General features: G+C 49.2%; 217 protein-coding genes, 8 tRNA genes, 5 pseudogenes, 2 riboswitches and 1 other annotated feature (2 of these 233 running past the window's edge). Of the genes and pseudogenes, 95 read left to right on the top strand and 135 right to left on the bottom strand.

Going from position 1 to position 230686, the window contains the following annotated elements:
- The 13 genes from flhA to flhD all read right to left on the bottom strand — a co-directional run.
- Positions 1–524, bottom strand: the 5' end (the start) of a protein-coding gene (gene flhA, locus D9736_RS02895) for a flagellar biosynthesis protein FlhA (RefSeq protein WP_000066967.1). It extends 1555 nt beyond the left edge of the window; the window shows 524 of its 2079 coding nt (coding positions 1–524); it begins with the start codon at positions 522–524; the stop codon falls past the left edge of the window.
- A complete protein-coding gene (flhB, locus tag D9736_RS02890; protein WP_130257647.1) occupies positions 517–1665 on the bottom strand; it encodes a flagellar biosynthesis protein FlhB in 1149 nt (382 codons plus the stop codon). Before flhB ends, flhA begins: the two co-directional genes overlap by 8 nt.
- 207 nt (positions 1666–1872) lie before the next feature.
- Complete coding sequence (cheZ, locus tag D9736_RS02885) at positions 1873–2517, bottom strand: protein phosphatase CheZ (protein WP_064529292.1); 645 nt, start codon at positions 2515–2517, stop codon at positions 1873–1875.
- A 10-nt stretch (positions 2518–2527) separates the two neighbouring features.
- On the bottom strand, positions 2528–2917 hold the full coding sequence (gene cheY, locus D9736_RS02880) for a chemotaxis response regulator CheY (protein WP_000763855.1): 390 nt from the start codon (positions 2915–2917) through the stop codon (positions 2528–2530).
- 14 nt (positions 2918–2931) lie between these two features.
- Positions 2932–3981, bottom strand: coding sequence for a protein-glutamate methylesterase/protein glutamine deamidase (cheB, locus tag D9736_RS02875; protein ID WP_064529294.1), 1050 nt, complete (start codon positions 3979–3981; stop codon positions 2932–2934).
- Between the two features lie 2 nt (positions 3982–3983).
- Entirely contained in the window at positions 3984–4844 is an 861-nt protein-coding gene (gene cheR / locus D9736_RS02870) for a protein-glutamate O-methyltransferase CheR (RefSeq protein ID WP_130257646.1), read from the bottom strand.
- Positions 4845–5005: 161 nt separating this feature from the next.
- Entirely contained in the window at positions 5006–6667 is a 1662-nt protein-coding gene (gene tar, locus D9736_RS02865; protein WP_130257645.1) for a methyl-accepting chemotaxis protein II, read from the bottom strand.
- Positions 6668–6812: 145 nt separating this feature from the next.
- The gene (cheW, locus tag D9736_RS02860; protein ID WP_130218676.1) at positions 6813–7316 is read right to left on the bottom strand and encodes a chemotaxis protein CheW; all 504 of its coding nucleotides are present in this window, start codon (positions 7314–7316) and stop codon (positions 6813–6815) included.
- Between the two features lie 21 nt (positions 7317–7337).
- Positions 7338–9302, bottom strand: coding sequence for a chemotaxis protein CheA (cheA, locus tag D9736_RS02855; protein ID WP_130257644.1), 1965 nt, complete (start codon positions 9300–9302; stop codon positions 7338–7340).
- Positions 9303–9306: 4 nt separating this feature from the next.
- Positions 9307–10233, bottom strand: a complete 927-nt coding sequence (motB, locus tag D9736_RS02850) for a flagellar motor protein MotB (RefSeq protein ID WP_130208525.1) — start codon at positions 10231–10233, stop codon at positions 9307–9309.
- Positions 10230–11117, bottom strand: a complete 888-nt coding sequence (gene motA / locus D9736_RS02845; RefSeq protein WP_130208527.1) for a flagellar motor stator protein MotA — start codon at positions 11115–11117, stop codon at positions 10230–10232. The genes motB and motA overlap by 4 nt, the downstream gene beginning before the upstream one ends.
- Before the next feature lie 125 nt (positions 11118–11242).
- A complete protein-coding gene (gene flhC / locus D9736_RS02840; RefSeq protein WP_064529301.1) occupies positions 11243–11821 on the bottom strand; it encodes a flagellar transcriptional regulator FlhC in 579 nt (192 codons plus the stop codon).
- Between the two features lie 2 nt (positions 11822–11823).
- On the bottom strand, positions 11824–12174 hold the full coding sequence (gene flhD / locus D9736_RS02835; RefSeq protein WP_130218670.1) for a flagellar transcriptional regulator FlhD: 351 nt from the start codon (positions 12172–12174) through the stop codon (positions 11824–11826).
- A gap of 780 nt (positions 12175–12954) precedes the next feature.
- On the opposite strand from flhD, the gene uspC reads away from it, so the two are divergent.
- The gene (uspC, locus tag D9736_RS02830; RefSeq protein WP_130257643.1) at positions 12955–13383 is read left to right on the top strand and encodes a universal stress protein UspC; all 429 of its coding nucleotides are present in this window, start codon (positions 12955–12957) and stop codon (positions 13381–13383) included.
- Positions 13384–13389: 6 nt separating this feature from the next.
- Here uspC and otsA read toward each other — a convergent pair whose 3' ends face one another.
- From otsA to araF, 5 genes and pseudogenes are all read right to left on the bottom strand, one after another.
- Positions 13390–14814, bottom strand: a complete 1425-nt coding sequence (otsA, locus tag D9736_RS02825) for an alpha,alpha-trehalose-phosphate synthase (RefSeq protein ID WP_130218668.1) — start codon at positions 14812–14814, stop codon at positions 13390–13392.
- On the bottom strand, positions 14789–15592 hold the full coding sequence (otsB, locus tag D9736_RS02820; RefSeq protein ID WP_130257642.1) for a trehalose-phosphatase: 804 nt from the start codon (positions 15590–15592) through the stop codon (positions 14789–14791). The genes otsA and otsB overlap by 26 nt, the downstream gene beginning before the upstream one ends.
- 162 nt (positions 15593–15754) lie before the next feature.
- A complete protein-coding gene (gene araH, locus D9736_RS02815) occupies positions 15755–16741 on the bottom strand; it encodes an arabinose ABC transporter permease AraH (RefSeq protein WP_130208537.1) in 987 nt (328 codons plus the stop codon).
- A 14-nt stretch (positions 16742–16755) separates the two neighbouring features.
- Entirely contained in the window at positions 16756–18270 is a 1515-nt protein-coding gene (araG, locus tag D9736_RS02810) for an arabinose ABC transporter ATP-binding protein AraG (RefSeq protein ID WP_130218664.1), read from the bottom strand.
- 70 nt (positions 18271–18340) lie between these two features.
- Positions 18341–19330: pseudogene (gene araF, locus D9736_RS02805) on the bottom strand (arabinose ABC transporter substrate-binding protein AraF).
- Between the two features lie 792 nt (positions 19331–20122).
- Between araF and D9736_RS02800 the strand changes: the two are divergent.
- Positions 20123–20626, top strand: a complete 504-nt coding sequence (locus D9736_RS02800; RefSeq protein ID WP_130208543.1) for a non-heme ferritin-like protein — start codon at positions 20123–20125, stop codon at positions 20624–20626.
- Between the two features lie 82 nt (positions 20627–20708).
- Here D9736_RS02800 and yecJ read toward each other — a convergent pair whose 3' ends face one another.
- Together yecJ and azuC are read right to left on the bottom strand one after the other, a co-directional pair.
- Positions 20709–20960, bottom strand: coding sequence for a DUF2766 family protein YecJ (gene yecJ, locus D9736_RS02795; protein ID WP_064529310.1), 252 nt, complete (start codon positions 20958–20960; stop codon positions 20709–20711).
- Between the two features lie 115 nt (positions 20961–21075).
- Positions 21076–21162 carry a stress response protein AzuC gene (gene azuC, locus D9736_RS02790; protein ID WP_010723106.1) on the bottom strand — a complete coding sequence of 29 codons (87 nt, stop codon included), beginning with the start codon at positions 21160–21162 and terminating at the stop codon, positions 21076–21078.
- A gap of 253 nt (positions 21163–21415) precedes the next feature.
- On the opposite strand from azuC, the gene yecR reads away from it, so the two are divergent.
- Together yecR and ftnA are read left to right on the top strand one after the other, a co-directional pair.
- Entirely contained in the window at positions 21416–21739 is a 324-nt protein-coding gene (gene yecR / locus D9736_RS02785) for a YecR family lipoprotein (protein WP_130257641.1), read from the top strand.
- A 178-nt stretch (positions 21740–21917) separates the two neighbouring features.
- Positions 21918–22415, top strand: coding sequence for a non-heme ferritin (gene ftnA / locus D9736_RS02780; protein WP_000917207.1), 498 nt, complete (start codon positions 21918–21920; stop codon positions 22413–22415).
- Between the two features lie 37 nt (positions 22416–22452).
- On the opposite strand, the gene D9736_RS02775 is transcribed toward ftnA, so the two are convergent.
- Positions 22453–22692 (bottom strand): YecH family metal-binding protein, encoded by a 240-nt coding sequence (locus tag D9736_RS02775; protein WP_130208547.1) that lies wholly within the window; start codon positions 22690–22692, stop codon positions 22453–22455.
- Between the two features lie 189 nt (positions 22693–22881).
- Here D9736_RS02775 and tyrP point away from each other — a divergent pair, with 189 nt between their 5' ends.
- Entirely contained in the window at positions 22882–24093 is a 1212-nt protein-coding gene (gene tyrP / locus D9736_RS02770) for a tyrosine transporter TyrP (protein WP_130208549.1), read from the top strand.
- Positions 24094–24186: 93 nt separating this feature from the next.
- Here the strand turns inward: tyrP and yecA are convergent, their stop codons facing one another.
- The 7 genes from yecA to uvrY all read right to left on the bottom strand — a co-directional run bounded on the left by yecA (position 24187) and on the right by uvrY (position 28591).
- A complete protein-coding gene (gene yecA, locus D9736_RS02765; protein ID WP_130223579.1) occupies positions 24187–24852 on the bottom strand; it encodes a UPF0149 family protein YecA in 666 nt (221 codons plus the stop codon).
- A gap of 195 nt (positions 24853–25047) precedes the next feature.
- A tRNA-Leu gene (locus tag D9736_RS02760) sits at positions 25048–25134 on the bottom strand.
- An 11-nt stretch (positions 25135–25145) separates the two neighbouring features.
- A tRNA-Cys gene (locus D9736_RS02755) sits at positions 25146–25219 on the bottom strand.
- A 54-nt stretch (positions 25220–25273) separates the two neighbouring features.
- A tRNA-Gly gene (locus D9736_RS02750) sits at positions 25274–25349 on the bottom strand.
- A 151-nt stretch (positions 25350–25500) separates the two neighbouring features.
- Positions 25501–26049: a CDP-diacylglycerol--glycerol-3-phosphate 3-phosphatidyltransferase gene (gene pgsA / locus D9736_RS02745; protein ID WP_001160187.1), complete on the bottom strand. Its 549-nt coding sequence runs from the start codon at positions 26047–26049 to the stop codon at positions 25501–25503.
- A 56-nt stretch (positions 26050–26105) separates the two neighbouring features.
- Positions 26106–27938 (bottom strand): excinuclease ABC subunit UvrC, encoded by a 1833-nt coding sequence (gene uvrC / locus D9736_RS02740; RefSeq protein WP_130208553.1) that lies wholly within the window; start codon positions 27936–27938, stop codon positions 26106–26108.
- On the bottom strand, positions 27935–28591 hold the full coding sequence (uvrY, locus tag D9736_RS02735) for a UvrY/SirA/GacA family response regulator transcription factor (RefSeq protein WP_064529316.1): 657 nt from the start codon (positions 28589–28591) through the stop codon (positions 27935–27937). Before uvrY ends, uvrC begins: the two co-directional genes overlap by 4 nt.
- 338 nt (positions 28592–28929) lie before the next feature.
- On the opposite strand from uvrY, the gene D9736_RS23520 reads away from it, so the two are divergent.
- Together D9736_RS23520 and yecF are read left to right on the top strand one after the other, a co-directional pair.
- Positions 28930–29064 (top strand): hypothetical protein, encoded by a 135-nt coding sequence (locus D9736_RS23520; RefSeq protein WP_240731141.1) that lies wholly within the window; start codon positions 28930–28932, stop codon positions 29062–29064.
- Positions 29051–29275: a DUF2594 family protein YecF gene (gene yecF / locus D9736_RS02730; protein ID WP_000106474.1), complete on the top strand. Its 225-nt coding sequence runs from the start codon at positions 29051–29053 to the stop codon at positions 29273–29275. Before D9736_RS23520 ends, yecF begins: the two co-directional genes overlap by 14 nt.
- A gap of 66 nt (positions 29276–29341) precedes the next feature.
- On the opposite strand, the gene sdiA is transcribed toward yecF, so the two are convergent.
- The 4 genes from sdiA to dcyD form a co-directional block, all read right to left on the bottom strand.
- Positions 29342–30064 carry a transcriptional regulator SdiA gene (sdiA, locus tag D9736_RS02725; protein ID WP_130208555.1) on the bottom strand — a complete coding sequence of 241 codons (723 nt, stop codon included), beginning with the start codon at positions 30062–30064 and terminating at the stop codon, positions 29342–29344.
- A gap of 229 nt (positions 30065–30293) precedes the next feature.
- The gene (gene tcyN, locus D9736_RS02720; protein ID WP_130218658.1) at positions 30294–31046 is read right to left on the bottom strand and encodes an L-cystine ABC transporter ATP-binding protein TcyN; all 753 of its coding nucleotides are present in this window, start codon (positions 31044–31046) and stop codon (positions 30294–30296) included.
- A complete protein-coding gene (tcyL, locus tag D9736_RS02715; protein ID WP_130223595.1) occupies positions 31043–31711 on the bottom strand; it encodes a cystine ABC transporter permease in 669 nt (222 codons plus the stop codon). The genes tcyN and tcyL overlap by 4 nt, the downstream gene beginning before the upstream one ends.
- A gap of 14 nt (positions 31712–31725) precedes the next feature.
- Positions 31726–32712 (bottom strand): D-cysteine desulfhydrase, encoded by a 987-nt coding sequence (gene dcyD / locus D9736_RS02710; RefSeq protein WP_130257640.1) that lies wholly within the window; start codon positions 32710–32712, stop codon positions 31726–31728.
- A gap of 241 nt (positions 32713–32953) precedes the next feature.
- On the opposite strand from dcyD, the pseudogene D9736_RS23515 reads away from it, so the two are divergent.
- The 3 genes and pseudogenes from D9736_RS23515 to D9736_RS02695 all read left to right on the top strand — a co-directional run.
- Positions 32954–33079, top strand: a pseudogene (locus D9736_RS23515) (integrase); the annotation flags it as partial.
- A gap of 446 nt (positions 33080–33525) precedes the next feature.
- Positions 33526–37497 (top strand): autotransporter outer membrane beta-barrel domain-containing protein, encoded by a 3972-nt coding sequence (locus D9736_RS23720; RefSeq protein ID WP_130257639.1) that lies wholly within the window; start codon positions 33526–33528, stop codon positions 37495–37497.
- A gap of 11 nt (positions 37498–37508) precedes the next feature.
- Positions 37509–37759: pseudogene (locus tag D9736_RS02695) on the top strand (integrase core domain-containing protein); the annotation flags it as partial.
- Positions 37760–37780: 21 nt separating this feature from the next.
- Here D9736_RS02695 and tcyJ read toward each other — a convergent pair.
- From tcyJ to D9736_RS02675, 4 genes are all read right to left on the bottom strand, one after another.
- A complete protein-coding gene (gene tcyJ, locus D9736_RS02690; RefSeq protein WP_130257638.1) occupies positions 37781–38581 on the bottom strand; it encodes a cystine ABC transporter substrate-binding protein in 801 nt (266 codons plus the stop codon).
- Between the two features lie 87 nt (positions 38582–38668).
- A complete protein-coding gene (fliZ, locus tag D9736_RS02685; protein WP_130208735.1) occupies positions 38669–39220 on the bottom strand; it encodes a flagella biosynthesis regulatory protein FliZ in 552 nt (183 codons plus the stop codon).
- A 45-nt stretch (positions 39221–39265) separates the two neighbouring features.
- On the bottom strand, positions 39266–39985 hold the full coding sequence (gene fliA / locus D9736_RS02680) for an RNA polymerase sigma factor FliA (RefSeq protein ID WP_064529323.1): 720 nt from the start codon (positions 39983–39985) through the stop codon (positions 39266–39268).
- Between the two features lie 317 nt (positions 39986–40302).
- Positions 40303–41613 carry a FliC/FljB family flagellin gene (locus D9736_RS02675; RefSeq protein ID WP_130257637.1) on the bottom strand — a complete coding sequence of 437 codons (1311 nt, stop codon included), beginning with the start codon at positions 41611–41613 and terminating at the stop codon, positions 40303–40305.
- A gap of 245 nt (positions 41614–41858) precedes the next feature.
- Here D9736_RS02675 and fliD point away from each other — a divergent pair, with 245 nt between their 5' ends.
- From fliD to amyA, 4 genes are all read left to right on the top strand, one after another.
- Positions 41859–43274 carry a flagellar filament capping protein FliD gene (gene fliD / locus D9736_RS02670; RefSeq protein WP_130257636.1) on the top strand — a complete coding sequence of 472 codons (1416 nt, stop codon included), beginning with the start codon at positions 41859–41861 and terminating at the stop codon, positions 43272–43274.
- A 15-nt stretch (positions 43275–43289) separates the two neighbouring features.
- Positions 43290–43700: a flagellar export chaperone FliS gene (fliS, locus tag D9736_RS02665; protein WP_130208571.1), complete on the top strand. Its 411-nt coding sequence runs from the start codon at positions 43290–43292 to the stop codon at positions 43698–43700.
- On the top strand, positions 43700–44098 hold the full coding sequence (gene fliT / locus D9736_RS02660) for a flagella biosynthesis regulatory protein FliT (protein WP_130257635.1): 399 nt from the start codon (positions 43700–43702) through the stop codon (positions 44096–44098). Before fliS ends, fliT begins: the two co-directional genes overlap by 1 nt.
- Positions 44099–44168: 70 nt before the next feature.
- Positions 44169–45656: an alpha-amylase gene (gene amyA / locus D9736_RS02655; protein ID WP_130218644.1), complete on the top strand. Its 1488-nt coding sequence runs from the start codon at positions 44169–44171 to the stop codon at positions 45654–45656.
- A gap of 121 nt (positions 45657–45777) precedes the next feature.
- Here amyA and yedD read toward each other — a convergent pair whose 3' ends face one another.
- The gene (gene yedD, locus D9736_RS02650) at positions 45778–46191 is read right to left on the bottom strand and encodes a lipoprotein YedD (protein ID WP_130218642.1); all 414 of its coding nucleotides are present in this window, start codon (positions 46189–46191) and stop codon (positions 45778–45780) included.
- A 185-nt stretch (positions 46192–46376) separates the two neighbouring features.
- On the opposite strand from yedD, the gene yedE reads away from it, so the two are divergent.
- The 5 genes from yedE to D9736_RS02625 all read left to right on the top strand — a co-directional run bounded on the left by yedE (position 46377) and on the right by D9736_RS02625 (position 50930).
- Entirely contained in the window at positions 46377–47582 is a 1206-nt protein-coding gene (gene yedE / locus D9736_RS02645) for a selenium metabolism membrane protein YedE/FdhT (RefSeq protein WP_130257634.1), read from the top strand.
- Complete coding sequence (yedF, locus tag D9736_RS02640; RefSeq protein ID WP_000790504.1) at positions 47579–47812, top strand: sulfurtransferase-like selenium metabolism protein YedF; 234 nt, start codon at positions 47579–47581, stop codon at positions 47810–47812. The genes yedE and yedF overlap by 4 nt, the downstream gene beginning before the upstream one ends.
- A 189-nt stretch (positions 47813–48001) precedes the next feature.
- Positions 48002–48406, top strand: coding sequence for a DUF1398 domain-containing protein (locus D9736_RS02635; protein WP_130218640.1), 405 nt, complete (start codon positions 48002–48004; stop codon positions 48404–48406).
- A 393-nt stretch (positions 48407–48799) separates the two neighbouring features.
- Positions 48800–49279, top strand: coding sequence for a GNAT family N-acetyltransferase (locus D9736_RS02630; protein ID WP_130223609.1), 480 nt, complete (start codon positions 48800–48802; stop codon positions 49277–49279).
- Between the two features lie 517 nt (positions 49280–49796).
- The gene (locus tag D9736_RS02625; RefSeq protein ID WP_130218636.1) at positions 49797–50930 is read left to right on the top strand and encodes an acyltransferase; all 1134 of its coding nucleotides are present in this window, start codon (positions 49797–49799) and stop codon (positions 50928–50930) included.
- A 101-nt stretch (positions 50931–51031) separates the two neighbouring features.
- On the opposite strand, the gene fliE is transcribed toward D9736_RS02625, so the two are convergent.
- The gene (gene fliE / locus D9736_RS02620) at positions 51032–51346 is read right to left on the bottom strand and encodes a flagellar hook-basal body complex protein FliE (RefSeq protein WP_130216481.1); all 315 of its coding nucleotides are present in this window, start codon (positions 51344–51346) and stop codon (positions 51032–51034) included.
- Positions 51347–51560: 214 nt separating this feature from the next.
- On the opposite strand from fliE, the gene fliF reads away from it, so the two are divergent.
- From fliF to rcsA, 14 genes are all read left to right on the top strand, one after another.
- On the top strand, positions 51561–53219 hold the full coding sequence (gene fliF / locus D9736_RS02615; protein ID WP_130223611.1) for a flagellar basal-body MS-ring/collar protein FliF: 1659 nt from the start codon (positions 51561–51563) through the stop codon (positions 53217–53219).
- Positions 53212–54207: a flagellar motor switch protein FliG gene (gene fliG, locus D9736_RS02610; RefSeq protein WP_032184453.1), complete on the top strand. Its 996-nt coding sequence runs from the start codon at positions 53212–53214 to the stop codon at positions 54205–54207. The genes fliF and fliG overlap by 8 nt, the downstream gene beginning before the upstream one ends.
- Complete coding sequence (gene fliH, locus D9736_RS02605; RefSeq protein ID WP_130257633.1) at positions 54200–54886, top strand: flagellar assembly protein FliH; 687 nt, start codon at positions 54200–54202, stop codon at positions 54884–54886. The genes fliG and fliH overlap by 8 nt, the downstream gene beginning before the upstream one ends.
- Positions 54886–56256 (top strand): flagellar protein export ATPase FliI, encoded by a 1371-nt coding sequence (gene fliI, locus D9736_RS02600; RefSeq protein ID WP_130257632.1) that lies wholly within the window; start codon positions 54886–54888, stop codon positions 56254–56256. Before fliH ends, fliI begins: the two co-directional genes overlap by 1 nt.
- A gap of 21 nt (positions 56257–56277) precedes the next feature.
- Positions 56278–56721, top strand: a complete 444-nt coding sequence (fliJ, locus tag D9736_RS02595) for a flagellar export protein FliJ (RefSeq protein ID WP_130208591.1) — start codon at positions 56278–56280, stop codon at positions 56719–56721.
- Positions 56718–57845, top strand: a complete 1128-nt coding sequence (locus D9736_RS02590; RefSeq protein WP_130257631.1) for a flagellar hook-length control protein FliK — start codon at positions 56718–56720, stop codon at positions 57843–57845. The genes fliJ and D9736_RS02590 overlap by 4 nt, the downstream gene beginning before the upstream one ends.
- A 104-nt stretch (positions 57846–57949) precedes the next feature.
- Positions 57950–58414, top strand: coding sequence for a flagellar basal body-associated protein FliL (fliL, locus tag D9736_RS02585; protein WP_130223621.1), 465 nt, complete (start codon positions 57950–57952; stop codon positions 58412–58414).
- A 4-nt stretch (positions 58415–58418) separates the two neighbouring features.
- Complete coding sequence (gene fliM, locus D9736_RS02580; RefSeq protein ID WP_130216469.1) at positions 58419–59423, top strand: flagellar motor switch protein FliM; 1005 nt, start codon at positions 58419–58421, stop codon at positions 59421–59423.
- A complete protein-coding gene (gene fliN / locus D9736_RS02575; protein WP_130208597.1) occupies positions 59420–59833 on the top strand; it encodes a flagellar motor switch protein FliN in 414 nt (137 codons plus the stop codon). The genes fliM and fliN overlap by 4 nt, the downstream gene beginning before the upstream one ends.
- A 2-nt stretch (positions 59834–59835) precedes the next feature.
- A complete protein-coding gene (gene fliO / locus D9736_RS02570) occupies positions 59836–60201 on the top strand; it encodes a flagellar biosynthetic protein FliO (RefSeq protein WP_130223702.1) in 366 nt (121 codons plus the stop codon).
- Positions 60201–60938 carry a flagellar type III secretion system pore protein FliP gene (gene fliP, locus D9736_RS02565; protein WP_130223627.1) on the top strand — a complete coding sequence of 246 codons (738 nt, stop codon included), beginning with the start codon at positions 60201–60203 and terminating at the stop codon, positions 60936–60938. Before fliO ends, fliP begins: the two co-directional genes overlap by 1 nt.
- Positions 60939–60947: 9 nt before the next feature.
- Positions 60948–61217, top strand: a complete 270-nt coding sequence (gene fliQ, locus D9736_RS02560) for a flagellar biosynthesis protein FliQ (protein WP_000187358.1) — start codon at positions 60948–60950, stop codon at positions 61215–61217.
- An 8-nt stretch (positions 61218–61225) separates the two neighbouring features.
- On the top strand, positions 61226–62011 hold the full coding sequence (gene fliR, locus D9736_RS02555; RefSeq protein ID WP_130257630.1) for a flagellar biosynthetic protein FliR: 786 nt from the start codon (positions 61226–61228) through the stop codon (positions 62009–62011).
- A gap of 289 nt (positions 62012–62300) precedes the next feature.
- A complete protein-coding gene (rcsA, locus tag D9736_RS02550) occupies positions 62301–62924 on the top strand; it encodes a transcriptional regulator RcsA (RefSeq protein ID WP_130216461.1) in 624 nt (207 codons plus the stop codon).
- A gap of 43 nt (positions 62925–62967) precedes the next feature.
- Here the strand turns inward: rcsA and dsrB are convergent, their stop codons facing one another.
- Positions 62968–63156 carry a protein DsrB gene (dsrB, locus tag D9736_RS02545; protein ID WP_000867217.1) on the bottom strand — a complete coding sequence of 63 codons (189 nt, stop codon included), beginning with the start codon at positions 63154–63156 and terminating at the stop codon, positions 62968–62970.
- A 163-nt stretch (positions 63157–63319) separates the two neighbouring features.
- On the opposite strand from dsrB, the gene yodD reads away from it, so the two are divergent.
- A complete protein-coding gene (gene yodD, locus D9736_RS02540) occupies positions 63320–63547 on the top strand; it encodes a peroxide/acid resistance protein YodD (RefSeq protein WP_000844800.1) in 228 nt (75 codons plus the stop codon).
- A gap of 297 nt (positions 63548–63844) precedes the next feature.
- Positions 63845–64660 carry a mannosyl-3-phosphoglycerate phosphatase-related protein gene (locus tag D9736_RS02535; RefSeq protein ID WP_130257629.1) on the top strand — a complete coding sequence of 272 codons (816 nt, stop codon included), beginning with the start codon at positions 63845–63847 and terminating at the stop codon, positions 64658–64660.
- Here the strand turns inward: D9736_RS02535 and dgcQ are convergent.
- The 3 genes from dgcQ to D9736_RS02520 all read right to left on the bottom strand — a co-directional run bounded on the left by dgcQ (position 64657) and on the right by D9736_RS02520 (position 67845).
- Positions 64657–66351: a cellulose biosynthesis regulator diguanylate cyclase DgcQ gene (gene dgcQ, locus D9736_RS02530; RefSeq protein WP_130257628.1), complete on the bottom strand. Its 1695-nt coding sequence runs from the start codon at positions 66349–66351 to the stop codon at positions 64657–64659. The two genes, D9736_RS02535 and dgcQ, sit on opposite strands and share 4 nt — an antisense overlap.
- A 315-nt stretch (positions 66352–66666) precedes the next feature.
- A complete protein-coding gene (locus D9736_RS02525) occupies positions 66667–66849 on the bottom strand; it encodes a DUF2158 domain-containing protein (protein ID WP_130216455.1) in 183 nt (60 codons plus the stop codon).
- Between the two features lie 78 nt (positions 66850–66927).
- Positions 66928–67845 (bottom strand): DUF808 domain-containing protein, encoded by a 918-nt coding sequence (locus tag D9736_RS02520; protein WP_130223633.1) that lies wholly within the window; start codon positions 67843–67845, stop codon positions 66928–66930.
- Positions 67846–68015: 170 nt separating this feature from the next.
- Here D9736_RS02520 and yedA point away from each other — a divergent pair, with 170 nt between their 5' ends.
- Positions 68016–68936, top strand: a complete 921-nt coding sequence (gene yedA, locus D9736_RS02515; RefSeq protein ID WP_130257627.1) for a drug/metabolite exporter YedA — start codon at positions 68016–68018, stop codon at positions 68934–68936.
- Here yedA and D9736_RS02510 read toward each other — a convergent pair.
- The 4 genes from D9736_RS02510 to drpB are packed head-to-tail and all read right to left on the bottom strand — an operon-like array spanning position 68925 to position 71877.
- Positions 68925–69395 (bottom strand): very short patch repair endonuclease, encoded by a 471-nt coding sequence (locus tag D9736_RS02510; RefSeq protein ID WP_130257626.1) that lies wholly within the window; start codon positions 69393–69395, stop codon positions 68925–68927. The two genes, yedA and D9736_RS02510, sit on opposite strands and share 12 nt — an antisense overlap.
- Positions 69376–70794, bottom strand: a complete 1419-nt coding sequence (dcm, locus tag D9736_RS02505) for a DNA-cytosine methyltransferase (protein ID WP_130257625.1) — start codon at positions 70792–70794, stop codon at positions 69376–69378. Before dcm ends, D9736_RS02510 begins: the two co-directional genes overlap by 20 nt.
- 42 nt (positions 70795–70836) lie before the next feature.
- Positions 70837–71556, bottom strand: a complete 720-nt coding sequence (locus tag D9736_RS02500) for a phosphohydrolase (protein WP_130257624.1) — start codon at positions 71554–71556, stop codon at positions 70837–70839.
- 39 nt (positions 71557–71595) lie between these two features.
- Positions 71596–71877: a cell division protein DrpB gene (drpB, locus tag D9736_RS02495; protein WP_254446237.1), complete on the bottom strand. Its 282-nt coding sequence runs from the start codon at positions 71875–71877 to the stop codon at positions 71596–71598.
- A 648-nt stretch (positions 71878–72525) separates the two neighbouring features.
- Between drpB and D9736_RS02490 the strand changes: the two genes are divergently transcribed.
- On the top strand, positions 72526–73641 hold the full coding sequence (locus D9736_RS02490; protein WP_130257623.1) for a porin: 1116 nt from the start codon (positions 72526–72528) through the stop codon (positions 73639–73641).
- Between the two features lie 89 nt (positions 73642–73730).
- Here D9736_RS02490 and D9736_RS02485 read toward each other — a convergent pair whose 3' ends face one another.
- Positions 73731–74135, bottom strand: coding sequence for a universal stress protein (locus D9736_RS02485; protein WP_130257622.1), 405 nt, complete (start codon positions 74133–74135; stop codon positions 73731–73733).
- A 698-nt stretch (positions 74136–74833) separates the two neighbouring features.
- Here D9736_RS02485 and hchA point away from each other — a divergent pair.
- The gene (gene hchA, locus D9736_RS02480; protein ID WP_130223645.1) at positions 74834–75685 is read left to right on the top strand and encodes a glyoxalase III HchA; all 852 of its coding nucleotides are present in this window, start codon (positions 74834–74836) and stop codon (positions 75683–75685) included.
- A gap of 291 nt (positions 75686–75976) precedes the next feature.
- The gene (locus D9736_RS02475) at positions 75977–77041 is read left to right on the top strand and encodes a glycosyltransferase family 9 protein (RefSeq protein WP_130257810.1); all 1065 of its coding nucleotides are present in this window, start codon (positions 75977–75979) and stop codon (positions 77039–77041) included.
- 83 nt (positions 77042–77124) lie between these two features.
- On the opposite strand, the gene D9736_RS02470 is transcribed toward D9736_RS02475, so the two are convergent.
- Together D9736_RS02470 and mtfA are read right to left on the bottom strand one after the other, a co-directional pair.
- A tRNA-Asn gene (locus D9736_RS02470) sits at positions 77125–77200 on the bottom strand.
- A 100-nt stretch (positions 77201–77300) separates the two neighbouring features.
- The gene (mtfA, locus tag D9736_RS02465) at positions 77301–78098 is read right to left on the bottom strand and encodes a DgsA anti-repressor MtfA (RefSeq protein ID WP_130257621.1); all 798 of its coding nucleotides are present in this window, start codon (positions 78096–78098) and stop codon (positions 77301–77303) included.
- A gap of 93 nt (positions 78099–78191) precedes the next feature.
- Between mtfA and D9736_RS02460 the strand changes: the two genes are divergently transcribed.
- From D9736_RS02460 to amn, 3 genes are all read left to right on the top strand, one after another.
- A tRNA-Ser gene (locus tag D9736_RS02460) sits at positions 78192–78281 on the top strand.
- 308 nt (positions 78282–78589) lie between these two features.
- Entirely contained in the window at positions 78590–79906 is a 1317-nt protein-coding gene (gene shiA, locus D9736_RS02455) for a shikimate transporter (RefSeq protein WP_130257620.1), read from the top strand.
- A gap of 101 nt (positions 79907–80007) precedes the next feature.
- The gene (gene amn / locus D9736_RS02450) at positions 80008–81462 is read left to right on the top strand and encodes an AMP nucleosidase (protein WP_130208633.1); all 1455 of its coding nucleotides are present in this window, start codon (positions 80008–80010) and stop codon (positions 81460–81462) included.
- Positions 81463–81556: 94 nt separating this feature from the next.
- On the opposite strand, the gene D9736_RS02445 is transcribed toward amn, so the two are convergent.
- Positions 81557–81632, bottom strand: a tRNA-Asn gene (locus tag D9736_RS02445).
- 130 nt (positions 81633–81762) lie between these two features.
- The gene (yeeO, locus tag D9736_RS02440) at positions 81763–83220 is read right to left on the bottom strand and encodes a toxic metabolite efflux MATE transporter YeeO (RefSeq protein WP_346471401.1); all 1458 of its coding nucleotides are present in this window, start codon (positions 83218–83220) and stop codon (positions 81763–81765) included.
- Positions 83221–83380: 160 nt separating this feature from the next.
- On the opposite strand from yeeO, the gene D9736_RS02435 reads away from it, so the two are divergent.
- Positions 83381–83456: transfer RNA gene (locus tag D9736_RS02435), tRNA-Asn, on the top strand.
- A gap of 36 nt (positions 83457–83492) precedes the next feature.
- On the opposite strand, the gene cbl is transcribed toward D9736_RS02435, so the two are convergent.
- Both cbl and nac read right to left on the bottom strand, forming a co-directional pair.
- Positions 83493–84443 carry an HTH-type transcriptional regulator Cbl gene (cbl, locus tag D9736_RS02430; protein ID WP_130216429.1) on the bottom strand — a complete coding sequence of 317 codons (951 nt, stop codon included), beginning with the start codon at positions 84441–84443 and terminating at the stop codon, positions 83493–83495.
- A gap of 101 nt (positions 84444–84544) precedes the next feature.
- Positions 84545–85462 (bottom strand): nitrogen assimilation transcriptional regulator NAC, encoded by a 918-nt coding sequence (nac, locus tag D9736_RS02425; protein WP_130216427.1) that lies wholly within the window; start codon positions 85460–85462, stop codon positions 84545–84547.
- Between the two features lie 323 nt (positions 85463–85785).
- Here nac and D9736_RS02420 point away from each other — a divergent pair.
- Positions 85786–85861 (top strand) — tRNA-Asn (locus D9736_RS02420).
- Between the two features lie 55 nt (positions 85862–85916).
- On the opposite strand, the gene ldtA is transcribed toward D9736_RS02420, so the two are convergent.
- The 7 genes from ldtA to pduF all read right to left on the bottom strand — a co-directional run bounded on the left by ldtA (position 85917) and on the right by pduF (position 92277).
- Entirely contained in the window at positions 85917–86852 is a 936-nt protein-coding gene (gene ldtA / locus D9736_RS02415) for a L,D-transpeptidase (protein WP_130257618.1), read from the bottom strand.
- Between the two features lie 61 nt (positions 86853–86913).
- Positions 86914–87993 (bottom strand): nicotinate-nucleotide--dimethylbenzimidazole phosphoribosyltransferase, encoded by a 1080-nt coding sequence (gene cobT / locus D9736_RS02410; RefSeq protein WP_130257617.1) that lies wholly within the window; start codon positions 87991–87993, stop codon positions 86914–86916.
- A 24-nt stretch (positions 87994–88017) separates the two neighbouring features.
- A complete protein-coding gene (gene cobS / locus D9736_RS02405; protein ID WP_130257616.1) occupies positions 88018–88761 on the bottom strand; it encodes an adenosylcobinamide-GDP ribazoletransferase in 744 nt (247 codons plus the stop codon).
- Positions 88758–89303 carry a bifunctional adenosylcobinamide kinase/adenosylcobinamide-phosphate guanylyltransferase gene (gene cobU / locus D9736_RS02400; RefSeq protein WP_130257615.1) on the bottom strand — a complete coding sequence of 182 codons (546 nt, stop codon included), beginning with the start codon at positions 89301–89303 and terminating at the stop codon, positions 88758–88760. The genes cobS and cobU overlap by 4 nt, the downstream gene beginning before the upstream one ends.
- A gap of 134 nt (positions 89304–89437) precedes the next feature.
- Positions 89438–89872 (bottom strand): cobalamin biosynthesis protein, encoded by a 435-nt coding sequence (locus tag D9736_RS02395; protein ID WP_130257614.1) that lies wholly within the window; start codon positions 89870–89872, stop codon positions 89438–89440.
- Between the two features lie 217 nt (positions 89873–90089).
- Positions 90090–90265, bottom strand: a riboswitch (cobalamin riboswitch).
- An 83-nt stretch (positions 90266–90348) separates the two neighbouring features.
- Positions 90349–91263: a regulatory protein PocR gene (gene pocR / locus D9736_RS02390; protein ID WP_130257613.1), complete on the bottom strand. Its 915-nt coding sequence runs from the start codon at positions 91261–91263 to the stop codon at positions 90349–90351.
- A 204-nt stretch (positions 91264–91467) separates the two neighbouring features.
- Positions 91468–92277 (bottom strand): propanediol diffusion facilitator PduF, encoded by an 810-nt coding sequence (gene pduF, locus D9736_RS02385; protein WP_130257612.1) that lies wholly within the window; start codon positions 92275–92277, stop codon positions 91468–91470.
- A 513-nt stretch (positions 92278–92790) separates the two neighbouring features.
- Between pduF and pduA the strand changes: the two genes are divergently transcribed.
- From pduA to D9736_RS02290, 19 genes are read left to right on the top strand one after another with little or no spacing between them, the layout of a single operon-like run.
- Entirely contained in the window at positions 92791–93075 is a 285-nt protein-coding gene (pduA, locus tag D9736_RS02380; RefSeq protein ID WP_001183614.1) for a propanediol utilization microcompartment protein PduA, read from the top strand.
- A complete protein-coding gene (gene pduB, locus D9736_RS02375; protein WP_064529394.1) occupies positions 93072–93884 on the top strand; it encodes a propanediol utilization microcompartment protein PduB in 813 nt (270 codons plus the stop codon). Before pduA ends, pduB begins: the two co-directional genes overlap by 4 nt.
- Positions 93885–93902: 18 nt before the next feature.
- On the top strand, positions 93903–95567 hold the full coding sequence (gene pduC, locus D9736_RS02370; protein WP_130257611.1) for a propanediol dehydratase large subunit PduC: 1665 nt from the start codon (positions 93903–93905) through the stop codon (positions 95565–95567).
- A gap of 9 nt (positions 95568–95576) precedes the next feature.
- A complete protein-coding gene (gene pduD, locus D9736_RS02365; protein ID WP_130257610.1) occupies positions 95577–96245 on the top strand; it encodes a propanediol dehydratase medium subunit PduD in 669 nt (222 codons plus the stop codon).
- 14 nt (positions 96246–96259) lie between these two features.
- The gene (gene pduE, locus D9736_RS02360) at positions 96260–96778 is read left to right on the top strand and encodes a propanediol dehydratase small subunit PduE (protein WP_085458842.1); all 519 of its coding nucleotides are present in this window, start codon (positions 96260–96262) and stop codon (positions 96776–96778) included.
- Between the two features lie 9 nt (positions 96779–96787).
- Positions 96788–98620, top strand: a complete 1833-nt coding sequence (locus D9736_RS02355) for a diol dehydratase reactivase subunit alpha (RefSeq protein ID WP_130257609.1) — start codon at positions 96788–96790, stop codon at positions 98618–98620.
- Positions 98610–98960 (top strand): glycerol dehydratase reactivase beta/small subunit family protein, encoded by a 351-nt coding sequence (locus D9736_RS02350; protein ID WP_000444000.1) that lies wholly within the window; start codon positions 98610–98612, stop codon positions 98958–98960. The genes D9736_RS02355 and D9736_RS02350 overlap by 11 nt, the downstream gene beginning before the upstream one ends.
- Before the next feature lie 19 nt (positions 98961–98979).
- Positions 98980–99255 (top strand): propanediol utilization microcompartment protein PduJ, encoded by a 276-nt coding sequence (gene pduJ, locus D9736_RS02345; RefSeq protein WP_001057752.1) that lies wholly within the window; start codon positions 98980–98982, stop codon positions 99253–99255.
- Between the two features lie 23 nt (positions 99256–99278).
- A complete protein-coding gene (locus D9736_RS02340) occupies positions 99279–99701 on the top strand; it encodes a BMC domain-containing protein (protein WP_205712918.1) in 423 nt (140 codons plus the stop codon).
- Between the two features lie 2 nt (positions 99702–99703).
- On the top strand, positions 99704–100336 hold the full coding sequence (locus D9736_RS02335; RefSeq protein WP_130257607.1) for a phosphate propanoyltransferase: 633 nt from the start codon (positions 99704–99706) through the stop codon (positions 100334–100336).
- The gene (gene pduM / locus D9736_RS02330) at positions 100333–100824 is read left to right on the top strand and encodes a microcompartment protein PduM (RefSeq protein WP_130257606.1); all 492 of its coding nucleotides are present in this window, start codon (positions 100333–100335) and stop codon (positions 100822–100824) included. Before D9736_RS02335 ends, pduM begins: the two co-directional genes overlap by 4 nt.
- Before the next feature lie 3 nt (positions 100825–100827).
- The gene (locus D9736_RS02325) at positions 100828–101103 is read left to right on the top strand and encodes a EutN/CcmL family microcompartment protein (RefSeq protein WP_130257605.1); all 276 of its coding nucleotides are present in this window, start codon (positions 100828–100830) and stop codon (positions 101101–101103) included.
- Positions 101104–101114: 11 nt separating this feature from the next.
- On the top strand, positions 101115–102122 hold the full coding sequence (pduO, locus tag D9736_RS02320) for a two-domain cob(I)yrinic acid a,c-diamide adenosyltransferase PduO (RefSeq protein ID WP_130222289.1): 1008 nt from the start codon (positions 101115–101117) through the stop codon (positions 102120–102122).
- Entirely contained in the window at positions 102119–103504 is a 1386-nt protein-coding gene (gene pduP / locus D9736_RS02315) for a CoA-acylating propionaldehyde dehydrogenase PduP (RefSeq protein ID WP_130257604.1), read from the top strand. Before pduO ends, pduP begins: the two co-directional genes overlap by 4 nt.
- Before the next feature lie 10 nt (positions 103505–103514).
- A complete protein-coding gene (locus D9736_RS02310; RefSeq protein WP_130257603.1) occupies positions 103515–104627 on the top strand; it encodes a 1-propanol dehydrogenase PduQ in 1113 nt (370 codons plus the stop codon).
- The gene (locus D9736_RS02305) at positions 104624–105967 is read left to right on the top strand and encodes a 4Fe-4S dicluster domain-containing protein (RefSeq protein ID WP_130257602.1); all 1344 of its coding nucleotides are present in this window, start codon (positions 104624–104626) and stop codon (positions 105965–105967) included. Before D9736_RS02310 ends, D9736_RS02305 begins: the two co-directional genes overlap by 4 nt.
- A gap of 2 nt (positions 105968–105969) precedes the next feature.
- Positions 105970–106524 carry a propanediol utilization microcompartment protein PduT gene (pduT, locus tag D9736_RS02300; protein ID WP_130257601.1) on the top strand — a complete coding sequence of 185 codons (555 nt, stop codon included), beginning with the start codon at positions 105970–105972 and terminating at the stop codon, positions 106522–106524.
- On the top strand, positions 106524–106874 hold the full coding sequence (gene pduU / locus D9736_RS02295) for a propanediol utilization microcompartment protein PduU (RefSeq protein ID WP_130216389.1): 351 nt from the start codon (positions 106524–106526) through the stop codon (positions 106872–106874). The genes pduT and pduU overlap by 1 nt, the downstream gene beginning before the upstream one ends.
- Positions 106875–106878: 4 nt before the next feature.
- A complete protein-coding gene (locus D9736_RS02290) occupies positions 106879–107322 on the top strand; it encodes a EutP/PduV family microcompartment system protein (protein WP_130257600.1) in 444 nt (147 codons plus the stop codon).
- A 109-nt stretch (positions 107323–107431) separates the two neighbouring features.
- Here the strand turns inward: D9736_RS02290 and D9736_RS02285 are convergent, their stop codons facing one another.
- The 4 genes from D9736_RS02285 to dacD all read right to left on the bottom strand — a co-directional run bounded on the left by D9736_RS02285 (position 107432) and on the right by dacD (position 110952).
- Positions 107432–107761: a DUF496 family protein gene (locus tag D9736_RS02285; RefSeq protein WP_000450409.1), complete on the bottom strand. Its 330-nt coding sequence runs from the start codon at positions 107759–107761 to the stop codon at positions 107432–107434.
- Positions 107762–107932: 171 nt separating this feature from the next.
- Positions 107933–108991 carry an FUSC family protein gene (locus tag D9736_RS02280; protein WP_130257599.1) on the bottom strand — a complete coding sequence of 353 codons (1059 nt, stop codon included), beginning with the start codon at positions 108989–108991 and terminating at the stop codon, positions 107933–107935.
- A 202-nt stretch (positions 108992–109193) separates the two neighbouring features.
- Positions 109194–109667, bottom strand: coding sequence for a DNA gyrase inhibitor SbmC (sbmC, locus tag D9736_RS02275; RefSeq protein ID WP_130216383.1), 474 nt, complete (start codon positions 109665–109667; stop codon positions 109194–109196).
- A 118-nt stretch (positions 109668–109785) separates the two neighbouring features.
- On the bottom strand, positions 109786–110952 hold the full coding sequence (dacD, locus tag D9736_RS02270) for a serine-type D-Ala-D-Ala carboxypeptidase DacD (protein WP_130257598.1): 1167 nt from the start codon (positions 110950–110952) through the stop codon (positions 109786–109788).
- Between the two features lie 211 nt (positions 110953–111163).
- On the opposite strand from dacD, the gene sbcB reads away from it, so the two are divergent.
- Entirely contained in the window at positions 111164–112588 is a 1425-nt protein-coding gene (sbcB, locus tag D9736_RS02265) for an exodeoxyribonuclease I (protein ID WP_130257597.1), read from the top strand.
- Positions 112589–112663: 75 nt separating this feature from the next.
- On the opposite strand, the gene plaP is transcribed toward sbcB, so the two are convergent.
- The 4 genes from plaP to D9736_RS02245 form a co-directional block, all read right to left on the bottom strand.
- The gene (gene plaP / locus D9736_RS02260) at positions 112664–114022 is read right to left on the bottom strand and encodes a putrescine/proton symporter PlaP (protein WP_000019197.1); all 1359 of its coding nucleotides are present in this window, start codon (positions 114020–114022) and stop codon (positions 112664–112666) included.
- Positions 114012–114074, bottom strand: a complete 63-nt coding sequence (gene yoeI / locus D9736_RS02255) for a membrane protein YoeI (protein ID WP_010723108.1) — start codon at positions 114072–114074, stop codon at positions 114012–114014. Before yoeI ends, plaP begins: the two co-directional genes overlap by 11 nt.
- Before the next feature lie 214 nt (positions 114075–114288).
- Complete coding sequence (locus tag D9736_RS02250; protein WP_130216377.1) at positions 114289–115218, bottom strand: LysR substrate-binding domain-containing protein; 930 nt, start codon at positions 115216–115218, stop codon at positions 114289–114291.
- Between the two features lie 45 nt (positions 115219–115263).
- Positions 115264–116088, bottom strand: a complete 825-nt coding sequence (locus tag D9736_RS02245) for an SDR family oxidoreductase (protein WP_130257596.1) — start codon at positions 116086–116088, stop codon at positions 115264–115266.
- Between the two features lie 432 nt (positions 116089–116520).
- On the opposite strand from D9736_RS02245, the gene hisL reads away from it, so the two are divergent.
- From hisL to hisIE, 9 genes are all read left to right on the top strand, one after another.
- On the top strand, positions 116521–116571 hold the full coding sequence (hisL, locus tag D9736_RS02240) for a his operon leader peptide (RefSeq protein ID WP_001364200.1): 51 nt from the start codon (positions 116521–116523) through the stop codon (positions 116569–116571).
- Positions 116547–116670, top strand: a sequence feature (His leader region). Its footprint overlaps the gene before it by 25 nt.
- Positions 116671–116716: 46 nt before the next feature.
- A complete protein-coding gene (gene hisG / locus D9736_RS02235; RefSeq protein ID WP_000131782.1) occupies positions 116717–117616 on the top strand; it encodes an ATP phosphoribosyltransferase in 900 nt (299 codons plus the stop codon).
- Between the two features lie 5 nt (positions 117617–117621).
- Positions 117622–118926, top strand: a complete 1305-nt coding sequence (gene hisD / locus D9736_RS02230) for a histidinol dehydrogenase (RefSeq protein ID WP_130257595.1) — start codon at positions 117622–117624, stop codon at positions 118924–118926.
- Positions 118923–119993, top strand: a complete 1071-nt coding sequence (hisC, locus tag D9736_RS02225; RefSeq protein ID WP_000108941.1) for a histidinol-phosphate transaminase — start codon at positions 118923–118925, stop codon at positions 119991–119993. The genes hisD and hisC overlap by 4 nt, the downstream gene beginning before the upstream one ends.
- The gene (gene hisB / locus D9736_RS02220) at positions 119993–121060 is read left to right on the top strand and encodes a bifunctional histidinol-phosphatase/imidazoleglycerol-phosphate dehydratase HisB (protein ID WP_000080093.1); all 1068 of its coding nucleotides are present in this window, start codon (positions 119993–119995) and stop codon (positions 121058–121060) included. The genes hisC and hisB overlap by 1 nt, the downstream gene beginning before the upstream one ends.
- The gene (gene hisH / locus D9736_RS02215) at positions 121060–121650 is read left to right on the top strand and encodes an imidazole glycerol phosphate synthase subunit HisH (protein ID WP_130257594.1); all 591 of its coding nucleotides are present in this window, start codon (positions 121060–121062) and stop codon (positions 121648–121650) included. The genes hisB and hisH overlap by 1 nt, the downstream gene beginning before the upstream one ends.
- Positions 121650–122387 carry a 1-(5-phosphoribosyl)-5-[(5-phosphoribosylamino)methylideneamino]imidazole-4-carboxamide isomerase gene (gene hisA / locus D9736_RS02210; protein ID WP_130257593.1) on the top strand — a complete coding sequence of 246 codons (738 nt, stop codon included), beginning with the start codon at positions 121650–121652 and terminating at the stop codon, positions 122385–122387. The genes hisH and hisA overlap by 1 nt, the downstream gene beginning before the upstream one ends.
- Positions 122369–123145 (top strand): imidazole glycerol phosphate synthase subunit HisF, encoded by a 777-nt coding sequence (hisF, locus tag D9736_RS02205; RefSeq protein WP_130257592.1) that lies wholly within the window; start codon positions 122369–122371, stop codon positions 123143–123145. The genes hisA and hisF overlap by 19 nt, the downstream gene beginning before the upstream one ends.
- Positions 123139–123750 carry a bifunctional phosphoribosyl-AMP cyclohydrolase/phosphoribosyl-ATP diphosphatase HisIE gene (hisIE, locus tag D9736_RS02200; protein WP_053886216.1) on the top strand — a complete coding sequence of 204 codons (612 nt, stop codon included), beginning with the start codon at positions 123139–123141 and terminating at the stop codon, positions 123748–123750. The genes hisF and hisIE overlap by 7 nt, the downstream gene beginning before the upstream one ends.
- 95 nt (positions 123751–123845) lie before the next feature.
- Here hisIE and wzzB read toward each other — a convergent pair whose 3' ends face one another.
- The 39 genes from wzzB to wza all read right to left on the bottom strand — a co-directional run bounded on the left by wzzB (position 123846) and on the right by wza (position 166930).
- On the bottom strand, positions 123846–124826 hold the full coding sequence (gene wzzB / locus D9736_RS02195) for an LPS O-antigen chain length determinant protein WzzB (protein WP_130257809.1): 981 nt from the start codon (positions 124824–124826) through the stop codon (positions 123846–123848).
- A 144-nt stretch (positions 124827–124970) separates the two neighbouring features.
- Entirely contained in the window at positions 124971–126137 is a 1167-nt protein-coding gene (ugd, locus tag D9736_RS02190) for a UDP-glucose 6-dehydrogenase (RefSeq protein ID WP_130257591.1), read from the bottom strand.
- Between the two features lie 243 nt (positions 126138–126380).
- The gene (gene gndA, locus D9736_RS02185; protein ID WP_000043455.1) at positions 126381–127787 is read right to left on the bottom strand and encodes an NADP-dependent phosphogluconate dehydrogenase; all 1407 of its coding nucleotides are present in this window, start codon (positions 127785–127787) and stop codon (positions 126381–126383) included.
- Positions 127788–127980: 193 nt separating this feature from the next.
- The gene (locus D9736_RS02180; RefSeq protein ID WP_130257590.1) at positions 127981–129405 is read right to left on the bottom strand and encodes a phosphomannomutase; all 1425 of its coding nucleotides are present in this window, start codon (positions 129403–129405) and stop codon (positions 127981–127983) included.
- A 5-nt stretch (positions 129406–129410) separates the two neighbouring features.
- On the bottom strand, positions 129411–130157 hold the full coding sequence (locus D9736_RS02175) for a glycosyltransferase family 2 protein (protein WP_130257589.1): 747 nt from the start codon (positions 130155–130157) through the stop codon (positions 129411–129413).
- Positions 130157–131563, bottom strand: a complete 1407-nt coding sequence (locus D9736_RS02170) for a mannose-1-phosphate guanylyltransferase/mannose-6-phosphate isomerase (protein WP_130257588.1) — start codon at positions 131561–131563, stop codon at positions 130157–130159. Before D9736_RS02170 ends, D9736_RS02175 begins: the two co-directional genes overlap by 1 nt.
- Before the next feature lie 5 nt (positions 131564–131568).
- Positions 131569–132030, bottom strand: coding sequence for a GDP-mannose mannosyl hydrolase (locus D9736_RS02165; protein WP_130257587.1), 462 nt, complete (start codon positions 132028–132030; stop codon positions 131569–131571).
- Positions 132031–132032: 2 nt separating this feature from the next.
- On the bottom strand, positions 132033–132998 hold the full coding sequence (locus tag D9736_RS02160) for a GDP-L-fucose synthase (protein WP_130257586.1): 966 nt from the start codon (positions 132996–132998) through the stop codon (positions 132033–132035).
- A gap of 3 nt (positions 132999–133001) precedes the next feature.
- Positions 133002–134126, bottom strand: a complete 1125-nt coding sequence (gmd, locus tag D9736_RS02155; RefSeq protein ID WP_001610406.1) for a GDP-mannose 4,6-dehydratase — start codon at positions 134124–134126, stop codon at positions 133002–133004.
- An 18-nt stretch (positions 134127–134144) separates the two neighbouring features.
- A complete protein-coding gene (locus D9736_RS02150) occupies positions 134145–135170 on the bottom strand; it encodes a glycosyltransferase family 1 protein (RefSeq protein ID WP_130257585.1) in 1026 nt (341 codons plus the stop codon).
- 2 nt (positions 135171–135172) lie between these two features.
- Positions 135173–136429 carry an O-antigen polymerase gene (locus D9736_RS23315; protein ID WP_165383136.1) on the bottom strand — a complete coding sequence of 419 codons (1257 nt, stop codon included), beginning with the start codon at positions 136427–136429 and terminating at the stop codon, positions 135173–135175.
- A 10-nt stretch (positions 136430–136439) separates the two neighbouring features.
- On the bottom strand, positions 136440–137249 hold the full coding sequence (locus D9736_RS02135; RefSeq protein WP_130257584.1) for a glycosyltransferase family 2 protein: 810 nt from the start codon (positions 137247–137249) through the stop codon (positions 136440–136442).
- A 6-nt stretch (positions 137250–137255) separates the two neighbouring features.
- Complete coding sequence (locus D9736_RS02130; RefSeq protein ID WP_130257583.1) at positions 137256–137966, bottom strand: hypothetical protein; 711 nt, start codon at positions 137964–137966, stop codon at positions 137256–137258.
- Positions 137963–139207, bottom strand: coding sequence for a flippase (locus tag D9736_RS02125; protein WP_130257582.1), 1245 nt, complete (start codon positions 139205–139207; stop codon positions 137963–137965). Before D9736_RS02125 ends, D9736_RS02130 begins: the two co-directional genes overlap by 4 nt.
- A 16-nt stretch (positions 139208–139223) precedes the next feature.
- The gene (gene rfbC / locus D9736_RS02120) at positions 139224–139766 is read right to left on the bottom strand and encodes a dTDP-4-dehydrorhamnose 3,5-epimerase (RefSeq protein WP_130257581.1); all 543 of its coding nucleotides are present in this window, start codon (positions 139764–139766) and stop codon (positions 139224–139226) included.
- Positions 139767–139770: 4 nt separating this feature from the next.
- On the bottom strand, positions 139771–140649 hold the full coding sequence (gene rfbA, locus D9736_RS02115) for a glucose-1-phosphate thymidylyltransferase RfbA (RefSeq protein ID WP_130257580.1): 879 nt from the start codon (positions 140647–140649) through the stop codon (positions 139771–139773).
- A 58-nt stretch (positions 140650–140707) separates the two neighbouring features.
- Entirely contained in the window at positions 140708–141607 is a 900-nt protein-coding gene (rfbD, locus tag D9736_RS02110) for a dTDP-4-dehydrorhamnose reductase (protein WP_130257579.1), read from the bottom strand.
- Positions 141607–142692: a dTDP-glucose 4,6-dehydratase gene (gene rfbB / locus D9736_RS02105; protein ID WP_130219607.1), complete on the bottom strand. Its 1086-nt coding sequence runs from the start codon at positions 142690–142692 to the stop codon at positions 141607–141609. The genes rfbD and rfbB overlap by 1 nt, the downstream gene beginning before the upstream one ends.
- A gap of 372 nt (positions 142693–143064) precedes the next feature.
- A complete protein-coding gene (gene galF, locus D9736_RS02100) occupies positions 143065–143958 on the bottom strand; it encodes a UTP--glucose-1-phosphate uridylyltransferase GalF (protein ID WP_000183029.1) in 894 nt (297 codons plus the stop codon).
- 174 nt (positions 143959–144132) lie between these two features.
- Entirely contained in the window at positions 144133–145527 is a 1395-nt protein-coding gene (gene wcaM / locus D9736_RS02095; RefSeq protein ID WP_130257578.1) for a colanic acid biosynthesis protein WcaM, read from the bottom strand.
- A 10-nt stretch (positions 145528–145537) separates the two neighbouring features.
- Complete coding sequence (wcaL, locus tag D9736_RS02090) at positions 145538–146758, bottom strand: colanic acid biosynthesis glycosyltransferase WcaL (RefSeq protein ID WP_130257577.1); 1221 nt, start codon at positions 146756–146758, stop codon at positions 145538–145540.
- Complete coding sequence (gene wcaK, locus D9736_RS02085) at positions 146755–148035, bottom strand: colanic acid biosynthesis pyruvyl transferase WcaK (protein ID WP_130257576.1); 1281 nt, start codon at positions 148033–148035, stop codon at positions 146755–146757. The genes wcaL and wcaK overlap by 4 nt, the downstream gene beginning before the upstream one ends.
- A gap of 178 nt (positions 148036–148213) precedes the next feature.
- Positions 148214–149692, bottom strand: a complete 1479-nt coding sequence (wzxC, locus tag D9736_RS02080; RefSeq protein ID WP_130257575.1) for a colanic acid undecaprenyl disphosphate flippase WzxC — start codon at positions 149690–149692, stop codon at positions 148214–148216.
- Position 149693: 1 nt separating this feature from the next.
- The gene (wcaJ, locus tag D9736_RS02075; protein WP_130257574.1) at positions 149694–151088 is read right to left on the bottom strand and encodes an undecaprenyl-phosphate glucose phosphotransferase; all 1395 of its coding nucleotides are present in this window, start codon (positions 151086–151088) and stop codon (positions 149694–149696) included.
- 54 nt (positions 151089–151142) lie between these two features.
- A complete protein-coding gene (cpsG, locus tag D9736_RS02070) occupies positions 151143–152513 on the bottom strand; it encodes a colanic acid biosynthesis phosphomannomutase CpsG (RefSeq protein ID WP_130257573.1) in 1371 nt (456 codons plus the stop codon).
- Between the two features lie 192 nt (positions 152514–152705).
- Complete coding sequence (gene cpsB, locus D9736_RS02065; protein ID WP_000079309.1) at positions 152706–154142, bottom strand: mannose-1-phosphate guanyltransferase; 1437 nt, start codon at positions 154140–154142, stop codon at positions 152706–152708.
- A gap of 2 nt (positions 154143–154144) precedes the next feature.
- The gene (wcaI, locus tag D9736_RS02060; protein ID WP_130257572.1) at positions 154145–155368 is read right to left on the bottom strand and encodes a colanic acid biosynthesis fucosyltransferase WcaI; all 1224 of its coding nucleotides are present in this window, start codon (positions 155366–155368) and stop codon (positions 154145–154147) included.
- A complete protein-coding gene (gmm, locus tag D9736_RS02055) occupies positions 155365–155844 on the bottom strand; it encodes a GDP-mannose mannosyl hydrolase (protein ID WP_000479836.1) in 480 nt (159 codons plus the stop codon). The genes wcaI and gmm overlap by 4 nt, the downstream gene beginning before the upstream one ends.
- Positions 155845–155846: 2 nt before the next feature.
- Positions 155847–156812 (bottom strand): GDP-L-fucose synthase, encoded by a 966-nt coding sequence (gene fcl, locus D9736_RS02050; RefSeq protein WP_130257571.1) that lies wholly within the window; start codon positions 156810–156812, stop codon positions 155847–155849.
- Positions 156813–156814: 2 nt separating this feature from the next.
- On the bottom strand, positions 156815–157936 hold the full coding sequence (gene gmd, locus D9736_RS02045; RefSeq protein WP_000048207.1) for a GDP-mannose 4,6-dehydratase: 1122 nt from the start codon (positions 157934–157936) through the stop codon (positions 156815–156817).
- Positions 157937–157962: 26 nt separating this feature from the next.
- Entirely contained in the window at positions 157963–158511 is a 549-nt protein-coding gene (wcaF, locus tag D9736_RS02040; RefSeq protein WP_130257570.1) for a colanic acid biosynthesis acetyltransferase WcaF, read from the bottom strand.
- Between the two features lie 79 nt (positions 158512–158590).
- Entirely contained in the window at positions 158591–159337 is a 747-nt protein-coding gene (gene wcaE / locus D9736_RS02035; RefSeq protein WP_001567718.1) for a colanic acid biosynthesis glycosyltransferase WcaE, read from the bottom strand.
- A 10-nt stretch (positions 159338–159347) separates the two neighbouring features.
- Positions 159348–160565 carry a colanic acid polymerase WcaD gene (wcaD, locus tag D9736_RS02030; RefSeq protein ID WP_000107816.1) on the bottom strand — a complete coding sequence of 406 codons (1218 nt, stop codon included), beginning with the start codon at positions 160563–160565 and terminating at the stop codon, positions 159348–159350.
- On the bottom strand, positions 160540–161757 hold the full coding sequence (gene wcaC, locus D9736_RS02025; RefSeq protein ID WP_130257569.1) for a colanic acid biosynthesis glycosyltransferase WcaC: 1218 nt from the start codon (positions 161755–161757) through the stop codon (positions 160540–160542). Before wcaC ends, wcaD begins: the two co-directional genes overlap by 26 nt.
- Entirely contained in the window at positions 161754–162242 is a 489-nt protein-coding gene (gene wcaB / locus D9736_RS02020) for a colanic acid biosynthesis acetyltransferase WcaB (protein WP_000888753.1), read from the bottom strand. The genes wcaC and wcaB overlap by 4 nt, the downstream gene beginning before the upstream one ends.
- Positions 162243–162244: 2 nt before the next feature.
- Positions 162245–163084 (bottom strand): colanic acid biosynthesis glycosyltransferase WcaA, encoded by an 840-nt coding sequence (gene wcaA / locus D9736_RS02015; protein ID WP_000654487.1) that lies wholly within the window; start codon positions 163082–163084, stop codon positions 162245–162247.
- Positions 163085–163176: 92 nt separating this feature from the next.
- On the bottom strand, positions 163177–165339 hold the full coding sequence (wzc, locus tag D9736_RS02010) for a tyrosine-protein kinase Wzc (protein ID WP_130257568.1): 2163 nt from the start codon (positions 165337–165339) through the stop codon (positions 163177–163179).
- A gap of 2 nt (positions 165340–165341) precedes the next feature.
- On the bottom strand, positions 165342–165785 hold the full coding sequence (gene wzb / locus D9736_RS02005; RefSeq protein WP_000482901.1) for a low molecular weight protein-tyrosine-phosphatase Wzb: 444 nt from the start codon (positions 165783–165785) through the stop codon (positions 165342–165344).
- A gap of 5 nt (positions 165786–165790) precedes the next feature.
- Positions 165791–166930, bottom strand: coding sequence for a polysaccharide export protein Wza (gene wza / locus D9736_RS02000; RefSeq protein ID WP_000978094.1), 1140 nt, complete (start codon positions 166928–166930; stop codon positions 165791–165793).
- Positions 166931–167588: 658 nt separating this feature from the next.
- Between wza and D9736_RS01995 the strand changes: the two genes are divergently transcribed.
- Positions 167589–169172 (top strand): TerC family protein, encoded by a 1584-nt coding sequence (locus D9736_RS01995; protein ID WP_130219644.1) that lies wholly within the window; start codon positions 167589–167591, stop codon positions 169170–169172.
- A 459-nt stretch (positions 169173–169631) separates the two neighbouring features.
- Here the strand turns inward: D9736_RS01995 and asmA are convergent, their stop codons facing one another.
- The 3 genes from asmA to udk form a co-directional block, all read right to left on the bottom strand.
- Complete coding sequence (asmA, locus tag D9736_RS01990) at positions 169632–171485, bottom strand: outer membrane assembly protein AsmA (protein ID WP_130257567.1); 1854 nt, start codon at positions 171483–171485, stop codon at positions 169632–169634.
- A gap of 21 nt (positions 171486–171506) precedes the next feature.
- The gene (gene dcd / locus D9736_RS01985; protein ID WP_130219374.1) at positions 171507–172088 is read right to left on the bottom strand and encodes a dCTP deaminase; all 582 of its coding nucleotides are present in this window, start codon (positions 172086–172088) and stop codon (positions 171507–171509) included.
- A 91-nt stretch (positions 172089–172179) separates the two neighbouring features.
- A complete protein-coding gene (gene udk / locus D9736_RS01980; RefSeq protein ID WP_064529458.1) occupies positions 172180–172821 on the bottom strand; it encodes a uridine kinase in 642 nt (213 codons plus the stop codon).
- Positions 172822–173139: 318 nt separating this feature from the next.
- On the opposite strand from udk, the gene D9736_RS01975 reads away from it, so the two are divergent.
- On the top strand, positions 173140–176457 hold the full coding sequence (locus tag D9736_RS01975; RefSeq protein ID WP_130219372.1) for a diguanylate cyclase: 3318 nt from the start codon (positions 173140–173142) through the stop codon (positions 176455–176457).
- Between the two features lie 109 nt (positions 176458–176566).
- Here the strand turns inward: D9736_RS01975 and alkA are convergent, their stop codons facing one another.
- Complete coding sequence (gene alkA / locus D9736_RS01970) at positions 176567–177415, bottom strand: DNA-3-methyladenine glycosylase 2 (RefSeq protein ID WP_130257566.1); 849 nt, start codon at positions 177413–177415, stop codon at positions 176567–176569.
- A gap of 133 nt (positions 177416–177548) precedes the next feature.
- On the opposite strand from alkA, the gene yegD reads away from it, so the two are divergent.
- On the top strand, positions 177549–178901 hold the full coding sequence (yegD, locus tag D9736_RS01965; RefSeq protein ID WP_130257565.1) for a molecular chaperone: 1353 nt from the start codon (positions 177549–177551) through the stop codon (positions 178899–178901).
- A 12-nt stretch (positions 178902–178913) separates the two neighbouring features.
- Here the strand turns inward: yegD and yegI are convergent, their stop codons facing one another.
- The 5 genes from yegI to D9736_RS01940 form a co-directional block, all read right to left on the bottom strand.
- Positions 178914–180854, bottom strand: a complete 1941-nt coding sequence (gene yegI / locus D9736_RS01960) for a protein kinase YegI (protein WP_130257564.1) — start codon at positions 180852–180854, stop codon at positions 178914–178916.
- Positions 180851–181612, bottom strand: a complete 762-nt coding sequence (locus tag D9736_RS01955; protein ID WP_130257563.1) for a PP2C family serine/threonine-protein phosphatase — start codon at positions 181610–181612, stop codon at positions 180851–180853. The genes yegI and D9736_RS01955 overlap by 4 nt, the downstream gene beginning before the upstream one ends.
- Positions 181609–182268 (bottom strand): VWA domain-containing protein, encoded by a 660-nt coding sequence (locus D9736_RS01950; RefSeq protein WP_130257562.1) that lies wholly within the window; start codon positions 182266–182268, stop codon positions 181609–181611. The genes D9736_RS01955 and D9736_RS01950 overlap by 4 nt, the downstream gene beginning before the upstream one ends.
- A gap of 217 nt (positions 182269–182485) precedes the next feature.
- Complete coding sequence (locus D9736_RS01945) at positions 182486–182542, bottom strand: type I toxin-antitoxin system Ibs family toxin (RefSeq protein WP_100249772.1); 57 nt, start codon at positions 182540–182542, stop codon at positions 182486–182488.
- 271 nt (positions 182543–182813) lie between these two features.
- Positions 182814–182870 (bottom strand): type I toxin-antitoxin system Ibs family toxin, encoded by a 57-nt coding sequence (locus D9736_RS01940; RefSeq protein WP_100733667.1) that lies wholly within the window; start codon positions 182868–182870, stop codon positions 182814–182816.
- 279 nt (positions 182871–183149) lie between these two features.
- Between D9736_RS01940 and mdtA the strand changes: the two genes are divergently transcribed.
- The 9 genes from mdtA (at position 183150) to yegS (ending at position 197570) form a co-directional block, all read left to right on the top strand.
- Positions 183150–184397, top strand: coding sequence for a multidrug efflux RND transporter subunit MdtA (gene mdtA, locus D9736_RS01935; RefSeq protein ID WP_130257561.1), 1248 nt, complete (start codon positions 183150–183152; stop codon positions 184395–184397).
- On the top strand, positions 184397–187519 hold the full coding sequence (gene mdtB / locus D9736_RS01930; RefSeq protein ID WP_130257560.1) for a multidrug efflux RND transporter permease subunit MdtB: 3123 nt from the start codon (positions 184397–184399) through the stop codon (positions 187517–187519). Before mdtA ends, mdtB begins: the two co-directional genes overlap by 1 nt.
- The gene (gene mdtC / locus D9736_RS01925) at positions 187520–190597 is read left to right on the top strand and encodes a multidrug efflux RND transporter permease subunit MdtC (protein WP_065227216.1); all 3078 of its coding nucleotides are present in this window, start codon (positions 187520–187522) and stop codon (positions 190595–190597) included.
- Positions 190598–192013, top strand: a complete 1416-nt coding sequence (locus D9736_RS01920) for an MFS transporter (protein WP_130257559.1) — start codon at positions 190598–190600, stop codon at positions 192011–192013.
- A complete protein-coding gene (gene baeS, locus D9736_RS01915; RefSeq protein WP_130257558.1) occupies positions 192010–193413 on the top strand; it encodes a two-component system sensor histidine kinase BaeS in 1404 nt (467 codons plus the stop codon). The genes D9736_RS01920 and baeS overlap by 4 nt, the downstream gene beginning before the upstream one ends.
- The gene (baeR, locus tag D9736_RS01910) at positions 193410–194132 is read left to right on the top strand and encodes a two-component system response regulator BaeR (protein WP_130206968.1); all 723 of its coding nucleotides are present in this window, start codon (positions 193410–193412) and stop codon (positions 194130–194132) included. The genes baeS and baeR overlap by 4 nt, the downstream gene beginning before the upstream one ends.
- Before the next feature lie 243 nt (positions 194133–194375).
- Positions 194376–194708, top strand: a complete 333-nt coding sequence (locus D9736_RS01905; protein WP_064526966.1) for a YegP family protein — start codon at positions 194376–194378, stop codon at positions 194706–194708.
- Between the two features lie 343 nt (positions 194709–195051).
- Positions 195052–196413 (top strand): tRNA 5-hydroxyuridine modification protein YegQ, encoded by a 1362-nt coding sequence (gene yegQ, locus D9736_RS01900; RefSeq protein ID WP_000476029.1) that lies wholly within the window; start codon positions 195052–195054, stop codon positions 196411–196413.
- Between the two features lie 257 nt (positions 196414–196670).
- Positions 196671–197570, top strand: a complete 900-nt coding sequence (gene yegS / locus D9736_RS01895) for a lipid kinase YegS (RefSeq protein ID WP_130257557.1) — start codon at positions 196671–196673, stop codon at positions 197568–197570.
- An 81-nt stretch (positions 197571–197651) separates the two neighbouring features.
- Here yegS and D9736_RS01890 read toward each other — a convergent pair whose 3' ends face one another.
- From D9736_RS01890 to fbaB, 8 genes are all read right to left on the bottom strand, one after another.
- Entirely contained in the window at positions 197652–198425 is a 774-nt protein-coding gene (locus D9736_RS01890; protein ID WP_205712905.1) for a DeoR/GlpR family DNA-binding transcription regulator, read from the bottom strand.
- Positions 198426–198530: 105 nt separating this feature from the next.
- Positions 198531–199571, bottom strand: a complete 1041-nt coding sequence (gene gatD / locus D9736_RS01885) for a galactitol-1-phosphate 5-dehydrogenase (protein ID WP_130257556.1) — start codon at positions 199569–199571, stop codon at positions 198531–198533.
- A gap of 48 nt (positions 199572–199619) precedes the next feature.
- Entirely contained in the window at positions 199620–200975 is a 1356-nt protein-coding gene (locus D9736_RS01880; RefSeq protein WP_130219344.1) for a PTS galactitol transporter subunit IIC, read from the bottom strand.
- A 3-nt stretch (positions 200976–200978) separates the two neighbouring features.
- Positions 200979–201263, bottom strand: a complete 285-nt coding sequence (gene gatB / locus D9736_RS01875; protein ID WP_033805236.1) for a PTS galactitol transporter subunit IIB — start codon at positions 201261–201263, stop codon at positions 200979–200981.
- 30 nt (positions 201264–201293) lie between these two features.
- Positions 201294–201746, bottom strand: coding sequence for a PTS galactitol transporter subunit IIA (gene gatA, locus D9736_RS01870; protein ID WP_000182899.1), 453 nt, complete (start codon positions 201744–201746; stop codon positions 201294–201296).
- A 9-nt stretch (positions 201747–201755) separates the two neighbouring features.
- The gene (gatZ, locus tag D9736_RS01865) at positions 201756–203018 is read right to left on the bottom strand and encodes a tagatose-bisphosphate aldolase subunit GatZ (RefSeq protein WP_130257555.1); all 1263 of its coding nucleotides are present in this window, start codon (positions 203016–203018) and stop codon (positions 201756–201758) included.
- 28 nt (positions 203019–203046) lie between these two features.
- The gene (gene gatY, locus D9736_RS01860; protein ID WP_130257808.1) at positions 203047–203901 is read right to left on the bottom strand and encodes a tagatose-bisphosphate aldolase subunit GatY; all 855 of its coding nucleotides are present in this window, start codon (positions 203899–203901) and stop codon (positions 203047–203049) included.
- A 230-nt stretch (positions 203902–204131) separates the two neighbouring features.
- Entirely contained in the window at positions 204132–205184 is a 1053-nt protein-coding gene (fbaB, locus tag D9736_RS01855) for a class I fructose-bisphosphate aldolase (protein ID WP_000129551.1), read from the bottom strand.
- Between the two features lie 256 nt (positions 205185–205440).
- Here fbaB and D9736_RS01850 point away from each other — a divergent pair, with 256 nt between their 5' ends.
- The 3 genes from D9736_RS01850 to D9736_RS01840 are packed head-to-tail and all read left to right on the top strand — an operon-like array spanning position 205441 to position 208681.
- Complete coding sequence (locus D9736_RS01850; protein ID WP_130257554.1) at positions 205441–206718, top strand: nucleoside permease; 1278 nt, start codon at positions 205441–205443, stop codon at positions 206716–206718.
- On the top strand, positions 206715–207719 hold the full coding sequence (locus D9736_RS01845; protein ID WP_130257553.1) for an ADP-ribosylglycohydrolase family protein: 1005 nt from the start codon (positions 206715–206717) through the stop codon (positions 207717–207719). Before D9736_RS01850 ends, D9736_RS01845 begins: the two co-directional genes overlap by 4 nt.
- Positions 207716–208681, top strand: coding sequence for a carbohydrate kinase family protein (locus tag D9736_RS01840; RefSeq protein WP_130257552.1), 966 nt, complete (start codon positions 207716–207718; stop codon positions 208679–208681). Before D9736_RS01845 ends, D9736_RS01840 begins: the two co-directional genes overlap by 4 nt.
- Here D9736_RS01840 and D9736_RS01835 read toward each other — a convergent pair.
- The 5 genes from D9736_RS01835 to rcnR form a co-directional block, all read right to left on the bottom strand.
- Positions 208655–209401, bottom strand: coding sequence for a GntR family transcriptional regulator (locus D9736_RS01835; protein WP_130257551.1), 747 nt, complete (start codon positions 209399–209401; stop codon positions 208655–208657). The two genes, D9736_RS01840 and D9736_RS01835, sit on opposite strands and share 27 nt — an antisense overlap.
- A 51-nt stretch (positions 209402–209452) precedes the next feature.
- Complete coding sequence (locus tag D9736_RS01830; protein WP_130257550.1) at positions 209453–210271, bottom strand: glycoside hydrolase family 25 protein; 819 nt, start codon at positions 210269–210271, stop codon at positions 209453–209455.
- Positions 210272–210335: 64 nt separating this feature from the next.
- Complete coding sequence (thiD, locus tag D9736_RS01825; protein ID WP_130257549.1) at positions 210336–211136, bottom strand: bifunctional hydroxymethylpyrimidine kinase/phosphomethylpyrimidine kinase; 801 nt, start codon at positions 211134–211136, stop codon at positions 210336–210338.
- Positions 211133–211921, bottom strand: a complete 789-nt coding sequence (gene thiM, locus D9736_RS01820; protein ID WP_130257548.1) for a hydroxyethylthiazole kinase — start codon at positions 211919–211921, stop codon at positions 211133–211135. The genes thiD and thiM overlap by 4 nt, the downstream gene beginning before the upstream one ends.
- A 34-nt stretch (positions 211922–211955) precedes the next feature.
- Positions 211956–212052, bottom strand: a riboswitch (TPP riboswitch).
- 91 nt (positions 212053–212143) lie between these two features.
- Positions 212144–212416, bottom strand: a complete 273-nt coding sequence (rcnR, locus tag D9736_RS01815) for a Ni(II)/Co(II)-binding transcriptional repressor RcnR (protein ID WP_000019944.1) — start codon at positions 212414–212416, stop codon at positions 212144–212146.
- A gap of 120 nt (positions 212417–212536) precedes the next feature.
- Here rcnR and D9736_RS01810 point away from each other — a divergent pair, with 120 nt between their 5' ends.
- Both D9736_RS01810 and rcnB read left to right on the top strand, forming a co-directional pair.
- Entirely contained in the window at positions 212537–213358 is an 822-nt protein-coding gene (locus tag D9736_RS01810; protein WP_130257547.1) for a nickel/cobalt efflux protein RcnA, read from the top strand.
- Positions 213359–213575: 217 nt separating this feature from the next.
- Positions 213576–213914, top strand: coding sequence for a Ni(II)/Co(II) efflux transporter accessory subunit RcnB (gene rcnB, locus D9736_RS01805; protein WP_000153060.1), 339 nt, complete (start codon positions 213576–213578; stop codon positions 213912–213914).
- Positions 213915–213995: 81 nt separating this feature from the next.
- On the opposite strand, the gene D9736_RS01800 is transcribed toward rcnB, so the two are convergent.
- The 6 genes from D9736_RS01800 to apbC form a co-directional block, all read right to left on the bottom strand.
- A complete protein-coding gene (locus D9736_RS01800; protein WP_130257807.1) occupies positions 213996–215030 on the bottom strand; it encodes a fimbrial protein in 1035 nt (344 codons plus the stop codon).
- A 10-nt stretch (positions 215031–215040) separates the two neighbouring features.
- Positions 215041–217521 carry a fimbrial biogenesis outer membrane usher protein gene (locus D9736_RS01795; protein ID WP_130257546.1) on the bottom strand — a complete coding sequence of 827 codons (2481 nt, stop codon included), beginning with the start codon at positions 217519–217521 and terminating at the stop codon, positions 215041–215043.
- Positions 217522–217536: 15 nt separating this feature from the next.
- Positions 217537–218211, bottom strand: coding sequence for a fimbria/pilus periplasmic chaperone (locus D9736_RS01790; RefSeq protein WP_130257545.1), 675 nt, complete (start codon positions 218209–218211; stop codon positions 217537–217539).
- A gap of 87 nt (positions 218212–218298) precedes the next feature.
- Complete coding sequence (locus D9736_RS01785; protein ID WP_130217186.1) at positions 218299–218841, bottom strand: fimbrial protein; 543 nt, start codon at positions 218839–218841, stop codon at positions 218299–218301.
- A 291-nt stretch (positions 218842–219132) separates the two neighbouring features.
- Positions 219133–219414: a DUF2574 family protein gene (locus D9736_RS01780; RefSeq protein WP_130217184.1), complete on the bottom strand. Its 282-nt coding sequence runs from the start codon at positions 219412–219414 to the stop codon at positions 219133–219135.
- Positions 219415–219673: 259 nt separating this feature from the next.
- Entirely contained in the window at positions 219674–220783 is a 1110-nt protein-coding gene (apbC, locus tag D9736_RS01775; RefSeq protein ID WP_130207002.1) for an iron-sulfur cluster carrier protein ApbC, read from the bottom strand.
- A gap of 167 nt (positions 220784–220950) precedes the next feature.
- Between apbC and metG the strand changes: the two genes are divergently transcribed.
- From metG to D9736_RS01755, 5 genes and pseudogenes are all read left to right on the top strand, one after another.
- On the top strand, positions 220951–222984 hold the full coding sequence (metG, locus tag D9736_RS01770) for a methionine--tRNA ligase (RefSeq protein WP_130257544.1): 2034 nt from the start codon (positions 220951–220953) through the stop codon (positions 222982–222984).
- Between the two features lie 140 nt (positions 222985–223124).
- Positions 223125–223316: pseudogene (locus D9736_RS23825) on the top strand (WGR domain-containing protein); the annotation flags it as partial.
- 2532 nt (positions 223317–225848) lie between these two features.
- Positions 225849–226925: pseudogene (locus tag D9736_RS23820) on the top strand (DUF4132 domain-containing protein); the annotation flags it as partial.
- Positions 226926–226937: 12 nt separating this feature from the next.
- Positions 226938–229970 (top strand): WGR and DUF4132 domain-containing protein, encoded by a 3033-nt coding sequence (locus D9736_RS01760; RefSeq protein WP_130257542.1) that lies wholly within the window; start codon positions 226938–226940, stop codon positions 229968–229970.
- A 9-nt stretch (positions 229971–229979) separates the two neighbouring features.
- Positions 229980–230686 carry the start of a DUF4132 domain-containing protein gene (locus D9736_RS01755; protein ID WP_130257541.1) on the top strand. The gene runs 2941 nt beyond the window's last position, so only the first 707 of its 3648 coding nucleotides appear in the window; it begins with the start codon at positions 229980–229982; its stop codon lies beyond the right edge, outside the window.

The raw sequence follows: 230686 nt of genomic DNA, 5'->3' as shown, positions 1-230686 counted from the left end.
AATCCGGCGTTCAGGTCGGCGTCAATCGCCATCTGCTTACCCGGCATACCATCGAGAACAAAGCGCGCGCCCACTTCCGCGATACGCCCGGCACCTTTGGTGATAACCATAAAGTTGATGATCACGAGAATGACGAACACCACGATACCGATAGCGAAATTGCCACCAACGAGGAAGTGACCGAACGCTTCGACCACCTTCCCTGCCGCCGCCGCGCCGGTATGGCCTTCCATCAAAATGATACGGGTTGAAGCCACGTTAAGAGCCAAACGCAGCAGCGTGGTGAACAGCAGGATTGTCGGAAAGGCGGCAAACTCAAGCGTGCGCTGGGTAAACATCGCCACCAGCAACACCATGATCGACAAGGCAATATTGAAGGTAAACAACAGGTCGAGTATGAATGCGGGCAGTGGCAGCACCATCATCGACAAAATCAGCAAGATCAAAATCGGTCCGGCAAGGATCTGCCATTGTGTCGATTTCAGGTTTGCGGGCAGGCGCAGCATCGCGGCCAGATTACTCATGGGTCGGTTTCTCGTTAATAAAATCCAGGGCTTCCGGCACCGGAAGATGAGTTGGTTGTACAGGGCGCTGTCCACCAGCCAGACGCCAACGTTTCAGTTGCCAGACCCAGGCCAGCACTTCCGCCACAGCGGCATAGAGTTGACCAGGTATTTGTTGACCGATTTCAGCATGTCGATACAGCGCACGCGCCAGCGGAGGCGCTTCGAGGGTTGGGACGTTATTTTCAGCGGCTATTTCACGAATGCGTAATGCCACCAGCCCCGCGCCCTTGGCAACGACTTTTGGCGCACTCATTTTGTTTTCGTCGTACTGCAAAGCCACTGAGTAGTGAGTTGGGTTATTGACGATAACGTCCGCTTTCGGCACATCGACCATCATCCGCCGCCGCGCCGCAGCTCGCTGCATCTGACGGATTCGCCCTTTGACATGAGGGTCGCCTTCGCTTTGTTTGAACTCATCACGAATATCCTGCCGTGACATACGCAGCTTTTTCAGGTGGCTGAAGATTTGGAAAAAGACGTCAAATCCCACCATCGGAATGACACCAAGCACCACCAGCAGTGCGCATAGCCCTACCAGATCCATCGCATTACCCATGGCGGTAATGGGGGACTCCGCCATTAAGCGCATCATTTGCGGCCAGTGGTGCCAGAGATAAAACCCCGTCACACTGCCGACCAGGATGGATTTCAAAATCGCTTTAAGCAACTCCGCGCCAGTCTGTGCCGAAAACATCCGTTTAATGCCCGGTAGCGGGTTGAGTTTGGAAAACTTCGGCTGCAAGGATTTGCCGCTAAATACCAGGCCACCCAGCATCACCGGAGAAATGAGCGCCACCAGCACCACGCCGCTAATCAGCGGCAGCAGCGCCAGCATGGCTTCTCTGATCAGCAGAATAATCTGCCCGAGGATCAGATTCGGGTCATTGATGATGCTGTGATCAAAATGCAATCCCGCGGAGAGCATGCCCGACAATCGACGAGCCAGCGACACACCGCCAAACCAGATAACACACACGCCCACTAACAAAATCAGCAGCGACGTTAATTCACGGGAACGCGGGATTTGCCCCTCTTCCCGCGCTTTTTCAAGTCGGTGAGGTGTGGGGGCTTCTGTTTTGTCGTCGCTCTCGTCAGACACGTCGCCAATCCTGGAAAGAGTAATAAGCGTGAATGATGCCAGAGCGCAAAGCGTTCAATGGTTTGAGTAAGGGGTAAAAAAGGCGGGATTTAGGGCTTTTGCCACAGCACATCAGGCATGGTGACATGTTTGTCGGATGCGGCGTAAACGCCTTATCCAACCTTGAAGATCGATGTGACGCGGCCGCGTCACATCAGGCAATACAAATCAGAATCCAAGGCTATCCAACAAATCGTCCACCTGGTCCTGACTGGCTACCACACCGGCTTTGCTGGTATCAACCTGCGGCCCATTCAGCAAACTCTGGCTTTCACGTTTCGGACGTGCATCCTGCTCTGGGATATTTTCCAGCAGCACCATTAGCAACTGGCGTTCAATCTCCTGAATGACATCCATCATTCGTTTAATGACCTGCCCGGTGAGGTCCTGAAAATCCTGCGCCATCATGATTTCCAGCAACTGCGCATTGGTAAAACCGGTATGCGTCGGCACATCCGCCAGAAATTGCCGTGTATCGGTCACCAGTTCGCGAGCGTCGGCAAGGTCAATGGGATCGGCAAACCAGTCATCCCAGCGTTGGGTTAACGCTTTTGCTGATTTCTCCATGTGATCCTGATGCGGTTGTGAGGCCTCAACACTGTTCAGCGCCCGCTCCGCAGCCTGGGCAGTCATCTGCACAACGTAGTACAAACGATCGCGGGCATCGGGGATGGCTTCCGCCGCTTCTGCAATAGCCTGGTCCAGCCCCAGCTCCCGCAGACTATCGCGCAGCATACGCGTCAGGCTGCCGATGCGCGCAATGATATCGCCAGCAGAATTTTCATCAGCAGGTTTAATTGATGGTTGCATCATAGTCGCATCCTCACATGCCCAGTTTCTCAAAGATTTTGTTGAGTTTTTCCTCCAGCGTCGCGGCGGTAAATGGCTTAACCACGTAGCCACTGGCCCCCGCTTGTGCTGCGGCAATAATGTTTTCTTTCTTCGCTTCCGCAGTCACCATTAACACCGGCAATGCTGACATCGCGCCATCAGCACGAATCGTTTTCAGCAATTCCAGGCCGTCCATGTTTGGCATGTTCCAGTCGGAGATAACAAAACCATATCCTCCCGCCTGCAACTTATTGAGAGCATCGGCGCCATCCTCCGCTTCCTCAACATTATTAAATCCAAGCTCTTTCAGCAGGTTACGCACGATGCGTCGCATGGTGGAAAAGTCATCCACAACCAAAAATTTAAGCTCTTTATCCGCCATCTCACACTCCTGATTTAAATACGTATCGCCTGTCCGGCACTGATTTTTGCCAGCATTTGCTGGCTTACCTGGCTAAGATCGACCACTTCACAGACGCCACCCATATTGATGGCCTCGCGCGGCATGCCGAACACCACGCTGCTTGCTTCATTTTGCGCAAGAGTCCATGCCCCCGCCTGACGCATTGCTAACATTCCCGCCGCGCCGTCGTTGCCCATGCCCGTCAGGATCACCCCAACCGCATTACGCCCCGCCTGTTTGGCCACCGAATGGAACAACACATCTACCGATGGCCGATGGCGATTAACCGCCGGACCATCGTGAATTTTGATTTGATAATTCGCGCCGCTACGCGCCAGTTCCATATGCCGATCGCCAGGGGCGATATAGGCATGCCCAGGCAAGACGCGTTCTCCGTCCTCGGCTTCTTTCACGCCGATTTGGCACAGCTTATTAAGTCTGTCGGCAAAAGAGCGGGTAAAACCGGGCGGCATATGCTGGGTGATTAACAGTGCCGGGCTGGAAAGCGGCAACGGTTGCAGTACGTGACGAATCGCCTCAGTTCCCCCCGTTGAGGCGCCAATCGCAATCAGCTTTTCTGAACTCAAGAGCGGTCCGGCCTTCAGCGTTGTCGGTGCCGATAACGGTTTATGCGCAGTAAGGCTTGCCCTTGCTGCTGTACGCACCTTTTCGGCAATCATTTCGCTATACGCCAGCATTCCTTCGCGGATCCCCAGTTGCGGTTTGGTGACAAAATCTATCGCCCCCAACTCCAGAGCACGCAGCGTGACTTCGGAACCTTTGCCAGTCAGAGAAGAAACCATCACTACTGGCATCGGTCGCAAACGCATTAATTTTTCGAGGAAATCCAGTCCGTCCATACGCGGCATTTCGACGTCCAGCGTCAGCACATCAGGGTTGAATTTCTTAATCAAATCACGCGCGACCAGCGGATCGGGAGCCGTCGCTACCATTTCCATGTCACTATGACTATTGATGATTTCTGTCATTATCTGGCGCATCAGTGCCGAGTCATCGACCGACAACACCCTGATTTTACTCATCGTTAATCCTTACTTAGCGCATACACCGTCTGTCCACGCAATGTGAAGCTGCGCTCAAGGTGGCTAAAGTTTTCAGAGTGACCCGCAAACAATAATCCGTCGGGCTTAAGCAGCGGTACAAAGCGGCGCAAAATCTCCTGCTGGGTCGTTTGATCGAAGTAGATCATGACGTTACGACAGAAGATCGCATCGAACGGCCCCGGCGCAGCGTACTGTTTCGCCAGCAAATTCAGCGGGGAAAAATCGATGTAGTTCGTCAGTGCCTGACGCACACGCACCAGCCCTTGATGCGGCCCTGTGCCGCGCATGAAGTAGCGCTGGAGTTGTTGCGGCGTCAGGTTTTTCAGCTCTTCATGGCGATAAATGCCGCTTCTGGCTTTCTCCAGCACTTCGGTGTCGATATCGCTGGCGAACACTTTCCAGCGTCCGGGCGCGGTGCCCAGCGTGTCCGCCAGCGTCATCGCAATGCTGTACGGTTCTTCACCTGTCGATGCCGCCGCACTCCATACGCGATATTCACCAGAGGCGTGGCGGGCGTGCTCCGCGAGCAATGGGAAATGATGCCCCTCGCGGAAAAATGCCGTCAGGTTTGTGGTCAGCGAATTAATAAACGCCTGCCACTCGCCGCTGTGCTGATTAGATTCCAGTAAATTCAGATAATGGCCGAAGTCTGCAAGCCCCAGCGAGCGCAAACGGCGCACCAGGCGGTTGTAAACCATGTCGCGTTTGTGGTCCGCCAGGACTATCCCCGCACGTTGATAGATCAATTGACTTATCCGCCGAAAATGCGTGTCGGAAAGCGCCAGGCGCTCGGTCATCTGTAACAATAAAGACGTTTGCCCGCAGGGCAGAGATGATGTCATAGCGCATTCTCAGTCACTTCAGGATACCCCTGGCGCAGCCTGTAACTGCGCCAATTGTGTTGTATAACGACCTATAAATAACGCCACCAGAGATGATAAGCGCGAGGTTCTGTTGCATCATCAGCCTCATCTGGCGGCGATGGCGCTTGAGCAAAAAACCATCAAAATGTTTCCCAGTTTGGATCTTGTTCAGTAATACGCAATCGCGGCTGTGCGGGTGGTTGTTCAGTACCAGGGCGGGACTGTGATTGTGGTTTATTCGTTTGCGAGCGGGCAGTCAGACGGAACGCGGAAACCGCTTGCGTTAAACGACTGGCCTGTTCTTCCAGCGCAGCTGCGGCGGAAGCTGATTCCTGCACCAGCGATGCGTTCTGTTGCGTGACGCGATCCATTTCCGACACTGCCAACGCCACTTGATCGATACCGCGACTCTGTTCGTCCGATGCCGAGGCAATCTCGCCCATAATGTCGGTAACACGGGTGACGGCATTGACAATATTAGTCATGGTTTCCCCGGCACTTTCTACCAGCACCGAACCGGTATCAACGCGGGAGGCAGAATCTTCAATCAGCGCTTTGATCTCTTTTGCCGCCTGGGCGCTGCGACTGGCGAGATTACGCACCTCGCCCGCCACCACGGCAAAACCACGCCCCTGTTCCCCTGCTCGGGCGGCTTCAACAGCCGCGTTCAGTGCCAGGATATTGGTCTGGAAAGCAATGCCATCAATAACGCTAATAATGTCGGCAATTTTCTGCGAACTGTCGGCAATTTCGTGCATGGTTTTCACCACACCGTCCACGACTTTGCCACCATGCTGAGCAGTATCGGAGGCACTTTGCGCCAGTTGCGAGGCTTGACGGGCGTTATCGGCGTTCTGTTTCACCGTTGCAGTGAGCTGTTCCATGCTGGCGGCCGTTTCTTCCAGCGCCGATGCCTGCTGTTCAGTACGGGAGGAAAGATCGGTATTACCCGCAGCAATTTCACGTGTACCGGCATAGATGGCATCTGAACCTTCTCGCACATGGTTGACCGTGTCAGTCAGAGAACCTTGCATATGTGAAATGCTCTGTGCCAGGTCGCCCATTTCACTACGCCCGGCAATGCTGAGGGTATTCGCCAGATTGCCACCAGCAATTTCTCGGATGTGAGAAATGATCTTCGCTAACGGGTTAAGTAGCATGCGACGGATGCCGTACCACGCCACCAGCAGAATCAATACCACCACCAGCACGATAACCGCCAGTTGCCACTGGGCAAATCGGTAATCATCCGCGTTGTCAGTGACGATATCTTGATACCGTTTTTCACTACTGAGGGCGTACTGGGCAAAGGCTTCGCCCATCGCATTTTGCATTCCCTGGGTTGGCTGAGCGAAATAGGCTCCAGTATTGCCATAATCAAGATAATCAATCAGTTCTGTTAATGCTGTGTGATAGTTTTTATATTTTTCGTCGATATTACGACTGGTAGCGACCATTTCAGGTAACGGTGCCATGCTTTTGAATTTTTTATAATGGATTGCAGCCTGGGCCAATGTTTTCCTGGCGCTATCAAGCAATTCAACTTTAGCGTTACTTTGTTGATTGGATGAATCCATCATCATCCGCACCGCTGAACGACTCAGGTTAATGCGCGTTTGCAGCATTAAATCCCAGGTTGAGGTCAGCTCGCTTTGTTGTTCGCGTAATTGATTGGAAACCACAAAACTTTTCTGGCTATGGTGAAGAGAAGAAAAAAACAGACTTCCGGAAATAAGCTGTAACAGTGCGAATACCCCCAGCACCATTACCAACAGCGTGACTACGCGGATACGGTTAATCATAAGGCACCTTCCTGAAAACAAGTTGATTTCGTTATCGGCAGGAAGGAGGGAAACTTTATTTCTGATGCCAGTCATGGCGAAATTAAAATGAAAAACCCGATCCGCAGGGTATCGGGCTCATTTCATTTGAGTACAGCGGGATAAATTATGCGACTTCTGATGCCGTGCTATCCAACAGAGCCATCTCTTCGCTATTCAGCAATTTTTCGATATTAACCAGAATTAGCATGCGATCGCCCAGTGCGCCCAGGCCGGTGAGGTATTCTGTGGAAAGCGTCACAGCAAATTCCGGGGCCGGGCGAATTTGTTCCGTCGTCAACGAAAGAACATCTGAAACGCCATCTACCACAATGCCGACCACCCGCTGCCCAAGATTCAGAACGATAACCACCGTGTTATCGTTGTACTCCACATCCACCTGGCTGAACTTAATACGCAAATCGATAATTGGCACAATCACGCCGCGCAGATTAGTGACGCCTTTGATAAACGCGGGTGTATTGGCAATCCGCGTAACCTGATCGTAGCCACGGATCTCCTGCACTTTCAGAATATCGATGCCGTACTCTTCGTCACCGAGGGTAAATACCAGAAACTCCTGGCCTGACGGTTCGCTGGCCAGCTTTGTTACATTTGTCATACCGGTCATATTTATTCCCTTTTTACTCAATCAGGCGGCGGTATTCGCCATACGTTGTTCGCGGTTTATCGCCTGCAAGGCGGAGACATCAACAATCAGTGCCACGCTGCCGTCGCCAAGAATGGTTGCAGCAGAAATGCCAGGGACTTTGCGATAGTTACTTTCAAGGTTTTTAACCACCACCTGATGTTGACCAATTAACTGATCCACCAGCAAGGCGTAGCGGCGACCGCCACTTTGCAGAATGACAACAATCCCCTCTGTAGCTTCGGTTTTCGCGCCTGCGACGTTGAACACTTTCCACAGTTCGACGATGGGCAGATATTCACCACGCACTTCCAGTACTCGCTCGCCGCCTGCCAGTGGATGGAGATCGGCTTCACGAGGTTGTAGTGATTCCATGACGGCGTTCAGCGGCAGAATGAAAACTTCGTCAGCAACGCGTACCGACATGCCATCAAGGATCGCCAGCGTTAGCGGCAGTAAAATGCGGATTGTGGTGCCAACGCCCTGCTTCGACTGGATTTCAACGTGGCCCCCCATCTCCTGGATATTACGTTTAACGACATCCATGCCGACGCCGCGCCCGGAAACATCGGTGACCTGCTCCGCCGTGGAAAAACCAGGGGCGAATATCAACATCGCCACTTCGTCATCAGTCATGTTGTCGCTAACGCTCAGACCTTGCGAGGCGGCTTTTGCCAGAATCCGCTCTCGATTAAGCCCCGCGCCATCGTCGGTAACTTCGATGCAGATGTTGCCCCCCTGGTGTTCCGCAGACAGGATTAAATTTCCAGCACTATCTTTGCCCGTAGCAAGTCGTTTTTCCGGCAATTCAATACCATGGTCGAGGCTATTGCGTACCAGGTGGGTCAGAGGATCGATAATGCGTTCTATCAGACTCTTGTCGAGTTCGGTGGAACTGCCCACCAGCGTCAGCTCCACCTGTTTGCCAAGTTTACCCGCCAGGTCACGCACCAGCCGAGGATAGCGGCTAAAGACATATTCCATCGGCATCATACGAATCGACATCACTGATTCCTGCAAATCACGGGCGTTACGTTGTAACTGCCCCATGCTGGTAATCAAATCCCCATGATTCACCGGGTCCAGTTCACTGGAGCGCTGGGCCAGCATTGACTGAGTAATCACCAGTTCGCCAACGAGGTTAATCAGCTGATCAACCTTCTCAACCGCCACGCGGATACTGGTAGATTCGCTACCGCGCGTCGGTTTTTCCCGTTCCACACGTCCTGCTGGCGCTTGTTCGGCTGCCAGTTTAAGTACCGGTGGCGGGGATATTTTGGGCGCGGACTCTACTGTTTCGAAGGTAATCTGATCGGCCTCAATCACAAAACAGAGCACCGCTTTGATGTCATCTTCGGCGATGTCGCCCGGTAATATTGCCGAGAGAGAATCCGCCCCCTTCACCACATCAGTTAACGTTGTCAGATGCCCCAGCTCTTCTTCCAGTAGATCGACTTCTCCCGCCTTCAGACGCGAAAGTAGAATTCGTCGCGGCGACTCACTGTTACCCTGTTCATCTTGCGGTTCACTTTTGGCAACCACACTTAACCGGGCCATGGCGGGTGTCGATTCGCCTTTCGCTTCTATTGCCAGTTGACGTAAGGCCTGGCAGATATAGTCAAAGCTGGCGGCATCCGGCTCTTGCGACTGTTTATAAGCGTCGAGCTGTTCCTGCATGATGTCCTTCGTTTCCAAAAACAGATTGATAATGTCGGTGTTAAGCAGCATTTCACCGCGTCTGGCTTCGTCGAGCAGGTTTTCCATCAGATGCGTGGTTTCCTGCAATACGCTAAAGCCAAAGGTTCCCGCCCCTCCTTTGATGGAGTGGGCCGCACGAAAGATGGCATTCAATTGTTCGGCATCTGGCGCTTCTGGCTGTAAATTCAGCAGATGCTGTTCCATATCGGCCAACAGTTCGTCCGCTTCATCAAAAAATGTCTGATAAAAATCGCTTATATCCATGCTCACGCTGTCACCTCGGTTCGGCTGATGGCATTGTGGAAACACTGACCTGCGGTGTTACCCCAGGTTTTTCCAGGACGCTTACTGGCTCATTCTGGCTTTCGGCGTTTTCATGCAAAATGGCCTGTTCGGCTTGTTTATTCAGCACCAACAGACTTATTCGACGATTAACGGCATCATCCGGGCCGCGATCGCTTAAGCGCATGGTCGCCGCCATGCCGACAACACGTAAAATTTTGCCATCAGCCAGACTTCCCACCATTAGCTCACGGCGCGACGCATTGGCGCGTTCAGTGGAAAGCTCCCAGTTGCTGTAACCTTTCTCACCATTGGCGTAAGGGAAATCATCGGTATGGCCTGAAAGGCTAATACGGTTAGGAATACCGTTCAGCACCGGCGCAATGGCGCGCAGAATGTCGCGCATATAGGGCTCGACATCAGCACTGCCGGTTTTAAACATCGGGCGATTCTGGCTATCAATTATCTGGATACGTAAACCTTCCTGGACCAGATCGATTTTGAGATGTGGACGCATCGCCCGTAGTTTCGGGTCTGATTCAATAAGCTGGTCGAGATCGCCACGCAATTTCCGCAGCCGACTTTGCTCCATGCGTTTTTTAAGTTCTTCAATGTTCGGCTGCTTATTCACTTCCCCCTGGCTTTGGGTGAAATCATCACCGCCGCCGGGAATTGGGCTTTCGCTATTAGAAATTCGATCGCCGCCCGTTACCGCGGTCGCCAGCGGCGTACGGAAGTATTCCGCAATCTGAATCAGCTCTTTTGGGCTGGAGATGGAGATAAGCCACATCACCAGAAAAAAAGCCATCATCGCGGTCATAAAGTCAGCATAAGCAATCTTCCACGAACCATGTGCTGCGCCGTGGGATTTCGCTTTGCGTCGTTTGACGACAATAATCGGGTGCGCTTGATTCTTCATGCTTCCTCGGTTGTCGTCTGCTGCTGCGGATTTTTCACCGCGCGCACATGCTCTTCCAGTTCAACAAACGACGGACGTTCACTGGAATAGAGCGTTTTGCGACCAAATTCAACGGCGATAGGCGGTGCGTAACCGTTCAGATTAGAAAGCAGTGTGACTTTGACGCACTGCATCATTTTGCTGGTTTCGGCGCTTTTCTGGCGCAAAACACTCGCCAACGGGGAAATAAATCCGTAAGCCAATAAGATACCGAGGAAAGTCCCCACCATCGCATGTGCGATGAGCGCCCCCAACTCGGCGGCAGGACGATCGGCTGATCCTAGTGCGTGCACCACCCCCATTACAGCCGCAACAATACCAAACGCAGGAAGAGAATCTCCGACCAACGCCAGGCTGTTCGCCGGGACTTCAGCCTCGTTTTCGTGCGTTTCTATCTCTTCGTCCATCAGGGCTTCAATTTCGAAGGTATTCATGTGGCCGCTGATAATCAGGCGCAGATAATCGACGATAAAATCCAGCATAACGGCATCCGCGAGGATGCGCGGATAACTGGCGAAGATCTCGCTCTCTCGAGGATTTTCAATATCGCGTTCCAGTGAGAACATGCCCATTTGCCGCGATTTCGCCATCAGGCGGTAAAGCAGCGCCAGCAAATCCATATACATTGCTTTGGTATATTTAGAGCGACGAAACAATAATGGCAGCGCCTTCAGCGTACCTTTGATTGCTTTGCCATTATTACCGACGATAAACGACCCAATGCCTGCACCGGCAATAATCACCAGTTCAGCGGGTTGATAGAGTGCTCCAAGGCTTCCACCGGTCATCAAATAACCGCCGAAAACTGTACCGAGAACAACCAGGTAACCTAATAAGATAAGCACGACATCATCCTTTCACTGTTGACCATGACAGGATGTTCAGTCGGCAGACGTTACCTTACGGCTGGAGAAAAAAAAGCAGCGGCAATTGCTTACCGCTGCTGGAGTGTTTCGCCACACCGTATGAGTTAAACAGCCTGTATTCTCTGTTCATCCAGCAGTTGAGGGATAATATCGGCAGGGTTCTGAGAAAGTTTACGTCTTTTTACGGCGCGCGATGGCGGTTGACATAAGCTGCAGGCAAAACTGCCGACAGGTTGATGAGCATGGGTGATAAAATTACCGCCGCAGCAGTTGCAACTGGAAAGTTGTAGTAAATCACTTTCGACAAATCGCACCAGAGTCCAGGCGCGGGTTAGCGCCAGCAGTGGTCCGTTTTCGGCTTGTGGGCACTGTTCAAGGTATAAACGATAGGCTTTGATTACCGCATCAACGCCATTACATAACCCGGTTTTCAGTAAAAACTGCCATGCATTACAGAACATCGACGCATGGACATTTTGTTCCCAGGTCATAAACCAGTCGGTGGAAAACGGCAACATACCTTTCGGCGGCGGGCTTCCGCGCAGCTCTTTATAGAGTTTGATCAGGCGTCCGCGACTTAATTGTGTTTCGCTTTCCAGCATCTGCAAACGAGCACCGAGGGTTATCAACTCCATGGCGAGTTGAATATCACGGGCTTCCTGAACAATGCTTTTTTCACTCATGATCAGGCCCTTTTCTTACGTTGTACTTCTTCGGGCTGATTAACATCATTCAACAAACGCGTGGAGAGCATAATACCGGTATGAATTTGCTGGAGATCGTCAACACGGGAATCCTGCGTCAGTTGGTTAACAGTCTGGTGGCTGTCAAAGCGGAATTGACAAATCAGTTGATTGGTTTCGGCAAGTTTAACCATTTGTGGAAGAGTCAGCGTCGCCAGCGTTGTTGCCATTTCTTCATTAATACCGAGACGAAACATGGCGGACGCTTTGTCCTGAACGATCAGACGCTGTGCAAGAAGTAAATATGACAAATTGATGTCATAAATATGTTTCAGCAACTCGGAGGTATGCATTATTCCCACCCAGAAGAACTAACTTTATTTTTTATGCGGTATCACCGCACCCCGTGATGTCGCCGGGAAATCCCGGTAAAAAGTAAATAAAAATGGAATAGTAGCGATCAACGAAAAAACACACAGACATCATAAGAGGTGAAACACGTCTTACACAGAGTGATGCTTTTTACACTTATCTAAGATTTTTCCTAATTCGACGCAACTGTACTCGTCACCACTCATACATACAACGGAGCGGAGCTGCGATTTTCGACAATGTGTGACACAGATCACACAAAACACTCAATTACTTAACATTAATGTATAAGTCATACTTTTGTTTTGCGTATATTTCATTCTGTTAAAAAGTTTTTCAGCTTATCTGTCAGCAAAAATGATGAGAAGGGATAAAATTGAGATGTTGCGCACTGTTAATATAAATCACCGTGAATAACCATATCCCGGATATGGGATAAATATCGTTGATCTCTGTAAATCATTAAAAAAACAGTCAATTAAATAATACGCTTCCATTTAAGAAAAATTAAGACTGCCAACAACACCAATGTTAACAAGATGTTTTATTAAAATTAACCATTTGTTTAATGGGAGAAATAAATTTATCCACTTCCTCATCGTCCCCCGCATGACTACACAGTAACACTACGCAATTGATTAAATATATTTATTAATGACCATGCTAATATTTGCGTTTTTGACCAAGTTGTTATTGCATCTATAGCTCATTCAGGGTAAAGCTGTGATCTCACCTGAAGTTCATAGAATAAGGAGCAGGTTATGAGTTACGCCAATATTCTTGTTGCCGTTGCTGTCTCACCAGAAAGCCAGCAACTGTTAGCAAAAGCGGTATCTATCGCCCGTCCCGTGAATGGGCGTATCAGTTTAATCACCCTCGCGTCCGATCCAGAAATGTACAATCAATTAGCCGCGCCGATGCTTGAGGATTTACGCAGTGTGATGCATGAAGAAACACAAAACTTTCTGGACAAATTAATTCAGGATGCTGAATATCCCGTTGAAGAAAAGTTTATAGCTTACGGAGAGTTGAGCGAACATATTCTGGCGGTATGCCGTAAACATAAATTCGATTTGGTGATTTGTGGTAATCATAATCACAGTTTCTTTTCGCGAGCATCCTGCTCTGCGAAAAGTGTGATTGCTTCAAGTGAGGTTGATGTGCTGTTGGTTCCGCTTAAGGGAGATTAAGCGCAATTACGCCAGCTTTGGAAAGGTCGCAACTTTATCGCGCTGCTGGCTTTCCGCGCTGCGCGGAACTATCAGCTTTAGGTCGCTAATAAAGCACTCCTGCCAGTGGTTAATATCGTTTTTCACGATAATTTCCAACATTTCTGCATGACGGGAAATACGTTCTGCCAGCGACATAGTCAATGCCCGATTCAACGCCGCCGCGACTTCATCACGATCGTATGGGTTAACGATTAACGCTGACGTCAGTTCATTCGCCGCCCCCGCAAATTGTGAAAGTACCAGTACACCGGGATTAGCAGGATCCTGGGCGGCGACATATTCTTTCGCCACCAGATTCATCCCGTCACGCAGCGGCGTCACTAATCCGACATCGGAATAGCGGAAGATTTTCATCAGTAATTTACGATCGAAATGCTGGTTCAGATAATAAAGCGGTGTCCAGCCTAATTGCCCATATTTTCCGTTAATTCTCCCGGCTTCATTTTCCAGCTGATGACGAATATCCTGATACGCCTGCACATCACCACGCGAGGTTGGCGCTATCTGGGTATAACGTATTTTGCCATGATGCTGCGGATATTTTTCCAGCAAGGCTTCATAGGCGAGAAAACGCTCAGGCAGACCTTTGGAATAATCCAGTCGTTCGACAGAAAAGATATTTTGTACGCTTTTCAGCTCCGCTTTTAATTGCGCCAGTTTGGCCGGCAGCGGTCCGGCAGCCTGTTTGGCTATTTCATCCGGTTCAATACCAATAGGGTAAACTTCGGTGCGAAATGCCTTGCCCCAGGCCGTATGATTGCGCGAACTACGCGTCGTGACGCGCGTCAGGTTGGAAAGGCAATCCAGAAACGCCAGGCGATCGTTTTCTGTCTGAAACCCCAGCAAATCATAATCACAAAGCTGTTCAAGCAACGTGTTATAAGTCGGCAGCGCGTTGAAGATTTCCGGTGTTGGGAAAGGAATATGCAGAAAGAAACCAATGCGATTATTCACGCCACGTTTACGGAGTTCATGCGCAAATGGCAACAGGTGATAATCGTGGATCCAAATAATGTCATCGTCTTCCAGCAACGGCAGTAATTTATCTGCCAGCAATGCATTCACGCGTAAATAGCCTTCCCAGGCGGAACGCTGAAATTGCACCAGATCGAGTCGATAATGAAATGCGGGCCAGAGAACAGCATTGGAGAATTGGTTGTAGTATTCGTCGAGATCCTTTTCACTGAGGTTAAAAGAGGCCCAGGTGATATTTCCTTTTTTCACCTTTTTTAGCGGCTGATCCTCATTCCCTGTTTCGCCACTCCAGCCAAACCACAGTCCACCTGCGGCTTTCAGCGCCCCCAGTATACCGACAGCAAGGCCACCGGCACTGGCGGCGTGCTCGTCTGGTGGTGCAATCCGGTTAGATACTACGACTAAACGGCTCATAGTCATCACTCCTGTTATTGTCTCTTTTTAGTTGTTGTAATGCGTTGGTTATCATTTCAAGCCAGCGCCAGACATCCGGCACGCCCGCCAGCCGCCATGATGCCTGAGTTGCGCCTGTGCCAATTTTCACTGACATTCCGCCCAGCCTGTTAACGACCGAGAAGCCAGATTCATCGGTTAAGTCATCGCCTAAAAAAATAGGCTTGCGGCCAATAAAGGGAACTTCCTGCATAAATGCGGCAATCGCGTCCCCTTTGCTGGTACCTCTCGGTTTTATCTCAACGACACACTTTCCCTGTTGTAACGCCATTTGCGGCCAAATCTGGGTAATGCGCTGCGCTAATGTCAATAAGGCGTCCTCATGCTGCGGTGCCTGACGATAATGCAGCGCAAACGCCATCCCTTTAGCCTCAATCTCCACACCGGGAAGCCTGGCGATAGCCGTATGCAGTTGAACGCTAATATCCCGGGCAATCGCTTCCGGCAAATGAACAATATGCGTTTTACCATTGATGTCACGGCGCTCCGCCCCATGCACACCCGCTAACGGGAAGCGATAAGGTTTCGCCAGTGCGTCAAGCTCTACCATTGAGCGCCCTGATATCAATGCCAATGCACCATCACTTGCGGTTGCCAGCAGCTGGAGTCCTAGCAGAATATTTTCAGGTACGACGACCTGATCGGGATGCGGTTTGATTTCCGCCAGCGTTCCATCGAGATCAAAAAACCAGGCATAATTCGCGGATAGTTCAGGGGGTTCGGTTAACGGTTCTGTCACCCGGTACTCCTCCTTATCTTTTTATTGTTCGCGCAGAACGCGCTTTACAGACATGTAAGTATAGACAGTGTGACGAGGCTCGCCATTGGCAAAAAGAACAGCCAACCGTTGTGGCGGTTGGCTGTGGAGGATTTTTGAACTAAATAATGGTCGGATAAAGCATTAAACAGTGCGTTTCGCTTTTTGCTTATAACGGTCGAAGATCACCGCAGCCAGCAGGATTAAGCCACGGACAACATACTGTGCAAACGGAGAAATATTAAGCAGGTTCATGGCGTTTTCCACGGTGCCTAAAATTAAGATACCCGCCACTACATATGAGATTTTTCCGATGCCGCCTTTCAGAGAAACGCCACCTAAAACGCAGGCAGAGATAACAATCAGCTCATAACCAATAGACGTCATTGGCTGGCCGCTGGTCATACGAGAAGCCAGAATGATCCCGGCAATCGCCGATACCAGACCAGAGAGAACGAAGATAATAATTTTGGTACGGACCACCGGTACACCCGCGAGACGTGCCGCCTCTTCGTTACCGCCAATTGCCAATGTATTACGACCAAAAGTGGTTTTGTTCAGCAGCAAACCAAAGACGACCAGGCAAGCCACAGTGAGCCAGATTGGCGCAGGCAGGCCGAACCAGTTGGCATAACCGAGTGCAAAGAAGCTTTCATCTTCGATGCCCACCGCTTTACCGTCAGAGATAATATACGCCAGACCACGGACAATCTGCATCGTCGCCAGCGTGGTAATCAGGGCGTTGATTTTCAATTTAGCGATAACAAAGCCATTCACCAGGCCGCACAGAACGCCCAGCAGTAAACCTGCCGCCACGCCAATCCACAAACTTTCGGTCAGGTTAATAACCACCGCAGTGGTTACGCCTGCGCAGGCAATCACCGAGGCAACAGAAAGGTCAAAGTCACCTGAGGCCAGGCAAAACAACATACCGCAAGCCACCATCCCCGACATGGAGATTGCCAGTCCCAGCCCTTTCATATTAATAAAGGTGGCAAAGTTCGGCACGAAGATGGCACAGGCGATAAAAAGCACTGCGAACACCACCAGCATACCGTACTGATCCCAGATACGCCCGAGGCTGAATGACGACTTAGGTGCGCCAGAACCCGATGTAGAAACAGAAGACATCTTATTCTCCTTACTCAGGCAACTGCCTGGCTGACTTTAGGCATAGCAAGGCTTAGTGCCTGACGCTCATCTGCCTGCTCGTGTAGCAATTCACCGGCGATTTCACCTTCCCGCATAACTACGATGCGGTCGGCGACACCAAGGACTTCGGGCAGGTCACTGGAGGCAAACAGTACCGCCACGCCCTGCGCGGCCAGCGCATAAATCACGTTATAAATTTCATGTTTAGCCCCCACATCGATGCCGCGCGTAGGTTCATCAAGCAAAATGACTTTCATCTCTTCGGATAACCAGCGCCCCAAAATGGCTTTTTGCTGATTACCGCCGGAAAGATTCATGATCAATTGCTCTGCACCTGGTGTTTTGATGTTGAGAGAACGAATGTGGTGATCGGCATTATTGGCTTCCCAGCCGTTGTTGATCACGCACCCGCCGTGCACATGTTTGCGACGAGCGCTGATGTTGATATTGTCGCGCACCGAATGCACTGGAATAATGCCCTCCGCTTTGCGATCTTCCGGGCAGAGCATCATGCCCGCGGCAATGGCGTGGCCCGGTTTACGGATATCGATCGGCTGTTGGTCGATATAAACCTGACCAGCGGTAATTTGCGTACCGCCAAACATGCCTTTCATTAATTCGCTGCGCCCTGCCCCCACCAGACCAAACAGACCGACGATTTCGCCACTGCGAACAGCCAGGCTTATTGGCGTACGCACGCCTGGTGCCTTTACCGCATCCAGACGCAACCGCTCCTCGCCGTAGCTGCGCGGTTGCCAGCCGTAGATATCGCCGATGTCGCGACCAACCATTGCCTGTACCAGCGAGTCATGATCTACCTGCTGCATGTCGGTAAAGGTTTTGACGTAACGACCATCTTTAAAGACAGTGATGGCATCGCTGAGCGCAAAAATTTCTTCCATACGGTGAGAAACGTATAAGATCACCCGCCCCTCTTTTCGCAGTTCACGAATGACGCGAAACAGATTGTCTATTTCACGCGCGGATAAGGAGCTGGTTGGTTCATCAAAAGCGATAATTTTGGCGTTACGTGCCAGAGCTTTGGCAATTTCAACCATCTGCCATTGCCCAATGGAGAGATATTTCAGCGGCGTATCCGGGTCAATATCCATTCCCAGATGTTTGAGCTGTATCCCAGCTTCATAATTCAGCAGTGAACGGTTCACGATGCCGCCTTTATGAGGAAGCTGGCCGAGATAGATGTTCTCCGCGACGGTCATTTCCGGCACGAGATGCAGTTCCTGGTAAATAATCGCGACACCCGCATTCAGTGCTGCGGTGGTATCGGAAAAGGACATTTCCTGCCCATTAATCACTACAGAACCCGTGGTTGGCGCATAGTTTCCACTAAGGATTTTTAAAAGTGTTGATTTTCCGGCGCCATTTTCACCCATCAATGCATGAACCTGACCGGCATAACAGTCAAAACTGATATCCGTAAGCGCCTTGACGCCTGGAAAGGTTTTACCAATGCCGCGAAATGAGAGATACGGGGTAGACTGTTGCATAACGTCTCCGTGAATCACTGGTCGTTTTACACCCCCTCTGCATTACGCAGAGGGGAATTTTTCCGGCAGATTACTTACCGCCTAAACCTTTTTTCTCCAGTTCTTCTTTAAAGTTGTCACGCGTGATCAGCACCACGTCGGTAACTTCAGTGAATTTTGGCGGTTCAACGTCTTTTGCTACCCAGTTGTAAAGCATTTCGCTGGATTTATAGCCATGAACGTCCGGACTTGGCAGCAGTGAACCATAGAAACCCGTAGCCTGTGCCTTTGACAGTTCGCTCACCGCATCCACACCGTTAATACCGATACCGATAATATCAGCTGCTTTAAAGCCCTGACCTTCCGTCGCGCGTACGCCACCCAGCACGGTGCTGTCGTTCATACCGACGATCAACCAGTGTTTAACTTCAGGATGCTGAACCAACATTGAGTTGGCGGCGTCAAACGCCCCCGGAATATCGTTAGATTTGGTAGGAACCTGATAGATTTGTTTTTCCGGGAATCCGGCGGCTTTCAGCGCGTCCATAGAACCGGTAGTACGACGGCGGGCGGTATCCAGTTCGTTGGCAGTAATCGCCATTACGGCGCTTTCTTTCACATCCTAGCCACGTTTCTGCATCTCTTTATACAGTTCCTGGCCCTGACGTTCGCCAATTTTCGTCGCTGCCATCATCACCAACGGAACGGTATCAACCGGCTTACCTTTAGCATTAACAAACTGATCATCCACGGCAATAACTTTCATATCGTAGCCACGCGCTTTCGCCACGATGGCTGCACCCAGTTTCGGGTCCGGGGTACAGATAACAAAACCTTTCGCACCACTGGCTGCCAGGCTATCAATAGCGTTCAGTGTTTTTTCGCCATCAGGTACGGCTATCTTAATAACTTCAAAGCCTAAATCTTTCCCGGCTTTATCGGCAAACTTCCATTCAGTCTGAAACCACGGTTCTTCTGGTTGCTTCACCAGGAAACCGAGTTTCAAATTTTCCGCCATAGCGGATTGTGACATAACGGCAGCCAGACCGATGGCTGCAAGAGCTTTAGTAAATTTGTGCATGGTTATCTCCAGCTTTAGCATCATTTTGTGTAGGGCAAAACCTAAGAACTTTTGTTAATTCAATCGGAAAACAAAGCATTACCTTTGGCGAAAAGGTAAGTGACTGTGTTGGCATAGTTTTAGCGAGAAATTAATTCTCCATAGGAGAGCAATATCACACCGCAGAATTACAGTGAGAACGTGCATAAATTTAGCAATAAAAGACATACAGAAGACGTTAATTGTATGACAAATGAGAAGTGTCTTAGCAGATTAATCCATAAGATCAGCCTGGAAATCCTTGTAGCATCATTTGATAGCTCAGGCGTGTCTTCTTTTTAATCTAATTTGCTCGGGCAAGATACTGCGCATTACAGGTGAATGGTAAATCAGGGAAGAAGTATCAAAACTCCAGACAAAATTCCTTTCGCTGTAAATTATCACCAGCTTCATTAATTAATGGATAAATCCATAATGCGAGCATCATCCCAAAACTGAAAAAATACCTGAAAATATAAGAACAGCATCATGAAATTGATAAATTTATTTACTATCAATGATATACAGAAACTCACAACATTGAGAGTTATTGCAAATCAATAACTCTAATCAATGAAATGTAAAAAAATATAAACTTGGTGATTTAAGGATTTTCTTATAATCCTTCAGACGTTATGCTTATTTCAGATCATCGTCAGAATTGACTCCAGGATCACATTTCGGACCCGCAGAAAGGAATTATTCTGCAAACAGTAATTACGGTGTTTTGATTTATCTTGCACCTCTCGTCTTCTGGATATAAGGATATTAGGTATGGCAACCACTGGAATGCTTCTCAAACTCAACACCCAAATGAACCGCGAGTTTTATGCATCCAATCTCTACCTTCACCTGAGCAACTGGTGTTCTGAACAAAGTCTGAATGGCACCGCGACTTTTCTTCGCTCCCAGGCACAAAGTAACGTGACTCAAATGATGCGCATGTTTAACTTCATGAAAAGTGTCGGAGCGACGCCCATCGTTAAAGCCATTGATGTACCTGGAGAAAAACTGAACTCTCTGGAAGAACTCTTCCAAAAAACGTTGGAAGAATATGAGCAGCGTTCAAGCACGCTGGCGCAATTAGCAAATGAAGCTAAAGAATTGAATGATGATTCTACTGTCGATTTTCTGCGCGATCTGGAAAAAGAACAGCAGCACGATGGCCTCTTACTGCAAACCATTCTTGATGAAGTGCGCAGTGCGAAACTGGCCGGTATGTGCCCTGTCCAGACCGACCAGCATGTTCTGAATGTCGTGTCGCATCAGATACATTAATAAAATCGGCGCATAAAAAGATGCGCCGAATACAAAAAAGTGGTGAAAACCGCTGCCTCACATTACTGAGGCAGCGGTTTTTTTAATGGGATTCGTTTTGTGGGGTGAACTTTAGCTCAATCAACGCGATGGCTTTTTGAATAGCGCGCATAGTGACTGGGTCAGCAGCAGCCGGATGGTGAGTAAAATCAATATTCTTCAGCTGGCTGGACATTTTTTCACGTACCTCAACAGGCGCGATCACATCGAGCACGTCGAGAATTTGTTTGATCACCAACTGGCAAGCAACAACATCAGAAACCAGTTCCTGATCGGCATTCAGCGGCTGGGACATCCTAAACTCCTGATAGCATTTTGAAAGCCGTTATAGTAGCGGCTTCCCTTCCTCAACGATAGTCACATCAGCCCGCATCAGGGTACAAAAAAACCTGCCGAAGCAGGTTTTTTTGTTATCTGAACATATTGCCAGGCGGTACGTCTTTGAACGTCTTGCAATAATTATTGAACATGCTTTTCAGGATCTTACGCAGTTTCATCGCGCCACTCCGATTATTTGTTATGCAGGTGTTATTGTTCTTGCTGCTTATAATATGACATCCATCACAAAAATCAATCTTTATGTGATGCAAATCACATAAATACCCCTTTAATGTTACATAAATGATAACCACAAGATGTGTGCGTTCTGAAGAAAGCAAGGAATAGCGCTAATCCGTCGTCTTTTCTGTCCATAACCTGGCTGTGTCCACAAGTACAATACCTGTTTCTTCTCCCTCTTCAGGCTGTGACATGAAACATCTGATAATTGTTTTTTCACTTTTAACAATAGCGGGCTGTACCGTAACTCGTCAGGCTCACCTGAGCGATGTTGACGCCACGAGTGGCATTGTCCGCCTCGTTTACAATCAGGCTTTTTTACAACACGCCCGCACTGACAACTATCTCGATCAGGGAATCGCGAACCGCGCATGTCAGCAGGTTGGATTTACCCGCGCCTTTGCGTTTGGGCAACCTGTAAGTAACTGTAGTTTGTTTGCAGGATCATTATGTCTGAATACGCAATTTACACTGTCGTATCAGTGCCGATACTTAACACCCTCGGCTTATCAATAAAGATTTTAATCAGCGAGGGAGGCTTCGCTGGTTAATTAACATCACAAATAGCGTTAATGCGTTTTATTCACATTCGCATTTTTAATAATTGAATTTAATATTTTACCTTTTGCAAATAATAAAATAACAAATTATAGTGGCGCCACAGCAACAAATATAACCTTTGTGGAGCACTATCATGCTGAAACCAGAAATGATTGAAAAACTTAATGAGCAGATGAACCTGGAACTCTACTCTTCACTGCTTTATCAGCAAATGAGCGCATGGTGCAGCTATCACACCTTCGAAGGTGCTGCCGCGTTTCTGCGTCGCCACGCCCAGGAAGAGATGACGCATATGCAGCGTCTGTTTGATTACCTGACCGATACCGGAAATTTACCGCGAATTAATACCGTTGAATCACCGTTTGCTGAATATTCTTCACTTGATGAATTATTCCAGGAAACCTATAAACACGAACAATTAATTACGCAAAAAATTAACGAACTCGCTCACGCTGCCATGACTAATCAGGACTACCCAACGTTCAATTTCCTGCAATGGTATGTATCTGAACAACACGAAGAAGAGAAATTGTTCAAATCTATTATTGATAAATTGAGCCTGGCGGGGAAAAGCGGCGAAGGACTTTATTTCATCGATAAAGAACTCTCTACCCTAGACGCACAAAACTAATCTTCTCTGGCGGCAGATTTTCTGCCGCCGTTTCAGATCAGTGACGACAAATCTTACTTTTATCGGTTGAGAACCCCTCTTCGCAGGGAATAAATTTGCCTTTTTCCGCCAAAAAAGCCACCAACTCTCCCGCAGTCATCCCTTCAGCCGAGCAAGTATGAAAACGTGTCTGATCACCAAAACGCGCTTTGATCGCCGCTTCCAGGCTGGCGTGCGTATATTGCTCACCTGATTCAATCATCATATTTAACACTTCATGACCGTGAATCGATTCCATCGTTCCTCCTCAAGAAAAGCATAGCGTAACGATCCCCGCGCCTTATGGCTTTGCGCCAGCTCAGTTCTGAATGCATTTATTGTACATTTTTATTTACACTAGATGTAACGTCGATTTGACGAAGTATAGATAATGCCTTAACCTGCGCCGCAGATATCACTCATAAAGATCGTCAGGACAGAAGAAAGCGTGAAAAACAGAACTCTGGGAAGTGTTTTTATCGTGGCGGGAACCACAATTGGCGCAGGTATGCTGGCAATGCCGCTGGCAGCGGCTGGCGTCGGTTTTACCGTCACTCTGACATTGTTAATTGGCCTGTGGGCCTTGATGTGTTACACCGCGCTGTTACTGCTGGAAGTGTATCAGCATGTCCCTGCAGATACCGGCTTAGGCACGCTCGCAAAACGCTATCTGGGCCGCTACGGTCAGTGGCTGACCGGCTTCAGTATGATGTTTTTAATGTATGCCCTGACCGCAGCATATATCAGCGGTGCCGGCGAATTGCTTGCCTCCAGCATCAGCGACTGGACAGGCATTTCAATGACCACAACCGCTGGTGTGCTGTTGTTTACTTTTGTTGCCGGTGGTGTGGTTTGTGTTGGGACGTCGCTGGTCGATTTGTTTAACCGTTTTTTGTTCAGCGCCAAGATTATTTTCCTGGTGCTAATGCTGGTATTGCTGCTACCACATATTCATAAAATCAATCTGCTAACGCTGCCACTGCAACAGGGTCTGGCATTATCTGCAATTCCGGTGATTTTTACCTCGTTTGGTTTTCACGGTAGCGTACCGAGCATCGTCAGCTATATGGATGGCAACATTCGTAAATTGCGCTGGGTGTTTATTACCGGTAGCGCGATCCCTCTGGTGGCATATATTTTCTGGCAACTGGCGACACTGGGCAGCATTGATTCAACAACCTTTATGGGACTGCTGGCGAATCATGCTGGATTAAATGGGCTGTTACAGGCATTACGCGAAGTAGTGGCCTCGCCGCATGTCGAGTTGGCAGTGCATTTATTCGCTGATTTAGCCCTCGCCACATCTTTCCTGGGCGTAGCGTTAGGCTTATTTGATTATCTGGCGGATTTGTTTCAGCGTTCCAACACCGTTGGTGGAAGACTGCAAACCGGTGTAATTACCTTTCTGCCGCCACTGGCGTTTGCGCTGTTTTATCCACGTGGTTTTGTAATGGCGCTCGGGTATGCTGGCGTAGCGCTGGCAGTATTAGCGTTGATAATTCCTTCACTGCTGACCTGGCAGAGCAGGAAGCATAATCCACAAGCAAGCTATCGGGTGAAAGGTGGACGTCCCGCACTGGTGTTGGTGTTTATCTGTGGCATTGGCGTGATTGGCGTGCAATTTTTGATTGCGGCAGGATTGTTGCCAGAAGTGGGATAAATGCTTTGCCGTGTATATGGACATAGTCCAGATTTTTGTCCGCATCCTTAAAACATGGGTGCCAGAGTTAATTCTGACACCCAATATAGCCTCTTAATGCAGGCAGCACTGCTTATATTTCTTGCCACTACCACATGGGCAAGGGTCGTTACGACCAGGTTTTTCTTCAGCTTTAATCGGTTGCTGAACAGCTTTTTCCTGAGGATGCGTCATCCAGTAAGCATGCAAATCAAGCGCCGCCAGTCGAATGGCATCCACGCTTTCTTCAAACGCTTCTGGCGACATCTTCTCTACGCGCTCGAAGTTTTCCTCAGAACCATGCAGCGCAATCGCTTCAAGCGCCGGTTTTAATGAGTCAGGCAATGCTGACCAGTCAGAAAGCGCAACGCCACGCATATAGCCAAAGCACCACTCTTCGACAATCGTCAGCTCCCTACCGTCAACTTCTCGTAGACCAAATAACGGTTCAAACTGTTCAGGAAACTCATTGAGGCGCTCTGCAGTATCGGCCATATGTTGAAACGCCAGGTTCATAAAGCGCGTCATCTCTTTCTCTGACGCCCAGCGCGGCACATAATCCGCCCCACCCCACACAGCAACCAGCCACTGTTCTGGTTCAATTTCTTGCGGAGAACTCAACACCGCCGTCAACAAACCGTCCAGCTCTGCCACATCAAGGATGGCGTGGTCTGTGTTGTATTTGGTCAAGATATCATCCAGCCATTCCAACTCACTTTCGTTTAACGGTCCAGTTTTCATACGCTTTTCCTTGTGGATCTCGACTCGCCAGCGCCTATCTTACATGTCGGTCTGGCATAGAGATACTTTTCGAGTGGATTACCCGGAGATTAAAAATCAGAGAGGGTGTAACGACAAGTTGCACATACAAAAAAACCACCCGAAGGTGGTTTCACGACACTGCTTATTGCTTTGATTTTATTCTTGTATTTCCCATGGTACCCGGAGCGGGACTTGAACCCGCACAGCGCGAACGCCGAGGGATTTTAAATCCCTTGTGTCTACCGATTCCACCATCCGGGCTCGGGAAAAATTGGAGGCGCGTTCCGGAGTCGAACCGGACTAGACGGATTTGCAATCCGCTACATAACCGCTTTGTTAACGCGCCAAATTCTTTAGGCTTTTCAGCCAGACACCCGCTTAATGCCGATGCCTTTTAAACTGGAGCGGGAAACGAGACTCGAACTCGCGACCCCGACCTTGGCAAGGTCGTGCTCTACCAACTGAGCTATTCCCGCAATCATCAAGCAATCAGCTAATCACTTGATTTTATTATCGTCTGGCAATCAGTGCCGCCGTTCGATGCGTTGCATTCTACTTACCTGACGCGTTGAGTCAACGATATTTTTCACCACCTTTGATCGTTTGCTGAAATTTGCGCCGAAACGATCACTGATCAAGCAAATCTGCGCGAGCAGCGCTCAAATATTGCAACATTGACCAGAGTGTCAGCACCGCAGCCACAAAGAAAAGGGCAATACCGGCGTACTCAACCCAAATATTCGGGCGCCACAGCAACCAGGCCAGCGCGACCATCTGGGCAGTCGTTTTGACTTTACCAATCCAGGATACGGCCACACTGCTACGTTTACCGAGTTCAGCCATCCATTCACGCAGAGCAGAAATGATAATTTCACGGGCAATCATCGTTGCCGCCGGTAAGGTCACCCACCAGCTATGATAATGCTCGGTTACCAGCACCATGGCGATGGCGACAAGCACTTTGTCTGCTACTGGATCAAGGAAGGCACCAAAACGGGTACTCTGGTTCCAGCGACGCGCCAGAAAACCATCGAACCAGTCAGTCACCGCCGCGACGCAGAAAATGAGCGCGGCAGCAAACGGCGACCAGGTAACAGGTAGATAAAAAACCAATACAAAGAATGGGATAAGGATGACACGGAACAGTGTGAGCAACGTAGGGATATTAAATTGCATAATGACGGGTAACTATCTGTTGTCAGTAAGATTACCCCTATGTTGCTACAGAGACATCAATGTTTCAACGACCAGAAGATCTTTTCTGCCAGACCTTGCGAAATACCCGGCACTTTTGCAATTTCTTCGACGCTGGCGTTACGTAAACCTTGCAAACCGCCCATATATTTCAACAACATTTGCCGACGTTTTGGCCCAACGCCTTCAATGGTTTCCAGGGTGCTGGTATTTTTGACCTTCGCCCGTTTTTTGCGATGTCCGCCAATCGCATGATCGTGTGATTCATCGCGAATATGCTGGATGACGTGTAACGCAGGCGAATCTGGCGGTAAGCTAAAGCCCTCTCCTTCAGGCTCGAAGAACAATGTTTCCAGCCCAGCCTTACGGTCGGCCCCTTTGGCAACGCCAAGTAACAACGGATGGTTTTTATCCCAGGGGACGTCCAGCTCGGCGAAGACATTTTTCGCCTGCGCAAGTTGTCCTTTGCCACCATCAATCAGGATCACGTCCGGAATCTTACTGTCATCGATGGCTTTACCATAACGCCGACGCAACACCTGATTCATCGCCGCATAATCATCGCCCGGCGTAATGCCATTGATGTTATAGCGCCGATACTCCGCACGCAGTGGACCATTAGCATCAAACACCACGCACGAGGCAACGGTTTGTTCGCCCATCGTATGGCTGATATCGAAACATTCCATCCGTTTCACTTCCGGCAATTTCAACACGCTGGCAAGCGCTGTCAGTCGCTGATGAACGGTTGATTGCTGCGAAAGTTTGGTGGTTAACGCTGTTGCTGCATTCGTCCGCGCAAGTTTCAGGTAACGCGCCCTGTCGCCTCGCGGTTTGGTCTGAATGTTTATCTTGCGCCCCGCCAGTTCTGATAATGAATCGGCGAGCAGCGTTTTATCGCTAAGATTAAAATCGAGCAGGATCTCACCCGGGAGAGTGCGCATCTGGCTGCCCTGTAAATAGAACTGACCAACAAAGGTTTCCACGACTTCGCCCAGTTCCGTACCGCCCGGCACCTTCGGAAAATAGCTACGGCTACCGAGCACTTTGCCCTGACGAATAAACAAAACATGGACACATGCCATACCAGCATCGAACGCCACGCCAATAACATCAAGGTCGTCGCCCGTATTAGAGACAAATTGTTTTTCGGTGACGCGTCGCACCGCCTGAATTTGGTCGCGAATACGTGCCGCTTCTTCAAACTCCAGATTCTGGCTGGCTGTTTCCATGCGGCTAATCAGTTGCTTAAGCACCTGATCGTCTTTACCCGATAAAAACAGGCGCACATATTCAACCTGCTGGGCATACTCTTCTTCGCTAACCAACCCGGCCACGCACGGCCCAAGGCAGCGCCCTATCTGGTATTGCAGACATGGACGCGAGCGATTGCGATAAACGCTATTTTCGCACTGGCGAATGGGAAAAATCTTTTGCAGCAACGCCAGAGTTTCACGCACCGCATAACCATTCGGGAACGGGCCGAAATACTCTCCCTTGGCGTGCTTCGCACCGCGATGCATCGCCAGACGTGGATGTGTATCGCCACTGAGGAAAATAAAGGGGTAAGATTTGTCGTCGCGTAACAAAACGTTGTAACGCGGCTGATAGAGTTTGATGTAGTTGTGTTCCAGCAATAATGCTTCGGTTTCAGTATGAGTCACCGTGACATCGATTTGCTGGATCTGGGCGACCAACGCTTCCGTTTTGCGCGAAGCGAGATTGCTACGGAAATAGCTTGAAAGCCGTTTTTTCAGGTCTTTCGCTTTACCGACATAAATAACCGTACCACCAGCATCATACATGCGATATACGCCCGGCTGGCTGGTGACGGTTTTTAAAAACGCTTTTGCGTCAAACTGAACACTCACTGACTTGTTAACGTCTCCGCATTACACAAACCATGGCGAATAGCCAGGTGAGTCAGCTCAACATCGCCATGAATGTTTAATTTACTGAACATACGGTAGCGATAGCTGTTCACCGTTTTCGGGCTGAGATTAAGCTGTTCTGAAATCTCATTGACCTTCTGGCCTTTGGTAATCATCAGCATAATCTGCAATTCGCGTTCAGACAAACTGGCAAATGGGCTTTCTGTTTTTTCTGGTTCGATCTGGCTTAACGCCATTTGTTGCGCAATGTCAGAAGCAATATAACGCTGCCCAGAATAGACAGAACGAATCGCGCTCACCACCTCCTGCGGGGCCGCACCTTTGCTTAGATAGCCCGCAGCGCCAGCCTGCATGACTTTTGCTGGTAAAGGGTTTTCGGTGTGAACCGTAAGCATGATGATTTTGACATCTGCGGTTGAACGGGCGATTTTACGCGTCGCCTCAAGGCCGCCAATGCCAGGCATGCTCATGTCCATTAGCACCACGTCGACGGAATTTGCCCGGCACCACTTAACGGCATCTTCACCACAGGAAGCCTCACCAACGACTTTAATACCCTTTATATCTTCCAGAATGCGTCGTATCCCTGCGCGCACCAGTTCGTGGTCATCAACAAGTAGAACGTTGATCAAAGGAATATCTCCAGAAATAGGGATAACGCTACTGATAGTTAGTCATCCGTATATTAGCGGGTTTTATTGCAACTTTGAAACGTTAAAAATGGTGGGTATTCGATTTTTCTCTCATTTTTGATAATTCGATTGTCCACAGTTATGATCACGTCCGTCACCAAAAAGCTTCCGGGGCGTTGTAACCTGTCTGTTAGACTGAAATGTGACAAAAATTGACTTCATTCAGCACAAATGAAAAATCATCAGCATGAATATGTAACATTAATTAACTCAATAAATACGCACAAAAAACATTCATGATATAAATATTTATTAACCACTATATTAAATAATTTAATATCAATGATGATTCAGCGACCAAAAAACAACCACTGCTATTTTTAGCAAAGCTTATGGTATACTCCGCCGCCTTAACATTTTTTACTGCAAATTTTCATTGCAACATGACGAGGAAAATAAATGAGTACGCCTGATTTTTCTACTGCCGAGAATAATCAAGAACTGGCAAATGAAGTCTCCTGCCTGAAAGCGATGCTGACGCTGATGCTGCAGGCGATGGGACAAGCTGACGCGGGCCGCGTGATGTTAAAGATGGAAAAACAGCTTGCGCTGATCGAAGACGAAACCCAGGCTGCGGTATTTTCCAAAACGGTTAAGCAAATTAAACAGGCCTACCGTCAGTAATATAAAACCGGCTGAAAGCACACCTTTCAGCCGGTTTTACACCTGGCACGCAGAATGTAATAGAGGTCATATTAAGCCAGTTGCGGCAGCGTAGCAGGCAACCTGGGTCTTATTTGGCGCGTTGATTTTTTTCTGCATGTTTTTCTGATGAAAATTAACCGTGTTCTCGGAGATTGACAAGATCATCGCAATCTCTGCCGATGTCTTACCTTCCGCGGTCCATTTCAAAATTTCCTTTTCCCGCTTACTGAAATTCATCTCCGGCGTCATCACTATTTGATCATTTAAACGCATCAGTGCCATCAGACTTTCGCGCACTAGTAGTTGCATTTTTAATTGCAGCTCATCACTAAGAACCGGTATTTCGCGCGTACTGCTACGAGAAAATGACAAAAATCCCAACGCCCGGTTCGGTAGCATTAAATACTGAGTGACTCCCCTGCGTAAACCATGTGCACGCGCAGCCTCCCATAATGGCTGGGCTTCACTGAATAAGTCATCATTCCACAATAAATGGCCCTGACTGAAGTTTTCAGGGTTGAGCACGGGATCAATAGCGAGAAAGTTTTTTGCCTGATAATAACTAACCCACGACTCAGGGTAATTGGTGTAGAAAGCCACTTTGGGTCGCGTGAATGGCACCGGGTGGCGAACACATAACGAATAGTAATCGTACTCGAGCTGCTGAGCCTGAAGCTCTATTTCATGGTAGACCTCTTCTGCGGCCTCCATCCTCTGAAAGCGCGACAGCATTGTGCGACGCCAGCTAAAAAAATCCGTATCCTGCATAGTAAACCGCAATGCCCCTGAGAGTGAATATCATTTATACTGAAAACTCAAGCTATCACATAAATAAGATTTATATATAATTTATATTATTCAGATAATGAATTACTTTTGCAAGACATCGCATTCTCTTATGTTATTAATGAGTTATGCTGATTTATTGACCGTTTATTGAGCCTTCAGAAGAGTGGTTCGCCCCGGTCACTAACTCACCGGGGCTGATTTTTTCTTATTATTGCAGTAGAAACTTCTCGAGAAACTGGCGGGTACGGGGCTGCTGTGGATTGGCAAATAACGCTTTCGCCGATCCCTGCTCTACTATCCGCCCCTGGTCCATAAAGATCGCGCGGTCAGCAACATCTCGGGCAAAGCTCATTTCGTGTGTCACAATCACCATTGTGCGCTTTTCCTGCGCCAGCTGGCGGATAGTATTCAGGACTTCGCCCACCAACTCTGGGTCCAGTGCCGAGGTTGGCTCATCAAACAAAATCACCTCGGGGCGCATCGCCAGCGCTCGGGCAATCGCCACACGTTGCTGTTGACCGCCAGATAAACGACGTGGATAGCTGGTTTCTTTGCCTGCAAGGCCAACTTTCGCCAACAACTCACGTGCGCGCGCCGTGGCTTCCTCTTTAGGTTCACCTTTGACAATCACCGGCCCTTCAATAATGTTTTCCAGCACCGTACGATGCGGAAACAAATTAAAGTTCTGGAAAACAAAACCAACGTGCTGGCGCAACTGACGAATCAGGGATTTTTGCTGACTTAACGAACGCGCGGTATCAATGGTGATATCCCCGACGGTAATCGTCCCCGCTTCCGGTTGTTCCAGCAAATTTATGCTGCGTAGCAACGTGGTTTTCCCGGAGCCGCTTGGGCCTATAATCGCCACTACTTCGCCGGTTTTAACCTCCAGATCTATGCCATGCAGCACCGTCTGACCGTGGAATTTTTTCACCAGGTTTTTAACGTCAATGGCACTCATTTTGGATCCCTCTCCTGGCGATTAAGTTGATTCTCAAAATGGTTCTGCAACGTCGATAACACCGTCGCCATAATCCAGTAGATGAGCGAAGCCGCCAGATACATGGTGAAAACTTCCAGTGTGCGCGAAGTAATCAACTGCGCCTGACGGAACAGCTCTGGCACCTGAATCGTCGCAGCCAGAGAAGTATCTTTTACCAGGCTGATAAAACTGTTCGACAGCGGCGGCAGTGCTACCCGCGCGGCCTGTGGCAAAATAGCACGACGCATAGTTTGCCACGGCGTCATGCCGATACTGGCAGCTGCTTCCCACTGACCTTTATCTATAGACGAAATCGCTGCCCGCAGCGTTTCGGCTGCATAGGCGGCGGTGTTCAGTGACAGGCCAATCATCGCTGACGGAATCGGGTCTAATTCAATGCCAAACTGCGGCAAGCCGTAGTAGATCATAAACAGCTGTGCGATGAGTGGCGTACCACGGAAAATGGAGATATAAAAACGCGCCAGCCAGCGCACTGGCCAGACGGGCGACAGGCGCATCAGCGCGAGAATAAATCCCAGCAGTAAGCCAAAAAACATGCCGCCAATGCTGAGTTGCAGCGTATACCCTGCCCCTTTCAACAGGAATGGCAGCGAATCAATAACCAGTTGTATGCTTTCTTGCATGAGCGTTTCCGGAGCTAAACGTGGGGGTGATAGGCGAACAGTGCAGGTGCGCCGCCGGTATGAATAAACAGAATCGGTCCTTCATCTTTGAAGCGTTTCTGGCTTATACCATCAATCAGCCCCGCCATCGCTTTTCCGGTATACACGGGATCAAGCAGAATGCCTTCCAGACGCGCCAGCAGTTTCACCGCCTCCATGCCTTCGTCATTCGGCACACCGTAGCCAGGCGCAAAATAGTCATCCCAGAGTAAAATTTCCGCTGATGCAGTCAGCTCCAGTTCTTTCGCGATCGCCTGTTGTAGGCTAGCCACTTTCGGCAACTGGTCAGCAACAGAACGTGAAACAGTCACGCCAATCAGTTCTGTTTCAGGCATCAGTTGTTCCAGCCCTACTGCAAGCCCGGCGTGAGTTCCGGCACTGCCTGATGCCACCACCACCGACGATATGTTAACCGCCCCTTCACACTGCTGGGCGATTTCCAGCGCACTCTCCACATAGCCCAACGCGCCTAAAGCATTGGAACCGCCAACCGGAATGACGTATGGGCGAAAGCCTTGCGCTTCGACGCGAGTCGCTAACTCTTCCAGTTGGGCATCAGGATTGGTCAGCGCATCGCACATTTCAATCTGAGTATTGAACAGATCCAGCAACAAGCGGTTGCCGTTGGTTAAATAGTTTTCTGCGGCAGTGCCAATGGGATTTTCCAGCAGCGCCACGCAATGCAGACCAAGTTTTGCGGCCACTGCGGCAGTCTGGCGCACATGGTTAGACTGAATCGCTCCGGCTGTAATCAGTGTGTCGGCACCTTCGCGCAAGGCGTCTGCTGCGAGAAATTCCAGTTTGCGTAACTTATTTCCGCCCATTGCCAACGGGGTGACGTCATCCCGTTTGATGAAAATGTCCCGCCCGAGATAATCAGAAAAACGTGGCAGATATTCGAGCGGTGTCGGTGCGCCGATAAACTCCAGCCGTGGAAAACGAGTTAAATTATGCAGTGGCATAAAAGCCTCCGATGTGTGTTGTTGTGATCTTGTTATTATGCACGCAGGAAACGTATAAATAAAAAATGCGCCGATTAAAGCGCCCTTTTTTGTCATTATGCCCCGCCCAGAGTAGCGTTGACACGTTCCTGGCTGTGAGTTCAACCGAGGGATGCAACACACTGGTTGAACCGATCTGCGGATGATTCATAGTTTAGCGTTTTTCTCAGTCTTTCGTTGAGCATATGGCAACTGTAGTACTCATGGATTCCGGGCGATAGAAGATAGTGTGTTAATAGAATCAGATTTGTGGTCCCGTGATACTGTTGAATGTCCGATGGGTCATCAGGAACGTAACGGTGTAAAGGCTGCTTATGTCCATAAAGCAGTAAATCTGATGTCCCCTGGTTACGGGGATAACTTCTCCTGGCATCTTAGGTTGATCAAGCCTGGTTATCAATACCCGTTCATTAATATGGTAATCATTATCTCTGCATTAATTATTATTTATATCCAGGTCTGTTTTTAGGATAAAAATATTATATTCCTTGACGATATTTTCAGGCACTTTTCTTATAAAAAAACAGAGAAACACTCACTATCTAAAATTACACCAATCAATAAACAAACTAACATCCAGAAAACATTACAATTTCAAATTACTCGTCAAAAAAAATCAACCTGATTACTTGAGATGGATTTTTTCTGTTTATTTGCAATAATGCTCGCATCGATCATTTGTATGATGATTAGATAATACATATTATTTCTCAATGGCATTTACATAGCCAAAACATTTAACCCACCATTCTTAAACAAGAAATTGGAGCTTTTGTGAAAATCAAAATTAATAAAAAAGAAAAGTTTTATGTATATATAAAAAACAGAAAAACATTCGGCGTAACGCAAGAGGGAATGAAGACAACATTACTATGCAGTCTTATATCTGCCACTCTGGCCATTCAGCCTGCTTTGGGAGCCAAAAAGGAAGTTACTCTTTCTGAAGGAAACCCTGCTGAAATATCTGAAAATATCATTGGTGCTGATGGCGTGCGTCACCCCCCGGGTAATGATGATGGGGAAGCTGGTGAAGATGCTCTCATTGTTAATGTTGTACCTGGTTCGTTACAGGATGAAAATATCCTGACAATTAACAGCGGTACTCGCATTAGTGGCGGTGAAGGCGGATGGGCTGGTGATGATGATGTTACTAAGATGGGTTCTGCAGGAGGCCTGGGCGGCACAGCTATTACTGGAAATAATTTTACTCTTGTTAATTATGGTGATATTTCCGGTGGTAAGGGTGGTTGGGGAGGTTATGGTAATGGCGGGGGCGATGGAGGTGAAGCGGGTACCGCTATTTCCGGAGATGATCTTACCATTACGAACAACGGAAGCATTAAGGGTGGCAATGGCGGAATGCCTGGAGCCAGTGGTTATGGCGATGAGAGTGGTGGTTTAACGGGGACTCCTGCTGTTGGTGGGACTGCCATATCTGGCAATAATCTTCAAATAAGCAATAACGGAAACATCACTGCCGGGCAAGGTAGTAGTGGTGCCTGGTGGGCGGTATGGGGGTCTTCTGCCGGCACAGGAGGGAATGGCGGCACGGCCATATCCGGAAATAATATGGAGATAACAAATAATAATCACATTACAGGTGGCCAGGGGGGGGATGGTGCTCGCGGTGGTGAAGGTAGTCTCGAATTTTCTACCGTTCCGAATATTAATGGGAGTACCGGTGGTAGTGGTGGTATTGGAGGGTCTGCTATATATGGTAATAATATTAAGATAAATAATACGGGAGATATAACTGGCGGACAGGGGGGCACTGGTGGTGAAGGTGGTAGAGGTGGTACAGATGAATATGATCACATTGACTCAGCGCCCCTTGGTTCTGGTGGTACTGGTGGTATTGGTGGCACCGGGGGAATTGCCATATCTGGAAATAATATGGAAATAAATAATTATGGAAATATTATTGGTGGAAATGGCGGTACTGGTGGTAATGGTGGCGATGGAGGGCGTTCCCTTGATAATAATAAAACTGGTGCCGGAGGTAATGGTGGCAACGGAGGTAATGGTGGTACTGCTATATCCGGGAGTGATATTACGATAAATAATCATGGTAGGATTTTGCCTGGTAGTGGAGGAGAGAACGGTAGAGGCAACATTGCCTTCTACGGAGGGATACCGGGTAACAGAGGGCAAGATTGTGATACCGCAATATCTCTGAATGGTGGAACTAACTCGTTGAATCTCTACGCCGGTTCTACCATTCAAGGTGATATTGTTTTGAATAATGTTGAAAATAATGCTGATGGTAATTCTCTGTCCATTACAAATAAAGACTCCGCCAGCTCTGAGATAAAAGGCAATCTGAGTGCGGGTACAGGTACACATGTTTCCGTTTCGGGAGCTGATGTCACCTTTAGCGGAAGTTCGGTATTTGACACAGATTCATCGCTGAATATGAGCACAGGTTCCAGTCATTTAACTGCCAAAAGTATTCAGTTCAATAACGGTGCAGTGCTTAATGTTGATACTGCCATGACAATATGGAAGCAAAATGAGTACGGCTTGTTGACGACCTCCAAGGGCATAACAGGGCTCTCTGAAAATAATATTTATCAGCATAATAATCTACTGAGTGATGGTGCTGAAGACTATGTTTTAACATCACTTAGTGGTAACGGGCAGACAGTAAAAGAGGTGAGTTCTTCCCTGAAGTGGAATGACCCTTCAGGAAATGGATATGGCACGTTTGACCTGAGATATGGCGCGGTGTTAGAGCTGAAGGTACGACTTGCAGATAACAATGCGGCTCAGTTATCTCATGGCTGGGATGGAAAAACGCTGACCAAAGCCGGCGAAGGAACACTGATTCTGTCCTCCCAAAACACTTACACGGGTGTAACAGACATCCGTGGCGGCAATGTCCGCATGAACAGCAACAGTGCTCTGGGGCAGACCAGCGAGATTCGCCTGGCAGCTGACACCATGCTGGACATGAACGGTCACAGCCAGACCGCAGGTAAACTGAACAGCGCAGCAGGTTCCATACTGAACATTAATGGCGGTAATCTGACCCTCACAGGTGGAGGCCTGTCTGCAGGTACCCTCATCGGCTCTGGCTCCCTGAACATCAGCGGTGGCGTGTTCGATATTACTGGTGCCAGCCGCGCCCTGAATGCCACCATTGCTATCGCAGATAAGGCAATGGTGAATGTGCTTAATACTGACGGACTGGGAGCAGGCTCGGTTAACACTGCCGGCACACTGATTCTGGGCAAGGCTGATGCACCTGTCATGCTTGCTAACAGCCAGGTCACCATCGCTCAGCAGGGGACACTCTCCGGCTCTGGTGGTATCGCCGGAAACGTAACCAACAGCGGTACTCTTGACCTGAGAGCCGATGCTCCGGGTAATGTACTGACGATCGGGGGTAACTATACCGGTAATAATGGCTTACTGCTCATGAACACCGCTCTGGGAAATGACAGCTCCGCAACAGACAAACTGGTAATCAGAGGCGATGCTTCCAGTCAGACCCGTGTGGTTGTTATAAATGCAGGTGGTACCGGAGCACAGACACTAAACGGTATTGAGTTGATTCATGTCGACGGAAATGCTGACAGTGCTGAATTTATTCAGGCCGGGCGTATTGCTGCCGGGGCTTATGACTACACGCTGGGACGTGGTCGGGGAAGCAACAGTGATAACTGGTATCTGACCAGTGGTAAAAACACGCCGTTCCAGCTGCGCGCTCTGAAAGCAATGCAACCCCCTGCCCCTGAACCTGCTCCGGGTGGTAATGACAACGACTTGCGTCCGGAAGCTGGCTCCTATACGGCGAACATGGCTGCCGCAAACACCATGTTCGTATCCCGTCTTCATGAACGCCTGGGGCCGATGCATTACACCGATGTGATTACCGGTGAACAGGAAAAAACCAGCATGTGGATGCACCATGAAGGGGAACACAACCACTGGCGTGACGGTACAGGTCAACTGAAAACACAGGGTAACCGTTACGTCCTGCAGTTGGGTGGTGACCTGGCTCAGTGGAGCCGGAACAGCTCTGACCGCTGGCATCTGGGAGTTATGGCTGGTTACGGTAATGACCATAACAATACAGATTCTGTACGTACCGGATACAGTTCAAAAGGCAGTGTGAAAGGATACAACACAGGTCTGTATGCCACCTGGTATGCTAATGATGAGACACATAGCGGGGCTTATCTGGATAGCTGGGCACAGTACAGTTGGTTCGATAACGATGTGAAAGGTGACGGACTGCCGGGGGAATCCTGGAAATCAAAAGGTCTGACAGCCTCACTGGAAACCGGTTATGCCTGGAAAGCCGGTGAGTTTACTGGCAGCCATGGCAGTCTGAACGAATGGTATGTCCAGCCTCAGGCTCAGGTTATCTGGATGGGCGTAAAAGCTGATGAGCACCATGAACGCAATGGTACCCGTGTTGAAAGCACCGGTGACGGTAACGTCGGTACCCGTCTGGGCGTGAAAACCTGGATTAAGGAACACAGCAGAATGAATGACGGCAAATCCCATGAGCTCCGTCCGTTCGTTGAGGTGAACTGGCTGCACAACACCCGTGATTTTGGCACTCGCATGAACGGTGTGACGGTACATCAGGACGGCGCCAGCAATATCGGAGAAGTAAAAACCGGTGTTGAGGGGCAGATAAATGACCATCTGAACCTGTGGGGCAATGTGGGTGTACAACTCGGTGACGAGGGATACAGCGACGCCTCTGCCATGCTGGGTATGAAGTATACATTCTGAACCGGGTAGCTCTTTATCAGTCAGTGCATGAGAGAATCGGGATAACCTGCTCAATGACCGTTGGTTATGACTGCGACCAGAATGCGCTGGCTGAACGAATAAACAGGCTCGGCTCCTGAAAAACTCGCGTCCTGCAGGTCTGGAAAATAGTAAAAAATCCGTGGCTATTTATAACCATGAGCGGCCACACCTGGCACTAAAATACAAAACGCCCGATGAAGTTCATCAGGCGTTTTACAGACAAAAAACTGTCAACTTATAGCAGGGCCCGTCAATACGTTGATTACTTGGTCACATTAGCACCAAACCATTTTTCGGAAAGGGCTTGCAAGGTTCCATCTTTTTGCATTTCTGCAATGGCATCGTTGACTGCTTTCAGCAAGTCTTCGTTACCTTTACGCAGCGCGACACCTGACTCCTGGCGGGAGAAGGCTTCGCCAGTTACTGCCAGCGTATCATTGGTTTTCTTCACCAAATCCAGCGCCGCCAGACGGTCAACCAGGATGGCATCAATACGGCCTACGCGCAGATCCTGGTACTTGGTCGGGTCGTCATCATAGGTGCGCACATCAACACCCTGAACATTCTGACGCAGCCACTCTTCATAGTTGGTGCCTAAACCAACGCCAACTTTTTTACCTTTCAGGTCGTCTGCGGTTTTTATTGTGCCTTCATTACCTTTTTTCACCAGCGCCTGAATACCGGAAATGGTGTAAGGGGTAGAAAAATCGTATTTTTTCTTGCGTTCATCAGAAATGGTGACCTGGTTAATCACCACATCGATGCGTTTAGAATCCAGTGACGCCAGCATCCCGTCCCATTTGGTCGGTTTTAATGCGGCATCAACGCCCAGATGTTTTGCCAGTTGTTGGGCAAATTCCACTTCAAAACCAGTCAACTTGCCGTCATCGCCCTGAAAGCTAAACGGCGGGTAAGTCCCTTCCAGTCCCACCAGCAACGTGCCACGCTCTTTTACTTTATTGAGCAGGCCTTCGTTGGCAAAACTTTTCACGCTCATACCCGCAACCAGCGCCACGGCCATAACGCCCATCAACGCCTGATGTCCCAGATGTGCTAGTTTCATATTCACCCCGAATGTTGTTTTGTTGGTTTGCAGTGTAGAGCCATTGTTTGTAAACACAAAAACAACTCTGCTACATCTTATTCTTATTTAATATATATCAGAAGCTGACATGCAGGGGGAATTCTGCGCAAGATCACCGCGGGTTTGCGTCTGGTAACACTGATACTTACGTAATGCGATGCGGTAATTATTGGTGCTTGTGGTGGGTAGCCAAGGCGCCAGGTTTTCATCAAGAAAACCATCCTGCAACAGGTCGGTGGAAATATCTTGCTCGCTTAAATAATTACCCAAACGACGCAGACGTACCACATACTCGCGCACAGTACCGGGGCTCATTTCAGTATGGTCAAAGAGAAACTGCTTGAAGCCGATAATATCAAAAAAATCACTCTGCGTTTTGCAGTGTAAATCGCCGCAAAAACGACACAACGCGGACCATGATTTTTGTTCTTCCTGCCAACCATTTTCATCAAGCAGTGTATCGAGACGGGAAATCTCGATTTTATTCACTATTTTGCCGTCGCGAACCAGCGTAATGCGATCAAGTAGTTTACGGCAAAATGCGCAATGGGTTTGACTGTGTTTAAAGTCTTTAAGATAGCGACTCAATGGCCGCCTTTTCTGGTGCTGCATCATTATTAAGAACTCCTGGTATTCAAAATTAATGTGCGGCATTTACTTAAGCTATAACTTACCCAGTTTGGTGCGTAACCGTTTAATGGCCTGACTGTGTAACTGACTGACCCGCGATTCACCAACTTCCAGCACCGCGCCAATCTCTTTGAGATTAAGCTCTTCCTGGTAATAGAGCGTTAATACTAACTGTTCACGCTCCGGCAACATTTCGATGGCTTCCATTACCCGTTGACGCAAATTACTTTCCAGTAATTTTTGTAACGGGTTTTCGCGCTGATGATCGTCACTTACCAGTTCAATACTATCGCCGTGCTCTTCACGCCACTCATCGTAGGAAAAGAGTTGGCTGTTATTAGTATCAAGCAACATTTGTCGATAATCGGCGATTTCGATCCCTAAACGTTCTGCCACTTCAGTTTCTGTGGCGTTACGGCCAAGTTCCTGCTCCAGTTGCCCCATTGCCTGCGCCACTTCACGCGCATTGCGTCGCACGCTTCGTGGCACCCAGTCACGGCTGCGAAGTTCATCCAGCATAGCGCCACGGATTCGCTGCACTGCGTAAGTTGTAAATGCCGTTCCTTGCAGGGCGTCATAACGTTCAACGGCATTAAGTAATCCAATGCCGCCCGCCTGTAGGAGATCATCAAGTTCTACACTCGCGGGCAGTCGGACCTGCAGGCGCAATGCTTCGTGACGCACCAGCGGGATATAACGCTGCCACAGCGAGTATTTATCCATTACACCTTCAGCGGTATAGAGTGATTTCACGATAAACAACCCTGCGTTATATAAGTAATCGGCATAATTATCCGTTTCTGCAGGTTTTTTAATCGGACGATTAATGGGTGAAATAAGCGGTTATTTAGGGTAATCAGTAAATAACGAGCAGAATAACCCCGCCGGATGCGGGGTTAAGAGATCTGACAACGTACGCTTCATCTTGCCGGATGCGGTGTAAATGCCTTATCCAGCCCAGACGAATATGCAAATTTAATTAATTGCGATTCACCTCGTAGGCCTGATAAGCGTAGCGCATCAGGCAATTTGGCGTTTGCTGTCACTATCGGTTAGTCAGGTTTTGGTGATTAACCCTGCAGCAGAGATAGAACTTGCTGCGGCACCTGGTTAGCTTTAGACAGCACGGAGTTACCCGCCTGCTGGATGATCTGCGCTTTCGACATATTGGACACTTCGGTCGCATAGTCGGCGTCCTGAATACGGGACTGCGCTTCAGACAGGTTGGTGGTGGTGTTGTTCAGGTTAGTGACCGCAGAATCCAGACGGTTTTGTACGGCACCGAGGGAGGAGCGGAATTTGTCGACTGATGCAATCGCTTTGTCTAAAAGTGCCAGTGGATCAGCAGAAGAAGCCCCTGAGAACTGTGCAGTCGGAGTTGCTGTAGATAATTCAACTTCAACCTTGTTCCCTGTGGCTGTTGCTGCAGTGTCATCATCAAGCGCCGTTGAAACCGTTGTAGCGTAGTTTTTGCCCTGGAATGTTACATAACCCGCAGCCGCACCTTTAGAGTCAGCGGCAACTTTAATCAGTTGATCTTTCTGAGTAGCCGCTGTCGTTAGTCCATTATCGGTGTCTTTGTATTCGACATCGGCTTTATTCAACGTGACTTTACCGTTTGAATGATCAATCGACGCGGAGTAGAAATCACTGCCGGATTGAACGACGAACTGTGCAGTGGCAGCCCCTTTCGCATCCAGTGTATTGTGTAACGTCAGGCTAGAAACATCGACTGTTTTACCTGTCGCAGTAGTCAGATCTTTCGCAACAGCAGTGAAATCAACACCAACGGGTTCCGTTCCTGCATCACCCGTAATTTGAGTAATGGAACTGCTAACATTCAGCGACTGACCCGAAACGGAGAAACCATTCAACCCTAATGTTGAAGAATCAATTTTCTGCAAATCGATAGAGATGGTCTGCCCATCATTCGCGCCAACCTGAATCTTCATCGAACCGTCTTTCGCCAGCACATTCACGCCGTTGAACTGAGTCTGACCGGATACACGGTCAATTTCATCCAGACGGGATTTGATTTCGTCCTGAATAGAAGACAGGTCAGAATCAGAGTTAGTCCCGGTCGTCGCCTGAACGGTCAACTCACGCACACGCTGCAAGTTGTTGTTGATTTCAGACAGTGCGCCTTCTGCGGTCTGCGCCAGAGAAATACCGTCATTGGCGTTACGCGCGGCCTGAGTCAGCCCTTTAATGTTAGAGGTGAAACGGTTAGCAATCGCCTGACCAGCGGCGTCGTCTTTCGCACTGTTGATACGCAGGCCAGAAGACAGGCGTTCGATAGAAGTCGACAGCGCAGACTGGTTTTTGTTGATGTTGTTCTGAGTGATCAGCGAGAGGCTGTTGGTGTTAATGACTTGTGCCATAATTTTTATTCCTGTTTTTAGCTCTACGGTTTAAGTATTGGGCTTCCACCCTTCGGCTTCGTCGCCGTCAACCCTGTTATCGTCTGGTCACTCACAACCTTTAGAATTTTTTTCTAGCCGTCGAAATACTCCCCTTCCTCGTTGCTGTTCGTGTCATTAAGCCAAAAAATAAATCGTAAACTTTGCCCCGCTTCCGCCGATAACCCCGGTATTCGTTCTACATGTCGCATGATTAAGGAATATATATGGCTAGTATTTCAACGCTCGGGGTTGGGTCGGGGCTGGATCTCAGCAGCATCCTCGACAGTCTTGAGGCGGCAGAAAAATCTACCCTGACGCCGATATCAAAACAGCAAAGCTCGTACACCGCGAAACTGAGCGCCTACGGGACGCTGAAAAGCGCGCTGGAGAGTTTTCAGACCGCCAACACGGCACTGAATAAAGCCGACTTATTTACCGCTACCTCAACCACCAGCAGTTCCTCGGCTTTTAGCGCCACCACCACGGGCAGCGCAATTGCCGGAAAATACACCATTAGTGTCAGCCAACTGGCACAGGCACAGACGCTCACGACCCAAAACAGCCAAAAAGACAACAAAGCCGCCATCGCCACCAGCGATAGCGTACTGACCATCCAGCAAGGCGGTGGAAAAGATCCCGTCACGATTGATATCAGCGCGGCTAACTCGTCACTCTCTGGCATCCGCGATGCAATTAACAACGCCAAAGCCGGTGTCAGCGCCAGTATCATCAATGTGGGTAACGGCGAGTATCGTTTGTCTATCACCGCCAATGATACCGGTAGCGATAACGCCATGAAACTGAGCGTCAGCGGCGACAGCGCCCTGCAAAGTTTTATGGGTTACAACGGAACGTCGGGTGATAGCAGTAATGGCATGACTGAAAGCGTCACCGCGCAGAACGCCAAACTTACGGTTAATAACGTTGAGATTGAAAACAGCAGCAACACTATCAGTGACGCGCTGGAAGATATCACTCTCAACCTGAATGACGTCACCACCGGTAATCAGACCCTCACCATCAGCAAAGACACATCTAAAGCTGAAAATGCGGTTAAAGCGTGGGTGGATGCCTATAACACGTTACAGGATACGTTCAGCAGCTTAACAAAATACACCGCAGTCGATGCCGGGGCAGAAAGTCAGGACTCCAGCAACGGCGCGTTACTCGGTGACTCCACACTTCGCACCATCCAGACCCAGTTAAAAACGCTGCTTGCCAATACGCATAGCAGTTCGGCCTATAAAACATTGGCACAGATCGGTATTACCACCGACGCCAGTACCGGTAAGCTGGAAATAGCGACCGACAAGCTGCAAACAGCCCTGAAGAAAGATGCCGCTGGAGTAGGTGAAATGTTTATTGGTGACGGTAAAAGCACTGGCGTAACCACCAGCATTAGCAGCAACCTGACCAGTTGGCTCTCCTCCACCGGGATAATCCAGGCTGCAAAAGATGGCGTAAGCAAAACACTGAACAATTTGACGGATCAGTACAACGCTGCCAGTGAACGTATCGATACATTAATGGCGCGCTACAAAGCCCAGTTCACCCAACTGGATGTGCTAATGAACTCGCTTAACTCCACCAGTAGCTATTTGACACAGCAATTCGACACCTCAAATAGCAGCTCGAAATAATCTTCAGGAGAGACTATGTACAGCGCAAAAGGCACGCAGGCCTATGCACAAATTGGCGTTGAGAGCGCCGTGATGAGCGCCAGTCCACAGCAACTGGTTACCATGCTATTTGACGGCGTGTTGAGTGCGCTGGTAAGAGCACGCCTGTTTATGCAGGACAACAACCTGGAAGGTAAAGGCGTTTCTTTATCGAAAGCTATCAACATCATTGAGAATGGGTTGAAGGTGAGCCTCGAAGAAGAAAGCCAGGATGAATTAACCCAGAATTTAATTGCGCTCTATAGCTATATGGTCAGGCGTTTGCTGCAAGCGAATTTGCGTAACGATGTCTCCGCAGTAGAAGAAGTGGAAACGTTGATGCGCAATATTGCCGATGCCTGGAAAGAGACTTTACTCTCCCCTTCTTTGATTCAGGACCCTGTCTGATGAACCATGCACCGCACTTGTATTTTGCCTGGCAACAACTTGTCGAAAAAAGCCAGCTCATGTTACGCCTGGCGACAGAAGGACGATGGGATGAACTCATCGCCAGCGAAATGGATTATGTGAATGCGGTGCAACAAATCGCGCACCTGACGGAAGAGATGGAACCCTCTGCCATGATGCAGGAACAACTCAAACCGATGCTACGCCTCGTCCTGGACAACGAAAGCAACGTTAAGCAGTTATTGCAGGTGCGAATGGATGAGCTGGCGAAGCTGGTTGGTCAGTCATCGATGCAAAAATCCGTATTAAGTGCTTACGGCGACCAGGGCGGCTACGTACTGGCGCCGCAGGAGAATATCGTCAATTTTTCTCCCCATCTGAATTTTGGCAAAGCATAAAAGTTGGATTACTCGCGAATAACCTGATTACGGCTACGCTTCTAATGTTCCCCTCATGTGGAGTCGAAGAATGCGTAATCCCACGCTGTTGCAATGCTTTCACTGGTATTATCCTGAAGGCGGCAAGCTCTGGCCCGAGCTTGCCGAGCGCGCCGACGGTTTAAATGATATTGGTATCAATATGGTCTGGCTGCCGCCTGCCTATAAAGGCGCATCGGGCGGATATTCTGTCGGCTACGATTCCTATGATTTATTTGATTTAGGCGAGTTTGATCAAAAAGGCACTGTCGCGACGAAATATGGTGATAAAGCGCAATTGCTGGCGGCCATCGACGCGCTTAAACGCAACGACATCGCCGTACTGCTGGATGTGGTGGTGAACCACAAAATGGGTGCCGACGAAAAAGAAGCGATTCGCGTTCAGCGAGTTAACGAAGAGTGTCGCACGCAAATTGATGATGAAATTATCGAATGCGAAGGCTGGACCCGTTACACCTTCCCTGCACGAGCCGGAAAATATTCACAATTCATATGGGACTTCAAATGTTTTAGCGGTATCGACCATATCGAAAACCCGCATGAAGATGGCATCTTTAAAATCGTCAACGATTACACTGGCGAAGGCTGGAATGATCAGGTCGATGATGAATTAGGCAATTTCGATTATCTGATGGGCGAAAACATCGATTTTCGTAACCATGCCGTCACCGAAGAGCTCAAATACTGGGCGCGCTGGGTAATGGAACAAACTCAGTGCGATGGTTTTCGTCTCGACGCGGTAAAACATATTCCGGCGTGGTTCTATAAAGAGTGGATCGAGCATGTGCAAGAAGTTGCGCCGAAACCACTCTTTATTGTGGCGGAATACTGGTCGCGCGAGGTCGAGAAACTGCAAACGTATATTGATCAGGTGGAAGGTAAAACCATGCTGTTCGATGCACCGCTACAGATGAAATTCCACGAAGCGTCTCGTATGGGGCGTGATTATGATATGACTGAGATTTTTAGCGGCACATTGGTTGAAGTCGATCCTTTCCACGCTGTGACGCTGGTCGCCAACCACGACACCCAGCCGTTACAAGCCCTTGAAGCTCCGGTGGAGCCGTGGTTTAAGCCGCTGGCTTATGCCCTTATTTTGCTACGGGAAAATGGCGTGCCTTCGGTGTTTTACCCTGATCTGTACGGAGCTCATTACGAAGATGTCGGCGGTGACGGTCAAACCTATCCAATCGATATGCCAATAATCGAACAACTTGATGAGCTAATCCTCGCCCGACAGCGTTTTGCCCACGGTGTACAGACGCTATTTTTCGATCATCCGAACTGCATTGCCTTTAGTCGCAGTGGCACCGATGAATATCCTGGCTGCGTTGTGGTTATGTCGAATGGCGACGATGGCGAAAAGACGATTAATCTGGGGGAGAACTATGGCAATAAAACCTGGCGCGATTTCCTCGGTAATCGACAAGAGAGCATAGTTACCGATGAAAATGGCGAAGCGACTTTTTTTTGCAACGGCGGCAGCGTCAGCGTTTGGGTTATCGAAGAGGTGATTTAAAACCGATCGCTGACAATACACGCATCGTTATTGCCGCGCCGTTACAGTTTCAGGCCCGATAAGCTTGCGTATCGGGCACTTTTTTTGACATAAAAATCCCCCAGAGCCAGGGGAATTTTCATTACGGCAGCGGCGTCGGTAACGGCGCTTTTTCCAGCGCGGCGGCACACTCTGCCGTCGGACGAGCCACGCGTTCCATCGTCATGCCATCATACTCAATAGTGTTACCGTCACGCTCAATCTCGTACAGCTCACGTTTCACAGTAACGTTAGTGAGAGAATCAGACATCAGCGTCAGCTTACCCGGTAACGCAATCACTCGCTGCCATTGACGGCAATCCAGGGTATCACCCTCTTTAGTGACAATCAGGCTACCAATCGCTTCCGGGCTGACCAGTGCACGTTGCGGCCCTTTGGTCTGCCAGTACCCTGTCAGCCAGTCTGGCGCGGGGGTTTTTACAACATTATTATAGTTTTCGACTTCGGCACAGCCCGCCAGCAACATGAGTGCGCCTGCAATTGCGAGTTTTTTCATCATTCGTCCTGCATGAGAAGAAAAGTGGATTGTGGCATTAAAGCCCTGACGCTGCCAGCCTTTCCAGGCCCAAAGAGAAATTTGATCTAACTATTATTTTTGTGAATTATTGACACGCAAATAAATTCTTCTGATGTATGATTCGCGACTCTTGTTTAAACCTTCTGAGTTCAGAGGCTACATACATGTCATGGCAGCAATTCAAACAAGCCTGGTTGATTAAATTCTGGGCGCCAATCCCTGCGGTCATCGCGGCGGGCATTCTCTCCACTTACTATTTTGGCATTACCGGCACTTTTTGGGCAGTTACGGGTGAATTTACCCGCTGGGGCGGTCAGCTCCTGCAACTGTTTGGCGTCCATGCTGAAGAGTGGGGCTATTATAAAATTATCCATCTGGAAGGATCGCCATTAACCCGCATTGACGGGATGATGATTCTCGGTATGTTCGGCGGCTGTTTTGCCGCGGCATTATGGGCCAACAACGTCAAACTGCGCATGCCGCGTAGCCGTATCCGCATTATGCAGGCCATTATTGGCGGGATCATTGCTGGTTTTGGTGCACGTCTGGCGATGGGCTGTAACCTGGCGGCGTTCTTTACCGGCATTCCTCAGTTCTCGCTGCACGCCTGGTTCTTTGCCATCGCCACCGCCATCGGCTCATGGTTTGGCGCGCGCTTTACCCTGCTGCCTGTTTTTCGTATCCCCGTGAAAATGCAGAAAGTCTCTGCCGCCTCACCGCTGACGCAGAAACCAGATCAGGCGCGGCGCCGTTTTCGTCTCGGGATGCTGGTCTTTTTCGGCATGCTTGGCTGGGCGCTGCTGACGGCGATGAACCAACCAAAGCTGGGGCTGGCGATGCTGTTTGGTGTCGGCTTTGGCTTACTGATAGAACGTGCACAAATCTGCTTTACTTCGGCGTTCCGCGACATGTGGATCACCGGACGAACCCACATGGCGAAAGCGATCATTTTCGGTATGGCGGTAAGTGCCATCGGGATTTTCAGTTATGTACAGTTAGGCGTAGAACCTAAAATCATGTGGGCGGGTCCGAACGCGGTAATTGGTGGATTACTGTTTGGTTTTGGTATTGTGCTGGCGGGCGGCTGCGAAACGGGATGGATGTACCGCGCGGTGGAAGGCCAGGTGCATTACTGGTGGGTCGGTCTGGGCAACGTTATTGGCTCCACGATTCTGGCGTATTACTGGGATGATTTCGCCCCGGCACTGGCAACCGACTGGGACAAAATCAACCTGCTAAAAACCTTTGGTCCAATGGGCGGCCTGCTGGTGACATATTTACTATTGTTCGCTGCGCTGATGCTGATTATCGGCTGGGAAAAACGCTTCTTCCGCCGTGCGGCGCCGCAGACAGCTAAGGAGGTCGCATGAAAAATATCGTTCCTGATTACCGTCTTGATATGGTGGGTGAGCCCTGCCCTTACCCGGCGGTTGCAACCCTTGAGGCGATGCCGCAGTTAAAAAAAGGCGAGATCCTCGAAGTGGTCAGCGATTGTCCACAGTCGATTAACAATATTCCGCTGGATGCGCGTAATCACGGCTATACGGTACTGGATATTCAGCAAGACGGGCCGACCATTCGTTATTTAATTCAGAAGTAATCTTTTCTCCCGCTGTTTCAGGCAGCGGGAGTCACTTGCTACGAATACTCCGTTGTCTATTTTCCGTACCGCAGTTGGATTATTATTGATTCACACAGACACAGCATTAAGTGATCGGACCAGATTGAAGGAATAACACCGATCATGCAAACTACTCTCCCTCACAACTGACGAGAGATTATTTCCCTGATGGATCAGGTTGCTAATTTTCAAAAGATGTTTGAGCAAGTGAGAACGGAGCTAAATTTTTCCTGGTTTTATGCTGAGTTAAAACGTCATCATATTGCACATTATATTTACTATCTTGCCACAGATAACATCAGGATCGTCACGCACGATGACAATGTTTTGTTAATAAGAGGAAGCAGAAGTCTATTAAAAGTCAGTGCCATCAAGGATCCTGAGCAAGTCAAAAAAGCAGCCCGAACTCACATTTCAAGACGGTCAACATTTCGGGAATATTGTATAACGCTTGCAAAGGCTGGTGTTTTTCGGTGGGTTACTGACGTCGGTGATAATAAGCGGCGTTACTATTCTATCGATAATACACTTTTATATATTGAAGATATCGAGAACAACAAACCACTTATTTAGCTGTTCTCGCCAGCTCAGGTCTGACAGTGGCTGGTTATTAATAAAATTTTCAATGATCGGTTCTGAAATAGCGATTAACTAACACCTTCATGTTCATGCCTGTGACCATGTATTTTTCGTTGATGACAAAGAAAGCCCAGGAGCGCGCCAGACAGCAGGCGGGGTGCATCATCGTTCACCGTAGATCTCGCGGTGTGTCATACCCCGTACCCGCCCATCACTCGATGGGCATTCTGAAAGCAAGTTACTGCGAAGCGTTCTTCCAGCGATGGCTCCATACAATGGTGAGCGGTCATTTTTTACAAACAGAACCGTGTCATAAGAAACATCTATTAGACAACGATGTTTTCGCCTGTTGGTATGTTGTAATTAGACAACCAACAAGAAACAATCATGTTCACTGTCAAAACAGATGATCTCTCCCATCCTGCAGTACAAGAATTAGTGAATTACCATATTTCCGGTATGCAGGAACAATCTCCACCAGAAAGCATCCATGCTTTGGACGTACAAAAACTACGTGATCCGGCAGTGACATTCTGGTCAGCATGGGAAGGAGATCGACTCGCCGGAATTGGCGCGCTGAAGTTACTGGATGATGAACATGGCGAGTTGAAATCAATGCGTACTGCGCCAGACTTTTTACGTCGTGGCGTTGCAAATCTGATTCTACGGCATATTTTGCGGGTTGCACATGACAGACGCCTTCATCGCCTGAGTTTAGAAACAGGAACACATGCTGGGTTTACGGCCTGCCATCAACTTTATCTCAAACATGGCTTCACCGCCTGCGAGCCCTTCGCTGATTATAAACCGGATCCAAATAGCCGTTTTATGACCTTGAACTTATGTGAAAATCATCAATTGTCATGACTGGTAAACCCACCAACTGCAGCAGGGAATGCTGATTATGCGTTTGCAGCACTTTTTTGTGCTTGCAGGCAGCTTCTTATAAAGGTTCGATCACTTCATACTAATGAATACTCATTACCTTACGGTGCGGCCCCAAAAGTGATTAATCAGTCGCCCATTACCTATTGTTCCAATGTAAATGGGACATCATCCCCCCACTCTCACCATTGCTCGTACAGCCAAAAACTTAGCTTTAGTGTACTCAACCCACTGTAAGCAAGTTAAATAACTCTGACAAAAACAGGGAACGTGCCATTTGCTCGTGATTTTTGCATTTTTATGAATATTGGTTAAGTAATACCACCTAGGAATGAAATAACAAAATCGAGAGTTAATATCACCTAAATTAAATGATAAAGCACAGTTGTTTGCTATGGGATTACAATCTGATACTCTAGATAAACTCTAAAGTAATCCATACCCATTTATATAGATTACTGATTATTTTTAACATTTACTGCAGAAGAGTTTTGTTCATATGAACCTGTCATTCTCATTTATTTTAGCATTTTTCTGTATCGTAGGTGCATTAATCGCATTCAGCTTGCCAATATTTAAATTTCTTGATAACGACATTCAGCCAAACAGAGCCAATAGACTTGATGGCATGCGTTTTTATCTTGCATCTTTTGTTATATTCCATCATATGGACTGCGCTTACTCATATTTTACAACTGGTCAATGGGCTCCGATATCCCAATGGCTTTTAATTATGGGAAAGAATGGCGTAGCATTGTTTTTCATGACAACCGCTTATTTATTTTGGGGAAAGATTAGGGACAAAGATAATATAGACTGGATTGATTTATATAAAAAAAGACTCCTTAGAATTGTCCCGTTAACTTTCTTTTGCTCATTCCTGGCTATTTCTCTCCTTTTCATATTCACGGAAAAAATCCCATTCACCGCAACGACTATATCTAATTTACTGACCTGGTTTGATGGTGGTTTATGGGACAATAAATTACCAGTGACGGCTTTTCATACCCCCTTTATTGTATTAGCCGGGGTTACGTGGACATTAAAATGGGAATGGATGTTTTATTTTTCTCTTCCATTGCTATTTATGCTCAATAAAAGATCTATGGAACTGAGCATTGTACTTTTTGCATTTTCATTTTATTTCTTACCTTCCTTCACGAATACAGCTTATCTTTGGTCATATTTCTTTGCAGGAATGCTTTGTAAGGAATTGAAAGAAAGGGTTATTCTATCAAAGACCACTGCAAATTGTATTTTATTATCTACAATACTGCTGGCCTATCTGTCAGCACCTACATTGTATAGCCCGCCAGAGACTGCTTTCCTTGCTATTATTTTCTTTTGCATCATCTCTGGAGCCGAACTATTTGGTGCATTAACAACCAGAGCAGCTAAAAGATTAGGGGCGATTAGCTACAGTTTGTACCTCACGCAGGGGTTAGTACTTTTCCCAGTTTACAACTATCTGGCAACTGCAAAAATGATAGCTATTGGCCCCTTACTACTTTCGATACTTATTATAGCCTTCTTCGCTATTTGCCTTCTATCCACTTTCACTTACCATTTTATAGAGCTACCATTTATCAAAAAAATAAAGACTAACTCGCCATCCTCATTACATGAAATATAAAAAATAATGAGAGTGTACTTATCTGCATTCACTAATCGCCGCCCCAGGTTTCGTAGACCAGTTGTTTTTGTTGTATCGGCAGGACGCCTCAGTTACAAAACCTACACCTGCATGGACATCATTTCCTGGTACGCCGCCACCAGCTTATTACGCACCTGAATCCCCATTTGCATTGAAACTGAGGCTTTTTGCATATCGGTCATCACATCGTTTAGCGCCACGCCGGGTTCGCCGAGGGTGAATTTTTCTGCCTGGGTGCGGGCGGCGGTTTGCGTATCACTTATACGATTGAGCGCGGCATGAAGTTGTCCGGCAAAACTGATGCCAGGTTGTGGTAGTGATTCCTGCGCACGGGCACTCATCGCCGTAGCCTGTAACTGGCTGATAACCCCTTCAATCCCCTGTATGGCTGACATATTCATCTCCTGGATCATTTCTGGTAGCAGAGATTAACAGTAAGTCAATAAGATAAAGGCGTTAAATAACGATAAAAAACCGGGTTAATTGGCGCATAGAAAAAAATAAAACCACAAATAATGAGGCCGTCAATTTTTCGAGTTTGCTGACCCGGGAGTGCGTCTTGTTCCACTTTGCCAATAACGCCGTCTTTCATCTGCCGCGAGGTGCGCGATGAATACGACTGCAGCCCAGACAAAATCTCTTGAGTGGCTTAATCGCCTACGCGCGAATCCGAGAATCCCTTTGATTGTTGCTGGTTCCGCTGCAGTGGCAGTGATAGTCGCGTTAGTTCTATGGGCAAAAGCCCCTGATTACCGCACGTTATTCAGCAACCTTTCCGATCAGGATGGTGGCGCGATCGTCAGCCAACTGACGCAGATGAACATCCCCTACCGCTTTAGTGAAGCCAGTGGTGCAATTGAAGTTCCGGCGGATAAGGTTCATGAATTGCGTCTGCGTCTGGCGCAGCAAGGCTTACCTAAAGGCGGAGCGGTCGGCTTTGAACTGCTCGATCAGGAAAAGTTTGGTATCAGCCAGTTCAGCGAACAGGTGAATTATCAGCGAGCGCTGGAAGGCGAACTTTCTCGTACCATCGAAACTATCGGCCCGGTAAAAGGGGCGCGCGTGCATCTGGCGATGCCGAAACCGTCTTTATTTGTCCGTGAACAAAAATCCCCTTCCGCATCGGTGACTGTGAATTTATTGCCAGGACGTGCGCTGGATGAAGGGCAAATTAGCGCCGTTGTGCATCTGGTTTCCAGTGCAGTAGCTGGGCTGCCACCGGGTAACGTTACGCTGGTGGATCAAGGTGGGCATCTGTTAACCCAGTCCAACACCAGCGGGCGCGATCTCAATGACGTTCAGTTGAAATATACCAGCGATGTCGAAGGCCGCATTCAGCGTCGTATTGAAGCAATTCTGTCGCCTATTGTCGGCAACGGCAATATTCATGCGCAAGTCACAGCGCAGCTGGATTTCGCCAGTAAAGAGCAAACAGAAGAGCAGTATCGCCCTAATGGCAATGAGTCACAGGCAGCACTTCGTTCCCGTCAACTGAATGAAAGCGAGCAGAGCGGTTCCGGTTATCCGGGCGGCGTGCCGGGGGCATTGTCTAATCAGCCCGCGCCTGCAAATAACGCGCCGATCAGTACGCCTCCGGCAAATCAAAACAATCGCCAACAACAGACGAGCACCACCAGCAATAGTGGGCCGCGCAGCACACAGCGTAATGAAACCAGCAACTACGAAGTCGATCGCACCATTCGTCATACCAAAATGAACGTCGGCGACGTGCAACGTCTGTCTGTCGCGGTAGTGGTGAATTACAAAACGCTGCCGGATGGCAAACCGTTGCCACTGAGCGCCGAACAGATGAAACAAATTGATGATCTGACCCGCGAGGCAATGGGCTTTTCGGAAAAACGCGGTGATTCGCTCAATGTCGTCAACTCGCTGTTTACCAGTAGTGATGAAAGTGGTGGTGAGTTGCCGTTCTGGCAACAACAAGCGTTTATCGATCAGTTACTGGCTGCCGGACGCTGGTTGCTGGTGATACTGGTGGCGTGGCTGCTGTGGCGTAAAGCGGTGCGTCCGCAATTAATCCGCCGCGCTGAGGTGGTGAAAGCCGTTCAGCAACAGACACAAACTCGCCAGGAGACGGAAGATGCAGTGGAAGTACGCCTGAGCAAAGACGAACAACTGCAACAACGCCGCGCTAACCAACGTCTGGGGGCTGAGGTAATGAGCCAGCGCATCCGCGACATGTCTGATAACGATCCGCGCGTAGTGGCGCTGGTCATTCGCCAGTGGATAAATAACGATCATGAGTAACCTGACAGGCACCGATAAAAGCGTCATTCTGCTGATGACCATTGGCGAAGACCGGGCAGCAGAGGTATTCAAGCACCTGTCCCAACGAGAAGTGCAAACCCTGAGCGCGGCAATGGCGAACGTCTCGCAGATCTCCAACAAACAATTAACTGAAGTACTGGCAGAGTTTGAACAAGAAGCCGAACAGTTTGCCGCACTGAATATTAACGCCAATGATTATCTGCGTTCAGTGCTGGTCAAAGCGCTGGGCGAAGAGCGTGCCGCCAGCCTGCTGGAAGATATTCTCGAAACCCGCGACACTGCCAGCGGTATTGAAACGCTCAACTTTATGGAGCCACAGAGCGCCGCCGATCTGATTCGCGATGAACATCCACAGATTATCGCCACCATTCTGGTGCATCTGAAACGCGCTCAAGCCGCCGATATTCTGGCGTTGTTCGATGAACGTCTGCGCCACGACGTGATGCTACGTATCGCTACCTTTGGCGGCGTACAACCTGCCGCGCTGGCTGAACTGACAGAAGTGCTGAATGGCCTGCTCGATGGCCAGAATCTCAAACGCAGCAAAATGGGCGGCGTGAGAACAGCAGCGGAAATTATCAACCTGATGAAAACTCAGCAGGAAGAAGCGGTTATTACCGCCGTGCGTGAATTTGACGGCGAACTGGCGCAGAAAATCATCGACGAGATGTTCCTGTTCGAAAATCTGGTGGATGTCGACGATCGCAGCATCCAGCGTCTGTTGCAGGAAGTGGATTCCGAATCGCTGCTGATCGCGCTGAAAGGGGCCGAGCAGCCACTGCGCGAGAAATTCCTGCGCAATATGTCGCAGCGTGCCGCCGATATTCTGCGCGACGATCTTGCCAACCGTGGTCCGGTGCGTCTGTCGCAGGTGGAAAACGAACAGAAAGCGATTCTGCTGATTGTGCGCCGCCTTGCCGAAACCGGCGAGATGGTGATTGGCAGCGGCGAGGATACCTATGTCTGATAATCTGCCGTGGAAAACCTGGACACCGGACGATCTCGCGCCACCCCAGGCGGAGTTTGTGCCGCTGATGGAGCCAGAAGAAACCGTCACTGAAGAGGCCGAACCCAGCCTTGAGCAGCAACTGGCACAACTGCAAATGCAGGCCCACGAGCAAGGTTATCAGGCGGGGATTGCCGAAGGTCGCCAGCAAGGCCATGAACAAGGCTATCAGGAAGGTCTGGCTCAGGGGCTGGAACAAGGACTGGCACAAGCAAAATCCCAGCAAGCGCCGATTCATGCCCGGATGCAGCAACTGGTCAGCGAGTTTCAGACCACCCTTGACGCGCTGGATAGCGTGATTGCTTCACGCCTGATGCAGATGGCGCTGGAGGCAGCGCGTCAGGTGATCGGCCAGCCGCCAACGGTGGATAACTCGGCACTGATCAAACAGATCCAACAGTTGTTGCAACAAGAACCGTTATTCAGTGGCAAACCGCAGCTACGCGTGCATCCGGATGATCTGCAACGTGTTGATGAGATGCTCGGCGCAACCTTAAGTTTGCATGGCTGGCGCTTGCGCGGCGACCCGACCCTCCATCCTGGCGGTTGTAAAGTCTCCGCTGATGAAGGCGATCTCGACGCCAGTGTCGCCACCCGCTGGCAAGAACTCTGCCGTCTGGCAGCGCCAGGAGTGGTGTAATGACCCCGCGCCTGACACGTTGGCTAACCACGCTGGATAATTTTGAAGCCAAAATGGCTCAGTTGCCTGCGGTGCGTCGCTACGGGCGATTAACCCGCGCCACCGGGCTGGTGCTGGAAGCCACCGGATTGCAACTGCCGCTCGGCGCAACCTGTGTCATTGAACGTCAGAACGGCACTGAAACGCACGAAGTAGAAAGCGAAGTGGTTGGCTTTAACGGTCAACGGCTGTTTTTAATGCCGCTGGAGGAAGTGGAAGGCGTGCTGCCCGGCGCACGCGTTTACGCCAGAAATATCTCCGGCGATGGGCTGCAAAGCGGCAAGCAGCTACCGCTCGGTCCGGCGTTATTAGGTCGCGTTCTGGACGGCAGCGGTAAACCGCTCGATGGTCTGCCCTCCCCCGATACGACTGAAACTGGCGCCCTGATTACCCCGCCGTTTAACCCGTTGCAACGTACACCGATTGAGCATGTGCTGGATACGGGCGTGCGCCCAATTAATGCCCTGCTTACCGTTGGGCGCGGGCAGCGTATGGGGCTGTTTGCCGGTTCCGGCGTCGGTAAAAGTGTGCTGCTGGGAATGATGGCGCGCTACACCCGTGCCGATGTGATCGTCGTTGGTTTGATTGGTGAACGTGGGCGAGAAGTAAAAGATTTTATTGAAAATATTCTCGGTGCCGAAGGGCGTGCGCGCTCCGTGGTGATTGCCGCTCCGGCGGATGTTTCTCCGCTGCTGCGAATGCAGGGTGCCGCCTATGCCACGCGCATTGCCGAAGATTTTCGCGATCGTGGTCAGCATGTGTTGCTGATTATGGACTCCCTCACCCGCTACGCGATGGCCCAGCGTGAGATTGCGCTGGCGATTGGCGAACCACCAGCCACCAAAGGTTATCCGCCGTCGGTATTCGCCAAATTACCGGCGCTGGTCGAACGTGCCGGAAACGGAATCAGCGGCGGCGGCTCGATTACCGCGTTTTATACCGTGCTCACCGAAGGCGATGACCAGCAGGATCCAATTGCCGACTCCGCGCGGGCGATCCTCGACGGTCATATCGTGCTGTCTCGCCGTCTGGCAGAAGCCGGGCACTATCCGGCGATTGATATTGAAGCCTCAATCAGCCGTGCAATGACGGCGTTGATCAGCGAGCAGCATTACGCGCGGGTACGCACATTCAAGCAGCTGTTGTCGAGTTTTCAGCGTAACCGCGATCTGGTCAGCGTCGGCGCGTATGCCAAAGGCAGCGATCCAATGCTCGATAAAGCTATCGCCTTGTGGCCGCAGCTGGAGGGATATTTGCAACAAGGCATTTTTGAACGCGCGGACTGGGAAGACTCTCTCCTGGGGCTGGAACGTATTTTTCCGACTGTGTGACTAAGCAGGAGATAACAGCAGATGGCAGAACATGGCGCCCTGGCGACCCTGAAAGATCTGGCAGAAAAAGAGGTGGATAATGCGGCCCGCCTGCTGGGTGAAATGCGTCGCGGATGTCAGCAAGCGGAAGAACAACTCAAAATGCTGATCGATTATCAGAATGAATATCGCAGCAACCTGAACAACGACATGAGTGCAGGAATGACCAGTAATCGCTGGATCAACTACCAGCAGTTCATTCAGACGCTGGAAAAGGCCATTACCCAGCACCGCCAGCAGCTTAATCAGTGGACGCAGAAAGTTGACATTGCTCTGAACAGCTGGCGAGAAAAGAAACAACGCTTGCAGGCCTGGCAGACCCTCCAGGAACGGCAATCCACGGCGGCTCTGTTAGCAGAAAACCGCCTCGATCAGAAAAAGATGGACGAGTTCGCCCAGCGCGCCGCCATGAGGAAAACTGAATGATTCGTTTAGCGCCCTTGATTACCGCTGACGTTGACACATCCACATTGCCCGGTGCTAGCGCCACTGACACGGCACAGGATTTTCTTGCGTTGTTGAGCGGGGCATTAGCAGGAGATGCAGCACCAGGCAAAGCTTCGCCATTGCTTCAGGTTGCAGTGGATACCCCACACGCGCAAGGTAAAGAACGCGCCAACGAAATTCTGGGCGGGGTATTGCCGTCTGATTTACACATCGCTACTGACGAAACGCTGGCTGAAATAACCGCAGCACTACCCGATACAACGCCGCTGACAACGGCTCTGGTTAATACGCTGACAGCCATGCCAGAAAAGGAAACGGTCGCCGACGATAAAACGGATGACCTTAATGAAGATGCTGTCGCCAGCCTGAGCGCCCTTTTTGCTATGCTGCCCGGTTTTGACAATACCCCCAAAGTGACTGATGCGCCTGTAACAACGTTACCGACGCAGAAGCAAGCACTCTCAACAAAACTGACTACCGCGCAACTCGCAACAGCTCAACCTGACGACGCCCCTGGCGCGCCAGATCAGCCATTAACACCGCTGGTCGCTGAAGCCCAGAGTAAAGCGGAGGTCATCAGCACGCCTTCACCTGTTACTACTGTCGCCAGTCCGCTAATTACTCCGCTCCAGACGCAGCCACTGCCCACCGTCGCAGCGCCTGTTTTGAGCGCACCGCTGGGTTCCCACGAATGGCAACAATCCTTAAGCCAGCATATTTCGCTGTTTACCCACCAGGGGCAACAAAGTGCCGAACTGCGTTTGCATCCGCAAGATTTAGGCGAAGTGCAAATCTCCCTTAAGGTGGATGACAACCAGGCGCAAATTCAGATGGTTTCGCCGCATCAGCACGTGCGCGCCGCTCTGGAAGCGGCTTTGCCGGTACTGCGCACACAACTGGCAGAAAGCGGAATTCAGTTGGGGCAGAGCAATATCAGCGGAGAGAGTTTTAGCGGTCAGCAGCAGGCAGCTTCCGAGCAACAACAACGTCCACGCACATCAGGCCATGAACGCCTGACAACCGAGGATGACGATGCATTGCCAGTTCCCACAACTCTCCAGAGAGTTTCATCTGGCAATAGTGGCGTCGATATTTTCGCCTAACGCCAGAGGTAACACCTTAATCCGCGTCTTTTCCCCGCTTTGCCACACTTAAGACGCAGGATAATTAGCCGATAAGCAGTAGCGACACAGGAAGACCGCAACACATGACTGATTACGCGATAAGCAAGAAAAGCAGGCGATCGCTTTGGCTCCCGATCCTGGTATTCATCACTCTCGCGGCCTGTGCCAGCGCGGGTTACAGCTACTGGCATTCGCAACAAGTGACCGCTGGCGACAAAGCACAGCAACGCGTCGTACTCTCACCTGTCTTCTATGCGCTGGACACTTTTACGGTCAATCTTGGCGATGCAGATCGCGTACTTTATATCGGCATAACGCTGCGGCTGAAAGATGAAGCCACCCGTTCGCGGCTGAGCGAGTATTTGCCGGAAGTCCGCAGTCGCTTGCTGTTACTGTTTTCGCGCCAGGATGCCGCCGTGCTGGCAACGGAAGAAGGCAAGCAAAAACTGATTGCCGCAATTAAAGCCACACTCTCCCCCCCGCTTGTTGCCGGGCAACCGAAACAGGATGTCACCGACGTGCTGTATACCGCTTTTATTCTGCGATAACGACATGGGCGATAGTATTCTTTCTCAAGCTGAAATTGATGCGCTGTTGAATGGCGACAGCGAGGTCAAAGACGAACCGACAACCAGTGTTAGCGGCGAAAGTGACATTCGTCCGTACGATCCCAACACGCAACGCCGGGTTGTGCGCGAACGTTTGCAGGCGCTGGAAATCATTAATGAGCGTTTTGCCCGCCATTTCCGCATGGGGCTGTTCAACCTGCTGCGCCGTAGCCCGGACATTACCGTCGGGGCTATCCGCATACAGCCGTACCATGAATTTGCCCGCAACCTGCCGGTGCCGACCAACCTGAACCTTATCCATCTGAAACCGCTGCGCGGAACAGGGCTGGTGGTGTTTTCGCCGAGTCTGGTGTTTATCGCCGTGGATAACCTGTTTGGCGGCGATGGACGCTTCCCTACCAAAGTAGAAGGTCGCGAGTTTACTCATACCGAACAGCGCGTCATTAATCGCATGTTGAAGCTGGCACTTGAAGGCTATAGCGACGCGTGGAAGGCGATTAATCCGCTGGAAGTCGAGTACGTGCGTTCCGAAATGCAGGTGAAATTTACCAATATCACCACCTCACCGAACGACATTGTGGTTAACACGCCGTTCCATGTGGAGATTGGCAACCTGACCGGCGAATTTAATATCTGCCTGCCATTCAGCATGATCGAGCCACTGAGGGAATTGTTGGTTAACCCGCCGCTGGAAAACTCGCGTAATGAAGATCAGAACTGGCGCGATAACCTGGTGCGCCAGGTTCAGCATTCACAGCTGGAGCTGGTCGCCAACTTTGCCGATATTTCGCTGCGCCTGTCGCAGATTTTAAAGCTGAAGCCCGGCGATGTCCTGCCGATAGAAAAACCCGATCGCATTATCGCCCATGTTGATGGCGTTCCGGTACTGACCAGCCAGTACGGCACCATCAACGGTCAGTATGCGTTACGGATAGAACATTTGATTAACCCGATTTTGAATTCTCTGAACGAGGAACAGCCCAAATGAGTGACTTGAATAATCCGGCCGATGACAACAACGGCGCAATGGACGATCTGTGGGCTGAAGCGTTAGGCGAACAAAAATCAACAAGCGGCAAAAGCGCGGCTGAAGCGGTGTTCCAGCAGCTTGGCGGCGGCGACGTCAGTGGAACATTGCAGGATATCGACCTGATTATGGATATTCCGGTTAAGCTGACCGTCGAACTGGGCCGCACACGAATGACCATCAAAGAGTTGTTGCGTCTGACGCAAGGGTCAGTCGTGGCGCTGGACGGTCTGGCGGGCGAACCGCTGGATATTCTGATCAACGGTTATTTAATTGCTCAGGGCGAAGTTGTCGTAGTCGCTGATAAATATGGCGTGCGGATCACCGATATCATTACCCCGTCCGAGCGAATGCGCCGCCTGAGCCGTTAGTGATGAATAACCACGCTACTGTACAACCTTCAGCGCCGGTTTCTGCTGCTCCGCTCCTTCAGGTGAGCGGCGCGCTAATTGCCATTATTGTCCTGATCCTCGCTGCGGCCTGGCTGGTAAAAAGGCTGGGATTTGCTCCCAAACGTAATGGCACGAACGGGCTGAAAGTCAGCGCTAGTGCCTCGTTGGGGGCGCGTGAACGGGTCGTGGTGGTCGATGTGGAAGATGCGCGACTGGTGCTCGGCGTTACTGCCGGGCAAATCAATCTGCTGCATAAACTTCCCCCTTCTGCGCCAACGGAAGAGTTACCTCAAGCCGATTTTCAGTCGGTCATGAAAAATTTACTTAAGCGTGGCGGGAGAGCCTGATGCGTCGTCTCTTGTCTGCCGCACCGGCCCTTCTCTGGCTGTTTACTCCCCTCGCCTTTGCTCAACTGCCTGGCATCACCAGCCAGCCGCTGCCTGGCGGTGGACAAAGCTGGTCACTCCCGGTGCAGACGTTGGTGTTCATCACCTCGCTGACTTTTATTCCGGCAATTTTACTGATGATGACCAGCTTCACCCGCATCATCATTGTTTTTGGTTTATTGCGTAACGCTCTGGGAACGCCCTCCGCGCCGCCCAACCAGGTATTGCTGGGGCTGGCGCTGTTTTTGACCTTTTTTATTATGTCTCCGGTAATCGACAAAATTTATGTCGATGCGTATCAGCCGTTCAGCGAAGAGAAAATATCAATGCAGGAGGCGTTGGAAAAAGGGGCGCAGCCACTGCGTGAGTTTATGCTGCGCCAGACCCGCGAGGCGGATTTAGGGTTGTTTGCCAGGCTGGCGAATACCGGCCCGTTGCAGGGACCTGAAGCAGTACCGATGCGCATTTTGCTCCCGGCCTACGTGACCAGCGAGTTGAAAACCGCCTTCCAGATAGGCTTCACGATTTTCATTCCGTTTTTGATTATCGACCTGGTTATTGCAAGTGTGTTGATGGCATTGGGGATGATGATGGTTCCCCCCGCGACCATTGCCCTGCCGTTTAAACTGATGTTGTTTGTACTGGTGGATGGCTGGCAATTGCTGGTCGGCTCGCTGGCACAGAGCTTTTACAGCTAGAGAGGCCAAATGACACCCGAATCGGTCATGATGATGGGGACAGAAGCGATGAAAGTCGCGCTGGCACTGGCTGCCCCGCTGTTGCTGGTGGCGCTGGTCACCGGTCTTATCATCAGTATTTTGCAGGCCGCCACGCAGATTAACGAAATGACGCTGTCGTTTATTCCGAAAATCATCGCCGTATTTATCGCCATTATTATTGCCGGACCGTGGATGCTCAACCTGTTGCTGGATTACGTTCGTACCTTATTCACTAACCTGCCGTATATCATCGGGTAATCGATGTAATGTTGCAGGTAACAAGCGATCAATGGCTTTCCTGGTTAAGCCTGTATTTCTGGCCATTACTGCGTGTGCTGGCGCTGATCTCCACCGCGCCCATTTTGAGCGAACGCAGCGTGCCAAAACGGGTAAAACTAGGCCTCGCAATGATGATCACGTTCGCCATTGCTCCGGCAATCCCCGCCAACGATGTTGCCGTTTTTTCGTTCTATGCCCTATGGCTGGCGGTGCAGCAAATCCTGATTGGCATTGCACTTGGCTTTACCATGCAATTTGCCTTTGCCGCTGTTCGAACCGCTGGCGAAATTATCGGTCTGCAAATGGGGCTGTCATTTGCGACGTTCGTCGATCCTGGCAGTCATCTCAATATGCCCGTCTTAGCGCGCATTATGGATATGCTGGCGTTGCTGCTGTTCCTGACATTTAACGGTCATTTATGGCTGATTTCGTTGCTGGTCGATACGTTTCACACTCTACCCATTGGTGGCGAGCCGCTGAACAGCAATGCATTTCTGGCACTCACCAAAGCAGGAAGTCTGGTTTTCCTTAACGGGTTGATGCTGGCGTTACCGCTCATTACCCTGTTGCTGACGCTGAATATCGCATTAGGTTTACTGAATCGTATGGCCCCGCAATTATCAATTTTTGTTATTGGTTTTCCATTAACGTTGACTGTCGGCATCTCATTAATGGCGGCATTAATGCCGTTAATTGCTCCTTTTTGCGAACATTTATTTAGTGAAATTTTTAATTTGCTGGCGGATATTATCAGCGAATTGCCTGTAATATGATTCCCTAATGTTTCTCTTGTTATCCTAAGGATTATCCGAAAAATAATACCAGCGAACATCTTCCAGGATACTCCTGTGGCGAAATATTTGTTTTAACCTCACTCACATATCGCAACATTTACTTTACTTTAAGACAATTCCAGGCAAATTATACAACGCTTTACGGGATAGTAAGTCCGCCTGAAAATTCGCGAGAGTGGCGCATTAGGTGACCCATGTCGTTCCGTTTAGTCATGATGAAATATTCAGGTAAGGGGAATTATCGTTACGCATTGAGTGAGGGTATGCCATGTCAACGATTATTATGGATTTATGTAGTTACACCCGGCTGGGTTTGACCGGGTATCTGTTGAGTAGAGGGGTGAAAAAAAGAGAAATCAACGACATTGAAACCGTTGATGACCTTGCCATCGCTTGTGATTCACAGCACCCTTCAGTGGTGTTTATTAATGAGGACTGTTTTATCCACGATGCTTCTAACAGTCAACGTATCAAGTACATCATTAATCAACATCCCAATACGTTATTTATCGTTTTTATGGCAATTGCCAATGTTCATTTTGATGAATATCTATTGGTCAGAAAAAATTTATTGATCAGTTCCAAATCGATTAAACCGGAATCTCTTGATGATATCCTTGGCGATATTCTGAAAAAAGAGACAACGATGGCCAGCATTTTAAATATGCCAACGCTATCATTAAGCCGGACCGAATCGAGTATGTTGCGAATGTGGATGGCTGGCCAGGGAACGATTCAAATATCCGACCAAATGAATATTAAAGCCAAGACCGTTTCATCGCATAAAGGCAATATTAAACGTAAGATCAAAACGCATAATAAACAGGTTATCTACCATGTCGTCCGACTGACGGATAATGTGACAAATGGTATTTTTGTCAACATGCGCTAGGGCATACTGACTGGTGGTATTCCACCAGTCAGGCTGACAGAAATTACTCTGCTTTCTCCACAAAGATACCATCCTGATGCCCTGCTTCATTAAAGAACCAGATGCCGAGCGGGTAGTCTTCCAGCGAAACCAGGTACATTGTGCCTTCACTAAACTCCTCAACTGCCAGTACCACGCCAGGACGACGCGGACCGCCATCCGTTTTGACTGTTACCCGATCATTCACCTTCATCGTTTTCCTCCTGTGGCTTTGTGCCAGTTTAGAACAATTTCGTTTTTCTGACAGCGCCAGGCGCGTGCGAGTGCTGATTTTCTCAACGGTCTATACTTAAGAAATGCCTGGCTGACATGACGTGTCGGCAGCAACATATAAGCAACGGTTGCGAGGATAGATGATGAAAACCGCAAAAGAGTACAGCGATACCGCAAAACGTGAGGTCAGCGTCGATGTCGATGCCCTGCTGGCGGCGATCAATGAAATTAGCGAAAGCGAAGTTCATCGCAGTCAGAACGATTCAGAACACGTCAGCGTCGATGGCCGTGAATATCATACATGGCGTGAATTAGCCGATGCCTTTGAACTTGATATTCATGACTTTAGCGTCTCTGAAGTGAATCGCTAAATGCGTCATAAAAAAATCCCGGCCCTTGTTGGGGCCGGGATCAAACTTGCTTAAGCAAGAAGCACTTAAAAAATTCGTTACACCAGGAAATCTGATGCGTTCATCACCTTATCCGCAATTTTTTATGCTGACAAGAAAATATTCTTGATATGAATGATTAACGTCACTTATGAATGGAAGTGTGATCCACGTCACCCCTTGAAGGCTCTGGCGTTCACGTGATCGCTCCCGAAAAACGATTTTTTATTATTCGTGCTGTTTTAAGAAACATCCAGGCAAGGGGAGTACTGCGCGATCATGCTTTCAATTCATCAACCGCTGCTGATTTTTACCGATCTTGATGGCACCCTGTTGGACAGTCATAGCTATGACTGGCAACCTGCCGCCTCCTGGTTAATCCGCCTGCGGGAAGCGGAGATCCCCGTGATCCTGTGTAGTAGTAAAACCTCGGCTGAGATGCTGTACCTGCAAAAGATGTTAGGTCTGCAAGGATTGTCACTCATTGCAGAGAACGGCGCGGTGATCCAACTGGATCAACACTGGCAGGATTTGGACGGCTTTCCGCGCATCATCTCGGGGATTGCTCATAGTGAAATCAGCCTGGTATTAAATACGCTGCGTGAGAAAGAACACTTCAAATTCACCACCTTTGATGACGTCGATGATACAACCATCGCTGAATGGACTGGCTTAAGCCACAGCCAGGCAGCACTGACGCAGTTGCATGAGGCTTCTGTCACGCTTATCTGGCGCGACACTGACGAGCGGATGGCGCAATTTACCGCTCGCCTGAATGAACTGGGCTTGCAATTTGTGCAAGGTGCGCGTTTCTGGCATGTGCTGGATGTCTCAGCCGGGAAAGATCAGGCAGCCAACTGGATCATTGCGGCATATCAGCAATCGCGTGGAAAACGTCCGACCACGCTTGGCTTAGGCGATGGCCCAAATGACGCACCATTACTGGAAGTGATGGATTATGCGGTGATTGTAAAAGGGCTAAACCGGGAAGGCGTGCATTTGCAAAATGAGGATCCGGCCCGTGTCTTGCGGACACAGCGAGAAGGACCGGAAGGCTGGCGCGAAGGGCTGGATCACTTTTTCACGGCCAGTTAAGGGCTATCGCTGGCGCAAACCTGATTGCGCCCCGCTTGTTTTGCAAGATACAACCGTCGGTCGGCCAGAGACTGTAATTGTTCAAAATCATAATCGCCGGTTTCCTCACTGCTACTCACCCCCAGCGAGGCACTGATGCGTAGGGTTGTGCTCTTGGCGATCAACATCTCTTTTTCATTCAGCTTCAGGCGAATACGTTCGGCCACTTCCGTTGCCTGCGCCAGGTTAGCGCCAGGCAGAATCACACAAAACTCCTCGCCGCCCACGCGGCCGGCAACGTCCTGTGAACGCAATGAATGACTGATTAATCCGGCAGCATGCGACAGCACACGATCGCCTGCCTGATGACCAAAGCGGTCATTAATCGCTTTAAAATGGTCAAGGTCGACCTGGATGACAGAAAACGGATGTTTGTGTATCTGACACAATTCGGCAAGCGGACGCGCTTTTTCGAACAATGCGCCACGGTTATACAAGCGCGTTAAGGTGTCATGCCACGCCTGCCACTGCAACGAGCTTTGCAGGACAAACATATTGCTGACCATCTGGCGAATCACATACCAGGAGATAAGTAACATCGTCGTAAAAAGCGCCCACAGAAGGGTTAACGCAATGCTGATGCTGCCGAAATCACCACGCACACCTTCACTGAGCGAATGAATGCGCACCAATGCGCCGTCAAAATGGTCCAGTCGCTCCCAGCTAACATAGCGACTGTTCATCCTAATGCCACCGCGCGTATCGTGTTCCATAGCCTGCGCCAGAGATGCCAGCTCTCGAGGATCAAAGAGATCCTCCGCCAAGTGTTCCGGGTTAGAGGAAGTTAATAATTTCAGTTTACTGTCGTAGAGCTGATATTCGCCATCCAGGTTTTTATCAATAGCGTTTTTTAGAAATTGCTGCATTGAGCGCACAGGGATACTCATCCCCAACACGCCATACCAGTAATTATTACTGTCGACCGGCACGCTTACGGTGACCTGCGGTTCAGTAACATTGTTATGGTCATGCTGAGAGGTAAACCAACGTACGCCACGTTGACGATTTTCTCGTTCTGATTGGCCGATAAACCAGGGTTGTGTGACAAATTCGTAGTAACGCGTAGGGATATTTCGGGTAAACAACGTCGGCTGCGTCGAAACGTAGAATCCGGCGCGGGAGACATACATCGCCTGTTCAACCATCGAAGTAGAGTTGTGCGCCAGTCGTAGTAAGTAGCCGACTTCCAGTGCGGCAGTAATTTCATTGTCGAGTAATTCATTTTCGCGAGACAGCTGATTTCCCTCGCTCACTAACGCATCCGAGACACCGTTTACTGACAGAGTGCGTCGTCTGTTGAGTTCGATTTGCCAGGCGTGCTCGTCGCGATGTTGTTCAAACTCGACAACAGCGTTACGCATAGAGGTGAAATCCAGCGGCGCAACAAGGGCTTCACGCATTCCATTACGCAAAAAAATCAGTTTATCGACGTTATATTGCAATTGCTTATCGAGCGCGTTGGCAACGTTTTCCAGATGATTACGCTGGCTTGAGATATAGGCGTCTTCCAGCACCACGACTTCACGCCAGGTAAGCAAAGTGGAGAAGATCAACACCACGATAAAGCACAGATTAACGACATGACCTGGCCCCAGGCGGCGTGCGAGTTTTTTTAGCCAGCTCTGGTTTTCCATTTTTGTCTCGTGCTGCACCCTGACGACTCCCAACCTGCTTTTTAATGATTCTGGCACAACCTGGCGATAGCGTACCGCCAAACAACGATAATTTTATAATGTTGGCATGATACGAGGCATCAGGCCTTCGATACTGACGCTGGCACAACTGCCGGATGCGGCGTGAACGCCTTATCCGGCCTACTTTTGATTCTATCGCCAGATATCGATTATTTGTATAACCCTGGCATGATAAGACGCGACAGCGTCGCATCAGGCACTCCATGCAGACGCTGGTACAACTGCCGGATGCGGCGTGAACGCCTTATCCGGCCTGGTGTTAATTGCACACTTTCAAACTTCTTCCGACGAACAACTCCTCTCCCCCGGAACAAGCTCGGTTTCATGAAAAGCTTCCCGCTTGACCCCATAACCGTCATACCACCGGCACTCAACCATACCGCTGGAATACCCGGTGACAATCATCCGCGGGCCGCCCTCTTTTACCGTGACTTCCTCACTAACCATAAAGCTCATACTCGCCTCCTTTTTTCGAGTGAAACTTGTTCACCTTAGTCGAGGATGGCGAATTTTGCATAACAGCCAATGTGAATTTTAATGTGCCTGGCCGCGCATTTTCGCTACCACTTTCACTCCCAGCACCACGATGCCACCGATGATAAATCCAAGAATCAGATTTAAAACAGTCGGTAATATCATCGCCACCAGCGCGTTCTGCTGTTCGGCAAAATGTTCAATGGCATGATGCAGCGGCGCGATGCCATGCACCACAATGCCGCCACCCACCAGGAACATCGCCAGCGTGCCGACAACCGATAATGCTTTCATCAGCCAGGGCGCGATAATCAACAGCCCCTTACCCAATGCCTGCATCAACGTACTGGACTTTTCTGCCAGCCAGTAGCCCAGGTCATCAATCTTAACGATAATCCCCACCAGGCCATACACGCCAATCGTTACCACCAGAGCTATCCCTGAGAGCACCAGCACCTGATTAATCAGCGGCGCTTCCGCCACAATGCCCAGCGTTATGGCGACAATTTCCGCAGACAAAATAAAATCGGTGCGAATGGCCCCTTTTATTTTGTCCTTTTCAAACTTGAGCGGGTCTTGCTCCGCCAGTTTTTCCAGACGCTGCTGACTCTGCGCCGGATCCTCTTTGTGTTTACGCGCCTCCAGCATATGTAGCACTTTCTCTACCCCTTCAAAGCAGAGAAACGCACCACCAATCATCAACAGTGGCGTAATTGCCCACGGGATAAATGCACTGATGATCAGCGCCAGCGGCACCAGAATCACTTTGTTGATTAGCGATCCCTTCGCCACGCCCCAGACTACAGGAAGTTCCCGGTTGGCACGCACACCTGAAACTTGTTGCGCATTAAGCGACAAGTCATCCCCTAATACACCGGCGGTTTTCTTCGCCGCCAGCTTGCCCATCACGGAGATATCGTCCAGCAAAGTGGCGATATCATCGAGCAACGTCAATAAACTACTCCCGGCCAAAAGCATTCCCTCTCATTTTTTCGTTGACGCGCTAAGTATGAAGCAAAATCGGCTTGCCTGATACTTGCTTCACAGGTCAACATTTTTTTAACAATCAAGCACAATTATATCTCTCGCCAGCAGAATGATTTTCACGTTTACTATGAACCACCTTTTTATTTCCACCGTGAGGGATTATGCGTTTCCGCCAGTTATTACCGCTTTTTGGCGCGCTGTTTGCGTTGTATATCATTTGGGGCTCGACCTATTTTGTCATTCGGATTGGCGTTGAAAGCTGGCCACCGTTAATGATGGCGGGGGTGCGATTTTTGGCAGCAGGTCTTTTATTGATGGCATTTTTACTGCTGCGTGGGCACAAATTGCCGCCGCTACGTCCCCTGCTCAACGCCGCGCTTATTGGCCTGTTACTGCTGGCTGTCGGTAACGGTATGGTGACGGTTGCCGAACATCAAAACGTCCCTTCCGGCATTGCCGCCGTGGTGGTGGCAACGGTGCCACTCTTTACTCTTTGCTTCAGCCGCCTGTTTGGCATTAAAACGCGCAAACTGGAATGGGTGGGTATCGCCATTGGGCTTGCCGGGATCATCATGCTCAATAGTGGCGGTAATTTAAGCGGTAACCCGTGGGGTGCAATGCTGATTTTAATCGGCTCAATTAGCTGGGCGTTTGGGTCGGTTTATGGCTCACGCATTACCTTACCAGTAGGGATGATGGCAGGTGCCATTGAGATGCTGGCGGCTGGCGTAGTGTTAATGATTGCGTCGATGATTGCGGGTGAAAAACTGACAGCAGTCCCTTCGCTTGCTGGTTTCCTTGCAGTCGGCTATCTGACGCTGTTTGGCTCGATTATCGCCATCAACGCTTATATGTATTTAATCCGCAATGTCAGTCCGGCTCTGGCCACCAGCTACGCCTATGTTAATCCCGTGGTCGCGGTATTGCTGGGTACGGGTCTGGGCGGCGAAACGCTGTCGAAGATTGAATGGCTGGCGCTAGGAGTGATTGTTTTCGCCGTGGTGCTGGTCACGTTGGGGAAATATCTCTTCCCGGCAAAACCCGTTGTCGCTCCCGTCATTCAGGATGCATCAAGCGAGTAAATGAATCCCCAGAGTGTCGATCTGCGCGCTGGCGCCCTCGCCGCAGATCCACTCTTCCAGACGCTCGGTAAGTGCCGCGTCCGTTAATTTCTCCCGCCCGCGTAACGCACATTCCCAGACAATCAACACGCGCCAGCCGAGTTCCTGCAAACGACTGATATCGCGCCGATCGCGCTCGACATTTTTACCAATCTTCTCCAGCCAAAAATCTGTTCGCGTGGCGGGGACTTTAAACAGGTAGCAATGGTGATGGTGCCAGAAGCAACCGTGGGCAAATATCACACAGCGAAATTCATCAAGGACAAAATCCGGACGTCCGGGAAGATTGGCCTCCTGAACACGAAACGCCAGCCCCTGCTCAGTTAACAGGCTGGCGAGACGTTTCTCGATTGCCGTATCGTGCGTGGCAATCGCGCGCATATTTTTGCTACGCGTGGCCTTATCGTGAACATCGGCCATGTTGTGTTTCTCGCTGACGCAACGCCACCGCTTGTCTGATTTTTGGCTCGAGCAGTTTTGCCACCGCGGCAAAGACCGGTACTACCACCGAATTACCGAACTGACGATAGGCCTGCGTATCAGAAACCGGTATACGGAATTTCGCTTCTCCCGGCGCTTCAAAGCCCATCAGACGCGCGCATTCGCGAGGCGTTAATCTTCGTGGGCGATGTTGCTGATTCTGCGGATCGTCAAAGTCTTTCTCACCTGTCGCCATATCCCAGCCGCGATCGATTAAGATTTCCGCGCCGTCTTTATAATAACGGGCAGAAAGCGTGCGCGTGACACTTTGCGGATTGTTCGGATAAACCATCCCATAACCGAAGCCGTTACCGCGCGCCTGATGCTTTTTCGCATAGCGATAGAGATACTTCCATAGCACCGACGTCAGGATATATTTCGCTTCGACCATCGGGTCCAGTAATTGCGCCAGCGTCACTCGCTGCACCGGGAAACAATCGCTAATGTCACGCAGAGTGAAATCTTCTTTCAGATTAAGATCGCGACGAAAGCCCACCAGCACGATGCGCTCACGATGCTGTGGTAGAAAATGTTTGCCATCGATGATTTTCGGATCGTCCGGGCCGTTATCTTCTGCGTCGGCAACGTCATAGCCCAGTTCGTCCAGTGTCTGCATGATGATGCGGAACGTTTTACCCTGGTCGTGGCTTTTCAGGTTCTTAACGTTTTCGAGCACAAAAATCGCCGGACGACGAGCGTCGATAATGCGCACCACATCAAAGAACAGCGTACCCTGGGTATCGCAGGCAAAACCGTGCGCCCGCCCAAGCGAGTTCTTTTTCGATACGCCAGCCAGTGAAAACGGCTGGCAAGGAAAACCGGCCAGTAAAACATCGTGTTCAGGAATGTGCTGACGAATATGTTCCGCCGCCGCGTCATCACTTACGCCCTCTTTATGGCTCAGGGTAATGTCGCGGATATCTTCATTAAAATGATGAGTTGCCGGATCGCAATAATGGTTGGCTTTATAGGTGCGCACCGCATGTTTATTCCATTCACTGGTAAATACGCACTGACCGCCAATTGACTCAAAACCGCGACGGATACCACCAATCCCGGCAAAGAGATCGATAAAGCGAAACGCATAATGCGGATGATGTGCTGGCGGTTTGGGTAGCAACGTTTGCAGGTGGGCGAACTCATTTTCACTTAAACGGTGCCATACCGAATCATTCGCCAGCGCACGTTTTAAAATCGCCGCGCTCCAGTGATTCTCACCCACACCATTAAGTTGCGCCACCAGCGTTTTAACATCATAAATTTGCAGCAGTTTCTCCAGCATTGCCTGTGCGGCATTCCCGGTGCTGTATGAATCGGTTACTGAAATATTTTCCTGCATAGATTTAACCGGCCATATGAGATGGCCGACAGGTTAACATAATTACATCGGTTTAGGGCCACGCGCGCAGCCAGCTGGCGAAAACGCATCAATCACGTTGTGATCGATACCTTCATTCTCCCCCGCCAGTTCCGCACTAAGTTTGGCCATAAATTCCACCAGAAAACGGGCGTTGTGTTGCGCCAGTTGTTTACCTTTTGCGGTTTGCATCGTTTGGGGTAGTTTTAGCAGCTTGCTCTGGAAGTGGTCCAGCGCGTAACGTTTATCATCGAGCGGGCGATGCTGCGCGAACGGATCTTCGCCATCAAACAGCGCCACACCCAACGCGCCTGAAACCGCAAACACACGCGCCAGGCCAATTGCGCCTAAGGCTTCCAGCCGGTCCGCATCCTGCACGATTTTAGCTTCCGCCGTTAGGGGCGTAATTTGCGCACTGAAACTGTGTGCTGCAATGGCATGACAAACGGCCTCGATTTTCTCCGCTGGAAATTGCGCGAACTCTTCACATAGCAGGCGACGCGTCTCTTCTGCTGCCAGTATTGAAGATTGCTGTCGTTGCGGATGATTTTTCGCCAGGCTCACGATATCGTGAAAATAACAGGCGGTTAAAATCACCAGCATGTCCACGTCTTCATCTACCGCCAGTTTTTGTGCCGTCGCCCAAACGCGGCGAAAATGACACAGGTCATGGGCCGCGTCCTGATACTGATGATGGCTCTTCAACCAGTTCTCGAATTGTGCCTGCCAGTGTTGTAAGTCCATATGCGCTCCGCTGCCAAAGAGTCGCAACCTTAGCAGTTTTTACTCATAGCGTCTGTTACGTACGGGTCGAGGTCGCGTGTACCAGGCAATGCCGCCCAACAACGCACCGACCATGGCCATAAACAAAAATCCCACTAACGCACCTAACCACTTACCCGCAGTTGAACCTAAATCACTTTCAAATCCAGACACGGGGGCATCGGGGATGCGGCTCATTACCCAGATGTAACGCGCCATTACCCAGACAAAATAACCACACCAGGTATAGAAAGCCCATAAAGCCAGTTTGCCGCCAGGGCTGCGAGAGAGTCTTTCTTCCATTGCTGTCGAACCATACTCCATTTTGAGATAACCCGGAAAATTCAGACTTATACTGTTATGTGATAAAAGTCACATTTTTCCACATCGGTCGAGCCAGTCAAGTCTCACTCATTTTTTGTACAAATATATGAATCTTAACCACTGACATTATGTGCAGAAAAAACAAGTCGGAAGGCATTTGTTTTTTGTTTGGGCATAATTGATTAATTCATATTTTGAATATATTGGCATTGAATACAATTATACCTTTTTTGTTTTCTGTGTCATGATGACTACGTTATTAGCCTTTTATCGTCTTGTTTATATTTTTTGGGCCGGCATGATGCCGGCTTTTTTTATGCGTTTATTTATGTGCAGTAGATCACACTCAGTCTTTAGCTCAACAACCATTGACGCAAGCTATCCTTCCAAAAGAACAATAAACAATTGATATACATATATAAATATGATGAATGCTTATGTCTGAAATTCATAATCATGAATTATATTAAATAGAATGGAAACATTTTGAAATCTTTTAAATACATTTGTTACATGTAATCTTTAAAATAAAATGAACTTCATAGAATAGTATCCAAATGTGCTTTTTTTTGGATAACGGCACTTATTGATATATTCATGAAGATTATAATCACAAGGGAATACATAATGAAAAGAAAAGTTCTGGCAATGCTGGTCCCGGCGTTATTAGTTGCTGGCGCAGCAAATGCGGCTGAAATTTATAATAAAAATGGCAATAAAGTTGATTTCTACGGCAAGATGGTTGGTGAGCGCATCTGGTCGAACACTGATGATAATAACAGCGAAAACGAAGATACCTCCTATGCTCGTTTTGGCGTAAAAGGTGAAACTCAAATCAACAGTGAACTGACTGGTTTTGGTCAGTTTGAATACAACCTTGACGCCAGCAAGCCTGAAGGTTCTAACCAAGAAAAAACTCGTTTAACCTTCGCTGGTTTGAAATATAACGGACTTGGATCTTTCGATTACGGTCGTAACTACGGTGTTGCCTATGATGCCGCAGCTTATACCGATATGTTAGTTGAATGGGGTGGCGATTCCTGGGCTTCCGCTGACAACTTCATGAACGGTCGTACCAACGGTGTTGCAACCTACCGTAACTCTGATTTCTTTGGTCTGGTTGACGGTCTGAATTTTGCTGTTCAATATCAAGGTAAGAACAGCAATCGTGGCGTTACTAAACAAAACGGTGATGGCTATGCGTTGTCTGTAGACTACAACATCGAAGGTTTTGGTTTTGTCGGTGTTTATGGCAAATCTGATCGTACCAATGAGCAAGTTGCTGATGGAAACGGTTCAAATGCAGAAGTATGGTCATTGGCAGCAAAATATGATGCGAACAATGTCTACGCTGCTGTGATGTATGGTGAAACTCGTAATATGACACCGACATCAGTTAATACAGGCGGCTTCGACAAAGACGGCAACTCGATAATGCGCGATCAACTGATCAACGAAACTCAGAACTTTGAAGCAGTTGTTCAGTATCAATTCGACTTTGGTCTGCGTCCATCCTTAGGTTATGTTTACTCCAAAGGTAAAGATATCAAAGGGGTACCTGGCCATAAATATGTTGACGCTGACCGCGTGAACTACATTGAAGTTGGTACCTGGTACTACTTCAATAAGAACATGAACGTTTATACTGCATACAAATTTAACCTGCTGGATAAAGATGATGCAGAAATTACCAATGCCGCATCTGATGACCAGTTTGCAGTTGGTATTGTCTACCAGTTCTAATCAGCCAACGCGCCGCGGCACGTAACTGTAAAACATAATATCGGCCTGAGTTCGTCCCTCATCGAATTCAGGCTTTTTTATATCCCACATCAAATCACCAACAGCGGCACGCTAAACTGCCGTAGCATGTCGATAAACCCTAATTCATGCGTAGCTCCCAGCACAATAACATCAGCCAGTTGTTGTTCAGCAAGTTCCTTTATCCCTTCCGGAAGAGTGCCGAAATGAACATATGTATGAATAAATCCTTCAGGCAAAACCAGTTGTTCTGCTATATGAGCTAAACGGCACACAGCCTGCCCACGTAGAGCTTCTTTAAAACGATGCATATCAGAAATATACCCACGCTCGAGAACTCTTAAATATTCCGGTATAAAGCCAAGTAAGTGAACATGCCCAGAAGAAACATTGGCGAAAAATTGCGCATGAAAAAACGCTTGCTCTCTATCATCCCGAGAAAAAACATTCACCGGAATAACAATATTTCGGTACATAGGTATTCCCTGAAAAAATTCAATATTAATCAACTGCGCTTGAATGATTAGTGCATATTTTTAATGCTATATTTATGTCATTATCTTTAGAAAAGTTATCGTTGCTGCCCCACTTTAGTCTCCAGCCCATTCCCTCTGGCAAATTGCGCAAAGAGTACATCTGATGACAAGTAATTAATCATATCTGTCATCAGTTAAACCTTAATCTGGATCATCATTCTTTCGCGATAATCTTTCGTGCCAGACAGTTTTACGATTATTTTTTTGCTAATAATCTCATTTTCTTAACTTACACTCTCATCGCATGTTCCGGGGAGATTCTTTGCTCCAGCATTTACCTATCTTAAGCAGGCCTCAGGCAAATCACTCGGTTGTCAGCCCCCCCCCCCGGTGCCGCTCTAAGCATCACGTGAGCACAAAAAATCTCCACAATTAAAAATTGTGCTACCAGTGAGTCAATATCCTGATTTCTGAAAAATAGACTAAAATAAATTAACACCAATTCTAACCACTTTACGCAATAAGGAGAAAATTGGCATGACTAATATCCTACACAAGTGCAGCATAGTCATCGCACACTCCCCCTTGCATACCGCTTTCGATATATTGACTCCAATTTCCTATCTGGTTAAAAATAGCAACCAGCTCAGTCGCGAATATAGTGACTAACCTACATAAGTAACAACAAGGAATACACTATGACTGTTCAACAAAGTAAGAATCCGCAAATCGATATGGCTGAAGATAATGCTTTCTTCCCGTCAGAATATTCGTTAGGCCAATATACCAGCCCGATTTCTGATCTTGATGGGGTAGACTATCCAAAACCGTATAGCGGAAAGCAAAAAATCCTGGTAATCGCCGCCGATGAACGCTATTTGCCAACCGATAATGGTAAGCTCTTCTCAACAGGAAACCATCCGATTGAAACGTTGCTGCCGTTATATCATCTGCATGCTGCTGGTTTCGAGTTCGAAGTTGCGACGCTTTCTGGCCTGATGACAAAATTTGAATATTGGGCGATGCCGCGGAAAGATGAAAAAGTGATGCCATTCTTTGAGCAGCACAAATCTCTGTTCCGCAATCCGAAAAAATTGGCAGATGTTGTTGCCAGCCTCAACGCAGACAGCGAATACGCAGCAATCTTTGTTCCTGGCGGTCACGGTGCACTCATTGGTTTACCAGAAAGCAAAGACGTGGCTGCTGCTCTGCGGTGGGCAATTGAAAATGACCGTTTTGTTATCTCCCTTTGCCACGGTCCGGCAGCCTTTCTGGCGCTTCGCCACGGCGATAACCCATTAAATGGTTATTCAATTTGCGCATTCCCTGACGCTGCAGACAAACAAACGCCAGAGATTGGCTACATGCCGGGTCATCTGACCTGGTACTTTGGTGAAGAACTGAAGAAAATGGGCATGAACATCGTCAATGATGATATTACCGGCCGGGTACACAAAGATCGTAAACTTTTAACCGGTGACAGTCCTTTCGCAGCAAATGCGTTAGGCAAACTGGCAGCACAGGAGATGCTGGCCGCATACGTAGGTTAATCGGCTGACACTTACTGTGGAATAAAAGTGGGGGTCACTCTCCCCCACTTAACAAACATGAAAACGACCACCTCCAATTACTGACGATTTAACGCTTCCCTTCACTTTATGCACCCCAGACTGAAGAATGCGACACAAGCTGTTTTTAAACAAAATGATAATTCTCGAAAATGATTAACACATAAACAATAAATATATAGTATATTCCACGTTATTATTTATAGATTTTAGAAATCAATCATTTCTGTTAAACTTCACCACGTTTTAACCAGAATGGAAGCGAGATTGGAAATGTCATTTGTATCATTTTTCAGACGTATTGCATTTGCGTATTATGATTATCGCTGCAAAAATACTGATATTGCAAACAGTGAATTCGTAGTTATTCACATTCCCGATCAAATTGGGGATGCAATGGCTATTTACCCAATAATCCGATCGCTTGAAATGCATAAAATAAAACACTTATTGATTGTCACATCAACAATTAATAAATCTGTTTTTGATGCACTTCATCTGGAACAAACAAAATTAACATTGATCAGTATGACAATGCAGGATCATGCCAGTATTAAAGAAATAAAAAAATTAGCAAAAAACATCAATGAACAATATGGAACTCCTGATCTTTGTATTGAAGCAATGCGCAAGAAAAACCTGAAGACGATGATATTTATTAGCCATTTACGAGCCAATACAAATTTACAGGTTGTTGGTTTAACAATGAAATGTTATTCACCGATATGTAAGTCAGCGTCGAAAATGGATCAGTCACTACGCGCCCCAGTACCGCTGACATGGGCCTTCATGATGCGAGAAGTAGGATTTCCGGCGCCCCCGCCCATATTTGAATTGCCCCTCAGCGAAATAGTGCTAAAAGAAGTACGTTGTGAGATGCATTCATTAGGTTCATATATTGCTCTTAATTTAGAAGGTAGCGTGCAAGCGAGAACATTTTCACTAACAATGGCACAAAAAATCATCGAGATGATTAAAATACAATCAGACATGCCAATTGTCATTGTTCATGGTCCGAAAGGTTCGGAAACAGCCCTGGAACTAACCCGGCATTTTGATAACGTTTATCATTTGTCGTTATCACCTTCAATAATGCGGTCTGCAGCAATCATAAGAGATGCCTTCCTTGCAATAACGCCAGACACATCTATTTTACACATGGCAAGTGCTTATAATGTTCCTGTCATCGCCGTGTATGCTGATTATAAGACTCGCTGGCCTGCCATGGCCGATATTTCAGAGACGATTGTGGTAGGAAAGGCTATTGATCATCTAAATTTGGATGAATTCAGCAATACGCTGAAAAGGATTATCGCGAAAATTTCAGTCACAGCGTAATGAAAGCTCTAACAAAAATTCAAACACTAAAGCACGTTTGCAGAAAAGCAAAAAGCCCGCTCGAAAGCAGGCTTTTTTGAATTTGGCTCCTCTGACTGGACTCGAACCAGTGACATACGGATTAACAGTCCGCCGTTCTACCGACTGAACTACAGAGGAATCGTGAGAACGAGGCGAATATTACTTAGCAGCGCAGCGAGTGTCAACACTAAAATTCGCAAGCCATTTCAATCGGTTAATTAAGCAACAAAATTTATATTTAATGAACATTTGGTACTGGATAGGTGTCTCGCCCATTGGCATTTCGTAGCCGTTGTAATGGATCCTGCTTATAAAATTGGCAGAAACGTTGCCACAGCGAGGGGAAGCGTGGCGCAAAAAGCTCTGGTGCACTAAAAAAGTATTCGGAAAGCACGGCAAAACATTCTGCAGGGTCACTGGCAGCATAAGCATCGATGCTGGAGGCATTTTCGCCCACTAACTCAATTTCTTCCTGAATGTTATCCATCGCCGCATGAAGATCGTGTTCCCATCCTGCGACCTCACGTAAAGAAATAAAGGGAACTCCACTGGCGCGATCGCCATTTCGCGTATCCAGTTTATGTGCAACTTCGTGGATAATCAGATTAAAGCCCGAGGCATCGAAAGAATCTTGTATATCGAGCCAGTTCAGCACGATTGGGCCTTGCTGCCAGCTTTGTCCTGATTGAACGATACGTTGATTATGTACCAGTCCTATATCGTCTTCCCATTCATCGTCCACCACAAATGGCGCAGGGTAAATTAGCACTTCATGAAAACCATCCAGCCATTCCAGTCCAAGCTCCAGAACAGGCAAGCAGAAAAGTAAGGCGATGCGACTACTTTTCAATGCATCAAGTTCAAATCCTTGTAGCGGGACCAGTCTTTTTTGCTGTAAAAAACGTTCGGCAAGAGTGACTAGTTTGCTTTGCTCCTGCTCTGTCAGACATGTCAAAAGAGGTATCGCCAGAGCTTCCTTCCATGGCAGCGTATCTTCATGATCTGTTTCTTGTACTTTCCAGGGCCACTTAATCATCGTTTTGCTCGCAAACTCGTCACTTGAACAAAATTGCACGGACAGGGACTGTTAAAATGCCAAATTTCCTGGCATCATGGCAACCATCTGAACGGAGAGATGCCGGAGCGGCTGAACGGACCGGTCTCGAAAACCGGAGTAGGGGCAACTCTACCGGGGGTTCAAATCCCCCTCTCTCCGCCAATCATTCAAGCAATTAGCTCGCCTGGTGTCAGTGACACAAATCCCATTAGGAAAATTCAAAAAAACCCATCAGAGAAAAATAGCATCAGCCGAGCATGCGTTGCGGCTTTAGCGTTCACATTTTTCTGTTCAACGCGGTTGTAATATGTAACTGCCCCCTCCCGGCCCTTCATCCTCAGTTCCTGGCATAAAAACATTTGCAGATGCTTTCTGTCGCGTTAGTCTCATAAGGTTCGTTTATAGATCGACGGCAATGTGAGTTACCTTTTCCATACTAATTATAAAAAGACAGTACAAACAGGATCACTATGGACTCCACGCTCATCTCCACGCGTCCCGATGAAGGAACGCTTTCGTTAAGTCGCGCCCGACGCGCTGCATTAGGCAGTTTCGCGGGTGCCGTCGTCGACTGGTATGATTTTTTACTCTATGGCATTACCGCCGCATTGGTGTTTAATCGCGAGTTTTTCCCGCAGGTAAGCCCGGCAATGGGAACGCTCGCTGCATTTGCTACCTTTGGTGTCGGTTTCCTTTTTCGTCCGCTCGGTGGCGTCATTTTCGGCCATTTCGGCGACCGACTGGGGCGTAAGCGCATGTTGATGCTTACCGTCTGGATGATGGGCATCGCCACAGCATTGATCGGCATTCTCCCTTCGTTCTCAACTATTGGCTGGTGGGCACCAATTTTACTGGTGATGCTGCGAGCTATTCAGGGATTTGCTGTTGGCGGCGAATGGGGAGGCGCTGCGTTGCTGTCCGTTGAGAGCGCGCCCAAAAACAAAAAAGCCTTTTACAGTAGCGGCGTACAAGTTGGTTACGGTGTAGGGTTACTCCTTTCAACCGGACTGGTGTCACTGATCAGTATGATGACAACTGACGAGCAATTTTTGAGCTGGGGTTGGCGCATTCCTTTCCTGTTTAGCATCGTACTGGTGCTGGGTGCATTGTGGGTGCGCAATGGCATGGAGGAGTCCGCTGAATTTGAACAACAGCAGCATAATCAAGCGGTAGTGCAAAAACGCATCCCGGTTATCGAAGCTCTGTTACGACATCCCGGTGCTTTCCTTAAGATTATTGCGCTGCGACTGTGCGAGTTGCTAACAATGTATATCGTTACCGCCTTTGCACTTAACTATTCGACCCAGAATATGGGGCTGCCGCGCGAATTGTTCCTCAATATTGGTTTGCTGGTGGGTGGATTAAGCTGCCTGACAATTCCCTGTTTTGCCTGGCTTGCCGATCGTTTTGGTCGCCGTAGGGTTTATATCACCGGCGCAATAATCGGAACGTTAAGCGCATTTCCTTTTTTTATAGCGCTTGAGGCACAGTCCATTTTCTGGATCGTTTTCTTCTCCATTATGCTGGCGAACATTGCGCATGACATGGTGGTTTGCGTGCAACAGCCGATGTTCACCGAGATGTTTGGTGCCGGTTATCGCTACAGCGGCGCTGGCGTCGGATATCAGGTTGCCAGCGTGGTAGGCGGTGGATTTACACCTTTTATTGCTGCTGCTCTGATTACTTATTTTGCTGGAGACTGGCATAGCGTCGCCATTTATTTGCTGGCTGGCTGCCTGATTTCCGCAATAACCGCTTTGTTGATGAAAGACAATCAACACGCTTGATAGCCTGGCGAAGATCGTCCGATCTTCGCCTTACACTTTTGTTTCACATTCCTGTGACATACTATCGGAAAAGCGGTAATTGTATGGAACAGGAGACACACATGAATAATAAGGGCTCCGGTCTGACCCCAGCTCAGGCACTGGATAAACTTGACGCGCTGTATGAAAAATCTGTAGTCGCTTTACGCAACGCCATTGGCAAATATATTAAAAGTGGCGAACTGCCTGATGAAAACGCCCGAAAACACGGTCTTTTTGTCTATCCATCGCTGACCGTGACCTGGGACGGTAGCGCAACAAACCCTCCCAAAACACGCGCGTTTGGTCGTTTTACTCACGCTGGCAGCTACACGACCACCATCACCCGCCCTGCTCTCTTTCGTTCATATCTTAATGAACAATTAACTCTGCTGTACCAGGATTATGGTGCACATATTTCCGTGCAACCGTCAGAGCATGAAATTCCTTATCCCTATGTCATCGACGGCTCAGAGCTGACGCTTGATCGCTCAATGAGCGCCGGATTAACTCGTTATTTCCCGACAACCGAACTGGCACAAATTGGCGATGAAACGGCAGACGGCATTTATCATCCAACGGAATTCTCCCCGTTATCGCATTTTGATGCACGCCGGGTAGATTTTTCCCTCGCACGGTTACGCCATTATACGGGTACGCCAGTTGAACATTTTCAGCCGTTCGTCTTGTTTACCAACTACACACGTTATGTGGATGAATTCGTACGTTGGGGGTGCAGCCAGATCCTTGATCCTCATAGCCCCTACATTGCCCTTTCTTGTGCTGGCGGGAACTGGATCACCGCTGAAACCGAAGCACCGGAAGAAGCAATTTCCGACCTCGCATGGAAAAAACACCAGATGCCCGCATGGCATTTAATCACTACCGATGGTCAGGGTATTACTCTGGTTAATATTGGCGTGGGGCCGTCAAATGCCAAAACTATCTGCGATCATCTGGCGGTGCTGCGCCCGGATGTCTGGTTGATGATTGGTCACTGCGGAGGATTACGTGAAAGCCAGGCTATTGGAGATTACGTACTTGCGCATGCTTATTTACGCGATGACCACGTTCTTGATGCAGTTCTGCCCCCCGATATTCCTATTCCGAGCATTGCTGAAGTACAACGTGCACTTTATGACGCCACCAAACTCGTCAGCGGCAGGCCGGGTGAGGAAGTTAAACAGCGGCTACGCACTGGAACTGTAGTAACCACTGATGACAGGAATTGGGAGCTACGCTACTCGGCTTCTGCACTTCGTTTTAATTTAAGTCGGGCCGTGGCGATTGATATGGAAAGTGCCACCATTGCAGCACAAGGATATCGTTTCCGCGTACCATACGGGACGCTACTGTGTGTTTCAGATAAACCGTTGCATGGTGAGATTAAACTTCCCGGTCAGGCTAACCGTTTTTATGAAGGCGCAATTTCTGAGCACCTGCAAATTGGCATTCGGGCGATAGACTTGCTGCGCGCAGAAGGCGACCGACTGCATTCGCGTAAACTGCGGACCTTTAATGAACCACCGTTCCGATAATGAGTTCAGATCCTTTGCGTCAGGAAAAGATGTGAAGGATTTGATTAAGTAACAAAGCAAAAAGCCCGCTATAAAAGCGGGCTTTTCAGAAATTTGGCTCCTCTGACTGGACTCGAACCAGTGACATACGGATTAACAGTCCGCCGTTCTACCGACTGAACTACAGAGGAATCGCGAGAACGGGGCGAATATTAACGATGCCCATCCACAATGTCAAAGCCTGTTTTTTAATTTTGAATTCGTTTGCTGAAATAATCTGCGCTTTGTCGTTTATTCCGACACACCTGGCTTTTTTTCATACTATTTATGCTCAGAACGAGGGTATTTCCATAGCCATCGCCCTGTCACCATTCGCCAGTAAAACAGCACAGCCCGCACGGCCCAGTCGGCAAACATCCCCATCCAGACGCCAACCACACCCCAGCCAAGCATGATTCCCAACATATAACCGACTACTACCCGGCATCCCCACATGCTCAGCATAGAAACCCACATGGCGTAGCGTGCATCTCGGGCACCTTTAAAACCAGCAGGTAGTACCCAGGAGGCAGACCAAATCGGCATAAATAAAGCATTCAACCAAATCAGAATCACAACGACATGTTTAACCTGCGGATCCTGGGTATAAAACGACGCCATAATCCCGGCAAAGGGGGCTGTTAACCAGGCTATTGCCGTTAACCCAATAGTGGACAACCAGAACACATGCCTCAATTGAATTTCTGCTTGTGCTATCTGCCCTACCCCCAACCTTCGACCCGTAATGATTGTAGAAGCAGAACCAAGTGCACTTCCTGGTAAATTGATAAGAGCCGCAATCGAAAAAGCGATAAAATTCCCGGCAATTACACTCGTCCCCATCCCGGCAACGAACATTTGTGTTAATAACCGGCCACTGGTAAATAATACGGATTCCACACTTGCCGGAATACCAATCCCCATTACTTCCCAGATAATGCTGAAATTCAATGGTTTAAAATAGCTCTTTAACGAGATCCGTAACGCAGGATTAAAACCAATCGCCAGGACCCACAAAATGGCGACTGCGCCAATATAACGGGAAATAGTTAATCCCAGCCCTGCCCCGACAAACCCTAACCCCTGCCAGGAGAAAAGACCGTAAATCAATATGCCGCTAATGATGATATTAAGGATATTCAAACTACCATTTATAAGAAGCGGTATTTTCGTATTCCCTGCGCCGCGAAGTGCTCCGCTGCCAATCAAGGTGATTGCCGCCGCAGGATAACTGATGACGGTCAGTTCCAGATAAGTCAGCGCCAGTGCTTTTACCTCCGGCGTGGCCTCACCTGCAACAAAATCGATAATTTGCTCACCAAAATGATGAATAAGCGCTGCCAACAGTACGGCAAACAATGTCATGATCACTAATGACTGCCGTGTCGCTACCCTCGCTCGCCGTCGATCACGCTTACCGAGACTAAATGCCACAACGACTGTAGTACCAAGGTCGATAGCTGCAAAAAAAGCCATAATGACCATATTGAAACTGTCCGCCAGCCCAACGCCTGCCATTGCATCTTTTCCCAGCCAACTGACCAGAAACGTGCTCAGTACGCCCATCAACAGGACACAGGCATTCTCCATAAAGATAGGAACAGCAAGCGGGGTTATCTCACGCCAGAACAACACCTTGTAGCTCTTACGTTTTGCGTGCCAGCGAGTGCCATGAACAATCTGGCGTAAAGCTGAGGAGATATTCAAAACTGACCTTAATTGCAGAAAGTGAAACCACATTTCAAATAATGAGGGAGAATCAGCAAAGCTGCAAAGATTTTCGCCAGCAAATTGTCTGCAAATGCAACAAACTGTTGATAGAAACGGCAAACGGTTGAGAAATTTAAAAATCAGGTTTGACAAAAGATTTTTCGCCGTTAAGATGTGCCTCAACAGCGATTCCTCTGTAGTTCAGTCGGTAGAACGGCGGACTGTTAATCCGTATGTCACTGGTTCGAGTCCAGTCAGAGGAGCCAAATTTCTGAAAAGCCCGCTTTATAGCGGGCTTTTTGCTATATCTGATAATCAATTTCCTCTTCACTATTTTCCATCACCTGTCGCTTAATATCCTCAACCGACAGTCCTGCATTGCACAGTTCCAGAAAACGCCAGACATAGTTACGCTGTAATTGTCCTCGTTTTAGTCCCAACCAGACGGTATTAGCATCGAAAAGATGGCGCGTTTCCAGACGAATTAAATTCTCTTCCTCTCGTTCGCCACTGGATTGTTCTGCTACTAATCCAATCCCCAGGCCAAGGGCTACGTAGGTTTTGATAACATCAGAATCCTGTGCACTCAATACAATATCTGCCAACAAACCTTTGCGGGCAAATGCGTCATCAATCCGCGAGCGACCAGTAATCCCCTGTCGGTAAGTGATCAACGGCCACTTCGCTATTGATTCCAGCGTCAATGGCGTAATTTTTGTTAAGGGATGATTATCTGGAACGAGCAAACTATGATGCCAACGAAACCACGGGAAGGCGACGAGTTGCGGATCATTGCTCAGACGCTCACTGGCGATGCCAATATCGGCCCCGCCATTTTGCAGCAACGTCGCAATTTCCTGTGGTGTTCCCTGGATAAGCTCAAGCCGCACTTCCGGGAAAAGTTCGCGAAAGGCTTTAATGACCTTTGGCAAGCTGTAGCGTGCCTGAGTATGCGTCGTTGCGATAGTGAGAACGCCAGATGTATCGTTGGTAAAGAGATCGGCAAGTCGACGAACATTACTGGCTTCATTCAGAATGCGTTCTGCAATTACCAGCAATGCTTTGCCCGGTTCAGTCATACCAAGCAGTCGTTTGCCCCGACGAACGAATATTTCTATACCAAGCTCATCCTCCAGCTCTCGAATATGACGGCTGACACCTGACTGTGAGGTAAAAAGCATATTCGCAACCTCTGTCAGGTTGTAATCCTGACGTGCAGCCTCGCGGATTATCTTTAGTTGTTGGAAATTCACGGTAAACTCCGGGCAGATCAGACATTCCGCTATTGTTAAAGTCTAACGCCCGGCATAACAAATAATAAAAACCCGCATCTTATTCCATCCAGATATAACGTTTAGCTAACCAATTGCCATTGTCTTTTTTCCATGACTGGAGGACTGATCACTGACAATAAAAGCTCTTTCACTGCTTGTGCCTGTGGCGACAGTTTTGCTCTGGCTGGTAAATTTAATGACAAGGAGAGACTCATTGACGGTGTGGTAATACGTGACATCCATCCGTTAACTGCGTCACATAACGAGCGCGCGGCTGATTCGGGTAACACTGCAACCCCCATGCCGCTGGCAATCGCTGCGGTAAGCGTGGCGATAGACTCAATTTCACCGATGACTTTTGCCGTGAGTCGCCGTAAAGAAAAAGCCTCATCAACGCGGAGTCTTACGGCACTGTAATCGCCGGGAAGAAAGAGATTCATTTGTGCTATAGCATTAACATCAACGCTTTGCCCTGGAAAATCCTGAGTTCCGACAAGAAAAAGATCTTCTTTTAACAAAGCCTGGCTGGATACGCCTGCCACAGGGGAATGCTCGTAAATTACCGCCATATCAAGCTGACTATTTATAAGTTTATCGTTAAGAACAGCGCCGCTGTTTTCATGTAGATAGATAATCACTTCCGGAAATTCGGCACGTACCGCCTGTAATAAGGGCATGGTGATAGACGACGCGGCGGTTCCTGGCGCAAAGCCAATTGAGACTTGACCCGATAATGTCTGACCTACGTTATGAACTGCTAGTTGGGCCTGTTCACACTGACGTAAAATTGCCCGCGCATGGGTATAGAGAATTTTTCCGGCGTCTGTTGGAGTAACGCCACGTTTAGTGCGAATCAAAAGTTGTTGATCCAGCTCGCCTTCCAATGTGGCGACCTGCTGACTGAGCGCAGGCTGCGCGATATGCAACACTTCAGCAGCCTGGGTCAGGCTACCAATGTCTACAATTTTTACGAAGTATTTCAGGCGTCTGAAGTTCATGTTGCCTCCGGTTTTTAAGAATCGGCCCAAGTGCCGGTATTACTCACAACCAGATTGCAAGATGCTTGCCAGTTTAAGTTTGGCGCTAACGCGAAAGCTAATCGCCTGTCAAATAAGAGATTATGATTTTTTGTCCTTTCATCCGGGTTACAGAACGAGCGTTAATTGCCCCATAAAAGGATGGCATGCACTACAATGGAACATTACAAAAAAGATTGAATGTTCATCGCTTTGTCGAAATTGCCAGCAAACGAACAAAAAAATGCATTTCCCCCTTTGACATCGCGGAACGCTGCCATTAATATGCGCCCCGTTCACACGATTCCTCTGTAGTTCAGTCGGTAGAACGGCGGACTGTTAATCCGTATGTCACTGGTTCGAGTCCAGTCAGAGGAGCCAAATTCAAAAAAACCTGCTTTCGAGCAGGTTTTTTGCTTTCTACGTAACAACTATTTTAAAACATCTGCCTGGAACCAGAATTAACTTGCACAGGCATTCCCGATCGACGTTGCAACGCAGCATTTGCGCGATTCACATCAACTTCTTGCCCGTTGATAAATGCCTGCAATGAAGGCGTTACCGGCAATGGCACTTTTCTGTCAGACTCATATTCCGCCCGATTGCGCGATAACGGTTCATGAACTTCCAGCCACTTTGAGCCATCCAGTTCCGTTGTGTATTTCACCGGCTGATCGATAATTTGCACGCGCGTCCCGACTGGAACATTATCGAACAAATACTTTATGTCATCATTGCGCAGACGAATACAGCCCTGACTCACCCGTAAGCCAATGCCAAAATTGGCATTAGTTCCGTGGATGGCATAAAGCCGACCAATATAGATGGCATAAAGCCCCATAGGATTATCGGGACCCGCAGGGACAAATGCTGGCAGGCTCTCCCCTCGTTTTGCATATTCACGGCGAGTATTAGGGGTTGGTGTCCAGGTTGGTGCTTCTTGTTTACGTTCAACGGCAGTCACCCAATTGCGCGGCGTTTCACGCCCGGCCTGACCAATGCCGATAGGAAACACTTCCACAGTATTTGTGTCCGGCGGATAGTAATAAAGACGCATCTCAGCGACGTTAACCACAATCCCTTTACGAACAGTGGCGGGCAAAATCAGTTGCTGCGGAATGGTGAGTTGCGAGCCAGACTTCGGCAAGAAAACATCAGCACCCGGATTCGCTTCCAGCATATTACTCAGACCTTGCCCGTACTGTGCAGCAAAGGTTTCCAGCGGCTGGGTATTGTGATCAGGAACCGTTATTGTCAGTGGTTGCCCTACTAAACGGCTACCCTCTGGAGGGAGTGGATAAGTTACCGCCAGACTATTATGGCTGGCAAAAAGCAGAACAAATGAACAAAGAATATTTACACGACGCATCATGTCCCTTTCCTAAGTCGCGAAAGCTATCCGATAAGTATAGCTTTTCTCTGACTTTTCGTTTTTAACTGTTCAATTCAGAAGTCGTCTTTCCCGGTAGAACAATATTACTGGCGGCAAGCTCACCCATGTTGCTGTATATCGCGCAGGCGGCTTCGATGATGGGCATCGCCAGCGCTGCGCCACTCCCCTCACCTAAACGCATTTCCATATTGAGATAAGGCTCCAGCCCCAAATGTGACAGCGCTATACGCGCCCCTTTTTCTGCCGACAGGTGAGAAGGAATGAGATACGGTTTGATTGCAGGACATATCCGGCAGGCGGCAAGTGCAGCGGCGTAAGAAAGAAATCCATCCAGCAACACGGGTAAACCGCAGGAAGCGGCACCTAACATTACGCCAGCCATTCCGACCAAATCAAACCCACCGACTTTGGCCAGCACATCAATACCATCCTGTGGATTCGGTTGATTCAATGTTATTGCCCGACGAACAACATCAACTTTATGAGCCAGTTTATCTGTCGGCAGGTTTGCGCCAATACCGACCACTTCTTCAGGATCGCGTCCAGTAATCGCACTGACTATCGCCGCTGCCGGTGTGGTATTTGCCATCCCCAGTTCACCCACACCAAACAGCGTGACGCCATTTCTCGCTAACTCGCGCGTATATTGTATGACGTCCAGAAGTAACGCTTCAGCCTGACAGGGGCTCATTGCCGGACCCGAGGCAATATTACCGCTACCTCGTGCGACACGCATGTTAATAAGCCCAGGGATAGGCTCAACGGTATCAATCCCAACATCAATCACGTGAACTTTAGCGCCCGCTTGTGCTGCCAGCACACACACACCAGTTGTTCCACGTGTCATATTTTCAGCCTGGATGGCTGTCACTGCTTTCGGAGAAATAGCGACACCTTCATCCCAGACACCATGATCGGCACACATAACCAGCACTGCTTTTTGGCCCACATGAGGCACACCATTCAGTCCCGGCATTCCTGCCAGTTGTACGGCAAGCGCCTCCAGTCTTCCCAGACTACCGACAGGTTTGAGTAACCCATCAATATACCGTTGGGTACGCGACATAGCGGCAGGATCGATGGCAGGGATCGTATTCAATAATTCGGCGAGTGTTTGCATGTAGCGTCTCTTCGGTAATCAGTCTTATAGCAGTGCCAGCAGGAAGACCAGTTCACCAAGTTCTATGGCTGCTCCCAGCGTATCGCCGGTTTGCCCTCCAAGCGTACGTTTGAGAAGCTGACCGAGGACGAAAATCGCCACCATCGTCACCACCATAGCAGCCACACCATGCATACCTGGCAATAATACGGCAGCAAAAATAGCGGCTAAACCGAGTGTGACGCAGGTTTGTCGCCCGTCAATTTTGCCAATGAACACATTACCAAGCCCTTCTTCCCGGGCATAACAATGACGATACATCAACAATGCGGCAGTCCCACGGCTAACCGCACATGCTGCCGCCAGCGACGCAAGGATCGGTTCGCCACGCAGTGCCAACTCGCTTAGCACCAGAATCTTTGCCAGAACCACAAAAATCAGCGCCAGACCACCGTGAGTACCCAAACGGCTATCACGCATGATTTCCAACATGCGATCGCGGCTACGTGCAGAAAATACGCCATCACAGGTATCTGCGAGGCCGTCCAGGTGGAATCCCCCTGTCATCAGCGCCAGCACCAGCACGCTAAACAGTGCCGCCAGCGGTATGCCACACCATGTCTGCAACGCCATGAAGACCAGTCCACTAATGGCGCCAAGCAATAAACCAATTAAGGGAAAAGTAATGATACCGCGAGAATAATGCTCGAAATCCAGCCCCTGGGACCAACGACGCGGTACAGGCAGACGCGTAATAAAAGAGAGCATCGCCCAAAATAATTTACTCATTTGATTTTTACTCCAATACCCGAAACCACCAGCCATACTTCATCTGCCGCAGCGGCCAACTGCTGATTTACCCGCCCGGCAATATCACGAAACTGTCGCGCCAGACGATTCTCCGGCACAATCCCCATGCCCACTTCATTGGTCACTAATACGACCTTTGCAGTACAACGTTGACAGGCGGCAATCAACGACTGAATCTCACCATTAATCGCCTGCTCCATCGCGTCATAATCCCATTTTTCAGGATCTTTATTGCCGCCATATTCAAACAAAAGATTAGTCACCATTGTTGTAATGCATTCCAGCAACACGGCAGCCTGCGGATTAATGTCTGCGTTAATTAACTCATCAAGATTGTGCCAGCGTTCCACCGTGTGCCAGTGCGCCGGGCGGCCTTGCCGATGGTGTTCAATCCGTGCGGCCATCTCATCATCAAAAATTTGCGAAGTAGCGATATACAGGACCTGTGGAGTGTCCCCAATAAGCGCCTCGGCGTGCCGGCTCTTCCCGCTCCGTGCGCCCCCCGTCACCAAAATCATCATACGGACTCCCGGTTCAATTGTATGATGGTATTCATTGACCAGAGCAATGGATGTTCCACTGTTACTGACCGTAATAACATTTCTTCGATTAATACTGCGCGTATTAAAAATAAAAATCCAGCATTCTCAATCCATTACGAATGAGGGAGGCATTGTGAAATAGCCCGATTTCCCTGCGTTAACGACCGACAAAATGTGTTATTAGCAACGGTTTCTCTGAATTGACACATTTCATTCAGATAATGGATTAACGCAACAGCCCCACCAGCCGTACCATTCAGCAAACGAGCATTGTGCTCTGCTATTAAGATTACCGTCACGCCATCAGGCAGAGGGAGCCTTTCTGGCATAAGTGTCCCGCTTTCAGCAATCAATAACAGCACTGAATAATCGCTATACGCATCTGATAATGATTGTTCTGGCCCACCGTTAAAAGGCAGGAAACCTTGCTGCCAATCCTCACCGACAAAACAGGTAATAGGCAACATTTCAGCCAGATGTTTAGCGAGTTCAATATCGCCAGATGAGAGGCAAAAAAGAGCTATCGATTCAGGTTTTATCGTTTTCATGACCACCACCCTCCGCTTAGTTTCCTGTAATAACGGTCAGGTTGATATGCCACAAAAAAAGATTGCCACACCATAAGTGCAGCCCTGGTGCCTGTCGACACGACGATGAATGAAATAAATGCTGCCGCCATCCCCTGATCCTTTCAGGGTGGTAGGGGTATAAAGACGCGCCAGTGCTCAACTGGGCGCTTCCAGACAACCCACTTCCCACCGAAGTTGTTGGTATTAACTGACAGGCTGGTCTTCTGGCTTAGCGTCATCCTCCCCCGACCTTCCCGATCTCACGATCAGTGGCATTTTCGGGGTTGTCAGCATTACAGCAGCGGGGGCTGCGAGGGATTTCCACCCTCTTCCCAGGCACAAATGTGCCAAACATGTCAGCGTATGTTATGAGCCGATTTCAATTTTCCCATAACACGTAAATGAATTATTACTGCCAGAGTATATTTAACCATCCCTCATTTTTTACATTGAATTTATGCCGTTTCCGCAGCCGTATTTTCGCTAATTTGCTGACGGTAAACCTGCGGCGTTACCTGATAGGTCTGTCGAAAAACTTTGCAAAAATAACTGGTTTGAGAGAAGCCTAAATTACGCGCAATGCTGGCGATGCTCCAGTCACTATGGCACAGCAACTCACGGGCGCTGGCCATGCGTTGTTGGTTTACCCATGTATTAAAACCAATTCCATGATATTTCTTAAACAATTTACTGAAATAATAAGGGCTTAGATAAACATGCGAGGCGACATCCTCCAGGCGTAAATCGTCTGATAAATGCGCATCAATATAGCGCAATGCTTTTTTCATTTTATTATCGTGGGGATTAGACGCACGGGTCTGACGAACTGAATCCGAATGAGGTTTATTCTCTTTAATAACGACAAAATTGAGTTGCTTTTTGAGGCAATTTTCCACAATCAATTTCAACAAATCAGCAGAGGCCATAACTCGCGAGTAATCCATCTCCGGGACTTTGCGAAATTCATTAAGTAATTCGGGATCTGCTTGCCAACGATCATCGACATTCAGAATATCGATCAAATCGACATCACCATTACGCAGGCGGACTTGTCCACACAACACAAAGCCGACTAAATGCCCGGCAATCACCAAAGGAATAGAGAAATCGGTTAATCCTGCATGGCAACGGTAAATACAAGGTTGATCGGATTTAGAAGCTTCCAGGCCTCCGCAACGATCGCTCATGCGGCAGCGAGTGCTAAGCTGTGGATGTTGCCGCATCATCTGACAAAACGGGGTGAAGTTAAAAAGTTCGGAAATTTCATCACCGTGGATATTGACCACGACAACCGCAAGGCTGGTCGCCTGCGCAAAATCCTGCGCGATTTTATTAATGAGTTCTGAATTAAGTGTCGCCGCAGAAATCATGATAAAACCTCCCAGTTAATTTATTGTTATTGTAAAAAACAATTGTTTTACATTTAATCTTCACATCATCCCTGATGATTTACTGACGAGAAGCACAAAGGACAATAACAAAAGCCTCCATGAAGCGGGAGACTTTTTAATAAGTTCGGAAAGCAGATCACAAACAGTAAAAAAATAAACGTTTATAAGCGCCAGGTTATTTCGCTATTCGCGGATATCTTTAGGCGTAACGCTATTGACAGGTAAATTTTGTGCAATGAGAAAGCGATAAATCGCCGCACCAACGCAGGCACCAATGACCGGGGCAATAATGGGTACAATGAAATAAGGAATATTGCGTCCACCAGTCATCGCTATTTCTCCCCAACCCGCAAGCCAGGTGAAAATTTTTGGCCCAAAATCACGCGCTGGATTCATGGCAAAACCGGTTAATGGTCCAGTAGAAGCACCAATAACAGCAACCAGAATACCAATCAGTAAAGGTGCAAGAGGCCCCTTCGGTACACCGTTGCCGTCATCGGTCAACGCCATAATCAATCCCATCAACATAGACGTGATGACTATTTCAACCAGCGCCGCCTGCCATACATTTATTGCCGCTGCCGGGTAAGTACTGAAGATACTGGCGAGTTGTAAACTTTCTGCACTTCCACGAACCATATTGTGGGCAGATTCAAAATCGGTAAACAAATTGCTGTATAAAAAATACGCCAGAACCGCCCCACCAAAGGCACCCGCTAATTGTGCCACACAAAATGGCAGCACTTTACGGCCAGGAAAAGCGGCGAACAACCATAGAGCAATCGTAACCGCTGGGTTGAGATGAGCGCCGGAAATTCCTGCCGTAAGATAAACAGCAAGTGAAATACCTAACCCCCAAATAATACATATTTCCCACAGCCCCAGACTTGCCCCAGCAAGTTTGAGGGCACACAAACAACCAATGCCAAAAAAGAGGAACAGTCCGGTGCCCAAAAACTCGGCAACGCATTGCGCCTTGAGTGAATCATTCATAGTGACACCTTCTTTGCGGAGTTTGTTTCTTCATCAGCCAACAGAATTGCTGATTGTTGTGTATATCGAGCGCAACTATAAAAATTGCGCTGCGGAAAATATTGCCAACATGCATGACAGACTCGTGGAAAAATCGTGCTGACATAACAAATTATTGTCATTGCAAAAGCATCCAACACAGCGTTAATCAGTGTTGAAAGTAATAATTACCGCCAAACTTTCACAATAAAAAATTGCCATCATGACATAATAAAATTTAAACAAATATCACAGTTCCCTTCCGCGGACCAAACCCAACGAAATATTATTCGCGATTAACCCCTTCAGCCAACGCAATTAATTCACATTAAAACTCCCACAAAACAACCAATAAATTAATAACATATAGTATATAAAAGCAATTTTATAATATTTGTCCTCTATTTATTTTTCTCATTGGTCGACTAAGTCAGCCATCCTTTTTCCTCGCTTTTTTTTATAGTCATATCGTCAAAAAATCCAGGCGAGGTCTTTATGCAACAAGAAGCGTTAGGAATGGTAGAAACCAAAGGCTTAACTGCCGCCATAGAGGCCGCAGACGCCATGGTGAAGTCGGCAAATGTATTGCTGGTTGGCTACGAAAAAATAGGTTCCGGGCTGGTGACCGTCATCGTTCGTGGTGATGTCGGGGCTGTAAAAGCGGCAACAGACGCAGGTGCCGCCGCCGCGCGTAACGTCGGTGAAGTAAAAGCCGTACACGTTATTCCCCGCCCACATACCGATGTCGAAAAAATCTTACCAAAGGGAATTAACCCATGAGCAGCAATGAACTGGTCGAACAGATCATGGCGCAGGTCATCGCTCGCGTAGCGACGCCAGAGCATGAGGTTCTCCCGGAAACCACTCATCAAACACGAGAGACGGCTATGGCAGAAAAAAGCTGCACGTTAACGGAATTTGTTGGCACCGCTATTGGCGACACTGTAGGTCTGGTCATTGCGAACGTTGATAGCGCCCTGTTGGACGCGATGAAACTTGAAAAACGCTATCGCTCCATTGGCATTCTGGGTGCACGTATTGGCGCAGGTCCACACATTATGGCCGCTGATGAAGCGGTAAAAGCTACGAACACTGAAGTTATTAGCATTGAACTTCCTCGCGATACCAAAGGCGGTGCCGGACACGGCTCATTAATCCTCTTAGGTGGCAACGATGTTTCCGACGTGAAACGCGGTATTGAAGTTGCCCTGAAAGAACTCGACCGGACCTTTGGTGATGTCTATGCCAACGAAGCCGGACATCTTGAACTGCAATACACCGCCCGCGCCAGCTATGCACTGGAAAAAGCGTTTGGCGCACCTCTGGGTCGCGCTTGCGGCGTTATTGTCGGCGCTCCGGCCGCTGTTGGTGTTCTGATGGCCGATACCGCGCTGAAGTCCGCCAATGTGGACGTGGTGGCATACAGCTCGCCTGCTCATGGCACCAGCTACAGCAATGAAGTCATTCTGATTATCTCGGGTGACTCCGGCGCAGTCCGCCAGGCGGTCATCTCCGCACGCGAAATCGGTAAAACCGTGCTTTCGACTCTCGGCGATACACCGAAAAACGATCGCCCTTCCTACATCTGAATTCCCTGAGGCAGATTCATGAGATCGAAAAGATTTGAAGCACTGGCAAAACGCCCGGTCAACCAGGACGGTTTCGTTAAAGAGTGGATTGAAGAAGGCTTCATTGCGATGGAAAGCCCGAACGATCCAAAACCGTCAATCAAAATTGTTAACGGTGTTGTCACCGAGCTGGATGGAAAACCCGCCAGCCAGTTTGACCTGATCGACCACTTTATCGCCCGTTACGGCATCAATCTCGCGCGCGCCGAAGAAGTCATCGCGATGGATTCGGTCAAACTTGCCAATATGCTGTGCGATCCAAATGTCAAACGTAGCGATATCGTTCCCCTTACCACAGCAATGACGCCCGCCAAAATCGTCGAAGTGGTTTCGCAGATGAACGTGGTAGAGATGATGATGGCGATGCAGAAAATGCGCGCCCGTCGAACACCATCACAACAGGCTCACGTCACCAACGTCAAAGATACCCCGGTACAAATTGCCGCCGACGCAGCTGAAGGCGCATGGCGCGGGTTTGATGAACAGGAAACCACCGTTGCCGTTGCTCGCTATGCGCCGTTCAACGCCATCGCTCTGCTGGTAGGTTCACAGGTAGGGCGCCCGGGCGTTTTGACCCAGTGTTCACTGGAAGAAGCCACCGAACTGAAACTCGGTATGTTAGGCCACACCTGTTACGCCGAAACAATTTCTGTCTATGGTACAGAACCTGTTTTCACCGATGGCGATGACACCCCGTGGTCAAAAGGATTTCTCGCGTCATCTTATGCTTCTCGCGGCTTAAAAATGCGCTTTACTTCCGGCTCCGGCTCTGAAGTACAGATGGGTTACGCGGAAGGCAAATCAATGCTTTATCTCGAGGCTCGTTGCATTTACATCACCAAAGCCGCAGGCGTACAGGGGCTGCAGAATGGTTCCGTAAGCTGCATCGGTGTTCCATCAGCTGTGCCGTCAGGCATCCGCGCAGTGCTGGCGGAAAACTTAATTTGCTCATCGCTGGATCTGGAATGTGCCTCCAGTAATGACCAGACCTTTACCCACTCAGATATGCGCCGTACCGCGCGTTTCCTGATGCAGTTTCTGCCGGGTACTGACTTTATCTCTTCCGGTTTTTCCGCTGTGCCTAACTACGACAATATGTTTGCCGGTTCAAACGAAGACGCCGAAGACTTCGATGATTACAACGTCATTCAGCGTGACCTGAAGGTTGATGGCGGTCTGCGACCAGTGCGCGAAGAAGATGTTGTCGCCATCCGCAATAAAGCCGCACGCGCTTTACAGGCTGTCTTTGCCGGTATGGGATTACCCCTTATTACCGATGAAGAGGTCGAAGCGGCGACCTATGCCCACGGTTCGAAAGATATGCCAGAGCGCAACATCGTAGAAGACATTAAGTTCGCCCAGGAAATTATCAATAAAAACCGTAACAGCCTGGAAGTGGTGAAAGCCCTGGCGCAAGGCGGTTTTACCGATGTCGCTCAGGACATGCTCAACATGCAAAAAGCGAAACTGACCGGCGATTATCTCCATACCTCAGCCATTATCGTCGATAACGGACAAGTGCTGTCTGCGGTCAATGATGTCAATGATTACGCCGGACCGGCTACAGGTTACCGCCTGCAAGGGGAACGCTGGGAAGAGATCAAAAATATTCCCGGTGCACTTGATCCCAACGAAATTGACTAAGGGTGAGAAATGGAAATTAACGAAAAATTACTGCGTCAGATTATCGAAGACGTGCTGGCAGAAATGCAAACCAGCGACAAGTCCGTTTCATTTCGCGCGCCTGTCGCCTCCACTGCCCCTTCCGCACCGGATGCAGGGAGTTTTTTGACCGAAATTGGCGAAGCCCAACAAGGCACTCAGCAAGATGAAGTCATTATTGCTGTAGGCCCGGCGTTCGGCCTGGCGCAAACCGTCAATATCATCGGTATTCCGCATAAAAACATCTTGCGCGAAGTGATTGCCGGTATCGAAGAAGAAGGCATTAAAGCCCGTGTGATTCGCTGCTTTAAATCGTCTGATGTCGCATTCGTGGCGGTCGAAGGCGATCGCCTTAGTGGTTCCGGCATTGCTATTGGTATTCAGTCAAAAGGCACCACGGTTATCCACCAGCAGGGGCTTCCCCCTTTGTCTAACCTGGAACTTTTCCCGCAAGCGCCTTTGTTGACGCTGGAAACTTATCGCCAGATTGGCAAAAACGCCGCGCGTTATGCGAAGCGTGAGTCTCCACAACCAGTTCCGACCCTCAACGATCAAATGGCGCGGCCTAAATACCAGGCCAAATCAGCCATTTTACATATCAAAGAGACGAAGTACGTGGTCACTGGCAAAAAACCGCAAGAACTGCGCGTGGCGTTTTAACAAAGGAAACCTTCATGAATACCGATGCAATTGAGTCGATGGTCAGGGACGTGTTGAACCGCATGAACAGTCTACAGGATGCAGCTCCTGTTTCTGCGGCACCCAACGCGTCAATACAGAGCGCCAAAGTGACGGATTATCCACTGGCAAATAAACATCCAGAATGGGTTAAAACGGCGACCAATAAAACGCTCGACGATTTCACTCTGGAGAATGTCCTCAGCGATAAAGTCACCGCCCAGGATATGCGTATAACCCCTGAAACATTGCGTATTCAGGCCGCGATTGCCAGAGATGCGGGTCGTGATCGCCTGGCGATGAATTTTGAACGCGCTGCCGAGCTTACCTCAGTGCCGGACGATCGCATCCTCGAAATCTACAATGCGTTACGCCCTTATCGTTCGACAAAGCAAGAACTCATTGCCATTGCTGACGATCTTGAACGTCGTTATCAGGCCAAAATTTGCGCTGCATTTGTCCGCGAAGCTGCAGAACTCTATGTCGAGCGTAAAAAACTGAAAGGCGACGATTAAGGACGAACTATGCGATATATAGCAGGCATTGATATCGGCAATTCATCCACAGAAGTTGCACTGGCGACGCTCAGTACGTCTGGAGAATTGTCGTTCGTGAGCAGCGCCCTTGCGGAAACCACCGGAATCAAAGGTACGTTGCGTAACGTCCATGGTATTCAGGAGGCGCTCGCACAGGCAACGAAAAAAGTCGGCATCAATGTCAGCGATATTTCGCTTATTCGTATCAACGAAGCAACTCCTGTCATTGGCGATGTGGCGATGGAAACCATTACGGAAACCATCATCACCGAATCAACCATGATTGGTCACAACCCAAAAACTCCGGGCGGAGTGGGACTGGGCGTGGGGCTCACCATCACGCCACAAGAGTTGTTAACACGTCCGGCGGATACACCGTACATTCTGGTCGTGTCATCGGCATTTGATTTTGCCGATATCGCGACCATGATAAACGCCTCCGTGCGTGCCGGATATCAACTGACTGGCGTTATTCTGCAACGTGATGATGGCGTGCTGGTCAGTAACCGCCTGGAAATCCCTTTACCCATTGTTGATGAAGTCCTCTACATCGATCGTATTCCGCTCGGCATGCTGGCCGCGATTGAAGTCGCCGTTCCCGGGAAGGTTATCGAAACCCTGTCTAATCCGTATGGGATTGCCACTGTCTTCGCCCTCAATGCTGAAGAGACTAAAAATATCGTTCCTGTTGCACGAGCACTCATAGGCAACCGTTCTGCAGTAGTGGTGAAAACACCTTCTGGCGATGTTAAAGCCCGTTCGATACCCGCCGGAAACATCGAGCTGCTTTCTGCCGGACGTACAATACGAGTTGATGTTGCTGCTGGTGCCGATGCCATTATGAAAGCGGTCGGCGAGTGCTCAAAACTGGAAAACGTAACGGGAGAACCGGGCACCAACATCGGCGGTATGCTGGAACATGTTCGCCAGACTATGGCGGAACTGACCAATAAACCCAGCCACGAAATTTTTATTCAGGATTTACTGGCGATAGATACCTCTGTTCCCGTCAGCGTAACCGGTGGGCTGGCTGGTGAATTTTCACTGGAACAGGCAGTGGGTATCGCTTCAATGGTGAAATCCGACCGACTGCAAATGGCGATGATCGCCAGTGAAATTAAGCAAAAACTGCATGTTGATGTTCAGGTCGGAGGCGCTGAAGCAGAAGCTGCAATTCAGGGAGCCTTGACTACCCCTGGAACCACACGCCCTCTGGCAATTCTGGACTTAGGCGCAGGTTCTACAGATGCCTCCATCATCAATCAGAAAGGGGAAATGATAGCTACTCACCTTGCGGGAGCGGGCGACATGGTGACGATGATTATTGCCAGGGAACTGGGCTTAAATGATCGTTATCTGGCAGAAGAAATCAAAAAATACCCGTTGGCAAAAGTAGAAAGCCTGTTCCATTTACGCCATGAAGACGGCAGCGTTCAGTTCTTCCCTACTCCGCTGTCCCCTCATGTATTTGCCCGCGTTTGTGTGGTGAAACCTGACGAACTGGTGCCTATTCCCGGCGATTTAACACTGGAAAAAGTACGTGCTGTTCGCCGCAGTGCGAAAGAGCGCGTCTTCGTAACCAATGCCCTGCGCGCGCTACGTCAGGTAAGTCCAGGCGGAAATATTCGCGATATTCCGTTCGTCGTTCTGGTGGGCGGTTCTTCCCTGGATTTCGAAGTACCGCAGTTAGTCACCGATGCATTGGCGCATTATCGATTGGTCGCCGGACGGGGGAATATCCGTGGTAGTGAAGGCCCGCGCAATGCGGTAGCTACCGGGCTACTGATTTCCTGGCACAGGGAGTTGGCTCATGGAAAGTAAAGAACATACGCCCGCTATTGTCGTTACGGAAATAGGTGACTGTATCAGTACATGGAATGAGGTGCTTCTTGGCATTGAAGAGGAAGGTATCCCCTTTCGCATTCAACATATCCCGTCAGGTGAAGTCATCGATAGCGCCTGGCAGGCTGCTCGTCAGTCCCCCCTGTTGGTTGGCATAGCCTGCGACCGGGAAAAGCTGATTGTGCATTACAAAAACTTACCGGCATCAGCGCCACTGTTTACGCTGATGTATCAACAAGATAACCATGCCCGGCGCAGCATCGGCAATAACGCTGCCCGCCTGGTAAAAGGGATTCCCTTCAGGGAATGCCACTCATAATCCACAGGAGAAACGCTGTATGAACAACGCACTAGGACTGGTTGAAACAAAAGGGTTAGTTGGCGCAATTGAAGCCGCAGATGCCATGGTTAAATCCGCCAACGTGCAACTGGTTGGCTATGAAAAGATTGGTTCGGGTCTGATTACAGTGATGGTCCGTGGCGATGTTGGCGCAGTAAAAGCCGCCGTTGATGCAGGAAGCGCCGCCGCCAGCGCCGTTGGCGAAGTGAAATCCTGCCATGTCATCCCGCGGCCACACAGCGATGTTGAGGCCATTTTACCTAAATCTGCATAACCCCATTCGCTAAGGAGCACAGCGTGAAGCAATCACTGGGATTACTTGAAGTCAGTGGTCTGGCACTCGCCATCAGTTGCGCAGATGCTATGGCAAAAGCCGCGTCCATCACGCTGATTGGCCTTGAGAAGACCAATGGCTCAGGCTGGACGCTCATTAAAATCACCGGTGACGTCGCCTCGGTTAATGCGGCGATCGCGACGGGTGCCAGTTTCGCCGAACAGCGAAATGGCCTCGTCGCACACAAAGTGATTGCCCGCCCGGGTGAGGGAATACTGCCCCGCCCAACAGAAGCAATAAATACGACGGTGGCAGTAAGCGAAACGCCAGCAACAGTCGCCCCCTCAGAGATTATCAGCTGTAATTTGTGTCTTGATCCCGCGTGTCAACGGCAAAAAGGTGAGCCTCGTTCACTTTGTCTGCACTCTGATAAGCGAGGGGAGTAGCAATGGATAAACAAACCTTGCAGGAGACTGTTAGCCAGGTTCTGGAAGAAATGCGCGAGCGCCCTATCCCACTGGGCGTGTCCAGTCGCCATATTCATCTTTCAACGGCGGATTATGTGCGCCTTTTTCCTGAACAACCGATCAGCGAGAAAAAGTCATTACTGCAACCTGGTCAATTCGCTGCTGAACAGGTTGTTACGCTGGTGGGACCAAAAGGCAAATTACACAACGTTCGCTTGTTAGGGCCACTACGTAACTCAAGCCAGGTGGAGATTTCCCGGACTGACGCCAGAACATTAGGGATCACCGCCCCGCTACGTATGTCTGGCGATCTCAGCGGCACACCGGGGATTCGACTGATAAGCCCGTTTGCAGAGCTGGAAATCGCTTCTGGCGTTATTGTCGCACAACGGCACATTCATATGTCTTCGCTTGATGCCCTGATTTATGGCGTTACACATGGCGATAAAGTGGCGGTCGCCATTGAAGGTGATGAACGACGACTGATATTCGATAACGTTGCTGTTCGCGTCTCACCAGATATGCGCCTTGAAATGCATATTGATACCGACGAGGCCAACGCCGCAGGCGCTGATAATCCTGACGTTTTTGCCACGCTGGTGTCGGTGCCATGAATAACAAACTGATGCAACACATTGTTGAAGAAGTGATTTTTCGCCTGAAACAACGTGCGGGGAAAACACTCACGCTGACGGTTTCGCAACTGCGAGAAGCCAGCGTTAACGAGATAGTTCATCAGTATGCTTCGTTACAAATTCGATACGTCGATTTACCGTTGCTGCGACAACTTGCGGAGAACGAAACGTCCGATCGAGCGGTAATCCACATTCACGAGGCGTTAGCCTGGGGAATACACATTCAATTGTCGTTGCAGAGTCATTTCCTGAACGCCATCAAATTGAAGCATCTCGCCCATCTACCGCTAACCTGGTGCGACGAACAAGGACAACCGATCTACCTTCATCGTGGTCAACTTTTAAGTTATGCCGACGTAGTGCAGTTATGCGCAGGGATAGTGGTGTTGCAACGGAAATGCTGTGTGACCGCACTTGCGCGTGAAGCGGCAATGACCCGAAACATTCAGTTAATCAGGCAGGAGTAACCCATGCATCTGGCTCGAGTCACTGGCGCGGTGGTATCCACGCAAAAATCACCTACCCTGGTCGGGAAAAAACTGCTGCTGGTTCGCCGGGTCAGTGCTGACGGCGAATTGCCTCTCACGCCATTAACTGGCGACGAAGTTGCTGTTGATTCAGTTGGCGCTGGCGTCGGTGAGTTGGTACTCCTCAGCAGTGGATCCAGCGCCAGACATGTTTTTAGCGGCCCCAACGAAGCCATCGACCTGGCAGTGGTCGGCATTGTAGATACGATTTCGCGCTAAGGAGTTGAAAGATGGCGATTTATACCCGCACAGGTGATTCAGGAAGTACGTCTCTATTTACCGGACAACGCGTGAGTAAAACTCATCTACGCGTCGAAGCCTACGGCACACTGGATGAACTGAACGCGACACTCAGTCTGTGTTATTGCGCCACCGCCATCGAAAGCCATCGCATATTACTGGAAGCCATTCAGCAACAGATATTTTGGTTTAGCGCCGAGCTCGCCAGTGAAAGCGAACAGCCATCAGCGCAGCAGCGTTACATCAGTACGGAAGAAATTGCCGCACTTGAAAAAGCGATCGATAGCGCAATGAGCGCTGTTCCTCCAGTTCACTGTTTCATTCTACCAGGACGTTGTGAAGCCGCGAGCCGCATGCATTTCGCCCGCACGGTAGCCCGGCGGGCTGAAAGACGCCTGGTTGAACTGACAACAGAATCCAGCGTCCGCCATGTTTTATTGCACTATATCAACCGACTTTCCGATTGCCTGTATGCCCTCGCCCGCGTGGAAGACAACGTTGCTCATCAGAACCTGATGATTCAGGAAATCACAAAACGTTATCACGAAGCCAACCACACTTCAGCATTGAAGGAACGCACGATGTCGCTCACTTTTCAGGATCTTCATCAGCTCATTCGTAGCGCGGCAATGCGTGCGGATGAACTGCATATTCCCGTTGTTATCAGCATTGTCGATGCCAACGGAACAGAAAGTGTTACCTGGCGGATGCCTGATGCACTGCTGGTTAGCAGTGAACTGGCACCGAAAAAAGCCTGGACCGCCGTGGCGATGAAAACGGCAACACACAAGCTTACGGATACCGTGCAACCGGGGGCGCCACTTTACGGGCTAGAAAGCCATATGCAAGGCAAAGTCGTCACTTTTGGTGGCGGCTTCCCCCTCTGGCGTGACGGAATATTGCTTGGAGGGCTTGGGATTAGCGGTGGTAGCGTTGAACAAGACATGGATATTGCCCAAAGCGCAATGACGGCAATTAACGTGGGAGAAAACCAATGAATAACTCTGAATTAGAAACACTGATCCGCAATATTCTGCGCGAGCAGCTAGTCCCCACGACATCACAAACGCAAAAAAACGGTATTTTCCAGACTGTCGATGAAGCTATCGGCGCTGCACACCAGGCCTTTTTGCGCTTTCAACAGTGTCCGCTTAAAACCCGCAGCGCCATTATCAGCGCCATTCGCGAAGAATTAACGCCCCGTCTTACAGAACTGGCGGAAGAGAGCGCTAACGAAACGGGAATGGGAAATAAAGAAGATAAGTACTTAAAAAACAAAGCGGCACTCGATAACACACCAGGAATTGAAGATTTAACCACCACCGCACTGACCGGTGATGGTGGCATGGTTTTGTTTGAATACTCCCCGTTTGGAGTTATTGGCTCGGTCACGCCAAGTACCAATCCCACGGAAACCATCATTAACAACAGCATCAGCATGCTGGCAGCTGGTAATAGCGTCTACTTCAGTCCACACCCGGGAGCCCAAAACGTCTCGCTGAAATTGATCGCCATAATCGAAGACATCGCGTTTCGCTGTAGTGGCATTCATAACCTGATCGTTACTGTATCTGAACCGACCTTTGCCGCAACCGAACAGATGATGGTGCACCCTAAAATCAGCGTTCTGGCGATTACCGGCGGTCCGGGCATCGTCGCCATGGGAATGAAAAGTGGCAAGAAAGTGATTGGTGCCGGTGCGGGTAATCCCCCCTGCATCGTCGATGAAACGGCAGATATTGTGAAAGCTGCCGAAGACATCATCAACGGAGCCTCGTTTGATTACAACCTGCCGTGTATCGCTGAAAAAAGCCTGATCGTCGTGACCTCAGTGGCAGATTATTTAATTCAGCAGATGCAAAGTTTTGGCGCCCTTCTTCTTAACCATGAACAAACTGAAAAATTGCGTGCTGTTTGCCTGCCAGACGGCGTCGCCAACAAAAAACTGGTCGGCAAAAGTCCATCAGCCTTGCTGGAAGCCGCAGGCCTCCCTTTGCCAGCAAAAGCGCCCCGCTTGCTGATTGCCGTTGTTGACGCCGATGATAGCTGGGTTACCAGCGAACAACTCATGCCAATGCTACCCATTGTGAAGGTCAACGATTTTGATAGCGCCCTCACACTGGCGTTGAATGTAGAAGACAGTTTGCATCACACCGCAATTATGCACTCGCAGAACATCTCACGGCTCAACCTTGCCGCGCGCGTTATGCAAACCTCTATTTTTGTCAAGAATGGCCCCTCCTGGGCGGGTATTGGCGTCGGCGGCGAAGGCTTTACGACCTTCACCATTGCTACACCGACCGGAGAAGGGACAACATCAGCACGGACTTTTGCCCGCTCACGACGCTGTGTGTTAACCAGTGGCTTTTCCATTCGCTAGAGAAACGGAAATGAATACTTTTTCACTGCAAACGCGTTTATACAGCGGACCAGGAAGTCTCAAAGTGCTTAGTCGTTTTACGAATAAGCACATCTGGATTATTTGCGACGCTTTTCTGGCGCGATCGCCGTTGATTGATACCTTGCGCCTGGCGCTACCAGATAGTAATCGCCTCAGTATTTTTAGCGAAATAACGCCCGACCCAACTATCCAGACAGTGGTAAAAGGCATCACTCAGATGCAAACTTTACGCCCGGATGTGGTTATCGGTTTTGGCGGCGGCTCTGCACTGGATGCCGCAAAAGCGATTGTCTGGTTTAGTCGCCAGTGTGCTATCGAAATTGAAACCTGCGTAGCCATCCCCACCACCAGCGGCACTGGTTCAGAAGTGACCAGCGCCTGTGTCATCAGCGATCCTGAGAAGGGAATTAAATATCCCCTTTTCGATGATGCACTTTATCCGGATATCGCAGTCCTCGACCCCTCGCTGGTCGTCAGTGTGCCACCCGCGATAACGGCCAATACCGGAATGGATGTTTTAACCCATGCGCTTGAAGGCTATGTTTCTCCCCGCGCCAGCGACTTCACGGATGCAATGGTCGAAAAAGCCGTGCAAATTGTTTTTCAATACCTGCCCACGGCAGTGAAGAAAGGCGATTGTCTTGCCACCCGCGGTAAAATGCATAATGCCTCCACACTTGCAGGAATGGCCTTTAGCCAGGCCGGACTGGGATTAAATCATGCGATTGCCCATCAACTCGGTGGGCAGTTTCATTTGCCCCACGGTCTGGCAAATGCGCTCCTGCTGACGTCAGTTATTCGTTTTAATGCTGGCGATCCTCGCGCCGTCAAACGCTACGCCCGGCTGGCTAAAACGTGTCATTTATGCCCGGACAATGCCAATGACACCGCAAGCCTGAATGCACTCATTCAACATATTGAACAGCTCAAAAAAGCGTGTTCAATACCGACTCTCGCCAATGCTCTGAAAGAAAAAAGAGCAGAATGGTCATCACGTATTCCCGATATGGTTCAGGCGGCGCTGGCGGATGCAACATTGCGTACCAATCCACGTGTGGCTGATGCCAATGCTATTGCAGAACTGCTTGAGGAGTTGTTATGAACGTCGAGTTAACCTCCTGCGACGGTCAGACGATCCGCGAGCGAGTACAAGCAGCAGGCGTCGTAGGTGCTGGTGGGGCTGGCTTTCCGACACATATCAAGCTACAAGCACGTGTTGATACGTTCCTGGTGAATGCGGCGGAATGCGAACCGATGCTGAAAGTGGACCAGCAGTTAATGGCGCAGCAAGCCAGTCGCCTGCTTCGCGGCGTTCACTACGCGATGAAAGCCACCGGGGCCAGTAGCGGAATCATCGCGCTGAAAGAAAAGTATCAACTGGCAATAAACGCACTCACGCCACTGTTACCACCTGATATCCGCCTGCATATTTTGCCCGACGTTTACCCCGCAGGAGACGAAGTGCTGACCATCTGGATGGCAACTGGTCGCCGCGTTCCACCCGCTGCGTTACCCGTTAGCGTCGGCGTAGTCGTCAATAACGTCCAGACCGTACTCAATATTGCCAGAGCCGTTGAGCAACAGTATCCAGTAACGCGCCGCACGCTAACCATTAATGGTGCGGTTGCGAAACCAATAACGGTGACCGTCCCCATTGGAATGTCTTTACGCGAGGTACTGGCGCTGGCGGGAGGCGCAACGGTAGATAATCCTGGTTTTATCAATGGCGGTCCGATGATGGGGAGTTTGATCACATCGCTCGATACGCCAGTCAGCAAAACCACTGGCGGCTTGCTGGTTTTACCCAACTCTCATTCACTGATCCAACGTCGAATGCAGGATGACCGCAGCGTACTTGCCGTCGCGAAAACCGTTTGTGAACAATGCCGCTTATGCACCGATCTCTGCCCACGTCATTTAATCGGTCACGAACTGTCACCGCATTTGTTAGTACGTGCGGTTAACTACCAACAGCTCGCTACGCCGCAACTGTTACTGACAGCGCTCACCTGTTCGGAGTGCAACGTCTGCGCCAGCGTTGCCTGCCCGGTAGGTATTTCACCCATGCGCATAAACCGCCTGCTTAAGCAGGAACTACGCGCAAAAAACCTCCGCTACGAAGGCACCTTAAACCCTGCGGATGTCATGGCAAATTATCGACTGATTCCCGTAAAACGTCTGGTAACCAGACTGGGCTTAACCCCGTGGTATCAGGACGCGCCATTGTCTGAACAGGTGCCACAACCCGAAAAAGTGACGTTATTGTTACGCCAGCACATCGGTGCCAGCGCAATTGCGTGTGTACAAAAAGGCGATCGCGTCGTTCATGGGCAATGTGTAGGTCAAATTCCACACGGCGCATTAGGCGCCCCTGTTCATGCCAGTATTGATGGCATGGTCAGCGATGTGACAGAAAACGCGATTACGATAGTGAGAGGTTAATCATGTCGAAAGCGGTAGGTATTTTAGAACTTAGTAGTATCGCGAAAGGGATGGAAACCGGCGATGCCATGCTGAAAAGCGCCAACGTTGAATTACTGGTCAGCAAAACGCTTTGCCCCGGTAAATTTCTGCTGATGCTCGGAGGCGATGTCGGTGCGGTACAGCAGGCCATCAACAGCGGCGCTTCCCTTGCAGGTGAAATGCTGGTCGACAGTCTGGTCCTTCCTAATATTCATCCCACTATCCTGCCCGCAATCAGCGGTCTGAACCATGTTGACCAGCGACGGGCTGTCGGTGTAGTCGAAACCTGGAGTGTAGCGGCCTGCATTGACGCTGCCGATTGTGCAGTGAAAGCGGCAAACGTCACGCTCGTACGGGTACATATGGCCTTTGGTATTGGCGGTAAATGCTACATGGTAGTGGCAGGCGATATTTCTGATGTTAATAACGCGGTATCTGTCGCCAGCGAGCGAGCGGGGGAAAAAGGTTTGTTGGTCTATCGCTCAGTAATTGCCCGTCCGCATGAAGCCATGTGGCGTCAGATGGTGGAGGGATAATGTCACCTCAGCACACGACTGAACGAATGATTCAGGAATATGTCCCCGGTAAACAGGTCACGCTGGCACATGTTATTGCAAATCCTGGAAAGGATCTGTTTAAAAAATTAGGCTTACCGGACACCGTTTCCGCTATTGGCATTCTGACGATTACCCCCAGCGAAGCATCTATCATCGCGTGCGATATCGCCACAAAGTCAGGCGCTGTAGAGATTGGTTTTCTTGATCGTTTTACCGGCGCGGTAGTTCTGACTGGCGATGTTTCTGCTATCGAATATGCACTTAGCCAGGTTACCCGAACGCTGGGCGAAATGATGCGCTTTACCGCCTGCCCCATTACCCGGACCTGACTCGATGCAACGTATGATGCTCATCGGACCCAGCCAGTGCGGAAAAACGTCACTCACGCAATGCCTGCGCGGGGAGAATATTCAGTATCAGAAAACGCAGGCCATCGTCTGGTCACCGGCCACCATTGACACTCCCGGGGAATACCTCGAAAACCGCAGTCTTTACAGTGCGCTGCTGGTCAGCGCCTGTGAAGCAGACATTATCGCGCTGGTGCTTAATGCGGACGCACCGTGGTCACCTTTTTCGCCAGGCTTTACCACGTCAATGAATCGTCCAGTTATTGGAATAGTCACCAAAGTGGATTTAGCCAGTGAAGAACAGATATCTTTGGTGAAATGCTGGCTACGGGAAGCCGGAGCACGAAAGGTGTTAGTGACCAGTGCGGTAAATAACATCGGGGTTGCAGAACTTCTTGCCTTGTTGCATACAGAAGAAGGCAGTCGTTAAGCCGGAAATTTCAATATGTTATGAGATGGGAATGATGACTTACGACACGGAGAAAAGAATCAATGAACAATGAGGATTGCCCGGCAATCCTCATTGAATAAAGTAGAAATTACTTCGCTTCGCCGTTTTTCATTTCGCCCATAGCTTTCAGCTTTTTGGAGATATCGCGGCGTTCTTTGGAGAGCTCAGCATTTTTGATGATGTAATCATCAACACGATCTTCATAGTCGCCTTTCATGCTGGCGATGATGCCCTGAATTGCTTCAACGCTCATACCAGGTTTGATGTAGTCGCTCAGGTTGTCGAGCAGCAGGACACGTTTCTGGTTGTCACGGATCTTTTTCTCAACGTCCTGGATTTCACGTTGCAGTTTGTTCTTACGGCGGAACAGACGAACAAATTCCAGCACGTCCTGGAATGAAGGCTTGGTAGTTTCCATTTTTATACCCCTGATAATGTGAGAGTCGGATTCGTTTAAGCAACCGCTATTCGTTAGGGCCAACATTACTCATAGCTGCCGCAGATGACAATGCTTTTATCCCTATTCACTATCATACCCTTTATCCTTGCTGAATCGAAGCAGCAACAATTTGATTCTGAAGGTCGGAATTTATTTGCGCAAAGCCCGACAAATCAGATTTGACAGCAACTCCAGTTGATGCGCCGTTTCCATGTTTAGCCATACATAGCCATAAATCGGCGTCTCAACGACTTTCAGATCATGATGATTAGCGAGCAACTGGCGCAACTCTTCCACAGCATCGTTCAGTTTTTCTGTATTAGCAAAAACCGGCTGTGGATTACCTTCGTAAAGGGCATGAACAAGAGTCAGCACTATTTGCTGCATCATTTGCTGTGTGTCGCGCAGTTTTTGCGCATTCAGTAGCACGAAATGACTGGGCCTCGTGGCCCAGTAAGCATTGATTTGCAGCTCCAGCATACAAACCAGATTACGGTTAATCGTCTGGATACCTTCATATATCGATTTTGGAATACGGGTTTCTTTGCTGGCGGGTGCAATCAGCCCACGCATTTTCACGGCATCAGCCAGGAGTTTTTGCAGATGGCTTTCCAGATGCGGACGTTCCAGTAGGTTCGGTGAAAATGCTGATTGGTAAACCCGGTTATATTCGGTAAGGCTTTTCGCCAGTTGAATACGCCAGTGGATGAAGGCTCGCTGCGGCCAGATGCCAGTAAAAACCATTGCCAGTAGGGAGCCGAGGATCACATCGCCGCTTCGCCATAATGCCGTATCAATTTCACCTGTCGGGGAACCAACAACAATCGCCAGCGTCACACCAATCAATAAGCCTTGATAAGGTTTCTTGCCCAGCGCCAACCAGCCGCAAAGGAACATCGCCGCCGCGCACCAGACCAACATCAGAGGTAACGAAATTAACTCCAGTTGCAGGGCTATAAGACCTAAAATCGACCCCAACACCGTACCGCCAATACGTTCGAATGCTCGCGGGACGACGTTACCCCAAAACGAGATAGGCCCCATGATCACCACCATAGTGACCAGCGGCCAGGTGCTTTCCGGGATGGTAAACAGGCGAATGATGAGAAAAGTCAGCAGGAATGCTAGCGCGACGCGAGTACCATGCACGACTCGGTAATGACGGTACACACGAATTTCAAACGGACTAAGGCACTTATCAGCTCGCACGCTGGAACTCCGTTAAATAAGGATGAAGTTAACTCAGAACGATTACCGCGGCCAGACACTAAACCAGGTGTCCAGCCGACTTACAACAAGTAATCAGGAACATTCCCGAAGGGATTATCAGAAGTCTGAAGGTCAATTTTACCCTTTTACATGACGAAAAACAGCGAAGCAATCAGGTTAACACCCTGTTGTTGCACCAGCATTAACCCATTTTCGGCTGCACTGCGACATACATTTCAATATCCCAATAGCCGTCTTCTGCTCCGTTATTAAGATAAACTTCGAAACAGGGCTTAGGTGACATCTGATAAGCACTGTCTTGCAAGAGAGTATTAAAAAACTGATACCATGGCGTAGAAAAATCATCGCCTTCTACGCGAGCAACGGCAACCGCATATTGCCCACCGGAGATTTCCGTCAGGATCACGCCTTCACTGTTTTCCGGTAGAGTGAAGTTGTTCTCCAGGGAAACCACCGTGTCACAACGTAACTTTTCGGCAGGTGTTTCATCTGGGTTATCGTAATAGACGGCGATCCATTCCTTAGGCACAACTTTTTTGTTGTCTACCCACATCATCAACTGCTCAAAACCTTTTTTTACCGTTTGTTCCCACGGGCCAACGAGATGGAAACCTGCAACGGTACGTTTATCTTCCTGCTTAATCTCGTAGTTCATGACGCCTCCACATACACTGTTTTTTTGTACAGTGTATTTTGCAATGTAAATACCACAAGGAATGAGTGTTGATTATGCGAGCAGACTCGCACTCCTGCCAGTCGGCGCTAAATAAAGGTCAGGATTTATGGTGGAAATAATCGCTCAACCTGGAAAACATACCGCCTTCACCGACAGACTCCAGGGTAACCAATGGCCAATGCGCAACCAATTTATCGCGGTCGTACAGTTCAATTTCCCCTACCCGCTTGTGAGCAGCAATTGGCGCAGTTAGTTCTTTACCATCAAGGGTATATTTTGCTTTGATATTTGGGATTTCCGCTTTCGGCAGCACCATCCAGAATTCTTGTTCCGTTCCCAGTGCGATGTTTTCTTTATCACCATACCAGATGCGTTCCGTACCGACCTTTTTCCCACGGTGCAAAATTTGCACCGTAGTAAAGTTTTGCTGCCCCCAACGCAGTAATTTTCTAGCCTCTTCTTCGCGAGCTTTTGCGCTGTCGGCCCCCATTACCACTGCAATGAGACGGCGTTGCCCATCCACAGCCGAAGCAATGAGATTAAACCCGGCCCCGGATGTATGCCCGGTTTTCAGGCCGTCAACGTTCATGGTTTTATCCCACAATAGCCCGTTTCGGTTTTGCTGGGTGATGCCGTTCCAGGTAAGGCTTTTTTCGCTGTACATATGGTAAAACTCAGGTTCGCCGTGGATGATGGCGCGAGAAAGCACAGCTAAATCATAGGCTGAGCTATGCTGGCCCGGCGCATCCAGACCGTGAACCGTTTCAAAATGGGTATCCTGTAAATGCAACTTTTCAGCGTAATTGTTCATCATTGTGACGAACTGCCGTTGCCCCCCGGCAATATAATCCGCAAGCGCCACACAGGCGTCATTGCCGGAATCCACAATTAATCCACGGCTTAAATCACGTACCGATACACGATCGCCCTCTTTCAAAAACATCAGTGAAGAGCCGACAAAAACAGGATTATCTTTCGCCCACGCATCGCGTCCCACAGTGACAATATCGTCTGGTGTTATGCGATGGCTATCGATAGCGCGATCGACGACATAGCCCGTCATTAGCTTAGTCAGGCTGGCAGGGTTACGTTGTTGGTGCTCATTACCCGCCGTGAGGATCTGTCCGGTTGTGTAATCCATCAAAACCCATGATCCCGCATGAATCTCCGGAGGTTGGGGTGAAAAGGGAATATTTTCCGCCGCAAAACCAGACGATAAATTAAAAACGAACAAAGAAGCAGCAATAATAAGACGGCGTTTCAACAGCAAATCCTCAGGTGTTTCCAATAGCTGTTCTTTTTACGGAAATCCTGATGAACTGGCTGGAATAAAGTGCAAGAAAATGTGACATTTATCTCATTATAATCTGACATTATCTGTTTCCACACGCAGCCAAAATATCGCTCTAAAGCTGATTAGCACGGTGATATTTGATACTCTGGCATACAACAGAAATAACGGATTTAACCTAACGATGAATGACGGTAAGCAACAATCTACCTTTTTGTTTCATGATTACGAAACCTTTGGCACGCACCCCGCGTTAGATCGCCCTGCGCAGTTTGCCGCCATTCGTACTGATAGCGAATTCAATATTATCGGCGAACCTGAAGTCTTTTACTGTAAGCCTGCGGACGATTATTTACCCCAGCCAGGGGCGGTGTTAATTACCGGAATCACGCCACAGGAAGCGCGTGCAAAAGGGGAAAACGAAGCTGCCTTTGCCGCCCGTATTCACTCGCTTTTTACCGTACCGAAGACCTGTATTCTTGGTTACAACAATGTGCGTTTTGACGACGAAGTGACGCGCAATATCTTTTATCGTAATTTTTACGATCCCTATGCCTGGAGTTGGCAGCATGATAACTCTCGCTGGGATCTGCTTGACGTGATGCGTGCCTGTTATGCCCTGCGACCGGAGGGGATTAACTGGCCTGAAAATGAAGATGGTTTACCGAGCTTTCGACTTGAACATTTAACCAAAGCTAATGGTATTGAACATAGCAACGCCCACGATGCGATGGCCGATGTGTACGCCACTATTGCGATGGCGAAGTTGGTGAAAACACGTCAACCACGCCTGTTTGATTATCTCTTTACCCATCGTAATAAGCACAAACTGACGGCGTTGATTGATGTGCCGCAGATGAAACCGCTGGTACATGTTTCCGGTATGTTTGGCGCATGGCGCGGCAATACCAGCTGGGTGGCGCCACTGGCGTGGCATCCTGAAAATCGCAATGCCGTGATTATGGTGGATTTGGCGGGAGATATCTCGCCACTCCTGGAGCTGGACAGCGACACGCTGCGCGAGCGTCTGTACACAGCAAAGGCCGATCTGGGCGATAACGCCGCAGTCCCGGTTAAGCTGGTGCATATCAATAAATGCCCGGTGCTGGCGCAGGCGAATACGCTGCGCCCGGAAGATGCCGACAGGTTAGGAATTAATCGTCAGCATTGTCTCGATAACCTGAAAATTCTGCGTGATAACCCGCAAGTCCGCGAAAAAGTAGTGGCGATATTTGCTGAAGCCGAACCATTTACACCTTCAGATAACGTCGATGCACAGCTCTATAATGGCTTTTTCAGTGACGCCGATCGCGCAGCAATGAAAATTGTCCTGGAAACCGAGCCGCGTAATTTACCGGCACTGGATATCACCTTTGTCGATAAACGTATTGAGAAACTGTTGTTCAATTATCGGGCGCGTAACTTCCCGGGGACGCTGGATTACGCCGAGCAGCAACGCTGGCTGGAGCACCGCCGTCAGGTCTTCACCGCAGAATTTTTGCAAGGTTATGCTGATGAATTGCAGATGCTGGCACAACAATATGCCGATGACAAAGAGAAAGTAGCGCTGTTAAAAGCGCTTTGGCAGTACGCGGAAGAGATCGTCTGAAACAAAAAAGCCGGAGTTTATATCTCTCCGGCTTTTTTAGATTTACCGGATGATTATGTCATCCGGCTTGTAAGATTATGCAACGTCTTCGTACTGCGGAACCGGGTTGCGGAAGCTCTTAGTCACGCAAGCCAGGTAAATCAGACCGATAGCCGCCCAGATCAGCCCCAGAACCATTGAGCTTTCTTCCAGGTTAACCCACAGCGCACCTACAGTCAGCGCACCACACATCGGCAGGAACAGATACTGGAAGTGATCTTTCAGCGTCTTGTTACGCTTCTCACGGATCCAGAACTGCGAGATAACCGACAGGTTAACGAAGGTGAACGCCACCAGCGCACCAAAGTTAATCAGCGCCGTTGCCATTACCAGGTCAAAGTTGATTGCCAGCAGAGCAATCGCGCCAACCAGGATAATATTCATCGCCGGAGTACGCCATTTCGGGTGTACATAACCGAAGAAGCTTTTCGGGAACACGCCGTCACGACCCATTACGTACATCAGACGCGCTACGCCTGCGTGCGCCGCCATACCGGACGCCAGTACGGTAATGGTGGAGAAGATCAGCGCGCCAACCTGGAACGCTTTGCCCGCAACGTACAGCATGATTTCAGGCTGTGACGCATCCGGATCTTTAAAGCGAGAGATATCCGGGAAGTACAGTTGCAGGAAGTAAGTTGCAAAGATGAAGATCATGCCGCCAATCAGCGCGGTCAGGAAAATCGCACGCGGGATCACGCGCTCTGCATCTTTGGTTTCTTCCGACAAGTTGCTGATGCCGTCAAAGCCGGTAAAGGAGAAGCACAGAATCGTCGCACCGGTAATCATCGGGATGACATGCGCATCACCGGACCAGAACGGACGCGTGCTCGCCAGCGTACCAGCGCCTTCACCTTCAAATACGCCATAAACAACCATGCCCAGAATCACCGCGATCAGCACTACCTGCAACACCACGATTACGGTGTTGAAGTTCGCTACGGATTTCAGACTACGCAGGTTAAAGGCGGTCATAAAGGCCACCAGCGCCACCACAAACATCCACGATGGGATGGAAGGCACCAGAGCTTCAAAATAGATTTTCGCCAGCAGAATGTTGATCATCGGCGCGAACAGATAGTCGAGCAGAGAAGACCAACCCACCATAAATCCAACCGTTGGGCTAATGGATTTCTGGGCGTAAGTGTATGCAGAGCCAGCAGAAGGATAGCGGCGAACCAGCTTCCCGTAGCTCAGAGCCGTAAACAAGATCGCAATCAATGCGAACGCATAGGCTGTCGGCACATGACCATCCGTGAGGCCTGAAACGATACCAAAAGTATCAAACAGCGTCATCGGCTGCATATAGGCAAGACCCATCATTACAACCGGAACTAACGTAAGCGTTTTACGCAATTCCACGCGAGAGGTGTTTGGAGTAACGTTATGCGACATGGTCATTCTCCTTTACGGTGATAACCGTCGCGTAAGCAAAAAATTGCCCCATTTTTTTGGATTCCTCAGCGACAACAACTGTCGATTTTTAGTAAATATCTATCCGGTACGAAGCCCGGCCTCTTGGTATGAATGATTGGTTTGAAGCAAAAAATAACCGACGCGGATGAAACGTCGGTTTTTAGTCATTTTTTGACAGCGGCGCATTGTGCCTAAATGGGGGGTAAATGACAAGAGAATGAGAGGCTTGTCATATAATTTTTTATTTAAATGGCTGATTTTCCGTCATCATATTTTGCATAAACACCAGCAATAGCACTATTTGCTAAAATCTCATCACGCCACCACGCACTGGCAAGCCCTGCGGTTTGTTCATTCCATCCAATCCATACGGGTTCAAAGAGGGATTGCGCAACCACTTTCTTCTCAATTAACGCACCACTATCGAGAAAACGTTGCGCCAGATAGCGCGGTAAATAACCGCAACCAAGACCGCTGATTTGTAATTCCAGTTTGGTTTTAAAATCAAATACGGTAATGGCCTCTTGTTCGTCGAGAAGTTGTGATGCCGTAGATGCACCTGCCTGCGCAGTATCACCCACGATAATCGCCCGATAGCGTTTAATGATACGGCGATTTAACGGTTCCTCTTCAAGAGCTAACGGATGATGAGGCGCAATCGCGAAAACTTGCTCCAGATCGCCCAACCGCGAGAAACCATATTCGCTGGAAGAGGGTGGTTCATGCATCGCGCCAACAATAATATCGGCCCTGCCCTGGGTCAGGGCCTCCCAGGAACCGCCGAGAACGCCATTGATAAACTTCAGACGCGTGACGTTGTGATGTTGATAAAAGGCTTCAATAAGTGGCGCAAGCAGTGAAAAGGGAAAGGTATCATCAACACCAATCACCAGTTCATTTTCCCAGCCTTCATGGAGTTTGATCGCTTGTTTTTCCAGTTCATGGACAGTGTGGAGAACTTCCCGCCCTTTCTCTAATAACATCTTTCCGGTACGGGTAAATTTAGCGCGGTGACCGCTACGATCAAGCAATTGAATATTAAGGTCGCTTTCCAGCTTGTGAACGGTGTAACTCAGAGCGGACGGCGTCTTATAGAGTTTGGCCGACGCCGCCGCAAAACTGCCCTCTTTTTCTAAGGCATCGAGGATCATCAACACATCCAGCAGTGGTTTCATACACGCCCCCTTGCAGTGTATGCGGCGTCCTGCTGGCGTGATGCTTTACTCCAGCGGCATTACCAGCGGATCGGGATACTGGTATTCAAATCCCAGTTCATTACAGATCCGACTCCCATCAATAATTTTACCTTTGCCGCTGTCCAGGCTATTTCTGAACTGCGGAGGCTCCAGCCCCAGTAAACGGGCCATCTGCGGATAGAAAACATTGCGCGCAGGGTGAGCTGGCGCACATATATTATAGATGTGTCCGCCTTTAGGTGCCTGTAACAACAGAGTGATAGCGCCAATAACATCTTCCAGGTGGACTAAATTCACACCATGTTCACCGTCCGGCGCGGTTTTCCCGGCAAAGAAGCGTCCGGGATGACGCCCAGGCCCGACCAGACCCGCAAGACGCAAAATATCAACCGAAGTACCGGGTAAATTGTGCAGCCAATCTTCCAGCTCTTTTAACACTCGTCCACTATGGGTCAGTGGATTACGCGGAGTGTTTTCTTTCACCGTGCCTTGTGCGTCGCCATAGACAGACGTTGAGCTGGTAAAAATAATGCGGGGAATACGATGAGCCAGCGCGCTATCCACCAGCTCCTGCACTGCTTGTAAATAGAACTCATCGCCGGGGCCGCTGCGGCGTGCCGGAAGCGTAATCACCAGCGCATCAGCATCCATCAGGGCATCCAGATCGTCAGAGTCGCAAACTAAATCGGGCTCCATGCGAAGCAGATAGCTATCAATGCCACTCATTTGGGCCGCTTCTACGCCATCTTGTGTAGTTTTACTCCCGGTGACTTGCCAGCCTTTCGCTGAAAGTGACATCGCCAGCGGCATGCCTAACCACCCTAACCCGACAATTGCGACCTTTTTCATCCGTTTTCTCCTGATACACCTTAGATCTATAAGGCTACGCCAGCGTATCAAAACTGACAATTCATTCTATGAATGAATCGAAACTGTTAGCAAATATAGAATTATACAATTGTCTGATGCGCTCCGCTTATCAGGCCTACAAAAACATCAATATATTGAATTTACGCAACATTTGTTGACCGGATAAGGCGTTCACGCCCCATCCGGCATGAACAAAGCCCGCTTTAGTTACAGAACACAATGTTCTTGAGGTTTTAAAGACATGTTTTCACGATTACTTTTTTAAAGTACTCACTCTTAGCCTCCTCCTTTCCCCGCTCATTCATTAAACAAATCCCTCGCCACAAAATATATAAAAAAGCCCTTGCTTTCTAACGTGAAAGTGGTTTAGGTTAAAAGACATCAGTTGAATAAACATTCACAGAGAATTTTATGACACGCGTTCAATTTAAACACCACCATCATCACCATCATCCTGACTAGTCTTTCAGGCGATGTGTGCTGGAAGACATTCAGATCTTCCAGTGGTGCATGAACGCATGAGAAAGCCCCCGGAAGATCACCTTCCGGGGGCTTTTTTATTGCGCGGTTGATAACGGTTCAGACAGGTTTAAAGAGGAATAAGAAAATGACAGACAACACTCGTTTACGCATAGCTATGCAGAAATCAGGACGTTTAAGTGATGACTCACGCGAATTACTGGCGCGCTGTGGCATAAAAATTAATCTTCACACTCAGCGCCTGATCGCAATGGCTGAAAACATGCCGATTGATATTCTGCGCGTGCGTGACGACGACATTCCCGGTCTGGTAATGGACGGCGTGGTTGACCTCGGCATTATCGGCGAAAACGTGCTGGAAGAAGAGTTACTTAACCGCCGCGCTCAGGGTGAAGATCCACGCTACTTTACCCTGCGTCGACTGGATTTCGGCGGCTGCCGCCTTTCGCTGGCAACGCCGGTTGATGAAGCCTGGGATGGCCCACTCTCCTTAAACGGTAAACGTATCGCCACCTCTTATCCTCACCTGCTCAAGCGTTATCTCGACCAGAAAGGCATCTCTTTTAAATCCTGCTTACTGAACGGTTCTGTTGAAGTCGCCCCGCGCGCCGGACTGGCGGATGCGATTTGCGATCTGGTTTCCACCGGTGCCACGTTGGAAGCTAACGGCCTGCGCGAAGTCGAAGTTATCTACCGCTCGAAAGCCTGCCTGATCCAGCGCGATGGCGAAATGGAAGAATCCAAACAGCAACTGATCGACAAACTGCTGACCCGTATTCAGGGGGTGATCCAGGCACGCGAATCAAAATACATCATGATGCACGCACCGACCGAACGTCTGGATGAAGTCATCGCCCTGCTGCCAGGTGCCGAACGCCCAACCATTCTGCCGCTGGCGGGTGATCAACAACGCGTAGCTATGCACATGGTCAGCAGCGAAACCCTGTTCTGGGAAACGATGGAAAAACTGAAAGCGCTGGGTGCCAGTTCAATCCTGGTCCTGCCGATTGAGAAGATGATGGAGTGATCGCCATGAGCTTTAACACAATCATTGACTGGAATAGCTGTACTGCGGAGCAACAACGCCAGCTGTTAATGCGCCCGGCGATCTCCGCTTCTGAAAGCATTACCCGCACCGTTAACGATATTCTCGATAACGTGAAAGCACGCGGCGATGAGGCCCTGCGGGAATACAGCGCGAAGTTTGATAAAACCACGGTTACCGCGCTGAAGGTGTCTGCTGAGGAAATCGCCGCCGCCAGCGAACGCCTGAGCGACGAGCTAAAACAGGCGATGGCGGTGGCAGTAAAGAATATTGAAACCTTCCACACTGCGCAAAAACTGCCGCCGGTAGATGTAGAAACGCAGCCAGGCGTGCGTTGCCAGCAGGTCACGCGCCCGGTGGCTTCGGTTGGTTTGTATATTCCTGGCGGCTCCGCCCCGCTCTTCTCAACGGTATTAATGCTGGCAACTCCGGCGCGTATTGCGGGCTGTAAAAAAGTGGTGCTGTGCTCACCGCCGCCGATTGCCGATGAGATCCTTTACGCGGCGCAGCTGTGTGGTGTGCAGGACGTATTTAACGTCGGCGGCGCACAGGCCATTGCCGCACTGGCGTTTGGCACAGAATCCGTGCCCAAAGTAGACAAAATCTTCGGGCCAGGTAACGCCTTTGTCACCGAGGCAAAACGCCAGGTAAGCCAGCGTCTGGACGGTGCGGCAATCGATATGCCCGCAGGCCCGTCGGAAGTACTGGTGATTGCCGACAGCGGCGCTACGCCGGATTTCGTGGCTTCTGATTTGCTTTCTCAAGCTGAACACGGCCCGGACTCTCAGGTGATTTTACTGACGCCCGATGCTGATATGGCGCGTCGCGTTGCCGAAGCCGTCGAACGCCAGCTGGCACAGCTGCCGCGTGCCGAAACCGCCCGCCAGGCACTGAACGCCAGCCGCCTGATCGTGACCAACGATTTAGCGCAGTGCGTAGAGATCTCCAACCAGTACGGTCCGGAGCACCTGATCATTCAGACCCGCAACGCCCGCGAACTGGTCGATAGCATCACCAGCGCCGGTTCGGTATTTCTTGGTGACTGGTCACCGGAATCGGCAGGCGACTATGCCTCCGGCACTAACCACGTTCTGCCGACTTACGGTTACACCGCCACCTGTTCCAGCCTCGGACTGGCAGATTTCCAGAAGCGCATGACCGTGCAGGAACTCTCGAAAGAAGGTTTCTCCGCTCTGGCGTCGACCATTGAAACACTGGCCGCCGCCGAGCGCCTGACCGCCCACAAAAATGCCGTTACTTTGCGTGTTAACGCCCTTAAGGAGCAAGCATGAGCACCGTGACTATTACCGATTTAGCGCGTGAAAACGTCCGCAACCTGACGCCGTATCAGTCAGCGCGTCGTCTGGGCGGTAACGGCGATGTCTGGCTGAACGCCAACGAATACCCCACAGCCGTGGAGTTTCAGCTCACTCAGCAAACGCTCAACCGCTACCCGGAATGCCAACCGAAAGCGGTGATTGAAAATTACGCACAGTATGCAGGCGTGAAGCCGGAGCAGGTACTGGTCAGCCGTGGCGCGGACGAAGGTATTGAACTGCTGATTCGCGCTTTTTGCGAACCGGGCAAAGACGCCATCCTCTACTGCCCACCAACGTACGGCATGTACAGCGTCAGCGCCGAAACCATTGGCGTTGAGTGTCGCACAGTGCCGACGCTGGACAACTGGCAACTGGACTTACAGGGCATTTCCGACAAGCTGGACGGCGTAAAAGTGGTCTATGTTTGCAGCCCCAACAACCCGACCGGGCAACTGATCAATCCGCAGGATTTTCGCACCCTGCTGGAGCTAACGCGCGGTAAAGCCATTGTGGTTGCCGATGAAGCTTATATCGAGTTTTGCCCGCAGGCATCGCTGGCTGGCTGGCTGGCGGAATATCCGCACCTGGCTATTTTGCGCACACTGTCGAAAGCTTTTGCTCTGGCGGGGCTTCGTTGCGGATTTACGCTTGCAAACGAAGAAGTCATCAACCTGCTGATGAAAGTGATCGCCCCCTACCCGCTCTCGACGCCGGTTGCCGACATTGCGGCCCAGGCGTTAAGCCCGCAGGGAATCGTCGCCATGCGCGAACGAGTGGCGCAAATTATTGCAGAACGCGAATATCTGATTGCCGCTCTGAAAGAGATCCCCTGTGTGGAGCAGGTTTTCGACTCTGAAACCAACTACATTCTGGCGCGCTTTAAAGCCTCCAGCGCAGTGTTTAAATCTTTGTGGGATCAGGGCATTATCTTACGTGATCAGAATAAACAACCCTCTTTAAGCGGCTGCCTGCGAATTACCGTCGGAACCCGTGAAGAAAGCCAGCGCGTCATTGACGCCTTACGTGCGGAGCAAGTTTGATGAGTCAGAAGTATCTTTTTATCGATCGCGATGGAACCCTGATTAGCGAACCGCCGAGTGATTTTCAGGTGGACCGTTTTGACAAACTCGCCTTTGAACCTGGCGTGATCCCGGAGCTGCTGAAGCTGCAAAAAGCGGGCTACAAGCTGGTGATGATCACTAATCAGGATGGTCTTGGAACACAAAGTTTCCCGCAGGCGGATTTTGATGGCCCGCACAACCTGATGATGCAGATCTTCACCTCGCAAGGCGTGCAGTTTGATGAAGTGCTGATTTGTCCGCACCTGCCCGCCGATGAGTGCGACTGCCGTAAGCCGAAAGTAAAACTGGTGGAGCGTTATCTCGCTGAGCAAGCGATGGATCGCGCCAACAGTTATGTGATTGGCGATCGCGCGACCGACATTCAACTGGCGGAAAACATGGGCATTAATGGTTTACGCTACGACCGCGAAACCCTGAACTGGCCGATGATTGGCGAGCAGCTCACTAAACGAGATCGTTACGCTCACGTAGTACGTAACACCAAAGAGACGCAGATTGACGTTCAGGTGTGGCTGGATCGCGAAGGTGGCAGCAAGATTAACACCGGCGTTGGCTTCTTTGATCATATGCTGGATCAGATCGCCACCCACGGCGGTTTCCGCATGGAAATCAACGTCAAAGGCGATCTCTATATCGACGATCACCACACCGTCGAAGATACCGGCCTGGCGCTGGGCGAAGCGTTAAAAATTGCCCTCGGCGACAAACGCGGTATTTGCCGCTTTGGTTTTGTGCTGCCGATGGACGAATGCCTTGCCCGCTGCGCGCTGGATATCTCTGGTCGCCCGCACCTGGAATATAAAGCCGAGTTTACCTACCAGCGCGTAGGCGATCTCAGCACGGAAATGATCGAGCACTTCTTCCGTTCGCTTTCTTACACCATGGGCGTGACGCTCCACCTGAAAACCAAAGGTAAAAACGATCACCACCGTGTAGAGAGCCTGTTCAAAGCCTTTGGTCGCACCCTGCGCCAGGCCATCCGCGTGGAAGGCGACACCCTGCCCTCGTCGAAAGGAGTGCTGTAATGAACGTGGTGATCCTTGATACCGGCTGCGCCAACCTGAACTCGGTGAAGTCGGCCATTGCACGTCACGGTTATGAACCAAAAGTCAGCCGTGACCCGGACGTGGTGTTGCTGGCCGATAAACTGTTTTTGCCCGGCGTTGGCACTGCGCAAGCAGCGATGGATCAGGTGCGTGAACGCGAGCTGTTTGAACTCATCAAAGCCTGTACCCAACCGGTGCTGGGCATCTGCTTAGGGATGCAGCTGCTGGGGCGGCGCAGCGAAGAGAGCAACGGCGTCGATTTGCTGGGCATCATCGACGAAGACGTGCCGAAAATGACCGACTTTGGTCTGCCCCTGCCGCATATGGGCTGGAACCGCGTTTACCCGCAGGCAGGCAACCGCCTGTTTAAGGGGATTGAAGACGGCGCGTACTTTTACTTTGTTCACAGTTACGCAATGCCGGTCAATCCGTGGACCATCGCCCAGTGTAATTACGGCGAACCATTCACCGCGGCGGTACAAAAAGATAACTTCTACGGCGTGCAGTTCCACCCGGAGCGTTCTGGTGCCGCTGGCGCTAAGCTGCTGAAAAACTTCCTGGAGATGTGATGATTATTCCGGCATTAGATTTAATCGACGGCACCGTGGTGCGTCTCCATCAGGGCGATTACGGCAAACAACGTGATTACGGTAACGACCCGCTGCCGCGCTTACAGGATTACGCCGCACAAGGTGCCGAAGTGTTGCATCTGGTGGATCTGACCGGAGCAAAAGATCCGGCTAAACGTCAAATTCCACTGATTAAAACCCTGGTCGCGGGCGTTAACGTACCGGTGCAGGTTGGCGGCGGCGTGCGTAGCGAAGAAGATGTGGCAGCGTTACTGGAAGCAGGCGTTGCGCGCGTGGTGGTCGGCTCCACCGCAGTGAAATCACCAGAAATGGTGAAAGGCTGGTTTGAACGCTTCGGTGCGGATGCTTTAGTGCTGGCGCTGGATGTACGCATTGACGAGCAAGGCAACAAGCAGGTGGCAGTCAGCGGCTGGCAAGAGAACTCGGGCGTTTCACTGGAACAACTGGTGGAAACCTATCTACCTGTAGGTCTGAAACATGTGCTGTGTACCGATATCTCGCGCGACGGCACGCTGGCAGGCTCTAACGTCTCTTTATATGAAGAAGTGTGCGCCAGATATCCGCAAGTGGCATTTCAGTCCTCTGGCGGCATTGGTGACATTGATGATGTCGCTGCCCTGCGTGGTACTGGCGTACGCGGCGTAGTAGTTGGTCGTGCATTACTGGAAGGTAAATTCACCGTGAAGGAGGCCATCGCATGCTGGCAAAACGCATAATTCCGTGTCTCGACGTTCGTGATGGTCAGGTGGTGAAAGGCATACAGTTTCGCAACCATGAAATCATTGGCGATATCGTGCCGCTGGCAAAACGCTACGCCGAAGAAGGTGCAGACGAACTGGTGTTCTACGATATCACCGCTTCCAGCGATGGCCGTGTGGTAGATAAAAGCTGGGTATCTCGCGTGGCGGAAGTGATCGACATTCCGTTCTGCGTGGCGGGCGGGATTAAGTCTCTGGAAGATGCCGCGAAAATTCTTTCCTTTGGCGCGGATAAAATTTCCATCAACTCCCCTGCGCTGGCAGACCCAACGTTAATTACTCGCCTGGCCGATCGCTTTGGCGTGCAGTGTATTGTGGTGGGTATTGATACCTGGTACGACGCCGAAACCGGTAAATATCATGTGAATCAATATACCGGCGATGAAAGCCGTACCCGCGTCACGCAATGGGAAACGCTCGACTGGGTAGAGGAAGTGCAAAAACGCGGTGCCGGAGAAATCGTCCTCAACATGATGAATCAGGACGGCGTACGTAACGGTTACGACCTCGAGCAGCTGAAAAAAGTGCGTGAAGTTTGCCACGTCCCGCTGATTGCCTCCGGTGGCGCGGGCACCATGGAACACTTCCTCGAAGCCTTCCGCGATGCCGACGTTGACGGCGCGCTGGCAGCTTCCGTATTCCACAAACAAATAATCAATATTGGTGAATTAAAAGCGTACCTGGCAACACAGGGCGTGGAGATCAGGATATGTTAACAGAACAACAACGTCGCGAACTGGACTGGGAAAAAACCGACGGACTTATGCCGGTGATTGTGCAACACGCGGTATCCGGCGAAGTGTTAATGCTGGGCTATATGAACCCGGAAGCCTTAGACAAAACCATCGAAAGCGGCAAAGTCACCTTCTTCTCACGCACTAAACAGCGACTGTGGACCAAAGGCGAAACGTCGGGCAATTTCCTCAATGTGGTGAGTATTGCCCCGGACTGCGACAACGACACGTTACTGGTGCTGGCGAATCCCATCGGCCCGACCTGCCACAAAGGCACCAGTAGCTGCTTTGGCGACACCGCTCACCAGTGGCTGTTCCTGTATCAACTGGAACAGCTGCTCGCCGAACGCAAATCTGCCGATCCGGAAACCTCTTACACTGCCAAACTGTATGCCAGCGGCACCAAGCGCATTGCGCAGAAAGTGGGCGAAGAAGGCGTGGAAACCGCACTGGCCGCGACGGTAAATGACCGCTTTGAACTGACCAACGAGGCATCGGATTTGATGTATCACCTGCTGGTGCTATTGCAGGATCAGGATCTGGACTTAACGACGGTAATTGAGAACCTGCGTAAACGGCATCAGTGAGTTGCTGGCTGACCGGATGTGATGTTGTTGTCGCATCCGGCAAAAAAACGGGCAAGGTGTCACCACCCTGCCCTTTTTATTTAAAGCTGAAAAGACTATTTCGCGTTGTAATTACGCAGCGCATTACGCCCCAGCACAATTCCCGCGCCAACCATGCCGCCCAGCAGTACAGCCAGAATCAGTGTGATGGCCTTTTTCGGGCTATCGCGACGAATTGGCAGTGTGGGTTTCATCACATAGCGGTAAGCATGAATATCAAGATCATCTACCTTTAAGCTTTCGATATCCAGCAGGTTTTGACGAGTCTGATAATAGTTTGGCGAGAACACAAGCGGACGAGTCGCTTCGTGCTTAATCATCGACTCCAGCGCTTCGCTACCTAATAAAAGCAACGTATCCTGAGTAATATTTTCACCAGTCTGCTGAATCTGCGGCTTTGTTACCTGCGCCTGATTCGCATACTGCAACGCTTCCTGAATCTGGCGGATACGCAGCGTTTTTTGCTCTTGAGCCACCACTTCCTGAGTTTTCAGGGAGTCCTGCAAGGTTTTCATACCCAAAGCGATATTATCCTTCAGGTCTTTCTCCAGTTCTTCATTCACTCGGTCATCAACTTGTTGAATGTATTCAGCCAGCTTTTTCTGTGCATCCTCCGCAGTGTGCCCGACATAAGAAACAGCTAACGGTAACGGCTGGTTTTTAACAGCAGGCTCGATAGTCAGTTTTTCGCGTTCTTCCTGATTATCCAGCGTTTCCGCTAATGCAGAAAAAGCAGAACTGAAGCGCCCAATCAACGCCTCCTGTAAATCAGCTACTTTTGGCGCAGCCTGGCCATAAATTACATTCATGGCGTTGTTATAGCCGGCAATTTGCCCCACATCAGGCTGAGTGACAATGGCTGTTGATGTCCATTGCTCTTTCGCTACTGCCAGGTATCCAATAGCCAACACGATAGCCACAATGACTGTGGCGATAATGGTCATCTTCCCGCGCCACAGTTGCATCAGTAAATCAATTAAATCAATCTGTTCCGGGTCATTGTTGTGCCCAGAAATATTATTATTTTCAACTTTCATCATTACCCTAACAGACGGAAAATTTCAGGTCGCCATAGTTTAGCGATAATCCGTATGAATGCCATAGGATAAACAATAAATATAATGAATTGTTACATGAACATAGATACCAACTACCGCCAAAAATCATCTGATTACAGATAGTTAGTCGCTACCGAAAAGATCGCGGGTGTAGACCTTGTCTGCTGCATCTTTAAGCTCTTCTGACATTCGATTAGAGATAATGACATCAGCCTGTTGCTTAAAAGTCGCGAGATCACGTTCCAGACGTGAATTGAAAAACATTTCTTCCTTCATTACCGGTTCATAGATAATCACTTCTACCCCCTTAGCTTTGATACGCTTCATGATCCCCTGAATGGAAGACGCACGAAAGTTATCTGAACCGCTCTTCATAATTAGGCGATATATCCCTACGACTTTTGGTTTACGCGACAAGATAGCATCGGCAATAAAGTCTTTGCGGGTACGGTTAGCTTCAACGATGGCAGAAATGATGTTATTTGGCACAGACTGGTAATTTGCCAGAAGCTGCTTGGTATCTTTCGGCAAACAGTAACCACCGTAACCAAATGATGGATTGTTGTAATGATTGCCGATACGAGGATCAAGACAAACACCTTCAATGATTTGACGGGTGTTCAATCCAAGGCTTTCTGCATAACTGTCCAGCTCGTTAAAGTACGCCACGCGCATTGCAAGGTAAGTATTGGCAAAAAGTTTAATGGCCTCTGCTTCTGTTGAATCAGTAAACAGAGTCGGGATATTTTGTTTAACCGCCCCTTGCTGTAATAACGCGGCAAAACGCTGTGCACGTTCAGAACGTTCGCCTATCACAATACGGGAAGGATGAAGGTTATCGTAAAGGGCTTTGCCTTCTCGGAGGAATTCAGGGGAGAAGATGATGTTCTCTGTCTTGAATTTTTTTTGCATCGCGGCCGTAAAACCTACCGGAACCGTGGACTTAATAATCATTACTGCATGAGGGTTTATTTCTGTAACATCTTTAATTACTGATTCTACGCTGGATGTATTGAAATAATTGGTTTTAGGATCATAGTCGGTCGGGGTTGCGATGATTACATAATCAGCATTCCGGTAGGCTTCTTTTTTATCTAACGTGGCATTAAAACGTATTTTGTCTGATTGCAAAAATTGCTGAATTTCTTTATCAACAATAGGAGATATCCGATCATTTAGCATTGCAACGCGAGATGGCAAAATATCTAATGCTACAACGTTATGATTTTGTGCGATTAATAGCCCATTAGACAGGCCAACATAACCGGTTCCGGAAATGGTGATTTTCATTTCATGCTCTCAGAATTAACTTAACTATGAATCATGATGTTTTAGCACCCTGATAAGAGTTAAAAGTTTTAACGCCACGATGATGTCTGGTCAACGAAACGAAAAACATTTCAGATTTTCTTTATAAGAATAGCTGCTATTTATTAAGTTAGTATTAAGCAATGAAATTAAATCAATAAGATTGATAGCAAAAAAAGCCCGGCGATAAATGCCGGGCCTTAGTTTAATACTGATTAAATCAGATTAATCCAGCCATTCGGTGTGGAATACACCTTCTTTATCAATGCGCTTATAGGTATGCGCACCGAAATAGTCACGCTGTGCCTGGATCAAGTTTGCAGGCAGTACTGCGGCACGATAGCTGTCATAATAAGCAACCGCTGCAGAGAAGGTAGGTACTGGAATGCCGTTCTGCACCGCATAAGCAACAACATCACGCAAAGCTTGCTGGTAATCGTCGGCAATTTTCTTAAAGTACGGGGCTAACAGCAGGTTAGCAATCTTCGGATTTTCGGCGTAAGCATCCGTGATTTTCTGCAGGAACTGAGCGCGAATGATACAACCGGCACGGAAGATCTTCGCGATTTCACCATAATTCAGATCCCAGTTGTACTCTTCAGACGCCGCACGTAACTGCGAGAAGCCCTGCGCGTAAGAAACAATCTTACCCAGATAAAGCGCACGGCGAACTTTTTCGATGAACTCTGCTTTGTCGCCCGCTGGCTGTGCTTGCGGACCCGATAGTACTTTAGACGCAGCTACGCGCTGATCTTTCAGGGAAGAGATATAACGAGCAAACACAGACTCAGTAATCAGCGACAGCGGTTCGCCGAGATCCAGCGCGCTCTGACTGGTCCATTTACCCGTACCTTTGTTCGCTGCTTCATCCAGGATCACATCAACCAGGTAGTTACCGTCTTCATCTTTTTTGGTGAAGATGTCTTTAGTGATGTCGATCAGGTAGCTGCTCAGTTCACCGTTATTCCACTCGGTAAAGGTTTGTGCCAGTTCTTCGTTAGATAGATTCAGACCACCTTTCAGCAGAGAATAGGCTTCAGCAATCAGTTGCATATCACCGTATTCAATACCGTTGTGAACCATCTTCACATAGTGACCTGCGCCATCAGCACCAATATAGGTAACGCACGGTTCGCCATCTTCAGCAACGGCGGCGATTTTGGTCAGGATAGGTGCAACCAGTTCATAGGCTTCTTTCTGCCCACCAGGCATGATAGAAGGTCCTTTCAGCGCGCCCTCTTCACCACCGGAAACCCCCGTACCGATGAAGTTAAAGCCTTCTGCAGAAAGCTCGCGGTTACGACGAATGGTGTCCTGGAAGAAGGTATTACCACCATCAATGATGATATCGCCTTTATCGAGATATGGTTTCAGGGAATCAATAGCAGCATCCGTGCCTGCACCTGCTTTCACCATTAACAGGATGCGACGAGGCGTTTCCAGAGATTCAACAAACTCTTTCACCGTATAGTAAGGAACCAGTTTCTTGCCTGGATTTTCGGCAATCACTTCTTCCGTCTTTTCACGAGAACGGTTGAAAATAGAGACGGTATAACCACGGCTTTCGATGTTGAGCGCAAGGTTGCGTCCCATCACTGCCATACCGACGACGCCGATCTGTTGCTTTGACATTGTTTACTCCTGTCAGGGGTGGTCACCGCGAGGTTGCGCGGCTTGAATATGAAACAGATGTTAACTCAAGTTACATGAATGTGTGTAGTGCTGAATTTCATTAATGCAACGAATACCGTTCATCTTCCTTTATACAGACATCCACTTGTAACCAAACCTACACGCATATATAAGCGAAGATAAATCTATAACATCAAGAAATTAAAGATATAATATTCCCAAGCACATTCGTAACATATTGCTTAGCCTGATTTTCATCACTGCCTTCAGCATAACAACGGAGTTCAGGAGCATTTCCGGAAGGACGGAGATGTATAATATCACCATTAGTTAAAATAAATCTTGCACCATCCGTTTCATCAATAGTGGAACAGGATAATGATTCATACCCTAATTTATTAAAGAAATTATTGGGTGATGAAATAGCATTTTTTATAATTTGCTGACTTGACTCTGAAGGAAAGTTTTTCACTCTATCTGACCAAGTGAATCGCTGTGGAAGATTATTAACCAGTTGAGAGATAGTACTATTACGAGAAGCTATTAAGAGCATTAACGCTGGTAATACGGCATCTCGAGTAGGTAACGCATTTAATTCTTTGCCATTAATTTGTAGATCGGAGGCAAGCAGAAAACCTCCATTAGCTTCAAAACCAGCGACTGAATCAAATTGTTTAGCAAGTTCTGAAAACGCTGCAATCACATAAGGAGAGCCAATTTTAGTCCGTTGTATATTTGCAAATTTATTAGATTGTTCAATTGCTGTATTACAACTCACTGGAATAGCCAACGCCTTGATATTAAGTTCAATAGCCGTAAGTAATCCCAGAATATCGCCTCTTAGCCATTCACCATTTTCATCGGCAACTAAAGGACGATCACCATCACCATCTGTTGAGAAAATTGCATCGAGATTGTATTTTTTAGACCACTCTCTTGCAAGTAGACGATCTTCTTCGCTAACTGCTTCCGTATCAATAGGAACGAACTCATCACTTCTACCGAGGGAGATGACCTCAGCACCCAATTGATTAAAAAGTGGAGCATATAAATCTCGTCCTGCACTAGAATGTTCATAGATCCCAATTCTCTTCCCCTTTAAAATATCGGAATTAAAAAGAGAAACATAACGTTCCAGGTATGAATCCGCACCTTGAGTACTAGTTTCAAGATGAGGTAATACATCTACAGGAGAAAAAGCATATTCACTATTTACTATTGCTAACTCATCCTCTTTTGTGATTTCACCATCTGGACGGTAAAATTTCAAACCATTACGGTCAAAAGGTATGTGACTACCAGTAACCATTATGCAGGGGATATTTTTCTGCATGGAATAATGAGCTAATGCAGGGGTCGGAATTACACCATGATATTCAATGGCGAACCCATGTTGTTTGATAGCGAACGCGCATGCCTGAGCAATTTCATAACTACTCGGGCGGTTGTCAATGGCTAAAGCAACTTTATTAAAATTGTATTTGTCATCAATAACAGAAAGAAACGCATGACTGAAGGCTGCACAAACATCATGGGTAAAATCGATGACTAAACCACGAGCACCACTAGTGCCGAAAGCAATATTGCTATCGGTAATGATTTTGTTAGCATTTAACATGATGATTACTTCTTAATAAATTGAGGAAGTTTGGATAAATTTTTATACGCTAAAGCTATTGGCCAGATAATACCATTCTGTTTCATAGCGCGAATATCTTCCATTGATTTATTGATCATGGAAGATACTGAGCGATTGCTAATTCCACCAACACGCATTTTCACTAATACTTTTGGTAAGTACGCTATTGAAATACGCTGTTTTAAAATATAACGTAATAATGAGTCATAATCAGCAGATATACGGTAATCTAATGAAAAACAACCAAACTGACTATAACAATCGCGTTTCATATAAAATGATGGGTGTGGCGGCATCCAACCTAGTTTCATCTTCAAACGGCTAAATGAGCCACTCTTCCATAATCTAATACGTTTAGTCGTATCATTTTGGGCAACATACTCCAAATCACCATAAACAGCATCACACCCTGAACTTTCAAATGTTTTTACTATATCTGCAATGGCTCCATCATAAGCAAGTAAGTCATCAGAGTGCAAAAATCCAATTATATCACCAGAAGCTGCTTGAATACCTTTATTCAGTGCATCATAAATACCATTGTCGGGTTCGCAAATGATTCTTGAAACTCTTGTACATTTACTCTTGATTAGCTCTATCGTATTATCTTTTGATGCTCCATCTACAACTATATATTCAATATCTGAATGCGTTTGTTTTTCCAGAGAGAGTAATGTATCAAGAAGCGTTTTTTCACTATTATAAGTTGCTGTGATAATTGAAATCCGCATTAGTATCCGACTCCAGAAGAAGAAACTCTTATAACATCATCCTCTTCCAGGTAGACTCCTGATCTAACCTCAATTATTTCAAGCGGGATCTTGCCGGGATTTTCAATGGCATGTGGTACACCAACAGGTATATATGTTGACTCATTTTCTGAAACAAGATAAGTTTTCTCCTCAAGATGAACTTTAGCTGTCCCCGAGACAACAATCCAATGCTCAGTACGATGGTAATGGATCTGCTTAGCGGTAATGTGACCCGGTAATACAATCACATGTTTAACCTGAAAGCGTTGCCCTTCAGCTATAGTGTCATGACTGCCCCAAGGACGAAAAATTTCCCGATGTTGTAAATATTCTGTTCGATTATTCTTTTTAAGTTGAGCTACGATGTTTTTAACTTGCTGAACTTTATCTTTATGAGCAACTAATACTGCATCTTTCGTTTCAACGACAACCAAATCCTTTACGCCCACGGCACCAATAAGTCTATGCTGCGAATAAAGATAACTATCTGTAGCATCTTCAACCAAAACATCACCACGAATGGCATTGCCGCTTTGGTCTTTTGAACTTATTTCCCACAGCGCAGACCATGACCCAACATCACTCCATTGCGCATCCAATGGTACGACCACAGCTTCAGCTGTTTTTTCCATAACGGCATAGTCGATTGACTCTTCAGGGCAGCAAGAAAAAGAAGAGTTATCCAAGCGGATAAAATCTAAATCTTGAGTCGAGGAAGCTAAGGATTGCTGACAACTCTCTAGAATATCTGGACGGAATTTTTTTAGTTCATCAATGAATACAGATGCTCTGAACATAAACATTCCACTATTCCAAAGATAACCGCCATCTGACAAATACCGCTGAGCTAATTCTAGCTCTGGCTTTTCAACAAAAGCTGCAACTTTATAACCTTGCCCACCAAGTGGCTCACCTGACTTAATATAACCATACCCTGTCTCTGGAGCTGTTGGAACGATGCCAAATGTGACCAACTTACCTTGCTGAGCAAAGTCCTTCGCGGCCAAAACTGCTGTAATGAAACTGTCCTCATCCTGAATTTCATGGTCAGCCGCAAGAACCAAAAGTATAGGATCCTCTCCACTTGCCGTTGCCTGAAGCGCTGCAAGGGCTACAGCAGGTGCCGTATTGCGCCCTACAGGCTCAAGCAAAATCCCACTATGCCTTAAACCAACTTTACGCAATTGTTCAGCAACGATGAAACGATGTGATTCATTACAAATGATCAAAGCAGGATTGTGTTCAACCTTTTCTAGCCGTCGCAAAGTCTCTTGCAACATAGTTAAGCGGCTATTTAAAGACAGAAATTGTTTCGGATAAAGTGTACGTGAAAGAGGCCATAATCTGGTACCAGAACCACCGGCCATGACAACGGGAAGTAGCATATCTATTACCTTGATATAAAATAATTTTTGGTATATTGATGAACTGCAGTGCTATTAAGCAACGTTACTACATCAAACCACTTGTAGGAATTATGCTGAATCGTTGGTAGGTGAAGTTGCTGCGGATTAATTTGAATTTCATATCCATGCACTACGTAGTGTGTAGAAAATTCTACTTCAGAAAAATTGTCATTGTAAAAGTGTTCATACACACCAAGAAATATGGCCTCACCAAGACTAGTTTGAACGCCTATCTCTTCAAATGTAATCCTTTTAAAAGCATCCTCGAATGACTCATCCTTAAAAATTCGCCCTCCTGGCACAAACCAATAATTTTTTGCGGGGCGATTCAGGCGCTGCCCAAGCAGCGCCTCTCCTTTATCGTTTCTAATTATGAGGTCAATCGAGATTAGAGGAGTATGCTTGACTATTGTTTTAAATAACTCATATTCTAATCTCTTTTTCATAACTATCCCCGAAAAGAATCAATATTATCAAGAAACCATTTATATGTTAATGATAGACCTTCATGTAAATTATAGCGATGTTGCCAGCCCAAGTTTTTGAGTCGGGTAACGTCCATAAGCTTTCGCGGGGTGCCATCTGGTTTGGTCGCGTCAAAAACAATTTTTCCTTGATAACCCACTACAGAAGCCATTGTTTCAGCCATTTCACGTATGGAACAATCCACCCCGGTACCAACATTAATATGAGATAACATTGGTTGTGTGTTTTGTTGATAAATTGTGTCCTCTAGCTCCATCACATGAACCGAGGCAGCAGCCATATCATCAACATATAAAAACTCACGCATCGGCGTTCCCGTGCCCCAGACAATAACTTCTTGTGCACCACTTTCTTTTGCCTCATGGAATCTACGCATGAGTGCCGGAATAACATGGGAGTTTTCAGGATGGAAGTTATCATTCGATCCATAAAGATTAGTAGGCATTACACTTCGATAATCGCGACCATATTGACGATTATAAGACTCACATAATTTTATGCCCGCAATTTTAGCAATTGCGTATGGCTCATTAGTTGGCTCAAGTATGCCCGTCAAAAGTGCAGACTCTTTCATCGGCTGCTCTGCAAATTTTGGATAAATACAGCTAGAGCCTAAAAAAAGTAATTTTTGAATTCCAACCTTGTGAGCTGAATGTATAATATTACTCTCAATCATGAGATTCTGATAGATGAATTCTGCTGGAAATGTATTATTGGCATAAATACCACCTACTTTTGCCGCAGCAAGATAAACCTGATCAATCCTCTCTCTCTCAAAAAATGCCTCAACATCCTTCTGCACGGTCAGATCGAGTTCTTTGTGTGTTTTAACCACTAACTCGATATCATCACGCAGCGATAATTGTCGGCAAATAGCAGAGCCAACCATGCCCTGGTGCCCAGCAACATATACTCTTTTCTGTATCATGTATTAACGCTCCAGAGAAACCGAAACATCATAACCATGGCTTTTAAGAAGTGCATGTTGTTTCGCTTTTAACAAATCGCTAGCAACCATTTCCGCACACATCTCTTCAACTGTAATCTCTGGTTCCCAGCCTAATAGATTTTTTGCTTTTGCAGGGTCACCTAAGAGTGTTTCAACTTCAGCAGGACGGAAATAACGAGGATCAACCCGAACTATAACGTCCCCAACATTTACACCAATAGCACAATCGGAAATTTTATTAACTACTGTGGCTATCTCATCTACACCCTCACCAGAGAATTCAAGTTCAAGTCCGACTTCTTTAGCAGCCATACGGACAAATTCACGCACAGATATCTGTTTACCTGTGGCAATGACAAAATCCTCTGGATGATCTTGCTGAAGCATCATCCATTGCATGCGAACATAATCTTTAGCGTGTCCCCAGTCACGCAACGAATCCAGATTACCCAAATATAAGCACTGTTCGATCCCCTGAGAAATATTAGCTATTGCACGAGTAATTTTACGGGTAACAAACGTTTCTCCACGGCGTGGCGATTCATGGTTAAAAAGAATACCATTACAAGCATATATACCATAAGATTCACGGTAGTTAACTGTTATCCAGTAAGCATACATCTTAGCTACAGCATAAGGCGAACGCGGGTAGAATGGAGTAGTTTCACGCTGAGGAATCTCTTGCACTAAACCAAAAAGTTCTGAAGTAGATGCTTGATAGAAACGTGTTTTTTTCTCCAGCCCACAGATTCGTATTGCTTCTAATAAACGTAATGTCCCTATTGCATCTACATCTGCTGTATATTCTGGTGACTCGAATGACACTGCGACATGGGATTGTGCACCAAGGTTATAAATTTCATCCGGTTGAATTTCTTGGATTAAACGGATCAGATTCGATGTATCTGTTAAATCCCCATAGTGTAAAATAAAATTAGGCTCATCAACGAATCGTGATTGATAAATATGATCAATTCTATCGGTGTTAAATGACGATGCTCGGCGTTTTATACCATGTACTTCATAACCTTTTTCAATGAGAAATTCTGCAAGATATGAACCATCTTGTCCAGTTACGCCTGTGATAAATGCAACTTTTTTATTCATTTTAATCATATTATGTTCCTAAATATTCAACTCATTATAAACTTTAATCGTTTCATTAACACATTTTGACCATGAAAATTTTTGCGCCTGCAGTAAACCTCTTTCGATCATAACATTTCTTTTTAAATTAACTAATTCTAAAGCTTCTTTTAACGTAAACTCATTAATATCATCAATATAAATAGGCGCATTCCCCCCTACTTCTGGCAACGAGGATGTGTTTGCACAAATAACTGGACATCCGGCCTGCATAGCTTCTAGAACAGGTATTCCAAACCCCTCATAACTGGAAGGGTAAACAAGTGCATATGCAGTATTATACTGTATATTTAAATCTTCATTACTCAAAAATGTAAAATGTTCATATCTATTTTTTAAATGTTTCTCAAGGAGTTCTATTTCATATTTTTTAAGCACTCCTCCGCCTACAATTGTAAGCTTTAAGCCATGTAATTCCCCTACAGCCTTGACTGCAAGAACGAAATTTTTATAACCTTCTCTGGCACCGACAAATAAAACTGAATCATTTACTCTCATATCAGACATGCTAGAAATATGTTTATATGATGGGGATACACCATTATAAATCACTCTAATTTTATCTTCGCTAATTGGACAGTACTTAAGTAAATCTCTAGCAGTGTTGTTTGAAATACAAATCACAATATCACTATTCTTGATAGCATGATATTTTTGAATAGAATGAATAAATTTTGACATTCCTCCCCTGTATTTCTCATAGGTGAAATCATGAACAGTTGTAACATTTTTCACATTCAAATTAGGATTTTTATGAACTCGATAATAACTTGAGTGCAAAACGCCACTTTTAACATCAGTTACATTTCTATATCTTTCTAAAATTCTTGGTTTACGATATTGCAACTTTAAGTCATTTGTATCAAACTCAAATTCTTTATTTTTATACAACAGAATTTCAGCTTGGTAATTTGATTTCACCATTCCCTGGATCAACTCATTAAAGTATACACTTATTCCACCAAATGATTGAAGATTATAAATAATCCCATCGATAGTCACCATTATCATCGCCCTCGCAAGGTAATACGTTCGATTAGAACGAACAATATCAAAAAGAAGATCAGTAACAATACATATGCAGGCCCAGCAAAATAAGTTCCAAATGAAGGTGAAATGAGAATTATAGAAAGCAAAAAATAGGATGCAGAGTTCGTAATTACTTTTGCATTAAACATTTTAAGCTTAGCAAAAATATAGCCATAAAATATATTCATGGGTGAAAGAAAAGTTAAAATGACCAGTCCAACATATCCATAATCAACAAAATTATCCATCCCTTTTGAAAAAGCAGGTGTATGCCCCGACTCCGCAGCTCCTGGATAATAGATTTCATTTACATGCAAGAATCCATATACAAAAGGTTTATCAGGAAACAAACCTCTCGGTATATAAGACCAAAATTGGCTGAAATAAACTGTGCCATTGAAAAATTTAACCACACCTTTATCAAGGTCTTGTAGCAAATAAATACTATTTTGATACTGGTCAAAATAAGACAATACTACATCGACATTCATATTTCCAATAGCTAAAAATAAATTATAGAGAATGGCACACGCTGCCAGGGGTGTAACTAAAATCAGTCCAAATTTTAAAAATCTAGATTTATTAAGACTTAACACTGCAAGATAAAAAATCGCGAATGAAAGAATAAAAGTTTTCGACCCAAGAAAAAAAACCAAGGTACAATATAATATCGCGCATAAAAATAACCTTATTTCCGAGCGTAAACCTAACGCTCTAGAGAAATAAGATACTGAAAGCATACTTAAAGAAAAAGCATATAAAAAACCATTACCTTCTCGATAGTTTTGATAACCATCCCTGGGATTCATTAACCATCCAGAAATACCTATTTCTGACTTTGAAGAAAGAAGAACAAATAATGCAACAAACAGAACCAATGTAATATTTGATATTCTTTTTAGTTTAGCATTAGAAATCGAACAAGTTAAATAGATTTCTCTATTTTTAAATACTATATTAAAAACCAAATAAAAGAAAATTATAGATAAAACACCTGCAAAAGAGTAGATGTTATATATAAACAAAGCCTCATTATAATATTGATTTAATGCAAAGTCTGAACCATAGAAAAGAGGAGCCAAAATATTTTCCAATAGAAAAACCGGAAATAAAATAATGGCGCAAATTGTAAAGGGATTGACAATTGTAAGCCTTAGTGTTTTCGTCGCTAATAAAGAAAAAGAAAAATATAGTACTATAGCCAGTATAACATTTAAACAATATATTATTACCACATCCCCTCCCCTACCTTAAGCCGAATAATTTTCGCTTGATTGATTTTGTTTTTTGATATAATGCTTGAGGGACAATCATTTTAAATAAAACTTGTAATGAATTATAGACAGCAAATTTTATTTTGTATGATAAGGGCATAAGAATATTATTCTTAGCAAGAATGTAAGCAATTTCTTTCTTGACTAATTTTTTATTAGATTCATTTGAACTAACACCCGAAGCATCCATTATGGATACAGGGAAATTCACATAATGCATTGTAGCTGGATCTATTGTTCTTATCATAAAATCACTATCAGCAGCAATTTTTAGTGTTGTATCAAAGCAATTAGCATTATCTTTAAAAAAGACAGAATTCTGGAAAGTACCCTGATGCGGAGGAAGTGAAGGCCGACCACACTCCCACTTTTTCTTTATTTTTCCGTAAACTCCAACTATATTACCTTTATCACTAAAATATACATCACCATATATAGTTGTTGCACTCATATTTTCGTGAATAGCATTTACTATTTTTGAAAGAGTATTATTTTCATAGAATGTATCGCCGGCTCCCATAAAAATAACCCAATCGCCATTTATGTGAGGAAGCGCTTTATTCCAGGCGTCGTATATTCCTTGATCAGGCTCACATAAAAAATAATCTATAATATCAATATATTTATAAATATACTCTAGTGTTGATTTGTTAGAGTTGCCGTCTATAACAATCCATTGAATGTTACAATAAGTCTGATTTTTAATAGATTCCGCTGTTTTGCAGAAATCTCCCTCACAATTATACGTCGATGTTATTATAGTAATCTGTAAGCCACTCATCTTAACTCACTTATTTTTCATGGCAATATAGTTTAATCTTAATTCTTTAATTAAGGTCTTTATTTTACTATCAGTGGAATACTCAATATTAAACGTGCCGGAGACTCCTTTTATTTTTGGAATGGTTGTTCCAATAACTCCTTTTAATTTGTTTTTTTTAATTTGCTCAAAAAAAACGTGTTCTAAATAAACGCCGTCAAGGTCACGCACATCTTTATAAGAATTAGCAAAAAAGTCCAAATATATTTTTTTATTTACAACATAAAATCTTGTATCAATCATATTTTCATTAAGAAAAGGAACTGGTATAAAAAAAGCTTTACCATTGAATGCTTTTATACATTGCTTATAATTATCGACATATAGTTTTGAGGTTATTTTTGCGAAACTTTCAGCATCAGACAAGTAGCGACTATTCATCAATGCATACTCAATTATTTCACCCTCTCCATAACCTTTTCCATAAGATTTAACACTTTCTGTATCGTTTTTGAAATGTAATATCTCAATTAAATCTTTGTTGATTATTTGTTTATCGTTATAGATATCTTTAGTCAAATCATAATCACTACCATCACATATTACTAGATAATCAGCACTCTTTGACAATTCTCTTATCGCTTTCAATGTAAGTGATAATCTTGAATTTTCATCAGAAAGATTTGTAAGAGGAGCATTAGGTGAGATACAAGAAGTCACTAATACTGGGATTTTCATTTTATCTTTTCCAGCCTCAACGAAATTAACATTAGTATAAAATAATCGAAGGTGACTCTTGCGCTCCAGGCATAAGCAACACCAGCGACAGAAAAATACATAATTGAAAAATATAAAACTAGCAGATATGGAATACATTCAATAAGATGAATGAGCCCCGTAATTTTTGCATAACCTTTCGATTGGATTTGGGCAAATGGAACTTGAGCAAGAGAATTGAATACAAAACCTATTAATAATATTTGAAATATATAAGGACTCTCAGTGCTATATTGTTTCCCAAGCCATAAAGTTATAATATCACCAGCCTTCAAAGAAAATACAATAGCTATAACTATACTAGTTACACTTATTAATAGCGTAGCCTCTTTTATTATTTTTTTTCGCTCATCTTTTGTATTATTCTTACATAGCGCAGGAAAAATTGTCCTTGCTATAGTTGTCGGTAATATAAGTAACTTTGAAATTGCATCTGCAGGAGCAATATATAACGAAGCTTTAGCAGGGCCAACTGCATTTGACAAGATAAATCGGTCAATATTTGTAAGCAATGGATTAATTATGCTACTAATACTCGCCCATCCTCCAAAACTTAAAAGTGCTTTTGTTTTACTTAGACTAAAATCCATTGTAAGCCTATTATTTCTAAAAACAAAGTATACACTTAAAAGAGCACCACTTATTCTCGCAATCACTAACCCAAAAGTAGCATTAAGCAAGCCAACATTTCCATAAATAAAAATAACTGGTAGTAGCGCAGTTAAAACACCTGTGATTGTTTTTTGTATATTTAATAATTTGAATTTTTCATATCCTTCTAATATCCCCCAACAAACCATGTTAAGGAGGTAAAATGGCAGACAGTAAGCTAAAAGACTTATAGCATATGCAACACTTTCAGTTTGTTCCGGACCACTGATTAAGGATGCAATCTTATGGTCGCTGTAATAAAAAATTACAGATACAACAACACCAATACATATTGTTAAAAAAATTGATGTTGTAATTATTTGATTTGTAGCTTTTTTGTCGTTTTTATTTAATGATATTTCACGCACAACGGCTCGCGAAAGTCCGAGATCAAATATACTTGCGTATCCGACTATTGTAAAAAACATTAAAAAAAAGCCAAAGTTAGTTATTCCTAGCTCCCTCGCCAAATACCCCATCGCAGGTATTGACAATAAAGTTGGGATTGCATACCCAGCTAAATTTATCAAACTATTTACTTTTATACTCATTTTTAACTATCTTTTGTCAATAATCATGTTGTATAAATGGAGTACCCAAACAATCTTTTTGTGATAAAAGAGGTTCTTTGTATAATTGCCAATCTATATTCAACACAGCATCATTCCAAATAATACATCTCTCATGTTTTTTTGAGTAAAAATTATTTGTTTTATACAATATTTCTGAACCCTCTTCTTTTGCATAAAAACCATGCGCAAACCCCTCAGGGATCCACAACTGACGCTTATTCTCTGCAGATAAATTCACCCCAACCCATTTGCCAAAAGTAGGTGAAGATTTACGAATATCAACCGCAACATCAAAAACTTCACCAACAACACAGCGCACCAGTTTTCCTTGAGCATAAGGTTCTAACTGGTAATGAAGTCCGCGTAATACGCCTTTGCTGGATTTAGAATGGTTATCCTGAACAAACTCAACCTTACGCCCCACTGCCTCTTCGAATACTTTCTGATTAAAGCTTTCCATAAAGAAGCCACGTTCATCCCCAAAGACTTTTGGTTCAAAAATCAGCACATCAGGAATTTCAGTTTTAATTACATTCATTTTATTAATACCCTTTAATCATTTTGAGCAGATACTGACCATAAGCATTTTTCTTCAACGGTTCGGCTAATACTTTCACCTGCTCAGCATCAATAAACCCTTTACGATAAGCAATTTCTTCCGGGCAGGATACTTTTAATCCCTGACGCTCTTCAATTGTTGCAATGAAGTTACTTGCTTCAATAAGGCTTTGATGCGTCCCTGTATCCAGCCATGCATAGCCACGCCCCATCATAGCGACAGACAAACGTCCCTGTTCCATATAAATACGGTTAATATCGGTAATTTCCAGTTCGCCACGGGCAGAAGGCTTAAGGTTTTTCGCCATTTCCACAACGTCATTGTCATAGAAATAAAGCCCAGTTACCGCATAGTTACTTTTTGGTTCCAGCGGTTTTTCTTCCAGGCTAATTGCCGTACCGTTATTATCAAACTCCACGACACCATAACGTTCAGGATCATTAACGTGATAAGCAAATACCGTTGCACCGCTTTCTTTGTTAACCGCAGCGTCCATTAATTTCGGCAAGTCGTGTCCATAGAAGATATTATCGCCAAGCACGAGTGCACAATCATCGCCACCAATAAAGCCTTCACCAATGATAAACGCTTGCGCCAGGCCATCCGGACTCGGTTGTACTTTATACTGTAGATTAAGCCCCCACTGGCTCCCGTCCCCCAACAATTGTTGGAAACGCGGTGTATCCTGTGGCGTACTGATAATAAGAATATCGCGAATACCCGCTAACATAAGCGTTGAAAGCGGATAATAAATCATCGGTTTATCATAAATCGGCAGCAGTTGTTTACTTACTGCCATCGTCACAGGATAAAGACGAGTGCCGGAACCACCAGCCAGAATAATACCTTTACGCGTTTTCATTTCACCATTCCTTTTAATTCATCCCGCTCTGGCATCATGAGCGAGATGCAAAAATTTGTTAAATTGCCGTAGTCGTAAATAATTCGTTGAGCATTCGTTTCACGCCCACCTGCCAGTCAGGCAAGACAAGCGCAAAGTTCTGCTGAAACTTTTCTGTATTGAGGCGAGAGTTATGGGGTCGACGGGCTGGTGTGGGATAGGCCGTTGTTGGCACGGCGTTAAGTTTGTTAAGAGCAAGGTTAATCCCAGCTTTGCGCGCTTCTTCAAATACCAGAGCGGCATAATCGTGCCAGGTTGTTGTACCACCAGCAACCAGATGGTACAAACCAGCAACTTCTGGTTTGTCTACTGCTACGCGAATGGCATGAGCGGTGCAATCAGCCAGCAATTCGGCACCTGTTGGTGCGCCAAACTGATCGTTTATCACAGCCAGTTCTTCGCGCTCTTTTGCCAGACGCAACATTGTTTTGGCGAAGTTATTTCCTTTACCTGCATATACCCAGCTGGTACGGAAAATAATATGCTTCGCGCAATGTTCTTGTAACGCTTTTTCTCCGGCTAGTTTAGTTTCACCATAAACATTCAACGGTGCTGTTGCATCCGTCTCCTGCCACGGTATTTCGCCGGTCCCCGGAAATACGTAGTCAGTAGAGTAGTGAATAACCCAGGCGCCGACTTCATTAGCTGCTTTTGCAATTGCTTCGACACTTGTCGCGTTAAGTAATTGTGCAAATTCCGGTTCTGATTCTGCTTTGTCTACTGCGGTGTGAGCGGCTGCGTTGACTATAACATCAGGCCGAATGCTTCTTACGGTTTCAGCTACACCTTGGGGATTACTAAAATCACCACAATAATCAGTGGAGTGAACATCAAGAGCAATCAAATTACCCAGCGGTGCCAGAGCACGCTGTAATTCCCAACCTACCTGCCCTGTTTTACCGAATAGGAGGATATTCATTACTGGCGGCCCTCATAGTTCTGTTCAATCCACGATTGATAGGCACCACTTTTCACATTCTCAACCCATTTTGTATTGGACAAGTACCATTCCACCGTCTTTCGAATCCCGCTCTCAAACGTTTCTTGCGGTTTCCAGCCCAATTCACGGCTAATTTTATCGGCATCGATTGCATAACGGCGATCATGCCCTGGGCGATCAGCAACATAAGTAATTTGCTCACGATAAGATTTCTCTTTCGGGACTATCTCATCCAACAAATCACAAATAGTCAGCACAACATCAATGTTTTTCTTTTCGTTGTGTCCGCCAATGTTATAGGTTTCACCCGCTTGACCTTCAGTAACTACGGTATACAACGCTCGAGCATGATCCTCTACATACAACCAGTCGCGGATCTGATCTCCTTTGCCATAAATAGGTAATGCCTTACCTTCCAGTGCATTAAGAATAACCAATGGAATAAGCTTTTCCGGGAAATGATAAGGACCATAGTTGTTCGAGCAATTAGTCACAATTGTCGGTAAACCATAAGTACGTTTCCATGCGCGAACCAAATGATCGCTTGACGCTTTAGAAGCAGAATATGGACTACTTGGTGCATATGCTGTCGTTTCCGTAAATAACGGCAACGTTTCATTGCTATTTACTTCATCCGGATGGGGTAAGTCACCATACACTTCATCAGTAGAAATATGATGAAAGCGGAAGTTTTTTTTCTTTTCATCATCCAGACCAGACCAATAATTGCGCGCTGCTTCTAAAAGTACGTAAGTACCTACAATATTAGTTTCAATGAATGCCGCCGGGCCAGTTATTGAGCGGTCAACGTGGCTCTCAGCCGCCAGGTGCATCACCGCATCTGGCTGGTGTTGTGAAAAAATACGAGCCATCGCTGCGGCATCACAGATATCTGCATGCTCAAATGAATAACGTTCAGAATCAGAAATTTCAGCGAGCGATTCCAGGTTTCCGGCGTATGTTAATTTATCGACATTAACAACACTATCTTGCGTATTATTTATTATGTGACGAACAACAGCAGAACCAATAAATCCTGCGCCACCAGTAACAAGTATCTTCACTTTTTTATTCCATATAGCCAGAGAGCATGCTGTGAAATAGACTGCTCCAGATTTGATTAATAGATGCATTAATGCACGCTACCGCCCCTGGCTTAACAGCTACCAGAGCACTGCGTACATTTCCACGATGTGACGAGCGTAACCCACTCGTGCCAAATCCGAAAAATTCAAACGCTAATTGTCTTACCAAACAGCTGTAGAAACAAGGAAAATCCTGGAAAAATTTGAACTATAATTGCAAGCTAACATGCTGTTTTTATTATATTTATAAAAACGACAACGGCAGTGAGATTCAATGAGCAAAACTTATGCTATGAATCTTCACTGCCGTTTTTAATTTCTTACTGACCGACACTTCCAGTCAGGAATTTGTTACTCGCTTAACAACTTCTCAATGCCTTTGCGGAACTTAGCGCCTTCCTTCAGGTTACGCAGTCCATACTTCACAAACGCTTGCATATAACCCATTTTCTTACCACAGTCGTAACTGTCCCCAGTCATCAGCATTGCGTCAACAGCTTGTTTTTTTGCCAACTCAGCAATGGCATCAGTCAACTGAATACGTCCCCATGCTCCAGGTTGAGTACGCTCCAGTTCAGGCCAAATATCGGCAGAAAGCACATAACGCCCTACAGCCATGATGTCTGAGTCCAGGGTCTGCGGCTGATCCGGTTTTTCGATAAATTCAACAATGCGGCTGACTTTGCCTTCGCGATCAAGCGGATCTTTGGTCTGGATGACGGAGTATTCAGAGAGATCGCCCGGCATGCGTTTTGCCAGAACCTGGCTGCGGCCAGTTTCATTGAAGCGCGCAATCATTGCGGCCAGGTTGTAACGCAGCGGATCGGCACTGGCATCGTCGATAACAACATCCGGCAGCACCACGACAAACGGGTTATCGCCAATGGCTGGTCGAGCACACAAAATCGAGTGGCCCAGACCTAAAGGTTCCCCCTGACGCACGTTCATAATGGTCACACCTGGCGGGCAGATAGATTGTACTTCCGCCAGAAGCTGGCGCTTCACGCGCAGTTCAAGGAGAGATTCTAATTCATAAGAGGTATCGAAGTGATTTTCGACTGCGTTCTTGGACGCATGAGTTACCAGGAGGATTTCTTTGATCCCTGCAGCCACAATCTCGTCAACAATGTACTGAATCATTGGCTTGTCGACGATCGGTAGCATCTCTTTAGGAATCGCCTTAGTTGCAGGCAACATATGCATCCCAAGACCCGCTACAGGAATAACTGCTTTTAAATTCGTCATTATTTCATCCACCTGTAAAATGGTTGCTGAATTATAGCTTGTTCGATTTTTTTCGCCAGCATCAATTCCCCTGAATTGATTACTGATTTACTTCCGATGTTACGCCGCTTCGCTCAAGATTGCAGTAGCGTTATTCCTAAGTATGGCTCTATTTTTCCAGGAATGGTCGCAAATCTACCTGCCCCGTTCCGGCAGCTTAAAGTTAATATTTTCCACATTAACGACATGGTGATTAATCCTGTCGATATCGACTGAACTTTGTCCTTTTTCATTCACCGCATGAACATTTACCAGCGACAGTAGCGTCTCGTTCTTTGCCATAAAGACACCACGAACGTCCTTTCGCAGGTCGAAATTCATGGTCAATGCCGGCCCCTCAGTGGATTCTTGCATTACGTTGATATTACGCATAAAAATGTGTTGCGGCTTGTTGTGAAGCTCCAGCGAAGCACGCTTCATTTTAATGTTGGTCAACGCCACGAATGAAACGGCATTCCCTGCGGAAATTTGGATTCCGCGCAATTTCCAGGCAAGGTTAGTGTTATCAAGATGAATATTATTCAATCTGAAGTTTTGTGGTATTGAGAGATACTTACCTTTAATGACTCCGTAACCGATTAACATTCCGGCACTATTGGTCATTTTTATATTGTCAATAACAAAGTTATCACATCCATATATCGCTACCGTGGCGTTATCAATACCCGCTTTCTTGCTGAAAGCTGGCGTAATATTATGAGTCTTGATATTACGAATGATGAAGTGTTTGCCGTTCTCAACATGAATCAGTTGCCGACAATCCGATCCCGTGATATTCGCCACGACAAAGTTTTTAACCGACTGGTCTTCCGGGTAGTTATTATCATAAGTACTTCCTGCCAGTCCTATGCCAATACCCCAGTTGATTTTGCCGTTAGTACAGTTGATGCGCTCGATGACATGGTCGGATATCAAAATGTCACGGTCGTTAATCGCCACGTTCCATTCAATGGCGTCGCCCTGTAAGTCGCTGAACTTACAATTGGTGATGTTGGCACCGATAATCTGGTTATGAAATCCCTGGCGTAAAATGGCGTAATTAGCGTGGCTGACGGTCAGGTTGTCGATGGTCAGGTTGCGCATGACGCGTTTATTTTTGCCGCCGATATAAATCTGCGTTACCGGGCCAAAGCCGCTCATCGCCAACCCTTTGATGATGCAGTCAGAACCGCGCACATCCAGGGTGATGTTATGCATACTGCCACCCTCCTCCCCTGTCACCTGGCTGCCGTCCTGTAAGACAAATCGCCCTCTGCCATTGCCGCGCAGGCTTCCAAGGATGTGTAACGTTTTGCCAGGAGGAATGAAGATGCCGGTGTTGATATTGTCACAAACCAATCCGGCAGGGACGACGACCGTTTGCCCTTCGCTGAAGGCTTGTTTAAATGAGGCGATCCAGTCGTGCGGATTGTAATCGTTGATATTAACGCTTGGTCGGGCAGGAAGTGCGCGGGCGAAGGGGGTATGGAGGAAGGCAAGCGCCGAGCTTGCCGTCAGGAAGGTGCGTCGGGAGAGTTTTTTAAATGGCATACGTTCTCCTCTATAAAGCTTGCAACAAGCTGGCGAGTTCTCGGTTAATCACCTGCTGGTTAAAATCGTGTTCAACTTTTTCGCGCGCGCGTTTGACGACCGGAGCCAGTTCGTCGGTGTCCAGTTGGCTAAACGCCACCAGACGTTGCGCCAGTGCGCGAGCATCGTTCTCAGGCACCAGCCAGCCGGATTTATCGGCCTCTACCAGTTCCGGAATTCCGCTATGCAGAGTAGAAACCACCGGAATGCCGACCGCCATCGCCTCCATCAGCGCCACCGGAATGCCTTCCATATCGCCATCCGCACCCGTTACCGATGGCAACAGGAAGACATCCGCGTCGTCGAGCATCGCCTTCACTTCATGGCTCGGTTTAAAGCCCGGCATCTCTACCACATCTTCCAGTTGATATTGTTCGATGAGCGTGCGCAGGCGTCGTTCCCACGGGCCAATGCCGAGGATGCGATAGCGAAATGCCACGCCCTGCTCTTTCAACTGACGGCAGGCTTCAATCGCCACATGCAGGCCTTTTTTCTCGGTTAAGCGTGCGACGGAAATAATCTCCAGCGGTGTTGCGGGCGCTTTCACGGGACGCGGGCTAAAGCGCGTCATATCTACGCCCATGCGCGATACGGCGATTTTTTCCCTCGGGCAGCCCATTTTTTGCAGCCTTCCGGCCCACAGATTACTTATCGGTAACATCAGGTCGCCACGGCGAAACAGTTGCTGATATTCGGGAGTGTAGTGGTTGAGCACTTCCCGACTGGAAATATCAATGCCGTGGAAAATAGTGGCAATTTTGCCGCGAATGACACCCAGTTCGCGTAGTTTTGCTGCGGTTACCCCCGCAGGGCCAAAATGAGCGATAAAGACATCGGCATGAAGCGGTGTTGCGACCTGGCCGCAAATAGCAGACAAAATCAGGTTTCGTGACTCTGCACCATAACGTTTGAGGTTGAGCGCCTGCCAGGTATTTTTACGATGAATGCCGCGTAAGGTCTGGCTGGCGCGGTGGCGCAGTTTCGCAACTTTGCCTTGTGGTTCGTCCTGTAACCAGCGGGTTCTGGCGGCAAGGTTGTATTTCGTCCATGCCGCGTGGGTGTTTTGTGTGTCGCCTTTTTGCAGCGCGACAATCTCCACCTCAAAGCCCATATCAATAAACGCGGTAATTTGATTGAGGACGAAGGTTTCTGACGACAGCGGAAATTTCAGTAAAAAGAAGCCGACCTTCATTTCGCCTCCCCGATGCGCTCAAGCACAGATTGCACCATCTGCATTCCCGTCTGACGTTCGCGACTGACGGCTTCGTTAAGTCGAGTGTTCAGCGCCGGAAGCTGGCCTAATGTATCCGCAACCATCGCTTGCAGGCTGCCGTCTAATAAATGACGGATATCAGTTGCCATCTCTGGCAGCCCCAGTTGTTGCATAATCCCGGCGGATTTATGTTCATAGTTGATGGCAATTGCCGGAGTAGCAAAATTCATCGAGATAATGGCGGAGTGCAGGCGCGTACCGACGGTGAGTTCACAGGCACCGAGAATTTTGCCCATTTCCAGATCGTTGAGTTCATCCATCACTACGTGATAACGGGCAGGATCGCTGATGTGCTGGCGCAGATTGAGCGCCACCATGCGGTCGTCTTTGTTATAGCTGTCGATACCCGTACAGGTGGAGAGCGCAATGACCTGATACCCTTCGTCGAGAATGCGATTGACCACCCCGGCAAAAGCTTTTTCATACGCTTGTTGAGTGGTGCCGAGACGTTTGTCGAACGGTGCCAGTTCGCGCAGGGTAATTGCCACTGTTTTCTGTTGTGCGGCAACGTCCAGCCAGTGTTGAACGGCATAGCTGGCGGTAAAGTCTTCGGTGTGGTGATCAACCAGCCACGCGGTATCGACGCCATGTTCAACTTTTGCGGTAGTGATATTGCTGCGTTTCATCAGATCAAGACTGACCGATTCGCGCAGGATCAGCCCGTCGCAGTGACCGAAAACGTAGTTCGCCAGTTGGTTAAACTGCTCATCCTGGAAGGGGCCGACGCTATGACCAATCATAAACAGCGGCTTTTTCGCCATAAACGTGCAAAGTGCGTGTTCAAACTGCGGCACACCATAGAGATCGACAAAAAACGATCCGCCGACCTGAATAATGGCGTCGTAACCTGACAGCAGGCGCACGAAGTCGGTGAATCCCTGGGCGATGGCGATATTACGCAGCTTGCCAGTGTCGGTGACGCGTGAGAGCAATACCTGATGCTGGTAGCGGCGACGGAGGACTTTTTTAACGCGCCCGACAACGCCCGCCGCGCTGTTGTGTTGTTTCATTTGCAGGAACAGCGGATCGCCCATTACCGGGCGGTTGAGCAGCCAGGAAGAACTGACAGGATAGCGGCTCATCACGTCCACTTCGGCGTGTGGATTGAGGATGTTGATGGCATCAAGTAAGCCGCGCAAGATGGCGCTGTCGCCACGATTGCCGCAAGTGTGGTTGCCCAGAATAAGTAATTTCATTTTTTCCTCATAAATTTGATGCCAGGTGAAGCTGTGTTTGTTGTGTCCGTTGCCGCTTTTTGCCTGATGCGACGCTGACGCGTCTTATCAGGCCTACAAGACCCGAGCACAGAACCGTAGGCCGGATAAGGCGTTCACGCCGCATCCGGCAACCGTTGCCGGAACCGAAAACAACCATTCACCCCGCCCGTAAAAGCATTTTCATTTTTTCGCTGCGACAAAACTGACGCTTCACTTCCACCACCAGCGGATGGCGCGACAGCACAATCATCACTACAAACGCCAGCACGCCTGCGGCTATTTGCACCGCCAGCAGCATCCCCAGCGCCAGTTGCCCTTTCAGCACAATGCCCAGCGCATAACTGACCACCTGCGTCGGCAGCGAGAGATAAAACGGCAGCCATAAACTCAGGATGTACTGGCGATAACTGGAACCAAGAACCGGTTTAATCATCACGAAGTAACTCAGAATGGTGTTGATAATCTGCACCAGCAGGAAGCCAAGCGTGACGCCGATTGCGCCCGCCATCTGCCCACCAATAACAATCGCCGGAATAAACAGAAATGTTTTGAATACGTTGAATTTAAAGCTGATATCGACCCGTGCTTTCGCCATCAGCAGCGAACCAATCGGGTTACCCACTGAGCGCAGCAGACCCACAATACACAGCAATTGCAGCACCGGAATAATGCTGTTCCACTTCTCACCAAAGACCAGCGGTACAAAGTTATTCGACACCACCATCAGCCCCAGCAGCGCCGGAAAGTTGATAATCCCCACCACCGACAGCAGCTTGTAGAAGTTAATACGTAGCTTTTCGGTGTCGTCCTGAATTTTGGCAAACGCTGGAAACAACACGCGGGTGATGATCGGGTTCAGCTTCATCGGTGGCACAACGGCCACGTTGTACGCCAGGTTGTATCCCCCTGCCACGCCCGCGCCGAGAATACGCGCCAGCACCAGCGTTGAAAGGTTGGTGTTGAGATAGTTGATGATGCTGTCCGCCGTCAGCCAGGCACCAAAGCGTAAGTTCGGTGCCACCGACGCCAGCGAGAAATGCAGACCGGGGCGATAAATTTTGCGGCCAAAGTAGCCAAATAGCAGCGTTCTTACCGCACTATTGACCAGATAACCGAGGATCGCGGTCATCGCCAGCGGCCAGAAATGGGCGCTAACCACCGTAAAAGTGAAGCCCGCCAGCACCGCGCTGGTTTCGATCATGCCGATTTTGTTGAACTCCAGCTCCTTCTGCATCAACGCGCGAAACTGTTGCCCGTGGGGGATCACCACAAACGCCAACGACAATGTTTTAATCAACGGCGCCAGATCCGGGTTATTCAGCACGTCGCCGATGACATCACTCAACAGAAACACCGCCGCGCACACCACGATCCCCAGCCCGACGTTCAGCCAGTACAGCGTGGTGAGTTCCAGGTGGCTGATTTCTTTTCGCTGAATAATGGAGTTAGCGATGCCGAAGTCAGAAAGCGTATCTGCCAGCGCGATAATCACCAGCGACACGGTAAGCAAACCGAACTGGTGGTTGTCGATAATCCGCGCCAGCACGGTCATCTGTACCAGCCCGAGGCCGATGATGATCACCGTAGCAATCGCCGACCACTTCGCGCCGCTGATGGTTTTTTCACGTAAGCTCATATCAATATGCCGCTTTGTTAACGAAGCCTTTGAATACCGTCAGGAAAACGATTTTGATATCGAACCAGACGCTCCATTCGCGGATGTACTCAAGGTCGAACTCGACGCGTTTTTCCATTTTCTCCAGCGTGTCGGTTTCGCCGCGCCAGCCGTTAATCTGCGCCCAGCCGGTAATGCCAGGTTTCACCTTATGGCGCAGCATGTAGCCTTCAATGAGCTGGCGATACTGTTCGTTATGCGCCACCGCGTGCGGACGTGGACCCACAATCGACATCCCGCCTGTCAGTACATTGATAAATTGCGGCAATTCATCCAGCGAGGTGCGGCGCAGAAAGTTCCCCACTTTAGTAACGCGCGGATCGTTCTGCGTCGCCTGAGTCACCACTTTGTCGTTCTCCATCACTTTCATGGAACGGAACTTCCACACTTTGATCGGTTTGCCATCCATGCCGTAGCGAGTCTGGCGGAAAATAACCGGCCCTGGTGAACTGAGTTTTACCGCCAGCGCAATGCAGCACAGCACCGGGGAGATCAGCAGCAGGATAAGCGTCGCCAGCACAATATCTTCCGCACGTTTGAGCAGGCGGTTAACCCCGGAAAGCGGCGTATCGTACAGCGGCACCACCGGTACGCCGTTCATCTCTTCGATACGGGAATGAAGAATGTTGAAGGTAAAAACATCGGGGATGAGCAACACCGAACAGGTGGTATCCGCCAGTTGATGGACCAGTTTTTTCACTCGTGCGCCGTCGCACATTTGCATCGCGATATAAATGTTATGAATCTTGCCCGCTTTCGCATCCTCGACCAGCTGTTGCAGATTGCCCGCCCAGTCGTTAGAAACGCCACCCGGTTTTGGGTCGTGGTAAACGCCCACCACTTCAAACCCTAACCACGGCTGATTACGGAAGCTCTCCATCAGCATTTGTCCGGCGGCTAAATCCCCCGCCACCGCGACCATACGCTTGTTATAGCCATGATTACGCAACCAGCCCGCTCCAATGCGAATACACGAACGGCAAACCACCAGTCCGATACTGGTCAGCGCATACCACGCCAGCCAGATTTTCAGTTGCGTGTCGAAATCATTATTGAACGCCACCAGTCCGGCGCTGAAAATCACGCTTAACGTCCAGTTTTGTAGCAACAAGGCAAATTCTGTCGCTGCCCGAACACCGCGCCATGAGCGATAAAAATCGGTGATGCCGCCCAGCATCTGGAACACCACCAGCGTAATCAGCGCCACCAACAGGTGCATGTAGAGGAATGACAGTCCGCTGACTTCGCAAACCAGCCATAGCCCGGCAAACATGATGGTGATATCTGAAAAGCGTTGCACCATAGAGATTAACGATGCATTGGTTTTCGCTCGCTCGCGCTTTATTAGATTTGTCATCGTTGTTCCTGTTATTAGCCCCTTACCCGCAATGGGGTAAGGGAAGATCCGACATTACTCGTTCAGCAACGTCAGCAGAGTTCGCGTTCGCGCTTCCATCAGCGGCACATCACCGCGCGATTCCACATTCAGGCGTACGACCGGTTCGGTGTTGGAAGAGCGCAGGTTAAAGCGCCAGTCGGCAAAGGTCATGCTGATGCCATCGGTGCGATCCACCGCCAGCGCCTCACGGCTAAAATGCTGTTCGACGCGGTTAATCGCCTCAACGGGTTGCGCCAGTTTGCTGTTGATCTCACCGCTTGCCGGAAACGCTGCCATGCGGTCGCGCACCAGTTCGCCCAGCGTTTTTCCTTTCAGGCACACCAGTTCAGCGACCAGCAGCCACGGGATCATGCCGCTGTCGCAGTAAGCGAAATCACGGAAGTAATGGTGGGCGCTCATTTCGCCACCGTAGATGGCGTCTTCCTTGCGCATACGTTCTTTAATAAAGGCGTGTCCGGTTTTCGACATCACCGGCGTGCCGCCTGCAGCAGTCACCACATCAACGGTATTCCAGGAGAGACGTGGATCGTGGATGATCTTCGCGCCGGGATTTTTTTCGAGGAACGCTTCTGCCAGCAGGCCGACAATGTAGTAGCCCTCGATAAACTGCCCTTTTTCGTCAAACAGGAAACAGCGGTCAAAATCGCCATCAAAAGCAATGCCCATATCCGCGCCGTGTTTAATGACCGCATTGCGGGTGTCATCGCGGCATTCCGGCAGCAGCGGGTTAGGAATACCGTTGGGGAAATTGCCGTCCGGCGTGTTATGCACTTTGATCAATTCCACCGGTGCGCCGAGGGCTTTAAAGCGGGCTTCGATGGCGTCCACCACCGGACCCGCAGCGCCGTTCCCGGAGTTGATCACCAGCTTGAGCGGCGTGAGGTTTTTGACGTTGATATAACCGAACAGGTGATCAACGTAAGCGTCACGCAGATTGATTTGCTGATAGCGGCCGCGTTTGGTTTCATCGACGGGAGGGAAGTCGTTGGCTTCTGCCAGACGCTGGACATCGCGCAGTCCGGTATCGCCGCTGATCGGGCGAGCCCCTTCGCGCACCAGTTTCATGCCGTTGTAATCCATCGGGTTATGGCTGGCGGTAACTTCAATGCCGCCATCCAAGCCGAGATGGAACGTGGCGAAATAGATCTCTTCGGTGCCGGACATGCCAATATCCAGCACATCGACGCCCGCATCCTGTAAACCTTTTGCCAGCGCCAGTTTTAAGGTTTCGCTGGTGAGGCGGACATCACCGCCTAACACAATGGTTTTCGGTTTGAGAAATTCGCCATAGGCGCGACCAATGCGCCAGGCAATATCTTCATTCAGTTCTTCGCCTAATTTTCCGCGAATATCATAGGCTTTAAAGCAGGTTAATTTTTTCATGTCGTTACCCTTTTTCAGGCAATAGTTGGCCCTGACCGAAGCGGCCAATTTTGTTTTTGTCGTTATTTACATCGTGGTTTCGCATTCATTGCCTGATGCGACGCTGCCGCGTCTTATCAGGCCTACAAACCCGAACCGTAGGTCGGATAAGGCGTTCACGCCGCACCCGACAAACAGCGCCTGATGCGACGTTTACACCCGTCCGTAGCGATCCGCGAAGCGCACCACATCATCCTCTTCGAGATAAGAGCCGGAGCGCACTTCAATTAAATCGAGCGGAATTTTCCCCGGGTTTTCCAGGCAGTGCGTCGCCCCCAGCGGAATATAAATGGACTCGTTTTCACCAAGCAGTTTGATATCACCGTCAATGGTGACTTTTGCCGTTCCCGCGACAACCACCCAGTGTTCCGCGCGGTGATGGTGCATCTGTACTGACAAGCCTTCGCCCGGTTTCACGGTGATGCGTTTCACCTGATAGCGGTCGCCCGCGTCGATAGAGTCATATTTGCCCCACGGGCGATACACTTCGCGATGCACCCGATGCTCATGGCGACCATCGGCCTTGATCTGCTCGACTACTTTTTTCACATCCTGCACCGCGTTACGGTCGGCAATCAGCACCGCATCTTTGGTCTGCACCACCACCAGATCTTTCACCCCGACGGTGGTGACCAGGCCAGATTCGGCGTACACATAGCTGTTTTCAGTTTTGTGATTAATCACATCGCCATGGCAAACGTTGCCCTCGGCGGTGTGGGCGCTGATCTCCCATAATGAAGACCAGGAACCGACATCGCTCCAGCCCGCATCCATCGGCACCACAACAGCATCTGCCGTGCGTTCCATGACTGCGTAATCCACCGACTCTTCCGGGCAGGCGAGAAACGCTTCTTCATCCACACGAATAAAATCAAGATCCGGATCGACGGCGCTCATCGCTTTTTCACAGGCATCGAGAATATCCGGGCGATATTTTTTCAGTTCTTCGAGATAGCGTCCGGCGCGGAACAGGAACATGCCGCTGTTCCAGTAATATTCGCCGCTTGCCACATAGGCCTGCGCGGTTTCCAGATTTGGTTTTTCGACAAACTGCGCCACTTCAAAGGCCACCGTATCCTGCTCGCCCGCAGATACTTCACCGCGACGAATATAGCCATAACCGGTTTCAGGTAGATCCGGCACAATGCCGAAGGTCACCAGCTTGCCCGCTTCGGCATACGGCATGGCATTACGCACGGCGGCGCGGAACGCGTCTTCATCGGCAATCACATGATCCGCCGCCAGCACCAGCATTAACGGGTCGCTCTCCGGGCTATGACGTGTTGCCGCCAGCGCCGCCAGCGCAATGGCCGGTGCCGTGTTTCGCCCTGCCGGTTCGAGAATAATGTTCTCGGTGAGTTTGTTCAGTTGGCGCAACTGTTCCGCGACAATAAAGCGGTGCTGCTCATTGCAAATCACCACCGGGCTTTCGCACTCCACGCCGTTCAGGCGGCAGATGGTGGTTTGCAGCATGGTGAGATCGCCTTTCAGGCATAAAAACTGCTTGGGATAAAGTACGCGGGAAAGCGGCCATAAGCGGCTACCGGAACCACCTGCCATCACAACTGGATAGAGTTTCGACTGCGCCATAATTATCCCCGAATATCATTTATAAATTGACGTAACACGTTCTCTTTATCGAGCGTGCGTTCGGCATATTCACGTGCCACCGTGTTGTGTTTGGGCAGCAGAAGCGCCTGACGGATCCCCGCCACCAGCGCCTCGACCGATTCCGGTTCTACGCAAACCGCAATTCCCGGAAAGGTTTCGCAAAGCTGCCCCAGTTCTGTGTGGGCTTCCGCGGTAATCACCGCGTTACCGCCTACCGCCAGAATATTGGTCAGTTTCGACGGCAATACGGCATCTGCCGCGCCACGTTTTTGCACCACCAGATGGCAATCGCCCATCTTCAGCAGTGCGGGTAAAGCGTCATACGATTGCAGCGGGAAAAATTGCATGTTGCGCAGTCCGCGCTGCTGCGCCATTTTTTCCAGCCGCGCCTTACCGCCGCCCTGCCCGACAATGGCAAAAATCAGCGGTTCATCACGCAGGCGATCGGCAGCTGCAATAACGTTTTCCAGCCCCTGCTTTTCACCAATATTGCCGGAGTAAAGAATGATTTTTTTGTTATCCGGCAGGCCAAGCTGGTTACGAAGGGCGTCAACATCGGCGTCTGCAACATGTTGAAAACGGGCAATTTCCGACCAGTTGGGGAAGAAGATGACATTTTCCGCCGCCACGCCTTTTTCGATGGCTTTATTCATCATCGAACGCGAAATCGTGGAGACGTTATCGACGTTATGCAGTCCGCTACGTTCGAACGCCGTTGCCAGCTGTGCCACTTTGCCGCCTTTGCCTTTTCCGGCAAGGCCCAGCCCCAGCATGGCGTCCACTTCGTAATCCTGAATATGCAGCACGGTACGCGCACCAGAGAGTTTCGCCAGTAGGCGCATTCCCGGCGTGCAAAACAGCGTTGGCACCACGCCGATAATGCGATCCGGCTTCCAGCGACGTTGCGCCATCAGCGGAAAGAAACTGCTGACGGCAAAACTGCCGAGATGCAACAGGCGTTTCAGGGTGCTCGGCTGTTTTGGCACGTACAGCGGGCAGCGCCACACCGTAGCGGCTCCCTCTTCTCGTTTGTACCGCCAGGCGGAATAGTTCTCGCCCACCTGCCACTGCGGGTAGTAAGGCGGTGCGGTAATAACCCGCACCTCATGACCTTGCGCCGCCAGCCATTCCACCATCTCGCCGGTGTATTTGCCGATGCCGGTTAACTCCGGCGAGTAGTTAATGCCGTAGACCAGTATTTTCATAATCCGGGTACTCCGGCACGCTTCTCAGCGAGAAAATAGGCGCGGCTGTTAGCGTGAACATTGTCACTGGCGAGCAGTGCGTCCGGCGTCAGCCAGCGGTAATCGTCATGCTGCTCATCCGGCAGTAACAGTTCTTCTTCCGCGACTCTGAAGCGAAAACCGAGCACCACATAGTGCGTGGTGAAATCCGTGCCGGAGAAGTTATCGTCATAAAAGTGCTGCCAGACACCGTAAAACTGGCCTGCTGTTATCGGCAGACGCAGCCCCAGTTCCGCCATCGTCAGCCGCTCAAATGCGGCCTCCAGCGTTTCGTCTTTCTGCACGCGCCCTCCCGGCACAAACCAGTAACCCTGCGCCGGGCGGTTGGTTCTTTTGCCAAGCAGAAACTCGCCGCGACTGTTCTCGACAATAAAGTCGAGAGAGACAAGCGGTGTGGAGCGCACTACCGTGGCAAAGTCTTCCTGACGTAAAAACATCATTACCCCCGAAAGCGGTCTTGATTCTCAAGGAACCACTGGTAAGTGCTGGCAAGCCCCGCTTCCAGTGAGATTTCGTGATACCAGCCAAGCTGATGCAGGCGCGTCACATCCAGCAGTTTGCGCGGCGTGCCATCCGGTTTGCTGGCATCAAAAACCACCCGACCTTTGTAACCCACCACTTTGGCGATGGTTTGCGCCAGCTCGCGGATAGTGCAGTCAACGCCCGTGCCGACGTTAATGTGCGACAGCAACGGCTGGGTGTTCTCCAGCCAGACTTCATGCGCCAGCTCCATGACATGAATGCTTGCCGCCGCCATATCATCGACGTGCAGAAATTCACGCATCGGTGTACCGCTGCCCCATACCACCACGTCCGGCGCATTCTGTTGCGTCGCCTCGTGGAAGCGACGCAACAATGCAGGGATCACATGCGAGTTACTCGGATGGAAGTTGTCGTGTGGCCCGTACAGGTTGGTCGGCATAACTGAGCGGTAATCGCGTCCATACTGGCGGTTGTAAGATTCGCACAGTTTGATCCCGGCGATTTTGGCAATGGCGTAAGGCTCGTTGGTCGGCTCCAGCGTACCCTGCAATAACTCGCTTTCTGCCATTGGCTGTTTTGCCAGTTTCGGGTAGATGCAGGACGATCCAAGAAACAGCAGTTTGTTCACGTCGTTCTGATGCGCGGCGTGAATGATGTTGCTCTCAATCATCATGTTCTGGTAGATGAAATCCGCCGGATACGTGTTGTTGGCGACAATGCCGCCCACTTTCGCCGCCGCCAGATAGACCTGGTCAATGCTTTCGCTGGCAAAGAAATCATGCACCGCGCGGCTGTCCAGCAGGTTCAGCTCGTCGCGGGTGCGTAATACCAGTTCCACATCACCGCGCTGTTCGAGCTGTCGCTTGATGGCGGAACCGACCATCCCGCGATGGCCAGCGATAAAAATGCGTTGTTTACTCATGCTTATGACTCCAGCGCGATCGCCACGTCGTAGCCGTGAGATTTCAGCAGAGAGTGTTTTTTCGCCGCTTCGAGGTCATTAGCCACCATTTCAGACACCATCTCTCTGAGGGTGATTTCCGGTTTCCAGCCCAGTTTTTCGTGCGCTTTGGTCGGGTCGCCGAGCAGCGTTTCAACTTCAGCCGGACGGAAGTAGCGCGGGTCAACGGCGATAATCACATCGCCCGGTTTAACGCCCGGCGCGTCATGCCCGGTGACGGAAACCACAATGCCCTTCTCTTCAACGCCCGTGCCTTCAAAGCGCAGTTTGATGCCCAGCTGTGCTGCCGCCATTTCTACGAACTGACGCACGGAGTACTGAACGCCGGTGGCAATAACGAAATCTTCCGGTTGTTCCTGTTGCAGCATCATCCACTGCATTTTTACGTAGTCTTTGGCATGGCCCCAGTCACGCAGGGAATCCATATTGCCGAGGTACAGGCACGACTCCAGCCCCTGGGCGATGTTGGCGATTGCGCGGGTGATTTTGCGGGTAACGAAGGTTTCGCCGCGGCGCGGGGATTCATGGTTGAAGAGAATACCGTTACAGGCGTACATGCCGTAGGATTCGCGGTAGTTAACGGTGATCCAGTAGGCATACAGTTTGGCGACCGCATACGGAGATCGCGGGTAGAACGGCGTGGTTTCTTTCTGCGGAATTTCCTGCACCAGACCGTACAGTTCAGAGGTGGAAGCCTGATAGAAACGGGTTTTCTTTTCCAGACCGAGGAAGCGGATCGCCTCGAGCAGGCGCAGCGTACCCATCGCATCAACGTCTGCGGTATATTCCGGTGACTCAAATGAAACCGCAACGTGGCTCATTGCGCCCAGGTTGTACACTTCATCCGGCTGCACTTCACGCAAAATACGCGTCAGGTTGGAGGTATCACTCAGGTCGCCATAATGCAGATGGAATTTCGGGTTGCAGGTGTGCGGATCCTGATAAATGTGATCCACGCGCTCGGTGTTGAATGACGATGCACGACGCTTAATACCATGCACCTCGTAACCTTTTTCCAGCAGCAGTTCTGCCAGGTAAGAACCGTCTTGTCCGGTTACACCGGTGATGAGAGCGACTTTTGACATGTCTTATTCCTCTGTATTTTTTGAATTTATTCAGTTTCAACGCGTTCGCGTATCACCACTGCGGGATTCCCCCGGCAAACCACATTTGCCGGAAGCGATTTAAAAATACTGCTTCGCGCACCCACGACGGTGCCGTCGCCGATCGTGACGCCAGGGGCAACAAAGACATCGGTTGCCAGCCAGCATTTCTCGCCAATCACAATAGGCGTGGCGTTAATGGTGAAATGTTGACTTGCATGGTCGTGGCTACCGGTGCATAAGTAACTTTTTTGCGATATCACCGAATGTGCGCCAATGGTTATTTCACCGAGGGTGTATAAATTGACCTCATCGCCGACCCACGCGTAATCACCTAAGATTAATTTCCACGGATAGGTAATTTTTACTGACGGACGAATAACTACGTTTTTTCCTATTTTTGCGCCGAATAAACGTAATAAAAATGCCCGCCAGCGATACAATACTTGTGGCGACCAGGCAAATATTGTTGCCTGTACCGCCCACCACAATTGCACTTTAATAGCGTTGCCGCCCCGGAACCCTTTCGGCACCGAGAAACCGCTTAAATCTTGCATTGGCATTCCTTATGTACTCTAAATAATTCGAGTTGCAGGAACGCTAACGCACATGCAACTTGAAGTATGACGAGTATATTCAGACTTTGTTATATAAGGCTTTAGTCTTACCCGTCGTGCGCTGGCGTAAATGCCAGGATAATTCTGCCCAGAAGCCAGGCACATGTAATATCTGCCGTTGGACTTTTTTAGCGTCAGCACACAATTCCATATTATTGGTGGTTGATACCCCACCCATAGAAAATTCAGACACCAGGCCATTGAGTTTTTTAAATGCATAACCGGCTTTATACATTTTGGCCGCCAGCGCGTAGTCGGAAGAAACTTTATATTCCAGATCATAACGCCATTTCTTCAAGCCGGATACCGGGAAAAATATCGCCTGATGGCTGGCGGGCAGGCTGTGATAAATATACCAACCCGGTTTGGCGCTACGTTTAATTTTATGCCCGTCGCCAAAATCCAGCAGCGCATCGCCGGTGATCATCACGTTATCTTTTTGCATTTTTAACTTACGGACAAAATTTGCGGCATCCTGATGAAAAATATCGCCCGAGTTGAGAAACAACGCGAACTTGCCTTGTGCCATCGCAATGCCTTTGTTCATGGCGTCGTAGATACCGTTATCTGGCTCGCTAACAAAGCGTAGGTTATAGATACCATTGAGATTTTCCAGATACTCACGGGTGCCGTCGTTGGAACCGCCATCGACAACAATCCATTCGAAGCTGATATCGTCCGCCTGCGCCAGATGCGCCAGCGAGGCATGTGTTTTGACTATCCCTTCAAGGTTACGAAATGCGACAGTGATTATGCTAAGCAACATGTTCTTATTCTTACCTCGTAATATTTAACGCTTTCCGCAAAATAAACGGACAGACGATTAAAAATGCATATTCCGGGCTAAATATCGAACCGGTAAAAAACAGCGACACCGGAGTAAAAAGATATAATTGCACGCGAAAATTGCGGTTATCACCAAAAGCGTTGATCATCATTTTTATCACTTTCCCCATGTACCACAGCGATAAAAACACTGCGAACCAGGAAAAATAAATAATCAGCAGATACAAACCATTGTCTATGGTTTTTCCGACATCCGCACCGTTAAATATTCCGAATGATGCGACATATTCATAAAGTGAGCCAAATCTGACTACACCGTCAATATGGGTCAAAGAATAACCGACCATCACCAGCGGACCGACAATACGATAATACGATGACGATCCTTCCGTACCTAAATCGCCCAGACGGGTGGAAATATAAGGAAACGCGATTACCACACCAACCAGGAATACAGCCAGAGAAATCAATGCTAACGGTAACTTTTTCTTAATCGCCTCTTTATTCAGATATTGAAATGCCCACTCCAGCAAATAAAACAGGATAAAGGTCATAACCCCTGAAAACGATCCGGATAATATTATTCCTGCGAGAATCATAGCATCTGTTTTAGGCGTTTTGATACCAAACTGTTTGATGCTGAGCCAAATTGAGATTAATGCCAGAGCGAAAAATGCCGGTTCGAAATAAAGTGCTGTCGTGCGCTTGCCACCGAATTTTATGAAATTCAGTACATAGCTGTTGCTGTAAATCAGATATTTCGAAATCGACTCCATAATACTGCTGCCGCCGGTGAGGATAATTTGCGCCATCTCCACCGCCGCCAGCGCCACCACCAGCCCGACCACCAGATAAAAGAAACGTAATATCTTGCGATGGTTGTGTGGCGAAATCGTTTTAAAGCGAATACTCCACACCATGCCAATAATGATCACAATATAGACAAACAGCATGGTTGAAGTGACGTATTTACTGGCATCCAAAGACTGACCAAACAGGTAGTTAAACGCCGTGAGCCCCGCACCAATCCCTAAGGCAATCATCAATTTTTTAACGCTGATGCGCTCTAAAAACAGCAGTAACAAGACAGGTAAAAAAGTGACGATGGTGATGGGGAAACTTTCGCCAAGCTGGGCGATTTTGACGTTAACCAGCAGGTAGATCAGCGGCAGCAGCAGGTAGCTACAGATTCTGATAGAAGTTGACATACTCCTCCAGCATCTGTTGTCCACTGTAGGCGGCGCGGCTGCGTTGGCTGAACCCGGCCAGCGTGGTACCAAATATCGCCTGCGCGATTTCCGGTTTACTTAACTGGACCAGTTGCAGCACGTCTTCTTCGCTGACGGTTTTACCGCCGGATTTTTGCAGCACTTCCCGCGCCGCATCGCTATGGGTGGCAATCACCGGCACGCCAATCGATAGCGCCTCACACAAAATCAGCGGGTAGTTATCGACGCGAGAACTGAACACCAGCGAATCCATCTGATTGAGCGCGCTCATTAACTTACGTTTGTCGGTTTCAAAGCCGTGATTAACCACGTTGCCAGCGGTGAACGGCGAGAACTTACCGAAGGTATGCAGTTCGATTTTGTCGCCCAGCGCCATCATCTCGCGCACCAGTTGCTGGTTAGTTTTGCCGTCGTAACGCAGGTCATGCGCCACCACCGCGATTTTCGGCTTGCCCTGGGTTTCGCGCACCGGAGGCAGATCCGCCAGAATCGCTTCGGTTGCCATATCAATGCCATTATTGATAATCCGGCAACGCCCTGGCCCGTACAGGCTATTGAAAGCGTCAGCCACATGCTGGCTGGGGGAAATAAACTGACAGCCCAGTGCCAGCATCTCGCGGAATAACTGGCGTTTGCCCGCCACCAACTGGTGTGCGCGATCAATCTTCACCGGCGGATAGTTATTTAAGGTCGGGCATTTCTGGCAGCCCGTTTTCCAGCCTTCGCAACCGTCGGTAAAAGCGCAGCGTCCGGTAACGCTCCAGTGGTCGTGCAGAGTCCAGACCAGAGTGACGTCCGGTTTGTGGTTTTTCACCTTTTCGCAAAAGCGCACCACGCTGTTAAGATTCAACCAGTAGCTGTGCAGCACATGAAAATGCAACACCACAGGACCCGCTGTGCGAGTAATGGTGCGATATAACTCATTGAAATTGCCAAACAGATCGCGATTAAACAGACGAAACAGGGCAATGTTCGCCATAGCGGTAATCCGCGGCGTATGTTTGATGACCTGCGGATAGTTTTGATGGCTGACGCTCTCTTTGCCGCCTTTGCCGTAGCCGTAGACAAAATGTGACGCCAGCCCCTGTTGCAGCGCACGCTGGTGGAGATCTAACGCCACACCTGCCGCCCCGCCTTCCGCCAGTCGCACATTAAATTGCAGAATATTCATTTAATTACCTTCACTCGCGCTTTTTCTCCCACCACCAGCGCGTTATCCGGGACAGAGTCGAGCACCACGCTGCCCGCGCCCACGGTGACGTTGTTACCAAGCGTGATATCACCAAGAATAATGACGTTGGCACCGAGTTCGACGCCATTGCCAATGTGGGGACATGCCATGTTATCGGCACCCCGATTGCCGATAGTGACACCGTGGCGAATGGTGAAATCATCCCCCGCTACCACGTTTTTATTGATCACTACGGCGTAACCGTGATGGATAGTGAAACGGCGGCCAATGGTTGCGGCAGCCTGGATTTCATAACCGAAAAAGCATTCGGTGATAATGCGATACAGCACCAGCAACGGGACCGCCCACAGATTGTTGAGGACGTTCTTTTTGCGCCACACCGAACAAAAATGAGCGACGCGATAGGCAAGAACCATGCAGCACGGGCGTAAACTCCAGCTGTTGGCGCGCAGATCTTCCAGCATCTTTAGCGCCCCCGAATACCATCAGCCAGACGTTTGCCGTTACGCACCGACAGCAGCGTCAACAAGGTGCGCCAGGTCATACGTTTATTACGGATCTGGTAGAGGGTAAACAGCTGATATTTTTTGCTGGCACGGTCGAATTTGTCTTTGTGCTTGCGATAAAAGTGGAAGTATCCGGAGAATTTTTTCGGTGACGAGGTGATCTGCATTTCGCCGTGATTGATATGCAGGATCTGCGTCGCCTCTTCCACTTTCCACGGTTCGCCGTACTCCACCACCATTCGCAGGAAGATGTCGTAATCCTGTGCTGCTTTCAATTCGGTATCGAACAAGCACTCTTTGAAACGCCATGCCCAGGTAAAGACCTGATTGCCAATGATATTGCGTTTGTAGAACAGGCGGCGTGAATACGGCGATTTGGGATACAGCGGCAAACTTGCCGGTTGGGAATAGACTTCGCCCTGGCAAACGTAGTCGTTAGCGTACAAAAAGGCGTGAGTGACCAGTTGCTGTTTATGGGCGAGGAAGACGCTCAGACGGTTGGGTGTCCATTCATCATCATCATCGATCCCGGTGATGTATTCCCCTTGCGCCAGCATAATCGCCTGGTTACGTACCGCGCACGCCCCGCTGTTAATGTCGTTGTGAATGTAAGTGATACGCGGATCGTTGAGGGCTGTGACGTACTGTTGCAGTTGTTCCCAGGAGGTGGAGCAATCATCCACGATGATCATCTCCCAGTTGTTGTAGTCCTGCCGCAGGACCGATTTTATCGCCCGAATCGCCAGTTGTTGGCGGTTCCAGGTTGGCATATAGATTGAGATCAGCGGATTATCTTTCATAGGTTGTTCTCCCGGCTTATGAGCTGGTTTGCTTGCCGGATGCGGCGTGAACGCCTTATCCGGCCTACGGGGTGGTGCGAATGCAGGCGTCGTTATTTCGCATCCGACTTATATTCGTATTCGTAATAGCCATAATCCTGATACGCGCTGGCGCGGCGGAAGATGGAGTTCAGAATCACCCCTTTCACCGGAATACCGTTTTGCTCAAAGCGGCTCAGACTGGTTTCCACTTCTTTCAATGTGTTGACCGCATAACGCGCCACCATTAACGTGGTTCCAGCGTGACGCCCGACAATTGCTGCATCGGTCACTGCCAGAATCGGCGGCGTATCAATCAACACCAGGTCGTAGTTTTTACTCGCCCAGCTCACCAATTCGGCAAAGCGTTCGCTCATCAACAGTTCAGAAGGATTTGGCGGTACCTGACCGCGCGGGATCAGGTCAAATTTGGCAATAGAGGTCGGTTTAGCAGCGGTAGTAATATCGCCCTGACCAATCAGAATTTCCGACAGGCCATTAACGTTATTGGTGCCCAACAGCTCGTGGGTGTAGCCTTTGCGCATATCGCAGTCGATCAACAACACCCGTTTATTGGTCTGGCTGATCACCGCCGCCAGGTTGGCGCAGACAAAGGTTTTACCGATTGACGGGCTAACCCCGGTCATCATCAACACATTGTTCTGCGCCTGCATCATCGCGAAGTGCAGACTGGTACGCAGACTACGGATGGCTTCAATCGCCAGATCGGTTGGATTCCCCACCGCCAGTAGCTGACTCTGTTTATAGCGTTTAACCCCTTTGATGGTTTTGACGCTATCGCGCGCTTTTTGCCATTCCGACAGCGGGATGCTGGCATAGACGCTAATACCGTGTTCTTCCAGCACCTGTGGGCTTTCGATGCCGCGATTAAACAACGAGCGCAGCAGCACACCCACGATAGAGAGCATCAGGCCGAGGATAATCGCGCCGAGGATAATCAGTCCTTTCTTCGGTTTCAGTACACCTGGCTGGGTGATTGCCGGGTCAACAATGCGCACATCGCCGACGGTGCTGGCTTCGGTGATTTTCAGCTCCTGCTCTTTATTCAGCAGTTGCATATAGACCTGCTGACCAGACTCGACATCGCGGGTCAGGCGCACAATCTCCTGCTGAGTTTTCGGCATCGCCGTTACGCGACCATTAAGTTTGGCTTTTTCGTCTTCCAGCGCCTGCCGTTTCTCCAGCAGCGTGCGGTACGCCGGATGAACTTTGGTGAACAGCTTGGAGATTTCCGCCTCTTTAAAGGTCAGTTCGTTCAGCTGCGCGTCGATGTTCACCATCGAATCGAGCACCGCTTTCGCTTCCAGCGGCAGATCAACAGAATCTTTATCCTGACGGAAGGCATTCAGTTTGTTTTCGGCGACATCAAGGCGGCTGCGTACTTCTGGTAACTGTTGCGCGAGGAAGGCGAGGCTTTTCGACGCTTCCGCCGATTTGCGCTCAATATTTTGTTCCTGATAGTTACGGGCGATGCTGTTAAGAATGTCGCGGATCTGTTCGCGATCTTCACCGGTATAAGTCAGGCTCAGTACGCCTGCGTCTTTGCCGTTCTCCGTTACCGTCAGGCTGTTTTGCAGTTGGTTGATCATCCCCAGCGTGGAGTATTTGGTGACGGTAAACTCACTGCCCGGGCTGGCGTGAATGGCTTCAACCATCAGCGTGACGCCTTCTTTTTTCAACATCTGGCCCGCTTGCCCACGGGCGCTAAAGCCGCCATCACTGCTCAGGGTGTAGTTTTTATCATCCAGCACATTAAGCGTAAACACCTGATCCGCCATCTCTTTCGGGCGGTTAAAGGTTGTCACTTTCACCGTCTCGTTCTGACGTCCCATCAGGCGATCCCAGCCCGCACCGAAAATCGGGAACGTGTTTTTGCTAACCGCAATATCGAGGTCGAGATCGTCCACCGTTTTACCAAGCACCAGACGCGAACGAATCAACTGGATCTCGGCGTCCGATGCAGGCGGTTTGTTGGCTAACGCCGAGCCGATATCCTGCACCAGCGAATTGCCGCTGCTTTGTTCGATTTGTACCAGTGCGTCGGCGCTGTATATCGGCGTAGCGAAGAAGGTGTAAACCACGGCACAGAGGGCAAATACGGCGGTGATGCCAATCACCCACCAGCGCGCTTCAATGACGGTGCCGACCAGGCGACCAATATCGATTTCATCACTGCCCGTTACCGGAGCGGCATGTTGTTTTACTTTTTCTGTCATTCTTATACCTGCTCTGCGTTCAATGCCTGCGCCCACTGGCGGGCAGACCGTTCAAGTAATGTGTACACCGCTGCAAACGTTTCCCGACTTTTGCGATACGGATCGGGGATTTCACATTCGTTATCCCAGTGACCAAACAGCATCACTTTGCCGCGCATCTCAGGTGCCATCTCGCATAAGCGTTCGATATGGCGCTTTTCCATGGTCAAAATCAGGTCGTAGTTGCGACACAGACGGCGGCTGATTTGTCGTGCACAGTGGCCTTCCAGAGACAGTTGATGTTCTGCGGCGACGCTGATAGCGGTAGGATCAGCGCCCTTACCGACCAGCGCGCCGAGTCCAGCGGACTCCACTTTCAGCTCCGGGTGATAACGTTGCAGTAAGCGTTCCGCCGTCGGGGAACGGCAAATATTGCCGACACAGACAACTAAGATGTTGTTAAACATGACGATTACCAGTTATGAATGTCGCTGGCTGTATCCGTCATGTAACGGACACCGCTAATAGTTGGCAGCAACTGATTGATCAGACGGTTCCAGCGGGAAACCGGGGCGGTGGTGACATACACCACGTCATAAGGTTGCAGGCGGAATTCTGTCGCCATCACCAGCGACGTCGCATCGGACATATCCAGCTGGTAGATATTGGCAATCTTGCCGTTACGCCCGCCCTCGCCTTTCAGCGGACGAATGACAAAGATGCCGCTGGCATTGGAGGTGGTCATGTCGATGCCTTCAGCATTGCCCAGGGCTTCAGTCAGGGTCATACCGCTAAAGTCCATTTTCAGGGTGCTCTGTTTCTTCACTTCACCCATCACAAATACTTTCAGATCATCATTACGCGGCACGTAGAGAATATCGCCGGGGTAAAGCAGTCGGTTCTGATTGAGGTCGCCGTTTTGCATCAGCGCCTGCAAAGAAATGCGCTCTTCACGACCATTGTGTGTTAGCACCACGTTGCGCCAGTCAGCGGTGTCGGTCAGGCCACCTGCGGCGTTGATGGCGTCGAGAATGGTCAGTGGTACGTTGGTGATCGCCTGTTGACCGGATTTATTCACCTGACCGGAGATATAGGCCTTTTGTGAGCGGAAGGCGGCGATATTAACGTCCACCTGCGGGTCAGCGATGTACGTCGCTAAGCGCCCGGTAATATCACTGCGGATTTCAGCGAGCGTTTTCCCGACTACGTGAACCTTGCCGATATACGGGTAAAACATAGTGCCGTCAGGCTGTACCCAGTTGCCGGTGTCGCTGGAGCTGCGATACTGACCGGCGGGAGTGGTGAGTTCCGGGTGATCCCAGACGGTGACATTAAGAACGTCGCCCGGCCCGACGCGATACTGGTAATTCGCGATCTCACTTTCCAGCGTCATATTGGGGCGCGCTACGTTGGGTCGTGGGCGTAATTGGTCAATCAGACGCGGGGTCAGCGGATAAACATTCACCATTTTGTCGAGATCGAAATCAGCGTCCTGCTGTTTGATGACGTCTTTACCCATCGTCGACATATTGCTGCCCGGAAGTACTGTGCAACCGCTTATCAAGGTTACTGACACCAATAATGGCATCAATTTCATTTTGGATTTCATCATTGTTTATTTATCACTTTGGCAGAGTAATTATCCTGTGCACTATTAATAGCAATGTCGCCATGCACATTTACCTTGCAGTTAATTGAATAAAAATTTAACTGGCATCAGTCCTAAAAAAATTGATTTCATCCGCAGGCTATTGACAGAATAATTCAGACTGGTCTTTCAGGCATCCAGACACGCTACCGCCCCTGGCTTTTTAGCTACCAATACACTGATTTAGCTTAATTTTTAAAACCCTCTCAACATACAGTCGTTGATGAGAAAGGGTTATTGCGGAAATTAACTTCCGAATATAAGTTGACATTATGGTAATTGAATATTGGCTCTCCAATAATGCAGGAGGAAGTGTTACAGCTAACGGAATAGCAGGCAAGGTAACAATTCGGCAATTGGCTATTTTTAAGAATTATATTAAGTGTCATTCAATATGGTTTTTAGGAGTTTCTTTAGGTTGACAATATTTAACACAGTGTCTCCACATGCGATATTTCTTAAATAATGTTTTATTATTACCACTTTTAATTCAGGGATAATGCAATGTTATAATCCTCAAATAATGTGAGATAAATAGTGCTGCAACATTGCATTTTTGCCCTGATTTATCCATGATCGAATTGTGACATTTGTCATACAACGAATAGGTTTTGTACTTACTATGGAATGGATTGCCGATCCGTCTATCTGGGCCGGGTTAATCACGCTGATTGTGATCGAACTGGTCCTCGGCATTGATAACCTGGTCTTTATTGCCATCCTCGCCGAAAAACTACCGCCGAAGCAGCGTGACCGCGCACGGGTTACCGGGCTGCTGCTGGCAATGTTAATGCGCCTGTTACTGCTGGCGTCAATCTCCTGGCTGGTCACCCTGACACAACCGCTATTCAGCTTTCGCTCGTTTACCTTTAGCGCCCGCGACTTAATCATGCTGTTTGGTGGTTTCTTCTTGTTGTTCAAAGCCACGATGGAGCTGAACGAACGGCTGGAAGGGAAAGACAGCAATAATCCCACACAACGCAAAGGTGCGAAGTTCTGGGGGGTGGTGACACAAATTGTGGTGCTGGACGCCATCTTCTCACTCGACTCGGTGATTACCGCCGTCGGGATGGTCGACCATTTACTGGTCATGATGGCCGCCGTCGTTATCGCTATCAGCCTGATGCTGATGGCCAGCAAACCGTTAACCCAGTTCGTTAATAGCCATCCGACCATCGTCATACTCTGCTTAAGTTTCCTGTTGATGATTGGCTTTAGCCTGGTGGCGGAAGGTTTCGGATTCGCTATTCCGAAGGGCTATCTGTACGCTGCCATTGGTTTCTCGGTGATGATCGAGGCGCTCAATCAGTTGGCTATCTTTAACCGGCGACGTTTTCTCTCCGCTAACCAGACGCTGCGCCAGCGGACTACCGAAGCGGTAATGCGCCTGTTAAGCGGACAAAAAGAAGATGCGGAACTGGACGCCGAAACCGCGTCCATGCTGGTGGATCATGGTAACCAGCAGATCTTTAATCCGCAGGAACGGCGGATGATTGAGCGGGTACTTAATCTTAACCAGCGTACCGTCAGCAGCATTATGACGTCGCGCCACGATATTGAGCATATCGATCTCAACGCGCCGGAAGAAGAAATCCGCCAGTTGCTGGAGCGAAATCAGCATACGCGGCTGGTGGTTACCGACGGTGATGACGCAGAAGATTTGCTCGGTGTTGTTCACGTTATCGACCTGCTACAACAGTCACTGCGCGGCGAACCGCTCAACCTGCGGGTGTTGATTCGCCAGCCGCTGGTGTTCCCGGAAACCTTGCCGTTGTTACCAGCCCTGGAGCAGTTCCGTAATGCCCGCACGCACTTTGCTTTTGTGGTGGATGAGTTTGGCTCGGTGGAAGGGATTGTGACATTAAGTGACGTCACTGAAACCATTGCTGGTAACTTGCCGAACGAAGTGGAAGAGATCGATGCCCGCCATGATATTCAGAAGAATGCCGACGGTTCCTGGACGGCAAATGGTCATATGCCGCTGGAAGATCTGGTGCAATATGTGCCGCTGCCGCTGGATGAAAAACGTGAATATCACACCATTGCCGGGCTGTTGATGGAATATTTGCAGCGTATTCCAAAACCTGGCGAAGAAGTTCAGGTGGGGGATTATTTGCTTAAAACGTTGCAGGTGGAAAGCCATCGCGTGCAGAAGGTGCAGATTATTCCGCTGCGTAAGGATGGCGAGATGGAGTACGAGGTGTGATGGCATGTAGGCCTGATAAGACGCGTAAAGCGTCGCATCAGGCGTTTCGTTCAACCGGGAGAGTATGTGACATTGAAGGCTGTTCCGTTCACTTTATGTTCCTCGCTACTATGGAACGCTCAAGTCGGTGAACGTGCCAGGGTGGCTCAATCGCCACCACCCTGGCAACCCGGGCTCCCGGCGGTAAATCGCCGCTAGCGCGGTCCCTTCATCTTATTCCTTTCGGCTATCGGGTACGGGCGCGAGGTAACATCCCTGTAAAACGCGCCCTCAGCCCACATCCATGTGGGCTGCCCCGGCCTACAGGAAACGATTCGGCGATTTACAGCCGGACCAACCCCCTCGCGGAAATATCTTGCTTTTACTGATGATTCATCTTTGCTGAAAGTAATCTACGTGATTGCCTGATGCGACGCTTTACGCGTCTTATCAGGCCTACAGGACAGGTCACCTGGTAACTTACATCTTCTCCAGCAACTTCTTCACATCTTTGCCATTGCGGGAATCTTTATTCCGCTCGGCCCAGTCATTCAGGCGACGTTTCGCTTCGTCCTGTAAGTGTTTACGCAGTAACTGATCCACTTGCAGGCTGTAATTGAGTTGCTGCCAGTTGCCGTAAACCCGCAGAGGAACCGGCGTTTCTTTGAGGAAATCAATCAGTTTGCTTTCCCCGTTCCAACCGCCAATCACACGAATGTCAAACTGGGTGTCGCAGGTTTGATCTGCCAGATTCAACGTGCCAGCCCCTGAAAGCGCCAGCACTGGCGATTGACCTTGCATGTCGTTTAACGTCACGACACCATCCTTCAACGTCAGATCGGTGGTAAAGCTATCAAGCCGCGTCACGTTATCGAAGTTTTCAGCGGCCTTCACATCACCGCCATTACGTTCTACCGCTTGTTGGATCATCTGCTGGAAGTTCATGCCTTCCATGCGCGTATCGGCCATTTCGACATGCGCCTGTCCTTGCCAGGTGTGGCGGAATGCGTTGGCATCAATGTCAGCACCAGAGAAATCCCCTGCCAGCGACATTTTCCCCGTTAATGAGATGGGGTAGTTGAAGGCATTCAGGATGGTGCCAATCTCGACATTTTCCAGCCGGGGATGGAAAACTATACGCGGATGTGAGGCAGTTGCATCCAGCGTACCCGGTAACGACACGACACCGTCGTTAAGTTTGCCCTGCAACTGGATAATCTCCAGCAGCCCCGCCTTGTTGGTCATTTGCGCAGTAACATCGGCAAAATCCATTCCACGCCAACGCACGTTATTGGCCTGCAACAAAATATCTGCCGCAAAGCCTTTCAGCCCCTGATACGCAGGTTCATCAATACGTGAGGAAATTACCGGACGTGGCAGCGTCGGTTGGCTTTGCCCCTGTTGAGCAACGCCATTTTGCTTAGTCATCACCTCATTCATCGGCAGCAAATTATCCAGATTTAACTGGGCAAATTGCAGTCTGAGCAGCCATTCTGGCTTCTCAAGCAGCGCTACCTGCGCCTGACCGGTCAGATTACTGTCGTTAGCGGTTAAATTGATTTGTTCAAAGGAGAGACGTTTTTGCGCTTCCTGCCACTGAGTCCTGAACTGACCATGGCCCTGAATCCCCTGCTTCGGGAGATCAGCGCCCTGCAGTTGCCAGTCAATCTGTTGAATATCTGCCGTTAAATCATGCGGGTAATCAGAAGCATCAACAGTCCCCTTGAGCGCTAACGTGAGATCGCGTTGGTCGCGGTTTACCCGACCAGAGAATTCAAACGAACCGCGATGTTGTGGGTCCTGCTCCATTTGCAGGCGGATATCACGTACCGTAACCTGTTCGTCATTTTCATGCTGGAACACCAACACGCTGTCACTGACTCGCAGACTGGCGATATCGAACGACCAGCCGCGATCTTCCGCATCATCAGGTAACGTATTGTCTTTCGGGGCTATTGGGGCGTCTTCACTGCGCACTGCTTCTGTTTCCGGCGTCAGTTGAATGACTGCCCCTTTGAGCATGACTTGCTTAACGCTGAGTTGATGACTCAATAAAGGCCACAAGGCCACATCAAGGCGCATATTATCGGCACGTACCAGCGGTTGGCTGGCCCCGTTGGCCGTTAATATCATGCGACCAGAGAGGATACTAAGCTGCGGCCAGACGTGCCAACGCAGTGGCCCGTCGAGCTGCAATTGATAACCGCTACGTGCAGCAACCTGCTTGACCATATAATCACGGAAATCATTCGGATTCACCAGCAACACTAACGCAGATAACCCAGCCACCAGCACGACCAGGAGTATCATCAGCGTCGTCAGAAATCGTCTCATGGTATCCTCAATGGGCCTGAATTAGTCTTTATCGATTCGGCTAGCGACTGCGCCCTGCTGGTTGCGATATTTCGCATCTTCACGGCGGTTATACGGACGCGCTGCCGGACCTGAAAGCGGCTCAAAGCTCAGCGCGCCAATCAGCATACCCGGACGCAGAGCCAGCGGCAGCTTACCGGAATTGTAGAACTCCAGCACAATACAGCCAGACCAGCCCGGATCGATACGGTGCGCAGTGACGTGCACCATCAGTCCCAGACGCGCCAGTGAGGAGCGCCCATCCAGCCAGCCCACCAGATCGGCTGGCAGCGTCACTGACTCCAGCGTTACCGCCAGTGCCAATTCTCCCGGATGAAGAAAGAAAGCTTCGCTTTCATCAAGCACAATTTCATCGCTCATCACCCGGTCAAGCGCGGCGCTCACTTCGTCTTTAGGACCGCTCAGATCGATAAACGCTGCCGTGTGGCCACGGAAGGTACGAAATTTATTGCCCAGGCGTACATCCACCGTCGCGCCATTAATACGCTCCACGGGTGGACGTGGGTTGATCGACAAACGGCCTTCATCAAGCCAGGCTTCAATATCTCGGTCACACAGACGCATGGCATTTTCTCCTTTCGCGCATCACTCCCTTAACGCCAGTTACGTCAAGGGCATACCAGGTTATCACTGAACGGTACACAATTTACCAAGCTTATTCAAAGAACTGACTTATTTTCGCTTTCAATATATCGATCGCGATGCGGTTTTTACCGCCGCGCGGCACGATGATATCTGCATACTGTTTAGACGGTTCAATGAATTGCAGGAACATCGGGCGCACGGTTTTTTGATATTGCGCCATTACAGAATCCATCGAGCGACCACGCTCATTAACATCGCGCTTAATGCGACGCATCAGGCAGATATCCAGTGGGGTATCCACAAAAATCGAGAAGTTCAGCTCGTCGCGCAGACGCGCATCCGTCAGCAGCAAAATGCCTTCGAGAATAATGACTTTCTTCGGTTCAACCTTCACCGTTTCTTTCATACGCGTATGTTCAACGTAGCTGTAAACCGGCAGGTCGATAGCCGAGCCGCGTTTCAGCGCCTGCAAATGTTGCAGCAGCAGGCTGTGATCCATCGCGCTGGGATGGTCATAATTAGTTTTAACCCGTTCTTCCATCGACAGATGGCTTTGATCTTTGTAGTAACAGTCTTCCGGAATAACGCCGATGTGTTCATCACCGACTTGTTCACGTAATTCACGATAAAGGGTACTGGCAATGAGACTCTTGCCGGAAGCCGATGCGCCTGCGATACCGATAATGACGCACTGATGAGACTGATCAGTCATAAATTTAGCGACCTGAATAACCTGGATGTTAGGAAGGGGGCGCCGAAGCGCCAAACGCGGCAATTATAGGGATTTCATCCGCGTGATACCAGTCGAATAGCGTTGCCTTGCTCTCAGAGTTAATTGTTGACGATCAATTCCCTGATGCAAATTTAATTGCTCAGTTATGACGCAAAGTGAAAAATGTTATGCATAGTTGCGCAAATTATCCGCCATTACGTCACTTTATGAGCAATTTGCATATAAAATGTAAAACTTTTGTACTAGCATAAACACAGACACTAATACTGACGGCCTGGCCATGCGGATAGAGCGGTAATGAGTAAACCATCACAGCGTGTTTTAATTACCTTGCCTCATCCTCTGCTTCACCTCGTCAGTTTAGGTTTAGTCTCGTTTATCTTTACCCTTTTCTCGCTTGAGCTTTCGCAATTTGGCACTCAGCTTGCGCCGCTATGGTTCCCTACTTCCATTATGATGGTGGCGTTTTACCGCCATGCCGGACGCATGTGGCCTGGTATCGCGTTAGCCTGCTCACTGGGCAACATAGCCGCATCCGTGCTGCTCTTTTCCACCAGTTCGCTCAATATGACCTGGACGGCTATCAACATTATTGAAGCCGTCGTGGGCGCAATGCTGCTGCGAAAATTATTACCGTGGTATAACCCGCTACAAAATCTGGCTGACTGGCTTCGTCTTGCATTTGGCAGCGCCATCGTTCCACCTCTGTTGGGAGGGGGGCTGGTTGTCCTGCTGACGCCCGGAGACGATCCTCTCAGGGCTTTTTTGATATGGGTACTTTCAGAATCCATCGGCGCCCTGGCGCTGGTACCGCTGGGCCTGTTGTTTAAACCGCATTATCTATTACGCCATCGTAACCCACGACTGTTGTTTGAAACGCTGCTGACGTTAGCGATCACATTGACATTAAGCTGGCTTTCGATGCTGTACCTGCCGTGGCCTTTTACTTTCATTATTGTGCTGCTGATGTGGAGCGCCGTGCGCCTGCCACGAATGGAAGCCTTTTTGATCTTCCTCACGACAGTGATGATGGTTTCGTTAATGATGGCTGCCGACCCTACTCTGCTTGCCACACCGCGAGCGTACCTGATGAGCCATATGCCGTGGCTGCCATTTTTGCTGATTCTGCTTCCCGCCAACATCATGACCATGGTGATGTACGCCTTCCGCGCGGAACGTAAGCATATTTCCGAAAGCGAAACACGCTTTCGGAACGCCATGGAATATTCTGCTATCGGTATGGCGTTGGTGGGTACTGAGGGACAATGGCTGCAAAGCAACAAAGCCCTGTGCCAGTTTCTCGGCTACAGCCAGGAAGAACTGCGTGCTCTCACCTTTCAACAGCTGACCTGGCCGGAAGACCTCAATAAAGATCTGCAACACGTTGAGAAGTTGATTAGCGGTGAAATCAATACCTACTCAATGGAGAAACGCTACTACAACCGCCACGGCGACGTAGTTTGGGCGCTGCTTGCCGTCTCACTGGTGCGCCACACCGATGGCACGCCACTCTACTTCATTGCGCAGATAGAAGACATTAACGAGTTAAAACGCACCGAGCAGGTGAATAAGCAACTGATGGAACGCATCACGCTGGCTAACGAAGCGGGCGGGATTGGTATCTGGGAATGGGAGTTGAAGCCGGATATTTTCAGTTGGGATAAGCGGATGTTTGAACTTTACGAAATTTCCCCGCATATCAAACCAAACTGGCAGGTTTGGTATGACTGCGTGCTGCCGGAAGATCGAGAACACACCGAGAAAGTCATCCGCGATTCGCTGCAGGCTCGTTTGCCTTTTAAACTGGAATTTCGCATTACGGTAAAAGACGGTATTCGTCATATCCGCGCACTCGCCAATCGGGTTCTGAATAAAGAAGGTGAAGTCGAACGCCTGCTTGGCATCAATATGGATATGACTGAAGTAAAACAACTCAACGAGGCGCTGTTCCAGGAAAAAGAACGTCTGCATATCACCCTGGACTCTATCGGTGAAGCCGTGGTCTGTATTGATATGGCGATGAAAATCACCTTTATGAATCCAGTCGCGGAGAAAATGAGCGGCTGGAAGCAAGAAGAGGCGTTGGGCGTTCCGCTGCTGACGGTATTGCATCTTACAACTGGTGACACCGGGCCGTTAATTGAGAACATTTACAGTGCCGACACCTCACGTTCTGCTATTGAACAGGACGTGGTTCTCCACTGCCGTAGCGGTGGCAGCTATGACGTTCATTACAGTATTACGCCGTTAAGCACCCTGGATGGTAGTAGCATTGGTTCGGTGCTGGTGATTCAGGACGTCACCGAAGCACGCAAAATGCTACGTCAGCTTAGCTATAGCGCCTCCCACGATGCCCTGACGCATCTGGCGAACCGTGCAAGTTTTGAGAAACAACTGCGAATACTGCTGCAAACCGTTCACAGTACGCATCAGCAACATGCACTGGTATTTATCGATCTTGATCGCTTTAAAGCGGTAAATGACAGCGCCGGGCATGCGGCCGGCGATGCTTTGCTGCGCGAACTGTCTTCGTTGATGCTGAGTATGCTGCGCTCCAGCGATCTACTGGCACGACTCGGTGGTGATGAATTTGGTCTGTTACTGCCAGACTGTAATGTCGAAAGTGCCCGTTTTATCGCGACGCGCATTATCAATGCGATTAATGATTATCACTTTATGTGGGAAGGTCGGTTACATCGGGTAGGAGCAAGCGCCGGGATGACGTTAATAAACGACAGTAATCACCAGGCAGCAGAAGTTATGTCCCAGGCCGATATCGCCTGTTATGCTTCGAAAAATGGTGGTCGTGGTCAGGTCACAGTTTATGAACCACAGCAGGCAACTGCACATAATGAACGGACAGTGATGTCGCTCGATGAACAGTGGCGGATGACTAAAGAGAATCCGCTTATGATGATTGCCCACGGCATCGCTTCGCCGCGAATAACGGAAACGCGGAATTTGTGGTTGATTTCGCTTAAGCTCTGGAGCAGCAAAGGCGAGTTGATTGATGAACAGGCATTCCGCCGTAGCTTCAGTGATCCGGCACTCAGCCACGCGCTTGACCGCCGGGTATTACGTGAATTTTTCCAACAAACAGCAAAAGCGGTTGCCAATAAAGGTTTAAGCATCGCCCTCCCCCTTTCCGTTGCAGGGCTAGGCAGCGTCACTCTGGTAGACGAATTGCTTGAGCAACTGGAACAAAGTTCATTACCACCACGGTTGTTCCATTTGGTAATTCCGGCAGAAGCGATTTTCGACCACGGGCTGGCTGTGCAAAAACTGCGGCTGGCCGGCTGCCGGATCGTACTCAGCCAGGTAGGGCGCGACCTACAAATATTCAATATGCTCAAAGCAAATATGACGGATTATCTACTGCTTGACGCCGAGTTATGCGCCAGCGTACAGGGCAATTTAATGGATGAGATGCTGATTTCGATTATTCAGGGGCATGCCCAGCGGTTGGGTGTGAAAACCATCGCTGGGCCAGTAGCGTTGCCATTGGTATTGGATACGCTTTCTGACATTGGTGTTGATCTGATTTATGGCGATGTGATCGCCGAGGGCCAGCCTCTGGATTTGCTGGTTAATAGCAGTTATTTCGCGATTAATTGAGGGAGCGTTTGCCCATTGCCTGATGCGACGCTAACGCGTCTTATCAGGCCTACAAATCGCTCATTCCCCAGGACAGATAAGGCGCTCGCGCCGCATCCGGCGACCAGCGTCATACTTCGTCTGGTTGCCAGCCTTCCGTATACCAGATATGCAACAACGCATAAGAACGCCAGGGCTTCCAGCGCTCGGCATAACGGCGGATTTGTGCTGGCGTCATTCCTGGAAATCGCTGTTTAATCAAATAATCATCCGGCAGGAAAACATCTTTCGCTTGCCAGCCACGTAAGGCGAAATAATTCGCCGTCCAGCGCCCGATACCCGGAAAAGTTTGCAGCGTTTTCATCGCCTGCTCCACATCGCCCGGTATTGTCATTGGTAAGGTACTCTCCAGCGCCGCATTTGCCAGATGAATCAGCGCCTCTGCCCGTTTCAACGGCATGCCTAACGCTTTTAATGCCTGCGGGTCGGCGGCTGCCAGCCGCTGAGGCGTGGGGAAGCAGATATACTCCGGAAAATCATCCAGCCGTTCGCCATAAAGCTGTACCACTTTGGCAGTCAATTTTGCCGCCATCGCCACGCTCACCAGTTGGCCTAATATAGCGCGCACGCCCTGTTCAAAAGCATCTACGCTGCCAGGTAAACGCAATACAGGCCGCGCCGCGCCTAACTCGCCCAACGCCTCGTTAACAACCTGCGGGTTACATTGCAGATCAAATAAGCGGCTCATTTTCGCCAGGCACTCAGCGGCAACGGGTTCTAAACCTGCACTTAAATTTATGTGCAGAGTATGGCGGGCGATATCCGGAATAGCAGTCACCACACCGCGATATTCGCCCACCGCCAGACTACGGGCATAATAATCGTCAGCGACCGTTTCCACACCGCTCACCGCACGGGCGGCGAGAAATCCCAACATCCAGGACCAGTCATACGGCGGCTGCCAGTTCAGGGTATACATCGCATCTCCTTATTCATCCGCTTTCAGCATAAACGTTATTCAGACGCTGCGCTTTGCTTTCATATTCCGGTTGTCGCGACGGCAACATTTCGCTAAAGTCACGCCCCTTCTTCACCGGCATGGGGATTATTTCGTGTTTATTGGTTTTGATTACGGTACAGCAAACTGTTCAGTGGCGGTCATGCGCGACGGTAAACCGCAATTACTGAAAATGGAAAACGACAGCACGTTGCTGCCTTCAATGCTTTGCGCGCCAACGCGTGAAGCGGTAAGCGAATGGCTGTACCGCCATCATGATGTTCCGGCAGACGACGATGAAACGCAGGCGCTGTTGCGTCGGGCGATTCGGTATAACCGCGAAGAAGATATCGATGTTACGGCGAAAAGCGTGCAGTTCGGTCTTTCCTCACTGGCACAGTACATTGATGATCCGGAAGAAGTGTGGTTTGTGAAATCACCAAAATCGTTCCTCGGTGCCAGCGGCTTAAAACCGCAGCAGGTAGCGCTGTTTGAGGATCTGGTCTGCGCAATGATGTTGCACATTCGCCAGCAGGCGCAGGCGCAGCTGCCAGAAACGATTACTCAGGCGGTTATTGGTCGTCCGATCAACTTCCAGGGGCTGGGCGGCGATGAAGCAAACGCCCAGGCGCAAGGGATTCTGGAACGCGCGGCAAAGCGTGCCGGGTTTAAGGATGTGGTATTCCAGTACGAGCCGGTAGCGGCTGGGCTGGATTACGAAGCCACCTTACAGGAAGAAAAACGGGTGCTGGTGGTGGATATCGGCGGTGGTACGACTGACTGTTCATTGCTGCTGATGGGACCGCAGTGGCGTTCGCGTCTCGATCGTGAAGCCAGCCTGCTGGGTCACAGTGGTTGCCGTATTGGCGGTAACGATCTGGACATCGCACTGGCGTTTAAAAACCTGATGCCTTTACTGGGCATGGGAGGCGAAACCGAAAAAGGCATCGCCCTGCCAATTCTGCCGTGGTGGAATGCGGTTGCCATCAACGACGTACCTGCGCAAAGTGATTTCTACAGTAGTGCCAACGGTCGCCTGCTTAACGATCTGGTACGCGATGCTCGCGAACCGGAAAAAGTGGCCCTGTTACAGAAAGTCTGGCGTCAGCGTTTAAGCTATCGACTGGTGCGCAGCGCGGAAGAGAGCAAAATTGCGCTTTCCAGCGCAGCGGAAACCCTCGCATCGCTGCCGTTTATCAGCGACGAACTGGCTACGCTGATTAGCCAGCAGGGTCTGGAAAGCGCCCTCAGCCAGCCACTGGCGCGGATTCTGGAACAGGTGCAACTGGCCCTGGATAACGCCCAGGAAAAACCGGATGTCATCTACCTGACCGGCGGTAGCGCCCGTTCGCCGCTGATTAAAAAGGCGCTGGCAGAACAGTTGCCGGGCATTCCAATTGCAGGCGGCGATGACTTTGGCTCCGTCACCGCCGGGCTGGCACGCTGGGCGGAAGTGGTGTTTCGTTAATTGAAAACTGGCTCAGCAACGGCTTAAATCTGCCTGCGCCTGAGCCAATTTTTCTGCCGCCTGACGTAACGGTTCCATCAACGGCATGGTCCGTGCTGGAGCATGAAGGCGGAATCGCTGCAACTCTGTCGCTCCGACAGTCAACGCCGATTCCAGCCGATGTCGTTTGGCGGCCATTTTCGCCATTACCGCTTGTCTGTCTGCTGGCGTTACCGCTTCATTCGGCCTGAACACAAAACGGCGTTCGCAACTCGCTTTCCAGTCGATAACTGCCTGGGTCAGATGATCACCAAACCCTTTCACTTGCTTAACGCCACGACGGGTAACATCTGCCGCTGTTTCAATACCAAAGGACCGTAACGCCGCTTTACGCGCAGGGCCAACGCCGGGAATAGAGGCAACATCAATAAAAAATCCCTCCAGAAACTTCTGCTTCTGCCGTTCCCTTGCGGTGTCATGAAGTGCTGCCAGAGCGCGTGTTTCTTCTTCCGGTAACCCGAGAATTTCGTCCTTCATTTTTTCGAGCATCGCCCGTTTGGCGATAAAACCTTCCAGCCCGCCCAACTGTTGGATCTGGCTGACTAAATGGTCATAGTCCATTTTCGCGCGATTAAATGCCTCACGGCGTTGCTGGATTTCTGCTTTGTACGCTTTGCTTGTCAGACTGCCAATAATCCAGATAGCCGCCAACACAGGAACCAAAATAATATAACGCGGTTCTGCCTGAAGGCCGCAAAGCAACAGCGATAACGCTGACAGTGCGATCTCAATCAGAATGATGTATTCGCACCGTAACAGGCCTAAAGGAAGCGGCCTACCCCCAGGTTGGAAATGATCGGGTAATGGCAGTTGCAATGCTGGCGGTGCTACTGACGACGTTACCATCGCCCAGACTTTCGCCAGCACAAAATCACCGCCGGTGGTAATGACCTCTTCGCCGAGATCAATAAAATAGATAACGCCTTGATTATCCAGCGTACACCACGGACAGTCGGCCAAATGAGCGGGGTAAACATGCATTGCCGAAACAGTACATTTCTTTAACTGTTGGCGTAGGGAATCAAGTGCCGCTACCCACGCTTTTGCCGTCGGACGCGCGGTTACCACCCCATTTTCCGTAAACGCCTGCTGAAACATGGCTTCAACATCACTCGGTAACATCGATAGCGGAATAGATCGTGGCGGCGGTTTTAAACCACGTCGCTGATTATCTGACGCGTAGGCATAACGGAAATGGGCAATATCCGTCTCCAGCGCATTACCCGCTTCAGAGATAAGCGGTACACCGGAATAAGGATGCCGCCCACCAAACAAGACGTGAAATATCAGCAACGCAAGGCCAAAATTATCGTGATTCGCGGTGCGTTCAAAGCCAACAAATGATGGCAAGGTTTGCAGTTCTGGTGGCGTAAAATGCGACACGCCGACTTCGCATAAATGCAGCGTGCCATTGGCGTTAATCTGAAAGGAGTCGCTATCGATCAACACCACTTTGCTGTCACGGCCTACCATAAAGCTGTTCTGGTTTACGTCACCCACGACGTGTCCGTGCTCGTGAACCGTAGCAAAAGATGAAGCAATATTGCGCGCAACATAGAGTAGAAAATCCCACGCACAATGAGGGTAACTCTGGCGACGATGTGCCGGGCTATAAATCATATGAATCGGTTCTTTACCTGAAACCTTCGGCATCATAAAACCGATAACCTTCCCGCCTCGTCCGCCATGAAGCGTTGCCTGCGGCCAGGCGACATAATTCAGCAACTGCGCGTCAGCTGTCGCAGCCATAAAGGCGAGTTTGTCCTGTTTTAAGGCGGGTGGCGGTGTGTGATAAATTTTGGCGACGCTATCGACAAACTCCTCGATATCATAAACCGCGCCTTCACCACCTTTGCCCAGCTCACGGCCTGGCGTAACGCACTCACCAGTAGCAGTATATAAAGTGGTTTTCATGGTAACCACAGAGCCAGTGCCAACGTTTTATCATCATCGGTACGCTCATTTACCGCCGGGCTGGACAAAAACTGCTTTAACAATTCAGGTAATAAATCGAGTTGTTCCCGCGTTGCTGACGCCAGTCCATTGAAAAACGGGGTAAAGAAAGGCACGTGCGGAGAATTATCCAGCATATTTAACGCCAGTCGCTGAATACCATCCGTAAATGCTGCAACTTTGTGCGCACGCTCAGTGCTGGTGAAAGTTTCCAGTCTGGAAACAGCATCTTCATCGGTAATGAAGTGCGTCATATTGGCATATTCACCCACCATCGGCGTAAGCGGCAATTGCAGATCATGACCAAAATCTACCACCACGCCGCCATCGCCAATCTGCATAATCAAGGTGCCGTTAGCTGATGAAATCAATCCCAAAAACGTGCAGGCAAAATCGCGAACTGCTAATTCTTTGACTTCCGCCTCGGCAAAAAGTCGCTGACGAACGGCCAGCACAATATCCGTAGCGAGGACATCATTGAGTCCAAATTCACCGTTCTGCACTTTTTGCGACATATAAGCCATCGCTTCATTGACGGCGAGCATCGCGCCTTCGCCCCCCTGCGAGACGCTGCCTGCACCATCAGCAAGAAACATCACCAGTAATGGTTGCTGGTCGTTTAACCAGGCAACCTGCATCTGGCAGGCATCCTGACAAGGCAAATCAGCGCTGATGTGCGACGTTCCGACGGCTGATGTATAGACCAGACGCCAGGTCACACTGACGTCCAGCCTTTTGGTGCTTCCAGTACAACTTCCGTTCCTGGCGTGGAGCGGGAAACCGAACGTAACGAACTGGATAACCAGCTAAACAGTTCACGGAATTGTAATCCCTGCAATGGCAAAGGCTGACGGACGCTGATTTGGGCCAGCGTCTTCATATCCGCCCCCTGAACACCGATGGTAAAGAAGGCAAACTTTTTATCTTCTTCCCCCTGAAACACTTTGTTGGCGGCACTCTGCCACTCGTCGGTTGGTGCGCCATCGGTGATCAGGAAAATCCACGGACGATAATACGAAATGCCATTTGCGCGGTACTCACGTTTCCGCTCTTCAACCATATCCAGGGCTTTGGTAATGGCGGCGCCCATTGGCGTATCGCCCTGAGCAAACAGGATAGGTGGGAAAAAATTAGCGGCGCTGGTAAAGGGTTGTTCCACATGCACCGGGCCGAACGTCACAATGCCGAGTTCCACTCTTTTTAAAGCCAGCGGATCGGCAAGCAGCTCATCGCGAAAGGTAACCAATCCGGCGTTAAGTTCATTAATGGGTCTGCCGCTCATCGAGCCAGAAACATCCAGCAGCAAAATGCAGGGGCAACGTGGTTCCGGGTTACTGGCAAAATCGCTGGTGGCAAACGTGATTTGTTCGCTCATAAGAAATCCTTTCTTAGAGAATTATTGAGGTCCGGTATCATACCGACTGCAATAATGAAAGAAGAGCAAACGAAGACATTTTCAGAATTAGGCCCGGCGGCGTAGATAATTTTGCTATTCGCCTCGCAAGAACGTGGGCTTATAGATTGACAACAAGGGTTGAGTGACATAATTTCAGGAGTGAGGGTAGAGCGGGGTTTCCCCCGCCCTGGTAGTCTTAGTAAGCTGGCCAGCTAATGACTAAGAGCACCACGATGATGAGTAGCTTCATCATGACCCTTTCCTTATTTAAGGCCCCTTCCTCGGGAGGGGCTTTCCCGTTTCAGCATCCCGCTGAAATCGTCGTTTTATCTCCTTTCGCCATGCATGCAGTCTATCGCTGACTCGCGGATAAAATAGTTTCACCAGTGATTATTGCGTAACGTCTCGCAAAGAATATTTGCTGGCAGGATCGCAGACTGCAAAGTCTGCGGATTGACAATCTGACAGTGAAGGCATACTTTCAGGAGTGAGGGTAGAGCGGGGTTTCCCCCGCCCTGGTAGTCTTAGTAAGCCGGTAAGCTAATCACTAAGAGCACCACGATGATGAGTATCTTCATCATGACCCTTTCCTTATTTAAGGCCCCTTCCTCGGGAGGGGCTTTCCCGTTTCAGCGTCCCGCTGAAATCGTCGGGTTACCTCCTTATTGCCATGTACGCAGTCTATCGCTAACCTGCGAATAAAATAGTTTCCTGTGTCATTACTGGATGCATGCTCGCAAAGCGCACCGTCATTCAGACGATTCCCGAAACTGTTTCATAATTCCTCCATTTTTCGCCCTTATTGGCTGGCTACACTAGTATCATTCCGCGAAACGTTTCAGGAAGAGAAACTCTTAACGATGAAAGGCAGTTATAAATCCCGTTGGGTAATCGTAATCGTGGTGGTTATCGCCGCCATCGCCGCATTCTGGTTCTGGCAAGGCCGCAATGAATCCCAGAGCGCAGCACCAGGTGCGACGAAACAAGCGCAACATCCACCTGCGAGTGGTCGCCGTGGTATGCGTTCCGGCCCATTAGCCCCGGTTCAGGCGGCGACCGCCGTAGAACAGGCAGTTCCGCGTTACCTCACCGGGCTTGGCACTATTACCGCTGCTAACACCGTTACGGTGCGCAGTCGCGTAGATGGTCAACTGATGGCGTTACATTTCCAGGAAGGCCAGCAGGTCAAAGCAGGCGATTTGCTGGCAGAAATTGACCCCAGCCAGTTCAAAGTTGCATTAGCACAAGCCCAGGGCCAACTGGCAAAAGATAAAGCCACGCTTGCCAACGCCCGCCGTGACCTGGCGCGTTATCAACAACTGGCAAAAACTAATCTCGTCTCCCGCCAGGAGCTGGATGCTCAACAGGCGCTGGTCAGTGAAACCGAAGGCACCATTAAGGCTGATGAAGCAAGCGTCGCCAGCGCACAGCTGCAACTCGACTGGAGCCGTATTACCGCACCAGTCGATGGCCGCGTTGGTCTCAAGCAGGTTGATGTTGGTAACCAAATCTCCAGTGGTGATACCACCGGGATTGTGGTGATCACCCAGACGCATCCTATCGATTTGCTCTTTACCCTGCCGGAAAGCGATATCGCTACCGTCGTGCAGGCGCAAAAAGCCGGGAAACCGCTGGTGGTAGAAGCCTGGGATCGCACTAACTCGAAGAAATTAAGTGAAGGCACGCTGTTAAGTCTCGATAACCAAATCGATGCCACTACCGGTACGATTAAAGTGAAAGCACGCTTTAATAATCAGGATGATGCGCTGTTTCCTAATCAGTTTGTTAACGCGCGCATGTTAGTCGACACCGAACAAAACGCCGTGGTGATCCCCACCGCCGCCCTGCAAATGGGCAACGAAGGCCATTTTGTCTGGGTACTGAATAGCGAAAACAAAGTCAGCAAACATCTGGTGACGCCGGGCATTCAGGACAGTCAGAAAGTGGTGATCCGCGCAGGTATTTCTGCAGGCGATCGCGTAGTGACGGATGGCATTGATCGCCTGACCGAAGGGGCGAAAGTGGAAGTCGTGGAAGCCCAGAGCGCCACTACTCCGGAAGAGAAAGCCACCAGCCGCGAATACGCGAAAAAAGGAGCACGCTCCTGATGCAGGTGTTACCCCCGAGCAGCACAGGCGGCCCGTCGCGCCTGTTTATTATGCGTCCTGTCGCCACCACGCTGCTGATGGTGGCGATCTTACTCGCCGGGATTATCGGTTATCGCGCCCTGCCCGTTTCGGCGCTGCCGGAAGTGGACTATCCGACCATCCAGGTAGTCACGCTTTATCCAGGTGCGAGCCCGGATGTGATGACCTCTGCCGTTACCGCGCCGCTCGAACGCCAGTTTGGACAGATGTCCGGCCTGAAACAGATGTCGTCGCAAAGTTCCGGCGGTGCGTCGGTTATCACTTTGCAGTTCCAGCTAACCTTACCGCTGGATGTCGCCGAGCAGGAAGTGCAGGCCGCGATTAACGCTGCGACCAACTTGTTGCCGAGCGATCTGCCTAACCCGCCGGTTTACAGCAAAGTGAACCCGGCAGATCCGCCGATCATGACGCTCGCCGTCACCTCAACCGCCATGCCGATGACGCAGGTAGAAGATATGGTGGAAACCCGCGTCGCGCAGAAAATCTCGCAGATTTCCGGTGTCGGCCTGGTGACGCTTTCCGGCGGGCAGCGTCCGGCTGTTCGCGTCAAACTTAACGCTCAGGCGATTGCCGCCCTCGGCCTGACCAGCGAAACCGTGCGAACCGCCATTACCGGCGCTAACGTTAACTCAGCGAAAGGTAGCCTTGATGGCCCTTCCCGTGCGGTCACGCTTTCCGCGAACGACCAGATGCAATCCGCCGAAGAGTATCGCCAGCTAATCATTGCCTACCAGAACGGCGCGCCGATTCGTCTGGGCGATGTCGCAACTGTAGAGCAAGGTGCAGAAAACAGCTGGCTCGGCGCGTGGGCGAACAAAGAACAGGCCATTGTGATGAATGTTCAGCGCCAGCCCGGTGCTAACATTATTTCCACCGCCGACAGCATCCGGCAGATGCTGCCGCAGCTCACCGAGAGTCTGCCGAAATCGGTGAAGGTAACGGTACTTTCTGACCGTACCACCAATATCCGCGCTTCAGTTAACGATACCCAGTTTGAGCTGATGATGGCTATCGCGCTGGTAGTCATGATTATCTACCTGTTTTTACGCAATATTCCGGCGACCATCATTCCCGGTGTTGCTGTACCGCTGTCGTTAATCGGCACCTTCGCAGTTATGGTGTTTCTCGATTTTTCAATCAATAACCTGACGCTGATGGCGTTAACTATCGCCACCGGATTCGTGGTCGATGACGCCATCGTGGTGATCGAAAATATTTCCCGCTATATCGAAAAAGGCGAAAAACCGTTGGCGGCGGCGCTCAAGGGTGCGGGTGAAATCGGCTTTACCATTATCTCGCTGACCTTCTCACTGATTGCGGTGTTGATCCCACTGCTGTTTATGGGCGATATCGTCGGGCGACTGTTCCGCGAATTTGCTATTACCCTGGCGGTAGCGATTTTGATCTCAGCCGTGGTGTCGCTGACCCTGACACCGATGATGTGCGCTCGGATGCTCAGCCAAGAGTCGCTGCGTAAACAGAACCGCTTCTCCCGTGCCTCGGAGAAAATGTTCGACAGAATCATTGCCGCCTATGGTCGTGGACTGGCGAAAGTGCTGAATCATCCGTGGCTGACCTTAAGCGTGGCGCTCAGCACGCTGCTGCTTAGCGTGCTGCTGTGGGTGTTCATTCCGAAAGGCTTCTTCCCGGTACAGGACAACGGCATTATTCAGGGCACTTTGCAGGCGCCGCAATCCAGCTCCTTTGCCAATATGGCCCAGCGGCAACGCCAGGTTGCGGATGTGATTTTGCAGGATCCGGCGGTGCAAAGCCTGACCTCGTTTGTTGGCGTTGATGGCACTAACCCGTCGCTGAACAGTGCGCGTTTACAGATCAACCTCAAACCGTTGGATGAACGTGATGATCGGGTGCAAAAAGTCATCGCCCGTCTGCAAACAGCGGTGGATAAAGTGCCGGGCGTCGATCTCTTCCTGCAACCAACGCAGGACCTGACTATTGATACTCAGGTCAGCCGCACCCAGTACCAGTTTACCTTGCAGGCCACCTCACTGGATGCGCTCAGTACCTGGGTGCCACAGTTGATGGAAAAACTCCAGCAGCTGCCACAGCTTTCTGATGTCTCCAGCGACTGGCAGGACAAAGGGCTGGTGGCGTATGTCAATGTTGATCGCGACAGCGCCAGCCGTCTGGGGATCAGCATGGCGGACGTCGATAACGCCCTGTACAACGCGTTTGGTCAGCGACTGATTTCCACTATTTATACTCAGGCCAACCAGTATCGCGTGGTGCTGGAGCACAACACCGAAAATACCCCAGGCCTCGCGGCGCTGGATACCATTCGCCTGACCAGCAGCGACGGCGGCATGGTGCCGCTAAGCTCAATTGCCAAAGTTGAACAGCGTTTTGCGCCGCTTTCCATCAACCATCTGGATCAGTTCCCGGTAACGACTATCTCCTTTAACGTGCCGGATAACTATTCGCTGGGCGATGCGGTGCAGGCGATTATGGACACCGAGAAGACGCTGAATCTGCCGGTGGATATCACCACACAGTTCCAGGGCAGCACCCTCGCCTTCCAGTCGGCGCTGGGCAGCACTGTCTGGCTGATTGTCGCGGCGGTGGTGGCGATGTATATCGTGCTCGGCATTCTGTACGAGAGCTTTATTCACCCGATCACCATTCTCTCGACGCTACCCACCGCAGGGGTCGGCGCGCTGCTGGCATTAATGATTGCCGGAAGTGAGCTGGATGTGATTGCGATTATCGGCATTATTTTGCTGATCGGTATTGTGAAGAAGAACGCCATCATGATGATCGACTTCGCGCTGGCTGCTGAGCGCGAGCAAGGCATGTCGCCGCGCGATGCTATTTACCAGGCTTGTCTGCTGCGTTTTCGTCCAATCCTGATGACCACTCTGGCGGCTCTGCTTGGCGCGCTGCCGCTGATGTTGAGTACCGGAGTCGGCGCGGAACTGCGTCGTCCGTTAGGTATCGGCATGGTCGGCGGTCTGGTTGTCAGCCAGGTGCTGACGCTGTTTACCACGCCGGTGATTTATCTACTGTTCGACCGCCTGGCATTGTGGACCAAAAGCCGCTTTGCTCGTCATGAAGAGGAGGCGTAAGTGAAGTTTTTTGCCCTCTTCATTTACCGCCCGGTGGCGACGATTTTACTGTCGGTTGCCATTACCCTGTGCGGCATACTGGGCTTCCGTATGCTGCCGGTCGCCCCGCTGCCGCAGGTCGATTTTCCGGTGATTATGGTCAGCGCCTCGCTGCCCGGTGCATCGCCAGAGACAATGGCGTCTTCCGTTGCCACGCCGCTGGAACGTTCGCTTGGGCGCATTGCCGGAGTCAGCGAAATGACCTCCAGCAGTTCGCTCGGCAGCACGCGCATTATTTTGCAGTTTGATTTTGACCGGGATATCAACGGCGCGGCGCGCGATGTGCAAGCGGCGATCAACGCCGCGCAAAGTTTGCTGCCCAGCGGGATGCCAAGCCGTCCGACCTATCGCAAAGCGAACCCGTCGGATGCGCCAATTATGATCCTGACGCTAACCTCCGATACTTATTCGCAAGGTGAACTGTACGATTTCGCCTCAACACAGCTTGCCCCGACGATTGCGCAAATCGACGGTGTCGGTGATGTCGATGTCGGCGGCAGCTCACTGCCCGCCGTGCGCGTGGGGCTGAATCCACAGGCGCTGTTTAATCAGGGAGTCTCGCTGGACGATGTTCGCACCGCCATCAGCAATGCCAACGTGCGTAAACCGCAGGGGGCGCTGGAAGATGGCACTCACCGCTGGCAGATCCAGACCAATGATGAGCTAAAAACCGCCGCTGAATATCAGCCGTTGATTATTCATTACAACAACGGCGGCGCGGTTCGTCTGGGCGATGTGGCGACGGTGACCGACTCAGTGCAGGATGTGCGCAACGCCGGGATGACCAACGCCAAACCGGCTATTTTGCTGATGATCCGCAAGCTGCCGGAAGCCAATATTATCCAGACGGTAGACAGCATCCGGGCAAAATTACCGGAGTTGCAGGAAACCATTCCGGCGGCAATTGATCTGCAAATTGCTCAGGATCGCTCCCCCACAATTCGCGCCTCGCTGGAAGAAGTCGAGCAAACGCTGATTATCTCGGTGGCGCTGGTGATTCTGGTGGTGTTTTTATTCCTGCGCTCGGGTCGCGCCACTATTATTCCCGCCGTTGCCGTGCCGGTTTCGCTGATTGGTACGTTTGCGGCGATGTACCTGTGCGGTTTCAGTCTCAATAACCTGTCGTTAATGGCGCTCACTATTGCTACTGGTTTCGTGGTGGATGACGCCATCGTGGTGCTGGAAAACATTGCCCGTCATCTGGAAGCGGGGATGAAACCGCTACAGGCCGCGCTACAAGGTACTCGCGAAGTCGGTTTTACGGTGCTGTCGATGAGTCTGTCACTGGTGGCGGTGTTCCTGCCGCTGCTGTTGATGGGCGGATTGCCGGGTCGCCTGTTACGCGAGTTTGCCGTGACGCTTTCTGTCGCCATTGGTATTTCGTTACTGGTTTCCCTGACGCTAACGCCGATGATGTGCGGCTGGATGCTAAAAGCCAGCAAGCCGCGCGAGCAAAAGCGACTGCGTGGTTTTGGTCGCATGTTGGTAGCTCTGCAACAAGGCTACGGCAAGTCGCTGAAATGGGTGCTCAATCATACCCGTCTGGTGGGCGTGGTGCTGCTTGGTACTATCGCGCTCAATATCTGGCTGTATATCTCGATCCCGAAAACCTTCTTCCCTGAGCAGGACACCGGCGTGTTGATGGGCGGGATACAGGCGGATCAGAGTATTTCGTTTCAGGCAATGCGCGGTAAGTTGCAGGATTTCATGAAAATTATCCGTGACGATCCGGCAGTGGATAATGTCACCGGCTTTACCGGCGGTTCGCGGGTGAACAGCGGGATGATGTTTATCACTCTCAAGCCACGCGATGAACGCAGCGAAACGGCGCAGCAAATTATCGACCGTTTGCGCGTGAAGCTCGCAAAAGAGCCAGGAGCGAATCTGTTCCTGATGGCGGTACAGGATATTCGCGTTGGCGGACGTCAGTCGAACGCCAGTTACCAGTACACGTTGTTATCCGACGACCTGGCGGCATTGCGCGAATGGGAGCCGAAAATTCGCAAAAAACTGGCAACGTTGCCGGAACTGGCGGACGTGAACTCCGATCAGCAGGACAACGGCGCGGAGATGAATCTGGTTTACGACCGCGACACCATGGCGCGGCTGGGAATCGACGTGCAGGCTGCCAACAGTCTGTTAAATAACGCCTTCGGTCAGCGACAAATCTCGACCATTTACCAGCCGATGAACCAGTACAAAGTGGTGATGGAAGTGGATCCGCGCTATACCCAGGACATCAGCGCGCTGGAAAAAATGTTCGTTATCAATAACGAAGGCAAAGCGATCCCGCTGTCGTATTTCGCTAAATGGCAACCGGCGAACGCTCCGCTGTCGGTGAATCATCAGGGATTATCGGCAGCGTCGACCATCTCGTTCAACCTGCCGACCGGAAAATCGCTCTCGGACGCCAGTGCGGCGATCGATCGCGCAATGACCCAGCTTGGTGTGCCTTCGACGGTGCGCGGCAGTTTTGCCGGAACAGCGCAGGTGTTCCAGGAGACGATGAACTCACAGGTGATCCTGATTATCGCCGCCATCGCCACGGTGTATATCGTGCTGGGTATCCTTTACGAGAGTTACGTACATCCGCTGACGATTCTCTCCACCCTGCCCTCGGCGGGCGTTGGAGCGCTGCTGGCGCTGGAGCTGTTCAATGCCCCGTTCAGCCTAATCGCCCTGATAGGGATCATGCTATTAATCGGCATCGTGAAGAAAAACGCCATTATGATGGTCGATTTTGCGCTTGAAGCCCAACGGCACGGTAATCTGACGCCGCAGGAAGCTATTTTCCAGGCCTGCCTGCTGCGTTTTCGCCCGATTATGATGACTACCCTGGCGGCGCTGTTTGGCGCGCTGCCGCTGGTATTGTCGGGCGGCGATGGCTCGGAACTGCGGCAACCCCTGGGGATCACCATTGTCGGCGGTCTGGTAATGAGCCAGCTTCTGACGCTGTATACCACGCCGGTGGTGTATCTCTTTTTCGACCGTCTGCGGCTGCGTTTTTCGCGTAAACCTAAACAAACGGTAACCGAGTAAATGACAGATCTTCCCGACAGCACCCGCTGGCAATTGTGGATTGTGGCTTTCGGCTTCTTTATGCAGTCGCTGGACACCACCATCGTAAACACCGCCCTTCCCTCAATGGCGCAAAGCCTCGGGGAAAGTCCGCTGCATATGCACATGGTCATTGTCTCTTATGTGCTGACCGTGGCGGTGATGCTGCCCGCCAGCGGCTGGCTGGCGGACAAAGTCGGCGTGCGCAATATTTTCTTTACCGCCATCGTGCTGTTTACTCTCGGTTCACTGTTTTGCGCGCTTTCCGGCACGCTGAACGAACTGTTGCTGGCACGCGCGTTACAGGGCGTTGGCGGTGCGATGATGGTGCCGGTCGGCAGGTTGACGGTGATGAAAATCGTACCGCGCGAGCAATATATGGCGGCGATGACCTTTGTCACGTTACCCGGTCAGGTCGGCCCACTATTGGGTCCGGCGCTCGGCGGTCTGCTGGTGGAGTACGCGTCGTGGCACTGGATCTTTTTGATCAACATTCCAGTGGGAATTATCGGTGCGATCGCCACACTGATGTTAATGCCGAACTACACCATGCAGACGCGGCGCTTCGATCTCTCCGGCTTTCTGTTGCTGGCGGTTGGCATGGCGGTATTAACGCTGGCGCTGGACGGCAGTAAAGGTACAGGACTGTCGCCGCTAACCATCTCCGTGCTGGTAGCGGTTGGCGTGGTGGCACTGGTGCTTTATCTGCTACACGCCAGAAATAACCACCGCGCTCTTTTCAGTCTGAAACTGTTCCGCACTCGTACCTTTTCGCTGGGCCTGGCGGGGAGCTTTGCCGGACGTATCGGTAGCGGCATGTTGCCCTTTATGACGCCGGTTTTCCTGCAAATTGGCCTTGGTTTCTCGCCGTTTCATGCCGGACTGATGATGATCCCGATGGTGCTTGGCAGCATGGGAATGAAGCGAATTGTTGTACAGGTGGTGAATCGCTTTGGTTATCGTCGGGTACTGGTGGCGACCACGCTGGGTCTGTCGCTGGTCACCCTACTGTTTATGACCACCGCGCTGCTGGGCTGGTACTACGTTTTGCCGTTCGTTCTGTTTTTACAAGGAATGGTCAACTCGACGCGTTTCTCCTCCATGAACACCCTGACGCTGAAAGATCTCCCGGACAATCTGGCGAGCAGCGGCAACAGTCTGCTGTCGATGATTATGCAATTGTCGATGAGTATCGGGGTCACCATCGCCGGGCTGTTGCTGGGACTTTTTGGTTCGCAGCATGTCAGCGTCGACAGCGGCACCACACAAACTGTCTTTATGTACACCTGGCTTAGTATGGCGTTTCTTATCGCCCTTCCGGCGTTCATCTTTGCCAGAGTGCCGAACGATACGCATCAAAATGTAGCTATTTCGCGGCGCAAAAGGAGCACTGAATGAAGTTCTGGCGGCCCGGTATTACCGGCAAACTGTTTCTGGCGATCTTCGCCACCTGCATCGTCTTGCTGATCACAATGCACTGGGCGGTACGTATTAGTTTTGAGCGTGGTTTCATTGATTACATCAAGCATGGTAATGAGCAACGGCTGCAAATGCTTGGCGACGCGCTTGGCGAGCAATACGCCCAGCACGGTAACTGGCGCTTTCTGCGTAATAACGATCGCTTCGTATTTCAGATCCTGCGTTCGCTTGAACACGATAGCAACGACGATAAGCCCGGCCCCGGTATGCCACCACACGGCTGGCGTACCCAGTTCTGGGTGGTCGATCAAAATAACAAAGTGCTGGTTGGCCCACGCGCCCCCATTCCACCGGACGGCACACGGCGGCCCATTCTGGTCAATGGTGTGGAAGTCGGCGCGGTGATCGCTTCCCCCGTTGAACGCCTGACGCGCAATACCGATATCAATTTTGATAAGCAACAGCGGCAAACCAGCTGGCTGATTGTGGCGTTATCTACTTTATTAGCGGCGCTGGCGACATTTCCACTGGCACGTGGTTTGCTGGCACCGGTAAAACGGTTAGTTGACGGTACGCACAAACTGGCGGCGGGCGATTTCACCACTCGCGTGACGCCCACCAGCGAAGATGAACTGGGGAAACTGGCACAAGACTTCAACCAGCTCGCCAGCACGCTGGAGAAAAACCAGCAAATGCGCCGCGATTTTATGGCCGATATTTCTCACGAACTGCGTACGCCATTAGCGGTGCTGCGCGGTGAACTGGAAGCCATTCAGGATGGCGTGCGTAAATTCACGCCGGAGACGGTGGCGTCTTTACAGGCGGAGGTCGGCACACTGACCAAACTGGTTGACGATCTCCATCAGTTGTCGATGTCTGATGAAGGCGCTCTCGCCTATCAAAAAGCACCGGTAGATTTGATCCCACTGCTGGAAGTGGCGGGCGGCGCATTTCGCGAACGATTCGCCAGCCGTGGCCTGAAACTGCAATTTTCCCTGCCAGACAGCATTACCGTATTTGGCGATCGCGATCGTTTAATGCAGTTGTTCAATAATTTACTGGAAAACAGCCTGCGCTACACCGACAGCGGCGGCAGCCTGCAAATCTCTGCCGAGCAGCACGATAAAACGGTGCGCCTGACCTTTGCCGACAGCGCGCCGGGCGTCAGTGATGATCAGCTGCAAAAACTGTTTGAGCGTTTTTATCGCACCGAAGGTTCCCGCAACCGTGCCAGCGGCGGTTCCGGGCTGGGGCTGGCGATTTGCGTTAACATCGTTGAAGCGCATAATGGCCGCATTCTTGCCGCCCATTCGCCTTTTGGCGGGCTAAGCATTACAGTAGAATTACCGCTGGAACGAGATTTACAGGGAGAAGCATGACCGAGTTACCCATTGACGAAAACACGCCACGCATTTTAATCGTGGAAGATGAACCCAAGCTGGGGCAGTTGCTCATTGATTATCTGCGTGCCGCGAGCTACGCGCCAATACTTATCAGCCACGGCGATCAGGTACTGCCGTACGTGCGCCAGACGCCGCCGGATCTGATCCTGTTGGATCTGATGTTGCCAGGCACCGATGGTCTGACGCTGTGCCGGGAAATTCGTCGTTTTTCCGATGTCCCAATTGTGATGGTGACGGCGAAAATCGAAGAGATCGATCGCCTGCTGGGGCTGGAAATTGGTGCTGATGACTATATCTGCAAGCCGTACAGCCCGCGTGAAGTAGTGGCGCGCGTCAAAACCATTTTGCGCCGCTGCAAACCGCAGCGCGAGTTGCAGCAACAGGATGCCGAAAATCCGTTGATTATCGACGAAGGTCGTTTTCAGGCTTCATGGCGTGGCAAAATGCTTGACCTGACGCCTGCGGAATTTCGTCTGCTGAAAACGCTCTCCCATGAACCGGGTAAAGTATTCTCCCGCGAGCAATTGCTCAATCATCTTTACGACGACTACCGCGTGGTAACCGACCGAACTATCGACAGCCACATTAAAAACCTGCGTCGCAAGCTGGAATCTCTCGACGCCGAGCAGTCATTTATCCGTGCCGTTTACGGTGTCGGTTACCGTTGGGAAGCTGACGCCTGCCGTATTGTTTAGCCTGTTCCTTTTAATGGCAGTCTCAAACTACAACGCGAACCGTTCCGTCGCCCACTGAGTATTATTACCCTCTCTGAAAAAGAGAGGGATAAAGCCGTGCTCGTATTCAGATTTCAGCATATTTATCAGTAATCCCCCCCATGCAGTAGAGGGTATTCCCCTGATTGGCAACCACCTGAATATCACCCATACTTAAATCGTTACATACTGTTTTCGATACGCAATTTCAAGCAAGGAGTCAATATGGCTGGTTGGTTTGAACTTAATAAGAGCAGTGATAATCAGTTCCGTTTTGTGTTAAAAGCGGGGAACGGAGAAACCATTCTCACAAGCGAATTGTATGCCTCAAAAGCCTCTGCGGAAAAGGGCATCGCCTCGGTACAAAGCAACAGTCCGCAGGATGAACGCTATGAGAAAAAGACGGCGAGCAACGGCAAGTTTTATTTCAATCTGAAAGCTGCCAATCATCAGATAATTGGCTCCAGCCAGATGTATGCTACCGCTCAATCACGCGAAGTCGGAATTGCCTCTGTAAAAACCAATGGCGTAAGCCAGACGGTAAAAGATAAGACTTAATCATTGTGCCGGGCGCGGATGACGCGCCTGGCTTTATTTCTAATAAACACTGGCTTATTGATGCTAAGGATCAATCCTCGCCATTAAAATAATGGGAGGATAAGTTTCATATTAGATGAAAGAATTTTTATTCTTCTTTTTGAACGCCACGTTATTTATTTCCTGCAAGTGCCGAAGAAATTATCGTTATTCGCATCCTTACCAAAACCAGGAGACGACCAGACATTTACACTGGAGCCAACCCCACCAATTGCGCTACAATGCCCGCCCTTAAAGTGGGGACACTCCCCTAACCGCTTCATCAGGTGAAGCGGATCTGACCTGTCATCAGAACGAGAGAATTATGTTTAAACCGGAACTCCTTTCCCCGGCGGGAACGCTGAAAAATATGCGTTACGCTTTCGCTTATGGCGCAGATGCTGTTTATGCGGGTCAGCCGCGTTACTCCCTGCGTGTGCGCAACAACGAATTCAACCACGAAAATCTTCAGCTCGGCATCAATGAAGCCCATGCGCTGGGGAAAAAGTTTTATGTCGTGGTCAACATTGCGCCGCACAACGCTAAGCTGAAAACCTTTATCCGTGACCTGAAACCGGTAGTGGAAATGGGGCCGGATGCGCTGATTATGTCCGATCCTGGGCTGATTATGCTGGTGCGTGAGCACTTCCCTGAAATGCCGATCCACCTTTCCGTGCAGGCTAACGCCGTAAACTGGGCGACGGTAAAATTCTGGCAGCAAATGGGCCTGACCCGCGTTATCCTCTCCCGTGAACTATCACTGGAAGAGATTGAAGAGATCCGCAATCAGGTGCCGGATATGGAGCTCGAAATCTTCGTTCACGGCGCACTGTGCATGGCCTACTCCGGTCGCTGCCTGCTCTCTGGTTATATCAACAAACGCGACCCGAACCAGGGCACCTGCACCAACGCCTGCCGCTGGGAGTACAACGTCCAGGAAGGTAAAGAAGATGACGTCGGCAACATCGTACACAAATACGAGCCGATTCCGGTGCAAAACGTTGAACCGACGCTGGGTATCGGCGCGCCAACCGACAAAGTGTTTATGATCGAAGAGGCCCAGCGTCCGGGTGAGTATATGACCGCGTTTGAAGACGAACACGGCACTTACATCATGAACTCGAAAGATCTGCGCGCTATCGCCCACGTTGAACGCCTGACCAAAATGGGCGTGCATTCGCTGAAAATCGAAGGCCGCACCAAATCTTTCTACTATTGTGCACGCACCGCGCAGGTTTATCGTAAAGCTATCGATGATGCCGCTGCGGGCAAACCGTTCGACACCAGCCTGCTGGAGACGCTGGAAGGTCTGGCGCATCGCGGCTATACCGAAGGTTTCCTGCGTCGCCATACGCATGATGATTACCAGAACTACGAATACGGTTATTCCGTTTCTGACCGCCAGCAGTTTGTTGGTGAGTTTACCGGTGAGCGTAAAGGCGACCTCGCGGCGGTAGCGGTTAAAAACAAATTCTCCGTTGGCGACAGCCTTGAGCTGATGACTCCACAGGGCAATATCAACTTTACCCTTGAGCATATGGAAAACGCCAAAGGCGAAGCGATGCCGGTTGCGCCGGGCGATGGTTATACTGTGTGGCTCCCGGTCCCACAGGATCTCGAACTGAACTACGCGCTGCTGATGCGTAATTTCTCTGGGGAAACCACGCGTAACCCGCACGGCAAGTGATTAATTTCAAGTATTTTTCCCAGATAGAAAATTCTTAGAAACCGATCACATACAGCTGCATTTATTAAGGTTATCATCCGTTTCGCTGAAAAACATAACCCATAAAATGCTAGCTGTACCAGGAACCACCTCCTTAGCCTGTGTAATCTCCCTTACGCAGGCTTATTTTTTTGCACCACGACTTTCATCCTGTTCTGACTCCACCTTCTCTTTTCTGCTCTACACTTTCTAAAGATCAATAATAAAGGCATACGACGATGGCCGATTTTCCCGCCAGTTTGCTGATTCTTAACGGCAAAAGTGCTGACAATGAAACATTGCGCGAGGCGATTATGCTGTTGCGTGAGGAAGGAATAACGATCCATGTACGGGTCACCTGGGAGAAAGGTGATGCCGCGCGTTTTGTGACTGAAGCGCGCCAACTTAGCGTCGCGACGGTGATAGCAGGCGGTGGTGATGGCACCATTAATGAAGTCTCCACGGCGTTGATTCAGTGTGAAGGCGATGACATTCCTGCTTTGGGAATTTTGCCGCTAGGTACAGCGAATGATTTCGCCACCAGCGTGGGGATCCCTGAGGCGCTGGATAAGGCGTTGAAACTGGCGATTGCCGGTAACGCTATTGCGATTGATATGGCGCAGGTCAACAAACAAACCTGTTTTATCAACATGGCGACGGGCGGATTTGGTACGCGCATCACCACGGAGACGCCAGAGAAATTAAAAGCCGCGCTGGGTGGCGTCTCTTACATCATTCACGGCTTAATGCGCATGGATACACTGCAACCGGACCGCTGCGAAATCCGTGGTGAAAATTTTCACTGGCAAGGCGATGCGCTGGTTATTGGTATTGGCAACGGGCGTCAGGCCGGTGGCGGTCAGCAGTTATGCCCAAATGCGCTGATTAATGATGGCTTGTTGCAGTTGCGTATTTTCACCGGAGATGAAATTCTTCCGGCCCTCGTATCCACATTAAAATCTGACGAAGATAACCCGAATATTATCGAAGGTGCTTCGGCGTGGTTCGATATACAAGCACCACACGAAATCACTTTTAATCTTGATGGCGAACCGTTGAGCGGACAAAACTTTCATATTGAAATACTTCCGGCGGCGTTGCGTTGTCGATTACCACCAGATTGTCCATTATTGCGTTAATCAAACTATTCTCTCTTGAACCAGGGAGAATCCGTAATGCCGGATGCGGTGTAAACACCTTATCCGGCCTACAGAACAATACTACACCGTAATTAATTTCACCCGTGTCTTCTGCAATGCCAGTTTATCGACCTCTGATACAGCATCATCGGTGATAATAATATCGATTTTTTCGATTGGCAGTACCTGATTAAATCCACGACGGTTAAATTTTGTTGAGTCGAGAACTGCGATAACTTTATTCGCCGCTGTCACCATAGCACCGCTAACGGAATAACCTTCATTAAAGGTCGTAATACCATTAACCGCATCAATCCCATCAGCACCCACAAACATTAAATCGGCATTAATATCCTGCAGGGAACGTTCAGCAATAGAACCATGCATAGATCGCGTTTTATGGCGCACCGTACCACCACAAACCACCAAAGTGATGTCTTTATTTTCAGAAAGGGCAAATGCAGCAGGAAGGCTATTGGTGATCACCGTGATATTTTTAGCAGTCATTAACCCTTCAGCGATAAGCATTGTCGTACTTCCGCTATCGAGGATAACCGTCATACCTTCGTGGATCATTTTTACTGCCGCCTGCGCAATTCTGTTTTTCGGTGCGCTGGCTAACTGAAATCGCTCTTTAAACCCGACTTCCTGCGCCTCGGTTTCACTATTACCGGACATTATTTTTGCCGCACCGCCATGAAAGCGCGTGACCACGCCTTTTTGTTCGAGAAAGCGCAAATCGGCTCGAATTGTCGCTTCCGATGCAGCAAATATTCCCGCCAGATCCTGAACAAGCACGGTTCCCTGTTCATTCACTAATTGGATGATCTTATTCCTTCGCTCGAATGAATTCATCGTCATTTACCCATATTCAATTGTGACTAGTGTAAACGAAGGGGGACCATTGGTGAATGATCTGTTTTGCACAATACCGGGCCAGCATCACGCTGGCCCACGGTTTCAGGGAATGAGCAACACTTTACCCAGCATGGTATTGCGAGCAATGTCACGCACCGCCTGGGCGAAGCTTTCAAAGCTTCCACGGTGAGCGATTAATGGCTCCAGGCTTAACTTACGTTCTGTCAGCAACCGGCTCGCCGTTTCCCACTCCTGCCCAGGCCACGGGCTGGAGTAGTTCATCCAACTGCCGATAACCGTCAGCTCTTTACGCAATATTTTGCCAAATGTCGCTGATGTTAAATGCAGATCCTGATGTAACGTTCCCACCAGTGCCAGTTGTGCGTAAGGTCCGGCGATTTCCACCCCCAGTTCGACGGTTTGCGGTACGCCTGCTGTCTCGAGGATAAGCTGGTTGAAGCGCAGTTCGCGTAAAACGCTCTGCATTTGCGCCGCGCTCATTTCGCTACTGTTAAATGTTTGCATAGCGCCGAAGGATTTTGCCAGTGCCAGTTTTTCTGGGCTAATGTCGATAGCCGTCACACTCTTTGCCCCCAGCGCGACAGCGCACTGAATGGCCAGCAGGCCAATGGTTCCGGCACCAATAATAATAACGTTTTTATTCTCGCAACCTTGCGCTAAATGGAAAGCATGCAGGCCAACGGTAATCGGTTCAATAAAAGCACCATCCTCAATAGGCATATCCGCGGGTAGTGGAAAAACATTTTTTCGCTTAACGACAATATATTCGGAAAATCCGCCATCACGTCGCGAACCAATAAAATCATATTTCGCACACTGGGAATAAAACCCTTTCAGACACTCCGGGCAATTAAAACAGGGTAATAACGGCACACAGGCAACTGCATCGCCAGGTTGTAAATCATCAACACCGGTTCCCACCGCATCAATATAGCCACTAAATTCATGGCCTAACGTTATTGGATAATAATGTGCACCATTTTTAAAAATTCTGGGCAAATCGGAACCACATACCCCCGAGCTGGCAATTTTTACCCGCACCTCATCCTGATGATTAATTTCAGGAATAAGTTTTTCTACAACGCGCACGATACCATCAGTATCATTCACCACTGATTTCATAAAAACTCCTGAGTTGTTAAGGGGGATATTCTCCCCCTCAGGTAAAAATTATTCTGCGATAGCGGCTTTCTCTTGTTTGGTAAAGCCGCGCGCTCTACGCCAGGTCATGAAAATACCGGTGAGATAAATGGCGCCGATAATAATGAAACCGGGAATATTTTGCGGGGAGAAAACCTGAATCAATAACCAGGTAATGGGAGAACCGCCTTGATCCATCGAAGCCACCATACCTCCGGCTTTTAATGCGCCCGCATTGGCAGCCAGTTGAGTGTGCAGACCAATAGTTTGCGTCGCAATCCAAAGGGTGATGCTCATGATGATGACGCCCGAGATTAAGGTGCGGAACAGGTTTCCACGATGCACGGCGACTGCCATCGCCACAAAGAAGCCAATAGTTGCAAGATCGCCAAACGGCAGCACCTGATTACCTGGGACACAAACAGCAATTAAAATGGTGAGCGGGATAAAAATCAGGCTTGCCGATACTACCGCCGTATGCCCCAGCAGCAATGCCGGATCAAGGCCAATCAGGAACTCCTGACCGCCGAACTTCGCCTGCAAACGGCTGCGAGCCTGCTTCGCAATAGGTGTTAAGCCATCCATGATGGGTTTAATCACCCGTGGCATCAGCAGCATGACTGCCGCCGTTTTTACCGCCAGTTGCAATACACCTTTGACATCGTAACCCGCGAGGATGCCGATAATCAGCCCCATCACAAACCCCACGGTGACAGGTTCGCCAAAAGGACCAAATTTGCGCTGAATATCGTCGGCGCTAAATTTAATTCGGTTAACGCCAGGGATTTTCTCGATAATGGCATCCACCAGTACCGCGATGGGTCCCAGATACGCCGACGTACCGTGTGGAATAGCAATGCCTTCCAGCTCAAAGAAATCACGGGTATCGCGGGCAAACCAGTCGCCGAGCTTATAAACAAACGCCGCGTGAATTACCACACCCGCCATCCCAATCATCCATGAACCGGTTGCCAGATGCAGCAACGCGCCGGTGAAGGTCATATGCCAGATATTCCAGATATCAACATTCACCACCCGCGTCATCCGGGTCAGTAGCATTGCCACGTTAACCAGAATCGCAATCGGAATCGCCACCAGCGCGATTTGCGACGCCCAGGTCATTGGAGATGATCCCGGCCAGCCAACATCGACCACATGCAGATTTAAGTCAAAATTTTCCGCCATCGCTTTCGCCGCTGGGCCAATGGAATCCAGCATTAAGCCAATCACAAGGCCAATGCCCACAAAGCCAATCCCGATATGCAGACCCGCTTTAAAGCAATCGCCTGCCTTCATGCCTAATATTTTAGAAAAAATAATGATGACAATCGGCAACATGACCGTAGGGCCGAGGTCGAGAATATAACGCATGACTTCTGAAAACATAGGTCACCCCTGTAAGATAGTCAGAATTTTATTTTGTAATGCTTCGATACCGACACCAGAAATAAAAGGCATGCCGTGAACTAACGGAATATCGCCAAAACTACGATCCACTTTGGCAGTGGTGCATATCAAATGCACGCCATCCATATAAGTTTCTATTTCATTAACCCGACACTGGATTAATTCAACAGGAATATTATGACTCTGACACAACTCTTTAATTTCTTCCGCCGCCATCGTAGAGGTCGCAACCGCGCCTCCGCAAGCGACAATAATCTTGCGTTTCATAAATAGTCCTTTTTATTGTTACAGAGGGATTTATTCGTCTGAATCTAAAACATACTTTGTGAAATATTCCTTTAACTGGGTTTCAGGAAGAGTGATTAGTGTCTCGACGATATCGGGCTGTTGTAACTTGCCAAATAAACAGCGTAAAAGTTTCAATTGCTGCTGCGGATTTTCCACAATCAACGCAATAACCAACGATACCGCCACGTCGTTATCATCATCCGCTTGCTGAAAATGAACTTTATTTGTTGGCCTTAACAGATAAATGGCTGACGACTTAGCATGAATCGCCTCACAATGCGGTATTGCAATGGCGTGCTGCTCAAGCATTATCCCGGTAGGGAATTCTGCTTCTCTGGCAATTAATGCCTGTGGCCAGGTATCATGAACCACACCTTTCGCGAGCATCTCATTACCGATATGGGTTAAAACTTCGCTACGATCGACAAAAGAAATTCCGCTACGAACAAACAGGTTAGTCATATGCCGTCCTCATTCCGCACAGCCGTAGCAATAGGCACGCAAAACATCATAAATTTTATCCATAATCAGCTGATGCGGTATTGCTGATAATTCCCCGGACTGAATGCGTTCAAATTGTTTGGGAAGATACTGACTAATCATGCCCAGTGGGATGTCCACACCTTCCAGATTCGCCATCATCGTTTCGACGCTATGTTTAATCCGGTTATGCGGCCAGTAATAACGAATACGATCCGAAAGACTATAACGAATATCCAATAATGAATCGTTAAAACCCGTACGATAATATTTCTTCCAGTACTGCGGTTCGTCGAACATCACTTCTTCAATTACCGCCAGGCAACCGCTGCGATTTTCGGGGGCAATAAGTTCCTTTTCAATTTGCGCCAGCGAAAATATCGCCTCGCGTAAAGCAAAGGTTAATGCCGGGCCGACTTTCAATATGGCAAAGTGATCGCGCACTAATTTCCGATAAGCCGTCCGGGTCTGATAATCGGTAGAATGTGCTTCATAAACCATTTTGGTGTTGATTATCCATTCAGCCAGCGCCTGCGCTTCTTGCGGCTGATAATGGATAATATTGCTGTGATCAAATTCCACGCCTGGCTGCACCACAATGGCAATCACGCGTGTTAACGCCTCAGCCAGACCACGGGCAATAAAGGCCTTTTGATGCGTACGTAAAGTATTGGCGGCATCTTCAACCTGGGTGATGTGTACTGACTGAATGGCGCTGGCCTCACCGCCCGGAACCGGAACTTCGGTGCCAATGACATAGCTCAGTTGCTCACGCTGGCAATCTGTCGCCACACTTTCCGCAGCAAAGCAAAGCACAGCAGCTCGTTCCGCAACCGTTTCTGGCGCTAACGGTATGGGATCCCCCGCGCAGGACATTGACGCATCAAGGTGAATTTTACTGAATCCCGCACGAACATATGCTTTTACCAGCTCAATGGATTTTTCCATCGCCACATCTGACTTTTCCTGCTGCCAGCAGTTCGGCCCCAGATGGTCGCCGCCGAGAATAATACGCTCACGTGCAAATCCGACTTTATCGGCAATCGCGAAAACAAATTCGCGAAAGTCCGCCGGTGTCATTCCGGTATAACCGCCAAATTGATTGACCTGGTTTGACGTTGCTTCAATCAGCACTTTGCGTGTGCTGTTGCGATCAAATGCCAGAGCCGCTTCGATAACCAACGGATGTGCAGAACAGACTGAACATATGCCGATATGTTCACCAGCTTTATGCCGGGCAATTAACGTTTTCATGTTTTTTCCTTGTTAAATGGCAGGTGCGTTATGCCCTGCCCTCGCAGCCACAATCGGCAATCACTTTGCTCACCACATCGCGCATTGCGGATTTAGCCGACTGCAAATAATCCCGGGGATCAGTCGCTTCAGGGTGCTCGGTCAGGTAATTTTTTAACGCCTGCGAGAAGGCATTTTTCAGCTCCGTTGCAACGTTGATTTTGCATATCCCCAGTTTGATGGTTTGCCGAATATCCTTAGTCGATAATCCTGACGCGCCATGCAGCACCAGCGGTAAGTTCACCCACTGGCGAATGTTCTCCAGTCGAGAAAAATCAAGCGCCGGTGCGCTGGCGTACATACCGTGAGCCGTGCCGATGGCAACCGCCAGGGAATCAATCCCGGTTGCCTCGGCAAATTCCCGTGCCTGAACGGGGTTGGTGTACAACGCATCAGCTTCATTGACTTGCACATCATCTTCCTGGCCGCCAAGTTGCCCCAGCTCCGCTTCGACGCTGACATCAAAGCGATGGCAGAAATCCACTACTTCTTTGACTCGAACAATGTTTTGCGCATAAGGCAGATGCGAAGCGTCAATCATCACCGAGCGCACGCCGGAGCGGACTTTCTGAGCTATATCTTCAAAATTAGTGTGATGGTCGAGGTGAATTGCCAATGGATGGTGATATTGCTTCGCCATCGCACTGACCAGCGCCAACAGATTTTCTGTACCAGCATGAGTAAATGTACCGGGCGTTCCAGCGATAATGACCGGTGCCTGCAGGTTGGCAGCGGTTTCCACCACTACTTGCATCGTTTCGAGATTGTGAATATTGAATGCAGGAACCGCGTAACCGCCGCGCTGCGCGTTGTTTAGCATCTGCTTTGTCGATACCACGTACATTTTCATATCCTATCGTTTATTTTCGATTTCAAAACATAATGAAATTATTTGTTTTTAAATGTCGAGATAACGATCACAAAAACGACAATATGAAAACCAATACAGGAATGAAGGCAAAAAAAACGGCCTCCCGGGGGGGGAAGCCGTAACAAAGTGCGCGTGTTTTTATGCCGGATGCGGCGTAAACGCCTTATCCGGCCTACGGGGCAGTGCTGTTCGTATGAAGCGTATCAGGCGATAGTAATTTTGCTATCGAGATAAACGTCCTGCACGGCGTTAATCAGTTTCACGCCGTCAGCCATCGATTTCTTGAACGCTTTACGGCCGAGAATCAGCCCCATTCCGCCAGCGCGTTTGTTGATGACCGCAGTACGCACCGCATCACTAAGGTCAGTTTCACCGCCCGCAGCGCCGCCGGAGTTAATCAACCCTGCGCGCCCCATATAGCAGTTAGCTAACTGATAACGCACCAGATCAATCGGGTTTTCGCTGGTCAGCTTGCTGTACACGCGATCGTCGGTGTAACCGTAATTAATCGCTTTATAGCCGCCGTTATTTTCCGCCATTTTTTGTTTGACGATATCTGCACCGATGGTCGCCGCCAGATGGTTCGCCTGGCCGGTCAGGTCGGCGGAAACATGGTAATCAACACCATCTTTCTTAAAGGCGGAGTTACGCAAATAGGCCCACAGCACTGTCACCATGCCCAGCTCGTGCGCACGTTCAAAGGCCGCAGAAATTTCTTCAATCTGGCGACGTGACTCTTCCGAGCCAAAATAGATGGTCGCGCCAACCGCCACCGCGCCCATGTTGAACGCCTGCTCTACGCTGGCATACAGCGTTTGATCGTAGGTGTTCGGGTAACTTAGCGTCTCGTTGTGATTAAGTTTGACGAGGAATGGAATGCGGTGCGCGTAACGCCGCGACACCGACGCCAGCACGCCGTAAGTTGACGCCACACAGTTGCAGCCCGCTTCGATCGCCAGTTCCACAATGTTCTTCGGGTCAAAGTAGAGCGGGTTAGCGGCAAATGAAGCTCCGGCAGAGTGCTCGACGCCCTGGTCAACCGGCAGAATAGAAAGATATCCTGTGCCAGCCAGACGCCCGGTGTTGTAGAGCGTCTGCATATTACGTAACACCGCTGGCGGACGATTATTGTCAATCATCACGCGGTCTACGTAATCATGTCCGGGGAGATAAAGCTGGTCAGAAGGAATAGTCATACAACGGTGCTGTAAAAGGTTGTCGGCGTCTTTGCCAAGCAACTGCGCAATATCTGTCATTACTATGCTCCCGTAAATTCCGATTGGATATCGGCTATGGATTGTCCTGGCCCACCTTTTGCGGGCAATCATAATCCTGGTCGTTACGGACGAGTTTTTCCATCTTTCGGCTGTTTTTTCAGCGTTTTCTGTTGGCACGATTCATCAGAAAAAGTGTTACAGCGGTCAAGCTTTCACCGTAAAGGTATTTAAAAGGTATTATTAAATGGTATTGTCAGCGCGTACCTTACATTACCTGTCATGAAGGAATTAAAAGATGAAAACAACAGCAAAGCTGTCGTTCATGATGTTTGTTGAATGGTTTATCTGGGGCGCGTGGTTTGTGCCATTGTGGCTGTGGCTAAGTAAAAGCGGTTTCAGTGCCGGAGAAATTGGCTGGTCCTATGCATGTACCGCCATTGCGGCGATACTGTCACCTATTCTGGTTGGCTCCATCACTGACCGCTTTTTCTCGGCGCAGAAAGTGCTGGCGGTATTGATGTTCGCCGGTGCGGTGCTGATGTATTTCGCCGCGCAACAGACCACCTTTGCCGGGTTCTTCCCGTTACTGCTGGCCTACTCACTGACCTATATGCCGACCATTGCGCTGACTAACAGTATCGCGTTTGCTAACGTCCCGGATGTGGAGCGTGATTTTCCGCGCATTCGCGTACTGGGGACTATAGGCTGGATTGCCTCTGGCCTGGTCTGCGGATTCCTGCCTCAGATGCTGGGATATGACGATATCTCACCGACCAATATTCCGCTGTTAATTACCGCAGGAAGCTCCGCATTGCTCGGTGCGTTTGCCTTATTCCTGCCAGACACGCCGCCAAAAAGCACCGGCAAAATGGACATTAAAGTCATGCTCGGCCTGGATGCGCTTATCCTGCTGCGCGATAAAAATTTCCTCATCTTTTTCTTCTGTTCATTCCTGTTTGCGATGCCGCTGGCGTTCTATTACATCTTTGCCAACGGTTATCTGACTGAAGTCGGCATGAAAAACGCCACCGGCTGGATGACGCTCGGCCAGTTCTCTGAAATCTTCTTTATGCTGGCATTGCCGTTTTTCACCAAACGCTTTGGTATCAAAAAGGTATTATTGCTTGGTCTGGTCACCGCTGCGATCCGTTATGGCTTCTTTATTTACGGTAGTGCGGATGAATATTTTACCTACGCGTTACTGTTCCTCGGCATTTTGCTGCACGGCGTAAGTTACGATTTTTACTACGTTACCGCTTACATCTATGTCGATAAAAAAGCCCCCGTGCATATGCGTACCGCCGCGCAGGGGCTGATCACGCTCTGCTGCCAGGGCTTCGGCAGTTTGCTCGGCTATCGTCTTGGCGGAGTGATGATGGAGAAGATGTTTGCTTATCAGGAACCGGTAAACGGGCTGACCTTCAACTGGGCCGGGATGTGGACTTTTGGCGCGGTGATGATTGCCATTATCGCCGTGCTGTTCATGATTTTTTTCCGCGAATCCGACAACGAAATTACGGCTATCAAGGTCGATGATCGCGATATTGCGTTGACACAAGGGGAAGTTAAATGAAAACAGAACGTATTCTCGGTGCTCTTTACGGGCAGGCGTTAGGGGATGCGATGGGGATGCCCTCCGAGCTTTGGCCACGCAGCCGCGTTAAAGCACACTTTGGCTGGATTGACCGTTTTCTGCCTGGACCAAAGGAGAATAACGCGGCCTGTTATTTTAACCGCGCCGAATTCACCGACGATACCTCAATGGCGCTGTGTCTGGCGGATGCGTTGCTGGAACGTGAAGGCAAGATCGATCCGGATCTGATTGGGCGTAATATTCTCGACTGGGCGCTGCGCTTCGACGCCTTCAACAAAAACGTGCTAGGTCCGACCTCGAAGATTGCGCTTAACGCCATTCGCGACGGTAAACCTGTTGCTGAACTGGAAAACAACGGCGTGACCAACGGCGCAGCGATGCGCGTCTCGCCCTTAGGTTGTTTGCTTCCGGCGCGCGATGTTGATTCCTTTATTGATGATGTGGCGCTGGCGTCCAGCCCGACCCATAAATCCGATCTGGCGGTTGCAGGTGCGGTAGTCATCGCGTGGGCAATTTCTCGTGCCATTGACGGAGAAAGCTGGTCAACGATTGTTGATTCCCTGCCTTCAATTGCGCGACATGCACAGCAAAAACGCATCACCACGTTCAGCGCCTCACTGGCGGCGCGGCTGGAGATTGCACTGAAAATTGTGCGCAATGCCGACGGCACCGAATCCGCCAGCGAACAGCTGTATCAGGTGGTTGGCGCAGGTACCAGCACTATTGAGTCCGTTCCATGCGCCATTGCGCTGGTTGAACTGGCACAAACCAACCCGAATCGCTGCGCCGTCCTGTGCGCTAACCTTGGCGGCGACACAGACACCATCGGAGCCATGGCGACGGCAATTTGTGGCGCGTTGCATGGCGTTAACGCTATCGATTCTGCATTAAAGACGGAACTGGACGCGGTAAATCAGCTTGATTTCAACCGCTATGCCACAGCGCTGGCGAAGTATCGCCAACAACGGGAGGCGGTATGAGCGGCGCTCGATTACACACGCTGCTGCCTGAATTAACCACGCGTCAGCCGGTTATGGTGATTGGCGCGGCGGTCATTGATGTGATCGCCGACGCTTACGCCCTGCCCTGGCGCGGGTGCGATATCGAGCTGAAACAGCAGAGCGTTAACGTTGGCGGCTGCGCACTGAATATTGCCGTGGCGTTAAAGCGCCTCGGCATCGAAGCGGGTAATGCCCTGCCGCTCGGTCAGGGGGTGTGGGCGGAGATTATTCGCAACCGGATGGCGAAAGAGGGGTTAATCAGCCTGATCGATAACGCCGAAGGCGATAACGGATGGTGTCTGGCGCTGGTTGAGCCGGATGGTGAACGCACGTTTATGTCGTTCAGTGGTGTGGAAAATCAGTGGAATCGCGAATGGCTGGCGCGATTAACCGTTGCGCCTGGCAGCCTGCTCTATTTTTCCGGTTATCAACTGGCCTCGCCCTGCGGCGAATTGTTAGTGCAATGGCTGGAAGAGCTGCAAGACGTGACGCCGTTTATCGATTTTGGCCCACGTATTGGCGATATCCCGGATGCATTACTTGCGCGGATCATGGCCTGTCGACCTGTCGTGTCACTCAATCGTCAAGAGGCTGAGATTGCCGCCGAACGTTTTGCTTTATCCGCAGAGATAACAACGCTTGGCAAGCAATGGCAGGAGAAATTTGCCGCGTCGTTGATCGTTCGTCTCGATAAAGAAGGTGCCTGGTATTTCAGCGACAACACGTCAGGCTGCGCTCCCGCATTTCCAACGCAAGTTGTAGACACCATTGGCGCAGGTGATAGCCACGCAGGTGGCGTACTTGCCGGGCTGGCCTCTGGTCTGCCACTGGCGGATGCCGTATTACTGGGCAATGCAGTGGCATCGTGGGTTGTCGGGAATCGCGGCGGTGATTGCGCGCCGACGCGCGAGGAACTACTCCTCGCACACAAAAACGTATAGATCGCTGCGACAGTGGCTGATGCTGTACTCAATAGGCCGTTGCTGTTGGTCAAGCGCCACTTGCTTGATCACCAGCACCGGTATTTTGCTATCTAACTGAATATGTGACTGAAACTCAGCATCCGGCATTCGGGCGCTAACGCGGGAACGCGTACGTTGTGGGTAAATGTGCTGGCTGCGGAAATAGTCATAAAGAGAAATTCCGATGGCATCAACATCATGAATTAAATGCACCGGAACCCACGATTCCTCAATGGATACCGCGTCTTCATCGACATAGCGAATACGCTTAAGCAAAAAGACATCACTGCCCGCTTCGACCGCCAGTTGCTGCGCCACCTCTTCAGGGCATTTAACCACTCGCTTGTTAACCCACAGCGTATCGGGCTTTTTCCCGCGCAACACCACCTGTTGAGAAAATCCTCGCGCTTCTTTCAACGAGTATTCAAAGATGTTGTTGATCTGCGTGCCGTAGCCACGCGAACGTGTCACCACGCCCTCTTCTTCCAGCGCCTGCATCGCCTTGCGCACCGTAATACGCGAAACGCCGGTTAACTGACTTAAATCACGCTCGCCGGGTAAAATATTGCCATGTTCCAGCACCCCGCTGCGCACGGCATTTTTTACCGTTTCGGCAAACTTAATATAAAGCGGCGTGTTGTCCGCCGCTAAAATACGCTCATTCAGTTGAGCAATAAGCTGGGTATGCGCTTGTTCCATTTGTCTTTTTCCTGCCGGGGAGTCTGGAGGAAGTATATCACTGCTGGTTATTTAAGGCGTTTCTTTAATGCCATCAACGAAAGCCTGCAACTCCTCCGCCTTGCCATTAAACACATTAAAATCCACTGGACCATTAATGCCATCTACCTGTCCACGGTCGGAATGCTGCCAGAAGCGCCAGGCCATGCCGTCATTGTCCGGACGACGTTGATAATAGTGCGCCACCCACCACGGATACTCATTGAAATACCCCGCCAGATTCGTGTGATAAAACACGGCTCCGGAGTAAATAATCGGCTTTTTCCCCGTGCTTTTTTCGACCATTTTTAGCCACTGACTTACCCGTTTGCGTAATTCTTTTGCCGATAATTTTCCTCGCTCTTCTACGTCCAGCACGGCAGGGAAATCGCCGTGGGCAAAATCCACCGTTTGCAGAAATAATCTGGCCTGAACTGAAGCGGATACCGACGGAGAAAAATAGTGATACGCCCCACGCAGCAGGCCATTTTCACGGCTTCTTTGCCAGTTGCGCGAAAAATACGGGTCAACCAGCTTTTCACCTTCCGTCGCCTTGATAAAGGCAAATTGCAAACGAATACCGTTGTCGCGCATTTTTGCTACACGCTGCCAGTCGATCCGCTCCTGCCAGCGTGAAACATCAATACCATGAATGGTGTAATTGGCAGGGATACGAATATCAAAAGATTTGACCGGGCGATAACCATAAAAGTGGATGTAGTCTTTAATCTGAATTGCTGTCGAATAGAAAAAATTCACCGTCTGACGGGGATGAATCGCAACGATGGAAATTAGCCCCAGAGCGCATATCAAAGCGGTGAATTTTTTTCGACTGGCGATTCTTAGCTGCATTGGTTTCATCCCTGAATGTCAGCGCCAAAGACTGACAATAACCAAAGCAGCTATACTACGGTGCTCACCACCAGGCGTGGAAGTGGTGAACCGGACCAATCCCGTGGCCAACTTCCAGCGTGTCGGCCTGGGCTAACGCCGCAGAAAGCCAGCTTTTTGCCTCCTGTACGGTGTCAGCCCAGTTTGTATGGCGCGGGCGTAGTGCAGCCAGCGCCGCAGAGAGCGTACAACCAGTGCCGTGGGTGTTTTTGGTCATAATGCGCGGTGCGGTAAACCGTTGTTCACCCTCGCGGGTAAACAGCCAGTCCGGGCTTTGCTCATCATCCAGATGACCGCCTTTCATCAGCACTGCGCCACAGCCCATCGCCAATAATTCACGTCCCTGTTCCAGCATTTCCTGTTCGTTACGCGCGTGTGGCGCGTCGAGCAAGGCAGCAGCTTCGGGCAAGTTTGGCGTTATTAATGAAACCTGTGGCAATAATCGACCGCGCAGCGTGGCAACCGCCGAAGGTGAAAGCAGTGGATCGCCACTTTTTGCCAGCATAACGGTGTCGAGTACCACGTTTTGGATCTGATAACGTTGCAGCCGTTCTGCCACCGCTTCAACAATATCGGTTTCCGCCAACATACCGATTTTAGTGGTGTCGATACGAACATCGCTGAACACCGAATCGAGCTGGGCGGCGACAAAATCAGGCTCAATGCGATACACCGACTGCACGCCACGGGTGTTTTGCGCCACCAGTGCAGTAATAACTGAGCAACCATAAGCGCCAAGTGCCGAGAAGGTTTTAAGATCGGCCTGAATCCCCGCACCACCACTCGGATCAGTACCGGCAATCGTCAGAGCGTTAATTCGTTTCATACCTGCACCTCCTGCGTCAGCTGCCAGAGCGCATCAAGGAAATGTGGAACAAAACTGCCTGGCCCCTCGCTTCTGGCGACGGCGCGTTCTCCGGCTTGTTTCATCCAGTGACAGGCAGATGCGGCATTTCCCAGCGTATCGCCTGGTAACGCACTACAGGCAGCGACAACCGCCGATAATGCACAGCCAGTTCCCACCACTTTGGTCATTAACGGATCGCCGCCGTGAATGCCAACGGTGCGACGACCATCGGTAACATAATCCACCTCGCCAGTGACCACGACGATTGCGCCAGTTTCCCGTGCCAGTGTTTGTGCAGCGGGTATCGCATTAGCTGCGGCGTCAGTGGTATCCACTCCCCGTCCACCATTAGCAACGCCAGCTAATGCCATGATTTCCGAAGCATTACCACGTATGGCGCTTGGTTTAAGAGACAGGAGTTCCAGACAAAAACAGCGGCGATAATCGAGCGCACCAACCGCAACCGGATCAAGCGTCCAGGGCGTTTGTGATCGTGTTGCCTGTTCAACGGCAGCACGCATCGCCTGCGCACGTGGCTGCGTCAATGTGCCAACGTTAATCAACAAGGCACTGGCGATGGCCGCAAACTGACTGGCCTCTTCGGCTTCGATAACCATCGCTGGCGATGCACCGAGCGCCAGTAAGGTATTGGCAGTAAAGGTTTGCACCACATCATTGGTCATGCAGTGCACAAGGGGAGAGTGTTGGTGAAAGAGGTGTAACGCGTGCGCAGATTGCGCGGAACTCAGCAGGTCGACTTGCATAGTTTGCTCCTGCCATAACGTGAAGAAGCAATGACCTGATGGTCTGTGACTTCCCTACGCTGGCATTATCCAGATCAGGTGATACGGGTATTTCTCAGCCTTCACGCAGAAGGGCACCCCGAGTCGTTTGGTTGCGATGATAAATCGCAGAGGAGGATGGTAATGTCCAGCGCACGCGTTGTAAACGAGGAAAAACCGCAGTTTTACAATCGCGTTAATAAATTATTTGATATAAGAATCCAGCACCTTCAGAACGACATCCAGATCTTCTTCACGCTTTAATTCATCGCCCTGATGAACAATGTGTTCCGTCAAATGACCTTTAATCACTTCTCGCATCAAGCCGTTTACCGCACCACGGATAGCGGCAATCTGTTGTAGAACAGCAGCACATTCGTGCGGCTCGTCGAGCATTTTCTTGAGCGCAACAACCTGTCCCTGAATCTTACTGGCACGCGCTTTCAGTTTCTGTTTATCACGGATGGTATGAGACATGGCAACACCTGGTTAACAAGATCATGGAAAATCATAGCACTATTAATCTACTGGGGGGTAGTATCATGTACTGGGGGGGAGTAGAATCAGGCCGCCGACTTAATACTAAGAATTATTATCATGACCGAATTTACAACTCTTCTTCAGCAAGGAAACGCCTGGTTTTTCATCCCCAGCGCCATCTTACTTGGTGCACTACATGGTCTGGAGCCAGGACACTCAAAAACGATGATGGCGGCGTTTATCATCGCCATTAAAGGCACCATTAAACAGGCGGTGATGCTTGGACTGGCGGCAACCATTTCGCATACGGCAGTAGTCTGGTTGATTGCTTTTGGTGGGATGGTGATCAGCAAACGCTTTACTGCACAGTCAGCGGAGCCGTGGCTCCAGTTGATTTCCGCAGTGATCATTATTGGCACCGCGTTCTGGATGTTCTGGCGCACCTGGCGAGGTGAACAAAACTGGCTGGAGAATATGCATGAGCACCACCATCATGACCATCATCACGACCACAACCACGAGCATGATCATCATCACGAACATGGTCAGAGCGACGAGTATCAGGATGCTCATGCGCTGGCCCATGCCAGTGACATTAAACGACGCTTTGATGGTAGAGAGGTCACCAACTGGCAAATTTTGCTGTTTGGCTTAACCGGCGGGCTTATCCCCTGCCCTGCGGCAATAACAGTGTTGTTGATTTGCATTCAGTTGAAAGCCCTCACATTGGGTGCAACTCTGGTCGTCAGTTTCAGCATCGGCCTGGCGTTAACGCTGGTCACCGTAGGCGTTGGCGCAGCAATCAGTGTTCAGCAGGTTGCAAAACGCTGGAGTGGATTTAACACTCTCGCTAAACGCGCCCCCTATTTTTCCAGTCTGTTGATTGGTTTAGTCGGGTTGTATATGGGAGTGCATGGCTTGATGGGTATTATGAGATAAAACAATCACCTGGGCTTCGTTATCCCTTTAGCCCAGGATGATTCTTAAATCAGCTTATTCCGCTCGCTTCTCGCTCAATGAGGATGCTTTTGCTGCATCCTTTCATTTACACTTTTTACGAAATCATGGGATCACTAACAAAATATCTCTTGTCGGTTATATTGTATGGCAGGAAAGATATGCGACTGATTTTACTGATCCCCAAAGTGGAGAGTATATGACCATAAAAAATAAGATGTTGCTGGGTGCGCTTTTGCTGGTAACCAGCGCAGCATGGGCCGCACCAGCCACCGCGGGTTCGACCAATGCCTCGGGAATTTCGAAGTATGAGTTAAGCAGTTTCATTGCTGACTTCAAGCATTTCAAACCAGGTGACACCGTACCAGAAATGTACCGTACCGATGAATACAACATTAAGCAGTGGCAGTTGCGTAACCTGCCCGCACCTGACGCCGGAACCCACTGGACCTATATGGGCGGTGCATATGTGCTGATCAATGATACCGACGGAAAAATCATTAAAGCCTACGACGGTGAGATTTTTTACCATCGCTAAAAAAAGCCCCCTCGGAGAGAGGGGGAAATGCAGACACCTTATTATTTTTTATTATTAGCCACTTGCTCGTCTTACTTGTTATTAGTCGTATTTCACGTTGATTAATGCGGTTGCCTGTAGTGCGCCAGATTTTACTTTATTTTTATCATAAACATAGTAACTGGCCAGGACAGGTATATTAATAATATTACTATTTAAAGAAGCCCCGGGTTTATCTGTTTTCCATAATGATGTCGCCGCGCCCTGATCGCCGCTAGCAGAAATTTTGATGGCTGCTTCAGTCCCTTTGGGTGGTTCTTTTAGATCCAACACAAATCCTACACCATTATCTATGTTGCCGCGCAAAATTGTATTGCTTCCTGTAACTAAGTCACTACTGGAAAGATATACGACCATATTCCGCGATGCTTGTTTTGTGTCGCCGAAAAGATTATCACATTTCAACGTAATTATTCCTTCCTTACTATTCGCCGTAATCTTTCCCTGACTTCTGAGTTGGGACAAGGCAATATCATCTACTTTTATTATTGTGTTTTCAGGCTTACAGGTCGTATTTTTAGGATAATAGGAAATACTTAATCCAAGCGTAAATGTATCCCCCGCCAGTTTACTGGTGAGATAACTTACACACCAGTTAATCTTCAATGTCTTACAAATGCTCAACCAAAAGTCAATGGATGAAGATGACTCACCGCCAATATTTGCAATCACAGTATCTGAAAGAAACCAGGTTGGTTTTCTTTCTCCAGTAAAATCAGGTGTGCCTTTAGATATTTTAACCACATAGGGTAATACTGCCTGCGCATTGCTGGATTTCCCAATCGTGTCACTGGTTTTACCTAAAGACTCTATTTTAACCTTTAACTTTTCGCCATTACCAAAAGGCCCGACTTCAACCCAATCACTTTGGATATTTTTATAGACTATTTTATCCGTGCTCGTATCACAAGATATCCCAGTAAACACAACACTTTTACTAAAGGAAACCTCATTCGCTAAAATCTCCCCCACATTAATACTATCAGTAATATTTAATGATGCAGTGGTACGACATCCAGCCCAGGTAAAACTAGCCCATAAAATAAAAATTAGTAACATTCCATTTCTGAAAATCATATTCCACCTCTCACCGACAGATATAATTTTTACTTTCATCAATCTCTTTATCGAAGGTGATTGTGCATGAAAGCCCTTGTTGCTTATCAATTGCCACATTAACCGCTAGCGGTACTTCATTGGTGCGAATAAATAACTGGCTTCCCTGGCCGACAACGCCAATATTATGACCATGGATATCATTGACTTCATAACCAAACGTTAATGGTTGCCCATCCGCTCTTGACGCTTTTATAAACCAGGGCTTGCGCTGATCGGTATCAAAATTAACCAGTACAACCGCGCCGCGATAAGGTGCGGCAATTTTCCGGTTACCGCGCAATTCTGCTTCGCTATCGCTTTGCGATACATCCAGCATCAGGTGATTTTCCCGATAAGGTGTCATTCCGTCGTATACCACCACTCCATTATCGTTTGTTGTGCGATATTTTTGCCCATTGACATAAGCATCTTTAATTCCTGGCGCATTCATCACAGCAAACGTTTCGGAAAGACGGTTCGCCAGATTAACGCCACCCGACCAGGCGACAATGCCCCCTGAAACACTGGCTCCAGCCTGTCGATAAGTACTCGACTGACTATAACTGCCATTCACTGTTGCCACCGGCGCGTTCCAGGTTAAATTCGCTCCAGCTGTCGTTTCATTTCCCTGATGTTGATGACTCAGGTTGACACCATAATTGAACTGATCCCGACTCCCTACTGTTCCTGATAATCCCGTATTATTTGAGGCAAAACCCTGATCATCAAACGTCGTTGAGTTAGACATATATATTTGCCGACGAGGCGTCGTAACGTCATCACCCCAATCAAAGGGAATTGATATAAAAATATTAAAACGTTTCTCTTCATGATGATTCTCGTCATACGCCTGGCTTGCCGCGAGGGTATAGCTTATCCGCCGCCAGTTATTGGAATAACTCAGTTGATAATCTTTACTACTGCCACTGCGCCCCCAGTAATCACGCCATAAAGTACTTAATGACACAGATCCCCAGCCTTCTGGCAATGACTGACTCATATTGGCGGAAAAGCTATTTTTGCGACCAAAATCATTCTGGTAATAATCGGCAATGTCATAGACATCGTTTTTATCACGACGATAATTATCTTTATTATTTGCCCACACATAATCGTTAAACGTGCGGTAATCACGCGACGAATAACGCCAGGCCGCCAGACCAAAACGTGTCGATGTTTGGCTCAAAAATTTGTTATAAGCAATTTGATAACTTTGCCCGTCAAACACATCACCATTGTCTTGTTTACTGTGCGATTTAGTTGCATCGACTGAAATTGCGCCAATGCGCGTGTTCCAACCTGTTCCGAGGGTAAACGCATAGTAATTATTAGCAACCATCGTGCCGCCATACAGCGTCAATAAATTATTAAAACCATACTGATAACCTGCCTGGACAAAATCACTTTGCTTGCTCGCACCTTCAATATGACTACGGCCCGCTGCAAAATCATATTTTGATACGCCAGGTTGCAACATATTAGGTACTGCCGCATAAGGCACCAGATATGTAGTAACTGATCCATCGGCTTCCTTAACACTCACATCAAGATCCGCACCTCCGCCCGCTAACTGCAAATCACTAATCGAAAACGGGCCTGGTGGAACCTCTTTCTGATAAACGACAAAACCGTTCTGTTCAATAGTTACCAACGCGTTACTCTGAGCAATCCCCTGTACCCGTGGGGTAAAATTTTGCTTCGAGTTTGGCAACATCTGCATATCACGAAATAACCGAACCCCGCTGAAGCGAACGGAATCAAATATATCGGCTGACGTGTACATATCACCAATACGCAGCGTACCGAGAATTTGAGAAAATCCACGCTCCAGATACAGTGTGTTGCTTTTCCACTCCCCTGGATTATTATCCGTTTTGCTAAAACTGGCGTCAGAATGCAGCTGCCATCCCAGCAAATTTAGCCCACTGTTAAAACGCACATAGGTACTCTTACTATTACCCGAGGCTTTATAGTCACTGTAATACTGACTTACATAATAAGACGTATAAAACGCATTAATTCCCCGTTCCCAGTTTTCTGGCGGAACGTAACCATTTTCCAGTTCTTCGACCCAGGCCTGTGGGACAGCAAGATCCAAACGAAAAATTCCAATATCCCAGGCGTAGCTTCCACCCTGTACAAGTTGCTCAAATGTTAAGCATTGTTTGTCGCGTGCCAAATTATCGCTATTTATACCTAACCGCTTTACAATTTCACGCGTCAGGCAAGTTTCATCTGGGTTATCTTTTACGATAATCTCATATTTTCCACGCCATTGCTTATTGACATAAATATCAATGTCGTACTGGCCGGGTAAAGGCTGATTATCATCAAGACGCAAATTTGTTACTTGCTCACCTTTCATTCCTCCCATCATAAAATGGGTGTCAAAGGTTTCTTCTGTTGCATGTGCTTCAATGCCGAGCAATAACGCGACTATTGCTGATGCAAGCGGGGTCATTCTCAACATAGGAAGCTCCTGCGATTAAATTTTGTCACTAATATAGTTGCCGTGATCATCGATAATGGTCAGTTGCCAGCCATCCGTATTATTATTTTTCACACTGACATTCTGACTTTCTAGTGGTGCAATCATGATAGTTTCATAATTCACTTTGACGTTATTAGCCTTAACGTCAGAAATCGTTACCCAATTTGGCGAGTCATTTTTTATGACTACGTTATTACCGCTACGACTCACCCGCAATTTTTTAAAGGTCGTTTTATTTACTGGGGCAACACCTACAGGTCGGTAAAACAACTTGATTCTGTTTTGCATGGCAAATTTTAACGCATTCTTTCCTTCATCTTCTGGGCTATTCGGTGGAATATCCAGAACGTTTAGATAGAAAATACTCTCCTTATTAACAGGTAATTTATTAGGCATGATTTTAATTTTTATTTGTTGCCCAGAATTGGCCGCTACTTTCACTACTGGTGGCGTTAACATGAAAGGAACCTGAATCTTTTCTGGCGGCAGAGACGTGTCACCATCATCAATCCATACCTGCACCAGCGAAGAGCGGTTTCCCTGATTCATCAGTTGTACCATGACTTCTTTCTGCTCTGCCGGGTAAATGATACGTGTCCCGAAAATAACCATTCCGGCATACACAGGAAATATCATAGAAGAGATGAGTAAAGATAATAATCCTTTCATCTTAATGCCTCTTATATTTATGCTGACCGCCATGAATATGGCGGCCATTTTAAGTTGCTGAAAAAATAAGGTGATTATTTTAAATGTTTAATCCTGGGCAACACGCATAACCAATGAAGAGTTAACAGTACCAGATGCAACACCACTGTCAGTCAACTTCAGATATTTTGCCTTAAACGGTATGGCATATTGTCCGTCAGCAGTTTTATAACTTTCAATATTAAACGGTGCGGAAATATCCAGTACGTCACTGCTATCCCCTAAATAGAGATAGTATCCAACTGTGTCATTACTACTGGATATTGCCTTATCATTACCAAGAATTTTCTCGTTGGTGATCAATGAAAGTTTTACGCCATCAATAGTCTTCGGACAAGTAATTTTCAGCATACTGCTGGTTACACCAACCGCATCATCATAAGTTGAATATTTCGCTTTACCATCAAATACAGTGGTTGGTACAGTCGGCATATTAATACTGACTGAATCACCACCAGCAACAAATGTACATGGAGATTCAGCAATATTTCCTTTAATGGTTAAAGTTCCGGTGTCGACGTCTTCAGCAAATACACCAGCACTCATAAATACAGAGGACAAGACAGCGGCAGCAATAATTGAACGTTTCATAATGTGTTCCTTAATAGGTTTATTTTGTTTTGTTAAGAGTCTGTATCTCTTGGAAACAAATTTCTCACACCAAAAAGGTTGCTTCAATGTAAACATATTGTTTTATTGATTTAAAACAAATTAACTAATACAATATAATCACAACAAATAATTCCATATAACAAACATATTTGAAACTGATTGATTACCGCAAATTACCGTAAATAACATTTATTAAATAAATAAAAAAGCCAAAATCATTCACGAGAATGATTTTGGCTTTCTAAATATGCTTAAAACGGTGTTGCCAAATTAATCGTAACGATTTAACACGATTTTACGTTTGTCATTATTACCCACAGCAACCACTTCTGTCGTAACGCCTTTTGCAGTAGAAGAAGCGCGATAGTTGGTTTCAACTCGTTGTAACAACCGCCCACAACGTTGCTGAAGATGATTATTAACAACATCCATACTGCATGTAGGGGAACTAATCCTGCCATTGATGGTTAATGTTGCAGTATCAGAAGAGAACGCGGGTGATGCTAGTCCATAAGCAAGAAAAAAAACTCCTGACAACCAATACTTATTCATTGAACGTTATCCCTGTAGTAAAGGTTATGCCGGGTAGATTGAGTGCATAACAAACTATAGCTGTACATCCGCTACACAGCCACGAGGGATGATAAAGAGACAGTGTTTGCACAATCAATCGCCTTTGTACAGTTTCGGACTAAGATCCACTGAATATTCGCAGCATTAAAAAAGGGGTTATTAAGGCTGCAAAAAAATTCACCGCATCAATTTAACATTGATGCGGTGAATGAAGAATAACCAGAAAGGTTAATACGCGTTATACGGCGCGAAAGGCAATCTCGCCAGGGATTACTTCACCCTGCCAGTAGAGTTGGGCTGCAACACGGTCTGCCAGTTGGCGGTAGATAGCGGTAAATTCGCTCTCCGGACGGCTGATAACCGTTGGCGTGCCTTTATCAAGATCTTCGCGTAAGGAGATGTGTAAAGGCATCTGCCCCAGCAGTTGCGTGTGGTATTTCTCTGCCAGTTTCTCTGCGCCGCCAGTGCCGAAAATCGGCTCATGGTGACCACAGTTACTGCAAATATGCACACTCATGTTCTCGACAATACCGAGCACAGGAACTTCGACCTTTTCAAACATCACGATGCCTTTTTTGGCATCAATCAGCGCGATGTCCTGCGGGGTGGTGACCACGACAGCACCGGTCACCGGAATGTTCTGCGCCAGCGTCAGCTGAATGTCACCAGTTCCTGGCGGCATATCAAGCACCAGATAGTCGAGATCCGGCCACAAGGTTTCCTGCAACATCTGCATTAACGCCTTGCTCGCCATCGGGCCACGCCACACCATCGCATTGTCGTCAGTGACCAGATAACCAATTGAATTGGTTGCCAGGCCATGAGACATAATCGGTGCCATATGGGTACCGTCCGGCGAAGTTGGACGCTGATTTTCTGCCCCCAGCATGGTGGGGATTGACGGGCCGTAGATATCGGCATCCAGAATGCCCACTTTCGCCCCTTCCGCCGCCAGCGCCAGCGCCAGGTTTACCGCCGTGGAGGATTTACCCACGCCGCCTTTACCGGAACTGACCGCAATGATGTTCTTCACGCCGTTAATACCCGGCTGATTCTTCACTCGTTTCAGAGTGGCAATGTTATGCGACAGTTTCCAGTCGATAGCTTTCGCCCCGGTGATACGCAGCAATTCGGCGCTACATTGCTCTTTTAACTCTTCAAACGCACTATGCCAGACAAACGGCATAACCAGTTCCACATGCAACGTGTCGTCCATCCAGGCAACATGGTGCAACGCTTTTAGCGTAGTGAGGTTATGCTTGAGGGTTGGGTGCTGAAAATTGGCCAGTGTCCCGGCGACCATTGCGCGCAGGGCTTCTGGTGATTTGGCCTGGGATTGTTCGTTCATCCCGACTCCTTATTTATAAAGATAACTTATCGCTATTAGTTTACCTGAAGTTAACAGCTAAGTACTTACCTAATAATGCATCATAAGATGCTTGCACAGGACTTACGTAACCATGCCCCATTTGGTACTATCTAAGCCCTTTTCACTACAAAGAAGTAATGCCTACTATGACTCAAGTCGCGAAGAAAATTCTGGTAACGTGCGCACTGCCGTACGCCAACGGCTCAATCCACCTCGGCCATATGCTGGAGCACATCCAGGCTGATGTCTGGGTCCGTTACCAGCGAATGCGCGGCCACGAGGTCAACTTCATCTGCGCCGACGATGCCCACGGTACGCCAATCATGCTGAAAGCCCAGCAGCTTGGTATCACACCGGAGCAGATGATTGGCGAAATGAGTCAGGAGCATCAGACTGATTTCGCAGGCTTTAACATTAGCTACGACAATTACCACTCTACGCACAGCGAAGAGAACCGTCAGCTGTCAGAGCTTATATACAGCCGCCTGAAAGAGAACGGTTTTGTTAAAAACCGCACCATCTCTCAGTTGTACGATCCGGAAAAAGGCATGTTCCTGCCGGACCGTTTTGTGAAAGGCACCTGCCCGAAATGTAAAGCACCTGATCAATACGGCGATAACTGTGAAGTCTGCGGCGCAACATATAGCCCGACTGAATTGATCGAACCGAAATCGGTGGTTTCTGGCGCTACGCCGGTAATGCGTGATTCTGAACACTTCTTCTTTGATCTGCCTTCTTTCAGCGAAATGTTGCAGGCATGGACCCGCAGCGGTGCGTTGCAGGAGCAAGTGGCAAATAAAATGCAGGAGTGGTTTGAATCCGGCCTGCAACAGTGGGATATCTCCCGCGACGCGCCGTACTTCGGTTTTGAAATTCCGAACGCGCCGGGCAAATATTTCTACGTCTGGCTGGACGCGCCGATTGGCTATATGGGTTCATTCAAGAATCTGTGCGACAAGCGCGGCAACAGCGTAAGCTTCGATGAATACTGGAAGAAAGATTCCACCGCTGAGCTGTACCACTTCATCGGCAAAGATATTGTTTACTTCCACAGCCTGTTCTGGCCTGCCATGCTGGAAGGTAGCAACTTCCGCAAGCCGACCAACCTGTTTGTTCACGGCTATGTGACGGTGAACGGCGCGAAGATGTCCAAGTCTCGCGGCACCTTTATTAAAGCCAGCACCTGGCTGAATCACTTTGACGCTGACAGCCTGCGCTACTACTACACCGCGAAGCTCTCTTCACGCATCGATGATATTGACCTGAACCTGGAAGATTTCGTTCAGCGTGTGAATGCCGATATCGTTAATAAAGTGGTGAACCTGGCATCCCGTAACGCGGGCTTTATCAACAAGCGTTTTGACGGTGTGCTGGCAAGCGAGCTGGCTGACCCTGAGCTGTACAAAACCTTTACCGATGCCGCTGAAGTGATTGGCGAAGCGTGGGAAAGCCGCGAATTTGGTAAAGCTGTGCGCGAAATCATGGCGCTGGCTGACCTGGCTAACCGCTATGTCGATGAACAGGCTCCGTGGGTAGTCGCAAAACAGGAAGGTCGCGATGCTGACCTGCAGGCGATTTGCTCAATGGGCATCAACCTGTTCCGCGTGCTGATGACTTACCTGAAGCCGGTACTGCCGAAACTGACCGAGCGTGCAGAAGCATTCCTGAATACGGAACTGACCTGGGATGGTATCCAGCTACCGCTGCTTGGCCATAAAGTGAATCCGTTCAAGGCGCTGTATAACCGCATCGACATGAAACAGGTTGAAGCACTGGTGGAAGCATCCAAAGAGGAAGTAAAAGCCACTGCTGCACCAGTTACTGGCCCGCTGGCAGATGATCCGATTCAGGAAACCATCACCTTTGACGACTTCGCCAAAGTTGACCTGCGCGTGGCGCTGATTGAAAACGCAGAGTTTGTTGAAGGTTCTGACAAACTGCTGCGCCTGACGCTGGATCTCGGCGGCGAAAAACGTAATGTCTTCTCCGGCATTCGTTCTGCTTACCCGGATCCGCAGGCACTGATTGGTCGTCACACCATTATGGTGGCCAACCTGGCACCACGTAAAATGCGCTTTGGTATCTCTGAAGGCATGGTGATGGCTGCCGGTCCTGGCGGGAAAGATATCTTCCTGCTAAGCCCGGATGCTGGTGCTAAACCAGGCCATCAGGTGAAATAATCCCCCTTCAAGGCGCTGCATCGACAGCGCCTTTTCTTTATAAATTCCTAAAGTTGTTTTCTTGCGATTTTGTCTCTCTCTAACCCGCATAAATACTGGTAGCATCTGCATTCAACTGGATAAAATTACAGGGATGCAGAATGAGACACTTTATCTATCAGGACGAAAAATCACATAAATTTTGGGCGGTGGAGCAGCAAGGCAACGAGTTGCATATCAGTTGGGGCAAAGTCGGCACCAACGGGCAAAGCCAGGTAAAAAGTTTTGCTGATGCTGCTGCGGCGGCAAAAGCGGAACAGAAGCTGATCGCAGAGAAAACGAAAAAAGGCTATGTGGAAGGCGATTCGGCAAACGTATATATCCCTCCAGTCACCAAAGCCACTCCTGAAGTTAAAACTCCCCCTGTGAGTCAAAATAAACGCCCATGGCTGGCTGATAATGCAGTCATTCCGGTCACTGACGATATTAATCGATTTGCTTTTCCTCATCGCCGCAGGCCAAGAGAAATTAATTATCCGCGCAATAAAGGAGAGATATGGAAGCGTATTGCAGATAACACCAATGCATATGATTTAAAACAATACTACAGTTCTTATCCGGAAAACTGGAAGCAGGCGTTTGCCGAATTACAGTTGCGAATCCGGGATAATCTACAGACAGGGAGTGCGCAGTCTGACGCAGCATTACTCTGGCACTTTAGGAACTCTTACTCTGCAGATGAACTGGTCGATGACTTAGTCATTCGCTGTGGTCTGGAAAGTGCCGTTGAAATTGCCCTTCTCGCTCTTCAACTAAAATATAAATCAGTAAAAGGCGTCGTCACGACCATTATTCCTCCAGCTCACGAAGCAGAAACACTACCGAACTGGCATCAACGTCTATGTCATCATCTTTCACTCGCTTCAGAAGATGAGTGGCAACGCTGTGTAGATAAAGTACTTGCGGCTATTCCCTCGCTCTCCCCCGCACGGCAACCTTTTGCGGCGTTACTGCTCCCTGAACGCCCGGATATCGCCAATGCTATGGCTCTACGCTATGCAGACCAAAACGTTCCGGCGATGACCTGGTTAAGACTGGTGGTAACCGATGACGCCGCTCTGACTACAGCAGAAAAATACGATTTCCCACCGTTATATCGTGATTTTCGCGCTTATCTGGCAATGTTGCTGGCAAATAATGGAATTCGCGGTGCAGGCCGTATACTTACTGAGTTTACGGAAGAGCATTCTGACAATCCCACTTATCTCTTCGAGCGCATCAGCGAGACTGAAGATCTTGTCAAATGGCTATGGAAAACGAATCACCCGGATGCGATTCAAATTCTGGTCCTCGGTGTAATTGGCAAGAAAAAGCACCTGGAATACTTAAGCAAAGCCTGTCAGAAACATCCCGCTGCGGCTATTGCGGCTTATGCTACTTTGCTGGCAATACATGAAGATAAAGACTGGCGTAAAGCGCTTGTCAAACTGGTTACCGTCACACCAGAGTTAGTATGCGACGTCATTCCCTGGGTTAATGCTAAAGCGGCAGACATCTTATCTGAATGTCGTCCTCAGTCAGTAGCTGAAGAATGTGAATATGCCACTGCGGATATGTTGCCGGAGTTATTTGTTTCGCCGCCCTGGATGACCAAAGAGAAAAAGAAAAATACGCCGGTGTTTGATCTTCCTGTGCTTCCAGTTCCTTCTGTTTCGGATATCACTCCAGAGATTGCCAAAAAACTAACCCGTACATACCTTGTCACCCGCTTCCAGCAAATAGCCCAACAGCAGGCAACAAAACAAACATTGTTTACTGACCTGCCGCCGATGGAAAAAGCAAGCTGGGAGACTCACTTAGTCCCCCTTACGCCAGAACAGCAAATTCTGTGGCATCTTGGTTTTGACAAATGGCGGGAGAGCGGAGAAAAAACATACGAAAAAATTCCGGCGCCACAAAGTGCCGTTGATGCCCTGCTACGCTTCGATTTTCCAGCACTCAATGCTGAATTTGCGCAATACCATAACAGTGCTTACAAAAGATGGAATCTCATTGCCCTCTGTTATCTACCTGGTCAACAGGCCATTTCTTTTCTTAACCAGATAGTCAAAGAAGATAACTACTCTGGTGAGGAAAATATTCTGGCAATTTTTGGTCGCGCCGCCATACCTGCATTTATGACCTGTCTGCAACGTAATCCACGACGCCTGTGCTTCTTCACCTTCTTCCTCGGTGTCAGTGAACTGGCCTTACCGATGGCGCAACAGCTACAGAAAAAAATGTCTTATGAAGATGCGCGAAACTGGCTAACTGACTACCCGCGCCATGCTGCCGCCGGGCTACTTCCTGTGGCCTTGGGCAAAAAAGGAAAAGATCGTGATTGTGCCCGCCAGGCGCTTCGTCTGCTGGTGAATTTAAACCAGCGAGAAACGATTGAAGAAATCGCCCGGGGGTATAACCAACCTGATGTTTTAGCTGCGCTGGCAACATTATTTGATAGCGAGCCGCTGGAAGAATATCCCGCTAAAATCGCCCCACTGCCCGGCTTTTATCAGTTCACCTTATGGCGTAGACCACGGCTTAAAAGTAACAACCAGCCTCTGCCAGATGACGCTATGCGCCACCTGGGCACTATGTTGAGCTTTCCACGCGACATTACCCCCTACGCAGGGCTTGCGATCATCAAAGAAACCTTCACCCGCGAATCACTGGCTGAATTTGGCTGGGATCTGTATACCGCCTGGACAGAAGCTGGCGCACCCGCAAAAGAAAACTGGGCATTTACTTCGCTGGGGATTTTAGGCAATGACGACACCGCGCGTAAATTAACCCCACTTATCCGCGCATGGCCGGGTGAATCCCAGCATAAACGCGCGGTTTCCGGGCTGGATGTATTAGCTGATATTGGCAGCGATATTGCACTAATGTTACTTAATGGCATCGCGCGAAAAATTAAATTCGCCGCATTGCAGGAACATGCGAGTGACAAAATCAACATGGTCGCTGAAAACCGTGGGCTGACTATGGCTGAACTGGAAGACCGCCTGGCACCGGATTTAGGACTTGATAGCAGTGGCTCGCTGACACTGGATTTCGGCCCACGTCAATTTACCGTTGGTTTTGACGAAACCTTGAAACCCGTGGTTCGCGACGCAAACGGCAACGTCCTGAAAGATTTACCTAAACCAAACCAGAGCGATGATAAAACACTGGCAACTGACGCCGTTAACCTCTTTAAACAATTGAAGAAAGATGCGCGAGCCATAGCCAGCCAGCAGATTGATCGTCTGGAGCAGGCTATGTGCCAACGCAGACGCTGGACGGCAGAGCAGTTCCGCCTGTTTCTGGTGGAGCATCCGCTGGTACGTCACTTAACCCGACGGCTGTTATGGGGGGTATATACTGAGGAAAACACGCTGATTGCCTGCTTCCGGGTCGCAGAAGACAGCACTTACAGCGATGCGCAGGATGAGCTATTCACGCTGCCAGCAGGAAACATCGGTATTCCGCATGTGCTGGAAATCCCCCCTGAATCCGCCGCTGCATTCAGGCAAATTTACGTTGATTACGAACTGCTTCCCCCTTTCCAACAGCTCGATCGTGATAGTTACCACCTTGCGGACAATGAACGTAATACTCACGTACTGACACGCTGGCAAGGACGACTCTGCCAGGCTGGTCGCATTGTCGGGCTGGAACGCCGAGGTTGGCAACGTCTGGAAGAAAGCGGCAGCGTTTACGCGATGCGCAAATCTACTCCTTATGGCGATCTCGAACTTGAAACGGAACCTTTTTCATTAATTTATGGTGAAACGGGGTATGGCGACCAGCTACCGGTTGAAAGCGTAAAAATCACCTCGCCTGATGATCGCTACGGTAAACAATCCTCACTCACTTTCTCCGCGCTCGACGACATCACCGCCAGCGAGCTGATTAACGATATTGAATCACTGTTTGATTAAAAGGACTTTGCAATGAAAACCTATATTTATCAGGACGAAAAATCACATAAATTCTGGGCGGTAGAGCAGCAGGGAAACGAGTTGCATATTAACTGGGGTAAGGTCGGCACCAACGGGCAAAGCCAGATAAAAAGCTTTGCAGATGCTGCAGCGGCGGAAAAAGCGGAACTGAAGCTGATTGCGGAGAAGGTGAAGAAGGGGTATGTGGAGCAAGTAGACGCTAACGCTCACTCACATGATGCCTCAGCAAAGAAAGTCCTGGTCACAGAGGAAAAAGCCTCAATAAATCACCAGGCAGCAACTAATGGTTTACCCTGGCTGGCAGACAACGATCCCATTATTCTTCCCCCGAATATTGCCCGCCATGCCCTCAGCCACCGCCTTTGGCCGGGAGAGCCAGTAAAAAAACCAACCAAACCCGAGAAACAAAATTTAATTTCCCGATTGGCAAATCGTACTTATCATTATTATAAAAATCTGACTTTCGATTACAGCTCATGCTCTGATGAATGGGCTGATGCGATTAGCCAGGCAATCAGCTTAATTAAGGCCCAAAAGACTGAGATACCCGCGCGTACTATGGCGGTACTTACTTTTCTGGAAATATGTTTTTGTCAGGGCTGGAATGATGAAACCTCATCCGAGTTGCTGGATGAAATTGTAAGCACCTTCGGTATCGAATACGCAACTGAAACTGTCATCTTCTGGTGGCAAATTGATTTCGATTTTGACTATAAAGATGAACATTTGACTTTCTTTATTAATTATGCAGATAGCAGCAAGGACAGTTATAGAAGGAATAACGACAAATTTAGTTTACGTCTGCGTAAACATTTATCACTAGCAGAAGAAGAAGTATGGCAAAATTGCATTGCAAAATTACTCGTTGCGTTACCAGATATATCACTCTATCGCCAACCGTTAATTGCCATTTTAATGCCAGAAATACCCGAAGTGGCCCATGAGATCGTACATCGTTTACACCAGGTCGCAGATGTTCCACAACTTGAAATGTTGAAACTGGTAGCGACAGATCCATTCACGCTCGAAATACTGGAGAACTATCAATACATTGATGTATTTAACACCTATGGTGCCAGTTGGTCAGCTACGGTATTACGGGAGCAAGGTATAGCGGCACTGGCTCGCCTGGCTCTCTATGCTGAAGAAGATAATTGCGGTGACGTACTGAAATGTATTAATCATCCGTTGGCCATTACGGCACTCATCGAAGCCGCCGATACTAATAAACGCTGTTATGAACGACTAATAAAAAGTGCCGAAAATTTTCCTTCTGCCACGATAGCGGCATTAGCCGAAGCATTGGTAAAAAAAGATGATAAACGCAAACATACGTTGCTGGTTTCATTACTTAATGCAAATCCTTTATTGGTCGAAAAATTAGTCATCGGATTATCGTCGCAAGCGGCAAATTTATTGCAACAATGTCAGCAATTGCTGAATAGTCGCAATGAAGATTTTGCAAACTCAGAAATTCTACCAATGGTACTAGTCTCGCAGCCCAGGGAAACTCAAAATAAAAATAACGACAACAGTCCTGTGGGTAAATACCCGGCGAAAATCCCCCCTTTACCGTTGTTTTATCAACCTCCATTATGGACTCGCCCGAAACTCAAAAATAGCAGCAAGGTACTGCCAGATAGCGCCCTCCTCCACCTCGGCGAAATGCTCCGCTTCCCTCAGGAAGAGGCTCTGTATCCGGGATTATTGCAGGTGAAAGATGCCTGTACCGCCGACTCTCTGGCTGAATTTGCCTGGGATCTGTTTACCGCCTGGCTGACTGCGGGAGCTCCGTCGAAAGAGAGCTGGGCGTTCAGTGCGTTAGGTGTTCTCGGCAACGATGACACCGCCCGCAAACTGACGCCATTAATCCGCGCCTGGCCTGGTGAATCCCAGCATAAACGCGCCACCGTTGGGTTGGATATTCTCGCTGCTATCGGCAGCGATATCGCCCTGATGCAGCTTAACGGCATCGCCCAGAAACTGAAATTCAAAGCATTACAGGAGCGGGCAAAAGAAAAAATTGTCAACATTGCCGAGAGCCGCGAACTCACGGTGGCGGAGCTTGAAGATCGGTTAGCACCGGATCTCGGTCTGGATGATAACGGTTCGTTGCTGCTGGATTTCGGCCCACGCCAGTTCACCGTCAGCTTTGATGAAACCTTAAAACCGTTTGTGCGTGACGCTTCCGGCAGTCGTCTGAAAGACCTGCCCAAACCAAACAAAAGCGATGATGAATCACAGGCGAACGATGCTGTTAACCGCTACAAATTGCTGAAAAAAGATGCGCGTACCGTTGCTGCCCAGCAGGTAGCAAGGCTGGAATCCGCCATGTGCCTTCGTCGCCGCTGGTCGGCTGAAAACTTTCAGCTCTTCCTGGTTGAGCATCCGCTGGTCCGCCACTTAACCCGCCGTCTGATTTGGGGCGTTTATAGCACCGAAAACCAGCTACTGGCGTGCTTCCGCGTGGCGGAAGATAACAGCTACAGCACCGCTGACGATGACCTCTTCACCTTACCGGAAGGCGATATCTCTATTGGTATTCCTCACGTTCTGGAGATATCACCGACGGATGCCGCCGCCTTTGGGCAGCTTTTTGCCGACTATGAACTGTTACCGCCGTTCCGCCAGCTCGACCGTAACAGTTACGCCCTGACAGAAACCGAGCGCAATGCCAGCGAATTGACCCGCTGGGCAGGCAGAAAATGCCCGAGCGGTCGGGTCATGGGACTGGCGAATAAAGGTTGGGTGCGTGGTGAACCGCAGGATGGTGGCTGGATCGGCTGGATGATCAAACCTCTGGGCCGCTGGTCGTTAATCATGGAAATCGATGAAGGCTTTGCAGTTGGTATGTCGCCAGCCGAACTTAGCGCCGAGCAACTCTTAAGCAAGCTGTGGCTATGGGAAGGCAAAGCAGAAAGCTATGGCTGGGGAAGTAATTCAACACAGGAAGCACAGTTCTTCGTGCTCGATGCCATCACCGCCAGCGAGTTGATTAACGATATTGAAGCTCTGTTTGAATAAGGAAAGAGCATGGACAAGGAATTACCGTGGCTGGCGGATAACGCCCAAGTGGAACTGAAATATAAAAAAGGCAAAACACCACTCAGCCATCGCAATTGGCCGGGCGAACCAGTGCCTGTTATCACTGAAAGCATCATTCAGACACTGGGTGATGAATTGCTACAAAAAGCTGAGAAGAAAAAAAACATTGTCTGGCGTTATGAAAATTTTTCACTGGAGTGGCAGTCCGCCATTACGCAGGCCATCAACTTGATCGGCGAACACAAACCCTCAGTCCCGGCCCGCACAATGGCGGCGCTAGCCTGTATCGCGCAAAATGACAGCCAACAGTTGCTCGACGAAATCGTCCAACAAGAGGGGCTGGAATATGCGACTGAGGTGGTGATTGCACGCCAGTTTATTGCACGGTGTTATGAGAGTGATCCTCTGGTAGTCACATTGCAGTATCAGAACGAGGACTATGGCTATGGTTATCGCTCAGAAACCTATAACGAATTCGATCTCCGACTGCGTAAACACCTCTCTCTGGCAGAGGAAAGCTGCTGGCAGCGTTGCGCCGACAAACTCATTGCCGCACTGCCAGGAATAACCAAAGTTCGCCGCCCTTTTATTGCGCTGATCCTCCCCGAAAAACCAGAAATCGCCAATGAGTTGGTAAGCCTTGAATGCCCGCGGACTCATTTTCATTCTAAGGAGTGGTTAAAAGTTGTTGCTAC

Origin of the sequence: Escherichia sp. E10V10, from assembly GCF_004211985.1 — a bacterium.
In the GTDB taxonomy this organism is placed as follows: Bacteria; Pseudomonadota; Gammaproteobacteria; order Enterobacterales; family Enterobacteriaceae; genus Escherichia.
The sequence above is the reverse complement of the archived record's forward strand: the minus strand, read 5'-3'. Positions and strand labels throughout refer to the sequence as shown.

Coding starts and splice junctions, on each gene's coding strand:
- cheZ (WP_064529292.1), bottom strand. CDS start 2,517: ATGATGCAACCATCAATTAAACCTGCTGATGAAAATTCTGCTGGCGAT.
- cheY (WP_000763855.1), bottom strand. CDS start 2,917: ATGGCGGATAAAGAGCTTAAATTTTTGGTTGTGGATGACTTTTCCACC.
- cheB (WP_064529294.1), bottom strand. CDS start 3,981: ATGAGTAAAATCAGGGTGTTGTCGGTCGATGACTCGGCACTGATGCGC.
- cheR (WP_130257646.1), bottom strand. CDS start 4,844: ATGACATCATCTCTGCCCTGCGGGCAAACGTCTTTATTGTTACAGATG.
- tar (WP_130257645.1), bottom strand. CDS start 6,667: ATGATTAACCGTATCCGCGTAGTCACGCTGTTGGTAATGGTGCTGGGG.
- cheW (WP_130218676.1), bottom strand. CDS start 7,316: ATGACCGGTATGACAAATGTAACAAAGCTGGCCAGCGAACCGTCAGGC.
- motB (WP_130208525.1), bottom strand. CDS start 10,233: ATGAAGAATCAAGCGCACCCGATTATTGTCGTCAAACGACGCAAAGCG.
- flhC (WP_064529301.1), bottom strand. CDS start 11,821: ATGAGTGAAAAAAGCATTGTTCAGGAAGCCCGTGATATTCAACTCGCC.
- flhD (WP_130218670.1), bottom strand. CDS start 12,174: ATGCATACCTCCGAGTTGCTGAAACATATTTATGACATCAATTTGTCA.
- uspC (WP_130257643.1), top strand. CDS start 12,955: ATGAGTTACGCCAATATTCTTGTTGCCGTTGCTGTCTCACCAGAAAGC.
- otsA (WP_130218668.1), bottom strand. CDS start 14,814: ATGAGCCGTTTAGTCGTAGTATCTAACCGGATTGCACCACCAGACGAG.
- araH (WP_130208537.1), bottom strand. CDS start 16,741: ATGTCTTCTGTTTCTACATCGGGTTCTGGCGCACCTAAGTCGTCATTC.
- araG (WP_130218664.1), bottom strand. CDS start 18,270: ATGCAACAGTCTACCCCGTATCTCTCATTTCGCGGCATTGGTAAAACC.
- D9736_RS02800 (WP_130208543.1), top strand. CDS start 20,123: ATGGCAACCACTGGAATGCTTCTCAAACTCAACACCCAAATGAACCGC.
- yecJ (WP_064529310.1), bottom strand. CDS start 20,960: ATGTCCCAGCCGCTGAATGCCGATCAGGAACTGGTTTCTGATGTTGTT.
- azuC (WP_010723106.1), bottom strand. CDS start 21,162: ATGAAACTGCGTAAGATCCTGAAAAGCATGTTCAATAATTATTGCAAG.
- yecR (WP_130257641.1), top strand. CDS start 21,416: ATGAAACATCTGATAATTGTTTTTTCACTTTTAACAATAGCGGGCTGT.
- ftnA (WP_000917207.1), top strand. CDS start 21,918: ATGCTGAAACCAGAAATGATTGAAAAACTTAATGAGCAGATGAACCTG.
- D9736_RS02775 (WP_130208547.1), bottom strand. CDS start 22,692: ATGGAATCGATTCACGGTCATGAAGTGTTAAATATGATGATTGAATCA.
- yecA (WP_130223579.1), bottom strand. CDS start 24,852: ATGAAAACTGGACCGTTAAACGAAAGTGAGTTGGAATGGCTGGATGAT.
- pgsA (WP_001160187.1), bottom strand. CDS start 26,049: ATGCAATTTAATATCCCTACGTTGCTCACACTGTTCCGTGTCATCCTT.
- yecF (WP_000106474.1), top strand. CDS start 29,051: ATGAGTACGCCTGATTTTTCTACTGCCGAGAATAATCAAGAACTGGCA.
- sdiA (WP_130208555.1), bottom strand. CDS start 30,064: ATGCAGGATACGGATTTTTTTAGCTGGCGTCGCACAATGCTGTCGCGC.
- tcyN (WP_130218658.1), bottom strand. CDS start 31,046: ATGAGTGCCATTGACGTTAAAAACCTGGTGAAAAAATTCCACGGTCAG.
- tcyL (WP_130223595.1), bottom strand. CDS start 31,711: ATGCAAGAAAGCATACAACTGGTTATTGATTCGCTGCCATTCCTGTTG.
- dcyD (WP_130257640.1), bottom strand. CDS start 32,712: ATGCCACTGCATAATTTAACTCGTTTTCCACGGCTGGAGTTTATCGGC.
- tcyJ (WP_130257638.1), bottom strand. CDS start 38,581: ATGAAACTAGCACATCTGGGACATCAGGCGTTGATGGGCGTTATGGCC.
- D9736_RS02675 (WP_130257637.1), bottom strand. CDS start 41,613: ATGGCACAAGTCATTAACACCAACAGCCTCTCGCTGATCACTCAGAAC.
- fliD (WP_130257636.1), top strand. CDS start 41,859: ATGGCTAGTATTTCAACGCTCGGGGTTGGGTCGGGGCTGGATCTCAGC.
- fliS (WP_130208571.1), top strand. CDS start 43,290: ATGTACAGCGCAAAAGGCACGCAGGCCTATGCACAAATTGGCGTTGAG.
- fliT (WP_130257635.1), top strand. CDS start 43,700: ATGAACCATGCACCGCACTTGTATTTTGCCTGGCAACAACTTGTCGAA.
- amyA (WP_130218644.1), top strand. CDS start 44,169: ATGCGTAATCCCACGCTGTTGCAATGCTTTCACTGGTATTATCCTGAA.
- yedD (WP_130218642.1), bottom strand. CDS start 46,191: ATGAAAAAACTCGCAATTGCAGGCGCACTCATGTTGCTGGCGGGCTGT.
- yedE (WP_130257634.1), top strand. CDS start 46,377: ATGTCATGGCAGCAATTCAAACAAGCCTGGTTGATTAAATTCTGGGCG.
- yedF (WP_000790504.1), top strand. CDS start 47,579: ATGAAAAATATCGTTCCTGATTACCGTCTTGATATGGTGGGTGAGCCC.
- D9736_RS02635 (WP_130218640.1), top strand. CDS start 48,002: ATGGATCAGGTTGCTAATTTTCAAAAGATGTTTGAGCAAGTGAGAACG.
- D9736_RS02630 (WP_130223609.1), top strand. CDS start 48,800: ATGTTCACTGTCAAAACAGATGATCTCTCCCATCCTGCAGTACAAGAA.
- D9736_RS02625 (WP_130218636.1), top strand. CDS start 49,797: ATGAACCTGTCATTCTCATTTATTTTAGCATTTTTCTGTATCGTAGGT.
- fliE (WP_130216481.1), bottom strand. CDS start 51,346: ATGTCAGCCATACAGGGGATTGAAGGGGTTATCAGCCAGTTACAGGCT.
- fliF (WP_130223611.1), top strand. CDS start 51,561: ATGAATACGACTGCAGCCCAGACAAAATCTCTTGAGTGGCTTAATCGC.
- fliG (WP_032184453.1), top strand. CDS start 53,212: ATGAGTAACCTGACAGGCACCGATAAAAGCGTCATTCTGCTGATGACC.
- fliH (WP_130257633.1), top strand. CDS start 54,200: ATGTCTGATAATCTGCCGTGGAAAACCTGGACACCGGACGATCTCGCG.
- fliI (WP_130257632.1), top strand. CDS start 54,886: ATGACCCCGCGCCTGACACGTTGGCTAACCACGCTGGATAATTTTGAA.
- fliJ (WP_130208591.1), top strand. CDS start 56,278: ATGGCAGAACATGGCGCCCTGGCGACCCTGAAAGATCTGGCAGAAAAA.
- D9736_RS02590 (WP_130257631.1), top strand. CDS start 56,718: ATGATTCGTTTAGCGCCCTTGATTACCGCTGACGTTGACACATCCACA.
- fliL (WP_130223621.1), top strand. CDS start 57,950: ATGACTGATTACGCGATAAGCAAGAAAAGCAGGCGATCGCTTTGGCTC.
- fliM (WP_130216469.1), top strand. CDS start 58,419: ATGGGCGATAGTATTCTTTCTCAAGCTGAAATTGATGCGCTGTTGAAT.
- fliN (WP_130208597.1), top strand. CDS start 59,420: ATGAGTGACTTGAATAATCCGGCCGATGACAACAACGGCGCAATGGAC.
- fliO (WP_130223702.1), top strand. CDS start 59,836: ATGAATAACCACGCTACTGTACAACCTTCAGCGCCGGTTTCTGCTGCT.
- fliP (WP_130223627.1), top strand. CDS start 60,201: ATGCGTCGTCTCTTGTCTGCCGCACCGGCCCTTCTCTGGCTGTTTACT.
- fliQ (WP_000187358.1), top strand. CDS start 60,948: ATGACACCCGAATCGGTCATGATGATGGGGACAGAAGCGATGAAAGTC.
- fliR (WP_130257630.1), top strand. CDS start 61,226: ATGTTGCAGGTAACAAGCGATCAATGGCTTTCCTGGTTAAGCCTGTAT.
- rcsA (WP_130216461.1), top strand. CDS start 62,301: ATGTCAACGATTATTATGGATTTATGTAGTTACACCCGGCTGGGTTTG.
- dsrB (WP_000867217.1), bottom strand. CDS start 63,156: ATGAAGGTGAATGATCGGGTAACAGTCAAAACGGATGGCGGTCCGCGT.
- yodD (WP_000844800.1), top strand. CDS start 63,320: ATGAAAACCGCAAAAGAGTACAGCGATACCGCAAAACGTGAGGTCAGC.
- D9736_RS02535 (WP_130257629.1), top strand. CDS start 63,845: ATGCTTTCAATTCATCAACCGCTGCTGATTTTTACCGATCTTGATGGC.
- D9736_RS02525 (WP_130216455.1), bottom strand. CDS start 66,849: ATGAGCTTTATGGTTAGTGAGGAAGTCACGGTAAAAGAGGGCGGCCCG.
- D9736_RS02520 (WP_130223633.1), bottom strand. CDS start 67,845: ATGCTTTTGGCCGGGAGTAGTTTATTGACGTTGCTCGATGATATCGCC.
- yedA (WP_130257627.1), top strand. CDS start 68,016: ATGCGTTTCCGCCAGTTATTACCGCTTTTTGGCGCGCTGTTTGCGTTG.
- D9736_RS02510 (WP_130257626.1), bottom strand. CDS start 69,395: ATGGCCGATGTTCACGATAAGGCCACGCGTAGCAAAAATATGCGCGCG.
- dcm (WP_130257625.1), bottom strand. CDS start 70,794: ATGCAGGAAAATATTTCAGTAACCGATTCATACAGCACCGGGAATGCC.
- D9736_RS02500 (WP_130257624.1), bottom strand. CDS start 71,556: ATGGACTTACAACACTGGCAGGCACAATTCGAGAACTGGTTGAAGAGC.
- drpB (WP_254446237.1), bottom strand. CDS start 71,877: ATGGAAGAAAGACTCTCTCGCAGCCCTGGCGGCAAACTGGCTTTATGG.
- D9736_RS02490 (WP_130257623.1), top strand. CDS start 72,526: ATGAAAAGAAAAGTTCTGGCAATGCTGGTCCCGGCGTTATTAGTTGCT.
- D9736_RS02485 (WP_130257622.1), bottom strand. CDS start 74,135: ATGTACCGAAATATTGTTATTCCGGTGAATGTTTTTTCTCGGGATGAT.
- hchA (WP_130223645.1), top strand. CDS start 74,834: ATGACTGTTCAACAAAGTAAGAATCCGCAAATCGATATGGCTGAAGAT.
- D9736_RS02475 (WP_130257810.1), top strand. CDS start 75,977: ATGTCATTTGTATCATTTTTCAGACGTATTGCATTTGCGTATTATGAT.
- mtfA (WP_130257621.1), bottom strand. CDS start 78,098: ATGATTAAGTGGCCCTGGAAAGTACAAGAAACAGATCATGAAGATACG.
- shiA (WP_130257620.1), top strand. CDS start 78,590: ATGGACTCCACGCTCATCTCCACGCGTCCCGATGAAGGAACGCTTTCG.
- amn (WP_130208633.1), top strand. CDS start 80,008: ATGAATAATAAGGGCTCCGGTCTGACCCCAGCTCAGGCACTGGATAAA.
- yeeO (WP_346471401.1), bottom strand. CDS start 83,220: ATGTGGTTTCACTTTCTGCAATTAAGGTCAGTTTTGAATATCTCCTCA.
- nac (WP_130216427.1), bottom strand. CDS start 85,462: ATGAACTTCAGACGCCTGAAATACTTCGTAAAAATTGTAGACATTGGT.
- ldtA (WP_130257618.1), bottom strand. CDS start 86,852: ATGATGCGTCGTGTAAATATTCTTTGTTCATTTGTTCTGCTTTTTGCC.
- cobT (WP_130257617.1), bottom strand. CDS start 87,993: ATGCAAACACTCGCCGAATTATTGAATACGATCCCTGCCATCGATCCT.
- cobS (WP_130257616.1), bottom strand. CDS start 88,761: ATGAGTAAATTATTTTGGGCGATGCTCTCTTTTATTACGCGTCTGCCT.
- cobU (WP_130257615.1), bottom strand. CDS start 89,303: ATGATGATTTTGGTGACGGGGGGCGCACGGAGCGGGAAGAGCCGGCAC.
- D9736_RS02395 (WP_130257614.1), bottom strand. CDS start 89,872: ATGAAAACGATAAAACCTGAATCGATAGCTCTTTTTTGCCTCTCATCT.
- pocR (WP_130257613.1), bottom strand. CDS start 91,263: ATGATTTCTGCGGCGACACTTAATTCAGAACTCATTAATAAAATCGCG.
- pduF (WP_130257612.1), bottom strand. CDS start 92,277: ATGAATGATTCACTCAAGGCGCAATGCGTTGCCGAGTTTTTGGGCACC.
- pduA (WP_001183614.1), top strand. CDS start 92,791: ATGCAACAAGAAGCGTTAGGAATGGTAGAAACCAAAGGCTTAACTGCC.
- pduB (WP_064529394.1), top strand. CDS start 93,072: ATGAGCAGCAATGAACTGGTCGAACAGATCATGGCGCAGGTCATCGCT.
- pduC (WP_130257611.1), top strand. CDS start 93,903: ATGAGATCGAAAAGATTTGAAGCACTGGCAAAACGCCCGGTCAACCAG.
- pduD (WP_130257610.1), top strand. CDS start 95,577: ATGGAAATTAACGAAAAATTACTGCGTCAGATTATCGAAGACGTGCTG.
- pduE (WP_085458842.1), top strand. CDS start 96,260: ATGAATACCGATGCAATTGAGTCGATGGTCAGGGACGTGTTGAACCGC.
- D9736_RS02355 (WP_130257609.1), top strand. CDS start 96,788: ATGCGATATATAGCAGGCATTGATATCGGCAATTCATCCACAGAAGTT.
- D9736_RS02350 (WP_000444000.1), top strand. CDS start 98,610: ATGGAAAGTAAAGAACATACGCCCGCTATTGTCGTTACGGAAATAGGT.
- pduJ (WP_001057752.1), top strand. CDS start 98,980: ATGAACAACGCACTAGGACTGGTTGAAACAAAAGGGTTAGTTGGCGCA.
- D9736_RS02335 (WP_130257607.1), top strand. CDS start 99,704: ATGGATAAACAAACCTTGCAGGAGACTGTTAGCCAGGTTCTGGAAGAA.
- pduM (WP_130257606.1), top strand. CDS start 100,333: ATGAATAACAAACTGATGCAACACATTGTTGAAGAAGTGATTTTTCGC.
- D9736_RS02325 (WP_130257605.1), top strand. CDS start 100,828: ATGCATCTGGCTCGAGTCACTGGCGCGGTGGTATCCACGCAAAAATCA.
- pduO (WP_130222289.1), top strand. CDS start 101,115: ATGGCGATTTATACCCGCACAGGTGATTCAGGAAGTACGTCTCTATTT.
- pduP (WP_130257604.1), top strand. CDS start 102,119: ATGAATAACTCTGAATTAGAAACACTGATCCGCAATATTCTGCGCGAG.
- D9736_RS02310 (WP_130257603.1), top strand. CDS start 103,515: ATGAATACTTTTTCACTGCAAACGCGTTTATACAGCGGACCAGGAAGT.
- D9736_RS02305 (WP_130257602.1), top strand. CDS start 104,624: ATGAACGTCGAGTTAACCTCCTGCGACGGTCAGACGATCCGCGAGCGA.
- pduT (WP_130257601.1), top strand. CDS start 105,970: ATGTCGAAAGCGGTAGGTATTTTAGAACTTAGTAGTATCGCGAAAGGG.
- pduU (WP_130216389.1), top strand. CDS start 106,524: ATGTCACCTCAGCACACGACTGAACGAATGATTCAGGAATATGTCCCC.
- D9736_RS02290 (WP_130257600.1), top strand. CDS start 106,879: ATGCAACGTATGATGCTCATCGGACCCAGCCAGTGCGGAAAAACGTCA.
- D9736_RS02285 (WP_000450409.1), bottom strand. CDS start 107,761: ATGGAAACTACCAAGCCTTCATTCCAGGACGTGCTGGAATTTGTTCGT.
- sbmC (WP_130216383.1), bottom strand. CDS start 109,667: ATGAACTACGAGATTAAGCAGGAAGATAAACGTACCGTTGCAGGTTTC.
- sbcB (WP_130257597.1), top strand. CDS start 111,164: ATGAATGACGGTAAGCAACAATCTACCTTTTTGTTTCATGATTACGAA.
- plaP (WP_000019197.1), bottom strand. CDS start 114,022: ATGTCGCATAACGTTACTCCAAACACCTCTCGCGTGGAATTGCGTAAA.
- D9736_RS02250 (WP_130216377.1), bottom strand. CDS start 115,218: ATGAAACCACTGCTGGATGTGTTGATGATCCTCGATGCCTTAGAAAAA.
- D9736_RS02245 (WP_130257596.1), bottom strand. CDS start 116,088: ATGAAAAAGGTCGCAATTGTCGGGTTAGGGTGGTTAGGCATGCCGCTG.
- hisG (WP_000131782.1), top strand. CDS start 116,717: ATGACAGACAACACTCGTTTACGCATAGCTATGCAGAAATCAGGACGT.
- hisD (WP_130257595.1), top strand. CDS start 117,622: ATGAGCTTTAACACAATCATTGACTGGAATAGCTGTACTGCGGAGCAA.
- hisC (WP_000108941.1), top strand. CDS start 118,923: ATGAGCACCGTGACTATTACCGATTTAGCGCGTGAAAACGTCCGCAAC.
- hisB (WP_000080093.1), top strand. CDS start 119,993: ATGAGTCAGAAGTATCTTTTTATCGATCGCGATGGAACCCTGATTAGC.
- hisH (WP_130257594.1), top strand. CDS start 121,060: ATGAACGTGGTGATCCTTGATACCGGCTGCGCCAACCTGAACTCGGTG.
- hisA (WP_130257593.1), top strand. CDS start 121,650: ATGATTATTCCGGCATTAGATTTAATCGACGGCACCGTGGTGCGTCTC.
- hisF (WP_130257592.1), top strand. CDS start 122,369: ATGCTGGCAAAACGCATAATTCCGTGTCTCGACGTTCGTGATGGTCAG.
- hisIE (WP_053886216.1), top strand. CDS start 123,139: ATGTTAACAGAACAACAACGTCGCGAACTGGACTGGGAAAAAACCGAC.
- wzzB (WP_130257809.1), bottom strand. CDS start 124,826: ATGAAAGTTGAAAATAATAATATTTCTGGGCACAACAATGACCCGGAA.
- ugd (WP_130257591.1), bottom strand. CDS start 126,137: ATGAAAATCACCATTTCCGGAACCGGTTATGTTGGCCTGTCTAATGGG.
- gndA (WP_000043455.1), bottom strand. CDS start 127,787: ATGTCAAAGCAACAGATCGGCGTCGTCGGTATGGCAGTGATGGGACGC.
- D9736_RS02180 (WP_130257590.1), bottom strand. CDS start 129,405: ATGTTAAATGCTAACAAAATCATTACCGATAGCAATATTGCTTTCGGC.
- D9736_RS02175 (WP_130257589.1), bottom strand. CDS start 130,157: ATGCGGATTTCAATTATCACAGCAACTTATAATAGTGAAAAAACGCTT.
- D9736_RS02170 (WP_130257588.1), bottom strand. CDS start 131,563: ATGCTACTTCCCGTTGTCATGGCCGGTGGTTCTGGTACCAGATTATGG.
- D9736_RS02165 (WP_130257587.1), bottom strand. CDS start 132,030: ATGAAAAAGAGATTAGAATATGAGTTATTTAAAACAATAGTCAAGCAT.
- D9736_RS02160 (WP_130257586.1), bottom strand. CDS start 132,998: ATGATACAGAAAAGAGTATATGTTGCTGGGCACCAGGGCATGGTTGGC.
- gmd (WP_001610406.1), bottom strand. CDS start 134,126: ATGAATAAAAAAGTTGCATTTATCACAGGCGTAACTGGACAAGATGGT.
- D9736_RS02150 (WP_130257585.1), bottom strand. CDS start 135,170: ATGGTGACTATCGATGGGATTATTTATAATCTTCAATCATTTGGTGGA.
- D9736_RS02135 (WP_130257584.1), bottom strand. CDS start 137,249: ATGAGTGGCTTACAGATTACTATAATAACATCGACGTATAATTGTGAG.
- D9736_RS02130 (WP_130257583.1), bottom strand. CDS start 137,966: ATGAAAATCCCAGTATTAGTGACTTCTTGTATCTCACCTAATGCTCCT.
- D9736_RS02125 (WP_130257582.1), bottom strand. CDS start 139,207: ATGAGTATAAAAGTAAATAGTTTGATAAATTTAGCTGGGTATGCAATC.
- rfbC (WP_130257581.1), bottom strand. CDS start 139,766: ATGAATGTAATTAAAACTGAAATTCCTGATGTGCTGATTTTTGAACCA.
- rfbA (WP_130257580.1), bottom strand. CDS start 140,649: ATGAAAACGCGTAAAGGTATTATTCTGGCTGGTGGTTCCGGCACTCGT.
- rfbD (WP_130257579.1), bottom strand. CDS start 141,607: ATGAATATCCTCCTATTCGGTAAAACAGGGCAGGTAGGTTGGGAATTA.
- galF (WP_000183029.1), bottom strand. CDS start 143,958: ATGACGAATTTAAAAGCAGTTATTCCTGTAGCGGGTCTTGGGATGCAT.
- wcaM (WP_130257578.1), bottom strand. CDS start 145,527: ATGCCATTTAAAAAACTCTCCCGACGCACCTTCCTGACGGCAAGCTCG.
- wcaL (WP_130257577.1), bottom strand. CDS start 146,758: ATGAAGGTCGGCTTCTTTTTACTGAAATTTCCGCTGTCGTCAGAAACC.
- wcaK (WP_130257576.1), bottom strand. CDS start 148,035: ATGAAATTACTTATTCTGGGCAACCACACTTGCGGCAATCGTGGCGAC.
- wzxC (WP_130257575.1), bottom strand. CDS start 149,692: ATGAGCTTACGTGAAAAAACCATCAGCGGCGCGAAGTGGTCGGCGATT.
- wcaJ (WP_130257574.1), bottom strand. CDS start 151,088: ATGACAAATCTAATAAAGCGCGAGCGAGCGAAAACCAATGCATCGTTA.
- cpsG (WP_130257573.1), bottom strand. CDS start 152,513: ATGAAAAAATTAACCTGCTTTAAAGCCTATGATATTCGCGGAAAATTA.
- cpsB (WP_000079309.1), bottom strand. CDS start 154,142: ATGGCGCAGTCGAAACTCTATCCAGTTGTGATGGCAGGTGGTTCCGGT.
- wcaI (WP_130257572.1), bottom strand. CDS start 155,368: ATGAAAATACTGGTCTACGGCATTAACTACTCGCCGGAGTTAACCGGC.
- gmm (WP_000479836.1), bottom strand. CDS start 155,844: ATGTTTTTACGTCAGGAAGACTTTGCCACGGTAGTGCGCTCCACACCG.
- fcl (WP_130257571.1), bottom strand. CDS start 156,812: ATGAGTAAACAACGCATTTTTATCGCTGGCCATCGCGGGATGGTCGGT.
- gmd (WP_000048207.1), bottom strand. CDS start 157,936: ATGTCAAAAGTCGCTCTCATCACCGGTGTAACCGGACAAGACGGTTCT.
- wcaF (WP_130257570.1), bottom strand. CDS start 158,511: ATGCAAGATTTAAGCGGTTTCTCGGTGCCGAAAGGGTTCCGGGGCGGC.
- wcaE (WP_001567718.1), bottom strand. CDS start 159,337: ATGTTGCTTAGCATAATCACTGTCGCATTTCGTAACCTTGAAGGGATA.
- wcaD (WP_000107816.1), bottom strand. CDS start 160,565: ATGTCAACTTCTATCAGAATCTGTAGCTACCTGCTGCTGCCGCTGATC.
- wcaC (WP_130257569.1), bottom strand. CDS start 161,757: ATGAATATTCTGCAATTTAATGTGCGACTGGCGGAAGGCGGGGCGGCA.
- wcaB (WP_000888753.1), bottom strand. CDS start 162,242: ATGCTGGAAGATCTGCGCGCCAACAGCTGGAGTTTACGCCCGTGCTGC.
- wcaA (WP_000654487.1), bottom strand. CDS start 163,084: ATGAAAGATAATCCGCTGATCTCAATCTATATGCCAACCTGGAACCGC.
- wzc (WP_130257568.1), bottom strand. CDS start 165,339: ATGACAGAAAAAGTAAAACAACATGCCGCTCCGGTAACGGGCAGTGAT.
- wzb (WP_000482901.1), bottom strand. CDS start 165,785: ATGTTTAACAACATCTTAGTTGTCTGTGTCGGCAATATTTGCCGTTCC.
- wza (WP_000978094.1), bottom strand. CDS start 166,930: ATGATGAAATCCAAAATGAAATTGATGCCATTATTGGTGTCAGTAACC.
- D9736_RS01995 (WP_130219644.1), top strand. CDS start 167,589: ATGGAATGGATTGCCGATCCGTCTATCTGGGCCGGGTTAATCACGCTG.
- asmA (WP_130257567.1), bottom strand. CDS start 171,485: ATGAGACGATTTCTGACGACGCTGATGATACTCCTGGTCGTGCTGGTG.
- dcd (WP_130219374.1), bottom strand. CDS start 172,088: ATGCGTCTGTGTGACCGAGATATTGAAGCCTGGCTTGATGAAGGCCGT.
- udk (WP_064529458.1), bottom strand. CDS start 172,821: ATGACTGATCAGTCTCATCAGTGCGTCATTATCGGTATCGCAGGCGCA.
- D9736_RS01975 (WP_130219372.1), top strand. CDS start 173,140: ATGAGTAAACCATCACAGCGTGTTTTAATTACCTTGCCTCATCCTCTG.
- alkA (WP_130257566.1), bottom strand. CDS start 177,415: ATGTATACCCTGAACTGGCAGCCGCCGTATGACTGGTCCTGGATGTTG.
- yegI (WP_130257564.1), bottom strand. CDS start 180,854: ATGAAAACCACTTTATATACTGCTACTGGTGAGTGCGTTACGCCAGGC.
- D9736_RS01950 (WP_130257562.1), bottom strand. CDS start 182,268: ATGAGCGAACAAATCACGTTTGCCACCAGCGATTTTGCCAGTAACCCG.
- mdtA (WP_130257561.1), top strand. CDS start 183,150: ATGAAAGGCAGTTATAAATCCCGTTGGGTAATCGTAATCGTGGTGGTT.
- mdtB (WP_130257560.1), top strand. CDS start 184,397: ATGCAGGTGTTACCCCCGAGCAGCACAGGCGGCCCGTCGCGCCTGTTT.
- D9736_RS01920 (WP_130257559.1), top strand. CDS start 190,598: ATGACAGATCTTCCCGACAGCACCCGCTGGCAATTGTGGATTGTGGCT.
- baeS (WP_130257558.1), top strand. CDS start 192,010: ATGAAGTTCTGGCGGCCCGGTATTACCGGCAAACTGTTTCTGGCGATC.
- baeR (WP_130206968.1), top strand. CDS start 193,410: ATGACCGAGTTACCCATTGACGAAAACACGCCACGCATTTTAATCGTG.
- D9736_RS01905 (WP_064526966.1), top strand. CDS start 194,376: ATGGCTGGTTGGTTTGAACTTAATAAGAGCAGTGATAATCAGTTCCGT.
- yegQ (WP_000476029.1), top strand. CDS start 195,052: ATGTTTAAACCGGAACTCCTTTCCCCGGCGGGAACGCTGAAAAATATG.
- yegS (WP_130257557.1), top strand. CDS start 196,671: ATGGCCGATTTTCCCGCCAGTTTGCTGATTCTTAACGGCAAAAGTGCT.
- D9736_RS01890 (WP_205712905.1), bottom strand. CDS start 198,425: ATGAATTCATTCGAGCGAAGGAATAAGATCATCCAATTAGTGAATGAA.
- gatD (WP_130257556.1), bottom strand. CDS start 199,571: ATGAAATCAGTGGTGAATGATACTGATGGTATCGTGCGCGTTGTAGAA.
- D9736_RS01880 (WP_130219344.1), bottom strand. CDS start 200,975: ATGTTTTCAGAAGTCATGCGTTATATTCTCGACCTCGGCCCTACGGTC.
- gatB (WP_033805236.1), bottom strand. CDS start 201,263: ATGAAACGCAAGATTATTGTCGCTTGCGGAGGCGCGGTTGCGACCTCT.
- gatA (WP_000182899.1), bottom strand. CDS start 201,746: ATGACTAACCTGTTTGTTCGTAGCGGAATTTCTTTTGTCGATCGTAGC.
- gatZ (WP_130257555.1), bottom strand. CDS start 203,018: ATGAAAACGTTAATTGCCCGGCATAAAGCTGGTGAACATATCGGCATA.
- gatY (WP_130257808.1), bottom strand. CDS start 203,901: ATGTACGTGGTATCGACAAAGCAGATGCTAAACAACGCGCAGCGCGGC.
- fbaB (WP_000129551.1), bottom strand. CDS start 205,184: ATGACAGATATTGCGCAGTTGCTTGGCAAAGACGCCGACAACCTTTTA.
- D9736_RS01850 (WP_130257554.1), top strand. CDS start 205,441: ATGAAAACAACAGCAAAGCTGTCGTTCATGATGTTTGTTGAATGGTTT.
- D9736_RS01845 (WP_130257553.1), top strand. CDS start 206,715: ATGAAAACAGAACGTATTCTCGGTGCTCTTTACGGGCAGGCGTTAGGG.
- D9736_RS01840 (WP_130257552.1), top strand. CDS start 207,716: ATGAGCGGCGCTCGATTACACACGCTGCTGCCTGAATTAACCACGCGT.
- D9736_RS01835 (WP_130257551.1), bottom strand. CDS start 209,401: ATGGAACAAGCGCATACCCAGCTTATTGCTCAACTGAATGAGCGTATT.
- D9736_RS01830 (WP_130257550.1), bottom strand. CDS start 210,271: ATGCAGCTAAGAATCGCCAGTCGAAAAAAATTCACCGCTTTGATATGC.
- thiD (WP_130257549.1), bottom strand. CDS start 211,136: ATGAAACGAATTAACGCTCTGACGATTGCCGGTACTGATCCGAGTGGT.
- thiM (WP_130257548.1), bottom strand. CDS start 211,921: ATGCAAGTCGACCTGCTGAGTTCCGCGCAATCTGCGCACGCGTTACAC.
- rcnR (WP_000019944.1), bottom strand. CDS start 212,416: ATGTCTCATACCATCCGTGATAAACAGAAACTGAAAGCGCGTGCCAGT.
- D9736_RS01810 (WP_130257547.1), top strand. CDS start 212,537: ATGACCGAATTTACAACTCTTCTTCAGCAAGGAAACGCCTGGTTTTTC.
- rcnB (WP_000153060.1), top strand. CDS start 213,576: ATGACCATAAAAAATAAGATGTTGCTGGGTGCGCTTTTGCTGGTAACC.
- D9736_RS01800 (WP_130257807.1), bottom strand. CDS start 215,030: ATGATTTTCAGAAATGGAATGTTACTAATTTTTATTTTATGGGCTAGT.
- D9736_RS01795 (WP_130257546.1), bottom strand. CDS start 217,521: ATGTTGAGAATGACCCCGCTTGCATCAGCAATAGTCGCGTTATTGCTC.
- D9736_RS01790 (WP_130257545.1), bottom strand. CDS start 218,211: ATGAAAGGATTATTATCTTTACTCATCTCTTCTATGATATTTCCTGTG.
- D9736_RS01785 (WP_130217186.1), bottom strand. CDS start 218,841: ATGAAACGTTCAATTATTGCTGCCGCTGTCTTGTCCTCTGTATTTATG.
- D9736_RS01780 (WP_130217184.1), bottom strand. CDS start 219,414: ATGAATAAGTATTGGTTGTCAGGAGTTTTTTTTCTTGCTTATGGACTA.
- apbC (WP_130207002.1), bottom strand. CDS start 220,783: ATGAACGAACAATCCCAGGCCAAATCACCAGAAGCCCTGCGCGCAATG.
- metG (WP_130257544.1), top strand. CDS start 220,951: ATGACTCAAGTCGCGAAGAAAATTCTGGTAACGTGCGCACTGCCGTAC.
- D9736_RS01760 (WP_130257542.1), top strand. CDS start 226,938: ATGAAAACCTATATTTATCAGGACGAAAAATCACATAAATTCTGGGCG.